This window comes from Pantoea alhagi, assembly GCF_002101395.1.
In the GTDB taxonomy this organism is placed as follows: Bacteria; Pseudomonadota; Gammaproteobacteria; order Enterobacterales; family Enterobacteriaceae; genus Mixta; species Mixta alhagi.
In genome coordinates, this window is record NZ_CP019706.1 from 1,435,105 (window position 1) to 1,665,790 (window position 230,686).

Annotated in this window: 206 protein-coding genes, 2 tRNA genes, 3 rRNA genes and 4 pseudogenes (1 of these 215 cut by a window edge); 82 read left to right on the forward strand and 133 right to left on the reverse strand. The window is 53.4% G+C overall.

Annotation, left to right across the window (positions count from 1 at the left end; translation table 11 throughout):
- Window positions 1–244: 244 nt before the first annotated feature.
- The 8 genes from B1H58_RS06735 to bcsR form a co-directional block, all read right to left on the reverse strand.
- Window positions 245–1,531, reverse strand: coding sequence for a dicarboxylate/amino acid:cation symporter (locus tag B1H58_RS06735; protein WP_085068870.1), 1,287 nt, complete (start codon window positions 1,529–1,531; stop codon window positions 245–247).
- Between the two features lie 256 nt (window positions 1,532–1,787).
- A complete protein-coding gene (gene hmsP / locus B1H58_RS06740) occupies window positions 1,788–3,797 on the reverse strand; it encodes a biofilm formation regulator HmsP (RefSeq protein ID WP_208615341.1) in 2,010 nt (669 codons plus the stop codon).
- Between the two features lie 130 nt (window positions 3,798–3,927).
- Window positions 3,928–7,419, reverse strand: coding sequence for a cellulose synthase complex outer membrane protein BcsC (gene bcsC / locus B1H58_RS06745; protein WP_085068874.1), 3,492 nt, complete (start codon window positions 7,417–7,419; stop codon window positions 3,928–3,930).
- The gene (bcsZ, locus tag B1H58_RS06750) at window positions 7,401–8,492 is read right to left on the reverse strand and encodes a cellulose synthase complex periplasmic endoglucanase BcsZ (RefSeq protein ID WP_085072246.1); all 1,092 of its coding nucleotides are present in this window, start codon (window positions 8,490–8,492) and stop codon (window positions 7,401–7,403) included. Before bcsZ ends, bcsC begins: the two co-directional genes overlap by 19 nt.
- Window positions 8,493–8,515: 23 nt before the next feature.
- Window positions 8,516–10,870 carry a cellulose biosynthesis cyclic di-GMP-binding regulatory protein BcsB gene (bcsB, locus tag B1H58_RS06755; protein ID WP_085068876.1) on the reverse strand — a complete coding sequence of 785 codons (2,355 nt, stop codon included), beginning with the start codon at window positions 10,868–10,870 and terminating at the stop codon, window positions 8,516–8,518.
- A 19-nt stretch (window positions 10,871–10,889) separates the two neighbouring features.
- A complete protein-coding gene (gene bcsA, locus B1H58_RS06760; protein ID WP_085068878.1) occupies window positions 10,890–13,496 on the reverse strand; it encodes a UDP-forming cellulose synthase catalytic subunit in 2,607 nt (868 codons plus the stop codon).
- Entirely contained in the window at window positions 13,493–14,224 is a 732-nt protein-coding gene (bcsQ, locus tag B1H58_RS06765) for a cellulose biosynthesis protein BcsQ (RefSeq protein WP_085068880.1), read from the reverse strand. Before bcsQ ends, bcsA begins: the two co-directional genes overlap by 4 nt.
- A complete protein-coding gene (gene bcsR / locus B1H58_RS06770) occupies window positions 14,212–14,415 on the reverse strand; it encodes a cellulose biosynthesis protein BcsR (RefSeq protein ID WP_085068882.1) in 204 nt (67 codons plus the stop codon). Before bcsR ends, bcsQ begins: the two co-directional genes overlap by 13 nt.
- A gap of 173 nt (window positions 14,416–14,588) precedes the next feature.
- Here bcsR and bcsE point away from each other — a divergent pair, with 173 nt between their 5' ends.
- From bcsE to bcsG, 3 genes are read left to right on the forward strand one after another with little or no spacing between them, the layout of a single operon-like run.
- Entirely contained in the window at window positions 14,589–16,139 is a 1,551-nt protein-coding gene (gene bcsE, locus B1H58_RS06775) for a cellulose biosynthesis protein BcsE (protein WP_085068883.1), read from the forward strand.
- The gene (bcsF, locus tag B1H58_RS06780) at window positions 16,136–16,324 is read left to right on the forward strand and encodes a cellulose biosynthesis protein BcsF (RefSeq protein ID WP_085068885.1); all 189 of its coding nucleotides are present in this window, start codon (window positions 16,136–16,138) and stop codon (window positions 16,322–16,324) included. Before bcsE ends, bcsF begins: the two co-directional genes overlap by 4 nt.
- Window positions 16,324–17,985 (forward strand): cellulose biosynthesis protein BcsG, encoded by a 1,662-nt coding sequence (bcsG, locus tag B1H58_RS06785; protein WP_085068887.1) that lies wholly within the window; start codon window positions 16,324–16,326, stop codon window positions 17,983–17,985. Before bcsF ends, bcsG begins: the two co-directional genes overlap by 1 nt.
- A 149-nt stretch (window positions 17,986–18,134) precedes the next feature.
- Here the strand turns inward: bcsG and B1H58_RS06790 are convergent, their stop codons facing one another.
- The 11 genes from B1H58_RS06790 to B1H58_RS06840 form a co-directional block, all read right to left on the reverse strand.
- A complete protein-coding gene (locus B1H58_RS06790; protein ID WP_085068889.1) occupies window positions 18,135–19,178 on the reverse strand; it encodes a methyl-accepting chemotaxis protein in 1,044 nt (347 codons plus the stop codon).
- 423 nt (window positions 19,179–19,601) lie between these two features.
- Entirely contained in the window at window positions 19,602–20,606 is a 1,005-nt protein-coding gene (dppF, locus tag B1H58_RS06795) for a dipeptide ABC transporter ATP-binding subunit DppF (protein WP_085068891.1), read from the reverse strand.
- Window positions 20,596–21,582, reverse strand: a complete 987-nt coding sequence (gene dppD / locus B1H58_RS06800) for a dipeptide ABC transporter ATP-binding protein (RefSeq protein WP_085068893.1) — start codon at window positions 21,580–21,582, stop codon at window positions 20,596–20,598. The genes dppF and dppD overlap by 11 nt, the downstream gene beginning before the upstream one ends.
- Window positions 21,583–21,594: 12 nt before the next feature.
- A complete protein-coding gene (dppC, locus tag B1H58_RS06805; protein ID WP_085068895.1) occupies window positions 21,595–22,497 on the reverse strand; it encodes a dipeptide ABC transporter permease DppC in 903 nt (300 codons plus the stop codon).
- Between the two features lie 9 nt (window positions 22,498–22,506).
- Window positions 22,507–23,526 (reverse strand): dipeptide ABC transporter permease DppB, encoded by a 1,020-nt coding sequence (dppB, locus tag B1H58_RS06810; protein WP_085068897.1) that lies wholly within the window; start codon window positions 23,524–23,526, stop codon window positions 22,507–22,509.
- Window positions 23,527–23,761: 235 nt separating this feature from the next.
- Window positions 23,762–25,372 (reverse strand): dipeptide ABC transporter periplasmic-binding protein DppA, encoded by a 1,611-nt coding sequence (gene dppA, locus B1H58_RS06815; protein ID WP_085068899.1) that lies wholly within the window; start codon window positions 25,370–25,372, stop codon window positions 23,762–23,764.
- A gap of 654 nt (window positions 25,373–26,026) precedes the next feature.
- On the reverse strand, window positions 26,027–26,218 hold the full coding sequence (locus B1H58_RS06820; protein WP_085068901.1) for a lysozyme inhibitor LprI family protein: 192 nt from the start codon (window positions 26,216–26,218) through the stop codon (window positions 26,027–26,029).
- Window positions 26,219–26,462: 244 nt separating this feature from the next.
- Window positions 26,463–26,539: transfer RNA gene (locus B1H58_RS06825), tRNA-Pro, on the reverse strand.
- A gap of 107 nt (window positions 26,540–26,646) precedes the next feature.
- On the reverse strand, window positions 26,647–28,338 hold the full coding sequence (gene eptB, locus B1H58_RS06830; protein WP_085068903.1) for a kdo(2)-lipid A phosphoethanolamine 7''-transferase: 1,692 nt from the start codon (window positions 28,336–28,338) through the stop codon (window positions 26,647–26,649).
- 288 nt (window positions 28,339–28,626) lie between these two features.
- Window positions 28,627–29,055 carry an organic hydroperoxide resistance protein gene (locus B1H58_RS06835; RefSeq protein ID WP_085068905.1) on the reverse strand — a complete coding sequence of 143 codons (429 nt, stop codon included), beginning with the start codon at window positions 29,053–29,055 and terminating at the stop codon, window positions 28,627–28,629.
- Between the two features lie 113 nt (window positions 29,056–29,168).
- Window positions 29,169–29,627, reverse strand: a complete 459-nt coding sequence (locus B1H58_RS06840; protein ID WP_085068907.1) for a MarR family winged helix-turn-helix transcriptional regulator — start codon at window positions 29,625–29,627, stop codon at window positions 29,169–29,171.
- Window positions 29,628–29,693: 66 nt separating this feature from the next.
- On the opposite strand from B1H58_RS06840, the gene B1H58_RS06845 reads away from it, so the two are divergent.
- From B1H58_RS06845 to B1H58_RS06855, 3 genes are all read left to right on the forward strand, one after another.
- Window positions 29,694–30,278 carry an HD domain-containing protein gene (locus B1H58_RS06845; RefSeq protein WP_085068909.1) on the forward strand — a complete coding sequence of 195 codons (585 nt, stop codon included), beginning with the start codon at window positions 29,694–29,696 and terminating at the stop codon, window positions 30,276–30,278.
- A 263-nt stretch (window positions 30,279–30,541) separates the two neighbouring features.
- Entirely contained in the window at window positions 30,542–35,269 is a 4,728-nt protein-coding gene (locus B1H58_RS06850; RefSeq protein WP_085068911.1) for a hypothetical protein, read from the forward strand.
- A 299-nt stretch (window positions 35,270–35,568) separates the two neighbouring features.
- The gene (locus B1H58_RS06855; protein ID WP_085068913.1) at window positions 35,569–38,694 is read left to right on the forward strand and encodes a hypothetical protein; all 3,126 of its coding nucleotides are present in this window, start codon (window positions 35,569–35,571) and stop codon (window positions 38,692–38,694) included.
- A 52-nt stretch (window positions 38,695–38,746) separates the two neighbouring features.
- Here B1H58_RS06855 and B1H58_RS06860 read toward each other — a convergent pair whose 3' ends face one another.
- On the reverse strand, window positions 38,747–39,043 hold the full coding sequence (locus B1H58_RS06860; protein WP_085068915.1) for an HTH-type transcriptional regulator: 297 nt from the start codon (window positions 39,041–39,043) through the stop codon (window positions 38,747–38,749).
- A gap of 415 nt (window positions 39,044–39,458) precedes the next feature.
- On the opposite strand from B1H58_RS06860, the gene B1H58_RS06865 reads away from it, so the two are divergent.
- The 5 genes from B1H58_RS06865 (at window position 39,459) to B1H58_RS06885 (ending at window position 44,754) form a co-directional block, all read left to right on the forward strand.
- Entirely contained in the window at window positions 39,459–40,175 is a 717-nt protein-coding gene (locus tag B1H58_RS06865) for a DUF3053 domain-containing protein (protein ID WP_085068917.1), read from the forward strand.
- Window positions 40,176–40,584: 409 nt separating this feature from the next.
- Window positions 40,585–42,501: a PTS mannitol transporter subunit IICBA gene (locus B1H58_RS06870; protein WP_085068919.1), complete on the forward strand. Its 1,917-nt coding sequence runs from the start codon at window positions 40,585–40,587 to the stop codon at window positions 42,499–42,501.
- 66 nt (window positions 42,502–42,567) lie between these two features.
- Window positions 42,568–43,716, forward strand: coding sequence for a mannitol-1-phosphate 5-dehydrogenase (mtlD, locus tag B1H58_RS06875; RefSeq protein ID WP_085068921.1), 1,149 nt, complete (start codon window positions 42,568–42,570; stop codon window positions 43,714–43,716).
- 68 nt (window positions 43,717–43,784) lie between these two features.
- On the forward strand, window positions 43,785–44,330 hold the full coding sequence (gene mtlR / locus B1H58_RS06880) for a mannitol operon repressor MtlR (RefSeq protein WP_418304141.1): 546 nt from the start codon (window positions 43,785–43,787) through the stop codon (window positions 44,328–44,330).
- A gap of 61 nt (window positions 44,331–44,391) precedes the next feature.
- Window positions 44,392–44,754: a YibL family ribosome-associated protein gene (locus B1H58_RS06885; protein WP_085068923.1), complete on the forward strand. Its 363-nt coding sequence runs from the start codon at window positions 44,392–44,394 to the stop codon at window positions 44,752–44,754.
- Window positions 44,755–44,790: 36 nt separating this feature from the next.
- On the opposite strand, the gene B1H58_RS06890 is transcribed toward B1H58_RS06885, so the two are convergent.
- From B1H58_RS06890 to fdhD, 3 genes are all read right to left on the reverse strand, one after another.
- Window positions 44,791–45,726 (reverse strand): VirK/YbjX family protein, encoded by a 936-nt coding sequence (locus tag B1H58_RS06890; protein ID WP_085068925.1) that lies wholly within the window; start codon window positions 45,724–45,726, stop codon window positions 44,791–44,793.
- A 215-nt stretch (window positions 45,727–45,941) separates the two neighbouring features.
- Entirely contained in the window at window positions 45,942–46,559 is a 618-nt protein-coding gene (gene sodA / locus B1H58_RS06895) for a superoxide dismutase [Mn] (RefSeq protein WP_085068927.1), read from the reverse strand.
- Between the two features lie 246 nt (window positions 46,560–46,805).
- Window positions 46,806–47,609: a formate dehydrogenase accessory sulfurtransferase FdhD gene (fdhD, locus tag B1H58_RS06900; protein ID WP_418304149.1), complete on the reverse strand. Its 804-nt coding sequence runs from the start codon at window positions 47,607–47,609 to the stop codon at window positions 46,806–46,808.
- Between the two features lie 419 nt (window positions 47,610–48,028).
- On the opposite strand from fdhD, the gene fdnG reads away from it, so the two are divergent.
- The 5 genes from fdnG to B1H58_RS06925 all read left to right on the forward strand — a co-directional run bounded on the left by fdnG (window position 48,029) and on the right by B1H58_RS06925 (window position 54,253).
- Entirely contained in the window at window positions 48,029–51,079 is a 3,051-nt protein-coding gene (gene fdnG / locus B1H58_RS06905; RefSeq protein ID WP_085068931.1) for a formate dehydrogenase-N subunit alpha, read from the forward strand.
- A gap of 12 nt (window positions 51,080–51,091) precedes the next feature.
- Window positions 51,092–51,991: a formate dehydrogenase subunit beta gene (gene fdxH / locus B1H58_RS06910; RefSeq protein ID WP_085068933.1), complete on the forward strand. Its 900-nt coding sequence runs from the start codon at window positions 51,092–51,094 to the stop codon at window positions 51,989–51,991.
- On the forward strand, window positions 51,991–52,641 hold the full coding sequence (fdoI, locus tag B1H58_RS06915) for a formate dehydrogenase cytochrome b556 subunit (protein WP_085068935.1): 651 nt from the start codon (window positions 51,991–51,993) through the stop codon (window positions 52,639–52,641). The genes fdxH and fdoI overlap by 1 nt, the downstream gene beginning before the upstream one ends.
- Window positions 52,641–53,570 carry a formate dehydrogenase accessory protein FdhE gene (gene fdhE, locus B1H58_RS06920; protein ID WP_085068937.1) on the forward strand — a complete coding sequence of 310 codons (930 nt, stop codon included), beginning with the start codon at window positions 52,641–52,643 and terminating at the stop codon, window positions 53,568–53,570. The genes fdoI and fdhE overlap by 1 nt, the downstream gene beginning before the upstream one ends.
- 71 nt (window positions 53,571–53,641) lie before the next feature.
- Window positions 53,642–54,253, forward strand: coding sequence for a glutathione S-transferase (locus tag B1H58_RS06925; protein ID WP_085068939.1), 612 nt, complete (start codon window positions 53,642–53,644; stop codon window positions 54,251–54,253).
- Between the two features lie 14 nt (window positions 54,254–54,267).
- Here the strand turns inward: B1H58_RS06925 and yicI are convergent.
- The 3 genes and pseudogenes from yicI to glyQ form a co-directional block, all read right to left on the reverse strand.
- Window positions 54,268–55,800: pseudogene (gene yicI, locus B1H58_RS06930) on the reverse strand (alpha-xylosidase); the annotation flags it as partial.
- 250 nt (window positions 55,801–56,050) lie between these two features.
- Complete coding sequence (gene glyS / locus B1H58_RS06935) at window positions 56,051–58,120, reverse strand: glycine--tRNA ligase subunit beta (RefSeq protein ID WP_085068941.1); 2,070 nt, start codon at window positions 58,118–58,120, stop codon at window positions 56,051–56,053.
- A 9-nt stretch (window positions 58,121–58,129) separates the two neighbouring features.
- The gene (glyQ, locus tag B1H58_RS06940) at window positions 58,130–59,041 is read right to left on the reverse strand and encodes a glycine--tRNA ligase subunit alpha (RefSeq protein WP_085068944.1); all 912 of its coding nucleotides are present in this window, start codon (window positions 59,039–59,041) and stop codon (window positions 58,130–58,132) included.
- 224 nt (window positions 59,042–59,265) lie between these two features.
- On the opposite strand from glyQ, the gene B1H58_RS06945 reads away from it, so the two are divergent.
- Window positions 59,266–60,261, forward strand: coding sequence for an acyltransferase (locus tag B1H58_RS06945; RefSeq protein ID WP_085072248.1), 996 nt, complete (start codon window positions 59,266–59,268; stop codon window positions 60,259–60,261).
- On the opposite strand, the pseudogene B1H58_RS06950 reads toward B1H58_RS06945, so the two are convergent.
- Window positions 60,258–60,458, reverse strand: a pseudogene (locus tag B1H58_RS06950) (KpsF/GutQ family sugar-phosphate isomerase); the annotation flags it as partial. The gene B1H58_RS06945 and the pseudogene B1H58_RS06950 sit on opposite strands and share 4 nt — an antisense overlap.
- A 358-nt stretch (window positions 60,459–60,816) precedes the next feature.
- Here B1H58_RS06950 and B1H58_RS20905 point away from each other — a divergent pair.
- The 3 genes from B1H58_RS20905 to B1H58_RS06965 all read left to right on the forward strand — a co-directional run bounded on the left by B1H58_RS20905 (window position 60,817) and on the right by B1H58_RS06965 (window position 62,910).
- Window positions 60,817–61,917 (forward strand): DUF8093 domain-containing protein, encoded by a 1,101-nt coding sequence (locus B1H58_RS20905; protein WP_208615342.1) that lies wholly within the window; start codon window positions 60,817–60,819, stop codon window positions 61,915–61,917.
- A gap of 2 nt (window positions 61,918–61,919) precedes the next feature.
- The gene (locus B1H58_RS06960; RefSeq protein ID WP_085068946.1) at window positions 61,920–62,372 is read left to right on the forward strand and encodes a hypothetical protein; all 453 of its coding nucleotides are present in this window, start codon (window positions 61,920–61,922) and stop codon (window positions 62,370–62,372) included.
- A gap of 196 nt (window positions 62,373–62,568) precedes the next feature.
- Window positions 62,569–62,910, forward strand: coding sequence for a hypothetical protein (locus B1H58_RS06965; RefSeq protein ID WP_157130152.1), 342 nt, complete (start codon window positions 62,569–62,571; stop codon window positions 62,908–62,910).
- 168 nt (window positions 62,911–63,078) lie between these two features.
- Here B1H58_RS06965 and xylB read toward each other — a convergent pair whose 3' ends face one another.
- Together xylB and xylA are read right to left on the reverse strand one after the other, a co-directional pair.
- Window positions 63,079–64,545 (reverse strand): xylulokinase, encoded by a 1,467-nt coding sequence (gene xylB / locus B1H58_RS06970; protein ID WP_085068950.1) that lies wholly within the window; start codon window positions 64,543–64,545, stop codon window positions 63,079–63,081.
- A 21-nt stretch (window positions 64,546–64,566) separates the two neighbouring features.
- On the reverse strand, window positions 64,567–65,886 hold the full coding sequence (gene xylA, locus B1H58_RS06975; RefSeq protein WP_085068952.1) for a xylose isomerase: 1,320 nt from the start codon (window positions 65,884–65,886) through the stop codon (window positions 64,567–64,569).
- Window positions 65,887–66,247: 361 nt separating this feature from the next.
- On the opposite strand from xylA, the gene xylF reads away from it, so the two are divergent.
- From xylF to xylR, 4 genes are all read left to right on the forward strand, one after another.
- Window positions 66,248–67,240: a D-xylose ABC transporter substrate-binding protein gene (xylF, locus tag B1H58_RS06980; protein WP_085072250.1), complete on the forward strand. Its 993-nt coding sequence runs from the start codon at window positions 66,248–66,250 to the stop codon at window positions 67,238–67,240.
- A gap of 45 nt (window positions 67,241–67,285) precedes the next feature.
- Window positions 67,286–68,818, forward strand: a complete 1,533-nt coding sequence (locus tag B1H58_RS06985) for a xylose ABC transporter ATP-binding protein (RefSeq protein ID WP_085068954.1) — start codon at window positions 67,286–67,288, stop codon at window positions 68,816–68,818.
- The gene (gene xylH, locus B1H58_RS06990; RefSeq protein ID WP_085068955.1) at window positions 68,811–69,986 is read left to right on the forward strand and encodes a xylose ABC transporter permease XylH; all 1,176 of its coding nucleotides are present in this window, start codon (window positions 68,811–68,813) and stop codon (window positions 69,984–69,986) included. Before B1H58_RS06985 ends, xylH begins: the two co-directional genes overlap by 8 nt.
- Before the next feature lie 91 nt (window positions 69,987–70,077).
- On the forward strand, window positions 70,078–71,256 hold the full coding sequence (gene xylR, locus B1H58_RS06995) for a D-xylose utilization transcriptional activator XylR (protein ID WP_085068956.1): 1,179 nt from the start codon (window positions 70,078–70,080) through the stop codon (window positions 71,254–71,256).
- 15 nt (window positions 71,257–71,271) lie between these two features.
- Here the strand turns inward: xylR and acpT are convergent, their stop codons facing one another.
- From acpT to B1H58_RS07090, 19 genes and pseudogenes are all read right to left on the reverse strand, one after another.
- Complete coding sequence (gene acpT, locus B1H58_RS07000; RefSeq protein ID WP_085068957.1) at window positions 71,272–71,853, reverse strand: 4'-phosphopantetheinyl transferase AcpT; 582 nt, start codon at window positions 71,851–71,853, stop codon at window positions 71,272–71,274.
- A 2-nt stretch (window positions 71,854–71,855) separates the two neighbouring features.
- Window positions 71,856–73,085: a beta-ketoacyl-ACP synthase gene (locus B1H58_RS07005; protein ID WP_085068958.1), complete on the reverse strand. Its 1,230-nt coding sequence runs from the start codon at window positions 73,083–73,085 to the stop codon at window positions 71,856–71,858.
- Entirely contained in the window at window positions 73,082–73,813 is a 732-nt protein-coding gene (locus tag B1H58_RS07010) for a 3-ketoacyl-ACP reductase FabG2 (RefSeq protein ID WP_085068960.1), read from the reverse strand. The genes B1H58_RS07005 and B1H58_RS07010 overlap by 4 nt, the downstream gene beginning before the upstream one ends.
- Window positions 73,810–74,286: a hotdog family protein gene (locus B1H58_RS07015; protein ID WP_085068962.1), complete on the reverse strand. Its 477-nt coding sequence runs from the start codon at window positions 74,284–74,286 to the stop codon at window positions 73,810–73,812. The genes B1H58_RS07010 and B1H58_RS07015 overlap by 4 nt, the downstream gene beginning before the upstream one ends.
- Window positions 74,283–75,452 (reverse strand): beta-ketoacyl-[acyl-carrier-protein] synthase family protein, encoded by a 1,170-nt coding sequence (locus B1H58_RS07020; RefSeq protein WP_085068964.1) that lies wholly within the window; start codon window positions 75,450–75,452, stop codon window positions 74,283–74,285. Before B1H58_RS07020 ends, B1H58_RS07015 begins: the two co-directional genes overlap by 4 nt.
- 1 nt (window position 75,453) lies before the next feature.
- Window positions 75,454–76,041 carry a DUF3261 domain-containing protein gene (locus B1H58_RS07025; protein ID WP_085068966.1) on the reverse strand — a complete coding sequence of 196 codons (588 nt, stop codon included), beginning with the start codon at window positions 76,039–76,041 and terminating at the stop codon, window positions 75,454–75,456.
- On the reverse strand, window positions 76,038–78,362 hold the full coding sequence (locus tag B1H58_RS07030; protein WP_085068968.1) for an MMPL family transporter: 2,325 nt from the start codon (window positions 78,360–78,362) through the stop codon (window positions 76,038–76,040). The genes B1H58_RS07025 and B1H58_RS07030 overlap by 4 nt, the downstream gene beginning before the upstream one ends.
- Complete coding sequence (locus B1H58_RS07035; RefSeq protein WP_085068970.1) at window positions 78,331–78,936, reverse strand: outer membrane lipoprotein carrier protein LolA; 606 nt, start codon at window positions 78,934–78,936, stop codon at window positions 78,331–78,333. Before B1H58_RS07035 ends, B1H58_RS07030 begins: the two co-directional genes overlap by 32 nt.
- Window positions 78,933–79,355, reverse strand: coding sequence for an acyl-CoA thioesterase (locus B1H58_RS07040; protein ID WP_085068972.1), 423 nt, complete (start codon window positions 79,353–79,355; stop codon window positions 78,933–78,935). Before B1H58_RS07040 ends, B1H58_RS07035 begins: the two co-directional genes overlap by 4 nt.
- Before the next feature lie 2 nt (window positions 79,356–79,357).
- A complete protein-coding gene (locus tag B1H58_RS07045; RefSeq protein WP_085068974.1) occupies window positions 79,358–81,049 on the reverse strand; it encodes a glycosyltransferase family 2 protein in 1,692 nt (563 codons plus the stop codon).
- Window positions 81,040–81,393, reverse strand: coding sequence for an ApeI family dehydratase (locus B1H58_RS07050; RefSeq protein WP_085068976.1), 354 nt, complete (start codon window positions 81,391–81,393; stop codon window positions 81,040–81,042). Before B1H58_RS07050 ends, B1H58_RS07045 begins: the two co-directional genes overlap by 10 nt.
- Window positions 81,380–82,741, reverse strand: coding sequence for an AMP-binding protein (locus B1H58_RS07055; protein WP_085068978.1), 1,362 nt, complete (start codon window positions 82,739–82,741; stop codon window positions 81,380–81,382). The genes B1H58_RS07050 and B1H58_RS07055 overlap by 14 nt, the downstream gene beginning before the upstream one ends.
- Entirely contained in the window at window positions 82,738–83,319 is a 582-nt protein-coding gene (locus B1H58_RS07060) for a COG4648 family protein (RefSeq protein WP_085068980.1), read from the reverse strand. Before B1H58_RS07060 ends, B1H58_RS07055 begins: the two co-directional genes overlap by 4 nt.
- Before the next feature lie 6 nt (window positions 83,320–83,325).
- Complete coding sequence (locus B1H58_RS07065; protein WP_085068982.1) at window positions 83,326–83,577, reverse strand: acyl carrier protein; 252 nt, start codon at window positions 83,575–83,577, stop codon at window positions 83,326–83,328.
- 13 nt (window positions 83,578–83,590) lie between these two features.
- On the reverse strand, window positions 83,591–83,848 hold the full coding sequence (locus B1H58_RS07070; RefSeq protein WP_085068984.1) for a phosphopantetheine-binding protein: 258 nt from the start codon (window positions 83,846–83,848) through the stop codon (window positions 83,591–83,593).
- Window positions 83,823–84,639, reverse strand: a pseudogene (locus tag B1H58_RS07075) (lysophospholipid acyltransferase family protein). The gene B1H58_RS07070 and the pseudogene B1H58_RS07075 overlap by 26 nt, the downstream one beginning before the upstream one ends.
- Complete coding sequence (locus B1H58_RS07080) at window positions 84,639–85,361, reverse strand: beta-ketoacyl synthase chain length factor (RefSeq protein ID WP_085068985.1); 723 nt, start codon at window positions 85,359–85,361, stop codon at window positions 84,639–84,641. The pseudogene B1H58_RS07075 and the gene B1H58_RS07080 overlap by 1 nt, the downstream one beginning before the upstream one ends.
- 66 nt (window positions 85,362–85,427) lie before the next feature.
- Window positions 85,428–86,486 (reverse strand): methyltransferase, encoded by a 1,059-nt coding sequence (locus B1H58_RS07085; RefSeq protein WP_085068987.1) that lies wholly within the window; start codon window positions 86,484–86,486, stop codon window positions 85,428–85,430.
- Between the two features lie 72 nt (window positions 86,487–86,558).
- Window positions 86,559–86,945: a hypothetical protein gene (locus B1H58_RS07090; RefSeq protein ID WP_085068989.1), complete on the reverse strand. Its 387-nt coding sequence runs from the start codon at window positions 86,943–86,945 to the stop codon at window positions 86,559–86,561.
- Between the two features lie 613 nt (window positions 86,946–87,558).
- Here B1H58_RS07090 and B1H58_RS07095 point away from each other — a divergent pair.
- Together B1H58_RS07095 and B1H58_RS07100 are read left to right on the forward strand one after the other, a co-directional pair.
- On the forward strand, window positions 87,559–88,641 hold the full coding sequence (locus B1H58_RS07095; protein WP_085068991.1) for a LacI family DNA-binding transcriptional regulator: 1,083 nt from the start codon (window positions 87,559–87,561) through the stop codon (window positions 88,639–88,641).
- Window positions 88,642–88,930: 289 nt separating this feature from the next.
- Window positions 88,931–92,029, forward strand: a complete 3,099-nt coding sequence (locus B1H58_RS07100; protein ID WP_085068993.1) for a beta-galactosidase — start codon at window positions 88,931–88,933, stop codon at window positions 92,027–92,029.
- A gap of 49 nt (window positions 92,030–92,078) precedes the next feature.
- On the opposite strand, the gene fliR is transcribed toward B1H58_RS07100, so the two are convergent.
- From fliR to fliF, 13 genes are all read right to left on the reverse strand, one after another.
- Window positions 92,079–92,864 (reverse strand): flagellar biosynthetic protein FliR, encoded by a 786-nt coding sequence (gene fliR / locus B1H58_RS07105; protein ID WP_085068995.1) that lies wholly within the window; start codon window positions 92,862–92,864, stop codon window positions 92,079–92,081.
- A gap of 1 nt (window position 92,865) precedes the next feature.
- On the reverse strand, window positions 92,866–93,135 hold the full coding sequence (fliQ, locus tag B1H58_RS07110; RefSeq protein ID WP_085068997.1) for a flagellar biosynthesis protein FliQ: 270 nt from the start codon (window positions 93,133–93,135) through the stop codon (window positions 92,866–92,868).
- 11 nt (window positions 93,136–93,146) lie between these two features.
- Window positions 93,147–93,905 carry a flagellar type III secretion system pore protein FliP gene (gene fliP, locus B1H58_RS07115; RefSeq protein ID WP_085068999.1) on the reverse strand — a complete coding sequence of 253 codons (759 nt, stop codon included), beginning with the start codon at window positions 93,903–93,905 and terminating at the stop codon, window positions 93,147–93,149.
- On the reverse strand, window positions 93,902–94,258 hold the full coding sequence (gene fliO / locus B1H58_RS07120) for a flagellar biosynthetic protein FliO (RefSeq protein ID WP_085069001.1): 357 nt from the start codon (window positions 94,256–94,258) through the stop codon (window positions 93,902–93,904). Before fliO ends, fliP begins: the two co-directional genes overlap by 4 nt.
- 25 nt (window positions 94,259–94,283) lie before the next feature.
- Window positions 94,284–94,688 (reverse strand): flagellar motor switch protein FliN, encoded by a 405-nt coding sequence (fliN, locus tag B1H58_RS07125; protein WP_085069002.1) that lies wholly within the window; start codon window positions 94,686–94,688, stop codon window positions 94,284–94,286.
- Window positions 94,681–95,694 carry a flagellar motor switch protein FliM gene (gene fliM, locus B1H58_RS07130; RefSeq protein WP_085069003.1) on the reverse strand — a complete coding sequence of 338 codons (1,014 nt, stop codon included), beginning with the start codon at window positions 95,692–95,694 and terminating at the stop codon, window positions 94,681–94,683. The genes fliN and fliM overlap by 8 nt, the downstream gene beginning before the upstream one ends.
- A 5-nt stretch (window positions 95,695–95,699) precedes the next feature.
- Window positions 95,700–96,209 (reverse strand): flagellar basal body-associated protein FliL, encoded by a 510-nt coding sequence (fliL, locus tag B1H58_RS07135; protein WP_085069005.1) that lies wholly within the window; start codon window positions 96,207–96,209, stop codon window positions 95,700–95,702.
- 139 nt (window positions 96,210–96,348) lie between these two features.
- Window positions 96,349–97,488 carry a flagellar hook-length control protein FliK gene (locus B1H58_RS07140; protein ID WP_085069007.1) on the reverse strand — a complete coding sequence of 380 codons (1,140 nt, stop codon included), beginning with the start codon at window positions 97,486–97,488 and terminating at the stop codon, window positions 96,349–96,351.
- On the reverse strand, window positions 97,485–97,934 hold the full coding sequence (gene fliJ, locus B1H58_RS07145; RefSeq protein WP_085069009.1) for a flagellar export protein FliJ: 450 nt from the start codon (window positions 97,932–97,934) through the stop codon (window positions 97,485–97,487). Before fliJ ends, B1H58_RS07140 begins: the two co-directional genes overlap by 4 nt.
- Window positions 97,931–99,319 (reverse strand): flagellar protein export ATPase FliI, encoded by a 1,389-nt coding sequence (gene fliI, locus B1H58_RS07150; protein ID WP_085069011.1) that lies wholly within the window; start codon window positions 99,317–99,319, stop codon window positions 97,931–97,933. The genes fliJ and fliI overlap by 4 nt, the downstream gene beginning before the upstream one ends.
- Complete coding sequence (locus B1H58_RS07155) at window positions 99,316–100,017, reverse strand: flagellar assembly protein FliH (RefSeq protein ID WP_085069013.1); 702 nt, start codon at window positions 100,015–100,017, stop codon at window positions 99,316–99,318. The genes fliI and B1H58_RS07155 overlap by 4 nt, the downstream gene beginning before the upstream one ends.
- Window positions 100,010–100,996: a flagellar motor switch protein FliG gene (fliG, locus tag B1H58_RS07160; RefSeq protein ID WP_085069015.1), complete on the reverse strand. Its 987-nt coding sequence runs from the start codon at window positions 100,994–100,996 to the stop codon at window positions 100,010–100,012. Before fliG ends, B1H58_RS07155 begins: the two co-directional genes overlap by 8 nt.
- Window positions 100,993–102,657, reverse strand: coding sequence for a flagellar basal-body MS-ring/collar protein FliF (fliF, locus tag B1H58_RS07165; RefSeq protein ID WP_085069017.1), 1,665 nt, complete (start codon window positions 102,655–102,657; stop codon window positions 100,993–100,995). Before fliF ends, fliG begins: the two co-directional genes overlap by 4 nt.
- A 297-nt stretch (window positions 102,658–102,954) precedes the next feature.
- Here fliF and fliE point away from each other — a divergent pair, with 297 nt between their 5' ends.
- The 8 genes from fliE (at window position 102,955) to B1H58_RS07205 (ending at window position 110,145) form a co-directional block, all read left to right on the forward strand.
- On the forward strand, window positions 102,955–103,284 hold the full coding sequence (fliE, locus tag B1H58_RS07170) for a flagellar hook-basal body complex protein FliE (protein WP_085069019.1): 330 nt from the start codon (window positions 102,955–102,957) through the stop codon (window positions 103,282–103,284).
- Between the two features lie 132 nt (window positions 103,285–103,416).
- A complete protein-coding gene (locus B1H58_RS07175; protein ID WP_085069021.1) occupies window positions 103,417–104,322 on the forward strand; it encodes a CheR family methyltransferase in 906 nt (301 codons plus the stop codon).
- Entirely contained in the window at window positions 104,319–105,368 is a 1,050-nt protein-coding gene (locus B1H58_RS07180) for a protein-glutamate methylesterase/protein-glutamine glutaminase (RefSeq protein WP_085069023.1), read from the forward strand. The genes B1H58_RS07175 and B1H58_RS07180 overlap by 4 nt, the downstream gene beginning before the upstream one ends.
- Before the next feature lie 59 nt (window positions 105,369–105,427).
- A complete protein-coding gene (gene cheY, locus B1H58_RS07185; RefSeq protein ID WP_085069025.1) occupies window positions 105,428–105,817 on the forward strand; it encodes a chemotaxis response regulator CheY in 390 nt (129 codons plus the stop codon).
- A gap of 5 nt (window positions 105,818–105,822) precedes the next feature.
- Window positions 105,823–106,464 carry a protein phosphatase CheZ gene (gene cheZ / locus B1H58_RS07190; protein ID WP_157130153.1) on the forward strand — a complete coding sequence of 214 codons (642 nt, stop codon included), beginning with the start codon at window positions 105,823–105,825 and terminating at the stop codon, window positions 106,462–106,464.
- A 2-nt stretch (window positions 106,465–106,466) separates the two neighbouring features.
- Window positions 106,467–107,612, forward strand: coding sequence for a flagellar biosynthesis protein FlhB (gene flhB / locus B1H58_RS07195; RefSeq protein ID WP_085069029.1), 1,146 nt, complete (start codon window positions 106,467–106,469; stop codon window positions 107,610–107,612).
- On the forward strand, window positions 107,612–109,720 hold the full coding sequence (gene flhA / locus B1H58_RS07200; protein ID WP_085069031.1) for a flagellar biosynthesis protein FlhA: 2,109 nt from the start codon (window positions 107,612–107,614) through the stop codon (window positions 109,718–109,720). The genes flhB and flhA overlap by 1 nt, the downstream gene beginning before the upstream one ends.
- Window positions 109,717–110,145: a flagellar protein FlhE gene (locus tag B1H58_RS07205; RefSeq protein ID WP_237172459.1), complete on the forward strand. Its 429-nt coding sequence runs from the start codon at window positions 109,717–109,719 to the stop codon at window positions 110,143–110,145. The genes flhA and B1H58_RS07205 overlap by 4 nt, the downstream gene beginning before the upstream one ends.
- A gap of 53 nt (window positions 110,146–110,198) precedes the next feature.
- Here B1H58_RS07205 and B1H58_RS07210 read toward each other — a convergent pair whose 3' ends face one another.
- From B1H58_RS07210 to fliD, 3 genes are read right to left on the reverse strand one after another with little or no spacing between them, the layout of a single operon-like run.
- Window positions 110,199–110,564, reverse strand: a complete 366-nt coding sequence (locus B1H58_RS07210) for a flagellar protein FliT (protein ID WP_157130154.1) — start codon at window positions 110,562–110,564, stop codon at window positions 110,199–110,201.
- Window positions 110,551–110,937 carry a flagellar export chaperone FliS gene (gene fliS / locus B1H58_RS07215; RefSeq protein WP_085069035.1) on the reverse strand — a complete coding sequence of 129 codons (387 nt, stop codon included), beginning with the start codon at window positions 110,935–110,937 and terminating at the stop codon, window positions 110,551–110,553. The genes B1H58_RS07210 and fliS overlap by 14 nt, the downstream gene beginning before the upstream one ends.
- 60 nt (window positions 110,938–110,997) lie before the next feature.
- The gene (fliD, locus tag B1H58_RS07220; protein ID WP_085069037.1) at window positions 110,998–112,485 is read right to left on the reverse strand and encodes a flagellar filament capping protein FliD; all 1,488 of its coding nucleotides are present in this window, start codon (window positions 112,483–112,485) and stop codon (window positions 110,998–111,000) included.
- Between the two features lie 500 nt (window positions 112,486–112,985).
- Here fliD and B1H58_RS07225 point away from each other — a divergent pair, with 500 nt between their 5' ends.
- Window positions 112,986–114,092 carry a FliC/FljB family flagellin gene (locus B1H58_RS07225; RefSeq protein ID WP_085069039.1) on the forward strand — a complete coding sequence of 369 codons (1,107 nt, stop codon included), beginning with the start codon at window positions 112,986–112,988 and terminating at the stop codon, window positions 114,090–114,092.
- A 411-nt stretch (window positions 114,093–114,503) separates the two neighbouring features.
- Here B1H58_RS07225 and cheW read toward each other — a convergent pair whose 3' ends face one another.
- The 20 genes from cheW to flgB form a co-directional block, all read right to left on the reverse strand.
- The gene (gene cheW, locus B1H58_RS07230; protein ID WP_085069041.1) at window positions 114,504–115,007 is read right to left on the reverse strand and encodes a chemotaxis protein CheW; all 504 of its coding nucleotides are present in this window, start codon (window positions 115,005–115,007) and stop codon (window positions 114,504–114,506) included.
- Between the two features lie 11 nt (window positions 115,008–115,018).
- Window positions 115,019–116,989, reverse strand: a complete 1,971-nt coding sequence (gene cheA / locus B1H58_RS07235; protein WP_085069043.1) for a chemotaxis protein CheA — start codon at window positions 116,987–116,989, stop codon at window positions 115,019–115,021.
- 21 nt (window positions 116,990–117,010) lie between these two features.
- On the reverse strand, window positions 117,011–117,934 hold the full coding sequence (motB, locus tag B1H58_RS07240; protein ID WP_085069045.1) for a flagellar motor protein MotB: 924 nt from the start codon (window positions 117,932–117,934) through the stop codon (window positions 117,011–117,013).
- The gene (gene motA, locus B1H58_RS07245) at window positions 117,931–118,818 is read right to left on the reverse strand and encodes a flagellar motor stator protein MotA (RefSeq protein ID WP_085069047.1); all 888 of its coding nucleotides are present in this window, start codon (window positions 118,816–118,818) and stop codon (window positions 117,931–117,933) included. Before motA ends, motB begins: the two co-directional genes overlap by 4 nt.
- A 142-nt stretch (window positions 118,819–118,960) precedes the next feature.
- Entirely contained in the window at window positions 118,961–119,497 is a 537-nt protein-coding gene (flhC, locus tag B1H58_RS07250) for a flagellar transcriptional regulator FlhC (protein ID WP_085069049.1), read from the reverse strand.
- A gap of 14 nt (window positions 119,498–119,511) precedes the next feature.
- On the reverse strand, window positions 119,512–119,859 hold the full coding sequence (flhD, locus tag B1H58_RS07255) for a flagellar transcriptional regulator FlhD (protein ID WP_085072252.1): 348 nt from the start codon (window positions 119,857–119,859) through the stop codon (window positions 119,512–119,514).
- 496 nt (window positions 119,860–120,355) lie between these two features.
- Complete coding sequence (locus B1H58_RS07260; RefSeq protein WP_085072253.1) at window positions 120,356–121,069, reverse strand: RNA polymerase sigma factor FliA; 714 nt, start codon at window positions 121,067–121,069, stop codon at window positions 120,356–120,358.
- A gap of 166 nt (window positions 121,070–121,235) precedes the next feature.
- Window positions 121,236–122,126 (reverse strand): methyl-accepting chemotaxis protein, encoded by an 891-nt coding sequence (locus B1H58_RS07265; RefSeq protein ID WP_085069051.1) that lies wholly within the window; start codon window positions 122,124–122,126, stop codon window positions 121,236–121,238.
- Between the two features lie 6 nt (window positions 122,127–122,132).
- Window positions 122,133–122,897, reverse strand: coding sequence for a Tar ligand binding domain-containing protein (locus B1H58_RS20910; protein WP_085069054.1), 765 nt, complete (start codon window positions 122,895–122,897; stop codon window positions 122,133–122,135).
- A 78-nt stretch (window positions 122,898–122,975) separates the two neighbouring features.
- The gene (gene flgL / locus B1H58_RS07275; RefSeq protein ID WP_085069056.1) at window positions 122,976–123,899 is read right to left on the reverse strand and encodes a flagellar hook-associated protein FlgL; all 924 of its coding nucleotides are present in this window, start codon (window positions 123,897–123,899) and stop codon (window positions 122,976–122,978) included.
- Between the two features lie 47 nt (window positions 123,900–123,946).
- Entirely contained in the window at window positions 123,947–125,590 is a 1,644-nt protein-coding gene (flgK, locus tag B1H58_RS07280) for a flagellar hook-associated protein FlgK (RefSeq protein ID WP_085069058.1), read from the reverse strand.
- A 102-nt stretch (window positions 125,591–125,692) separates the two neighbouring features.
- Window positions 125,693–126,619 carry a flagellar assembly peptidoglycan hydrolase FlgJ gene (flgJ, locus tag B1H58_RS07285; protein ID WP_085069060.1) on the reverse strand — a complete coding sequence of 309 codons (927 nt, stop codon included), beginning with the start codon at window positions 126,617–126,619 and terminating at the stop codon, window positions 125,693–125,695.
- Window positions 126,619–127,740 (reverse strand): flagellar basal body P-ring protein FlgI, encoded by a 1,122-nt coding sequence (locus B1H58_RS07290; protein WP_085069062.1) that lies wholly within the window; start codon window positions 127,738–127,740, stop codon window positions 126,619–126,621. Before B1H58_RS07290 ends, flgJ begins: the two co-directional genes overlap by 1 nt.
- Window positions 127,741–127,750: 10 nt before the next feature.
- The gene (locus B1H58_RS07295; protein WP_085069064.1) at window positions 127,751–128,506 is read right to left on the reverse strand and encodes a flagellar basal body L-ring protein FlgH; all 756 of its coding nucleotides are present in this window, start codon (window positions 128,504–128,506) and stop codon (window positions 127,751–127,753) included.
- Window positions 128,507–128,575: 69 nt separating this feature from the next.
- Window positions 128,576–129,358: a flagellar basal-body rod protein FlgG gene (gene flgG, locus B1H58_RS07300; RefSeq protein ID WP_085069066.1), complete on the reverse strand. Its 783-nt coding sequence runs from the start codon at window positions 129,356–129,358 to the stop codon at window positions 128,576–128,578.
- 22 nt (window positions 129,359–129,380) lie between these two features.
- The gene (locus B1H58_RS07305; RefSeq protein ID WP_085069068.1) at window positions 129,381–130,130 is read right to left on the reverse strand and encodes a flagellar basal body rod protein FlgF; all 750 of its coding nucleotides are present in this window, start codon (window positions 130,128–130,130) and stop codon (window positions 129,381–129,383) included.
- Between the two features lie 12 nt (window positions 130,131–130,142).
- Entirely contained in the window at window positions 130,143–131,366 is a 1,224-nt protein-coding gene (gene flgE, locus B1H58_RS07310) for a flagellar hook protein FlgE (RefSeq protein ID WP_085069070.1), read from the reverse strand.
- A 43-nt stretch (window positions 131,367–131,409) separates the two neighbouring features.
- Entirely contained in the window at window positions 131,410–132,069 is a 660-nt protein-coding gene (locus B1H58_RS07315; RefSeq protein WP_085069072.1) for a flagellar hook assembly protein FlgD, read from the reverse strand.
- A gap of 11 nt (window positions 132,070–132,080) precedes the next feature.
- Window positions 132,081–132,485: a flagellar basal body rod protein FlgC gene (gene flgC, locus B1H58_RS07320; RefSeq protein ID WP_085069074.1), complete on the reverse strand. Its 405-nt coding sequence runs from the start codon at window positions 132,483–132,485 to the stop codon at window positions 132,081–132,083.
- A gap of 5 nt (window positions 132,486–132,490) precedes the next feature.
- Window positions 132,491–132,904, reverse strand: a complete 414-nt coding sequence (gene flgB, locus B1H58_RS07325; RefSeq protein WP_085069076.1) for a flagellar basal body rod protein FlgB — start codon at window positions 132,902–132,904, stop codon at window positions 132,491–132,493.
- Between the two features lie 254 nt (window positions 132,905–133,158).
- Here flgB and flgA point away from each other — a divergent pair, with 254 nt between their 5' ends.
- The 6 genes from flgA to lldD all read left to right on the forward strand — a co-directional run bounded on the left by flgA (window position 133,159) and on the right by lldD (window position 138,623).
- On the forward strand, window positions 133,159–133,848 hold the full coding sequence (gene flgA, locus B1H58_RS07330) for a flagellar basal body P-ring formation chaperone FlgA (RefSeq protein ID WP_085069078.1): 690 nt from the start codon (window positions 133,159–133,161) through the stop codon (window positions 133,846–133,848).
- 79 nt (window positions 133,849–133,927) lie between these two features.
- Complete coding sequence (gene flgM, locus B1H58_RS07335) at window positions 133,928–134,224, forward strand: flagellar biosynthesis anti-sigma factor FlgM (protein ID WP_085069080.1); 297 nt, start codon at window positions 133,928–133,930, stop codon at window positions 134,222–134,224.
- 8 nt (window positions 134,225–134,232) lie between these two features.
- Window positions 134,233–134,679 carry a flagella synthesis protein FlgN gene (locus B1H58_RS07340; RefSeq protein WP_085069082.1) on the forward strand — a complete coding sequence of 149 codons (447 nt, stop codon included), beginning with the start codon at window positions 134,233–134,235 and terminating at the stop codon, window positions 134,677–134,679.
- A 341-nt stretch (window positions 134,680–135,020) separates the two neighbouring features.
- Window positions 135,021–136,682, forward strand: coding sequence for an L-lactate permease (lldP, locus tag B1H58_RS07345; protein WP_085069084.1), 1,662 nt, complete (start codon window positions 135,021–135,023; stop codon window positions 136,680–136,682).
- Window positions 136,672–137,442, forward strand: a complete 771-nt coding sequence (lldR, locus tag B1H58_RS07350; RefSeq protein ID WP_085069086.1) for a transcriptional regulator LldR — start codon at window positions 136,672–136,674, stop codon at window positions 137,440–137,442. Before lldP ends, lldR begins: the two co-directional genes overlap by 11 nt.
- The gene (lldD, locus tag B1H58_RS07355; RefSeq protein WP_085069088.1) at window positions 137,439–138,623 is read left to right on the forward strand and encodes an FMN-dependent L-lactate dehydrogenase LldD; all 1,185 of its coding nucleotides are present in this window, start codon (window positions 137,439–137,441) and stop codon (window positions 138,621–138,623) included. Before lldR ends, lldD begins: the two co-directional genes overlap by 4 nt.
- Window positions 138,624–138,685: 62 nt before the next feature.
- On the opposite strand, the gene B1H58_RS21200 is transcribed toward lldD, so the two are convergent.
- Window positions 138,686–140,629 (reverse strand): methyl-accepting chemotaxis protein, encoded by a 1,944-nt coding sequence (locus B1H58_RS21200; RefSeq protein WP_085069090.1) that lies wholly within the window; start codon window positions 140,627–140,629, stop codon window positions 138,686–138,688.
- Here B1H58_RS21200 and B1H58_RS20815 point away from each other — a divergent pair.
- Window positions 140,538–140,825, forward strand: coding sequence for a hypothetical protein (locus tag B1H58_RS20815; protein WP_167373271.1), 288 nt, complete (start codon window positions 140,538–140,540; stop codon window positions 140,823–140,825). The two genes, B1H58_RS21200 and B1H58_RS20815, sit on opposite strands and share 92 nt — an antisense overlap.
- Before the next feature lie 126 nt (window positions 140,826–140,951).
- Here the strand turns inward: B1H58_RS20815 and B1H58_RS07365 are convergent, their stop codons facing one another.
- The 5 genes from B1H58_RS07365 to B1H58_RS07385 form a co-directional block, all read right to left on the reverse strand.
- Complete coding sequence (locus B1H58_RS07365; protein WP_085069092.1) at window positions 140,952–141,863, reverse strand: bestrophin family protein; 912 nt, start codon at window positions 141,861–141,863, stop codon at window positions 140,952–140,954.
- Window positions 141,863–143,086, reverse strand: a complete 1,224-nt coding sequence (locus tag B1H58_RS07370) for an MFS transporter (RefSeq protein ID WP_237172461.1) — start codon at window positions 143,084–143,086, stop codon at window positions 141,863–141,865. Before B1H58_RS07370 ends, B1H58_RS07365 begins: the two co-directional genes overlap by 1 nt.
- Window positions 143,087–143,286: 200 nt before the next feature.
- The gene (gene dnaC, locus B1H58_RS07375; RefSeq protein WP_085069096.1) at window positions 143,287–144,027 is read right to left on the reverse strand and encodes a DNA replication protein DnaC; all 741 of its coding nucleotides are present in this window, start codon (window positions 144,025–144,027) and stop codon (window positions 143,287–143,289) included.
- A complete protein-coding gene (gene dnaT, locus B1H58_RS07380) occupies window positions 144,027–144,569 on the reverse strand; it encodes a primosomal protein DnaT (protein ID WP_085069098.1) in 543 nt (180 codons plus the stop codon). The genes dnaC and dnaT overlap by 1 nt, the downstream gene beginning before the upstream one ends.
- A gap of 101 nt (window positions 144,570–144,670) precedes the next feature.
- Entirely contained in the window at window positions 144,671–145,318 is a 648-nt protein-coding gene (locus B1H58_RS07385) for a hypothetical protein (protein WP_085069099.1), read from the reverse strand.
- 140 nt (window positions 145,319–145,458) lie between these two features.
- On the opposite strand from B1H58_RS07385, the gene B1H58_RS07390 reads away from it, so the two are divergent.
- The 7 genes from B1H58_RS07390 (at window position 145,459) to ghrB (ending at window position 152,273) form a co-directional block, all read left to right on the forward strand.
- A complete protein-coding gene (locus B1H58_RS07390; RefSeq protein ID WP_085069101.1) occupies window positions 145,459–146,025 on the forward strand; it encodes a DNA-3-methyladenine glycosylase I in 567 nt (188 codons plus the stop codon).
- Window positions 146,026–146,131: 106 nt separating this feature from the next.
- The gene (locus B1H58_RS07395; protein ID WP_085069103.1) at window positions 146,132–146,794 is read left to right on the forward strand and encodes an OmpA family lipoprotein; all 663 of its coding nucleotides are present in this window, start codon (window positions 146,132–146,134) and stop codon (window positions 146,792–146,794) included.
- Window positions 146,795–146,931: 137 nt separating this feature from the next.
- The gene (locus tag B1H58_RS07400; RefSeq protein ID WP_085069105.1) at window positions 146,932–147,957 is read left to right on the forward strand and encodes a LacI family DNA-binding transcriptional regulator; all 1,026 of its coding nucleotides are present in this window, start codon (window positions 146,932–146,934) and stop codon (window positions 147,955–147,957) included.
- A gap of 192 nt (window positions 147,958–148,149) precedes the next feature.
- Window positions 148,150–148,875 (forward strand): sugar phosphate isomerase/epimerase family protein, encoded by a 726-nt coding sequence (locus B1H58_RS07405; protein WP_085069107.1) that lies wholly within the window; start codon window positions 148,150–148,152, stop codon window positions 148,873–148,875.
- Between the two features lie 3 nt (window positions 148,876–148,878).
- Window positions 148,879–149,838, forward strand: coding sequence for a sugar kinase (locus B1H58_RS07410; protein WP_085069109.1), 960 nt, complete (start codon window positions 148,879–148,881; stop codon window positions 149,836–149,838).
- A gap of 82 nt (window positions 149,839–149,920) precedes the next feature.
- Window positions 149,921–151,207 carry an MFS transporter gene (locus tag B1H58_RS07415; RefSeq protein WP_085069111.1) on the forward strand — a complete coding sequence of 429 codons (1,287 nt, stop codon included), beginning with the start codon at window positions 149,921–149,923 and terminating at the stop codon, window positions 151,205–151,207.
- A gap of 91 nt (window positions 151,208–151,298) precedes the next feature.
- A complete protein-coding gene (gene ghrB / locus B1H58_RS07420; protein WP_085069113.1) occupies window positions 151,299–152,273 on the forward strand; it encodes a glyoxylate/hydroxypyruvate reductase GhrB in 975 nt (324 codons plus the stop codon).
- A gap of 51 nt (window positions 152,274–152,324) precedes the next feature.
- Here the strand turns inward: ghrB and B1H58_RS07425 are convergent, their stop codons facing one another.
- Entirely contained in the window at window positions 152,325–153,533 is a 1,209-nt protein-coding gene (locus B1H58_RS07425; protein ID WP_085069115.1) for an aldose 1-epimerase family protein, read from the reverse strand.
- 340 nt (window positions 153,534–153,873) lie between these two features.
- Here B1H58_RS07425 and B1H58_RS07430 point away from each other — a divergent pair, with 340 nt between their 5' ends.
- Together B1H58_RS07430 and B1H58_RS07435 are read left to right on the forward strand one after the other, a co-directional pair.
- Complete coding sequence (locus B1H58_RS07430; RefSeq protein WP_085069117.1) at window positions 153,874–155,130, forward strand: valine--pyruvate transaminase; 1,257 nt, start codon at window positions 153,874–153,876, stop codon at window positions 155,128–155,130.
- A 128-nt stretch (window positions 155,131–155,258) separates the two neighbouring features.
- The gene (locus tag B1H58_RS07435) at window positions 155,259–156,173 is read left to right on the forward strand and encodes an EamA family transporter (RefSeq protein WP_085069119.1); all 915 of its coding nucleotides are present in this window, start codon (window positions 155,259–155,261) and stop codon (window positions 156,171–156,173) included.
- Window positions 156,174–156,230: 57 nt separating this feature from the next.
- On the opposite strand, the gene ibpA is transcribed toward B1H58_RS07435, so the two are convergent.
- A complete protein-coding gene (gene ibpA, locus B1H58_RS07440; protein ID WP_085069121.1) occupies window positions 156,231–156,647 on the reverse strand; it encodes a small heat shock chaperone IbpA in 417 nt (138 codons plus the stop codon).
- Window positions 156,648–156,957: 310 nt separating this feature from the next.
- Between ibpA and B1H58_RS07445 the strand changes: the two genes are divergently transcribed.
- Window positions 156,958–157,326, forward strand: a complete 369-nt coding sequence (locus tag B1H58_RS07445; protein ID WP_085069123.1) for a YceK/YidQ family lipoprotein — start codon at window positions 156,958–156,960, stop codon at window positions 157,324–157,326.
- Here B1H58_RS07445 and B1H58_RS07450 read toward each other — a convergent pair.
- The 6 genes from B1H58_RS07450 to dnaA all read right to left on the reverse strand — a co-directional run bounded on the left by B1H58_RS07450 (window position 157,307) and on the right by dnaA (window position 165,796).
- Window positions 157,307–158,572: a DUF3748 domain-containing protein gene (locus B1H58_RS07450; protein WP_085069125.1), complete on the reverse strand. Its 1,266-nt coding sequence runs from the start codon at window positions 158,570–158,572 to the stop codon at window positions 157,307–157,309. The genes B1H58_RS07445 and B1H58_RS07450 overlap by 20 nt on opposite strands.
- Before the next feature lie 3 nt (window positions 158,573–158,575).
- Entirely contained in the window at window positions 158,576–159,385 is an 810-nt protein-coding gene (gene yidA, locus B1H58_RS07455; protein WP_085069127.1) for a sugar-phosphatase, read from the reverse strand.
- A 144-nt stretch (window positions 159,386–159,529) separates the two neighbouring features.
- Complete coding sequence (gene gyrB, locus B1H58_RS07460; RefSeq protein ID WP_085069129.1) at window positions 159,530–161,938, reverse strand: DNA topoisomerase (ATP-hydrolyzing) subunit B; 2,409 nt, start codon at window positions 161,936–161,938, stop codon at window positions 159,530–159,532.
- A 17-nt stretch (window positions 161,939–161,955) separates the two neighbouring features.
- Window positions 161,956–163,041, reverse strand: a complete 1,086-nt coding sequence (gene recF / locus B1H58_RS07465) for a DNA replication/repair protein RecF (protein ID WP_085069131.1) — start codon at window positions 163,039–163,041, stop codon at window positions 161,956–161,958.
- A 249-nt stretch (window positions 163,042–163,290) separates the two neighbouring features.
- Window positions 163,291–164,391 carry a DNA polymerase III subunit beta gene (dnaN, locus tag B1H58_RS07470; RefSeq protein ID WP_085069133.1) on the reverse strand — a complete coding sequence of 367 codons (1,101 nt, stop codon included), beginning with the start codon at window positions 164,389–164,391 and terminating at the stop codon, window positions 163,291–163,293.
- A gap of 4 nt (window positions 164,392–164,395) precedes the next feature.
- Window positions 164,396–165,796 (reverse strand): chromosomal replication initiator protein DnaA, encoded by a 1,401-nt coding sequence (gene dnaA / locus B1H58_RS07475; RefSeq protein ID WP_085069135.1) that lies wholly within the window; start codon window positions 165,794–165,796, stop codon window positions 164,396–164,398.
- 596 nt (window positions 165,797–166,392) lie between these two features.
- Between dnaA and rpmH the strand changes: the two genes are divergently transcribed.
- The 5 genes from rpmH to mnmE all read left to right on the forward strand — a co-directional run bounded on the left by rpmH (window position 166,393) and on the right by mnmE (window position 170,260).
- A complete protein-coding gene (gene rpmH / locus B1H58_RS07480) occupies window positions 166,393–166,533 on the forward strand; it encodes a 50S ribosomal protein L34 (protein WP_003849659.1) in 141 nt (46 codons plus the stop codon).
- Between the two features lie 16 nt (window positions 166,534–166,549).
- A complete protein-coding gene (gene rnpA / locus B1H58_RS07485) occupies window positions 166,550–166,909 on the forward strand; it encodes a ribonuclease P protein component (RefSeq protein ID WP_038629327.1) in 360 nt (119 codons plus the stop codon).
- Window positions 166,873–167,130, forward strand: coding sequence for a membrane protein insertion efficiency factor YidD (gene yidD, locus B1H58_RS07490; RefSeq protein WP_085069137.1), 258 nt, complete (start codon window positions 166,873–166,875; stop codon window positions 167,128–167,130). The genes rnpA and yidD overlap by 37 nt, the downstream gene beginning before the upstream one ends.
- A 2-nt stretch (window positions 167,131–167,132) precedes the next feature.
- On the forward strand, window positions 167,133–168,776 hold the full coding sequence (gene yidC, locus B1H58_RS07495) for a membrane protein insertase YidC (protein ID WP_085069139.1): 1,644 nt from the start codon (window positions 167,133–167,135) through the stop codon (window positions 168,774–168,776).
- Between the two features lie 119 nt (window positions 168,777–168,895).
- Window positions 168,896–170,260 carry a tRNA uridine-5-carboxymethylaminomethyl(34) synthesis GTPase MnmE gene (mnmE, locus tag B1H58_RS07500; RefSeq protein WP_085069141.1) on the forward strand — a complete coding sequence of 455 codons (1,365 nt, stop codon included), beginning with the start codon at window positions 168,896–168,898 and terminating at the stop codon, window positions 170,258–170,260.
- Window positions 170,261–170,365: 105 nt separating this feature from the next.
- Here mnmE and B1H58_RS07505 read toward each other — a convergent pair whose 3' ends face one another.
- Window positions 170,366–170,794, reverse strand: a complete 429-nt coding sequence (locus tag B1H58_RS07505) for an autotransporter outer membrane beta-barrel domain-containing protein (protein ID WP_085069143.1) — start codon at window positions 170,792–170,794, stop codon at window positions 170,366–170,368.
- Window positions 170,795–171,059: 265 nt separating this feature from the next.
- Between B1H58_RS07505 and B1H58_RS07510 the strand changes: the two are divergent.
- Together B1H58_RS07510 and B1H58_RS07515 are read left to right on the forward strand one after the other, a co-directional pair.
- Window positions 171,060–171,650 (forward strand): annotated as a pseudogene (locus tag B1H58_RS07510) (malonic semialdehyde reductase).
- A gap of 162 nt (window positions 171,651–171,812) precedes the next feature.
- Entirely contained in the window at window positions 171,813–172,553 is a 741-nt protein-coding gene (locus B1H58_RS07515) for a 4'-phosphopantetheinyl transferase family protein (RefSeq protein WP_085072254.1), read from the forward strand.
- Window positions 172,554–172,570: 17 nt separating this feature from the next.
- Here the strand turns inward: B1H58_RS07515 and B1H58_RS07520 are convergent, their stop codons facing one another.
- A complete protein-coding gene (locus B1H58_RS07520) occupies window positions 172,571–173,884 on the reverse strand; it encodes an NCS2 family permease (protein WP_085069145.1) in 1,314 nt (437 codons plus the stop codon).
- A 164-nt stretch (window positions 173,885–174,048) separates the two neighbouring features.
- On the opposite strand from B1H58_RS07520, the gene yieH reads away from it, so the two are divergent.
- Window positions 174,049–174,711, forward strand: a complete 663-nt coding sequence (gene yieH / locus B1H58_RS07525) for a 6-phosphogluconate phosphatase (RefSeq protein WP_085069147.1) — start codon at window positions 174,049–174,051, stop codon at window positions 174,709–174,711.
- A 190-nt stretch (window positions 174,712–174,901) separates the two neighbouring features.
- Here the strand turns inward: yieH and B1H58_RS20580 are convergent, their stop codons facing one another.
- From B1H58_RS20580 to cspG, 7 genes are all read right to left on the reverse strand, one after another.
- Window positions 174,902–175,249 (reverse strand): hypothetical protein, encoded by a 348-nt coding sequence (locus B1H58_RS20580; protein ID WP_157130155.1) that lies wholly within the window; start codon window positions 175,247–175,249, stop codon window positions 174,902–174,904.
- A gap of 416 nt (window positions 175,250–175,665) precedes the next feature.
- A complete protein-coding gene (phoU, locus tag B1H58_RS07530; protein WP_085069149.1) occupies window positions 175,666–176,400 on the reverse strand; it encodes a phosphate signaling complex protein PhoU in 735 nt (244 codons plus the stop codon).
- Window positions 176,401–176,412: 12 nt separating this feature from the next.
- Complete coding sequence (gene pstB / locus B1H58_RS07535; protein ID WP_085069151.1) at window positions 176,413–177,180, reverse strand: phosphate ABC transporter ATP-binding protein PstB; 768 nt, start codon at window positions 177,178–177,180, stop codon at window positions 176,413–176,415.
- Window positions 177,181–177,226: 46 nt separating this feature from the next.
- Entirely contained in the window at window positions 177,227–178,114 is an 888-nt protein-coding gene (gene pstA / locus B1H58_RS07540) for a phosphate ABC transporter permease PstA (RefSeq protein ID WP_085069153.1), read from the reverse strand.
- On the reverse strand, window positions 178,111–179,073 hold the full coding sequence (pstC, locus tag B1H58_RS07545) for a phosphate ABC transporter permease PstC (RefSeq protein ID WP_085069155.1): 963 nt from the start codon (window positions 179,071–179,073) through the stop codon (window positions 178,111–178,113). Before pstC ends, pstA begins: the two co-directional genes overlap by 4 nt.
- A 107-nt stretch (window positions 179,074–179,180) precedes the next feature.
- Window positions 179,181–180,224, reverse strand: coding sequence for a phosphate ABC transporter substrate-binding protein PstS (pstS, locus tag B1H58_RS07550; RefSeq protein WP_085069157.1), 1,044 nt, complete (start codon window positions 180,222–180,224; stop codon window positions 179,181–179,183).
- 416 nt (window positions 180,225–180,640) lie between these two features.
- The gene (gene cspG / locus B1H58_RS07555; RefSeq protein ID WP_085069158.1) at window positions 180,641–180,853 is read right to left on the reverse strand and encodes a cold shock protein CspG; all 213 of its coding nucleotides are present in this window, start codon (window positions 180,851–180,853) and stop codon (window positions 180,641–180,643) included.
- A 492-nt stretch (window positions 180,854–181,345) separates the two neighbouring features.
- Between cspG and B1H58_RS07560 the strand changes: the two genes are divergently transcribed.
- Entirely contained in the window at window positions 181,346–182,248 is a 903-nt protein-coding gene (locus B1H58_RS07560) for a LysR family transcriptional regulator (RefSeq protein WP_085069160.1), read from the forward strand.
- Between the two features lie 9 nt (window positions 182,249–182,257).
- On the opposite strand, the gene B1H58_RS07565 is transcribed toward B1H58_RS07560, so the two are convergent.
- Window positions 182,258–183,181 carry an NADP-dependent oxidoreductase gene (locus B1H58_RS07565; RefSeq protein ID WP_085069162.1) on the reverse strand — a complete coding sequence of 308 codons (924 nt, stop codon included), beginning with the start codon at window positions 183,179–183,181 and terminating at the stop codon, window positions 182,258–182,260.
- Window positions 183,182–183,410: 229 nt separating this feature from the next.
- On the opposite strand from B1H58_RS07565, the gene B1H58_RS07570 reads away from it, so the two are divergent.
- Both B1H58_RS07570 and B1H58_RS07575 read left to right on the forward strand, forming a co-directional pair.
- A complete protein-coding gene (locus B1H58_RS07570) occupies window positions 183,411–183,920 on the forward strand; it encodes a Crp/Fnr family transcriptional regulator (protein WP_085069164.1) in 510 nt (169 codons plus the stop codon).
- Window positions 183,921–183,977: 57 nt separating this feature from the next.
- Window positions 183,978–184,487: a YgjV family protein gene (locus tag B1H58_RS07575; RefSeq protein WP_085069166.1), complete on the forward strand. Its 510-nt coding sequence runs from the start codon at window positions 183,978–183,980 to the stop codon at window positions 184,485–184,487.
- 94 nt (window positions 184,488–184,581) lie between these two features.
- Here the strand turns inward: B1H58_RS07575 and B1H58_RS07580 are convergent, their stop codons facing one another.
- From B1H58_RS07580 to ravA, 19 genes are all read right to left on the reverse strand, one after another.
- The gene (locus B1H58_RS07580; RefSeq protein ID WP_237172482.1) at window positions 184,582–185,202 is read right to left on the reverse strand and encodes a nitroreductase family protein; all 621 of its coding nucleotides are present in this window, start codon (window positions 185,200–185,202) and stop codon (window positions 184,582–184,584) included.
- Between the two features lie 203 nt (window positions 185,203–185,405).
- Window positions 185,406–185,651, reverse strand: a complete 246-nt coding sequence (locus B1H58_RS07585) for a DUF1471 domain-containing protein (protein WP_085069170.1) — start codon at window positions 185,649–185,651, stop codon at window positions 185,406–185,408.
- 298 nt (window positions 185,652–185,949) lie between these two features.
- Window positions 185,950–187,779: a glutamine--fructose-6-phosphate transaminase (isomerizing) gene (gene glmS, locus B1H58_RS07590; RefSeq protein WP_085069172.1), complete on the reverse strand. Its 1,830-nt coding sequence runs from the start codon at window positions 187,777–187,779 to the stop codon at window positions 185,950–185,952.
- Between the two features lie 107 nt (window positions 187,780–187,886).
- Window positions 187,887–189,257, reverse strand: coding sequence for a bifunctional UDP-N-acetylglucosamine diphosphorylase/glucosamine-1-phosphate N-acetyltransferase GlmU (gene glmU / locus B1H58_RS07595; RefSeq protein ID WP_085069173.1), 1,371 nt, complete (start codon window positions 189,255–189,257; stop codon window positions 187,887–187,889).
- Window positions 189,258–189,517: 260 nt separating this feature from the next.
- Complete coding sequence (locus B1H58_RS07600; RefSeq protein WP_085069175.1) at window positions 189,518–189,937, reverse strand: F0F1 ATP synthase subunit epsilon; 420 nt, start codon at window positions 189,935–189,937, stop codon at window positions 189,518–189,520.
- Window positions 189,938–190,069: 132 nt separating this feature from the next.
- A complete protein-coding gene (atpD, locus tag B1H58_RS07605; protein ID WP_085069177.1) occupies window positions 190,070–191,467 on the reverse strand; it encodes a F0F1 ATP synthase subunit beta in 1,398 nt (465 codons plus the stop codon).
- A 122-nt stretch (window positions 191,468–191,589) separates the two neighbouring features.
- Window positions 191,590–192,456, reverse strand: a complete 867-nt coding sequence (gene atpG, locus B1H58_RS07610) for a F0F1 ATP synthase subunit gamma (RefSeq protein ID WP_085069179.1) — start codon at window positions 192,454–192,456, stop codon at window positions 191,590–191,592.
- A gap of 52 nt (window positions 192,457–192,508) precedes the next feature.
- Window positions 192,509–194,050: a F0F1 ATP synthase subunit alpha gene (gene atpA, locus B1H58_RS07615; RefSeq protein WP_085069180.1), complete on the reverse strand. Its 1,542-nt coding sequence runs from the start codon at window positions 194,048–194,050 to the stop codon at window positions 192,509–192,511.
- Window positions 194,051–194,064: 14 nt separating this feature from the next.
- Complete coding sequence (gene atpH / locus B1H58_RS07620) at window positions 194,065–194,598, reverse strand: F0F1 ATP synthase subunit delta (protein ID WP_085069181.1); 534 nt, start codon at window positions 194,596–194,598, stop codon at window positions 194,065–194,067.
- Between the two features lie 14 nt (window positions 194,599–194,612).
- Window positions 194,613–195,083 (reverse strand): F0F1 ATP synthase subunit B, encoded by a 471-nt coding sequence (gene atpF / locus B1H58_RS07625; protein ID WP_085069183.1) that lies wholly within the window; start codon window positions 195,081–195,083, stop codon window positions 194,613–194,615.
- Window positions 195,084–195,202: 119 nt separating this feature from the next.
- Window positions 195,203–195,445 (reverse strand): F0F1 ATP synthase subunit C, encoded by a 243-nt coding sequence (gene atpE / locus B1H58_RS07630; protein WP_038629267.1) that lies wholly within the window; start codon window positions 195,443–195,445, stop codon window positions 195,203–195,205.
- A gap of 49 nt (window positions 195,446–195,494) precedes the next feature.
- Window positions 195,495–196,313, reverse strand: coding sequence for a F0F1 ATP synthase subunit A (atpB, locus tag B1H58_RS07635; protein ID WP_085069185.1), 819 nt, complete (start codon window positions 196,311–196,313; stop codon window positions 195,495–195,497).
- An 8-nt stretch (window positions 196,314–196,321) separates the two neighbouring features.
- Complete coding sequence (gene atpI, locus B1H58_RS07640; protein ID WP_085069186.1) at window positions 196,322–196,705, reverse strand: F0F1 ATP synthase subunit I; 384 nt, start codon at window positions 196,703–196,705, stop codon at window positions 196,322–196,324.
- 710 nt (window positions 196,706–197,415) lie between these two features.
- Window positions 197,416–198,033, reverse strand: coding sequence for a 16S rRNA (guanine(527)-N(7))-methyltransferase RsmG (rsmG, locus tag B1H58_RS07645; protein WP_085069188.1), 618 nt, complete (start codon window positions 198,031–198,033; stop codon window positions 197,416–197,418).
- A 109-nt stretch (window positions 198,034–198,142) separates the two neighbouring features.
- On the reverse strand, window positions 198,143–200,032 hold the full coding sequence (gene mnmG, locus B1H58_RS07650; RefSeq protein WP_085069189.1) for a tRNA uridine-5-carboxymethylaminomethyl(34) synthesis enzyme MnmG: 1,890 nt from the start codon (window positions 200,030–200,032) through the stop codon (window positions 198,143–198,145).
- A 443-nt stretch (window positions 200,033–200,475) separates the two neighbouring features.
- Window positions 200,476–200,916, reverse strand: coding sequence for an FMN-binding protein MioC (gene mioC, locus B1H58_RS07655; RefSeq protein WP_085069190.1), 441 nt, complete (start codon window positions 200,914–200,916; stop codon window positions 200,476–200,478).
- Between the two features lie 155 nt (window positions 200,917–201,071).
- The gene (gene asnC, locus B1H58_RS07660) at window positions 201,072–201,533 is read right to left on the reverse strand and encodes a transcriptional regulator AsnC (protein WP_085069191.1); all 462 of its coding nucleotides are present in this window, start codon (window positions 201,531–201,533) and stop codon (window positions 201,072–201,074) included.
- Window positions 201,534–201,663: 130 nt separating this feature from the next.
- A complete protein-coding gene (gene viaA / locus B1H58_RS07665; RefSeq protein WP_085069192.1) occupies window positions 201,664–203,124 on the reverse strand; it encodes an ATPase RavA stimulator ViaA in 1,461 nt (486 codons plus the stop codon).
- On the reverse strand, window positions 203,121–204,617 hold the full coding sequence (ravA, locus tag B1H58_RS07670; RefSeq protein WP_085069193.1) for an ATPase RavA: 1,497 nt from the start codon (window positions 204,615–204,617) through the stop codon (window positions 203,121–203,123). The genes viaA and ravA overlap by 4 nt, the downstream gene beginning before the upstream one ends.
- Window positions 204,618–204,882: 265 nt before the next feature.
- On the opposite strand from ravA, the gene kup reads away from it, so the two are divergent.
- Window positions 204,883–206,751, forward strand: a complete 1,869-nt coding sequence (gene kup, locus B1H58_RS07675; protein ID WP_085069194.1) for a low affinity potassium transporter Kup — start codon at window positions 204,883–204,885, stop codon at window positions 206,749–206,751.
- A 153-nt stretch (window positions 206,752–206,904) separates the two neighbouring features.
- Here the strand turns inward: kup and qseC are convergent, their stop codons facing one another.
- Window positions 206,905–208,254, reverse strand: coding sequence for a quorum sensing histidine kinase QseC (qseC, locus tag B1H58_RS07680; protein WP_085069195.1), 1,350 nt, complete (start codon window positions 208,252–208,254; stop codon window positions 206,905–206,907).
- Window positions 208,251–208,913 carry a quorum sensing response regulator transcription factor QseB gene (gene qseB, locus B1H58_RS07685; RefSeq protein WP_085069197.1) on the reverse strand — a complete coding sequence of 221 codons (663 nt, stop codon included), beginning with the start codon at window positions 208,911–208,913 and terminating at the stop codon, window positions 208,251–208,253. Before qseB ends, qseC begins: the two co-directional genes overlap by 4 nt.
- Before the next feature lie 189 nt (window positions 208,914–209,102).
- Here qseB and B1H58_RS07690 point away from each other — a divergent pair, with 189 nt between their 5' ends.
- The gene (locus B1H58_RS07690; protein WP_085069199.1) at window positions 209,103–209,498 is read left to right on the forward strand and encodes a YgiW/YdeI family stress tolerance OB fold protein; all 396 of its coding nucleotides are present in this window, start codon (window positions 209,103–209,105) and stop codon (window positions 209,496–209,498) included.
- Here the strand turns inward: B1H58_RS07690 and B1H58_RS07695 are convergent.
- Entirely contained in the window at window positions 209,495–210,391 is an 897-nt protein-coding gene (locus B1H58_RS07695) for a LysR family transcriptional regulator (RefSeq protein ID WP_085069201.1), read from the reverse strand. The two genes, B1H58_RS07690 and B1H58_RS07695, sit on opposite strands and share 4 nt — an antisense overlap.
- 105 nt (window positions 210,392–210,496) lie before the next feature.
- Between B1H58_RS07695 and budA the strand changes: the two genes are divergently transcribed.
- The 9 genes from budA (at window position 210,497) to rbsR (ending at window position 219,759) form a co-directional block, all read left to right on the forward strand.
- Window positions 210,497–211,279 (forward strand): acetolactate decarboxylase, encoded by a 783-nt coding sequence (gene budA, locus B1H58_RS07700; protein WP_085069203.1) that lies wholly within the window; start codon window positions 210,497–210,499, stop codon window positions 211,277–211,279.
- 20 nt (window positions 211,280–211,299) lie between these two features.
- Window positions 211,300–212,976, forward strand: a complete 1,677-nt coding sequence (gene alsS / locus B1H58_RS07705; RefSeq protein WP_085069205.1) for an acetolactate synthase AlsS — start codon at window positions 211,300–211,302, stop codon at window positions 212,974–212,976.
- Between the two features lie 31 nt (window positions 212,977–213,007).
- Window positions 213,008–213,781 carry a (S)-acetoin forming diacetyl reductase gene (locus tag B1H58_RS07710; protein ID WP_085069206.1) on the forward strand — a complete coding sequence of 258 codons (774 nt, stop codon included), beginning with the start codon at window positions 213,008–213,010 and terminating at the stop codon, window positions 213,779–213,781.
- 168 nt (window positions 213,782–213,949) lie between these two features.
- Entirely contained in the window at window positions 213,950–214,369 is a 420-nt protein-coding gene (gene rbsD, locus B1H58_RS07715; protein WP_085069208.1) for a D-ribose pyranase, read from the forward strand.
- Window positions 214,370–214,376: 7 nt separating this feature from the next.
- A complete protein-coding gene (gene rbsA / locus B1H58_RS07720) occupies window positions 214,377–215,888 on the forward strand; it encodes a ribose ABC transporter ATP-binding protein RbsA (RefSeq protein ID WP_085069210.1) in 1,512 nt (503 codons plus the stop codon).
- Window positions 215,885–216,856 (forward strand): ribose ABC transporter permease, encoded by a 972-nt coding sequence (gene rbsC / locus B1H58_RS07725; protein WP_085069212.1) that lies wholly within the window; start codon window positions 215,885–215,887, stop codon window positions 216,854–216,856. Before rbsA ends, rbsC begins: the two co-directional genes overlap by 4 nt.
- 23 nt (window positions 216,857–216,879) lie before the next feature.
- Entirely contained in the window at window positions 216,880–217,761 is an 882-nt protein-coding gene (gene rbsB, locus B1H58_RS07730) for a ribose ABC transporter substrate-binding protein RbsB (RefSeq protein ID WP_418304142.1), read from the forward strand.
- A gap of 61 nt (window positions 217,762–217,822) precedes the next feature.
- A complete protein-coding gene (rbsK, locus tag B1H58_RS07735; RefSeq protein ID WP_085069214.1) occupies window positions 217,823–218,752 on the forward strand; it encodes a ribokinase in 930 nt (309 codons plus the stop codon).
- Window positions 218,753–218,757: 5 nt separating this feature from the next.
- Window positions 218,758–219,759 (forward strand): ribose operon transcriptional repressor RbsR, encoded by a 1,002-nt coding sequence (gene rbsR, locus B1H58_RS07740; RefSeq protein WP_237172462.1) that lies wholly within the window; start codon window positions 218,758–218,760, stop codon window positions 219,757–219,759.
- Here the strand turns inward: rbsR and mdtD are convergent.
- A complete protein-coding gene (gene mdtD, locus B1H58_RS07745; RefSeq protein WP_085069218.1) occupies window positions 219,756–221,159 on the reverse strand; it encodes a multidrug transporter subunit MdtD in 1,404 nt (467 codons plus the stop codon). The genes rbsR and mdtD overlap by 4 nt on opposite strands.
- A gap of 525 nt (window positions 221,160–221,684) precedes the next feature.
- Here mdtD and B1H58_RS07750 point away from each other — a divergent pair.
- From B1H58_RS07750 to rrf, 4 genes are all read left to right on the forward strand, one after another.
- Window positions 221,685–223,226: ribosomal RNA gene (locus tag B1H58_RS07750) — 16S ribosomal RNA — on the forward strand.
- A gap of 84 nt (window positions 223,227–223,310) precedes the next feature.
- Window positions 223,311–223,386 (forward strand) — tRNA-Glu (locus B1H58_RS07755).
- A 191-nt stretch (window positions 223,387–223,577) separates the two neighbouring features.
- Window positions 223,578–226,482, forward strand: a 23S ribosomal RNA gene (locus tag B1H58_RS07760).
- Window positions 226,483–226,579: 97 nt separating this feature from the next.
- A 5S ribosomal RNA gene (gene rrf, locus B1H58_RS07765) occupies window positions 226,580–226,695 on the forward strand.
- The 16S, 23S and 5S rRNA genes sit together here with 1 tRNA gene alongside, the layout of an rRNA operon.
- 81 nt (window positions 226,696–226,776) lie before the next feature.
- On the opposite strand, the gene mobB is transcribed toward rrf, so the two are convergent.
- Both mobB and mobA read right to left on the reverse strand, forming a co-directional pair.
- Window positions 226,777–227,283, reverse strand: a complete 507-nt coding sequence (gene mobB, locus B1H58_RS07770; RefSeq protein WP_085069219.1) for a molybdopterin-guanine dinucleotide biosynthesis protein MobB — start codon at window positions 227,281–227,283, stop codon at window positions 226,777–226,779.
- On the reverse strand, window positions 227,284–227,871 hold the full coding sequence (mobA, locus tag B1H58_RS07775; RefSeq protein ID WP_085069221.1) for a molybdenum cofactor guanylyltransferase MobA: 588 nt from the start codon (window positions 227,869–227,871) through the stop codon (window positions 227,284–227,286).
- A 74-nt stretch (window positions 227,872–227,945) separates the two neighbouring features.
- Between mobA and B1H58_RS07780 the strand changes: the two genes are divergently transcribed.
- From B1H58_RS07780 to polA, 4 genes are all read left to right on the forward strand, one after another.
- Entirely contained in the window at window positions 227,946–228,215 is a 270-nt protein-coding gene (locus tag B1H58_RS07780) for a YihD family protein (RefSeq protein WP_085069223.1), read from the forward strand.
- Between the two features lie 74 nt (window positions 228,216–228,289).
- The gene (locus B1H58_RS07785; protein ID WP_085069225.1) at window positions 228,290–229,276 is read left to right on the forward strand and encodes a serine/threonine protein kinase; all 987 of its coding nucleotides are present in this window, start codon (window positions 228,290–228,292) and stop codon (window positions 229,274–229,276) included.
- Window positions 229,277–229,302: 26 nt separating this feature from the next.
- Entirely contained in the window at window positions 229,303–229,932 is a 630-nt protein-coding gene (gene dsbA / locus B1H58_RS07790; RefSeq protein WP_085072256.1) for a thiol:disulfide interchange protein DsbA, read from the forward strand.
- A 436-nt stretch (window positions 229,933–230,368) separates the two neighbouring features.
- Window positions 230,369–230,686, forward strand: partial view of a DNA polymerase I gene (polA, locus tag B1H58_RS07795; RefSeq protein ID WP_085069227.1) — the start only. It continues 2,469 nt past the right edge of the window; only the first 318 of its 2,787 coding nucleotides appear in the window; it begins with the start codon at window positions 230,369–230,371; its stop codon lies beyond the right edge, outside the window.

The window sequence follows — 230,686 nt, forward strand, 5'->3', positions numbered from 1 at the left end:
TGACACAGTCTGTGTGGGCTTTATTATGCAAATGCCCGCTGCAAGGGCAAGTCACAGCGGGAACAGATAAAGTTTTTTTAGGGTTATTTATAGATTTAACGCGTTTGTAGCACCGCAGGCGTTCATAAGCTGTACAACTCATGACGTCATACGCGGCGGCTACCCAATAAAAAAGGACGCGGCCTGATTGCCAGGCGGCGTCCTTATGCACGTTAGCGCAGGGCAAGGCGTTTTACATCAGGCGTTAAACCGACGTTTCCGGCAATTTTTTCGCCTTTTTCGCTGATGTCAGCTGATCGTGCAGCTGCTTTTCATCCAGCTGATCGACCCATTTCGCCACCACGATTGTCGCCACACCGTTACCGACCAGGTTGGTTAACGCCCGCGCTTCGGACATAAAACGGTCGATACCCAGAATCAGCGCCAGTCCGGCGACCGGCAAATGGCCTACCGCAGAGAGCGTTGCGGCCAGCACGATAAAGCCGCTGCCGGTAACGCCCGCCGCGCCTTTTGAGGAGAGCAAAAGTACGACCAGCAGCGTGATCTGATGGAAAATATCCATATGGCTGTTGGTGGCCTGGGCAATAAATACTGCGGCCATCGTCAGGTAGATTGAGGTGCCGTCAAGGTTAAATGAATAGCCGGTAGGAATAACCAGCCCGACCACTGATTTTTTACAGCCCAGCTTTTCCATCTTATCCAGCATGCGCGGCAATGCGGACTCAGAGGAGGAGGTGCCAAGCACAATCAGCAGCTCTTCTTTGATATAGGCGATAAATTTAAAAATATTAAAGCCGGTGACGCGGGCGATAGTGCCCAGCACCAGCACCACAAACAGGAAGCAGGTAAGGTAGAAGCAGATAATCAGCTGACCCAACTGCACCAGCGAGCCAACGCCATATTTACCGATGGTAAAGGCCATGGCACCGAAAGCACCAATCGGAGCAAGGCGCATAATCATATTGATGATGCCAAAGATGACTTTTGAGAAGCTCTCAATCACGTTGAAAATCAGCGTGCCTTTATCGCCCAGGCGATGCAGCGCAAAGCCAAACAGAATAGCGAACAGCAGAACCTGCAGGATATTGCCGCTGGCAAAAGCGCCAATGACGCTGCCGGGGATCACATCCAGCAAGAAAGCTACGACGCCCTGCTGCTCTGCCTGCTGGGCATAAACCGCCACCGCTTTAGCATCCAGCGTAGCGGGATCGACATTCATACCGGCACCCGGCTGGATCACATTCACCACGACCAGGCCGATAATCAGTGCAATCGTGCTGACCACTTCAAAATAGAGCAGCGCTACTGCGCCGGTGCGGCCAACCGCTTTCATGCTTTCCATACCGGCAATACCGGTAACGACCGTACAGAAAATTACCGGCGCGATAATCATTTTGATCAATTTGACGAAAGCATCACCCAGTGGTTTCATCTGGGCACCCAGCTCCGGGTAAAAATGTCCAAGCAGGATACCGATGGCAATCGCGGTTAATACCTGGAAATACAGGCTCTTAAAAAGAGAAGTTTTCATAAAAGCGTATCCGTTGACGGCGTGGGGGACGAGGTGTTAGCTGTTTTTATCATCAAGACATAGCGCGAAAAAATAACACCGCATTAACAAGATTGATATCTTCTGTCACCACCCGAACGGGCCATAATCAAAATTTATGAACTGAAACGCTTCAGCTAAAAGATCTATAACCAGATATTCAGAATTAAATGCTGCGGTTTTGCAGGCCTCGCTATACCGCTTCACGCGTTGTGAGCGGCAGCGCGGCCCTTTACCATTAGTTTTGAGGAGAGAGTGTTGCCAGCCATTTCTCGAAATCGTTCAGCGACAGCGGCCCGTCAAACAGATAGCCCTGCCCAATGGTAATGCCACGCGCCAGCAGCCAGTCGCGTTGTGAAGCCGTTTCAACGCCTTCCGCCACCACATCCAGCGCGGTGATTTCCGAGATAGCCGCCACAATCCTGACCATCGTATCGTCACTGGGCAGCGCCGACACAAAACTGCGATCCATTTTTAACTTGCTGATTGGCAGCGAGCGGAACTGATGCAGATAGCTCAGATTCGCATAGCCGGTGCCGAAATCATCCAGCGCCACCGCCACGCCCACCTCCTGCAGCGCGCCAAGCAGGCTTTTTGCCTGCGCGGTATCGCCGATTTGCGCGGTTTCGGTTAACTCCAGTACCAGACTGCCGTGTTGAATACGGTGGCGCTCTAGCAGCTCCTGCAGATGCCAGACTGTGCCCGGTTCGCGTAGCTGCATAGCGGAAATATTTACGCTCAGCGGCAGCTGAATACCACGCTTCTGCCAGGCCGCCAGTACCCGGCACGCCTCTTCCAGCGCCCAGCGCCCAAGCGCGCCGATAACGCCAATCTCCTCAGCATTGGTGATCAACTCTTCCGGCAGGCTATAGCTGCCGTCTGGCTGGCGCATGCGCAGCAACGCCTCTGCGCCGACCAGCTCGCCGCTGGCCATATTAATCTGCGGCTGTAAAAACAGTGCAAACTGCTCCTGCTCCAGCCCCTGCAAAATGTCGTGTTCCTGCGTCAGCCGCCGCTGCGCCCGCTCGGTGAGCAACGGATCGAAAAACAGAATCTGATTTTTGCCCTGGTGACGCGCAGACATCATGGCGGAAACCGCGCGCCCCAACAGTTCTGACGCGTTCATATTGCTGGCATCGCGCTGAGCAATACCAATGCTGAGCGTCGGGCGTAGCTGCACCTCTTGCAGGCTGACCGGCTGATGCAAACGGTTCATCAGATTACGTGCCAGACGGTAGGCACGAAACGGGTTGTTCGCCTTTTTTACCAGCAGCGCGAAATCGCTGACGCCAAGCTGACCCAGCACGGTTCGCTCTTCAATAACGCCGCGAATTTTTTCCAGCAGCGTCAAGGTTAGCGTATCGCGCTGCTCTTCCGTCAGCACGCCGTTGGCTTCCAGCAGCGTCTCTATGCGCACCACCATGACGGTAAACGGCCCGCTGTAGGCGGCGGCTTTTAAGTGCTGCTCCAGCAGCGCCAGGAACAGCGTGCGGTTGGGAAGGTCGGTCAAAACATAATGCGTGGTCAGGCGGCTCATCTCATCATGCACCGACTCCAGCACCTGCAGGTTGCGGTTATAGCTGCGGATTAACATGCCAATTTCATCGTCATGGTGCAGCTTTGGCAGCGGCAATTTATGAGTCAGAATATCCTGCGGCGGCAGATCCTGCAGCGCATGCGCAATATCGCGCAGCGGATGGATCACTATCCGGTTAATACACCAGCTGATCGCAATGGAGAGGATCAGCGCCAGCAGCAGATAAGTGGTCAGCATTGTGGCCATGGTGCTGAGGATAAACTGGTACACGCGCCATGAATCGGCCTGCAGCACCAGATAGGCCAGTGGTTTCGGCGAGGCGGCGCTCTCCACCGAATACAGTGGTACGGTGATCTGCACCGGCAGTTCAAACAGCCGGGCAATCAGGCGCGGCACCGCTTTTTCATTCTCAAAATCAGTATGCAACGCCTGAAAAGCGTTAGGCAGCACCACTTCGGCGCGTGAAAGAATACCGGCGGGTTTTAAAGATTGCAGGATGCGTTCAGCCTGCGGGATATTGGCACGCAGCACCGCTTCAGACAGCGGCTGTCGCACCGTATGCGCGATGTTTTCCATTTGCTGGGCGTAGTCTGTCCTGCGCTGCTGCACAAAATGAAAAAGTTGAATAACGATAAAAATACAGATAGTCACTACCGCAACGCCAGATACCGTTGCCATCTGCTTGATCGTAAGTGACCGACTAACGCGCAAAGCTATTCTCCAGGCCCCGGGAAGCGGGCAATAACGATAAAAGCAACCAGGAGTATATCTCATGGTTGCTGTTTTTTAAGCAATGATGGTGACGGCAGGAAACCGTTTTAGGGTTTTTCCAGGCAGGACGCTACTTGAAGTCAGCGTAAGGAGCTAAAGGCTGCGGCGGCAGGTCGAGGTCGCCTTCCCAACCGCCCAGCGAATAGCGAGCGTAAATCAGACCGTGGCTGGGCGTATAATCTTTCGCCTGCTGAATATCCACCGCCACGCCCAGCGTCCAGTGCGTCGTCAGACGTCGCTCTACCGCCGCACGCAGCGTATAGCCGAAGCCGCTGCCGGAACTTCCTGCGACGGTTTCATTCGCCGTCGTTTCAAAACCAGGATAAACCGGATAGCGCTGCTGCGAATGGGTTTTTGAACGCGACCAGGAAATCGAGCCGCCAACATCAAATGACCAGTTCTCAGTGCGCTGCCGCCAGTTTAACGGCACCGCCAGGGAAAAATATTGTTGCGGGCTGTAATAGCCACCCTGCCCAAAAGCATAATCGCTCAGATCCTTTTGGTAATGCCACAGCATGCTGTTCAGGCCAATAGTGGCGCGCCGGTTATCCTCGTTTATCAACTTATAATAATAGCCCGCCATCAAACGCTCGCGGCTGTTATCGGCAACATTTTTACCGGTGATTTGATGCGCGCTAAGATCCGCCCAGACGCCATGCGATCCGCCGCGATCGTAGCTCAGGCCCACTGCGCCGCCGGTCGCCACCACGCCGCCCCAACTTTTTCCACCCTGCGGGCTGGGATCGCGTGCGCCGGCATAAGCCAGCAGCGAGCTGGAAATCGGTCGCCGCGAGGCGGTAAAGGTCAGGCCCACATCCTTAACATCGGTGTTCCAGCTGACGCCGCCCACCCAGTTCACGACTTCAAAGCCCATCGGCGACGTGCCGATATCCGCCGACCAGCGATCGTTTTGCCAGCCTGCGCCTACGGCCACCCCTTCCGCACGCTGTTTCAGATTGCCGCTACAGCCTGCGGAGCCGTTATCGGCACAGGTGCCGAACACTTCGGTATGTTGGCCGTTTTCAGTGGAAAAGGTGCCAGCCGAAACGTCGACGCGATCGACACGCACAAAGCTTTTTCCAGCAGCCAGCGGCGTCTCCAGCTGCAACATAGTGGTATGCGCGGTGAGATCGGAAATCCCGCCGGTGCCTTTATTACGCGAATAGTCCTGCTCCAGCTTCAGCGTGGTATCCTGGCGCTGGTAAAGCTCGGCGGCATCGCTGCGAATACCGCGCTTCAGCCAGTCATCGCCCGGGTTATTACGCATTAACCGGGTAAAGGCGAAGTTATCTTTTGGCAGCGTTGGTATAATGCCGCTGGCCACCATCGCCTGCTGATAATCCAGTAAAGCCCGTTCAGGCTGCTGCTGCCCCTCCAGCTGCGCCGCATCGCGAAATACCAGCGCGCTGCCTTGCGAAGGCGCTTCCTGCTGCGCGCGCGGTTTCAGCTGCTGATATAGCTGACGCGCACGTACAGCATCGTCCACGCTTTGCCAGGCATTCGCCAATCGCCGTCCGACGTTAAGGCTCGCCTCCGCCGCGCCGACAGGCATCGCGTTCAGCGCGCTACGCGCCTCAGCCTTGCGATTCAGCGCCACCAGCGCTTCTATCTGCCCCAGCGCGGCGTCCTGACTGGTTTTATCCTGCGCCAGCACCTGCTGGTAACCTGCCAGCGCCTGCTGCGGATAGCCTTCCGCCAGCGCCCAGTCAGCCAGCGTAATATCGCGCCGTGGCGAGGCGGGCAGCGCATTAAGCAGCGCGACCGCCGCGCTATTGTTGCCCGCTGCCCGCTGCGCCTCAGCCTGCGCATAAACTTTATTCTGCTGCAGACGTTCTGCCAGTTCGCGCATATTCTGATCCCAACGCGCCTGCGGCAGGCTGTTAAGCTGGATCAGCGCTTCTTCATCCCGATCGCTGCCGGAGAGATAAAGGCTGTGGGCATAAACTTGCGTGGGATCGGCTGGCAGACGCTGCGCCATGGCGGCCATCAGGCTATCAGCGCGCTGCGGCTCACCGGTATTAACCAGCGCGTTGGCCAGCCGATAGTTGAGCCAGACATCGTCCGGCGCGTTCTGCTGCGCCGCGCGATATTTTTCCGCCGCCTGAGCCCAGTTTCCCTGCTGGGCCAGCGTATCCGCCTCGGCGCGCAGCATATCGCTACGCAGGCTATTCAGCGTGCTGCCAAGCGCCCGCTGCTGTTCGCTGCTTAGCCCATTGATAAAGGCTATCGCTTTTTGCGGCGACTGCTGCTGATAAATTGCTGCCAGCCGCCGCACCGCCGTACTGTTGGTGCGATCCATTTGCCATGCCTGATGAAACAGTCGCTCCGCCTCTGCACTGTTTTTACGTGCCAGCGCCACATCGCCTAAACCGACCAGCGCATAGCTATCGCTGTTATCCAGCGTGCGCGCCTGTTGATACTGGCGCTCGGCTCCGGCAATATCGCCTTGCGCCAGCGCCTTGTCACCGTTTTCGATCGTCAGCCAGTAGCGGTTGGTTTGCAGCAAACTCTGCCACATGCCCACGCTGGTGCTTTGCTGACCTGCTTTCAACGCCTGCTCAAAATAGCGGGCAGCGGCGGCGCGATTATTGGCACGCGCCTGCGCCTGCCCCATTGCGCCCAGCAGCTCGGCGTCGTTTGGGTTTAGCTTCAGCGCCGCCTGCAGCGCCGGTATCGCCTCTGCGCCTGCGCCTTTATCCACCAGCACCAGCCCGCGCGAACGCAGCTGGAAGGCGGGATCGGCCAACATTTTTTGCTGACGCGCCAGCTCCTGTTCGCCGTTTTCATGCGCCACGCCGCTGGTAAAGGTTGCCAGGTATTGTTGCAGTTGCGCCACGCTCTCTGCGGTGACCGGCTGTGCCTGAATATTGCTCAGCCACAGTTCGGCAGCCTGATCGCGTCCGACCGGATCCGCCGCCAGCGTTTTCAGCTGTTCGGTCGCCTGGGTGGCATTATCATTCTGGTACTGTAGCCGCGCCAGCTGCATACGCACGCCGACGTTGCCCGGATAGCGCTGATCCAGTGCCTGCAGATTAGCCAGCGCCACCGACTGCTGGCCGTCGATACGGGAGACCAGGCTCCAGTACTCCAGCGCTAAGTTCACGTCGGGGAAGGTGCCGTTAAACAGCGTATCCCAGGCCGCCCGCGCCTCCGCTAAACGACCGGAGGTTGCCAGCAGACGCGCCTGCTGCAGCTGCTGACGCCCCCCGGCGTTAATCAGCAGCATGCCGGACTGCGCTTCTTTTGTTGCCCGTGCGTCGGGCGCAATCTGCTTTAACTGCGCCATATACTGCTGCGCTTTACCCTGATCGCCCTGACGTAACGCCAGCCGCAGATGGGCGGCAATCACTTCCGGGTTATCAGGATCGATTTTATCCAGGCGATAAAGCGCCTGCGTCACTAACTCATATTTGTTGGTCGCTTCCCCGGTGCGCACCTGTTCCAGCAGCCATTCAACCGGCGACACTTCGCGCGCCGCTTCGGCCGCCCAGGCAGGCAAACTGTTGATGCCGAGCATGCCCGGCAGTAAAAGGCTCAGGCAGCTTAATCTGAAGTTGCGCATTGCGGATCCCACGCCGGTAGCAGGTCACCCTGCAGGTTGAAACGGTAGCGTTTATCACTCCAGCCGCTGCCAAACAGGTTAAGAACGCCACTGTAGTAGGCGTCGCTGCCGGGTGGACTTTGTTCCAGGCGCTGTTGCTGTGCTGTTAGCGCACGTGAGCCTTCCAGGAACGGTAGCAGCGCCGCCGAAAAGCCCACGTTGCCATGATTCGTTGGCTCACCGGTCAGCACATTGACGCGCTCCGGCGGAGCGCCTGATGCTTCCGTCAGACGTGCCATCGGCGCAAAATGCGCCAGCAGCGGCGCTTTGCGCGGATCCTTATCGCTCAGCATACCGGCCCACAGGTAGACCCGGATAGCATCATAGCTGCCAACCGGCCCTTTTGTTTTATCAGGACGCCAGCCGCTGCCGCTCTGCCAGACATACCAGTCCGGCGCGAAACCTTTCGGTGCGGTCTCCTGCAACAGGCGCAGCGCGTTGCGGTTGATCTCCGGCCAGGGGCCTTTTAACGCGCTAAGACGTGTTAACAGCTGCAGCGGCAGATAGCTGGGATTAATCATCCAGCTATCCGACTGGATAAAACCCACTTTGCCCGGCATCAGCATCATGCCAAAGCCTTCCAGAGTAGCGACTTCCTCTTTCGCGACCCGGTTTAACAACAGCGTGCCGGTTCCCTGATAGCTGCGGCTGTGCCATAACTGGCTTGCCTGCAGCAGCGTCCAGCCGATCCACACATCGGCGTCAGAAGCGGGATTCTCATCCAGCACCTGCCATTTACCGCTTTTACTCTCCTGCCCCCACAGCCAGGCAGGCAAACGCTGCGTCAGATCGCCCGCCGCCAGGTTGTTTTCCGTCCAGCGCAGCAGCAGATCGAACGTTGGCCGATCGTTGGCCACCAGCGCGAAAAATAGTGCGTAGCTCTGTCCTTCAGAGGTGGTGATATTTTTCCCCTCCCAGGGATCAATCACCCGTCCCTGATCGCTGATGTAGTGGTGTTTAAACTGCTCCCACTCCGGCCAGGCGGCGCATTCCGCACTGGCGCGCCCTGCGGCCAGTAACATCAGCGCCAGCATTGTGTAACGCAGTATTAGCGTAATCACTCGTCATCCTCATTACCCAGTCGACGACGCGTCACCAGCCGCATCAGCCGCCAAACCATCAGGGCCACCAACAGTACAACCACCACCGCAAACAGCCCCATCAGCAGCGGGTGGGACGCCAGCGCGTGCCAGAGACGCTCCCACCACGGCAGATGCCCGACAAAATAGCTGTCGCCTACGCGCAGGCTATTAATGCCAGATTCGCGGATAATGGCGGCGGAGCCGTAGATCGCGGCGCGTTTACCGCTATCAAGCAGGGCGTTATTTAACAGCTGGTAAGCGCGTGGGCTATCCGCCAGCAGCGCCACTACGCTGCGCTGATCGTGGAAGGGAGACTGGAAGCCGATGATCGCCGCCATCGGTCCGTCGGAAACAATGGTGGTGCGGCTGGCGGCGGTGCGATCGCCTGCCGGCGTATCGACATTATCCAGTACCGCCTGACGCACCGGCTTATTCACCCAGCTTTTCGCCCGTTCGACCAGCAGATTTATGCGGCTATCTTCGCGTAAATCATCAGGTACTGTGCCGATAAGCAAGATATCTGCATCCGTTGATTTGGCGTTTGACCAGTCGTCGCTGATCTGCACGTTAAGCGCCGGGAAACCGGTTTGCGCGCCGATATTGCCTACGGCATTCAGCAGAGCACTTACCTGTTCAGCCTGCGGCTGGGCGTTCACCAGAACCAGCGTCTGCGATAAATCGGCCATACGGCTGAACGGGAAACCAGCGTTGGCGAAAGCACGCAGCGAAGGCATCGCGATATAGTGACGATAGCCGGAGAGATCGATAGTCGAATTGCCATCCACTACCACATGATGCGTTACCGGCGACACCGTCTCACAGCGTCCATCGCTGCTGCCGCCGATCACGGTGGCAGCGTAATCGAAATCGAAGCGCAGCTGGTTAACCACTCCCAGACGCAGCGCCGGAATAGTGAGCGAAGTGCCGTTATCCTGTAATCCCTGAATCAGCGGAATATGCAGCAGCTGTTTGCCGCTATCGTCTTTTACCTGCAGCGGGTAATCCTGCATAAACTGATTATTCAGGTTAACCGCCAGCCGCGAGCCGTCGTTTTGCAACGGCGAGGTGTAACGGTAGGCCAGATCCATTTTGATACCGCGCGCGCGCACCAGAAACAGGTCCGGGGGCAGGTTTAGCGTCAGGCTAATCGGAGAGGGCTGAATGCCATCTGCCTGCAGCTGGTTTTCATACTGTTGCAGCTCAGAGAACCGGGTGGCGCGATCGGTACGCACCCAGTTTGGCGCATCATAAGGCTGGCGAGCCGTCAGCTGTTTCACCTGTTCAACGGTAGCGGACTGACCGCGCAGCAGCACATCGCCCTGGGCGATACCTTTTACCGCCGTCAGCAGATCCTCATCGTTGCGCCCCAGAACCAGCAGCATCTTCTGATAAGGATTGTCGGGCTGGCTGATGATTTCCACGGTGGGTTTGTCAACCGCCGGATAATCCTTCAGGAAGTCGGGACGGTGCGCGTTGGTAGCAAAAACTACCGCATGCTGCTGTTGCGGCAGCTGATTATAGAGCACCGGAAATGACTGGCCGCGCCACTGCGCCCGTACGCCAAACCATGAGGCGAGCAGCGCCGCCGCGTGTTGCTCGTCAGAATTCGGCGCGCTGGCAAATATCATCGGTAGCTGCAACGGACGATTATCACGGCTGTCGAAAAAAGGTTCCGGGAAGTCAGAAAGGTCGTTTTTCAGCGGCAGTTTTTGCAGCGTTAAATCGAGCCGACTCTCTTTACCAATATCGAGCCAGATGGCGCTGTTGGCGGGATTTTCACAGATGTTGGTGTAATGCCCGACCAGCTCGAAGCGCACACGGTTAAAATCACTGATGAAACGTGGATCGATGTTAACTGTCGTCTGGCTCTCTTTACCCAGCTGTTCCGGCGTGATGGTTACCAGCCCGACCAGCTCATCATTCAGGTAGACCTTGAAATGCGATAAGGTCGGCAGCAGCGCCGGTGAAGGACGCCAGGTCAGATGCAGCACCGCCTGCGTTACCAATTCATCGCTGCGTACGCCAAACTCGATTTGACCATCCGTACGGATGCCCCGTAGCGTCAAACTGCCCGGCGGCGGCGCAACGTTAGTGAACGTTAACTCACTATTACGCACCGGCGCAGCGGCAACTGACGGCGTAACAACCGTGGCCACGGGCTGAGCGTCAGCGGGTGGCGTATTGGCAGGTTGAATCTGAGCGGGCGCAGCAGCTTCCTCTACCTGAGCAATACCCATCGCCTGCTCCGCAGGATTGGGCTCAGGGGCAGCATGGGCCAGCGGGAGCAGCCCCACCAGCATTGCGGTAAACCAGCTTATTTTTCTCGTCATTGTCGCATCATCAGTTGAGTCATTGTTTCACACCGGCAATGCCTGCCGTTGCGCTTCCTACGCCTTTGGGAAAAAACGACGCCAGCCAGGAAAGGAAGGCCGTCAGCATTAAGAACAACTGGCGTAATCGCGCCGGCCCATACTCAGCCAGGCGGATGTAGCCTTTAAAGCCCAAAATCATTATGTCGGTCAGGCTTTGAATCGGTTTATCTTCCGGGAAGCCATCCTGCCACAGCGCCCAGGTATCGGCGCGGGCAAAGGTACACTGAATAAATTCAATATGTTCTGCCGTGGAAAGGTTAGTCAGGCGGATACCGGCCCGACGGCCAAATACGCGCTGCACCTTCGCCGGGAAGCTGAACTCCTGCTGACCACGTCGCAGCAGCAGAGAGATCTCTTCGCCATCTTTCAGCGCATCCGTTTCGCGCAGTTCGACGCCTACGCCACCGTCCGAATAGTCGCGCAGCGTACAGGGCAGCATATGACCATCCTGACGGGCAATCGCGGCGGGCATCGCCATCTCCACGCGATGCGCCTCACGGATCTGACGCGCTTCGACCGAAACAGCCACCGCGCCGCCAAGAATAATCATGTTGTAGAACACCCACAGCAGACTGACCAGTACCGTCAATACCTCATTTTCCGGGCCGTAAGCGATACGCCAGCCCGCCATGAAAACGCCTGCCAGATTGAGCAGCACCAGAGCCATATAGGGCCTGGTAATCACCCAGTCGAGATGCTGTTCCTCCACCAGACCGCCCTTGGCCGTCACGTTAAATTTGCCCTTGTGTGGATTAAACAGCGCCACGGTGGTGGGTCGGGCAATGTACCAGGCCAGCACCGTTTCATAGACCTCACTCCAGAAAGAGTGGCGGTAGCGGCCCTGAATGCGCGAGTTGGTCAGGCTGGTATGCAGCATATGCGGCAGCACATAAATGGCGATCGCTAATGCCGGGGCAAAAATGATATAGGCATGCGCCAGCAGGAAGGCGAGCGGCGCCAGCAGAAAAATCAGGCGCGGAATGCCCGACAGGAAGTGCAGCATGGCGTTGGCATAGCAAAGTCGCTGTACCAGCTTCAGGCCACGGCCCATGAGGGGGTTATCGAGACGGAAAATTTGCACCATGCCGCGCGCCCAGCGAATACGCTGACCAATATGCGCAGAAAGACTTTCCGTTGCCAGGCCAGCCGCCTGGGGAATACGTATATAGGCGGAAGTATGGCCGCGACGATGTAAACGCAGCGAGGTGTGCGCATCTTCCGTCACGGTTTCTACCGCAATGCCGCCGATCTCATCCAGCGCGCTGCGGCGCAGCACCGCACAGGAGCCGCAAAAGAAAGTAGCGTCCCAGGTATCGTTGCCATCCTGTACCAGACCATAAAACAGCGTGCCCTCGTTCGGCGTACGACGAAAACGGCCCAGGTTGCGCTCAAAAGGATCGGGAGAAAAAAAGTGATGCGGCGTTTGCAGCATCGCCAGCTTTTTATCTTTGATAAACCAGCCCAGCGTCATTTGCAGGAAAGAGCGCGTCGGCACATGGTCACAGTCAAAAATAGTGACAAATTCGCTCTGACATTCGGTACGCAGCGCATTATTGATATTGCCCGCCTTGGCGTGCTCATGCGTCGGGCGCGCCACATAACGCACGCCGACGCTGGCCGCAAAATCGCGGAACTCCTGGCGGTTACCGTCATCAAGAATGTAGATATTGACCTTATCTTTCGGCCAGTCGATGCCCAGCGCGGCATAAATAGTGGGTTTTACCACGCTCATTGGCTCGTTATAGGTGGGCACCAGCAAGTCGACTGTCGGCCACAGGCGCGGATCTTCCGGCAGCGAGACCGGCTGACGATGCAGCGGCCACAGCGTCTGGAAATAGCCCAGCACCAGCACCACCCAGGCGTAGGTTTCCGCGCCGATAAGCAGCAGACCGAACGTCAGGCTGAGCGGATCGTCCCAGTTCAGCGTGGAGGTATAACGCCACCAGAGATAGCGGCAGGAAACCGTCAGCGACAGCACGATCAGCATCATGGTCGCCAGCCGACCCGGCACACGCCGCACCACCATCGCCAGCCCCCACAGCATTGCCACAAAGATAAACTGTGTAAACAGATCAAGCGGTTGAGAAATACAGAGCAGCGCCAGCAGGGCGGCAGCGATGCTGGATAAAACAAAGACTAATTTGCGCAGCGCTGGCGGCAGGCGGCTGAGCCGCTGTTCCAGCCGATCGCCATGTTGGATACGCTGCGGCAGGCGATCAAGCCACTGATGAAAGCCCTGACGCCAGCTGAACAGGTGGCGAAACGCGTTAAACCTTTTACGCTGGCTAACGGCACTGCCGTCCTGCGGCAGGAAAAGCAACAACCACAGGCTCTGTGTAAAAAAGCGCACGATGTCCAGCGGGCGCGGGCGCTCCGGAGAAATATGCGGATAGAGCGTGCGGCGCTGCGCAATAATCCGCTGCCAGCCAGCGGTTTCAAAACGCAGCAGCGACCAGCCCAGCACCAGCCAGAAGCAGTGAATGCTGGCCGCCAGCCTTGAGGTGCCAGCATGAAGATAACCGTTATAACGCGCACTCAGTGCCTGCCAGGCTGGCGCCGCGATTAGCCAGCGTAACGGATTCATGCGATCTCCTCGCGGATATGCATCATTAGCCAGTTCGCCAGCGTGGTGATCTCTTCGCTGGCCAGCGCCAGCGGCCGGTATTCTCCCAGCGGCTGTTTATTTAGCAGTGCTTCAAACAGCGCTTCATCACGATGGATCATTAGCGGAATCAGATTGCGCAGCGTGCTGATCCACAGCTGATGCAGATCCTGCTGAACTTTGCTGTTGGCGTTAAACTGGTTGAGCAAATAGAGCGGCTGAAGATCGTCAACGGGCTGATGTAGTCGTAGATGAACGTTGCCATCGGCTACCAGCAGCTGAATTAGCCGATTAGCCTGAGCATAAACCGGCTGCAGCCAGGGCTGCTCGCCGCCCGGCAAATCGAGTAAAACCCAGCGGTAATGGGTTTTTAACGCGGCAAGGTAAGGCAGCCATGCATGTGCGAACGGCGCTGGATCGGTGTAAAAGTGTGTGCGTTCTGCGCAGGTTAGCTGGCCAAACGGGATAAAGTCGGGGCCGTTGGGATAGCGTAACGCCACATGCTGCGGGTCTTCGCCGTCCAGCATGGCGCGCATCCAGCCGCGGGTCTCGCTCTGCGGCGTATTAAAATGCTGGCGCAGCTGATTGCTCGGCGACCAGTCCATCACGATGGTCGGCTCGCCCAGCTGCTGTAACGCCCAGGCCAGAGCCGCCGTCACGGAAGTGGTGCCCGCGCCTCCCCGCACGCCCTGTAGCGCTAAGACCGGCATGCATTTTCCTTTTGTTGCGCAGATAGCTCATTTAATAATGGCCAACGTGCAAGGATAGCTGCCAGTCGCTCTTCACGCGCAATATCAACATAGCGAAATGCAGAAAAAGAAAAAGCTTCGCTAAGCTTACTAATGTCATCATTTAGCCTGAAATTATCAGACTTAACAGAAATTTCTTGCGGTTGTTTCATTTACCTTGCCATTTAGAAAGACATTGAATAGCGTTTAATTTCCTTACCAACAGTAAGGATAAAGACATAAGTGTATGAGCTGGCACTTTATTATATTTGTTTAAATTATCCAGGCGAAATAAATCCCTGTCTATAATAAAATAGCTTCTGTTGAACCAATTTGCGAAACTTCTATGGCACTCTCTTTTACGCTCGGCATTGAGCAGGTTCAGAATGAATTAATAGAAATGCAGCCGCCGGGCTGCTACTGGCTTACCGTTAACCGACCTGATGATGCCCGTTTGCTGGCGCGTCAGGTAATTAACGCTCAGCAGGCGCTGACGCTAATTAGCGCTGGTGAAAAGCCGCAATCATTACTGGAACCCGCGCTGCCCAATGGGCCAGAGCGTATTCCTTTTTATTCTTTGCCGGAAAAACGTCGTGCGCTGTTAGATTTACCCGAAGATTTAGCCCGAACGCTTTCAGCGAAGCCGCGATTAATATTATTTTTCACTGATTTTTCTTTCATAGAAAGACTATCACCTGTGGAATTAATCGTATGGATAAAAAAGATCAACCGTACACTGGCCGCTCGTCATAGTTGCCTGTTAATTATTACTTCCGGCTCCGGTGTAAATAGTTTACGTCAGACATTACTGAGCACCTTTCGGCAATTAAACGGCCTGGCTCATCTGGAATATCAGCAGGACAGCTGGAACTACCGTGTTAGCTGGTGGTGTCACGATCAACGTTTGATGGCGGATCGGGCGCTACGCTTAACCGCGCGCGGCTCCGGCTTTGCGGCAATGCGTGAAAATGACCAGAACACACCGCTGACGCTGAATGATGAAGCCATTTGTATTGCAGAACGTCAGGTTCTGGAGGGCGCGCCGCCCCTCTCCAGCCACTGGCAGCTATTTGACAGTAACGATATGGTTGCCTCACGCGCTCAGCAGGCGGATTCCGCCACGGTGATTTTCTCGCTAAACCATAACGAGGAGATCCGCATACTCTCGCAGCATATCCACACTCTGCGGCGCATGCGCGGAGCCGGGCTGAAGATTATGGTACGTGAAATGCAAACCAGCCTGCGTTACAGCGATGAGCGCCTGCTGCTGGCCTGCGGCGTTAACGCCATCGTGCCCTTTGGCGCACCGATGTCGCGCTTTTTGACCACGCTGGAAAGCCTTCAGGGACAGCGTTATAACCGCCACGTGCCCGTCAATCTTGATGCGCTGTTGCAGTCGCTGCAGCCGCTGCAGCAGCGCGGTTTTTTATCGCTGGATACCTTTTGCCAGTCGGTTACGCAGCTGGTCAGCAATACGCTACTGCCGGAAAATGGCAAAGGGCTGCTGGTGGCATTGCGCCCGGTGCCTGAGCTAAGACCAGAGCAAGCACTTACATTATGTAAGCCGCGTCGTTATGGCGACCTGGTAACGGTACGCGGCGATCGGCTCTATCTGTTTCTCTCTTCATGCCGCTATAACGATCTTGATACCGCGCTGAAGTTTATTTTCCGGCTGCCGCACGATGAGCTGTTTTCTAACCGCCTGGTCTGGTTTGAAGATTTACAGATCCTTTCTGAAGTCAGGCAGATGAAAACGCTGGTGCCGGAGGCGTGGAAAGATATGCCGCCAGCCGCGAAGGTGGTGCTGCCGGAAGTAACGCCGCCGCAGCCGGTTGAACGTCAGACACCGCAGCCGGTGGTGCTCAGCTTTAATAAATCGGGGGCTGTGCGCGAATGACACTTATTGATGGCGTGCAGATTTTAATTCTGCTGGTGCTGATCGCGCTGCTGCTGAGACCACTGTATACCCGTTGGCTTCCCGCCCGCTGGCGCAGCGTCACGCAACGGCTGTTGCCGCCACGCTCATTAAAATATGAAGGTACCTGGCAACGTCAGCCCAACAAAACGGATAAAGATAAATAATGACTGAGAGTAAAAAGACGCCGTCTTCCACGGCTGCTTTCTGGCGTAACTGGCGCGGGCTGGGCGGCTGGAATTTCTATTTTTTAATTAAGTTTGCGCTGCTGTGGTTCGGCTACCTTAATTTTCATGCCTTGACGAACCTGGTATTCCTTGCCTGGCTGTTGTTTCCCCTTCCCTCGCTGCGACTGCACCGTCTGCGTAGCTGGATCTCATTACCGCTCGGCTTTGCGCTGTTCTGGCACGATACCTGGCTCCCCGGCCCGGAAAGCATTATCAGCCAGGGCGGGCAGCTGGCAGGCTTTTCCGGTGCTTATCTGCTCGACCTGGTTAACCGGTTTATTAACTGGCAGATGGTGGGCGCCGCCTTTGTGATGCTGGTGCTGTATCTGTTTATTTCCCAGTGGGTGCGCATCACGGTGCTGGTGTCGCTACTGCTGATCTGGATAAACATAATCAATCTCGCCGGGCCCGCTGTTTCACTGCTGCCGACCAAATCGGCCACGCCGGACGTGGTGCTGAACAACAAAACGCCAGCCAATAACGCAGCGGCGGATAAAAATGCCCTGGATGAATCCGCCCCGCCGACCAGCGCCAACCTGACGGCTTATCTGAACCGCTTTTATCAGACGGAAAAGCAGCGCGTTACGCAATTTCCGACGACGCTGTCGCCTGACTCACAGCCGTTTGACATCCTGGTTATCAACATCTGTTCGCTCGCCTGGTCAGATATTGATGCGGTTCAGCTACGCGATCATCCGCTGTGGAAGCATTTTGATATTCTGCTCAGCAACTATAATTCTGCGACCGGCTACAGCGGACCGGCCGGTATTCGTTTGCTGCGCGCCAGCTGCGGTCAGACCTCCCATAGCGATCTGTATAAACCCGCCGATCGGCAGTGCTATCTGTTTGATAATCTGGCGAAGCTGGGCTTTAAAGAACAGTTGATGATGGACCATACCGGCGTTTTTGGTAATTACCTGAAAGAGCTGCGTGTCGATGGTGGTCTTCAGGCACCGTTGATGTCGCAGGCCGGGATTACGCCAGAACTGACCTCGTTTGACGGCTCCCCGGTCTATAACGATGCGCAGCTGATGCAGCGCTGGCTGGACGATCGTACTAAAAGCAACGATGCGCGCACCGCAACGTTTTACAATGTGATCCCATTGCATGACGGCACGCGCAACCTCGGCACTACCGGAACCGCGCCTTATAAGCCGCGTGCGCAACTGCTGTTCGATCAGCTGGATACTTTCCTGACAAACCTGGAAAAATCGGGACGTCAGGTACTGGTGATTATGGTGCCGGAGCATGGTGCCGCCGTGGTAGGCGATAAGATGCAAATGTCTGGCCTGCGTGATATTCCCAGCCCGGGCATTACGCATGTTCCGGTAGGTGTTCGCTTTGTCGGCATGAAGGCTCCGCATCAGGGACAACCGTTGACGGTGGATACGCCGACCAGCCTGCTGGCCATTTCTGAACTGATTTCACGTGTGGTTGACGGGCAGGTATTTAATGCAGCGAATGTAAATATGTCGGTGCTGACGGAAAACCTGCCGCAGACGCCGGTTGTTTCAGAAAATGATAATGCCATCGTGATGATGTATCAGGGCAAACCCTGGATACGCCTGAACGGCGGCGACTGGGTGCCCTATCCGCAATAAAACCCGGTTCTGGCGGTCGCGTTATATACCGGCGTCCGCCACGTTTTAACTTCGGGAGAAAAGAAGTCCGTATCGTTTCACTACGCTGACTTGATCGTTAACCGTGAGCGTACGCTAAATGATGCGGGCTTTTTTAATGGCCGTGAGACTCAGGCAATATAGTCCGGAGCAATTTGCTCGATCAGGCAATCGATAATCAGGATTACCTGTGAGCTGGCCTGCTCTATTTTCTCCAGAAAGTCGGCCATTGCTGTAACATCATTCTGGCAAAATGCGGTTAACGCTGCACGTCCACTGTTATGAACTTCGGCGTGAGGCCGTTCAAGCTGACGAAATTTCTCGTTTCCGACAAACAGCGCATGTCCTTCCCCTTCGTAATACCATTTGCCCAACCGGCATTCATGATGGGTGTTAACTTTGCCTTTCTTATCTTTATTGAACAGCAGGGAATAGACCTGTTGCTTCCAGACAATATGATCAAGCTTCACCGTATTCAGAAATTGCTGCCGGGAAATAAAGCGAATAACGGATTGCATACGCGCTGAACGTTTGATCACCTCTTCTAAGGCTTCGCAGGCTTCATTAACCTCTTGTCTGACAATTACGTGGGCCCTGATGACGGTTGTACCGTTATCAGAAACCTGATCGGCCGACTTTTTAATATCGTTAGTAATTTTTTCTATTTTGGCAGACTGGTTTTTTACCTCTTCCGCAAGGCATTTGACTTCCTTTGAAAGCACGGTAAAACCACGCCCCATAGTGCCCACCCGGGCAGCCTCTATCGCTGAATTGATCGCCAACAGATCGGTTTGGTTAGCCAGACGGTTAATATCGCTTACACATTCCCTGATATCCTCTACCGATGCCTGCAACGTCCGGCTGACCTCATTGCCATTTTCAGCATGCTTTTCAAACTCGCACATCTTATCCAACAGCGCATGAATAAAGTTTCTTGCCTGCAGGTTCTTCTCATTAAGTTTTTCAATGATTTCCTCCTCTTTTTTCAGCTGTTCGCTGGAGGTAAGCAACGAGTTGCGAATAACCTCAACGTTATTAATGCCTGACAGGAGGTTTTGACAAATAATGCGTTCATAAAGCGAATTATGATGTGTTGCTATTATTTCTTGCAGCACCACTTCATTTTCATCAGATGATTTTTCCCTTAATCCAAATAACTCTGAAGCATATTTCATATTAAATCCGTTTATTTATCCATCCATTTTTTATTAAAAATCACGCCCCATGCGGTCGTTAACATCCACCTTCATTAATAACATAGAGCGTAACGGCGTCCTGATAACCATCAAGCGATAAATGGAGCAAGTATATGCATTATTTTGTATAGAAAGGTCATTATATCTAAAGAAGCGGTTTTGGGAGTTTTCTTTTAATCAGAAGAGAAATAAAACTAAATGGATGGATTAATTCATTAATAACAAAAATAAAGCGTAGCAGGTAATACATGACGGTAAATCAGATGACTAACGGGAACGTATGCTGCGTATAAAATAGCGCATCCGGGCTTGTGAAAGGCAATAATAAGCGAGGCGAAGCCTGCCTGTGACAGATAAAATTGAACGCGGAGCACGTTTAAATCTACCTGCTCCGCGTTAAGCTTAACTCACTTTCTGCTGCTCATCCTGATCCACGGCGAAGCAGGCAATCTGCTGATCGCCATACTGCTTCAACTGCGGCTGTAACTGGACGCAGGTGCCGAAGCGACGACGACAGCGCGCGTTAAAAGCGCAGCCGGGCGGCGGGCTCAGCGGGCTGGGCAGCTCGCCGGTCAGCTTGATACGTTCGCGGCGGTCGTCCGGGTTCAGACGCGGCGTCGCGGAAAGCAGCGCCTGCGTATAAGGATGACGCGGATTGGCGAAAATTGCCTCTTTGGTGCCTTTCTCCACGCAGCGACCCAGATACATCACCATCACCTCATCGGCAATATGCTCCACTACCGATAAATCATGCGAAATAAAGACGTAAGAGAGCCCCATCTCCTGCTGCAAATCCATCATCAGGTTCAGCACCTGCGCGCGTACCGAGACATCCAGCGCCGAGACCGGCTCGTCGGCGATCAGCACATCGGGATCCAGCATCAGGCCGCGCGCAATGGCGATACGCTGACGCTGTCCGCCGGAAAACATATGCGGATAGCGGTCATAATGTTCGGTCTTCAGCCCCACCTTGGCCATCATTTCCAGCGTTTTTTCCCGGCGTTCCGCTTTGCTGAGCGATGTATTGATCAGCAGCGGCTCTTCCAGTATCTGGCTCACTTTTTTACGCGGGTTTAGTGAGCCGTACGGGTTTTGAAACACAATCTGGATTTTTTGCCGACGCAGCGATTGCGCCTGCGGATCGTGCTTCAGCAGATCCTGACCGTGCCAGAACAGCTGCCCTTCGGTAGGCGTTTCAATCATTGTCAGCAGGCGGCCCAGGGTGGATTTGCCACAGCCTGACTCGCCCACCACCGCCAGCGTTTTCCCGCGTTCAAGGTTAAAGGAAACGCCGTCCAGCGCTTTCACCAGCCGTGGCTCGCCGAACAGACCCTTCTTCACCGGATAGTGCTTTTTCAGGTCGATAGCCTGCAGCAGATATTGCTGCTCTTGAGTTTCAGGACGCATAGGTTGGTCTCCCGGCATCATCCAGCGGATAGTGACACTTGGACTGACGCCCCGGAATATCACGCAGTTCAGGTTCTTCCACACGGCAATGGTCGGTGGCATAAGGGCAGCGCGGGTTCAGCAGGCAGCCGCTGGGCCGATCGTATTTGCCCGGCACCACGCCCGACAACGAAGCCAGACGTGCTTTATCGGCCGCAAATTCCGGCAGCGCGCGCAACAGCGCCTGGGTATAAGGATGGCGCGGTGCTTTGAAAATATCGCTCGCCTTGCCCGTTTCCACTACCTGTCCGGCATACATCACAATAATGTGCTGCGCGGCTTCCGCTACCAGCGCCAGATCGTGCGTAATCAGGATCAGCGCCATGTTCTCCTGCTTTTGCAGCTCCAGCAGCAGCTCAATAATTTGCGCCTGAATAGTAACGTCAAGCGCGGTCGTCGGCTCATCGGCAATCAGCAGACGTGGCCGACAGGCGATAGCCATAGCGATCATCACGCGCTGGCTCATACCACCGGAAAGCTGGTGCGGATAGACGTCCAGCCGCGATTCCGGATCGGGAATACCGACCTGATTCAACAGATCGATAGCGCGTTGTCGCCGGGTACGACGGTTGCCGCCCTGGTGAACTTTTATCGCTTCCATAATCTGATAGCCGACGGTATAGCACGGGTTCAGGCTGGTCATCGGATCCTGGAAAATCATCGCCACTTCCGACCCCACCAGCTGACGCCGCTCTTTTTCAGAGATGCGCTTCAGGTCGCGCTGGTTGAATTCCAGCTTATCCGCCATTACGCGGCCGGGATAATCGATCAGCCCCATAATCGCCAGCGAGCTGACCGATTTACCGGAGCCGGATTCCCCTACGATACCCACAACCTGGCCCTGTTCGACCTGGTAACTAATGCGGTCAACCGCACGGAACGGTGCTTTCTCTTCGCCGAAATGCACCGACAGTTTTTCTATATTTAATAACGCCATCTCGGTGCCTCTTTACTGCTTGAGTTTCGGGTCGAGCGCATCACGCAAGCCATCGCCCATCAGGTTAAATGCCAGTACCGTCAGCAGGATCACCAGTCCAGGAAAGGTGACCACCCACCAGGCACTCTGCGCATATTGCAGAACGTCGGAGAGCATGGTGCCCCACTCCGGCGTCGGCGGCTGCGCACCCATACCGAGAAAGCCCAGCGCGGCCATATCCAGAATCGCATTGGAGAAGCCCAGCGACGCCTGCACAATCAGCGGTGCCAGGCAGTTAGGCAGAATGTTAATGAACATCTGGCGAATGGCACCGGCCCCGGCTACGCGGGAAGCGGTCACATAATCGCGGTTGATTTCTACCAGCACCGCAGCGCGGGTCAGACGAATATAGTGCGGCAGCGCAACAAAGGTCAGCGCCAGCGAAGCGTTAACAATCGACGGGCCGAAAATCGCCACCAACACCAGCGCCAACAGCAGGCTTGGCAGCGCCAGCATAATATCGACCAGACGCATAATGGTGGCATCCACCGCTCCGCCAACGTAGCCCGCCAGCAGACCGAGGATCACCCCAAGGATCAGCGACAGCAGCACCACCAGGCAGCCCACCAGCAGCGACAGCCGCGCGCCGTACATCAGGCGCGACAGGACATCGCGGCCCACGTCATCAGTACCGAGAATGTATTGCCAGCTGCCGCCCTCCTGCCATACCGGCGGATGCAACAGCGCATCGCGGAACTGCTCAGCCGGACCGTGCGGCGCCAGCAGATCGGCGAAAATCGCCAGCGTCACCATAATCACGATATAGACCAGACCGACAACCGCGCCCTTATTACGTTTAAAATAGTGCCAGAACTCCTGTAAAGGGGTCATCGGCACGGGTGCAGCGCTGACGCCGCCCGGATTAATAACAGACATAGCGCCCCCTTATTTTTTATGTCGAATGCGCGGATTCACCACGCCATAAAGCAGATCAACCAGCAGGTTAACCAGAATAATCAGCGTGGCGACCATCAGTACGCCGCCCTGAACCACCGGATAATCGCGGCGCTGTAAGGCCTCAATTAGCCAGCGTCCCAGGCCCGGCCAGGAGAAGATAGTCTCGGTCAGGATCGCGCCCGCCAGCAGCGTACCGATTTGCAGACCGATAACGGTAACCACCGGCAGCATTGCGTTGCGCAGCGCGTGGACAATAATTACCCGCATCCGCGTCAGCCCTTTGGCGCGGGCGGTACGAATATAATCTTCGCCCAGCACTTCCAGCATTGATGAGCGAGTCATGCGTACAATCACTGCCAGCGGGATAGTGCCCAGCACGATAGCGGGCAGGATCATATGCATTACCGCGTCATGGAAATCGCCCGGCTCGCCCCAAATCAACGTATCGATCAGAACAAAGCCGGTCAGCGGCTGCGTATCATCCAGGAACACCGCATCGCCTAATCGTCCTGATACCGGCGTCAGGTCAAGCTGCACCGAGACCAGCATAATCAGCATGATGCCCCACCAAAAAATCGGCATCGAATAGCCGGTCAGCGAGATGCCGACAGCGGTATGGTCGAATATGGAGCCGCGTTTTACCGCTGCCAGCACGCCAACCGGGATACCGATAGCGACGGCAAACAGCATGGCGCAAATGCCCAGCTCCAGCGTAGCCTTGAAGCGCGGCACAAATTCATCCCATACCGGCGTACGGCTTTTCAGGGAGATGCCAAGGTCGCCGTGCAGCACGCCGTTAATGTAGGTGAGATATTGTTTCCACAGTGGCTGATCCAGCCCCAGTTGGGCCATAAGCTGTGCGTGACGTTCAGGGGAGATCCCGCGTTCGCCGGCCATGATCAGTACCGGATCGCCGGGGATCAGGTGTACAAAAGCGAACGTTAACAAGGTAATACCGATAAACGTTGGGATCACCAGACCCAAACGTCGGAATATGAACTGCAGCATAATCCGGTTTCTCTATTTTTATCCCACCGCTCAGGGCGGGTTTTTGCTCACATCCTGCGCTGGCGTGAAGCCAGCCGCGACGCAATACATTGCGCCTTAGCCAGTTTTTTCGTCCGGGAAAGGGGATGAAAACGCTTCAGCCCGCAGACATCGCCGTCGGGCCATCGCTACCTGTAAAATCACCGGCAGCGACAGCAATGTAATTTATCGGGCCAGACGCTGCCGGCCCGGTAGATTATTCAGCGATATCGACGTTTACGAAGTAGTGGCCGCCCAGTGGATCCACCACATAGTTGGACACTTTTTTACTTACCGGCTCATAGACCGTGGAGTGGGCGATAATCAGCGCAGGCGCCTGATCGTGCATTACCACCTGAGCCTGCTTGTAAAGCTGAATACGCTTTTCATGATCGTCCGTGGCGCGGGCTGGCTGAATCAGGTCCTCAAACGACTTATCGCACCAGCGCGAGTAGTTAGAACCATCTTTTGCCGCAGCGCAGCTGAACAGCGTAGCGAAGAAGTTATCTGGATCCCCGTTGTCGCCGGTCCAGCCCATCATCACCGTCTGGTGCTCACCATCTTTGGCGCGCTTCAGATATTCGCCCCACTCATAGGTAACGATTTTGGCTTTCACGCCGATTTTCGCCCAGTCGGACTGGATCATTTCGGCCATACGGCGCGCGTTCGGGTTGTAAGGACGCTGTACCGGCATCGCCCACAGGTCGATAGCGAAACCATCGGCCATGCCTGCTTCTTTCAGCAGCGCTTTGGCTTTAACCGGATCGTAGGAGTAATCCTGCACCGCATCGTTATAGCCCCACATGGTTGGCGGGATCAGGTTTTTCGCTGGCTGACCGGCACCCTGATAAACGGCCTCAATGATTGCGTTTTTGTTTACCGCCATGGTCAACGCCTGACGCACTTTTAGGTTATCCAGCGGCTTTTTCTCAACGTTAAACGAGAGATAGCCGACGTTCAGACCTGGCTGCTCCATCAGGTTGATGTTCTTATCCTGCTTCATGCGGGCGATATCCGCCGGGTTCGGGTAAGGCATGACATGGCACTCGCCTTTTTGCAGCTTGGCGTAGCGCACCGAGGCATCCGGCGTGATAGAGAACACTAAACGATCGATTTTCGGCTTAGTGCCCCAGTATTCGGCGTTGGCTTTGTACAGGATGCGTGAATCTTTTTGATACTGCAGCAGCTGGAACGGGCCAGTGCCGACCGGATTGAGGTCAACTTTTTCCGGCGTACCCGCCTGCATCATCTTGTCAGCATATTCTGCCGAGAGAATAGAGGCGAAATCCATCCCAAGGTCGGCCAGGAACGGGGCTTCCTGACGGGTCAGCGTAAAGCGCACGGTATAGTCATCAACCTTCTCAACTTTACTGATCAGGTTGGGCATGTCCATGCCTTCGAAGTATTCGTAGTTACCGCCAGAGACGCCGTGATATTTGTTGTTTTTATCAAGCTGACGCTCAAAGGTGAATATCACGTCATCCGCATTAAAATCGCGGGTGGGTTTGAAATCTTTAGTGGTGTGCCACTTCACGCCTTTACGCAGGTGGAAAGTGTAGGTTTTGCCATCTTCGCTAATGTCCCACTTTTCGGCCAGCGCCGGATGCAGCTCGGTAGTACCGATAGTGAACTCCACCAGACGGTTATAAACCTGGCGGGAGCTGGCATCATAAGTGGTACCGGAGGTGAACAGCTGCGGGTTAAAACCTTCTGGCGATCCTTCTGAACAATAAACCAGAGTCTTTGCCTGAACGCTAACGGCAACGGTCATCGCCATCAGGCTCAGGCCGACCTTTAGCACCCCTGATTTAGCCAAGGAAATACTCATGCTTATGCTCCAATATGTGATGTGTGTTGTGCGCGTATGCCCGGCCTGTGTTTTTTTTGTGCGGCCGGTGCGAGTTGCCCGAAGGCAACAGGAGATAAGTGATGGCGGGTGGTTCTGATAGCGTGAAATCTATCAGAAGAATCTGCTTCCCTTACTCCGGTGAAACATCAATTTGTCAACAGAATGAAAGAACGTCAATACAGATATGAGGTATTTACACAGAGTGTGAGAAACAGCAAGCAAACATAAAAAAAACCTTCTGATAACAAAACCAGTTGGAAAGTTTATTGCCAGGCCGTTTAACCCTATAAACATCGGGTAAAAAATGCGCAAGCCAGCAGGTTTAACCGCAAAAAAACGATTAAAATTTATCGTTGAACGCTGCATAACTGAACGATTAGCGAGCTGTTCAGTCAAAGAGCTAGCTAAAAATGCTGCGATATCGGCACAAGAAAACGGCAATATGCAATATTCGGTCATAAGTTATACGTAGAGCGAATTAAGCACAGAAGCCAGATGTGACGGTGAGCGAAAGGATAAAAGCGCGATTAATGCCAGCTTTCCTGCGCTGATAGAGCCTGAGGGGCAAAAGAGGAAGTTATGGCCTGAGCGAGAGTCATAACTTTAGATAATAGACGGGGAAATGGCATAAAATTATCGGTTATCTAATTCCGGATGATAAAGCATGTTGATTTCATCAATTCGACGCTGATTCATATTAATCTGGCAACGTGCCTGCGCCTCACCATAAGCATGCGTGTTTTCTTCAGGCGCGGCAATGGTTTCGCAGTAGCTCTTCCTGTAATCCAGCCATAGCCGCTGACTGTTGATAAAATTATTGGCCATTCACTGGGTTGATTGGTGCCGCAGGTTCCAACTGATGTAAACAGGCGATCGGGATGCAGCACCATGGGGTCATGGTATTTCCTGCTCATTGAAATCCTTTTTCAAAACACAAAAAGGCGTTATCGCAGAGAGAGGAAACCAGAAACGTGACGGGGAAAAAAGCCGTGGTTTTGAGCCAGGTCTTATAAAGATCGCTGCCCTGAAACGCAAAAACCCCAGTCATTGCTGACTGGGGCTGGGAATTTGGTCGGCGAGAGAGGATTTGAACCTCCGACCCACACGTCCCGAACGTGTTGCGCTACCAGGCTGCGCTACTCGCCGATGGGGGCGCATCTTACTGAGGTCACCGTCAGGCGTCAATGACTTTTTCATGCAGCGCGCATCAACTGCATGAAAAGCATTCACTCAGGCGGGGTGCGCCCTGCGGGTTAACTTTTGCTGCTCGTTACGTTCGCAGGAGCCTGACACCAGTTATTTGCCGCCTTGATCCCGCCATCCGGCGAGGTATAACCCAGACAGCCAAGAATGGTATCGAAGAACTCAACGTGACGATGGGTTTTCCCAATGCGCTGCTGTGCCTGCAACCGTTCAAAAGCCTGCTTGTTGTGCGCATCCGCCAGATATTTATCGGAGGCCCAGACAATCATTGGCACGCGGAACTGCTCCGGCGGCGCCATCTCGCGCGGCGTACCGTGCAGATGCATATTGTCGCTAATAGACTCCCCGTGATCGGAAGCGTAAAACACAATCGCTTTCTTATCACGCAGCTGATCATAAACGCTGTCCAGCACGGTATCGGTATAGAGCACGGAATTATCAAAGGCGTTAATCAGCTGGGCTTTGCTGCACTCTTCGTCCACGCCCATACACTCTGGCGTATAGCGCGCGTAGCTACGCGGATAACGCTGCGAATAGAGATAGTGCGAACCTTTGGTATGCAGCACCACCAGATGTTTGCCGTTGGGATGACGATCGAGCGAGGCTTTCAGTTCCGGGATCAGCAGCATATCGTCCACTGCCTTGCCCTGGTTACGCGGTTCTGAGCCAATCTGCTCGCGAAAAGCGAAATTATCGGCATGGGTATTATCGTAAAACCAGACCTCACTCTGCATGGCGAACAGCTCTGAACTGAAGCCCAGCGATTTCAATACGGCGAAGATATTCTCTTCTTTCAGCGTCCGGCCAGGGTTATCCATGGTGCCGCCTTCACGAACAAACATGCAGCGCAGCGAGAGCTTGGTGGCGGTATCGCAGGACTCACCGCGAAAGGCCACCAGATTTTTTTCATGGGAAAGCTTAGGGGTGGTGTCGCGCTCATAGCCCAGCAGCCCCATATGATCCCAGCGGGTGGTTTCGCCAATCACAAACACCACGTAAGTATCATCAATACCGGGCGGGGCAACGTAGGTGAATTTTTTCGCCGGATCGAGCAGCTCTTGCCCGTCAACGGTTTCGTCGATACGTGTCCAGGCAAACAGACCCAGCGCCGACAGCCAGTTAGAGGGTAAATAAGAGTGCGCCACTACGCCGCCATAGCTGGGCAGATCGATGTTAGTGATCTCTTCGTTGGCTTTTTGCAGCTTGTCAAAATAGCGAATCGGCAGCCAGACCAGCGCGACCGCCAGCAGCATCACCGCTATCGGCCTGATCCGCTGGCCGGGCGTTTTAAGCTGTTCGATTAATGTCAGGCGCAGCCGGTTACGCCAGATCATCAGCAGCGGTAACGCGCTGAGCAGCACCATCCACAGAACAAACTGATAGCCCACCACTTCTTTAGAGAGATCGGTATCGGTAGTCATCACCGAAGCGATGATACCGTAGCCAATCACCACATTAAAAAAGGCCATATAGTAACCGGCGGCCACGGAAATCAGCACCAGCATGGTAGCCAGAATACGGTAAAAAAGTTTTCCGCCCAGCGACAGCAAACGCATCAGGAAGAAAGTGAGCAGAACGATAGCAACCACTTCTGCCACCGCTGACAGCCAGTCAGAAAAAGTAGACTTGCTGAGAAAAGGATCAAACCGACGATAAAATATGGGGAGATTCAGTAAAATACCAATGTAGAGTGACAGCAAAAGAGAGAGTTTTTGCTGAGTAAGTGATTTTATGTAATTCATTCGACCTTCTATATTCCCGGCGTAACAGTTACTTTACGAGCATTCTTCAGACCGCTTCGTTGCGCCAGAGTTCTTACCGGTAATCGCAATATTCATTCTGTGTGATGAACAAGAGGATTCTGAACGGAAAAAGGAACCTTTTCCGGTGAAGCGCTGCCAGTTAACCACAATTAGCCGACAGGATCAGCGAAATTTCGCCATCGTAACGAGAAAGCACACCCTTAACAGGCGGGAATTGATGGCAAATAAAAGAGCGAACGCGCAAAAAGAGGCGTTCGCCAGGCTGTATTAGTTGATGATATTCAGGGTGACGTCGATGTTATTGCGGGTTGCATTCGAGTAAGGGCAAACGATATGCGCGGCGTCCACCAGCTTTTTCGCTTCTGCCTGATCCATACCCGGCAGATTGATATTCAGCGTGACTTCTATACCAAAACCGGTTGGCAACGGGCCAATCCCCACTTCGCCTTCGATAAAAGCCTCTTTCGGCATAGTGATTTTATCGCGCGCGGCCACGAACTTCATCGCGCCGAGGAAACAGGCGGAGTAACCTGCCGCAAACAGCTGTTCCGGGTTAGTCGCTTCGCCGCCTGCGCCGCCCATCTCTTTGGGGACGCCCAGTTTTACGTCCAGCACGCCATCAGAAGAGGTAGCGCGACCGTCACGTCCGCCCGTTGCCTTTGCTTTTGCCTGATAAACGACTTTTTCTAATGACATAGATAACCCCTTGGTTGGTTTATTCGCTATTAAATCGTGAGCTATTTAATAAGCCCGACATTATAGATCTTAGTTGCTTCCGCTGCCGTTGTCAGTGGCTGAAAAGCAGACAGCTAACGGATGAGACTATCGCGCAGCCTGTTCAACTGTGCTTTCATATCCTGTAGCGTCGCGACATCACACTCCGCAGCACAGACTACCGCTTCAGGAATGCTTAATGCTTTTACGCGCAGCACCCGCCCCGCTTCGGTTAAGGTGACCACCACCTGGCGCTCATCCTGTCTCGAACGCTGGCGCAGTACCAGCCCTGCCGCTTCCAGTCTTTTTAGCAGCGGCGTCAGCGTGGCGGAATCCAGAAACAGACGCTCGCCAATGTCGGAAACCGTAATATCATCCCGCTCCCACAGCACCAGCATCACCAGATATTGTGGATAGGTAATATCAAGCTGCGTCAGCAGCTGCCGGTAAAGCTTGTGCATCGCCAGATTGGCGGAATAGAGCGCAAAACAGAGCTGGCTATCCAGCGACAGTAGCGCACCCGAAGCTTTTTTGTCATCTTGATGTTTACTCATGCGTGACAAGTTAAATAGTACGCTACATAATTGCAAGCGATATTTAAACCAGGCCAGGAGGGTAAAATGCAATCACTGGAAGAACAGGCAAGACGCTATGCCACCGAAGTACACGCCGCAGCCGGACAACGCCGCAAATATACCGATGAACCCTATATTGTTCATCCAGCGGCGGTAGTAGAGCTGGTGCGCAGCGTTACGGATAATGAACATATGCTGGCCGCTGCCTGGCTGCATGACACCGTGGAAGATACCGGCACCACGCTTGCGGATATTGAACGGCAATTTGGCGCTGAAGTCGCTACGCTGGTCGGCATGTTGACCGACAGCAGCCAGCCGCAGGCAAAAAATCGGGCAGCGCGTAAAGTGGCGCATTTTCGTCATACTGCCGACGCCGCGCCGGAGGCACAAACCATCAAGCTGGCAGATATCATCGATAACACGCGCGCTATCGTGCAGTACGACCCCGATTTCGCACGCATTTATCTGGTAGAAAAACAGGTGCAGATCGGCTTGCTACAGCAGGGTGACGCCACGCTTTGGCAGCAGGCGAAGGTGACAATAGAACAAGGCATAGCGCAGCTGCGCGAAAAGCCTTACAACGTGCCGGAAGCCTGGTTTACGCGTCAGGCCGCAAAATATGTGTTGTAGGCGGCGTCACGGGCAGGATAGTTAAGGAAAATCTTATAATTATGGCGATATGTTAATGCCGATTATCAATAATAAAATCTCCAATTAACACAATAATATCAAGATAAAGGCCCGGTTTATTATTTTTAATAGCGGCCCTTTTTTATAACGTTAGATCAGCTAACAACCCAATTTCCCTTTAGATAATCCGTGCCAGCCAGGGTGTGCTTGTTTATATCTGTTATCGCTCGTTCTACCTTACCTCTGAATCCGAGACGATAATCATGAATCAAAAACCTTTCCTCACTATTAATCCTCTGTTCGACGACGGCTTTACCGCTACCACACGCGCAGACTATTACGCCATCGCCATGCTTTCCGGTACGGCAATCAATGTAGAAAGCGGCAACTATGTTCAGGTTGCGCTTAACGGCCAGACTTATCAGGGACTGGTCGATAAAAATGGCGAGTGGAGCATTCCCCTGCCGCCATCAACCATTACCAGCCTGATTAATACCGATCCCAGCGTCAGCCACAACCTATTGGTGAGCGTGACCAATAACCAGGGCGAATCTACCGAGCAAAGCCGCCAGCTATCGGTTCCTGACATTTCCGACGGACGCGTGGCAGGTATCGGCATTAATCCGATCGCTGGCAATGATGAAATCATCGGCCGGGAAAAATTGCAGGCTCAAGTGATTTCCGGCCTGACGCAAGATGTGCCAGAGGGCACCCTGGTTACTGTTCACCTGGCAGGGCAAACCCGCGAAGTCCCAGTGGACAGCAATGGCACCTGGAGCTTTACCCTGACTCCGCAAGAGATGAAGGCGCTGGCGCCTGGCGAATATACCCTCACCGTCCAGCTGCCTTACACCCAGGGCGAACCGCTTGTCTGGACCAATCGCACCTTTAACGTCACGAAAGATAAAGGCACCTCCTATGCAGCAGAGATCGCCATCAATACTATTTCTGGCGACGATGTGCTGATGGCGGACGAGCAGAAAAGCGGCCTGATTGTCAGTGGCACCACCGTCAATGTGGCGAGCGGCAAAGAAGTCTGGGTGCAGCTGGGCGAGCATATTTATGCGGCGACAGTAAAAAATAACCACTGGCAGACCAAAATACCGGCGGAAGATCTGGCGCAGCTGCATAACGGCTCTGCCACTCTGCTCGCCTCGGTAAAAGATCTGCACGAAACGGCCACCGCCGTCCATAAATTTGGCGTTGGCGAGTCGTTAACCATGCCGCATCTCTCTCTCAACGATGCCTATGATAATTTCTCTGCCGAAGACGCTCAGTGGTCGCTGTTATCGGAAACGCTTTCCGGCACCGTTACCCGCGTACCGGCAGGCACGCTTGTCACGGTGCAGCTTGGCACCCTCACCTGGGAAACGCCTGTCGGCAACAACGGGAACTGGCAGCTACCGATTTCACCCGCCGATCTGATGTCGCAGTCGCCCGGAGCGTTGCCGCTGACCGTAAGCGTCAGTAATGATAAAGGCGAGACGGCAACATCAACGCATACCATTAGTTATCACGGCTTCGACACTGAAGCACAGACGCTGCTGGTGATGAATCCTGTTTCAGGTAACGATGTTATCTCATCACGTGAAAAGAACGTCGATATAGCGATCTCGGGCGCGACCTTAAACGTGCCTGAAGGGCAGGAAGTGAATGTCACCATAAAAACTCCATATGACTCCCTGGTATTACAGGGAAAAGTCGATGTGAATGGCGAGTGGGCGGTTACCTTATCCCCTAAGCAACTCAATCAGTTTTTTGGTGTAGAGCTGACTGTTGAGGCCGCCATTAAGAACGATGCGCAGTGGCAGAATCCCAACGGCGAGGAGCTAAGCGCCAGCCGTACGTTGCACATTGACAGAAACCTTGATTATGGTGAGCCCATTGACCTGCATATCGATAATGTTCGCGATGGGCAACATATTTCTCTGAATGAGTTCCCTGACGGCCTGACCATCAAAGGCGGCATTAATTCTACTTCTTACCAATATCAGGTCACCGTGCAGATCGGCGAATGGAGCGGGACCACAGAAACCACTTACGATCGCTGGGAAATCACCATCCCGCCAGAGCGCCTCGCGGCCTTACGCGAAGGCCGTGCAACGATTGAAACCACACTCTTCAACAGAGAAACCGGCGACACCACCAGCGAAGTGTTGCATGTGGTCTTTGAGCGGCCCATCGTAGTGCCGGAAGAGCCGCAAATCACCCTCGATCCGGTGATGGGGACCGATCACATTACCGAAGTAGATGCGGAGCAACCCTATGCGCTTACCGGCACCGTAACCGGTAAAGACAGCGACTGGGGCGATCTGAGCGTGGAGCTGAACGGTCAAATTTACCGGGCTAGCTTCGCGAACGGAAAATGGCTTGCCTGGGTGCCGGGCGATGAAATCAATGCGCTGCCCGCCGGTGAACAGAAGCTGACCGTGCACGGATGGTCACGCGTTGCAGGCGACACCCTGACCAGCGAAAAAACGGTGATAGTCGATGCCGACAGTGAACAGCCGCCCTTTGGCGTATCAATTAGCGCCGTTCAGCGAGGAAATGAGCTGATAAGCTGGGGCTCGCTGGAATCCGGATTAAATATTTTCGGTACAACGCTCTCCTCCACCCCAGCCGGCACGCGGGTCGATATTGCGTTTCACGGCAAACATTATCAAACCGCTACCGTTGGAACAGGCTCATGGGAGCTGACCATCCCGGCGGAGGATCTCGTCTCACTGCCGCTTTCCAGCAGTGAACTTATTACCGCCACGTTAGGCGAGCCTGGTCAGCATAGCCTTTCCGACGCAAGGATGCTGACATTCGTGGATGATATTTATGATTACACTCCCTATATCTCGTTTGACAGGCCATACAGTCAAGTTATCAACCCTGGCGAGATAGACGAGTCTCTGGTCATCAGAGGGAATATTAGTAACTTACGTAGCCCTTCGACAGTCCTGGTTGAGTTCGGAGATAAAGTCCTGGATACCACGACAGATAAAGTGGGTTACTGGAGTGTGCGTATTCCCACCTCGGTGTTAAGCGCAATGCATGACGGCGTTTATGCATTGAAAGTCACCACCTGGTATAGCGATCGAAACGCTGATGTGGTGAAGCTCGAAAAAGAAACCCCGCTGGTTATTGATACCGATAACAATACGCTTCCCGTACTGACCATAGATACGGTCACTGGCGATAATATTCTGCTGCCGTCTGAGATAGAAAATGGCTTTACGTTAAGCGGTAGCGTAACCAACGTGATGGATGGCAGTAATGTCGGCCTCGACCTCGGCGATCGGCACTATAGCGCCGAAGTTACGAAAGGGCGGTGGCAAATAACCCTTACTCCGGAGGAGCTTCCGCCGCTGGCGCTGGGCGAAATCACCCTTTCAGCCGAAGCGAACAGCTATAATGGTAAAACCGTCACCACCCATACCCAGATCACTGTCAGCGTACCGGATCAGCCACAGATCACGCTCGACCCCGTGACCGAAGGTAATTTCGTTACGCGCGCTTTTAGCGATGTGACGCATTATTTTACCGGCACCATTGCATACGATCTGCCCGGCGCGGCAACATTGATCCTGAACGGAAAAAGCTATCAGGCAAGCGTTGCCAATGGTATGTGGACGGCAGCGGTGCCGGGCGCAGATATTGCAGCCCTGCCTGACGGCCAGCTGCCGGTGACAGTAACCTGGCATCGTTTTGCCGACAATACCAGCGCCGCCAGCGCGACGTCCTTGCTCAAAATCGTGCCCGGCAGCGCTGGCGACAGCTATCCGGTGGGCGTCACGCTGGATGCCATTAGTGATGATAACCTGGTGACCCGCAGCGAAATCAGCGGCGGCCTGCTGCTGAGCGGCAGCGCGTTAAGCCAGCGCACCGTATCTCCGGGCGATGACGTCGATCTGCTGATCAACGGTAAGCATTACCATACGCAGATGACGCATGACGGCGAGGGCGCAACGCCGCGCTGGAGTCTGCTGGTGCCCGCCGCCGATTTGGCCGACAGCGACTCGGCAATCATCAAGGTCACCAGTCGAGGGCTGAGCGCGTCCAGCGAACTGCATATCGTTGCCGATGGGCAGGAACATGTTTCTCCACCGCGGCTGACAATAGACCCACTCAAAGGGTACGAAGATATCAGTGATGATGTGATCACCTCAAGCAGTATACAGAATACCTTTTATATTACCGGCTCCTCAGAAAATCTAACGGCCGGCAGTCAGGTAGAAGTAAGTATGAACGGTTTACACTGGCGAGGTACGGTGAATGAGAAAGGAGACTGGTCAGTATGGGTGTATGGCGACCCGCTGATACCGATGGAAGAAAGCTACTATCAGCTCAGCGCCACCAGCGTCGATGCTGTTTCCGGCGAGCGCGCCTGGGTTGAGCGCACAATGCTGCTCGATCATACTCAAAAACCTGATCCGCTGATTAGACTAAACGATGTGACCGGCGACAACATTCTGCAGCCTGCGGAGCTGGATGACGCGCTGACCATCAGCGGTAAGATGTTCTATTTCGAGCCGCATCAGACGCTGTACATTTCGCTGCTCGATTACGGTAACGGCCCGCAACTTTTTTATGAAACACAAACGCAAGCTGACGGCAGCTGGCGGCTCGATCTGCCCGCCGGTGCCTGGTCCGGGCTGACGGATCACCATTTGTTAACGGTCACCGGAGTAGACAGCCATGGAAAACTTTTCCATCTGGAACAGGATCTCTCTCTGCCTGCTTCGGGTGAATCAACGCTAACGTCTCTGGCCGATTTGGGCCTGAGCGGCGGCGAAAACGCTATTAGCGCCTTGCTGTCGCAATCTGAGGAGACGCAGAGCACGCACGTAACCGCAGATGCACCCGACAGCCTTGCCTTACCGACAGCGTCCAACGATCTCTGGACGACGATGCCCAATCGTAGCGAGGTCGATACCACCCATTATCCACTGGCGCAGCAGCAGGATTTAACCGAGCTGCTGGCGCAGCAAACCCCACTGGCATAACACAGAGAACCCTGCGGCAGCAGGGTTTTTTATCGTTTTTATTACCTGGTGCTTATGGTAAGGAAAATCTGTTATTTGCGTTGCGTTGGCAACGCCAGCAGTGACTGAAGGGACAGGTTTATTCTGGCTAAAAAACAACCACAAACCCTTTATCGCTCGGTTTATAAACGGATTTACTTGTTAATAAAACAGGCGATGACAACGGCAACAGGCGGTTAAAACCCCGTGCTTATCAATCTGCGCTTGATTATATCTGGTATCGCTCGTTCCTCTTCAACCCTGCATACGAGACGATAATCATGAGCAAAAAACCCTGCCTTACCATTGATCCTCTGTTTGAAGACGGCTTCTCTGCCACCTCCCCCGCTGACTATTACGCCTTCGCCAATCTCTCTGGCACCGCGCGCAATGTAGAAAGCGGCAATTACGTTCAGGTTACCCTTAACGGCCAGACTTATCAGGGTCTGGTGGATAAAAATGGCGAATGGCGTATTCCCCTGTCGCCCTCAACGATTACCAGCCTGATTAATGTTGATCCCAGCGTCACTCACGACCTGGTGGTCAGCGTGACCAATAACCAGGGCTACGCCACCGAGCAAATCCGTAAGGTGTCGGTGGTGGATATGTTAGATGGCCGCGCAGCGGGTATCGCCATTAGCCCTATTGCCGGCAATGATGAACTGATCGGCCGTGAAAAGATGCACGGCCAGGTGATCTCCGGCCTGACGGAGCGGGTAGCGGAAGGCGAGATGGTGACCATCACGCTGGAGGGAAAAAGCTGGCAGGTGCCGGTCGATGCCAACGGCGCATGGAGCAGCGTACTGACCCCTGAAATGATGAAAGGCCTGACGCCTGGCGAACATACCCTTTCCGTTAGCGCACCGAGTATTTATGGCGACAGCTACAGCAGCGACGAGCGCACCTTTACCGTCACCAACGAAAAAGGCACCTCGTATGCGGCAGAGATTAACGTCAACAGTATCTCCGGCGATGATCTGCTAACGGCAATCGAGCAGCAAAGCAGCCTGATCGTCAGCGGCACCACCGCCAATGTAGCCAGCGGTAAAGAGGTTTGGGTACAGCTCGGAGACGATATCTATGCCGCAACGGTAAAAAATAATCACTGGCAGGCGGAGATCCCGGCCAGCGATCTGGCGGACCTGAATAAGGGTCCTGCCACACTGATCGCCTGGGTAAAAGATCTACGCGAAACCGCCACCACGGTACGCGAATTTACCGTCGGTGAATCATTAACCATGCCCTATATCACGCTTGATGTGCCTTACAACAACTTTGACGCCGATGACATCCAGTGGGCGCTGCTAACAGAAGTGCTGTCCGGCCATGTCACTAACGTCGCGGCTGGCAGCTACCTGAATGTTACCTTTGGCGACCTGCGCTATCAGGCGCGAGTCGATGAAAATGGCGACTGGCGTTTGCCGGTTGCCCCTGACGATCTGTTATCACAGCCAACCGGCGAGATACCGCTGGTGCTGAGCATCACCAACGCCCAGGGCGAAACCGCTGAACTCAGCAAAACCATCTATTTTAGCGGCATCGATACCGGCAGCGAAACCAGAGTGGTGATTAATCCTGTCTCCGGCGATGACATCATCAACGCACGCGAAAAACAGACGGAGCTGACCATCACCGGGGATAGTTTAAATGTGCCAGCCGGACAATTTGTTGAGTTACGCTTTCCCGATGCGCTGGGCAATAACGCCTTTTTCGGTATTGTTGATCAAACGGGCGAATGGCGCGTTTCGCTCTCTGCCGATGATTTGAAAAATTTACCGGCGGGCGAGCTGCGTATCGAAGTCACGATTCCGGGCGATGATCAGTGGAGCAACCCCAACGGCGGGTCGCTCACCGGCGAGCGCTGGGTGACTGTCGAGCCAGGCGAGGCCACAGAAAATATCGCCTCTTTGACTATCGACTCGCTGGAGGATTATGGCCACCTTACGCTGGACCAGCTCAACGGCTTAACGGTCAGCGGCAGTGCTACCAACATCTCCGACGGCAGTGAAGTCTGGCTACAGCTGGGCGACTGGGCCTGGACCGGGGAAGTACATCAGGGTCAATGGCAGGTCACGATCCCGGCAGATAAAGTCCCTGAGCTACGTACCGGCGGCGTCATTTTCGAAGCCACGGTGCGTAATAACGCCAACGGCGACAGCGCTGACGATACGGTTTACATTAATCTCGATCCGGCGGTGCCGCCTGACGGCCCGTATGTGCGTCTCGATCCGGTCTGGGGCGATGATGTTATTATCCGTACCGACGACCTTCGGCCAGACTATCTGATTACCGGCACCTTTACCGGCAACGACTGGAGCGATATTAGCCTGACGCTGAACGGCAAAAGCTACAGCGCGCAGGTAACCAACGGCAGCTGGATGGTCTGGATCCCGGATCAGGATATCCGCGCCCTGCCCGATGGTGAGGTTCCGATAAAGGTACAGTGGGGCGAGCTAAGCGACACCAGCACCCTGACGCTGAATACCGATACCGACGCGCCGCTATTTGGCGCTACTCTGGATACGGTTGACGGGCAAAACCTGATCACCTCTTTCGAGGTTTATGACAATGGCCTGACCCTTAGCGGCGGTGTGCTGGATGCCAGCATCGCGCCGTTGGGCACGCGCGTAGATATTGAATTTCACAACAAGCACTATCAAACCACGCTGACGGGCGATGCCGCTAATCCACGCTGGAGCCTGACGATCCCCGCCGAAGATATGCAGGCGCTGGACAGCTATGATGCACAAATCGTTCGCGTCACGCTGGGCGAGGCGGGGCAACACAATGTGGTTACTGCCCGAAATCTGGAATTTACCGAGGATGAAGGCAGCAGAGCCTATACTCCGCAAATGCTGATAAACCCGCTGGGCGACAACATTATCGACCAGAGCGAAGTGGACAGCGTGCAGGTGCTCAGCGGCACCAGCCTTTATTTTTGGACCGGGCAGCAGGTTGTGGTTACCCTGGATAATTTACGCTGGGAGACCACCACTGACAGCAGCGGTCACTGGAAAGTGGCCATTCCGGCAGGCGATCTGGCGGGCATTGCCGACGGCGAGCATCGCTTAGAGGCGGGCATCTATTTCAACGATCCCGATAGCGGCGAATGGGCCATCGCCAATGAAACGTCGCTGACGTTCAATACTGGCGCGTCTGACGCCGTGCTACCGGAGAAGACCTTAACGCTGGCCGACCTCGGACTGGATCAGGGGATTGTGGAGGACGCATCGCACAGGGAAAGTACATCACTACCCGATGACGCGCTGACATCTGCCGGATTCGTGTTGCCAGCGGCAACCGGCGATCTCTGGGCGATAGCTGAAAGGGCGGAGCTTGATACAACATCATATCTTATCCCTCCCGCCGCTCCTCAGACAGATCCGCTGATTCATCATCCCGTCTGAACGTCAGGCATAAAAAAACCCGCCATCAGGCGGGTTTTTACGTTCTGCGCATTCAGTCAAGCAGCTGCCGCCCCAGATAGGGATTGGAATGCAGCAGTTGCATCAGCTTTTGGGCACTACCTGATGGGCGGGTGCGTCTCGCTTCCCAGCTTTTCACTGAAGAGACGCTCACGCCCATCACGCGGGCAAATTCATCAATTTTCATACCGGTCATTTCGCGCAGGCGTTGTGGTTCTGGCACTGAAACCGTTTTTTCTTGCTGCGCTAAAGGGGCACCAACGACATTCCGTGTTAATACAATTTGTTCAAGACTGCTAAGTAACTCAACCATGGGGTCTTTTACTTCCATAGCAAACTCCTAAAACTCACTTTGAACAACGTGAAGGAAAACAGAGATAAGAACCTGAAGCCCAGGCTCAGAATGCCGGTTTGTTGCATGAATGAAGGGGTCAGAGCTGTGCAACATAAATCGGGAATTTAAGTATTAGATGATTCCTGGAGTTTTGCCGCCCGATTTTAAAAAATTTTTTGATCTTGCTGGCGGCTTTTAGCCGTGCCGCCAGTTAGCGCCTTACTTGGCCTGCATTCTGCTTAAAAAGGGTTATCACAACCACGGAATCGCTAACTTCACGATAATTCGTGATTAATTCATTCTTCCCCATATTCAGCCTAATCGCATTGATCTATGCTTTAGGCACCTTAAAAAGGCGGCGAGAGGCGGCCTTATTAAACAGTGAGTTTGTTAATTTACAGGAGTAAACGCTATGGCGACCGGAGTTTCCCGCGGCTGGACGCGTCTGTGGCTGCCGTTGGCAGCAGTACTGGTCATCCTGCAGCTTACCGGCTGCGGTGATAAAGAGGGTGAACAGCGCAAGGCCTTTAGTGACTTTTTACAGAATACCGTCATGCGCAGCGGCGAACATTTGCCTGCGCTGAGTGAGGATCAAAAACAGCGCTTTGGTAATTACGCCAGCGATTACGCCATTATTTATGGCTTTTCACAACAGATAAACAAAGCGGTGGACCAGGGTCTGCGTCCGGTAGTGGACGAGCTTTCCGCGCTGCGTGTTCCGCAGGATTATCTTACGCGCCGCGATGCGCTGCGTCAGGCAAGCGGTACGCTGAGCGTGCTGGCGCAGCAGCTGCAAAACGCAAAAAGCCAGGCGGACAGCAGCAAAGCCGCGCTGAAACAGCCTGACGATCTGAAGCCGATTTACGATCGCGCCTATACCCAGGTCGTTACACAGCCGGCAGCTACCCTGCAGCCGCTGCTGCCAGCGCTGCAATCGCTGAGTCAGGATGTGGTGCAGGCAGGCGATTTTCTGCAACAGCAGGGGACGCGCGTTTCCTTCAATGATAACGGCGTGCAGTTCCCCACCCAGGAACAGGCCAGCCAGTACAATACGTTAATGAGCAACGTATCATCGAAAGCGCAGGCGCTGACGCAGGCGCAAAACGCCGTTCAAAACGGGCTACAGTAAAAACCACAGCGGGTGCCCTGTAAATTACGGCACCCGCATTTCGGTCCAGGCAAAAGTGTGATCTGCCGCATTTTCATCCAAAAGTTTATTGTGATCAACATCACAATTTAGAAACAAATTGGCAGCACTAAAATGTGACATTTATCACATAAAACCGTATGAGTGCGGTGATTATTTCAGCATGACGCTTTTCAGGAAGCCTCTTTATGTGATCCTACTCACGAAAAACGCCCTTTTCCCTCCCCAAAAAGCGTGATCTCTCTCACTTCATCTGGCTCACTACGCAGCGTCATAAACGCATGCTAGAGTCCGCCTGCATACAGTAATTCGACGGCTCCCCGCCGAAGCGTCTTAACAAAATCACGCGCTCTCTTATTTGTCAGCGCGTAACAATAAGGGGTGTGTTTTTATGTCCTCATCAGTCAAGGTCAAGGTTCAAAGCTTTGGTCGCTTTCTGAGTAATATGGTGATGCCCAATATCGGTGCGTTTATCGCCTGGGGTATCATCACTGCGCTATTTATTCCTACCGGTTGGTTACCTAACGAAACGTTAGCGAAACTGGTTGGCCCGATGATTACCTACCTGCTGCCGCTGCTGATCGGTTATACCGGTGGCCGTCTGGTAGGCGGCGATCGCGGCGGCGTCGTTGGCGCGATCACCACCATGGGCGTGATCGTTGGTGCCGATATGCCGATGTTCCTTGGTGCCATGATTGCCGGTCCGCTGGGCGGCTGGGCGATCAAAACCTTTGACCGCACGGTAGAGGGTAAAATTAAAAGTGGCTTCGAGATGTTGGTTAACAACTTCTCCGCCGGCATTATCGGCATGCTGCTGGCTATTTTGGCGTTCCTTGCCATTGGTCCGCTGGTGGAAGGTCTCTCCCGTATTCTTGCCGCTGGCGTGAATGTCATGGTGCAGAACAACCTGCTGCCGTTGACCTCTATCTTTGTGGAACCGGCGAAAATTCTGTTCCTGAATAACGCCATTAACCACGGTATCTTCTCGCCGCTGGGCATTCAGCAGGCCAGCGAAGCCGGGAAATCCATATTCTTCCTGATTGAAGCGAACCCGGGTCCGGGCATGGGCGTGCTGGTGGCCTATATGTTCTTTGGTCGGGGCAATGCGAAGCAGTCCGCTGGCGGCGCAGCCATTATCCACTTCCTGGGCGGCATCCACGAAATCTACTTCCCATATGTGCTGATGGCGCCGCGCCTGCTGCTGGCGGTGATCCTCGGCGGTATGACTGGTGTCTTCACCCTGACGCTGCTTAACGGCGGCCTGGTTTCTCCGGCTTCCCCGGGTTCGATCCTTGCCGTCCTGGCGATGACGCCAAAAGGGGCCTACTTCGCCAACATCGCCGCTATTCTGGCTGCTTTCGCCGTCTCCTTTGTAGTGTCCGCAATTCTGCTGAAAACCAGCAAAGTCAAAGACGAAGACGATATCGAAGCGGCAACCCGCCGTATGCAGGATATGAAAGCGCAGTCTAAAGGTCAGGCGGGTGCGCCTGCTGCTGCGATGAACGGCGATCTGAGCCATGTGCGTAAAATCATCGTTGCCTGCGATGCCGGTATGGGCTCCAGCGCGATGGGCGCAGGCGTGCTGCGTAAGAAAGTGCAGGATGCCGGGCTGACGCAGATTTCCGTCACCAATACCGCCATCAATGCCCTGCCGGGCGATGTTGACCTGGTGATCACCCACCGCGATCTGACCGAGCGCGCCATGCGCCAGGCACCGCACGCACAGCATATTTCGTTGAATAACTTCCTCGACAGCGGTCTGTACAGCGATTTAACCGCGCGTCTGGTAGAAGCGCAGCGCAGTGCCAGTCATCGTGAAAAGGTAACGGCTACCCTGAGCGACAGCTATGACACCAGTAACGAACATCTGTTTAAGCTGGGCGCCAGCAACGTTTTCCTTGGTCAACACGCCGTCAACAAGGAAGAGGCGATCCGCTTTGCCGGTGAGCAGCTGGTGAAAGGCGGTTATGTTGAGCCAGAATATGTCGATGCGATGCTGGAACGTGAGAAACTGACGCCAACCTATCTGGGCGAATCCATTGCGGTGCCGCACGGAACGGTTGAAGCGAAAGATCGCGTGCTGAAAACCGGCGTGGTGTTCTGCCAGTATCCGCAGGGTGTACGCTTCGGCGAAGAAGAAGAAGATATCGCCCGCCTGGTAATTGGTATTGCCGCCCGTAACAACGAGCATATCCAGGTTATCACCAGCCTGACCAACGCGCTGGATGATGAAAGCGTAATTGAGCGTCTGGCCAACACCACCAGCGTGCAGGAAGTGCTGGATCTGCTGACCGGTCAGCCCGCCTGATCGCTTACTTAAGTTAAGGGGCCACGTCGGCCCCTTACCCTTTTCTTGTTTAAAGGTTTAGCAACGATGAAAGCATTACATTTCGGTGCCGGTAATATCGGTCGTGGATTTATCGGCAAGCTGCTGGCAGACGCCGGTATTGAACTGATTTTCGCCGACGTGAACCAGGCCGTGCTTGATGCGCTGAACGCGCGCCACCAGTATCCGGTTCACGTTGTCGGTGAGCAGGCGCAGGTGGAAACGGTTACCGGCGTCAGCGCGGTAAACAGCACCAGCGATGAGGTGATCGATCTGATTGCCGAGGTTGATATCGTTACCACGGCGGTTGGCCCACAGATTCTGGAGCGCATCGCTGGCAGTATCGCGCGCGGCCTGGCCAAACGCAGTGATAGCGCTAATTCCCGCCCGTTAAATATCATTGCCTGTGAAAATATGGTGCGTGGCACCAGCCAGCTAAAACAGCATGTGCTGGCCGCCCTGCCGGAAAATCTTCACGCCTGGGTTGAGCAGCACGTCGGCTTTGTCGATTCTGCCGTAGACCGTATCGTGCCGCCGGGCGAAGCGGGCAGCAACGATCCGCTGGAGGTCACTGTGGAAACCTTTAGCGAATGGATTGTGGATAAAACCCAGTTCAAAGGCGATTTACCGACCATCCAGGGCATGGAACTCACCGATAACCTGATGGCGTTTGTTGAGCGTAAGCTCTTTACCCTGAACACCGGTCACGCGATTACCGCTTACCTGGGACAGCTGGCCGGGCATCAAACCATTCGCGACGCTATCCTCGATCCAGCGGTACGCGCAGTGGTTAAAGGTGCGATGCAGGAGAGCGGCGCAGTATTGATCAAACGCTACGGTTTTGACCCGGAGAAACATGCCGCCTATATCGACAAGATCCTGGGTCGCTTTGAAAACCCTTACCTGAAAGATGACGTAGAGCGCGTTGGTCGTCAGCCTCTGCGTAAGCTCAGCGCCGGTGACCGTTTGATCAAGCCTACGCTGGGCACGCTGGAGTATCAGCTACCGCACGATAATCTGGTTAAAGGCATCGCTGCCGCCATGCATTATCGCAGCGCGCAGGATCCGCAGGCGCAGGAGCTGGAAGCACTGTTGAAATCAGCGGGCCCGCAGGCTGCGCTGGCACAGGTTTCCGGTCTTGATATTAATAGCGAAGTGGTTGCCGCGGTGGTTAAGGCCTATGCTGCAATGCCATAATGCGCACGCTGCCGATGCGGTTTAACGGCGAGCAACGAGGGCACAGCCAGGCTGTGCCCGCGCGCAGAATGATAAATGTACAGGCAACAATGGAAGAGAAGCAGGCTTTTGAAAATCAGGTGCTGGAGCGCCTGAATGCCGGACGCTCGGTAAGAAGCTTCCTGATTGCCGCCGTCGAGCTGTTGACCGAGGCGGTCAATCTGCTGGTGCTTCAGGTGTTTCGCAAGGATGACTATGCGGTGAAATATGCCGTCGAGCCGCTGCTATTCGGCAATGGCCCGCTGGGTGAGATGTCAGTAAGGCTGAAGCTGATTTACGGCCTGGGCGTGATTAGTCGCCAGGAGTATGAAGACTGCGAGCTGTTGATGGCGCTGCGTGAAGAGCTGAACCATGACAGCAGCGACTATCGTTTTAGCGATGATGAGATTCTGGGACCCTTCAGCGAGCTGCACTGTGTCAGCGCCTGGCCGCCCCGCCCTGACTTCTCTGCCAATGATGAACAGCTGCGCGCCATGCAGCAACAGCGTTATCAACAGGTGCTGCGTTCAACCATGGTGCTTTCGCTGACCGAGCTGATCTCCCGTATCAGCATGAAGCAGGCCTTTAAAAAGTAGCCCCGCGTCCCGCACGCTTTTCGTGTATCCTATCGGTTATTCATCAGTACAGGTAATCGTCATGAAAGAGCAGGAAAAAGCCGAAATCAAGCGCCTCAGCGATCTGCTGGATGCGCTCAATCGTAAAGAGCCGATGTTACTGGAATCGGGCGATGCGGAGAAACTCGGCGCGCTGCTGAAAGAAAAAGAAGCGCTGGTCAAAGAGATCGAACGTCTACGTGACGTGCGTGACCAGAAGCTGAGCAAAGAAGCACAGAAGCTGCAAAAATTGCCTTTCAGCCGGGCTATCACCAAAAAAGAGCAGGCAAATATGGGCGCGCTGAAAAAAAGCGTGCGCGGCCTGGTGGTGGTGCACCCAATGACCGCGCTGGGTAAAGAGATGGGCCTGGAAGAGATGACCGGCTTCGCGCCTAAAGCTTTCTGAGCCTGCAGGCCGGGGGATTAAGCCCGGCCTGATGCCTTACCGGCCACCAACCTCCGCCAGCTGCTGCTCCAGCGCATCCATAAACTCATAGCGCCGACGGTACTCCGCGCGTTTTTTACTGGCGATCTCTTCCAGCGGTTTACGCGGCATTGCCAGCGGCAGCTGGTACATACCATTCGGCAGCGCCTCCCCATTTAACGACAGCCAAAATTCACTGTAGCTGGCGTGAAATACCTCTTTTTTGCTGTGGCGGTAGCGCAGGCTGCGAAACACATGCGTATTATCCCCTACCGCCTGAATCTGTTTAATCTGGCAGCGCCCGGCCAGGTAAAACAGCGTTTCCATTAATACGCGTTTAGGGAACAGGCCGTGGCTGGCTTTTGTGGCCTCGCGGATCATATCGGCGTTTACTGTTTTACGCGGCCCCTGCAATCCCCCAATTAATATTGCTCGCTGACCCTGCTGTTCAATAAACGAAAAAGAGAGCGAGGCAAGGGTCACCGCGTTATAGAGTAGCACCAGTGTTATTTCGCCTTCCCGATCGTAACGCCCGGTACTGCAAACAATATCAAACTGCGCATTATTTTTACCCTGCAGGCGCGCCACGGTTTGATCCACCGGCGACAGGAACAGCTGATATAACGTATGCGGCAGCTGCTGTAGAGTGCGGTAATGTGCCAACAGCGCCTGCGCCCGCTGTTTCACACTAAATAGCGAGCAAAGATAAGGGCGATGGATCTTCGCTGGCAGCAATCCCTGAATAAGCAGCGCCTGACGCATGGCCGGCAGCTCAGCCATCTGCTCCATATAAGAAAAAGTGGTTACGGGATAAGCCAGCGAACGCAGTAAAAACTTCAGCCGAAAGCGTGGGCATTCCCAGAGTTTATTTGGCTTAAATTTCCCAAAGCTTAGCTGGAAAAACAGTGACCCCATCGACAGCTCGGGCGTCGGGTTCTCAGTAATAGTCGACATAATATTTATCAGAATGGAGGAAATATATAGCGATATTACGGCAGCGAAGATAAACAGGACGTTAATATTTCGCTAATAGATTTAGCGCGGCGGGATATATTTATTACCCGATACGGAAAAGCATAATATTATTAAACAACAGCTCAACGAGCCACTATTTAAATAAAACCGGCGGGCCGTAGCCCACCGGTTATTTACTGCATTATAGCCTGCGCTTATTTTGCGTTAGCAAAACGTGCCGCAGCTTCGTCCCAGTTCACTACATTCCAGAATGCTTTGATGTAGTCAGGGCGTTTGTTCTGATATTTCAGGTAGTAAGCGTGTTCCCATACGTCCAGGCCCAGAATCGGGTAGCCGGAAGCGCCGGAAATGGCTTCGCCCATCAGCGGGCTATCCTGGTTAGCAGTAGAAACCACCGCCAGCTTGTCGCCTTTTTTCACCAGCCACGCCCAGCCGGAGCCAAAACGGGTTGCCGCTGCTTTTTCAAACTCTTCCTGGAATTTCTCAACGCTGCCAAAATCTTTTTCAATCGCAGCTTTCAGCTCGCCCTGCAGGGTCGTGCCGGTTTTCAGACCTTTCCAGAACAGGCTATGGTTATAGTGGCCGCCCGCGTTGTTGCGCAGTACGGTTTTTTTCTCTGCCGGAACCTGATCCAGTTTGGTGATCAGCTCATCAACCGGCAGGTCAGCGAACTCGGTGCCTTCCAGCGCTGCGTTAGCGTTGTTAACGTAGGTCTGGTGATGTTTAGTGTGATGGATTTCCATCGTCTGCTTGTCGAAATGCGGTTCCAGTGCGTCGTATGCGTAAGGCAAGGATGGCAGTGAATAACTCATGTTCATCATCTCCATTTATTGTAGGAGCGGCACTTTTTAGTTGTAAGCACCGCGTAAGCAGTTGGATCATTATAGTTAAATTAATGATCGGGAAAAGGATTATCAATGCCCCTCTCTTTATAAGGTTATAACAGATCCTGCTAACGCGTGCGTGGACCGAATAACGAATATGAGCTGAATATAACTGCCCTGCAGACTACGGGCAGTTATATCTGCATTTCAGCAGAATGAATTTTGTCTTATATTTTAATCCTGCGACCAGGTCAGCCGCTGAGGATGCGTATAAACCGTGGCACGGCCTGGCTTGCTGAAACCCACCAGCGTCAGATTACTGCGTTCGGCGACGTCTACCGCCAGTTTGGTGGCCGCTGAGACGGCAAACAAAATTTCCACGCCGCACATGGCCGATTTCTGCACCATTTCATAACTGGCGCGGCTGGAAACCAGTGCCGCCCCACGAGCCCATCCCCGACAGCTGCGGTAACCCAGCAGCTTATCCAGCGCGACGTGACGCCCTACATCCTCACAACCGCCGGTGAGCTCGCCTGCATCTCCAATCCATGCCGCCGCATGGGTACATCCGGTCAGCTGTCCGACCGGCTGGAAATCTTTTAGCTGGCGCAATGCATTATCCAGCAGGCGCAAATCAAACGTCTGCGTAAACGGCAGCGGCTGGATCGGTTTCCCGATCTCATTAAGCTGCTCAACGCCACATACGCCGCAGCCGGTGCGCCCGGCCATTGCCCGACGCTGGGCCTTCAGCGCCATGAAGCGGCGGCTGGAAAGCTCAATTTGTACCTCGATTCCGTTACAGCCCGGTACTACATCCATGCCGTAAATCTCTTCCGGCGCGGCGATGATGCCTTCCGATAAGGAAAAACCCAGCGCAAACGCTTCAAGATCTTTTGGCGTGCTCATCATAACGACATGTGAAATGCCGTTATACACCAGCGCCACCGGCACTTCCTCGGCCAGCCAATCGCCGCGTGGTTCCGCCAGCGCATCACGCTGCCATACCTGCACTTCGCATACGCCGGTAAGAGGCGTTATCGTCCCGGCATTTTGTTGATCTTCAGATTTCAATTTCCGTCTACCCGATTGTCACAACCACACAGGCTAAGGTGTAACCTTAAGCCGCACAGCGTGCGAATTTTGTGCCGCAATTCTGAACCTACCGCCTGCGCATGGCAAAAAAATCGCTACACATAAAATGCGAATAACGTAACCGTATCTCTTTAATTAAAATATTCACGTCAAAGCGATGCCATTAAAAGTCCGGAAAATTCACGTCATCGTTAATTAATTTAATCAAACCTTTAAATTGAACAATTTAAGCCATATACCTCTTTATAATTAAGCGTTTAAAAAATGATAACAAAATAATTACTTATTGACGTTTATCAAAAAAATTAGCCGGAAGAGTGTTATTTTTTGAGGTTCTGGCAATGTTTTGAGCAAAAAATAATACTATGCATATTAACAGACGCAGTTTTTTTAAAATCTGTGCGGGCGGTATGGCAGGGACAACGCTAACATTATTAGGCTTTACGCCCTCTGCTGCGCTCGCAAACGTTAGAGAATATAAATTGCTTCGGGCAAAGGAAACCCGAAATAATTGTACTTATTGTTCCGTTGGCTGCGGCATGCTGATTTATAGCCGCGGCGACGGTGCCAAAAACGCCGTTTCCTCTATTTACCATATTGAAGGCGATCCCGATCATCCGGTCAGCCGGGGCTCGCTCTGCCCGAAAGGTGCTGGCGTTCTGGACTATATCCACAGCGAACAGCGGCTTAAGTACCCTGAATACCGCGCGCCTGGCAGCGATAAATGGCAGCGTATCAGTTGGGAAGAGGCGTTCGATCGCATCGCCCGGCTGATGAAGGCCGACCGTGATGCTAACTTCCAGCAAAAGAATGCGCAAGGCACAACGGTAAACCGCTGGACCACAACCGGCATGCTCTGCTCTTCCGCCGCCAGTAACGAAACAGGCCTGCTCGATCATAAATTCGCCCGTGCTTTAGGCATCGTCGCGCTGGAAAACCAGGCGCGCCTCTGTCACGGCCCAACGGTATCGGCTCTGGCTCCCAGCTTTGGCCGTGGCGCGATGACCAATAACTGGAATGACATCAAAAACGCCAATGTCGTAATGATTATGGGCGGCAATCCGGCGGAAGCCCATCCGGTAGGATTTAAATGGGTTATTGAAGCCAAAACCCATAATAAAGCCAAAGTTATCGTGGTCGATCCGCGCTTTAACCGTTCGGCGGCGGTAGCGGATATGTATGCTCCGCTGCGCGCGGGCAGCGACGTGGCCTTTCTGATGGGCGTGGTTAATTATCTGCTGGAGCATAACCAAATCCAGCACGAATATGTTAAAGCCTATACCAATGCCTCACTGATTGTCAGCGAAGGCTACCGCTTTGAAGAGGGCCTGTTCAGCGGCTACGATGAAGCGGCGCGGCAATATGATAAAAGCAGCTGGCATTATGAGCTGGACGCAAACGGCGAGGCCAGGCGTGACAATACGTTCACGCATCCGCGCTGTGTGCTGAACCTGCTGAAAAAACATGCCAGCCGCTATACGCCGAAAATGGTCAGCCGCCTGTGCGGAACATCGCAGGAAGCGTTCCTCACCATTTGCCAGACGCTGGCCAGCACCAGCGTGCCCAACCGCACCGCCACCATTCTCTACGCGCTGGGCTGGACGCACCACACCAACGGCGCGCAAATCATCCGCACCGCTGCGATTATCCAGCTGCTGTTGGGCAACATTGGCATGCCGGGCGGCGGTATTAACGCGCTTCGCGGCCACTCAAATGTTCAGGGCTATACCGATCTCGGCCTGCTGGCGCAAAGCCTGCCGGGTTATTTGCCGCTGCCTTCTGAAAAGCAAACCACGCTCTCTCACTATTTGCAGCAGGCAACGCCTGTTTCCCCGCTGCCCGGCCAGGTCAACTACTGGCAGAACACCGATAAGTTTTTTGTCAGCCTGATGAAAAGCTTTTACGGCGATAACGCCACGGCGGATAACCAGTGGGGCTACGACTGGCTGCCCAAGTGGGACAAGAGCTATGACTGCATGGCGCAGGCAGAGATGATGGAAGAGGGAAAATTCAACGGCTATATCATCCAGGGCTTTAACCCGCTGGCTGCCTTCCCCAATAAAAACAAAGCGTTTCGCGCCTTTTCTCGCCTGAAATATATGGTGGTTATCGATCCGCTCAGCACCGAAACGGCCAGCTTCTGGCAGCACCACGGTGAATTTAACGATGTCGATCCTGCCAAAATCCAGACAGAAGTGTTCCGTCTGCCCTCCTCCTGCTTTGCAGAGGAGAACGGCTCGGTAGCGAACTCTTCCCGCTGGCTGCAGTGGCACTGGGCTGCCGCCGAGCCACCGGCGGAAGCGCTGCACGATGGTAAAATCCTGGGCAACATCTTCCTGCGCCTGCGCGAACTTTATCGTCAGGAAGGCGGCACCGCGCCAGAACCGTTACTGGCAATGAACTGGAACTATACCGATCCCGCTAACCCGGAACCGGAAGAGGTGGCGCGTGAAAGCAACGGTCAGGCGCTGGCCGATATTTATGATGATAACGGCAAGCTGCTGCTGAAAAAGGGCCAACAGCTTAACACCTTTGCTGAACTGCGCAATGACGGCACCACCGCCAGTGCCTGCTGGATTTATGCCGGTAGCTGGACTCCGGAAGGCAACCAGATGGCACGTCGCGATAATGCCGATCCTTCCGGTCTGGGCGCAATCTCCGGCTGGGCATGGGCATGGCCCGCTAACCGCCGCATTCTGTATAACCGCGCCTCCGCCGATCCACAGGGTAAAGCCTGGGACCCGGAACGTAAGCTGATCGAATGGAATGGGCAGCGCTGGCAGGGCTATGACGTGCCCGATTATCCGTTAACCTCGCCGCCGGAAAAACAGGTTGGGCCGTTTATTATGCTGCCGGACGGCATGGGGCATCTGTTTGCGCTGGATAAGCTGGCCGATGGTCCTTTCCCTGAGCACTATGAGCCAATGGAAAGCCCCACCGGCACCAATCCGTTGCACCCAACTCAGGTCCACAGCCCGGTAGTACGTATTTTCCAGCGCGATGCCGATACGCTGGGGCCTGCGGATAAATTCCCTTATGTAGCAACCACCTACTCGATTACCGAACTGTTCCGCCACTGGACCAAGCATGCGCTGTTAAACGCTATCGCTCAGCCTGAGCAGTTTGTTGAAATCGGCGTTGAGCTGGCGGCCGATAAAGGCATTAAGGCTGGCGATGAGATCAAAATCAGCTCGCAGCGTGGCTATATCAAAGCCAAAGCGGTGGTGACCAAACGCCTGCGTCGTCTGACCATTAACGATAAGCAGGTGGATACCGTCGGCATACCTTGCCATTGGGGCTTTGAAGGCGCGACAAAAAAAGGCTTCCTGGCCAATACCCTGACGCCGTCAGTTGGCGATGCCAATTCACAAACGCCTGAGTACAAGGGCTTTTTAGTTAACGTGGAAAAGGTGTAAGGGAGAACGATTATGGCTTATCAATCGCAAGACATCATCCGCCGCTCCGCGACCAACGGTTTAACGCCGCCGCCGCAGGCGCGCGATCATCAACAGGAAGTGGCGAAACTGATCGATGTAACGACCTGCATCGGCTGTAAAGGTTGCCAGGTTGCCTGCTCGGAGTGGAACGATATTCGTGATGAACCCGGTATTAACGTCGGAGTGTACGATAACCCGATCGATATGACCGCGAAATCCTGGACGGTGATGCGCTTCTCGGAAGTGGAAGAGAACGGCAGGCTGGAGTGGCTGATCCGCAAAGATGGCTGCATGCACTGCGCCGATCCTGGCTGCCTGAAAGCCTGCCCGGCTGAGGGTGCCATTATTCAGTACGCAAACGGCATCGTCGATTTTCAGTCTGAACATTGCATCGGCTGCGGCTACTGCATTGCAGGCTGCCCTTTCAACGTGCCGCGCATGAACAAAGAGGATAATCGCGTTTATAAATGCACCCTCTGCGTCGATCGCGTGACTGCTGGTCAGGAACCCGCCTGCGTGAAAACCTGCCCTACCGGCGCTATCCACTTTGGCAGCAAAGCGGAAATGCAGCAGCTGGCGGCAGAGCGCGTCGAGGAACTGAAAACGCGCGGCTATAAAAATGCTGGTCTTTACGATCCGGCAGGCGTCGGCGGTACGCACGTTATGTATGTGCTGCACCATGCCGATAAACCGCAGCTTTATCACGGCCTGCCAGAAAACCCCTGCATCAGCCCGACGGTGACCTTCTGGAAAGGGATTTGGAAACCGCTGGCGGCCATTGGTTTTGCAGCTACCTTTGCCGGTTCGCTCTTCCATTACGTGGGTATCGGCCCGAACCGGGTCAAAGACGATGAGGATAGTGAACAGCAGGACAAAGAGGATCGGAAATAATGAAAAAACGCGACCTGATTGTGCGCTACAGCGCGCCGGAACGCATCAATCACTGGATTGTGGCGTTCTGCTTCATGTTCGCCGCCGTTAGCGGTCTGGGCTTTTTCTTCCCATCGTTTAACTGGTTATTAAACCTGCTGGGCACGCCGCAGCTGGCGCGCATTCTGCATCCTTTTATCGGTGTAGCGATGTTCCTGGCCTTTATGCTGATGTTTTTCCGCTACTGGAAGCACAACCTGGTTAACCGTGACGACATTGAGTGGGCAAAAAACATCCATAAAATTGCCATGAATGAGGAGGTCGGCGATACCGGCCGCTATAATTTCGGACAGAAGTGTGTATTCTGGGCTGCTATCATCAGTCTGTTGCTGCTGCTGGCGAGTGGTATTGTCATCTGGCGTCCTTACTTCGCCGCTGCCTTTCCCATTCCGCTTATCCGGCTGGCCTTACTGGTGCATTCGCTGGCGGCGGTGGGCCTGATTGTGGTGATCATGGTGCATGTTTACGCCGCGCTGTGGGTAAAAGGCACGCTGACTGCAATGGTGGAAGGCTGGGTGACGCCATTGTGGGCGAAGCAGCACCATCCGCGCTGGTATCGCGCTGTTCGTGAACAGCAGAGCCAACCGACAAAACAGGAAAAACGTCCCTGATGACTATTCGCATCATCCCGCAAGAACAGCTGGAGAAGAGCGACAAAACCACGGCGGATATGATTCCGCCGTTACTTTTCCCCAGGCTGAAAAATTTATACAGCCGCCGCGCTGCGCGTCTGCGCCAGCTGGCAGAAAAAAATCCGCTGGGCGACTATCTGCGCTTTGCCGCGTTTATTGCCGAAGCGCAGGAGATCGTGCTTTACGATCACCCGCTGCATATGGATCTCCATGCGCGCCTGGTGGAAACTGCTGCCAGCGGTAAACCGCCGCTGGATATCCATACTTTGCCGCGCGACCCTCACTGGCAACGCCTGCTGCATTCGCTGATTGCCGAACTGAAGCCGGAGATGACCGGTCAGGCGTTGGCGGTGCTGGAGAATCTGGAAAAAACTTCTGCGCCGGAGCTGGATGCGCTGGCGGCTGCCCTGCTGGAGCATGATTTCGCTCAGGTAAGCAGCGATAAAGCGCCCTTTATCTGGGCTGCCCTGTCGGTTTACTGGGCGCAAATGGCGGCGTTAATTCCTGGCAAAGCGCGCGCTGAGTATGGTGAACAGCGGCAGTTTTGCCCGGTTTGCAACAGCGTGCCGGTATCCAGCGTGGTGCACATGGGCACCCAGGGCGGCGGGCTGCGTTACCTGCACTGCAACCTGTGTGAAAGCGAATGGTATGTACTGCGCGCCAAATGCACCAACTGTGAGCAGACGCGCGATTTGCACTACTGGTCGCTGGAAAGTGAACAGTCGGCAATAAAGGCGGAAAGCTGCGGTGACTGCGGCACCTATCTGAAAATGCTGTGGCAGGAGAAAGATCCGGCGGTTGAGCCGGTAGCTGACGATCTCGCCTCGCTGATTCTGGATGCGCGTATGGAGCAGGAAGGCTTTGCACGCAGCAGCCTGAATCCCTTTTTGTTTCCTGGCACTGACTAATCGTTAACGGCCAGGCCGCCGACGGCGACGGTCTGGCAATTTCATCTATTTGCTGGCAGGAGATCACCTTAATGAAACTTATCGGCAGTTATACCAGCCCTTATGTACGCAAAATTTCGGTCATCATGCTGGAAAAAGGCATAACCTTTGAGTTTGTAAATGAATCGCCCTGGACCGAAGAGAGCCACGTACCGCAATACAATCCGTTAGGCAAAGTTCCGGCGCTGGTCGATGATAACGGTGAGTGCTGGTATAACTCGCCAATCATCGCCGCGCGGCTGGAAACCCTGCCGCAGACGCCAAAACTGTTACCGGAAGATGCTTTTCAGGCGGTAAAGGTCCGGCAGCTGGAGGCGCTGGCTGACGGGATCTGCGATGCAGCGCTGGTTATTGTGCGGGAACAGCTGCGCCCGATTGAACAGCAGTCGCCAGAAGAGATGCTGCGCCAGCGGCATAAAATTCAGCGCGGGCTGGATGCGCTGGAGCGTGAAGCGGCAAGCCAAACCTGGCTTAACGGCGAGCAGCTTAATCTTGCTGATATCGCTGCCGCCTGCGCCATTGGCTATCTTAATTTCCGCCACGTCGCGCCGAACTGGTGCGTTAACCGACCAACGCTGGTGAAACTGGCGGAAAAAATGTTTCAGCGTGAAAGCTTTGCCCGCACGGTGCCGCCTGCGGCCTGAACAGGGGTACCGGATTACAGCCTAATCACCAGCGTGGACTCTGCGCTGGCGGGCGTAATTATCGCGCCCTGCTCGCCCGCGGCGTAGCGACCCTGCTGCACCTCTTTAACCTCATGGATATTACGCAGACAAAGCGTCCAGTTTGTCGCACAGCCTTCGCCCTGCACCGTTAACGTATCCCTTTCGCGACGCGCCTTCAGCGTAAACAGCGTCGCACCGTCGGCGGCGGGTATTTCACACTGCGTTTCACGGCCATCATCCAGGCTAAACAACTGGAAAGCCGTCTCTTTATGCCAGTCATAGTCTGGTTTCTGATCGTTACTGCCCAGCGCCAGCAGCGTATTATCGCGAACGTAGAGCGGCAGGCTTAAGAAAGTATGCCGCTGTTTATGCCAGCGTCCGCCCTGCGCTTCATCATTATTCGTCAGGTGCGTCCAGCGCCCCTCCGGCAGCCAGAAAGCCACGTCGCCTGCATCGCTGAATACCGGTGCCACCAGCAGCGAGTCGCCTAACATATACTGGCGGTCAAGATAGTCGCAGCCGGGAGCGTCAGGGAACTCCAGCATCATGGCACACATCACTGGCGTTCCTGTCTCATGGGCCAGCGCCGCCTGGCGATAAAGATAGGGCATCAGCCGACACTTTAACTGGGTAAAGTGGCGCACCACGTCGCAGGCTTCATCATCATAAGCCCAGGGCACACGATAAGATTTACTGCCGTGTAAACGGCTATGGCTCGACAGCAGGCCAAACGCGCACCAGCGCTTATAGACTGCAGCCGGCGCGGTATTTTCAAAGCCGCCGATATCGTGGCTCCAGAAGCCAAAGCCGGACATGCCGAGCGATAGGCCGCCGCGCAAGCTTTCTGCCATCGATTCATAGTTGGCATAGCAGTCGCCGCCCCAGTGCACCGGAAACTGCTGCGCGCCAACTGAGGCGGTACGGGCAAACAGCACCGCTTCCTCTTCGCCCAGTTCCTCTTTCAGAACGTTCCATACCAGCTGGTTGTAGATAAACGCATAATGGTTGTGCATTTTCTGCGGGTCAGAGCCGTCATGCCACACCACATCCACAGGGATACGCTCACCAAAGTCGGTCTTAAAGCAATCCACACCCATTTGCACCAGATGCTTCAGGTGCCCGGCATACCATTCGCAGGCCTGCGGGTTGGTAAAATCAACAATCGCCTGGCCGGGCTGCCATTTATCCCACTGCCAGACGGCACCGTCAGGCCGCTTAAGCAGATAGCCCAGCTGGCGTCCCTCCTGGAACAGCGGCGATTTCTGACCGATATAGGGATTGATCCAGACGCAGATTTTCAGGCCGCGCGCCTTCAGCCGCCGTAGCATACCTTCCGGGTCAGGAAAGGTTTCCGGATCCCACTGAAAATCGCACCACTGAAAAGCTTTCATCCAAAAGCAGTCAAAGTGGAAGACGTGCAGCGGCAGCTGCCGTTCCGCCATGCCGTCGATAAAACGGTTAACCGTTGCCTCATCGTAATTGGTGGTAAAGGACGTTGTCAGCCACAGGCCGAATGACCAGGCGGGTTGGTAGACCAGAGTCAGGAGCAGGGGCTTTATTAATGAAACATTCACAAGCCCAAAAAAGCCGCCTGTGAACGCGGATGAATATCAACAGGCGCTATTAAGAGAGGTCCTGCCGATGATGGTTAAAGCGCTGGAAGGCTGTCGCTTAATGCTGTAGCCCGCGCCTGAAAGGCAGGTTAGGCTGGACGAAAAACAACAACGCCGGGCAACCCGTAAAGATTGCCCGGCGTGAATCATCACAAGAAAGCGGTTACTGCAGCAGAGAAATATCCGCCACCTGCAGGAACAGCTGACGCAGTTTCGCCAGCAGCGTCAGGCGGTTAATACGCACCGCCGGATCCTCGGCGTTAACCATCACCTTGTCAAAAAAGTTATCTACCGCTTCGCGCAGCTGCGCCAGCTCGATCAGCGCATCCTGATAACGCCCTTCAGCAAACCACGGTTGCAGCTTGCTCTCCAGCGCAGTCACAAAAGTCGCCAGCTTGATCTCTTCATTCTCTTTCAGCAGCGACGCCTGCACGCTGCTGTTCAGCGGTTCAGTCGCCTTTGCCAGAATGTTAGAGACACGCTTGTTGGCGGCAGCCAGCGAGGCAGCATCTTCCAGCGTGCGGAAGTGTGAAACCGCCTTCATGCGCGCATCGAAATCGGCCGGACGGGTGGGACGACGCGCCAGCACTGCCTGAATCGTATCAACGCTGTGGCCCTCTTCCTGATACCAGGTACGGAAACGGCCCAGCATAAAGTCGATCACCTCATCCACAACCTTCTCGTTGCTCAGCTTGCTGCCATACAGGCGCACCGCTTCTTCGGTCAGGGTTTGCAGATCGAGCGGCAGATGCTTCTCAACGATAATGCGCAGCACGCCCAGCGCGGCACGGCGCAGCGCAAACGGGTCTTTATCGCCTTTCGGATGCTGTCCAATGCCGAAGATACCGGCCAGCGTATCCATCTTATCGGCAATCGCCAGCGTACAGGCAACCGGGCTGGAAGGCAGATCGTCACCGGCGAAACGCGGCTGATACTGCTCGTTCAGCGCTACGGCAACCTCTTCCGCTTCACCGTCATGGCGCGCGTAGTGCATGCCCATTACGCCCTGGGTGTCAGTAAACTCAAACACCATATTGGTCATCAGGTCGCATTTGGAAAGCAGACCGGCACGGGTCGCCATATTTACGTCTGCGCCAGTCTGGGCGGCAATCCAGCCCGCCAGCGCCTGAATACGGTCGGTTTTGTCACGCAGCGTACCCAGCTGCTGCTGGAACAGCACGGTCTCCAGACGCGGCAGGTTATCTTCCAGACGTTTTTTACGGTCGGTATTAAAGAAGAATTCGGCATCGGCCAGACGCGGACGCACCACTTTCTCGTTACCGGCGATAATCTGCTGCGGATCGCTCGATTCAACGTTAGCGACAAAGATAAAGTGCGGCAGCAGTTTGCCGTCATTGCCGTAAACCGGGAAATATTTCTGGTCGCCTTTCATGGTGTAGACCAGCGCTTCCGCCGGCACCGCGAGGAATTTTTCCTCAAAAGTCGCCGTCAGTACGACCGGCCACTCAACCAGCGAAGCCACCTCTTCCAGCAGGCTGTCGCTCAGATCCGGATTGCCGCCGATCCCGCGCGCCGCCGCTTCGGCGTCCGCTTTGATTTTGGCTTTACGCGCTTCGTAATCTGCCATCACTTTACCGCGCGTTTCCAGAATCTCCGGATACTGGTCAGCGTGATCGATGGTGAACTCCGGCTCGCCCATAAAACGATGCCCGCGCAGCGTGCGGCCTGATTCGATGCCCAGAATGGTAGCCGGGATCAACTCGTCACCCAGCAGCAGCGTAACGGTATGTACCGGACGCACAAACTGCACGTCGCTGTCGCCCCAACGCATCAGCTTCGGTACCGGCAGTTTTGCCAGCGCCGTGGCGATCATGCCCGGCAGCAGCTTCTGGGCGCTCTCGCCCTGCACCTGGGCGCGATACATCAGCCACTCGCCCTTATCGGTTTTCAGACGCTCGGCCTGATCCACGGTAATGCCGCAGCCGCGTGCCCAGCCTTCAGCCGCTTTGGTCGGCGCGCCGCTGGCATCAAAGGCCGCAGCGATGGCCGGGCCGCGTTTTTCAATTTCGCGATCCGGTTGAGCCGCGCTCAGGTTGGCCACTTTCAGCGCCAGACGACGCGGTGCGGCATACCATTTCACCTCGCCGTGGGCGAGGCCCGCGCTATCCAGTTCGGCGGTTAGCTGAGCGGCAAAAGATTCCGCCAGGTTACGTAGCGCTTTTGGTGGCAGCTCTTCGGTGCCAATTTCCACCAGAAAAGTTTTGTCAGTCATGGCTGCCTCTTATTTGTTGTTATTGCACATCGGGAAGCCCAGCGCCTCACGGGAGGCGTAGTAGGCTTCAGCCACGGCTTTGGTCAGGGTGCGAATACGCAGAATATAGCGCTGACGCTCGGTAACCGAGATCGCTTTGCGGGCATCCAGCAGGTTAAAGCTGTGCGCCGCTTTCAGAATGCGCTCGTAGGCCGGTAGCGGCAGCGGTTTTTCCAGCGCCAGCAGCATCTGCGCCTCTTTTTCATACTGCTCAAAGCAGGTGAAAAGGAAATCCACATCGGCGTATTCGAAGTTATAAGTGGACTGCTCAACTTCGTTCTGATGGAACACGTCACCGTAGGTGGTTTTACCCAGCGGGCCATCGCTCCAGACCAGATCGTAAACGCTGTCAACGCCCTGGATATACATCGCCAGGCGCTCCAGGCCGTAAGTGATTTCACCGGTAACCGGTTTGCACTCCAGTCCGCCAACCTGCTGGAAGTAAGTGAACTGCGTGACTTCCATACCGTTCAGCCAGACTTCCCAGCCGAGACCCCAGGCACCCAGCGTCGGGTTTTCCCAGTTGTCTTCCACAAAGCGGATGTCATGAACGCCAGGATCGATGCCCAGCTCTTTCAGCGAGCCAAGATAAAGTTCCTGGATGTTGTCTGGTGACGGCTTAATGATCACCTGGAACTGATAATAATGTTGCAGACGGTTCGGGTTTTCCCCGTAGCGCCCGTCGGTGGGACGGCGAGAAGGCTGCACATAGGCAGCGGCGATAGGCTCCGGGCCCAGCGCTCGCAGGCAGGTCATCGGGTGAGAAGTGCCAGCGCCTACTTCCATGTCCAGCGGTTGAACAATGGTGCAGCCCTGACGCGCCCAGTAATCCTGCAAGGTCAGGATCAGGCCCTGAAAGGTTTTGGTATCAAACTTTTGCATGTTGAATTCGCACGCGATACGGGTGAGTTAAAAAAGTGTGCGCCAGTATACCCTTTGACCGGGCGTTATGCAGCCTGTGATCTCGTCTGGCCGCCGCTTTGTTTCATCAGGGTTCAACTGCAGGCGACGGCGGGATGGAATCTGATTCCTGCTGGCGAAAAGTTGTTGAAGCGCGGCGGCCTGGCTACGCTCATAAACGTAAGTGCTCGCTTTATGAGGAAAAAATGTCGGCGCAAAAGATTAGCTGGATAGATAATTTACGTGCGGTGGCCTGCCTGATGGTCATCATGATCCATACCACTACCTGGTATATCACCAACAGCGGCCAGGTGGCGGAATCTGCCTGGGATAGCGCAAATCTGCTGAACTCCGCTTCGCGCGTCTGCGTACCGCTGTTCTTTATGATTTCCGGCTACCTGTTTTTCGGCGAGCGCAGCGCGCAGCCGCGTCATTTTCTGCGCATTGTGCTCTGTTTGCTGTTTTACAGCGCCGTCGCGCTGATCTATATCAGCTGGCTGACGCCGATCAGCGAAAAACTTTCGCTGCTGCATCTGCTACAGAAACCGGTGTTTTATCACCTGTGGTTTTTCTTTGCGATTATCACTATCTACCTGTTTTCGCCGCTGATTCAGGTGAAACCGGCCACGGCGCGCTACGTTATCGTGATGGTCCTGGTGGTAGCGGTACTGGCGAATCCGAATACCGTCGAGCAGGACGCAGGCCGCTTTCAGTGGCTGCCGGTAAACCTCTATATCAGCGGAGACAGCATCTACTATCTGCTCTATGCCCTGCTGGGCCGCGCGCTTGGCACCATGCAGTGTGACAGGCGCGGCGTGAGTTGGCTGATGGCGCTGCTGTTTATCGTCTGCGTGGCGGGCATCTCGGTCGGCACCAAAAAAGAGCTGCATGTTAACGGTGCATTTTCCGATCTCTGGTATCTCTACTGCGGGCCGTTGGTGTTTATCGGCGCGCTGAGCCTGTTTATCCTGTTTAAAAACTGCCTTAACCGACCCCTGCCTGGACTGGCTCTGATTTCGCGCAACTCCCTGCCGATCTATGGCTTTCATGCGCTGTTCATCCACTTTATGCGTACGCACTATCTGGACCATAAACAGTGGCCGCTGCTGGATATTGCGCTGGTTTTCACCACTACGCTGGCGGGCAGCCTGCTGCTCGCGCTGGCGTTGCGCCGCCTCGACCGGCGTCACCTGGTAAGTTAATGCTGCGACTTTTTCTGGCTCAGCGTTAGCCCCACATCGCCGCCCGGATGCACAGCCAGCAGTGTCTCTGTTGAATAGCCGCTTTCACTCATCAGGCAGGCACAGGCCGCATCGAATATCGCCAGCACCAGAATAATCGAGGTGGTGGCCAGCATATTTAACGGATCGGCTTCGCGCTGCACGCCGGTTTGTTTTACATCGACGATAACGGCGTGCTGATTTGCCGGGATAAGACGATACCCTAAATAATTCGGGCTGCAGGAAGACGGCGACGCAGGGACAAATTCGTCCGGAACGAATTTGAACAGCCGTAGGGTTGAATAAAAATGGATAAGCAAACTATATTTGACGCTGAAATTTAGAATAAGTTAATAGGCTATATAAATTTTGAATAGTGAAGATGGTTCATCTATAGATAGATTTTTGAGTTTGAATATGGGAAATATCCTGACTTGTTGAAATGTAATAAATAATATAAAAACAGAATACCAACTGATTTCTTGCCCAGGGCTGGCGTAAACTCCCCGCGCACATAAATTAAACAGGATGTTTAATATGGGAGCGAGTCTGCCAGGGAACCGCCTTATCTGCCTGTCACGGGATACCCTTGCCCCTGAATCATTTGAACGGATTATCAGCCCTCTTGCGGCATGGAAACACATCGAACAGGACTACCGGTTTGATGACAGCTGGAACAATTCACTCTACATCGTCAATATCTTCCCAAAATTCGCCCATCCGCTTGCCGCAACGCTTCCCGAATACGGAAGGCGTTCAAAGGAACAGCTGAAAGCCCTGACGGAGCGTGGTGAGGTTGTCTGCCTGAATGATGTCTCTGTGCTGCCTGCCGGTTTGTTTTACATCGACGATAACGGCATGCTGATTTGCCGGGATAAGACGCTGTTCAGATTTGACGGGGCAAACCGCATCATCGCCGCGTTCAATCTTGCGGTGAGTAAGCGCGACTACCATCATTCTGGTGGAAAACCCGCTCCCACCTCTTCAAGGCAGCTCAGGGAAGGAAGCCAGCCGGCTGTTTACGAAACCCTTAACAGTAAAAACGTCGGTCGGTTGCTTGCCGCAGGCGGTATCTACAATGGCAACGTAGAAGGGTTCCGTAAAACGGCTGAACAGCTTGGTGGGGATGCGCCTGCGGGCTATAATCAGGTGCTGAATGAAACCACCAGAGGCGTGGCCATTGCCGGGGCATCCATTGCCGTCGGTCTGGGGATAAGGCGACTAAACACCGCCCGGGAGCTGGAGGCATTATCAGGGCAGCAAAAGATAAATCAGCCCGGGGCAGTTTCAGGTTCAGAAAGACGTACTGATGTTAGCGATCTGCCAGGTCTGACATCACGAAATTCTGCATTCAGAGCTGCAAAAGACCAGGCCGGTATTCCTAAAAGCAGCCAATTCACAACACACAAATATGTTTATGATAGTGATTTTGAAAACAGGACTGTTTATGAGTTTGATGTAAACGGAAGAAAAAAATATGTCATCCTCCACGAAGAAGACAAATATGGCCGAGGTCCACACTTCCATGCAGCTGATGATCTAAGAAACAATCCAATGGAAAAGGGTAAATATAATCAATATTCCGGCCACCATCCGGAAGATATGAATGGATTTAATGTTACAGATAAGAGAAAATGATCATGGAAAAAGAACCATCCAGAATAGAAACCCTAAAGGAAAAGGTTGAACAAAGAAGAATTGCTATAGATATTTTCGGAGAAAAAGCGGGGGAGGTTATTTTCCTCGATAGTATTACATCTAAAACAAAGCTCCTAAAATCCGACGAGATGGCATACAAAAATATAAAAATGAAGTTTAAAAGAGATAATAATGAATTAGATGAAGCTCGCCGAAAATTTGATTTAATGGTGTATGATTTTTTAAACTCCCACCCTTATGAAATTTCCTTTTTTGTTTTTGGTAAAAACGCATATGAATTAACAGTTCCAGCCTCGCTTTTTTTAAATTTCTATGGAAGTATAAAAAAGACAATAAATCAGAATGATATTATAATACATACTAAATGTTTAAGCTCTGGCTTATGCTTGCTTTTCGATGAACATTACATTTCTATATCGCAATGGCATAAATAAAAACAGGCGCCCATTATTGAATTAACCCGCGAGCGGCTGACCAGAGGCGTGGCCATTGCCGGGGCATCCATTGCCGCCGGTCTGGGGATAAGGCGACTAAACACCGCCCGGGAGCTGGAGGCATTATTAGGGCAGCAAAAAGTAAACCAGCCCGGGGCAGTTTCAGGTAGAACGAACGAGTTATCTCAACTATAACGTGAGGGACTTTTCTTCTTCAGCAATTGAAACAGGAAATGTCTGGACAATTGATATTCCGCGAGGGGTTAGCAAACCTAATGCCCCAGTGGAAATTTATTTGTTTTTTGATGTGGTAAAAGAGTTATTGGATAATCAGAGCGTTCGTTTTTGCAGCCCACAAGATCCGCCAGGTAAAGATGAACCATATTGGAATGTGGATAGCGAGACAATCATTAGTTATTTGAAGGCAAATTGGCCTCAGGGTGTAACGGATGAGAATGATGAGGAGTTAAATAATTATTTTTACTTTATTCCCGCCATATTATGGTCTGATGGTACTGGTCATTATATTGGCTCATAACAATAAAACCCCAGCGTTTTCATCCGTGAGGTAATGAAGGTGAACGTGCAGGTGCTGGATGAATAAACCGGCGCGTTCCACGTTGACAGCTTCGATATGTACCACGCAAAGCAGCGTCCATTCCTCCTGTGCATTCATCAACCCCAAATCAGGTCGGCTATGAACGCTTTACAGCGACTCGGTATCCATCAGCGGTGCCAGCTGCTGATAGATTCTGGCGAAATGCGCACGCCGCGCCTGATAACGTTGATGGCGTTGCGCATCGGGCTGATGACGCTGCGCTAAAGGCAGCGCAGGCAACAGCGCTTCCGGCGGTTGTTCGGGGCGCAGCGCCAGCTGCGCCAGGCGCGCAGCCCCCAGCGCCGGACCCACGTCGCCGCCCTGGCAATAATCCAGCGTCTGTCCGCAGATATCCGCCAGCATCTGTCGCCAGTAAGCGCTACGCGCGCCGCCACCGATCAGCATAATGCTGGATGGCCTGATGCCGCAGGCATGTACTGCATCCATCCCCTCCGCCAGCGCATAACCCACGCCTTCCAGCACCGCCTGCGCCAATTCCGGCCTGCCATGCTGATGGGTCATCCCAAAGAACACGCCTTTCGCCTGCGGATTATTATGCGGCGTGCGCTCGCCTGAAAGATAAGGCAGGAAAAACAGCGGCGGCACATCGGACCGCGCCCGTTCGGCTTCCGCCAGCAGTGCCGGCACATCGGCGCAGCCGGTCAGCGCGGCGGCCCAGTCCAGACAGGCGGCAGCGCTGAGCATCACTGACATTAAATGCCAACGATCCGGCAGCGCATGGCAGAAGCTGTGTACCGCGCTTTCCGGATTCGCCAGAAAACCCTCGCTTACCACAAAGTAAACGCCGGAGGTGCCCAGCGACAGCATGCCCTGCCCGGCGTTAATCATCCCGCTACCGATGGCGCCTGCGGCATTATCGCCGCCGCCCGCCACTACCGGTACGCTTTCCATTCCCCATTGCTGCGCCAGCTGCGAATGCAAATAGCCAGTGATCTGGTTGCCTTCAAACAACGTCGGCATTTGCGTCAGGGTCAGCCCGCAGGCGTTAAGCAGCGTTTCGCTCCAGCAGCGCTGCGCCACATCCAGCCACATGGTGCCTGCCGCATCGGACATATCGCTGGCGAAAACACCGGTCAGCCGCCAGCGCAGATAATCTTTCGGCAACAGTACTTTAGCAATACGTGTAAAAATTTCCGGCTCATGCTGCTTTACCCACAGCAGTTTGGGCGCGGTAAAGCCCGGCATCATCAGGTTACCGGTGATCCTTCGCGCTTCAGGCAGCGCCTCTTCCAGTTGCTGACACTGTGCCAGGCTGCGGCCATCGTTCCATAAAATTGCCGGACGCAGCAGCTGATGCTGCGCATCCAGCAACGTCGCGCCATGCATCTGCCCGCTCAGGCCAATGGCCTGAGCCTGGCTCAGCGGGTGCTGCTGAGCCAGCGCCCGCATCGCCTTATCGGTCGCCTGCCACCAGCTATCGGCATCCTGCTCGCTCCACAGCGGCTGCGGACGAGAAACCGTTAGCTTTTCCGTCTGGCTTGCAACCACCTCACCCTCGTCGTTCAGCAATACGACCTTCACGCCGGAGGTGCCTAAATCGATGCCGATAACCATGCTGCGATTCCCTTTGATTGATTAACGATACAGCCAGCTGTTCACCAGGTTTTCCAGTTGCTCCTGGCGGCCACTCTGATGCTGTGGATTAAACTGATGCGCTAACGCATGCGAGGCCAGCGCCGCCAGCGACATTTCACCCTGCAAAATCTGCTGGCCCAGTTCGGCATTCCAGCCGCTGTAGCGCTGCGCGACACGGCGATCCAGTTCGCCCGCTTCAATCATGCGCACCGCCACTTTTAACGCCAGCGCCATGGTATCCATCGCACCAATATGACCATAAAAAAGATCGTACTTATCGGTGCTTTGACGCCGCACTTTGGCATCAAAGTTCAGCCCGCCGGTAGAGAAACCGCCCGCCTTGATAATTTCATACATTACCAGCGCATTTTCTTCGACGCTGTTAGGGAACTGATCGGTATCCCAACCCAGCTGCGGATCGCCACGGTTGGCATCTACCGAACCGAAAATGCCCAGCGCAATCGCGGTAGCGATTTCATGATGAAAACTGTGCCCGGCCAGCGTGGCGTGGTTCGCTTCCACGTTGACTTTAATCTCTTTCTCCAGGCCAAACTGCTTCAGGAAACCATACACCGTGCCTACATCGTAGTCATACTGATGTTTGGTCGGCTCCTGCGGCTTCGGTTCGATCAGCAGCGTGCCCTGGAAGCCAGTTTTATGCTTGTGCTCCACCACCATCTGCATAAAGCGGCCCAGCTGTTCGCGCTCCTGACGCAAATCAGTATTCAGCAGGGTTTCATAACCTTCGCGTCCGCCCCACAGCACATAGTTCTCTCCACCGAGCTGGTGCGTCGCCTGCATGGCGCTGCACACCTGGCTGGCGGCCCAGGCGAACACTTCCGGGTCAGGATTTGATGCGGCGCCCGCACCGTAGCGCGGATGGGTAAAGCAGTTGGCGGTGCCCCACAGCAGTTTAACGCCGGTTTGCTGCTGTTTTTCCTGTAGCACGTCGGTCATCAGCGCCAGATTATGCTGATAGCTTTTCAGTGAATCGCCTTCCGGCGAAACATCCACATCGTGAAAACAGTAAAAAGGGACATTCAGCTTATAGAAAAACTCAAAGGCGACCTCTGCCTTACGCTTCGCCATCTCCAGCGCATCGCCCGATTTTTGCCATGGGCGATCGAACGCGCCGACGCCGAACATATCTACGCCAGTCCAGCAGAAGGTGTGCCAGTAGCAGGCGGCAAAGCGCAGATGTTCTGCCATGGTTTTACCCAGCAGGATCTCCCCAGGGTTATAGTGACGAAACGCCAGCGGATCGCTGCTGTCCGGCCCCTGATAGCTAACGCGTTCAATCTGATCGAAATAAGCCTGCATCGTTTACTCCTTAACAAGTTGACCGGAAATGGTCAGCGAAGATGGCTCTATTCTGGTAAGCGTCAGCGTCTCTCTCAATTACGTTATTTCACACCGCAATTAAGATAATTATTAACTGTGCGTCACGTCGCAAAATAGGCGGGCTGCGGCGTTTATTCCGCACCAACGCGCAAAAAATAACGTTACTGAATCTCTTTTACGCTAAAACATCGATCGCCATCATAAAACCAGCAATAAACCAAAAAACGTAATGCCGGGATAAAAATCTGTAATTGAAGAAAGCATGCGGTCAGGTCAAGAATCCAACAGCCTGTTCAGGAACCTTCTGATAAAAAACACCTCAACCTACAGGGTAATGATGATGAAAATGAAACTGACTTTACTGGCCGTTTGCGCCGCGCTGGCTCTGTTTAGCCACGCCGGCAACGCGAAAGAGGTCAAGATCGGCATGGCTATTGACGATCTGCGCCTTGAACGCTGGCAAAAAGATCGCGATATTTTCGTCAAAAAGGCTGAAGCGCTGGGTGCCAGCGTATTTGTCCAGTCGGCCAACGGCAACGAAGAAACCCAGATGGCGCAAATTGAAAATATGATTAATCGCGGCGTTGATGTGCTGGTGATTATTCCTTACAACGGCCAGGTATTAAGCAATGTGATTGCCGAAGCGAAGCAGGAAGGCATTAAAGTACTGGCTTACGATCGCATGATTAATAATGCCGATATCGATTTCTATATCTCTTTTGATAATGAAAAAGTAGGTGAACTTCAGGCGCAGAGTATTGTTAAGCAGGTGCCGCAGGGGAATTATTTCTTAATGGGCGGCTCGCCGGTGGATAATAATGCCCGTCTGTTCCGCGCAGGCCAAATGAAAGTGCTTAAGCCGCTGATTGATCAAGGCAAAATAAAAGTCGTCGGCGATCAGTGGGTGGACGCCTGGCTACCGGAAAATGCGCTGAAAATCATGGAGAACGCCCTGACCGCCAATAATAATCATATCGATGCAGTGGTTGCCTCTAATGACGCCACCGCTGGTGGCGCAATTCAGGCGCTTTCCGCGCAGGGGCTGGCGGGAAAAGTGGCTATTTCCGGTCAGGACGCGGACCTGGCGGCGATCAAGCGCATCGAGAACGGCACGCAAACCATGACGGTATATAAACCGATCAGCAAACTGGCTGATGAAGCGGCAAAAATCGCCGTTGAGCTGGGGAATGATAAACAACCACAGTCCAACGCCACGCTCAATAACGGCAAGAAAGCGGTTCCCGCCAGGCTGTTAACGCCGATCTCTGTTGATAAAAGCAATATTGACAGCACCATCGTTGCTGACGGCTTCCATAAAAAGAGCGATCTCTGAGTCCGCTGCCGCCGCACGGCGGCTATTCCATTACTGGAGAACGTCATGACCACGCTACTGGAAATGAAAAACATTACCAAGCGCTTCGGTGCCGTAAAGGCCGTGGACGATATTTCTTTGCGCCTTGAGCCGGGCGAAGTGGTGTCGTTGTGTGGCGAAAACGGCTCCGGTAAATCGACGCTGATGAAGGTGCTGTGCGGCCTCTATCCGGCGGGCGACTACGAAGGGGAGATCCTGTTTTCTGGCGAACCGCTGCGCCCTGCCAATATTCGCGATACCGAGCGCAAGGGCATCGTGATTATTCATCAGGAGCTGGCGCTGGTCCGGCAGCTTACCGTGCTGGAAAACATCTTTCTCGGCAGTGAGATCGGCCGGGGCGGCGTGGTGGATGACGAAACCATGGCGCTACGCTGTCAGCGGCTGCTGAAGCAGGTAAAGCTGGATATCTCGCCGCATACGCGCGTCGGCGATTTAGGGATTGGTCAACAGCAGCTGGTGGAAATCGCCCGCGCGTTGAACAAACAGGTGCGCCTGCTGATTCTGGATGAGCCAACCTCTTCCCTTACTGAACAGGAGACCAGCGTACTGCTGGGGATCGTTAAGGATCTGCGCGATCACGGCATCGCCTGCGTTTATATCTCGCACAAGCTCAATGAGGTTAAGGCAATATCCGACACCATCTGCGTGATTCGCGACGGCAGGCATATCGCCACCTGTGCGGCAGAGGGCCTGAGCGAGGACGATATTATTACCATGATGGTCGGGCGCGAGCTGACGGCGCTCTATCCACGTGAGCCGCATGAACAAGGCGAGGCGATCCTGCGCGTGGAAAATCTTACCGCCTGGCATCCGGTGAACCGTCATCTGCGACGGGTAAATAATGTCTCCTTTACGCTGCGACGCGGGGAGATCCTCGGTATCGCCGGGCTGGTCGGAGCCGGACGCACCGAGACCGTTCAGTGCCTGACCGGTCTCTGGCCTGGGCGCTGGGAAGGTCAGATCACCATCAAACAACATCGGGTTAATCCGCGCGGTTGGGACTGCCAGCAGGCCATTCAGCACGGCATTGCCATGGTGCCGGAAGATCGTAAAAAAGATGGCATCGTGCCGCTGCTGGGCGTAGGGAAAAACATCACCCTGGCGGCGCTGGGGCAGTTCAGCAACGCATTCTCCGTTTTGGATGAGGCGCGCGAGCAGGTTGCTATTAATGCGTCTATTCGCCAACTGCGGGTGAAAACCTCTTCCGCAGAGCTGGCGGTAGGTCGCCTGAGCGGTGGCAATCAGCAGAAGGCGGTGATCGCGAAATGCCTGCTGCTTAATCCACAAATTTTGATCCTCGACGAACCCACGCGCGGCATCGATATCGGTGCCCGCGTCGAAATTTACAAGCTGATCCATCAGCTGGTGCAACAGGGCATCGCCATTATTGTGATCTCATCCGAGCTGCCAGAAGTGCTGGGATTAAGCGATCGCGTACTGGTAATGCACGAAGGACAAATCAAAGCTGACTTGCCGAACCATAACCTGACGCAGGAACAGGTGATGGAAGCGGCCCTGCGGAGTGAACATTATGCTTAAAACCAATACCGCTATGCTGCCCGCCAGCGGCGGCGGCGCGCCAGGCAAGCTGCGCCTGCTAAATCTGCAGGTGCTGGTAATGCTGGCCGCGATTATTGTGATTATGCTGTTTTTTACCTGGATGACCGACGGCGCTTATCTGAGCGCGCGCAACGTCTCTAACCTGCTGCGCCAGACGGCGATCACCGGCATCCTCGCGGTGGGAATGGTGTTTGTGATTATCTCTGCGGAAATCGACCTGTCGGTTGGCTCAATGATGGGGCTGCTGGGCGGCGCAGCGGCGATTTTTGATGTCTGGCTGGGCTGGCCGCTGCCGTTGACCATTGTGGTTACGCTGGCGCTCGGCCTGCTGCTGGGTGCCTGGAACGGCTGGTGGGTCGCCTATCGTAAAGTCCCCTCGTTTATCGTCACGCTGGCCGGGATGCTGGCCTTTCGCGGCGTGCTGGTCGGCATCACCAACGGCACTACCGTCGCGCCCACCAGCCCGGCGATGTCGCAAATCGGGCAAAGCTATCTGCCGGACGGCATTGGCTTCGGTTTCGGCGTTATCGGCCTTGGCCTTTTTATCGCCTGGCAGTGGCGGCTGCGGCTGCGGCGTCAGCAGATGGGGCTGGAGCAATCACCTGCCCGCAGCGCGGTGACGCGTCAGACGATTACCGCTCTGCTGGTGCTGGGCGCGATTTGGCTGCTGAATGACTATCGCGGCGTGCCTACGCCGGTGCTGCTTCTGGCATTGCTGATGCTGGCCGGGATGTTTATGGCGACCCGCACCGCTTTTGGTCGCCGTATTTATGCGATTGGCGGCAACCTTGATGCGGCCCGCCTTTCCGGCATCAACGTTGCGCGTAACAAAATGGCGGTTTTCGCGATTAACGGTCTGCTGGTAGCCGTGGCGGGATTGATCCTGAGTTCGCGCCTGGGCGCGGGTTCGCCTTCCGCCGGTAATATCGCAGAACTGGACGCTATCGCCGCCTGCGTTATCGGCGGCACCAGCCTGGCGGGCGGCATCGGCTCGGTAGCGGGCGCGGTGATGGGCGCGTTTATTATGGCCTCGCTGGACAACGGCATGAGCATGATGGATGTGCCGACGTTTTGGCAGTACATCGTTAAGGGTGCCATCCTGCTGTTAGCGGTATGGATGGACTCCGCGACCCGTCGGCGCGTGTAATCGTCGAAGCAGATCACAGGGCTCACCAATTTTTTTCTGCGGCTGGTTTCACTGTGGTAATCAGGATGCAGATTAAAAACCAGGAGTGATCATGTTTGAGAAACGTTTTCGCATCAGCCTGCTGTTTAATGCCAATAAAATCTATGACCGCCAGGTAGTGGAAGGTGTCGGTGAATATCTGCAAGCCTCGCAAACCGACTGGGATATTTTTATTGAGGAAGATTTTCGCTGCCGTATTGATAACATGCATGAGTGCCTCGGCGACGGCGTGATCGCGGACTATGACGATAAAGATATTGAGGCGCTGCTGCAGAATGTAGACGTGCCGATCGTGGGCGTGGGCGGCTCTTATCATCGGCCAGAAGATTACCCGCCCGTGCATTATATCGCGACCGATAACGCCGCGCTGGTAGAGAGCGCGTTTTTGCACCTGAAAGAAAAAGGCATTAACCGCTTTGCTTTTTATGGCCTGCCCGCCTCGTGTGGCAAACGCTGGGCGCAGGAGCGGGAATATGCCTTTCGGCGGCTGGTAGCGAAAGAGCGCTATCAGGGCGTGGTTTACCAGGGCATGGAGACCGCGCCGGCCTACTGGCAGCACGCGCAAAACCGGCTGGCCGACTGGCTGCAAACCCTGCCGCAGCAAACCGGTATTATCGCCGTTACCGATGCGCGTGCCCGCCATCTGTTGCAGGTATGCGAGCATCTGAAAATTCCGGTTCCGGAGAAACTGTGCGTGATCGGCATTGATAACGAAGAGCTGACGCGCTACCTGTCGCGCGTGGCGCTCTCCTCAGTGGCGCAGGGTACCCGACAGATGGGCTATCAGGCGGCCAAACTGTTGCATCGGCTGCTGGATCGGCAAACCTTACCGTTGCAACGCATTCTGGTGCCGCCGGTGAAGGTTATCGCCCGGCGCTCAACAGATTTTCGCTCGCTGCACGATCCGGCAGTGATTCAGGCGATGCACTATATCCGCTTTAACGCCTGTAAAGGGATCAAGGTTGAGCAGGTGCTGGATGCAGTAGGCATGTCGCGTTCCAACCTTGAAAAACGCTTTAAAGATGAAACCGGCGAGACCATTCACACCATCATCCACAGCGAGAAGCTGGAACGGGCACGGGCGCTGCTGGTCTCCTCTTCTGTGCCGATTAATGAGATTTCGCAGATGTGCGGTTACCCTTCACTGCAATATTTCTATTCGGTGTTTAAGAAAAGCTACGCCAGCACGCCAAAGGAATATCGGCAGCAAAATGCGGAGGTGATGAGCTAATGAAGGATATCAGCGCTACCGGATAATCTCGTCAACGCTCAAGACATGCGGAGCAGAGGTGCAGATCGCCAGAATAAGAGCATTGGCTATTATCATCTGGCTCACAAAATAGTGAGCGGGTGCCGTGCTGTCAATCTGCGCTATTTGCCATACGGTGCCCCCGGACTGCTTCAAAATAGCTTCTTTGCATGTCCAGATGCGCCAAAATGCAGTAAGTTGAGCAGATTCCGGTTCCGCCGCTATCAACTGGCGCTCGCCTGAGCTAAATACGGCCTCAGCGATACCACGCCAGTTTTCACGAGGACGAATAACTTCAATATCGCAGCCAACTTCACCTTCATCACTAATGATCAACGCAATATCATCGCCGCTATGGCTGATATTAAACCACAGAGGCATATTGGCATGAAAAGCAGGTTTGCCGTTGTCGCCGTAGATGATTTCAGGCAACGGCAGCGGGAAAAGCATGCGGCTAAGCAGTACGCGTCCGGCCAGCCAGGCCGCACGCGGCGGACCTGAGGGAGCTAACTGCCACAGGGCTGGTGGAAGCGGCTGCTGTTGCAAATCAGAAATCTTTCCCAGCGCAACCCGATGCATGTTTAAGCCCAGCGTTTGATAACAAGCGAAGTATTGATGCCGCCGAAAGCGAAGTTATTGCTTTGCAGGTATTCGCAATCAATCGAACGGGCTTCGCCCATAATGTAATCCAGGTTGCCGCATTGCTCGTCCGGCTGCGTCAAATTTATCGTTGGCGCAAACCAGCCCTCACGCATCATTTGCAGGCTCATCCATGCTTCCAGTGCGCCGCACGCGCCCAGCGTATGGCCGAAATAGCTTTTCAGTGAAGATACTGGCGTCCCGTTGCCGTAAATCATCGCTGTCGCCTGACTTTCGGCAACATCTCCTCGCTCCGTGGCCGTGCCATGAGCAGAAATATAACCAATCTCCTGTGGCGTTAATCCCGCCATACTCAACGATTGCTCCATGCATATCTGCATGGTTTCCCGCTGCGGCTGGGTAATATGCGCAGCATCGCAGTTGGTTGCGAACGCGACGATTTCACCATAAATCGTCGCGCCGCGTGCTTTGGCATGTTCAAGCTCTTCAAGGATTAACGTTCCGGCGCCTTCGCCGATAACCAGCCCATCGCGTTGCTGATCGAACGGCGACGGCGTGATTTCAGGCGTATCGTTGCGCTGGCTGGTAGCAAATAACGTATCGAATACCGCCGCCTCGGAGGGGCAAAGCTCTTCTGCGCCGCCCGCCACCATCACCGTTTGATAACCGTGGCGAATGGCTTCCCACGCGTAGCCGATCGCCTGGCTGCCGGAGGTGCAGGCGCTGGAAGTGGGGATCACCCGGCCACGCAGGCCAAAAAAGAGTCCGGTATTGACCGCCGTGGTGTGCGGCATCATCTGTACATAGGTGGTGCCGCTGATATTATTGGTGTGCTTCTCGGTAAGCATGGTGGCGAATTCGCTTACCGGGCCGGTACTGCCGGTGGATGAACCGTAAGCGATCCCCGTCTGGCCACTCACCAGTACCGGATCGTCGATTAGCCCGGCCTGTTCCAGCGCCAGTTCGGTAGCACGGGTGGAAAGCAACGAAACCCGGCCCATCGCCCGGATACGCTTGCGCGTATAGTGATCGGGCAAGCTGAAATCATCAATCGGCGCACCCAGCAGCGTATGCAGACCGTCATAAATCTGCCACTCCGGCATTTTACGTACCGCATTTTTATAAGCCAGCAGACGGCGGGAGACTTCCTGCCAGGTTTCACCAAAGGCGGTAACACCACCCATACCGGTAATGACTACGCGGCGAATCATAGCATCCCTCCGTTAACGGAAATAACCTGGCGGGTAATATATCCTGCAATATCAGACATTAAATAACTGGCCAGTCCGGCAACCTCATCCGCCTGCCCCATGCGTTTCATTGGAATAAGCGCCATCGCCTCTTTCAATGCGGTCTCTTCCATTTCGATCATACCGGTATCAATCAGCCCCGGAGCGATACAGTTAACGGTAATTTTGCGCTTTGCCAGTTCAATCGCCAGCGCTTTCGTTGCGCCGATAATACCTGCCTTTGCTGCGCTGTAGTTTACCTGCCCGCGGTTGCCCATTACGCCTGAAACCGAAGAAAGCGTAATAATGCGTCCCCCTTTCCGCGCACTAACCATTGGCATAGTGCAGGGATGAATGACGTTATAAAAGCTATCAAGGTTGGTGTGAATGACATCGTCCCAGTCGTTTTCACTGAGTGCCGGAAATGCGCCGTCCCGCGCGATACCGGCATTGTTTATCACGCCATACCAGGCACCATGCGTAGCGATCTCCTGCTCAAGCACCTCACGGCACTGTTGGCGGTTGCCGACGTCAAAACAGAGCAAACGCCCCTGACCACCGGCCTGCTCGATCGCCTTCAGCGTCTCCCTGGCCCCCGCTTCATCGCGATGATAATGCACACCAACAATGAAACCATCTGCGGCAAGCTGGCAAGCGATGGCACGACCGATGCCTTTACTGGCACCGGTGACCAGTACTGAACGACTCATTTTCTATTCCCCTGATTAAAAAGCGAACTCAACTCTTCTGCCGTGGGCTGAAAAGTATTTACGCGACCCGTCGCCACTGTCTCTTTATCAATGCGAATCGTGCAGTCGAAACTACCGAAACGTTCATCCTGCATAAGCAAGCTGACGTCAATATCCAGCGTGGCGCCGCCGGGAAAATGTCCCGCGGCGCAAATCAGCTCACGGGCGCCCAGCACCATGCCCAGCGCGATGCTTTGCTGACCGTTTCGCTGCCGCTGCCAGCCGGACCAGACGCCCACGGTTTGTGCCATCAACTCCAGCGCATACCAGCCGGGTAGATTGCTCTGGGCATCCAGGAAAGGCTGCAGCACGCCGTCGCTGCTCACCACTGCCCGACAGTGGGCAGTATTGTCCGTCACGCCAACAACCTCTTCCAACAACAGCATCGGCGCATCGTGCGGCAGATACGCTACCGGCGGCAGATAGTGATTCATACACATCTCCCCAGCAAAATGCTGGCATTATTACCGCCAAAGGCAAAAGAATTTGACAGGATAACCGGACGCTCCAACGGCTGCGGCTGCCGCAGAATAGCGCAGGCGGGCAGGGTCGGATCGATGGGCGACACGCTAAAATCCTGCGGCGGCAACGGCAGGTTTTGTTGCAAAATCAGTGCGCTGATAGCCGCCTCAGTAATGCCCGCCGCGCCTAATGTATGGCCGGTCAGATGTTTTGTGGAGCTGCAAGGCACCCTTTCACCGAACAGATCATGCACAACTTTCGATTCAATCTGATCGTTAAGCGCGGTAGCCGTACCGTGCAGATTGATGTACCCCACTTCATCAGGCTGCAGGTTGGCATCCGTCAGCGCCTGACGAATAGCGCGGATGGCGCCTGCGCCTTCCGGGTGCGGTGCGGAGATATGCCAGGCATCACTTGATTCACCGACGCCAAGCAGTGCAATCGGCTGCGGCTCACGCGTCAGCAGCATCAGAGCAGCGCCTTCGCCGATGGTAATGCCGCAACGGTCACGACCAAACGGCTGGCACAAATCAGGCGATAGTGATTCCAGGCTATGAAAGCCGCCGATCGGCATACGGCTCAGCGTATCCGCCCCGCCAACAAGAGCCACATCCGCCAGACCAGCCTCGATCAGACGCCGACCGCTGATGATGGCGCGGGCACTGGATGAACAGGCGGTAGAAAGTGTGAAAGCAGGGCCTTCCAACTCCAGCCAGTTTCTGAGAAAACGTGAGGGATCGCCCAATTCCTGCTGCGGATACTGCCAGTTCAGGCTTGCCTCGTTGTTGAGCGTCAGACGAACATGTTCGTCACCTTCATTCAATCCGGAGGTGCTGGTGCCCATGACCACGGCGACGCGATCGCGACCATACTGCGCAATAGCGTTATCCAACTGCGGCTGAATTTGCGCCAGCGCTGCCAGCAACAGCTGATTATTGCGGCTGCGGTGCGCAGAGAACGCCTCAGGGATAGCCGGTAATTCGCCGTCCACCCCGCCCAATACAGCCTCAGGATGATGACGTAACCAGCCAGCCCGAACACGCATGCCGGGGGCGACGCCACGTACCAGATTGGCGGCGATCTCGGCGCTATTATTCCCCAGCGCATTAAGCATGCCGAAGGCTGAAATATAAATCATATCAGTCACCCAGATATTGAATGGTGATGTGGTATTTAAAGACGTATTGCTCAATGCTGATGGGCACACGCTCGCCTTTCCGCTGCAGATAAATGATCGCTGTGATCAGCTTACCGTTGGTATTACGCAGTTCACGCCTGTCACCTTTGTCGCTCAGCGTCCAGCCCGTGGGCAATTGCTGACGCCAGACGGCGATCGGCCAATGGCTCAGCATAACGTCGGCCAATACCTGGCTGGCCGGAGGAAGCTGCGGCACGATAATCGACTGCTCGGTATGCAATCCTGTTTCGTCATAGGTCACTAAGAACAGGCGGATGCCGACGGATGATAAGCCTGCAAGCGTGATTTTTTTGTTATCAGCGTTCAGCATCACCAGTAACGATTGCGTCTGGCCATTAAATGTCCCGGTCAGCAACTGTTGAGAATTGACTGCAGGGGAGATGCCCGGCGCCGGCAAAGTAACGCGCGCGCCCGGCTCCAGCCAGGCCTGTGGTCTGCTACTGTTCTCTTGCTGTAAACCGTGGCTACAGCCGGTTAGCAGCAATACGGCGAGCAAACTAACGCCACGCCAAAAGTTACGTATCATCATTTTTTCTTTTCTCTTTTTTTATTGGGCATCGCCAGCGGGGCAAGCAGCCAGGCGGTAAAAATTCCGCTTACCAGAACGATGCCAAAGCTGCCGATCGCTTGCGTAGCGCTAAAAACCAGCATCCCGAGGGTCAGCAGGGTAGTCATCATCGCCAGCGTAATCGCCAACAGCGAGGTTAACGGCGTGCCGCGCGGGTTACTAAAAAACAGCGTGTAATTAATGCCGATGCCCAGCACCAGCACCAGAGCCAGTAATGAAAATAAGTTCACCGAATGCCCGCTAAATGAAAGCACCGCCAGCCCGCAGCCTAACGACAACAGGGAGGGGACCAGGCTTATCAACCCTTTGCGCCAGCCGAGACGTACTATGGCGCCACCGGCAAATACCATTAGCGCGGCGCCCAACAGACCGGTGAGTACCGTACGGTAAAGCGCAAATAATCTGTCAAACGTCTGTTTACGATCGACCCATGCCACTCCCGGCTGCTTATCCGCCAACTTGCCCAGCGCCACGCTATCTTTCACACCGTCGACCGGGATAAGCACGCCGCTTGCACCATTGGGCAACGTCAGCCATAAAAGGCGCCAGCCTTCGCTGGCCGGGCTACCAAGCCAGGCATCTACCGATACCGGCATGGCACTGAGGTCGGGATCAATAGCGCTAAGCCCGGCGCTTTGCAGCGCCCGCGTGATGGCCGGCGTAGCCTCTCGCAGTAGCTGTAAATCCTGATGCTGCCGTGCCAGTGAATTAAGCGGAATAGTACGGTAGCTTACTATCGCGCCTGCGCGCCGCGCCTGCTCCAACGTGGACGTAAAGGCTTCCATACGCGTCAGCGTTTGTTCCGGCGTGTCGCCGTAAACCACAAACCATTTTTGATCGACGTTTTGCCCCGTCAAACGTGTGATCGTTTTTTCCTGCGCCAGCAACGCCGGAGGTAGCGCCTGCAGCTGTGAAATATCGTCATCGATGCGCAGCGTAGCGATTCCGACCAGAGAGAATAGCGTCAGTACGGCAACCAGCCCCACGGAAAGCGCTTTTTTACGCCGCCACGCAGCCAGCCAGCGCAACATCCATGTCATCAAGGGTACCGGGCGCACCGGCAGGCCACGACACAGCCATGGATGCCAAAAAAGCACCGTCAGGCAGGAGGCACTCAACCCTGTCGCCGCGAATACAGCCATCTGACGAATGCCCGGGAAAGGAGCAATCATCATGATCACATAAGCCGCCACGGTAGTCAGCAGCGCCAGCAGCAACGCGTTGCGAACCTTCGCCAGGCTTTGCCATGGCGTAGCCTCTGCGCCATGTACCATACGTTCAGTAAGGAAATAAAGCGTATAGTCGGCGGAAATACCGATAATGCTCATGCTCATCACCAGCGTCATCAGATGGAGCTCGCCAAAAATAAGCAAAGTAACCACGGTTCCCGCCAGTGCCCCGACAGCAATGGAAAGCAGGCATAACAGCAGAGGACGCAGAGAGCGAAACGTCGCAACGATCAGCAGGATCACGCCGAGAATAGTCGCCACACCCAGCGTTGAGATATCCCGTTTCGCCTGCTGGCTGGCATAGTCGCTATAAAATACCGTGCCGCGTGATAACAGCTGCGCCCGTGGATATTGCGCTTTGAGCTGTTGTTCCATGGCGTCCAGCGTGGTGACCAGTTGCCGGGTTTGCTGCATGTCAAAAGCGTTATTCGCCAGCTCACCATGCAAAAAATACCAGTAGTTACCTTCCTCATCCTGAGTCACCAGCCAGCCATCCATCAACCGCAGCCGCTGACCGTTTTGTACCAGCGCCAGCTGCGAGCCACGCATTAACATAAGCGGATCGTTTTGCAGCTCTTTGCCGCTTACGCCGGCAAAAGCGGAATAAAGCTGCGACAGGATCCATTGTGCCTGCGCTTCGCCGCCATTTTGCAAACGCGCCCGCGTCACGTGATCAATCAATCCGTTACGATGTCGCCAGAAGAATGTGCCCCAGGCTTGCTGGCTGGCAGCATCCATTTGCCCTTTTACATCGGCAAGCATGCGCGAATCTTTAAGCTGCGCGTACCATGCCTGTGCTACTGCAGGATCGGCGGTTTTTCCAGGGCTGACCAGCCAGGCCAGCTGCCGATCCAGGCGCTGCATAAAACCGTCATTTAGCGCAGGGGGAAGAGTACCCAGCGCCTGCTTTGGCAGCATCGCCAGCACGCTGCTATTCATTCTGGATTGCGGTAACAACAGCAATAACAGACCCAGCAGCGCCAGACACAGGAAGCCCCACAGCAGCGCCGCGTGCCGCGCGTTAATAAGCGGCAAAGCGTTGGCGTTCGTCATCGGTTAACCGGGCGGGCGTCAGTTGGTGTTGAGAAAGGGAAATATCAGTACGATCACCTTGCTTATCATTCAGCTGAATCGTCTCAAGGTAGGTCTGGCCGGCAAGGTCTATGGTGGCGAATATTTTATCCAGCGGTGTGGTGACAGGCGTCAAACGCAGCGACCAACGACCTTCGCCTTTGTCCTGAAAATCGATGCGAAAATTTTGCTCCAGCACTTTACGGTCCGCCTGAAACAGCGCCCGCAGCAGATGGTTAAACTGGAACATCTGCGGATTGTTTTCCGCAGTGATCACCTGCGGCGACTGGCCGTTGACCATTTGCACCATTCGCGCGTCATCCAGCATCAGCAGCATCGGGAACGGACTTTTTTGATCCCAAAGCAACCCTGTATCGCGGGCGATCAGCATATCCCCCTGTGAACGCAGCGGTTGCGGTAGATCTTTAATGGCGCGCGTCTGGGTGAAATGGGCGCGAATAACCGGTTGTTCAGTAAAGCGCTGCTGCAGTTCATCCAGCGTAACTGCGCTGACCCATGGAGTGATCAGCAGGACAAGTAAAGGCCAATATTTCATTGGGCGACTCCCAGACGTTCAAACAGCACGCCCGGGCTGACGAAACACATCTCCCGGCTGCTCTCTTCTACGGCGACTTGAATGGTGTAGCCAGTCGTGGTGCGCTTGCCAGTAACGGCATCGAAAATCTGGTAGGCGATACGCAGACGGTTTTCATACTCCTCCAGCTGCGCGCGTACCCGAATACGCTGTTCAAAAGTCACGGCGTCGCGATATTTAACGCGCGTATCGACTATTGGCCAAATGTAACCTGAGGCTTTCATCTGGCGGTAGCCGTAGTTGAACTGGTTCAGTAGCTTTTCACGGGCGATTTCAAAATACCGAAAATAGTTGCCGTGCCATACGACGCCCATAACATCCACATCATGAAACGGTACGGTGATTTCTATCTCCGTGGTAAAACGAGGATCATCAAGCATTTTCATTCCTTATCGTTGGCGTCAGGTAAATGCCAGAAATCAAAAAAGTTAAACCAGTCCAGCGGGGCTTGCAGCGCGTAGTGCTCAAGGCGGGCTGCGTAGCGGTTGACTGCCTGCTCCAAAGCTGCGTGGCGATCCGTGCGGGGCAGCAGCAGTGGATCGGCGAACGGCTCGCAATGAATATGGAGTTTGCCTTGTTGTTTAAGAGCAAAAATCAGCAGTACCGGACAGCGCAGCAGAGCGGCAAGAATAAACGGCCCCTGCGGGAAAGGCGCAGGTTGACCCATAAATGGGCTCCAGACCACTCGCCAGTCGCTGCCTCGCTGGCGATGAACCGCAATGCGATCGCCGACGATCGCCACCCATTCGCCACGATCCAGTTTTTCTTTCAACATAATGGCCGTGTCCGGGCCGATATCGGTAACCGGTATCAGGTTCAGCCCGGCCTGCGGCACGTTCTCAGCCATAATCTGCCTAAAGCGTTGGGCATTTTCGCTAAATACCAACGCATTGATGGTTTTCCCGCCCTGCAGCTGCGCCATTGCGCGGCAAGCTTCAACATCGCCTAAGTGAGAGGCCAGCAGCAATTTACCCTGCGGTTGATCCGTGCTAAGCGCCGCTTCCGCCTCCGGAGCGAAAAACACATCGCGCCCGAGCTGAAGTTCGCCGCGCCAACTGGCCACTTTATCCAGCATGGCATCGCCGAAACGCAGAAAATGACGATAGCTGTTGAGATTCGCTGGCACTGGCAGATGACGTTCCTGCAGCCGGCTACGTACGCGTGCAAGCCATGACTGTGATGCACGTCGGGCAGAAGCAGCTGTTAACCAGTAAGCGGCAACGACCGGCCACAGCAGTAGAGAAAAGGCGTGACGCCCCAGCAATTGCCAAACCGTCAACATAACACGCATTCCCCATAATCCTTTCGCTTCGCGCTGCTTTGCCCAGTGCTGCGCGCGCCGCCGCATCAGCAGCGACGGCATGCGCGGTAGCATGCCGAAGAACAGCCGGGTATGCATAAGCGATATTCGAATGTTGTCCTTTAGCGCATCAAAATGCGACAGCCCATCCTGCGGATAGGTAACGCGGGTTGGTATAAAGTAGCTGGTATTGCCCTGCCAGTAGAGTCGTACCATCACTTCGGTATCGAAATCCATACGCTGGCCCAGCGCGATGCGTTGCGCCAGTTGCAATGTTGGCATGATCGGGTAGACGCGGAAGCCACACATACTGTCTTTTAACTGCAATGAGAGCGTTTCAATCCATACCCAAATATGCGTTATCCAACGTCCATACAGGCGCGAGCGCGGAATCGAGTCGTCATAAATAGGTTGACCGGAAATCAGCGCATCGGGATGTTGTGTCGAAAGTGCCAACAGAGCTGGAATATCTTCAATGGCATGCTGCCCGTCAGCATCTACCTGCACCGCATGGGTAAAACCCGCCTGATCCGCCGCCGCCAGGCCGCGGATCACCGCCGCGCCTTTGCCCGCGTTTTGTCCGAGGCGGATAAGCGTCAGCTGTGGGTAAAGGTCGGCAAGTGCCGCCAGCGTCTGCTGCGTCTCTTTATCGCTGCCGTCATCCACAATAATAATCGGCAGTTGGAACGGGGCGAGACGTGCAAGCACGCCTGCCATCATGGCGCCGTGGTTGTAGCAGGGAATGACGACACAGGGCGAAAAGTTTAACGGCATAAGCGAAGCTTTCCACTGCTGGCCGTATGGCGCGCCTCTCCCTCATGACGCTGATAGCTGAACGTCAGGATCTGGCGCTCCTCCTGCCAGCTCAACGTTAACGTAACGGTATTATTTGGCAGCAGCGGCGCCTGAAATTTAATATTCTGCATACTGTGAAAGCGAAAGCCAGGCGCAAGCAGCATCCCGGCATAGTGCATTACCCAGTCAAGCTGCGCCACGCCAGGCAGTAACGGCTGTATGGCGAAATGGCCCCGGAACCAGAACAGCGCCGGATCAAGATGCAGCACAATAGCGGCCTGACCGGGCAGCATCTGATGGCGTTCAATTTCACGGGCTTTCATTAAATGACTCCTGTAATTGCGCATAGACACGCTTATTCATGCTATTAACCGGAATTTCATCGACTATCCGCCAATAGCGCGGAACGGCGACGGGTTCCAGCCAGGGAAGCAGCGCGCGTCTCCATGAGAGTTCCAGCGCTTTGATGTTTGTCTGCTGCAGCGTCTGGCGCAGTGCCTCTTCCAGCACCAGCACCGCGCCAATTCCCTGACGACCGCCACGCGTGACCGGCAATGCCGCTGCATCACGGATACCGTCCAACGACATTAGGCGGCGTTCCACTTCACTTAGGGAAATGCGTTTCTCTTCGATTTTCACTACCCTTCCACGCCGCCCGGCCAGATGAAAACGTCCGCTATTTTCAATTTGTAAAATATCATCCAGCAGCAGTCCTTCTTCGCTGGCAATTAACGGCGAGAAGGCACGAAAAGCGTCGCCCTCAGCCGCAATGTGTACATCCGGAAAGGGGAGCCAGGGGATAATATCCTGCTGACGCTGGCGCCAGGCGAGAATGCCGGTTTCAGTGCTGCCATAAATTTCATCGGGCCAGATGCCAAACCAGCGCTGCGTGTCGATGACATGCTGCCACGACAGCATGCCGCCAGCAGAAAGGATCATGCTGACGGGCGGCGGCGTTAGGTTAGGATCCAGCCGCTTGAGAAAGGCGGGACTACTGACGAAGAGATATCGGTACTGATGATCCAGCGCGGCCAACTGCTCGGCATAATAGAGCATGGCGGCATGGAGCGGCATCCCAAGCGATACGGGTAAAAAGATGCGGAAAGTCAGCCCATACAGATGCTGAGGCACAATAGAAGCAACCACCCGGCATCCTGTCAGCCGGTCGGCAAAGCGGGCGGCCAGCAGGGCAGCTTCTTTATCAAGCGTAGCGACACTTTTCACTACCCGTTTGGGCTGACCTGTGGAGCCGGAAGTATAGAGTTCGATACAACGACTGGGCGCAATGTCGGGCAACGCCGCCGCTGTCGGCGCGCTCGTTTTTGCCGAAGAGACCACATGCAGTATGCCGCGCCATTCCAGCGGCTGGTCACTCAATACACCGTAAAACAACGAGCGCTGCTCTTCCAGTAGAGAAACGCGACAGTGGCCGGGGATCACCGGTGTTTTGCCCACGCTTAGCGTCGCCAGCAACGCCACAATAAACAGATAGCTGTTTTCGAAGCAGAGCGCCCAGCGTTCGCCTTCCTGACGCTGCAGGTCATTTACCAACAGGGCGACATCATAGCGCAACTGTCCCAGCGTCCAGGTATGATTGCCAAGCCAGGCGATGACAGTATTATCCGGACGAGATGCACTAAGCCAATGTGACAAAGGAAGGGTCTGATTCATGGAATTTTCCGCTTTATTACCTGACGACGCACCAGCCATTCAACGGCCATTAGCACTCCCATCAACCCATAAGCGATAATGCCGTTCCATGCCGTCCACAAACGCATGTTGCCCTGCAGGGCAGTAAAAAGGGCGATGCTGCCATTGATGATGAAAAAGAGGCTCCATACCTGGGTGACTCGCCGGGTATAGCGTACGCCTTCAGGGGGAAGCAGGGGATCGTGCAGGCGCGCCAGCCGCTCAACCAACGGCATAGCCGTCCACAATGATCCCCCAAACAGGGCAAGCATCAGCAGGTTGACAACTACCGGATAAAACAGCAGCAGCTGATGGGTTTTTAGCAGCGTACTGGCGATGCATAAAATAATGCCAACCAGTGCCACACTTTGCATGACAATGCGCATCGGCCCCGCCGTTCGCTTTGCTTGCCACAAGCGTAAAACCAGCAGCAGCGCTATCAACGGCAGCAGCCAGTGCAGGCTGTTATGCGTCAGGCCGAACCAGACCACAAATGGCCAGGCCAACAGTGTTATTCCCGTTGCTACCTGAATGCCCGGTAGTTTTTTGCAGCCACTCACGGTAAATCAGGCTTCTCGTAACAGATGCTCTACCGCGTCGACGACATCCTGGACGGTGCGCACCGCTTTAAACTCTTCCGGCTTGATCTTTTTGCCAGTCTTTTTCTGCAGTTGCACAATCATATCGACGGCATCAATGCTATCCAGTTCGAGATCCTCGTATAAACGGGCTTCAGGTTTGATATCGTCAGGATCGATTTCGAACAGTTTAGTCAGAAGCGCGGAGACTTCCTGATATATTGCTTGTTGTTCTGTCATAGCAGGCTCGTTATCAGACGCGTTGTGAATGGATGAAAGCGGCTAGCGTCGCGACAGAGAAGAAATGCTGACGCGTTTCTTCGCTCTCAGCAGAGAGTACGATGCCGTACTGGTTTTTCATTGCCAGTCCCAATTCCAGGGCATCGATAGAATCCAGCCCTAACCCATCACCGAACAGCGCTGCATCAGTATCGATATCATCGACCGTCAGCTCATCCAGATTTAATGTTTTGATAATGAGATGTTTAATTTCTAAATAAAGCGATTGCATTATTGCGTCCTGAAAGTATTCCCAACTGTTTGTAATTGCATTAAAAGATGCCGATTGAGCTGCCTTGCCACCAGCGCCGGTTCTTGTGAATTAGCCTGATAAAAATGTTCAATTTGCACCCGTTGGCCTGCGGTAACCTCGAACAGCGGTTTTGCCGGGGGCACGTTATACCATTTACTTTGTTTGTCGAGCAGATGTTCGCTGCAACAAATGGTCACAATGCGCAGATCGCTACAACAGCGTACCGCGATATTGGCCGCCCCTCGTTGTAGGGTCATCTCTTCTCCGGGTCGCGTACGCGTACCTTCAGGGAAGATTAATAGCGTATCGCCATGCGCCAGCCGCGCCTGGCTTTGAGCCAGTAAGCGATCGGCCTCACTGTTAACCAGATAATCCGCTGCGCGAATCACACCGCTAACAAAGGGATTTTTCAGCAGCGCGCCTTTTACCAGGCAATCGGTCTCCGGCATGACTGAAGCAAGCAGCACATAGTCAATCAGAGTTGGGTGGTTCGCCACCACCAGGCAACTGCGTTCGCTACGTAAAATGTCTGTGCCATGAATACGATAATCCAGTACCCCTACGCCTTTAGCCACTGCCAGGAAAAAACGGAAGCTGGCTGATATAGAGCGGCGAGCGAGGCGTCGGCGCTGGTTTTTATCGCGCACTATCAGCAACAGGAGATTAAACCAGACCAGAGACAGTAAAAGCCCGCCGAGACCGAATAGCGTGAAGCAGAAACCGGTCATCAACAGACGCCAAAGGCGGTTTAACCAGGCGATGGCGTGCATCATACGCGGCTCCAGCGCCACTGCGTTTTTTCACCTGGGATAGTGAATTCAGCAACATCGTCCAAGTAATGCTGCATAAATTGCAGGCTCTGCGGCAGTAGCGGCTCCATTCCGTCGCCTCCGCTCTCGGTTGTACAGTGCAGCGCGCTACCCGCTTCAAATACCAGCGCCACAGCCCATGCCCAGGTCGGCATTTGCGGTGGCAGCCTGGGGTGATAAAACGCAGGCAGCAAGCCGTCGAAATCCACCATCAATACACGTTGATACCCCGCCTGTAGCAGGCATATCACTTCGCACAAGCCCTGATGGAAAGTATCCATGCCTGCAGATAGTGAGGAAGAAACCACCGGTTGCTTTGCGGCGATGGTTAAATTGCCCACCGCAGAGTTATGTACCGACATGGCGAAATCAGTCGGCGAAACGTCTTCATTACGCGCCAGTGCCTGAAGAATGCGATAGTTGCGCTCCAGCTCGCCGTGACGACTGCTAAAAAGCACCGCGTCAATGCTATGGCGGCGCAGCATTGCCAGCCCGCACTCGACAGCTAATTTACTGCCAGAACAGAGACGCCGGGCGGTCATCATCGGAAGTTCCGTCAGTTTTGCCGGTGGTGCATCGGGGTCAATGGCATGCGGCTGACGCGCCCAACGTTGCCATTGCGTAGCGTCACTGAGTCCAGGCGCTCTGGCCTGCCAGTCGATAAGGTTTAAGCTAAATTTCATCAACGGCGTCCGCAATCAGTTAGCAGCTCTGCGGCGCATTAAACAACGCAGGAACCGACAGGAATATTAAAACTTTTCACATATCAATAAAGTATGGCCAACGCCGAGGTTATCGATGCGTTGCTCGACCCTAAAGCCAGCCATCTCAAGATAGCGATAAAACTTCTCTACGCTGTAAAAACGACTATTGCCGTTAGCCATACAGGTAAAATAGAGTGAAGTCGCATTCAGGCTGAACGATGCAGCTTCAAATTTCTGCGCGTCCCAGAAAAGTTCCATCACGCATAGTCGCGCGCCGGGCTTCATTTTATCTGCAATACGGCTGAGCATAGCGATAATCTGATCGGGAGAAAAACAGTCGAGAAACTGACTCATCCACCAAATATCGGCCTCTGCAGGAAGCGGCGCGTCACCAAGCATATCGACCGCGTGGAAGCCGATACGATGCGATAGCCCTGCATTTTCGATATTCTGGCGAGCAAGTTCAATTTGTTGTGGCAGATCAAGAAGCGTAACTGCAATATTTTGATCGTACTGGCAACATTTCAGCGCCCATTTTCCAGTATTGCCGCCAATATCATATAATTTTTTCGGCCTGTTGGCGAAAATATAAGGTAGCGCAGCGTTAAAGGCTACATCGGAATAGTAATGATCGAATGCAAACCAACTTTCGCGCGCGGGCGAAGGCAGCTGCGACAGCACCGGATAGATCGTCTCTGCATCGCTAAACACTTTCAGCCCAGATGGTTTGGATTCTTTTAACGCCTGCTCTAAAAAGAATAACCCCTGATAACAGACATCCTGCGTGAAATCCATATTTACGCGCGTCATGGTGTCATGCAGCAAGAAATGCCCCACTTTAGCCAGACGGTAATATTTATCCTGGCAGGTCACGATACGGCCACTTAATCCCATATCCAGCAAGACGCTAATAGCGTATTCGCTCAGATGACAGTTGGCGACAATCTCATCCAGCGTAGCGCCCTGCTTTCCTTTCATATCCAGCCAGGCCAGCACGCCCGCATTGCGTAGACATAACGCTGTTTGAAACAGCATCGGCGCAAAAGCAATTCGTTGCGCTTCAGTGATAGCATCCAGTGCGCTGAGCGTGTCCGTTTCGTACATGAAGAGCAATCCTGTCTTGGGAAAAATAGGGTTATCGGACCATTGCTGGCCCGACTTTAGAATAATTTTTTATTACAGGGTGCTGGTAGCGAGGTTGACCTGAATATCTTTATCTAAATTGCGTACCCAACGGTTATAGTTTTTGTGAATTTTACCGCCGGATGCCAATAAATTATTGCTGGTTTCATAATTAATGGCGTAGCCGGTAGCAGAATAATTAATCAGAACTTCAGCCATATGGTCACGTGATTGCTGGCGCGCTTTGATAACGTTCGGCCCCGCTTCGCTCATAATCCACTGACGCTGCGCGCCCGCTTTTAAAATTGCGTTTTTAACCTGCGCCTGGGTATACCCAGCGCTAATGGTGGTATGAACATTATCAACCGGCGCAGTACGCGCACAGCCTGCCAAAGCCCCCATAACCGCAAACACTGCAAACATCTTCGCTGCTTTTTTCATAAAAACTCCATTCAAAGTAATTTACTGATGAAATGAAATTTCGCTTTGGCTTAATTTCCCCGATAAAACGGGTGTGCAGTCAAAACGCTGCCAACGGTATGCAGATAATTTCGCGCATATCTTAATAAAACAATGTTTATGACGATAGCTGTTTAGCAAAAATTATGTTTCTTGTGTTTTAGGCATCCGGCAGGTCATTAATAAAAAATCCGTTTAATCTGTTAAAATGCTAAGTTCTCCATATCTCATTCCTGCGGATTAAAAAGATAATTCTTGTTATTTGAGTTAAGTTTCGAGGTTACTCTATTTGATGCAACAGCTTAACGAGAGAAAAAACGTCGATAATTTATTCAATCCCAGAGCAAGATGTATTGACCGCCATCATATTACAATTAATTTTTATTCAACGTAGCTGGCTACTTCATAGTGAGCATCCTACCGATGCCGCTAAACTCTCTGCAAAATCATCGCTCACACCGATAACCCCTCGTTGCTGCTCTGACAGAACGTTGTCCTGGTTTACTCATCCTGGTTTTTACTTTATTCACCGCCCGGCATACTATTCCGCCATGAGTGACCGAACGGTCCGCGCGAATCTATTAAGGAAGCCGGGATGAAAGCGAAGTCGACAACCCTTTATGATGTGGCACAGTATGCCGGCGTCTCTTACCAGACCGTTTCGCGGGTAATAAACCAGGCAGAAAACGTGTCAGAAAAGACCCGGCTGCGGGTGGAAGCGGCAATGGTGGCGCTGAATTACGTGCCTAACCGTGTGGCACAGCAGCTGGCGGGTAAAACTGGTCACACTATCGGGCTTGCGACCTCTGATCTTTCGCTGCATGCGCCGTCGCAAATTGCCGCCGCCATTAAATCCCGCGCCGGTGAAGAACGTTTTAACGTGGTGATCTCTATGACTGAAAAAAGCGGGCTGGAGGCGGCGAAAGCGGCGATTAACAGCCTGCTGGCGCAGCGGGTAGATGGGATGATCGTGAATATTCCGCTACAGGATGAAGAGGCGCAAAGCCTGGCGGCGCTCTGTCAGGATGTGCCGGCGCTGTTTCTGGATGTCTCGCCACAGCTGGACGCCAACAGCGTCATTTTCGATCCTGACCAGGGCGCACGTTTGGGCGTGGCGCATCTGCTGGAACTGGGGCATCGGGAAATTGCGCTATTGGCCGGGCCGCGAAGTTCAGTTTCGGCGCGTTTGCGCTTTGAAGGCTGGCAGCAGGCGCTGGCGCAACAACAGCTTCAAGCCACGGCGGTAATGGAAGGAGACTGGAGCGCGCTTTCCGGCTATCAACAGGTGACCCGTCTGTTGAAAGAAGGCCTACAGCCCGGTGCCATTCTGGTAGCTAACGATCAAATGGCATTAGGCGCGCTACGGGCTATCACTGAAGCGGGCCTTAAAGTACCGCACGATATATCGGTTATCGGCTATGACGATACCGCCGACAGCGCCTGCTTTATTCCCCCACTGACCACTATTAAGCAGGATTTCCGGACGCTGGGTAAAAACAGCGTGGCGCGGATGATCGAAATGATCCATCAGCCGGATGCGCCGATCCGTTCCGATCTGCTGCCGGTCAGCCTGGTGGTGCGCAAAACCACCGCCGCGCCGGGAAGAGAAACGCTTTCTCCGCAGGCGCTGTCAGAGGCGCTCATGCAGCTGGCGCGCCAGGCGGCACGTCTGAAATAGTCGCCCCGAGGCGCTGATCCCCTGACAAATCAGAATAATATTATTATATATTTCATAATCTTAGCCAATTCTCCCCATTATCCATTTAGTTGCGGGTCAGGCCACGGCCTCGCCCGTTTGCGGCAGGCTGATGCCAGCAAAGCCGCCCACCAGCCCCTTTTCGGTTTTCCCTTCCACGATTATTTGTGAATCCCATCACCAATCCTGGCTACGTGCCTTTACTTCGCCATCAGTCAAAACCATATTGCCATCAAATGTGAGCGCATCACAAAAGCATAAGGAAAAGGATATGACGGTAAAAGCTGGCACCTCTGCCGCCACGCTAAGCGCCATCCTGGCACGCCGCGACTGGGAAAACCCGGCGGTAACCCAAATAAATCAGCTCCCAGCCCATCCGCCGTTTTGCAGCTGGCGATCGCCTGAGGCGGCGCGGAATGATACTTCTTCCACCAGCCTGCGGAGCCTGAACGGAAGCTGGGCTTTTAGTTATTTCCCTCGACCGGAAGCAGTGCCGGAAAGCTGGCTGCAACAGGATCTGACTGACGCGGATGATATCCAGGTGCCTTCAAACTGGCAGATGCTGGGTTACGATGCGCCAGTTTATACCAATGTGGCCTACCCGATTCCGGTTAACCCACCCTTTGTTCCGGCAGATAATCCAACAGGATGTTACTCGCTCACATTTTATGTGGATGAAAACTGGCTCGCCACTGGTCAGACACGGATTGTTTTTGACGGCGTGAATTCCGCCTTCCATTTATGGTGCAACGGCCACTGGATCGGCTATGCCCAGGACAGCCGCCTGCCTTCTGAATTCGACCTCAGCAACGTGTTGCAGCCCGGCGCGAACCGCCTGGCAGTTATGGTACTGCGCTGGAGCGACGGCAGCTATCTGGAAGATCAGGATATGTGGCGCATGAGCGGCATCTTCCGCGACGTGTCGCTGCTGCATAAGCCCCACACCCGCATTAGCGATCTGCAGGTGGTCACCCAGCTTAATGAAAGTTTTAGCCATGCCGAGCTTAAGGCGCTGGTAGTGGTTAACGGCGCGTCGCTGTCGGGCGTGCAGGTTACGATGCAGCTCTGGTTCGGCGAAGCGTTACTGGGCGAGCGTCAGCAGCCGCTCGGCAGCGAGATCGTTGATGAGCGCGGTGCCTGGAAAGATCGCACCACGCTGCGCCTGCCGGTCTCCGCGCCAAAGCTCTGGAGCGCCGAAACGCCCACGCTTTATCGTCTGGTGGTGCTGCTGTATGACCGTAGCGGTACATTGCTGGAGGCGGAGGCCTGTGATGTTGGCTTCCGTAAGGTAGAAATCTCGCAGGGTCTGTTGAAGCTGAACGGCAAACCCCTGCTGATCCGCGGCACCAACCGCCATGAGCATCATCCAGAGAACGGTCAGGTAATGGATGAAGAGACCATGCGCCGCGATATTCTGTTGATGAAACAGCATAATTTTAATGCGGTACGCTGCTCGCATTATCCGAATCATCCACTCTGGTACCGACTGTGCGATCGCTACGGACTGTATGTGGTAGACGAAGCCAATATCGAAACGCACGGCATGGAGCCGATGAACCGCCTCTCCAGCGATCCCGTCTGGCTGCCCGCAATGAGCGAGCGCGTGACGCGCATGGTGCAACGCGACCGCAATCATCCCTCCATCATCATCTGGTCGCTGGGCAATGAGTCGGGACACGGCGACAATCATGATGCGCTTTACCGCTGGATTAAATCTAACGACCCGACGCGACCGGTGCAGTATGAAGGCGGCGGCGCTAACAGCGCGGCTACCGATATTATTTGCCCGATGTATGCGCGTGTCGATCAGGATCAGCCTTTCCCGCAGGTACCGAAGTGGTCGATAAAAAAATGGATCGGCATGCCGGATGAGCATCGTCCGCTGATTCTGTGCGAATACGCACACGCCATGGGCAACAGCTTTGGCGGCTTCCATAAATACTGGCAGGCGTTTCGTCAGTATCCACGTCTGCAGGGCGGTTTTGTCTGGGACTGGGTCGATCAATCACTGACCCGCTATGACGATATCGGCAAACCCTGGGCCGCTTACGGCGGCGACTTCGGCGATAAGCCAAACGATCGTCAGTTCTGTATGAATGGCCTGGTCTTTGCCGATCGCACGCCGCATCCGGCGCTATTTGAAGCGCAGCAGGCGCAGCAGTTTTTCCGCTTTACGCTGAACAGCACGCAGCCGCCAGAGCTGGAGATCAGCAGTGAATACCTGTTCCGCCACTGCGATAACGAACAGCTGATCTGGACGCTGGCGCAGGAAGGCCGCACTCTGGCCAGCGGCACGATTCAGCTGGATATTGCGCCTGAAGGCACGCAGCTGATTACCCTCAGCGATCTGCCTGCGATCACCGCCAGCGGTCAGGTATGGCTGACGGTGCAGGTGCAGCAAATTGCCGCCACCGCCTGGTCTGAGGCAGGACATATCTGCGCCTGGCAGCAGTGGCAGTTGGCCTCGCCATTAACGCTGCCCGCTGCGTCGCACAGTGCGGGCGAAGCTCCCGAGCTTCACGTCAGCGAGCACGCCTTTGATATTCAGCTTGGCGCACAGCGCTGGCAGTTCAGCCGGGAAAATGGCCTGCTGACACAGTGGTGGAAAGGTGGGGAAGCGGCGCTGCTAAAGCCATTAGAGGATCAGTTTACGCGTGCGCCGCTGGATAATGATATTGGCGTTAGCGAAGCCGCACGCATCGATCCCAACGCCTGGGTAGAGCGCTGGAAAGCGGCCGGTTTCTATCAGATGGAGCCGCAGCTGGAACGGTGCGTAGCAGAGCGTCTCAGCCGTGAAGTACAACTGCATACGGTGCACAGCTGGCGCTATCAGAACCAAATCCTGTTTATCAGCCGTAAAACGTATCGCATCGACCACACCGGCGAACTGCATATCAGCGTGGATGTGGATGTCGCGCCAGGCATCCCGGCGCCGGCACGTATCGGACTTACCTGCCAGCTGGCGCAGGTGCAGCCGCAGGTAAGCTGGCTCGGCCTTGGCCCGCATGAAAATTATCCAGATCGCAAACAGTCCGCCCGCTACGATCGCTGGCAGCTGCCGCTGGCGGCGCTCTATACCCCGTATGTATTTCCCAGCGAGAACGGCCTGCGCTGCGACAGCGAATGGTTGCAGTATGGCGACAACGAATGGCGCGGTCACTTCCACTTTAATCTCAGCCGCTACAGCCAGGCGCAGTTGCGCGACGTTACGCACCGCCATTTGTTACAGGAGGAGCCGGGAAGCTGGCTGAATCTGGACGGGTTCCATATGGGCGTAGGTGGCGATGATTCCTGGAGTCCCAGCGTCTCGTCGGAATATCTGCTACAGGACAACCATTATCACTATGACGTGAGCTGGGTGCGTGTTTAAGGTCAGTAAACAGGTGATCAGTGCCGCAATAATAAGGTTGCGGCCTTTTTTAGCCCAATCTGAACAGCAGCATAATCTGCGAGAGGCGGGTAAATACCATTTCCATTAGATGATAAAAGTAAGGCGCGAAATAATTCATTAACGGCAACATTACCAGCATCCCTACGCCGAGCGTCAACGGAAAACCCACCACAAAAATGGATAGCTGCGGCGTCAGGCGGTTCAGTAATCCAAGCGTCAGGTTGATTGCCAGCAACAGCGTGATCACCGGCAGCCCCAGCGCAATGCCGAACTGAAAAATCAGGCTGCCGGAAGTCGCAATGGCACTAAATGCGTCGCGGTTCAGCGGCGCGGTGCTTATCGGCAGCAACTGAAAACTTTCCGCCAGCACTTCCAGCATCAGCAGATGACCGTTAAACAGCAGAAACAGCAGGATGGCCAGCAGATTCAGCAGACGGGAAACCACCGGCATATTATCGCCGCCGTTAGGATCGTAAAACATGGCGAAAGAGAGGCCCATTTGCAGCCCGATGATCTCACCGGCATAGCGCACGGCAACAAACAGTAACTGGATAGTCAGGCCCATCGCCGCCCCGATCAGCAACTGCTGGCAGCCGACCCAAAGCCCCATAATGGAGATCAGTGGAATAGCGTCATCAGGCAGATTTTGCCCCAGCAGCAGGGCGATAATCGCCGCCAGCCCCACCTTAACCCGAGCGCTGATCGACTTGTCATTAAATACCGGCGCGGTGCTAAACAGCGCCAGCACACGCATCAGCGGCCAAAAGTAGTGGCTCACCAGCAGCGGCAGCGCATCCAGCGACAGGCTTTGCATATCAGCCAATCATCTGAGGAAGAGTAGTATAGAGCGCCCGCATATAATCCAGCATCGTTGAGAGCATGCCCGGTCCAAGCGCGACGACCACCGCAACAATCATCAGGATTTTGGGAATAAAACTCAGCGTCATTTCATTGATTTGCGTGGAAGCCTGTAAAATACTGACGATCAGGCCGGTGACCAGTGCCGCCAGCAGCAGCGGCGCGGCCAGCATGAGTCCTACCCGGATGGCCTGAAAACCCATCGCCATTACGCTTTCTGGCGTCATCTGTTATCCCGTCAGTTGATAAAAGTCTGAGCCAGCGAACCCATAATGAGCTGCCAGCCATCCACCAGCACAAACAGAATCAGCTTGAACGGCAGAGAAATGGTGGCGGGCGGCAACATCATCATCCCCAGCGCCATCAGCACGCTGGCGATCACCAGATCGATAATCAGAAATGGAATGAATACCGCGAAGCCGATTTGAAAACCGGTTTTTAGTTCGCTGGTAACAAAAGCGGGCAGCAAAATACGCAGCGGCACCTCATCCTGACTGGCGTAGTTATCTACCTTCGCCATGCGGGTATAAAGCGCCAGATCGGCTTCGCGCGTATGGCTCAGCATAAATTCACGCATCGGCTTCGCCGCGCGCGGCAGTGCCTCTTCCATGGTGATCTTATCCTGCGACAGCGGCAGCCAGGCATTCTCATACACCTGATTAAATACCGGCGACATCACAAAAAAGGTAATAAACAACGCCAGCCCCAGCAGCACCTGATTAGGCGGCGTGGAAGGCGTACCCAACGCATTCCGCAGCAGGCCCAGCACAATAATGATGCGGGTAAACCCCGTCATCATCAGCAGGATGGCAGGTAAAAACGTCAGAGAAGTGAGCAGAACCAGCGTCTGGATCGGCAAAGACCAGCTTTCGCCGCCGCCGCCCCGCGTCAGCAGGATATCGCCGTTGGCGGCCAGGGCCGCATGCGGCAGCAGCAGTAAAGACCACAACGCCAGCGCCAGCCGGCAACGCTTTACGGTAAAAATGAAAGAACTCATTGTTCAGGTTCCGCTTTGCCGCGTTTCAGCAAGCGCCTTAGGGTAAGCTGAAAATCTGGCGCCGCCGCAGCCTGTGCCTCAGCGGGGTGAGCAAGGCGGCTAAGACGGGTTATCGCGCCGGGCGTAACGCCCAGCAGCAATCGTTGACCATCTACCTCTATCACCACCAGACGCTCGCGCTGGCCGAGCGAATGGCTGCTTTTCACCACGATCGCCGCTCCCTGCGTGCGGCCATGACTGACAAAGCCACAGCGACGCGCCAGCCAGGCACAGAAAATAATCAGCAGGACGACAATCGCCAACGCGCCGCTCACCTGAGTGATCAGCGAGAGGGTGGTAGAAGTATCATTCATAACAGATCTGCATTCCGGTTAGCCGTCACCTGCTTAAACGCTGCATACGTTCAGAAGGCGTAATAATATCGGTGATACGAATACCGAATTTATCGGAAACCACGACGACTTCGCCCTGGGCGATAAGGTAGCCGTTAATCAGAATATCCAGTGGTTCGCCAGCTAAACCATCGAGAGTGACCACTGAGCCCTGGCTCAGACGCAGCAACTCTTTGATGGTCATTTTGGTACGGCCCAGCTCCACGGTCATTTTTACCGGGATATCAAGGATAAGCTTGAGATCTTCGCTAAATGCAGCAACCTGTGTGTCTTTTGTTATAACCGGTGCATTAGCCTGACTTTCCGTAGTCTGCTGCTCGGCTAACGCTTCCCCCCAAAGGTTGTCTGTAGACTGATCGTCAGTCTCCGACGGCTGTTTTGCGTCACTCATGGGGATATTGCTCCTTATTTGATGACGGTAAATTAGGCTTTAATAGTTTCTCGATTTTAAGAGCATATTGACCGTTAACAGAGCCATAGCTGCCCGAAAGAACCGGGAAACCATCAACACATGCTTCAATATTTTCCGGCTTGTCCAACGGAATAACATCGCCCTTTTGCAGCGCGAGAATTTTTGACAGGCGTGTTTGTATGTCGGTGAAATTCGCCACCAGCTCCAGTTCGGTATCTTTTACCTGCGAAGCCAATACCGTGCGCCACTGAGCATCTTCCTGCTGCGAATTTTCCAGTGGCGGATTACTTAATAGCTCACGCAGCGGTTCAATAATGCTGAAAGGAATACAGATATCAAATTCGCCGCTTTGCGAACCTATTTCCACATAAAAGGGCGTGGTAACTACAATATCGTTAGGGGATGAGGTGATATTAGTAAATTTAACCTGAATCTCAGCGCGCACATATTCAGTTTCTAATTTAAAAATAGAGCTCCAGGCGTAATCATAAGCTTCCAGCGCCATCGACAACATGCGCTTGATAATACGCTGCTCGGTTGGCGTGAATTCACGTCCTTCCGCTTTGGTGAGAAAACGCCCGTCGCCGCCAAACAGGTTATCAACCGCCATAAAAACCAGGCTGGGCGAGAAAACAAACAGTGCTGTTCCGCGTAGCGGATTCATATGCACTAAATTGAGGTTGGTCGGCACCGGAAGATTACGGGCAAAGTCATGGTAGGGCTGTATTTTTATATTACCAGCGGTGATATCCGGACTGCGTCGTAACAGATTAAACAGCCCCATCCGAAACTGCCGGGCAAAGCGTTCATTAATAATCTCAAGCGAGTGCAGACGTTCGCGTACCACGCGGCGCTGAGTGTTGGGATCGTAAGGCTTGATGGTTTCATCGCCAGTCAGCTCTTTCTCGACTTTTTCAGGTTCACTACTGCCGCCGCCGTTGAGCAAGCGATCAATTTCAGCCTGCGATAATATGCTGTCAGACATAAGCGTTACCGTAATATAAAGGCGTTAAACAAAACATCCGTAACAGTCACTCCTGGTTTTTCATCAAGAGGCATGTTTAATATCTGTTTAATATCCTGGATTAATTGCGACTTGCCTTCGTTAACCGATAACTCTTCCGCGCTGCGTCCGGAAAATAGCATTAATAAACGGCTGCGTACTTCCGGCAAATATTTTTCTATCTTTATTTTATCTTCTTCATTACTTACGCGCAGCGTTAAGCCAATATAAAGAACGCGATCGAACTCTTCACCGCCAGGCTTCAGGCTAACGGTAAAGGTATCCAGCGGGACATAAACGGGTGCTACCGGCTCAACAACTTCGATGACCTCAGGCGGCGTATCATCTGACAACAGGCGCGCCTGCATATTTTTCATTTCGTACATAGTCCAGGCGGCGATGGCACAGGCAGCTATCGCCAAAAGTAAAATGAAAAAAATAAATAACGATCTTGCTTTACTTTTCCCTGTCGTCGTCGACTTTTTTTTATTTGACATCGAATTAACAATTCCTGTTATAAACTACCTGACGCTCAATGAGACAGATCCATTGAATAGCAAATTCTATTACAAGCAAGCCCCTGAACAATGCCTCAAAAAGAAGTAATTAGTGATGGTAAATCATTGACGTTATTCTTCAGGCAAAAATGCTTATTCCCATAGGAGAGTAAATTCGCTGAGGCGTAATTTCCTCTTCCACTTCGATTAGCGGTTCTACACCAGTCTCTTTTTGAGAAGGAGAAGATTGCCCTGAGCCAGAATCTGCTGAAGAACCCCATGCTGCAGCGCTATCATGACCAACGCTGCCCTGATCCAGCTGAATTCCCGCTTCGGCCAGCGAGGTACGCAGATGAGGCATCGCGGTCTCCAGCACAGCGCGCACCGGCTGATGATCGGTAATGAAATGTAATTGAACCTGATCCTGATCCAGCCGCAGCTTGATCTGTAACGGCCCTAAATGCTCAGGATGCAAACGCAGCTCGGCATGATGAACGCCATTGCGGGTAAAGGCGTTAATTTTCTGGCTAAGCGCCTGCTGCCAGGCTGGCGATCCAACTTCCGGTTCCAGCACACCATACGCGACCGGTAGCAGGGTGCTGGACGTAGAGGATGCAGCAGCGGGTGTTGCCAGCGATACCGGAGAGGTAGCGGGTGCGGCGGTAAGAGGCACTGTCTGCACACGGTTATCAACGGGCAGAACAGCGTTGTCACCTTCACCTTCAAGCCCCTGCGCTACGCCGATAGCTTGCTTGATAAAGGCGTCAGGGGCAGAGCTTTGCTGCGTCTTCGGCTCGGCAGGCTTTCCGCTGTGATGAGCGGCCTGCGGGCTGGCGATCATACGCAGCATCTCGTCGGCAGAGTTTTGACGCGCCGTTTGCAATGAGCCTTTTTCTGTTGTGACCTGAAGCGCATCGGTGTCATTGGTTAGCGCATTGCCAGGCTGCGCGATTTGCGGTGCGGCGACAGCTTTAGCCAGGCTGGCCATAGCGGGTTGCCCAGCGGCTATTGTTTCTGCCACGGCTGCAGACGGCAGAGAGGCAACCATGGCATCAGGCAGAACGACCGGCATCAGCCAGGCCGCAACCGCATCAACCTCCTCTTCGTTCAGTTTGTCGCTGGCTGGTCGTGGCTCTTTTCCCTGTATAAGGGGCATAAGCCTGTCCGTAACCGCAGCGAGTTCACTATCCAGCACACTGGCGAAACCGGTATCGATACTGTTGCCTGACGTCGCTGCGGGGGCCGCACCCGGCAGGGAGGCGATGGTGTTAATCATCATAAACCGCTATTCCTTAAGCTTGCGCGCTGCGCGAATTCATCCATTAACTTTTGCTCCAGACGATTTTCTTTCGCCTGCTTTACACTATCGGCCCGGCTCACCAGGGTTTCAAAGGCATTCAGCCGTCGCTTATCTTTTTTCCAGCGATCCAGCGCCTGATCGACCGACTGCTGGCAGGCAGCAACATGGCCGGTATGCTGTTTAACAACCCGACCAAGCGACGAGATAAAAAATTGATGACTGAGCAAGTTGATCACCGGCATGCCGGTAGCTGACATCGTTGTCTGTAACTGTCGCCCATATTCCTGCTCATAGCGGGTTAACTGCTCAAGCTGTGCGGCGGCATTGGCGTGAGCCTGGCGCACCTTGCCAAGCTGGTTCGTGGTATCGCTTAAGGTCTGTTCCGCCAGTTCGCACAACACCTTCATTGGGGAACGCTGTGTCATTCGCTACTCTCCTTCTGGTGGTCAGGTAAATCGGGAAACAGCGCAGAGAGCGCGGCGAACGAGGCTTCATATTCGCTGCGTTCATAAATTCCCTGCTGCAAGAAATGCTCCATTTGTGGATAAAGCTCAATCGCCTGATCCAGCAAGGGGTCGCTGCCGGCGGCGTAGGCGCCGACACTAATCAAATCGCGGTTACGCTGCCAGGCAGAAAGCAGCTGTTTGAAACGCTGTACTTTTTTGTAGTGCTGGGGTGGGATCAGCTCGGTCATGGCGCGGCTGATAGAGGCTTCAATATCGATGGCGGGATAGTGTCCCGCCTCCGCCAGCCGACGCGACAGCACCACGTGACCATCCAGAATCGCACGGGCCGAGTCGGCAATCGGGTCTTGCTGATCGTCCCCTTCGGTGAGTACGGTATAAAACGCGGTAATCGAGCCGCCTCCCTGCACGCCATTGCCGGCACGCTCCACCAGCGCAGGCAAGCGAGCAAAAACCGAAGGCGGATAGCCTTTGGTGGCGGGAGGTTCGCCAATTGCCAGCGCAATTTCACGCTGCGCCATCGCATAGCGGGTTAACGAGTCCATAATCAGCAATACGTTTAACCCCTGGTCACGAAAGTCTTCCGCGATGCGCGTCGCGTAGTCGGCTCCCTGCATCCGCAAGATAGGTGAAACATCGGCCGGTGCGGCGATTACGACAGCACGGCTTAGCCCTTCTTTCCCCAGGATATTCTCAATAAAATCTTTAACTTCTCGGCCACGCTCGCCAATCAGCCCAACCACAATAACGTCCGCTTTGGTATAGCGCGCCATCATGCCAAGCAGCACCGATTTCCCCACGCCGGAGCCGGCAAAAAGCCCCATTCGCTGCCCACGCCCGACGGTTAACAGGCCATTAATAGCGCATACGCCCACGTCCAGCACAGACTTGATCGGCTCACGCAGCAAAGGGTTAAAAGGCATGGAAAAAAGCGCGCCGCGCTGGCGCGTTTCGGGGGCAGGCAGGTTGTCCAGCGGTCGGGCGCGCGCATCCAGCACCCGGCCCAGCAATGCCTCTCCCAGCGGTAACATTTTGCCTTTGGTCGTGCCGGTATCCGGGGCATAAATTCGCGCCCCCGGCAGAATGCCATCCGTATTCTCCAGCGGCATCAGATAAAGCAACTGTCCGTTAAAGCCGACAACTTCGCTTTCCACGCTGTCGCCGCCGTGCGCGCTGTCACGCTCTATCCGACACAATGTGCCGATCGGCAGCGTTAAGCCCACGGCCTCTAATATCAGGCCGGTAGCTCGCGTTAATCTGCCGTAGCGGCGTATGCCGGATAAACTCGCCATCCGCTGTTCTTTGTCATCAATGGCCTGCAGCCACCGTGCAAGTCGCTGGCTCATGCGCCATAATCCTCACGGCTGAGCTGACACAGCGCCTGCCAGCTACTGGAAACGGTGGCATCCAGTTCGCATTCTGCCGAGGTGATGCGGCAGCCGCCGGGCAACATATCGTTATCGGCGCGCAGCTCCCAGCCCTGTTTCGCCAGTACGGTACCCAGTTGCTCCTGCACCGCCGAAAACTCGTCGGCATTTACCCAGAGCTGAACAGGCCCCTGGAACAGCGGCTCCTGCTGCAACAGCGACTGGATTTTCTCCAGCAGCAGGTTGTTGTCGAAAGCCAGGTTTTTACCCAGGGTGGCACGGGCTGCTGCCAGCGCCAGTTGCACCAGACGCGACGGAATCACCTTCTCAAGGTTATCAATCGCCGCCTGGAACGAGTGCAACAGCTCGGTAAATTGCGCCGTGGTTTGTTGCTGGCGTTCTCTGGCTTCTGCCAGACCCTGCTCAATGCCGGCCTGATGCCCCTGTTGAAAACCCTCCTGGTGCCCCTGTTTACGACCTTCCTCAATGCCCTGCGCCAGGCCCTGCGCCAGACCTTTTTGTTCTGCCTGGCGTCGCAGCCGTTGCAGCTCTGCCTGCTGCTGCTCTGGTGTCGATTCGCTGTCCATGATCTGCACATCGTCAGACAGCATATCTGCCTTACACAGATCTTCGGGCTGCCAGATCTGCCAGCCGGTTAACTGCTGAGGATCAGACATAGACATCCTCGCTGCCGCCAATGTTAATTTCACCGCTTTCCGCTAAGCGGCGTACAATCTGCAGAATGGTTTTCTGTTCGGCTTCCACCTGCGACATACGTACCGGCCCGCGTGCACTGAGATCTTCGCGCATAATATCGGCCTGACGCTTCGACATATTGCGGAAGAACTTATCGCGCAGCGGCGCCTCCGCCCCTTTGAGGGCAATAATCAGCGTTTCGTTATCCACATCCTGCAGGATACGCTGGATACTGCGATCGTCGGTCTCAAGCAGATTTTCGAACAGGAACATCTCGTCGATAATTTTCTGCGCCAGCTCATGGTCAAATTCACGTACCGCCTCAATAGCTGCTTCTTCCTGCTGCGATTTCATCAGGTTAAGGATTTCTGCAGCCGGACGAACCCCACCCATTTTGCTGCGTTTGAGGTTCTGGCCGTGTAGCAAATTATTCAGCACTTCCGTCAGTTCCTGCAGTGCCGCAGGCTGTACGCCGCCGAAGGTGGCTATACGCAGCATGATGTCGTTACGATCGCGCTCATCAAAGCGCGTCAGCACGTCCGCCGCCTGGGCGCGTTTCAGATGCACCAGAATGGTAGCGATGATTTGCGGATGTTCTTCATGAATCAGTTCAAATACCGCCAGCGGCTCCATGAAGTTCAGCGTTTCAATGCCGCTATTATTGCCCTGGGTATCCAGCAGATCTTCCAGCAGGCTGGAAGCGCGCTCTTCACCCAGCGCCTGTATCAGCACATTGCGCAGATAATCGTTGGTATTAACGGTAAGCGCGGCGAAATCGCCCGCATCGTTCTGGAACTCTTTTAGCACTTCAGCCAGTTGTTCATGGGTAAAGCCACTCATGCTGACCATCGCGCTACTGATTTGCGTTACTTCATGGGTATTGAGATGACGAAAGACCTCCGCAGCACGCTCTTCGCCGAGCGTTAGCATGATGATCGCGCTTTTTTCGCATGCATTCATGATGACTGTTCCTTATTCATCCACTGACGGAGTACCAGAGCGATAACCTGCGGGTCCTGCTCAGCCATACTGCGCAACTGCTGTACATTGACTTCGGTTTCCACACGCTGCTGCGCTTTCGCCTGCTCACGCATTTCTGCTTTACGTAGCTGTGCATCCAGCCTGGCCTGACGCGCTTCCTTTTCCAGTTCGAGACGCTGTAGCGCCAGCTCCTGATGCTTAATCCAGAAAGGCTGCAGCATCTTGCGCCATAGCACCAATGCCACCAGCAGCACCAGCAGATAGCGACCCGCGATCAACATCGAATCGATAAAGACAGGACGCAGCCAGAACGGCGTTTCCGGCTCGGCCGGCTCATCAGTAAACAGGGAGTTGACTACGTTTAAGCTATCGCCGCGCTCGCTGGAGTAGCCCATCGCCTCTTTAACCAGCGCCTGGATCTTCTCCATTTGTTCTTTATCCAACGCGACCGGCTTGCCTTCCTTATCCAGCTGATAGTTCACCACTACCGCCACCGAGAGACGTTCGATCGTGCCGGGGCTGCGTTTGGTATGGATAAGCGTACGGTTCAGTTCGTAGTTGGTGGTTTCATCTTTTTGGCGACTGTAAGGCTGAGTTGGTACGGCCTCGCTCTTAGCGCCCGTCTGTGCATTATTTGCCGCAGCGGGTTGCTCAATCGGCGCGGAAGGGGGAGCGGAGGGCTGATTGCTCAGCGCGCCCGGCACGCCGCCCGGCGCTGCTTTATTACCCTGCTCGCTGCTGTTGATTTGACGACTACGTACGGCCATGTTTTCCGGCGCGCTGTTCGGCTGATATTGCTCTGCCGTTTGCTCATGCGTAGTGAAATCGATCTGCGCGGTGACCTGTGTTTTGACATTGGCCGCCCCTACCACCGGTGCCAGGATAGCCTGAATACGTTGGCGGTAATCCGCTTCGATCTCATTGATATATTTAAGCTGACTGGTCTGGATCGCCTGAGCGCCGCGCTGAGTCAGCAAATTACCACGCTGATCGACCAGCGTGACATTATCGGCATTCAGGCCGGGCACCGCGCTGGAGATAAGCCAGCTAATCGCATTAACCTGCCCTGCATCCAGTGAGCGGCCCGCATTTAAATCCAGCGTTACCGAGGCGGAAGGTAACTTTTGCTCGCGTACAAACAGCGTTTGCTTAGGGATCGCCAGGTGCACGCGCGCGCTGCGTACCGGGCCCAGTTTCTCAATGGTGCGCGCCAGTTCGCCTTCAAGCGCGCGCTGGTAGTTAATCTGCTCGTTAAACTGGCTAAGACCAAACTTTTCCTGGTCGAGCAGCTCGAAACCCACCTGTCCGCCTTTTGGCAATCCCTGCTGGGCCAGTTTCAGGCGGGCCTCATATACCCGATCGGCCGGTACCATGATGGCACCGCCATGCTCCTGAAAACGATAGGGCACGTTCATCTGTGTCAGCTGCGCGACAATGGCACCGCCATCTTCATCGCTGATATTGCTATACAGAACACGGTAATCGGGAGTTTTCGCCCAAAATAACAGCGCAATAATCACTGATATAAATGCAGCGGCAAGAATAATAAACAGAAAGCGAGGATTCGCACGAAATCGCTCTACCATCGAGGTAAAGTTCAATTGGGTTTTAGGTTTACTACTGTTATCACTGGCATCCATGCGGTCATCCTACCTGAATAAAAGATGATGCAATCTGCACCATAAGCCATTAGTCTGCGCGCCAGTTCCGATACCAGTATTAACAGGCGGAATGCCTTTTACCGGCAACGCGCCTTTAAGGATTATCCTCCATTTGATAAAAATATTAAGCGCTAATAAATGCGAGCTTATGTGGGCTATTTGCATTATCTGCCACATTCAAAAACATGATATTCTCAATATTAATCAGAAGTTAATAAAAGGAAAAAACCTGGTATGACGTTCGCGTCTGTCAGCGTTTATTTATAAGGGAATGCTATGTCAATCCAATCTACAGGTGTGCTGGAACAGATTCAATTTCAGGCGAATAAGATTTCAACATCAGGAAATAGCCTGTCTGTTCATGATACAAAAAATAGCGAACCAGTATCATTTTCCGGCCTTTTACTTAACAGCCTTAACAACATTAGCCAGTTACAAAACCATTCCAAAAGTTTGTCAGAAAATTACATGACTGGCACCCCGGGAATTGGCCTCAATGACGTCATGGTTTCCATGCAAAAATCTTCCATTGCGCTCAATCTGGGCATCCAGGTTCGTAACAAATTAGTGAGTGCTTATCAGGAAATAATGAATATGTCCGTGTAACGGGAAACGTTCATTATTTATTTCAGGCATTTCTTACCTGGCTGACATCGCAATCGGCAGCCCTCTCTGCGGTATTTATTATCCGTCATCAGAGGGTTGCTTTCTGCCACAGGCTACGCGTTGGTTTCGAATATGACTGCTCTCTGCAGAAAACAGCGCAGTAAGACAAGTGAAATCATTCAATTGAACAATACAACTGTGAATATCCAGAGCGACTTTGTTTTAACCGGAGCAGAACTGCAAAAAATCACCGCGCTGATTTATCAGCGCGCAGGCATTGTGTTGACGCATCAAAAACATGACATGGTTTATAACCGTCTTACGCGCCGCTTGCGTCAGCTGGGCATGAAAACCTTTACCGCTTACTTAAATTTGCTGGAGTCAAATCCCTTTAGCGATGAATGGCAACAGTTTATTAATGCCCTGACAACCAATCTGACCTCTTTTTTCCGGGAGGCCTATCATTTTCCCGTTTTGGCTGAACATGCCCGCTCAAGGCAGAGCAACTATAGCGTTTGGTGTACCGCCGCTGCGACAGGCGAAGAGCCCTGCTCTATCGCTATGACGCTGCATGAAGCGCTGGGACCCCATCTCAACGGTCCATGTATCTGGGCAACGGATATTGATACCGAAGTGCTGGCAAAAGCTAAAACAGGCGTTTACCGACATACGGATATTCAAAATCTGACGCCAGAACAAAAACGCGCGTGGTTTTTGCGCGGTACCGGCGCGCAGCGCGAGCAGGTTAAAGTGAAGCCCGCGCTGCTCTCCACCATTCATTATCAACAGCTCAATTTATTGTCACCTGAGTGGCGTGTCCCCGCCCCCTTTGATACCCGCTTCGACGCCATATTTTGCCGTAATGTCATGATCTATTTTGATAAACCAACCCAACTTCGCATTCTGCAACGCTTTGAGAACATGCTAAAGCCGGGCGGCCTGCTGTTTGTCGGTCATTCAGAAAACTTCAGCAATATAAACGGGCCATTTCGTCTGCGCGGACAGTCGGTTTACTGCCTGACTCAGGAGCGAGCATGAATAAAATCAAAGTTCTTTGCGTTGATGACTCGGCGCTAATACGCAGCATTATGAGCAAAATCGTTAATGAACAGCCCGATATGGAAATGGTGGCGACGGCCCCCGACCCGCTTATCGCCCGCGATCTGATCAAGCGTCATTCGCCTGACGTCCTGACGCTGGATGTAGAGATGCCGCGCATGGATGGCCTGGATTTTCTGGAACGCCTGATGCGCCTGCGTCCGATGCCGGTGATTATGGTCTCTTCCCTGACGCAGAAAGGGTCAGAAATTACTCTCAATGCGCTGGAGCTGGGCGCCATTGATTTTGTTACCAAGCCTCAGATGGGGCTGCAGGACGGCATGCTGAAATATAGCGAACTGATCGCAGATAAAATTCGCGTGGCTGCCCGGGTGCGTAATTTTCAGCGCTATAGCGAAACCTCTGCTCCGGCACGCCTGCCAGCCAGCCCCTTAATCGGCAGTGAGAAAATCATTGCTATCGGCTCATCGACCGGCGGTACTGAAGCATTGCGTCAGGTATTAACCGCCATGCCGCTTAACTGCCCCGGGATCATGATCACTCAGCATATGCCTGCCGGTTTTACCCGCTCCTTTGCTGAACGGCTGAATAAGTTATGCCGAATTACAGTGAAAGAGGCGGAAAACGGTGACCGGATTTTGCCCGGTCATGCTTATCTGGCTCCCGGCGGCATTCATCTTGGACTGACCCGTAGCGGAGCGAACTATCACGCCCAACTGCAGGATCTCCCGCCGGTAAACCGCCACTGTCCTTCCGTGGATCTGCTTTTTCATTCCGTCGCGAAATATGCCGGGAAGAATGCGGTCGGAGCGATTTTAACCGGTATGGGTTATGACGGTGCGCAGGGAATGCAGGCGATGCACCAGGCGGGTGCCCGTACCCTGGCGCAAAGCGAGAGAACCTGCGTGGTGTACGGCATGCCGCGCGAAGCCGTTGCACTCGGCTGTGTGGATGAGATTGTCGATATCGATCAGATGTGTCAGCACATCCTGAGCAATGTGGTCGGGCAGGCGCGCCGTATATAGCAGTTTATCAACATGACCAAACCCTGTTATTTCACTTTCACTATGGACAGACAATAAAAATGGCAGACAAGAATTTACGTTTTTTAGTGGTCGACGATTTCGCAACCATGCGTCGTATTGTGCGTAATCTTTTAAAAGATTTGGGCTACCACAACGTAGAAGAAGCAGAAGACGGCAACGATGCGATGGGTAAGCTACAGCTTTCACCGTTCGATTTTGTCATCAGCGACTGGAATATGCCCAATATGGATGGCCTGGAACTGCTCAATGAAATCCGCAAAGACGAACGCCTCAAAACGATACCGGTGCTGATGGTGACGGCGGAAGCCAAAAAAGAAAACATTATTGCGGCGGCGCAGGCGGGTGCCAGCGGTTACGTGGTTAAGCCTTTCACCGCCGCCATACTGGAAGAAAAACTGACTAAAATCTTCGAAAAACTGGGATGGTAGGAAGCATGGAAGCAGAGCAGAATGCGCAATCAGCTGAAAACTTAAGGATTATTTTCTCACAAATTGGACATCTGACGCGTCAGTTACGTGACAGCCTGAATAATTTGAGCCTCGATCGCGCCATTATGGATGTGGCAGAGGTGATGCCAGACGCCCGCGATCGCCTGAATTATGTGGTCAATAAAACCTCACAGGCTGCCGATCGGGTACTCACCTGCGTGGAAATCGCCCGCCCTTTACAGGACAACCTCAACAGCACGGCAGACAGCCTGGCGGCGCGCTGGGATGAATGGTTTGAAAATCCGATTGAGTTGACCACCGCCCGTTCGCTGGTCATCGATACGCGCCAGTTTTTAAAACAGACGCCGGATATTGCTCAGCAGACCAATCAGCAATTAATGGAAATCATGATGGCGCAGGATTTTCAGGATCTTACCGGTCAGGTGATCAAAAAGATGATGGATATGATCGCCCATATTGAGCAGGGTCTGATACAGATGCTGGTGGACAATATGCCGGAAAAACCACAGACCACCACCAACCATCCGGGCAACCTGAAAAATGGCCCACAGCTTGATCATACCAAAGCAGGCGTCGTCGCTTCGCAAGATCAGGTTGATGATCTGCTGGAAAGCCTCGGCTTTTAGCTATGTCTGAAGAAAGCGACGTAGAAAAGACAGAAGACCCCACACCCCACAGGCGGCAAAAGGCTCGGGAAGAAGGGCAGATCCCGCGCTCCAAAGAGCTGACCTCTTTGATGATGCTGCTGGTGGGATGGTCGCTAATGCTGGCAGGCGGTGAGAATGTGGTGGGACACCTTACCCATCTGTTGAAAGGCGGGCTGACATTCGATGCGCTGCTGGCGCGCGATCCGGCACAACTCTGGCTTCATCTGCGCAATCTGGGCGAACTCGCCATGAGCGCGCTGCTGCTGCTGCTGCCGGGACTGTTCCTGACCGGGTTAATGACGCCCATGCTGCTGGGTGGTCTGCAGCTCGGCGGTAAGTCTTTTAAGCTGGATCTGAAGCGGCTTTCACCGCTCTCCGGTCTTAAGCGCATGTTTTCCGGTCAGTTCGTCTCTGAACTGTTAAAGGGTTTGCTGAAAGTCACGCTGGTCGGCTGCGTTTGCGGTTTTTACCTGTTTATGCATAAGCAGCAACTGATTCACCTGATGAATCAGCCGCTGAACTATGCGCTGCGTCATTTTGGCCAGTTGATTATGGACTGTCTGCTGATGGTGATCCTGTCGCTGATCCCAATGGTGGGTTATGACGTTTTCTACCAGCTCTTCAGCAATATGAAAAAGCTGCGTATGAGCCGACAGGAAATACGTGACGAGCATAAGCAGCATGAAGGCGATCCCCATATTAAAGCGCGTATCAAGCAGCTGCAGCGTGCTGCGGCAACGCGCCGCATGATGGCGGAGCTGCCAACGGCCGACGTGGTCATCAATAACCCCACGCACTACTCCGTTGCGTTGCGTTACAAAGAGGGCGCAATGGCCGCGCCTGTTTTAATCGCTAAAGGTGCAGGCGAAACGGCGATGCGTATTCGCACCGTGGCTGAAGAACACAATATTCCGATGCTGCAGGCACCGCCGCTGGCGCGTGCGCTGTATCGTCACTGCGAACTGAATGCGCCGATTCCTACCGCCCTGTATAGCGCAGTAGCAGAAGTTCTCGCCTGGGTTTATGGCCTGCGCCGCTGGCGTAACACAGGCGGCATACGTCCAAAAAAACCCGTCAATCTTCCGGTGCCTGAAGCGCTGGATTTCAAACCTAAGAGCCAGGAATGATGACAAATTTAGCGAGCAAACTACACTTGCCGCAGTTTAAACAGACGCAGTGGCAAATTCTGGCCGGCCCGGTATTGATCATGCTGATTCTGGCTATGATGATTTTGCCGCTGCCGGCGTTCTTACTGGATATGTTATTCACCTTCAATATTGTGCTGTCACTGATGATATTGCTGGTGGCGATGTTTACACAGAAAACGCTGGAATTTTCCGCCTTCCCTACCGTGCTGCTGTTTTCAACACTGCTGCGACTGGCGCTGAATATTGCCTCCACGCGTGTGATCCTGCTGGAGGGCCATACCGGCGGAGCGGCGGCTGGCCGGGTGGTCGAAGCATTCGGTCACTTTCTGGTTGGCGGTAATTTCGCTATCGGCATTATCGTGTTCGCCATTCTGATCATTATTAACTTTATGGTCATCACCAAGGGTGCCGGACGTATTGCGGAGGTCGGCGCGCGCTTTGTGCTGGACGGCATGCCAGGCAAACAGATGGCGATTGATGCCGATTTGAATGCCGGGTTAATTGGCGAAGATGAAGCAAAACGCCGTCGTAACGAAGTGACCCAGGAATCTGACTTTTATGGTTCTATGGATGGTGCCAGCAAGTTTGTGCGTGGTGATGCGATTGCCGGTCTGCTGATTATGGCCATCAATATTATTGGCGGCCTGACGATCGGTATGCTGCAACACGATATGTCATTTGCTCAGGCTGGCGAAACCTACACGCTGCTGACCATCGGTGACGGGCTGGTTGGTCAGATCCCGGCGCTGATTATCTCTACCGCTGCTGGTGTCATCGTCACGCGTGTTGCCACCGAGCAGGACGTGGGTGAACAGATGGTCAGCCAGCTGATGACAAATCCACGCGTTATGCTGCTCTCCGCCGGTGTTATCGGCCTGCTGGGTATTATTCCGGGCATGCCCAATCTGGTGTTTTTACTTTTTACCTCCGCTCTACTCGGCACCGCCTGGTGGCTGCGCGGGCGTGAATTGCAGGCGGCGGCGATCGGCGCGCCCTTAAAAGGCTCGCTGGATCGTGATACGGCGAAAGCCAAAGCGGAAGCGGCTCAGGCGGCAGAAGCGTCCTGGGCAGACGTTCAGCTGGAGGATGTGCTGTGCCTGGAGGTGGGTTATCGCCTGATTCCGCTGGTGGATACCGCGCAAAGCGGACAGCTGCTGGCGCGAATTCGCGGTATCCGCAAGAAATTTGCCCAGGATATGGGCTTTCTGCCGCCGCCGGTGCATATCCGCGATAACCTCGATTTAGCGCCCGGCGATTATCGCATTTTGCTAAAAGGCGTTGAAATTGGTCGTGGCGCTATTCAGCCTGAGCGTTCAATGGCGATCGACCCCGGCTGTGCGGAAGGCGAGCTGCCAGGCGTAGCCTGCCAGGAGCCCGCTTTTGGCCTGCCTGCGGTATGGATTGATGAGGTACTGCGCGAACAGGCGACCATCCAGGGCTATACCGTTGTGGATCCCAGCTCGGTGGTCGCCACGCATCTTAATCATCTGATTGGTCTGCATACCAATGAACTGTTCAGCCGACAGGAAACGCAGCTGCTGTTGGAGCAGGTCAGTAAAGAGATGCCTAAGCTGGTGGAAGATTTCATTCCAGCCATACTGTCGCTGAATACCTTTCATAAGGTCCTGCAAAATCTGCTGGCGGAGCGCGTTTCTATCCGTGATATGCGAACCATCATCGATACGCTGGCCGAATTCGCGCCGGGGCAGAATGATGCCGATGAGTTGACGGCACAGGTTCGTATTCGACTTGGCCGCGCCATTACCCAGCAATGGTTCCAGAATAATCAGGAAATTCAGGTCATCGGACTGGATACAGAGCTGGAGCGATTGCTAACGCAGGCGATTCAGAACGGCAGCGCTATTGAGCCGGGCATTGCGGAAAATCTGATAGCGCAAACCGAACGCGCTATTCAGCAGCAGGAGGCGATTGACGCACCGCTGGTGCTGCTGGTCAATCAGCCGCTCAGGCTGATGCTGTCCCGCTTCCTGCGTCGCGTTTATCCACAGCTGGCAGTGCTTTCTAATCTTGAGCTGACCCACAGCTGTACGGTGCGCATGACTTATGTAATCGGCGGTAGAACGTGAAAAGAGACGCTTTTTTAACGATGCTGTTGATGGCCGTATCGTTGCCAGCCCTGGCTACGCACGGCGCCTGGAGCGCGGCAGCGGCCGGGCCGCAACTTAACGTTGGCAGACAGACTTATGCTGCGCCGCCTCTGCGGCCGGCGGCCCCGATACCGCCTGAGGCTGTACTGCGCGGCATTAGCTGGCGTATCAGTTTACTTTCACCGCCGCCGGCGAGGCTGGACATCAAGCTTTGTAGCGTAACGGCTTGCATTGCGTTGGATCGGCTGGCGGGCCAAAAAGCGGCACCGCTGCCCTTTTCCCCAGGCGAAGCATTGCGCTTTGTTTATGCGGTTAACACCCCAGGGCAGTTAACGCCGCCCGTTCGTATTGTCACTAATCAAATCACGATTAACTATCATTGGGCTAATCGATCTGACCGTTAACCAGATGAAGCGGTTGCGGGAAGGCGCATTTTATTAATAATACAGTGATGGCGTTACTGAAAAGGCGAGGTAATTTGTGAGAGATATGCCTTGTTGCCCTTTTTACCGTGATGCAGTGACGATATGTGCTTTTTTAATATCGACATACGCCCTTCCAGGGCTCGATTTATTTCTTCTTCATTATTTTGCAATTTTGTTAAAAAATTAAAAAACTGCTCTCTTTCATCGCTGGCTAACGTATCAGGAACTTTATCCAGCACAGCACGTAAGGTAATAATATAGCGCTCTGCCGTCGTGATGAATGCGTCCCACTCTCCCTGTTGCGCCATAACCAGCATAGCCTGATTCATTTTATAAATATTATTGTGTTCTTCAATAAGGAATGTAGTCATAGCCTGCCTGTATTTAACTTGGTTCAATTTCTTTCCATGTTTGAGCGATATTCATTAATATCTCATCAACATGTGCCAGCTGTGAGGGATCGTTATTTAAGTTAGCCTGTAGCAGCGTACGCGACATATAGTGGTAAAGGGCATCCAGATCGCGGGCGATCTGCTGCCCCTGTTCATGATCCAAAGCAGATCGTAACCCATTATCAATAATGTTAATCGCCTTTGAGATCATCTCGCCGCGTTTGGCAATATTGCCGTTTTCAAAGTAAAGCTGTGCCCGCACAATAGCGCTGTGCGCTCCCTCAAACAGCATGGTAATCAGTTGATGCGGCGTCGCGCCAGCCACCTTGCTGTGGAGATCGACCTGCGCATAGGCGTGGGTTCCCTGCTTTGCGTACATGTTAGTCTCCATAAAAATAAGCAGGTATGCGCCTGCTTATTTGGGCTCTTTTTGCAGACGTTAAACCGTGGATAATAATGAGATTAGCTGATTGCTTAAGCTGTTCATTTGCGACATGGTCGTGTCCAGATTCTGGAACTGAACACGATAACGCTCTACCTGCGCATCAATCAGCTTTTGCGTTTTATCTATCTGCTCTTTTACCCGCTTAACTTGCTCATCCAGCGTATCGGTGGTGCTTTTAATCAAACCGTCAGTCTTGCTTTCCTTATCACCGGTATACCTGGTAATAATATCGTTCAGCGTTGACGCCAGGCCCTGATTTCCAGCATGGTCTTTAAACATCTTGCCGATTTGATCGGGGCTGTCGGCGATCGCTTCGTCCAGTTTTTTCTCATCCAGCGTCATTTGCCCGGTACTGGAATCGAACGTGATCCCCAGCGAGGTCAGTGAACTATAGTCGGCGTTACCGTCACCATAGGCGCTGTTAACAGCGGCCCGTATTTCGCCCACCATACCGCGCAGCGTACCGTCGCCCATTAACGCGCCGTTCTCTTTGTTGGGTTTAGCGACCTCATCATCGCTTAAGCCGGAGGCATCATTCGGTACATATTTACTGGAGGCGGAGGTTTGCGTTAACAGCGCGTTATACTGTTTGACGAAATCCTGCAGCGTACTTTTGATCGCCGAGTTATCGACGCTGAGCGTCAGCTGCTCTGACTTACCCTCTTCAGAGACCGCTTTCAGATTTAAGGTTACGCCTTCAATAATGTCAGTGATGTTATTGCTGGAGCGCGTGTACTTGATGCCGTCAACTTTCAATTCTGCATCCTGCGCCCTGGAAACGGAGATCATGCCGTCGTTTGCGCCAGCTTCACCCGGAATGACAGCATCGTCATTATCCGCATTAACCTGCCGCCCCCCTTCCTGAGTATTCAACAGCGCGCCCAGCGTATCATCGCCCTGGACACTTACGGACATTTCGCCTTCGGTACCGGAGGTGCGTGAACTTAATACCAGCTGGTAACCGCTGTCGGTACGCTGTACCGAAGCACGAACATCGCCCTCCTGCTTGTTGATCGCTTTCGCCATTTGATTAAGCGAGGTTTCATCATCCGCCAGCTCGACTTTCAGCTCTTTGCCGTTTTTTTGCGTAATGGTGATAGTGCGCGTCGTACCCGTGGTTTCGCCCAGGTTCTTACTGGCGTCTTCATAGCCGGAGGTACGCAGTTTGTGGGACACCGCCAGCTTCATTACGGTGACATCATGCGCATCGGCGTCCGCTTCCGCGGTGGCCGTGGCGGAAAAGGCTTTATTATCACTGACCTTTAGCGTGTTAAAGGCTTCGCCGCTGAGCTTTTTAACGCTGCCCTGCAGGGTGGCAAGCGCACTGGAGATTTTCCCCCAGGCGGAAATTTTGTTTTCGTAGCTGCTTTTTAAATTGGTATAGGGCGTCAGACGGGTCTGTTCTGCCGCTTTCATCTGCGTCAGCATGCTGGCGGTATCGATGCCGCCGGTACCAACGCCAAGGGAAGACAGGGTTGCCATGATATACTCCTTTGGGAATTATTATTTAAACCTACTCTTTAAGTTCTCGGTTTAAACAGCGCGAAGATAAGTATTTTCTTCTTATACCGCCGGATAAATGCAGGGTTTCGCCTCTATTATTTTCCTGACAAACTTCTTCCCCTGATATACATCTATATAAACCTGGCCAACCCATTACCTACGCCGCTCCGCCCATAAATAACGCCCTTATAAAAGCCTTAATTATCGCATCTTTTTTTAAAAATCTAACCCTCTATAAAAAAGCATTCGTGTTGGCTTTTATCTGTTTTGTTTTTTACAGATAAAATCAAAGGATAATTTAAACACTTCTATTACTAATAGATGGCACGCGTCGAAATATTGTTCGGTTGAAATTTTTTCCAATTATTTTTTTAGAAATTTTATCTGAGGCCGATGTTTTTAGTATGCGCTTGTTAACGCATCCTAAAATTGCAGAGAGCCTGCAATAGAAGAACTCAACCTATATATGAGGGAACAACATGTCACAGGTAATTAATACTAACGCCCTGAGTTTGATGGCTCAAAATAATCTGAATAAATCACAGAGCTCTCTGGGTTCTGCTATTCAGCGTCTCTCTTCTGGTCTGCGCATTAATAGCGCAAAAGATGACGCAGCAGGTCAGGCGATCAGTAACCGCTTTACCTCTAATATCACCGGCCTGACTCAGGCTTCACGTAATGCGAACGACGGTATCTCCCTGGCTCAGACCACGGAAGGCGCGCTGAACGAAATCAATGATAACCTGCAGAACATTCGTCGTTTGACCGTACAGGCTTCCAACGGCACCAACTCTGCATCTGACCGTCAGTCCATTCAGGACGAAATCACCCAGCGTCTGTCTGAAATCGACCGTATCTCTGAACAGACCGATTTCAACGGCGTAAAAGTACTGAAGACCGATCAGAGCCTGACCATTCAGGTGGGCGCGAACGATAGCGAAACCATTAGCCTGAATCTGGAGCAGATTAACTCCGACACGCTGAAAATGGCCGATTTTGACGTTAACAAATATGCTGACCGTGTTGATTTAGGTAACAAAGCAGCCGCAGGTATGACCATTACTACCGGTACTGGTGCGACCGCCAAGTCGCATACGGTGACTGATGGTGACTTGACGAAAATGAAAGAGGCGGCCTTTGGCGCTAACGGTACCGGTGATATCTTTATTGATAATAAAGGCGTCATCAGGGCGGTAGGCACTAAAGCCGACGGCACTGCAGTTTCTAACGAACTTACGCCAACAATTGCCGGGACCGGAGCGAGCACTACCATGAGCGGTGTTACAACGGGTAATGCCTTCAACGATCCTAGCGCCAAGCTGATGGAAACCGTTGACGCAGCGCTGAAACAGGTTGATAGCCTGCGTTCAAGCCTGGGTGCCGCCCAGAACCGTTTTGCGTCGGTTATCAGCAACCTGGACAGTGCGGTAAACAACCTGTCTGAGTCTCGCTCACGTATCCTGGATGCGGACTTCGCGTCTGAAGTTTCTAACATGAGCCGCGCCAACATCCTGCAGTCTGCCGGTACCACCGTGCTGGCCCAGGCCAACCAGGTGCCGCAGAACGTGCTGTCCCTGCTGCGCTAAGGTTAACGCGGCGACCTTAACGGTCCTGCTGTTTACGTTGACGCTCTGCCCTTACCGGCAGAGCGTTTTTTTATGTCTGTGGCTTACCGCCTGACTGCTGCCGATCATCACGTTGGCAGTAGATAAATGACATCACGTCGGTTGTAGGTAAGCAACATCATGACAGCAGCAGATAATCGACTTTGCGTCGGCAGTAGATAAGCGACCTCATGACAGACTAAGCAGGCTGGCAAAGAGTAAGAGTAAGAGTAAGAGTAAGAGTAAGAGTAAGAGTAAGAGTAAGAGTAAGAGTAAGAGTAAGAGTAAGAGTAAGAGTAAGAAAAAATATAAAGGAGGACAACAGAGGGGTAAAACGCGGAAATAAAAAAGGGCAGCAGCGGCGCATCTGTTGCCGCTGCTGCCCAGAAAAAATTACAGCGTCTCGTTGACGCTCTTCTCAACCAGTTCCATCTCTTCGCTGGTGAGTAATTTCTCGATATCTACCAGGATAATCATTCTTTCATCCACTGAACCCAGGCCCAGCAGGTAATCAGTGGAAAGCGTAACGGAAAAGTCTGGTGCCGGCTTGATCTCTTCAGCATTCAGCGACAGCACATCGGAAACGCCATCCACGACAATGCCCACCACCCGCTGCGCCAGGCTCAATACAATCACGACTGTTTTTTCATTAATCTCTGTACCAGCCAAATCGAATTTAATGCGTAAATCAACGATCGGTACAATGACGCCGCGCAGGTTAGTGACACCGGTAATAAATTCCGGCGTATTGGCGAGGCGGGTTACCCGTTCACAGCCACGTATCTCCTGCACCTTTAATATTTCGATGCCGTACTCTTCATTACCCAGCGTAAAGACCAGGTATTCGTTGCCATGATTGTCGGTTGCTGTTTTCTTTTCAGTTGCGGAAGCTGTCATTTTGTTTGTCCTTAAACAGGGAGCGCTTGCCCGGCTTTCGTCGCGACGCGCTTGGATTTACACAGTTTCGCCAGCGCAGCGACGTCAAGAATCAACGCCACGCTGCCATCGCCTAAAATGGTTGCGGCAGAGATACCAGGCACTTTGCGATAGTTAAGCTCAAGATTTTTTACCACTACCTGATGCTGGCCAATGAGCTGATCGACCATCAGGGCGTAACGCACACCAGCACTTTGTAAAATCACCGCAACGCTGTCATTAATCGCGGCAGGCTCCTCTGCCATATCAAATATGTAGTGCAGCGTAATGAGCGGGATATATTCGCCACGCACCTGCAGCATCAGCTCATCGCCTGCCATATGATAAAGAGAATCTTCTGTGAGTTTCAGCGACTCCATAACGGCACCAAGCGGCAGTACATAGGTTTCATCGGCAACACGAACCGACATACCATCAAGTATCGCCAGGGTTAACGGCAGAATAATGCGGATCGTCGAGCCTTTATTTTGCTCAGAGGTAATCTCTACATGACCGCCCATTTCCTGAATATTACGTCTGACCACGTCCATGCCGACGCCGCGCCCGGAGACATCCGTTACCTTTTCCGCCGTGGAGAAGCCGGCCGCGAAAATTAACATCCAGACATCTTCATTGCTGATGTTATCGTTAATTGCCATTCCCTGAGCGTGCGCACGTGCAAGGATCTTTTCGCGGTTCAGGCCTGCGCCATCATCGCTGACTTCAATAACAATGTTCCCGCCCTGATGTTCTGCTGACAGCGTCAGGTTGCCCATCGGGGATTTGCCTTTCGCTATGCGTTCCTCACGGCTTTCAATACCGTGATCGAGGCTGTTACGAACCAAATGCGTCAGAGGATCGATGATACGTTCAATCAGGCTTTTATCCAGTTCGGCGGAACCGCCTACCAGCGTCAGTTCGACCTCTTTGCCCAACTTGCCGGCTAAGTCATGCACCAGCCGCGGGAAGCGGCTAAATACATACTCCATCGGCATCATGCGAATGGACATCACCGACTCCTGCAGATCGCGCGCGTTGCGCTCCAGCTGGACGATGCTGTTTAACAGCACGTCATTTGCTGACGGCTCCAGAGTGGCGGAAAGCTGCGAAAGCATCGACTGGGTGATAATCAGTTCGCCGACCAGGTTGATGATCTGATCAACCTTTTCTACCGCAACGCGGATGCTATTGGACTCGGCGGCCTGCGCACGAGCGGCGGGCCTGACGGGCGCGCTTTTCGCTGCTGCCGGAGAGCTTTCAACAGCTGCGGCTGGCGTTACGCTGCAGTCTGCCTCTGCCGGTGCGCTGCCCGCTGTAATGGCTACCTGTTCCGCTTCAACAATAAAACAGAGCACCGCCTCGATTTCATCGGCGCTGGCCGTGGTTTCTAACTGAACCTGTAGCCGCTCTTCTTGCTGTTGCTGGCTAAGCACTTTCCCCAGATTAGAGAGCTCATCAACCAGCAGACGCCCCTCATCTTCTTTAACGTTTAACAGGGTAATATTCAGGAAGGCGCGTTCTGCTGGTGTATTTACCGGCGCTGCTACGGCCGTCGTTGTCCGATCTGCCGAGCCATCTTTACTTTGTTGCGCAATTTGCCGCAACGCCCCGCAGATATAGTGAAACGTTTCTTCGTCCGGTTCCTGAGAAGATTTATAGGCATCAAGCTGATCTTGCATAATATCCTTGCTCTCCAGAAACAGATTAATGATTTCGCCGGTTAGCCGCAGGATACCGCAGCGCGCGTCATCCAGCAGGTTTTCCATTAAATGAGTAGTTTCTTGCAATATTTTAAAACCGAACGTTCCAGCACCGCCTTTAATGGAATGCGCTGCACGGAAAATAGCATCCAACATTTCCTTGTCGGGCGAAATGACATCAAGCTGTAGCAGATATTTTTCCATATCGGCTAACAGCTCATCGGCTTCATCAAAAAAAGTCTGATAAAAATCGCTTACATCCATATTGTTCAACCCTATCCTGATTTAATTCGCAAGCGCGGCGGCATCTTCATTGGTTTGCGGCGTAATTTTCAACTCATCTTTTATCGCATCAATATTTTCATGGCCGGTAACACTCTGGATTAAGCTATCGTCCCTGATTAGCGATTTTTCTTTATCCTGGCTTAAGACCAAAATACTAATACGGCGGTTAATGGGGTTGTGTGGCTGCGTGTTATCCAGCACCATTGAATCAGCCGTTCCTACTACCCGTAGAAATTTATTGGCCGCCAGACCGGCTGCTATCAATGCGCGGCGCGAGGCGTTTGCGCGATCGGCGGAAAGCTCCCAGTTGCTGTAGCCGGTATCGCCATGAGCATAAGGAAGCGAATCAGTATGTCCCGTCAGGCTAATACGATTGGGTAGCTGATTGATAACCGGTACCAGCGTTTCGAAAATGCCCCTTAAATATCCCTCCAGCTCTTTGCTGCCCAACTTAAACATTGGACGGTCCTGGCTATCAATAATTTGAATGAGCAATCCATTTTCGGTGAGTTGCATGCGCAGGTTTGATTGAAAGTTGTTGAGGCGCGGATCGGTTTTAATCATGTTTTGCAGCCGATCGCGAGCGCGTTTTAACCGTTTGAGATCGGCGCTATCGCGTGGAGTGGATCGTTTAACTTCCCCCGTCTTATGTACCACATCGCTGCCACCGCCCGGTATAACGCTTTCACTCAGGCTGGGCTGGTTACCCTGAGAGAGCGCAACCTTTAATGGCGTTTGAAAATATTCTGCAATTTGTTGTCGCTGCTGCGGGGAGGTACTGGTGATCAGCCACATCACAAGAAAAAAAGCCATCATCGCTGTCATAAAATCGGCGTAGGCAATTTTCCATGAGCCTCCGTGATGACCGTGGCCCTGCTTTTTCCGCTTGCGAACGATAATCACAGGATGCTTATTTTTACTCATGGCGCGCTTCCCGAATCACTGCCAGTATTCGATTTTACCTGGCGCACATGCTCTTCAAGCTCAATAAAGGTAGGACGTTCAGTAGAAAAGAGAATTTTACGTCCGAACTCGATCGCTATCTGCGGCGCATAACCGTTCATGCTGGAAAGCAGCGTCACTTTGATGCATTGCAGCATCTTCACTTTCTCGCTGCTTTTTTGACGCAGTAGCGCAGCCAGAGGCAGAATAAACCCGTACGCCAGCAGAATCCCCAGGAAGGTGCCTACCATGGCGTGTGCGATCAGTTCGCCCAGTTCAGCAGCGGGTCGATCGGCCGCAGCCAGCGCGTTGACTACCCCCATGACGGCCGCCACGATGCCGAAAGCAGGAAAAGCGTCACCCACCGAATTCAGGCTGCCAGCGGGCACCTCAAGCTCATGCTCACAGGTCTCAATTTCTTCATCCATCAATGCTTCAACTTCATGTGGACTCATATTGCCGCTGATCATCAAACGTAAATAATCGACCAGAAAATTCATTAGTAATTTATCGGCGATAAGGCGCGGGTAGTTGGAAAAAAGAGTGCTGTTCTGCGGCTCTTCTATATCATTTTCCAGTGCCATCATCCCGTTTTGCCTTGCTTTTGACAGTAATAAAAACATCAGCGCCATTAATTCCATATAAATGGCTTTATTATATTGGGAACCTTTAAACAACAGAGGAAAGGATTTCATGGTGGCAGAAATGGCTTTACCATTGTTGCCCACAATAAAGGCGCCTACGCCTGCCCCACCGATAATGAGCAGTTCAGTCGGTTGATAGAGCGCACCAAGATGTCCGCCAGATAAAACAAAGCCACCAAAAACAGTGGCAAAAACAACTACATACCCAAGAATAACCAGCATGCTGTCTCCTTATTATAAACACGCCTGTTTTTTATATTTATTAATGATGACTAACGTTTCAGGCGTTAACGTACCCGGATATACAGATACGTTATTCACGATCCTGGTTTCTTACCATCAACGTTATAGTGCAGCGCGCTGGTTAACCGGCAATATCATAAGCTTCACATTTTTTCGCCGCACGCGAAGGCGGACTGCATAAGCTACAGGTGAAAGGATCTTTTGCATGCTCATGAGTAATCACAAAAGCGCCGTGGCAGGCAATACATTCCGTACGACTTATCATGCCACACTCAATAAAACGTAATAATGTCCATGCCCGGGTTAAACCCAGCACCGGTTTTTCCGTGGCTTTAACCGGACACTGTTCCAGGTATAAACGGTATGCTTTGATTAATGCTTCAATAGGGCGGCAATTTTCAATTTTTCTAATAAAAAGATAAATATTATAAAACATCGATGAGTGGATATTCTGCTCCCACGACATGAACCACTCCGCAGAAAAAGGCAACATGCCTTTCGGCGGGGGACATCCGCGCAGTTCCTTGTAAAGCCTTAAAAGCCTTCTGCGGCTTAGGCTGATCTCACTTTCCAGCACCTGCATTCTGGCACCGAAAGTAATAAGCTCCATTGCCATCTGAACTTCTTTAATTTCGTCCAGGATACTTTTTTCACTCATGATTGCTAGCTCCGTCAGCAAGTAGAATGGTTTTGCTCGGGAAGTGAGTTGAGCAACTCCGTTGATAAAATAATTCCAGTATGAATTTGTTGTAGCGCATCAATACGCGATGCTTTCGTCAGGCAGTCAATCATCTCTTTATCATCCACGCGCAAACGGCATATCAGTTGGCTGGTTGAAGCCATCTTGATAAGTTGCGGCAGAGTAAGCTCGCTTAGCGTATCAAGAATAGTACTGTCTAATCCCAGACGAAATCCTGCAGCGAACTTATCTTCGCGTATAAGCCTTTGCGCCAGGACTAAATAAGTAAGGTTCAAATCATGTATAGATTGAAGCTGATCGTTAGTATCGGAGCTATGCATATTTATATTCCACATTGGTTTCGTGTTAAATAATCCTGCCAATATTTAAAATATCGGCATGAGATGAAGGCCAAACAATATGGAATGTCTACCTGCTATTTTGCGCAAATTTCAGTGTCAATAAATGGTCTACGCATCCGGCTAAGTCAGACAAATATCACTAATAAGATTAAAAAAATAACTATAAAAGCGTCACTGCTTCATTAGCATCCGGCAGGCTATTTCCCTGACATTGGCATTTTCAAGACAATTCCTATTTGGATCCCGATCATCATATAATAAATCAACCTTTTTCAAGAACTTTTTAATGTATATTCATTTATATTGATAATTTTAAACGCAATCAATGCGATAAAGAGATCTGCCTCTCGCATTAACGAATCAGTCTAAACCAACCAGCAACAATGAGGAATTTAAATGTTATCACTCGCTTAAAGAAGATGATTAAAATCACTAAATTACTTATATAATTTAACAATCAAAGCAATCAAAGCAATCATTGCAAACGTGCACGTATTCTTTTTATTGCCTGACTGTGCAACTGGCTTACCCGTGTTTCCGTTATTTCAAGTATTTCTCCGATTTCTTTCATATTTAACTCTTGTTGGTAGTAGAGATTCAGTAATACCTGCTCCCTTTCGGGTAGTACCTTTATCTCATCAGCAATCTTTTTGAGTAGCTTTTGCTGAGTGATTTTATTAAACGGATTAAGCTTTTCATGTTGTATATCAGGTTGTTCGAACCTGTCCGCCAGCTCTTTCTGCAGTTCATCCAGTGAACATATCTGGCTGGCATTAGTATCTGCCAGCATCTGCCTGTAATCACTAAGGGTTATATTCATCTCAGCAGCAATATCTGCATCTTTAGCGGCTTTGCCAGTGGCTTGTTCAATGCGATGAATCACCTCGGCAATTTCTCTGGCGTTACTGCGAATACGACGCGGTACCCAATCACGTTCGCGCAGTTCATCTATTAAAGCCCAACGTATACGCTGTGTAATGTAAGTGCTAAAAACAATGCCTTTTTTAGGATCAAAATGATCGATGGCATTGAGAAGAGCGATTGCGCCCACCTGAATCAAATCATCCAGTTCTACAGAGGAGGGTAAACGCACCTGCAACCTTAGCGCTTCATGACGTACCAGGAAAGCATACTTTTTCCATAATGCATTTTTGTCTACCATACCTTCAGGGGTATATAATTCATTCACAATGACATTGTCCATCCTGCCACGGGTATAGTTTAATTATCTTTCATTGGCCAGGGTATATATAGTTCAATAAGGTCGCATAAATTCCACTAATTCCATACATAAAAGCGATTTCCATACGGATTATTGGGAAATTACACTACCCTTAACGTTAAAAGTAATTAATTCAAAAGCTTTCCCATTCCTCTACAGGATTAATGTGATCCATTTCGTTTTTTTTGCGCTGTGTTTCAGGTAAAAGCACAGTGGGTGTTAATAGCGGCTGATAGTCTATAGCCGTATAATTTGTTTCATCTTTTAACCTGATATGCGCAACCATACTGCTCAACTGCCCCGCATGCTCTTCCATACTGATTGCCGCCGCTGCCGCCTGCTCGACCATCGTGGCATTCTGTTGGGTAACCGAATCGAGTTCGTTCACCGCCTGAGCAATTTGGTTAATGCCAGTACTCTGTTCGTCGGAAGCGGAAGCAATCTCGGCCATAATATCCGTCACCTGCGAAACTGACTGAATAATATGCTGTATTGCCGTTCCCGCCTGCTCAACTTCCTGCGACCCGGAATGCATATCCGCCACACAGGTATTAATCAGCGAGCGAATTTCCTTCGCCGCATCAGCGCTGCGCTTCGCCAGGTTACGTACTTCCCCTGCCACTACAGCAAATCCACGCCCCTGCTCGCCAGCTCGTGCCGCTTCCACCGCCGCATTCAGCGCCAGGATATTCGTTTGATTGGCGATGCTGTCAATCACGCTATTGATATCGTCAATTTGACGTGAGCTGATAATGATCCGATGCATAATGGCATCAAGGCTATCCATGACCTTACCGCCGTTACGTGCACTGCCGCTGGCGCTTTCAGCCAATTGACGCGCCGTATGCGCATTATCCGCATTCTGTCGCACCGTAATTTTCAGCTCTTCCATACTGGCTGCGGTCTGCTGCAAAGAAGAAGCCTGTTGTTCCGTTCGCGAGGAGAGCTCGTTATTGCCGCTAACAATTTCCTGTGCTGAAGCGTTAATGCGGCTTACACCATTTCGAATAGACGAAACGGTCATCGTCACTCACTGACGCAATTTCTCCAGCTCAATAAACATCAAGCCGATTTCATTCATCTTGCCCGCAGGGATCTCTTCGTCCAGCTTACCGGTCGCCATAGACTGAAAGGTTTTTACTGTCTCATCCAGACGTTGAAACAGCTCGCGCTTAAGCCACAGGCGCATGCAAATCACCATCCCCAGCGCAATAATCCCGGTGCTAATGGCCAGCATATTGAAGCGGCTGTTATTGGCGTTCGCTTCCACCTCTATCGTATTGATTAATGCTTCGAAGCGGGCCCTGTACTGCTTCACTTCGTTTTCAAAAAGGTTGCGAGCGGCGGAAATTTTATTCATTTCGTGAACAGCATTATCGGCCTGGTTGATATTTTCCAGTCGCGATACAAGCAGCGCCATTAACGTATCTGCCTGCTGTTTAATTTTATCAACAATTACAAGAGCATCTTGTTGATACGGCTGTGCATAGAAACGCTTTAATTGCTCCTGAGCCAAAGCAAGCGACCGTCGGGCTTCACTGAGCTGCTGTGTCGTTGCCTTTTCTCCTTTGCTGGTGGTCAGACTTAACGCGTAGATTTTCCCCAGCAGGCTATTTATTGCCTCATCCGCATCATTCAGAACCGATGCGTTTTCACTGACCTCCATAAAATGTGAAAATTGTTGGCCTGATGTATTGGCGCTGTAATAACCTAAACCCACTATACCCAATAATAAAAATATCAGGCTAAAGATAGCAATATTAATTCCGGTGGCGATTTTTAAATTATTGAGCATTGATTATCCTTAACCATTCTGCCTGAGTTATCGTTTTACAGAAAAAAATGATTATTCCATTACTTTTCTGCTAAGAGATCACCTCATCATGTTGAATATCGACATTTTTTGCATCGTCTGAAATACCATATATGAGGCATTTAAGGAAAACTCGGCCATTATCGTTTGACCAATCAGGTTCTGATAAGATTTTCCATCTGCGCCCAATGTTTCCTGCAGGCTGCTTTCAACATCTATTTTATGCGTATCGGCACTGGTACCCAGCATCTCCAGCTGCTGAAGATTCGTACCCACTGTAGCCTGCACTTTGCCCAAATTATCGATATTCTTTTTAATCGAAACATTGGCTTTATCCAGCGTAAGCTGTAGCGCTTCACGCCCTGCATCATCCGTTACCGGAGCCTTTAGTGCTTCAATTGCGCTATCCAGCGCGGCGAAAAGATCGTCCGGCGTGCCGGAGAGAAAAACATCATTCCCGGTATGACTCACCTGCATTTCTGTACTGTCGGCCACCACCTGTACAATCGGTGTTGTGCCACCAACATAGGTGCCATCTTTTGCGAAGGGTTCACTACCGGTGTTATAACCCGCAAAGATATAACGCCCGTTGCTGCTGCGACTATTGGCGAGGCCCATCAGGTTATTACGAATACCTTCCAGTTCTTTTGCCAATGCGGCCCGATCTTCCGCTGAATAAGTTCCGTTACCGCCAGCAACGATTTTCTCTGACAAATTTTTTGTCAACAGCGAGCTAATTGAATTCAGTACTTCGTCCTGTTGCCCCAGCGTATCCTGTGCGTACTGACGCGCGATTTCATAGTGTTCGATTTTTGCCAGTGCGTTTTGATAAATCACCGCCTGTGATGCACCGGCAGGATCGTCCGAAGGTTTGAGCAAGGTTTGCCCATATGCCAGTCGGGTAGCAATATTATTAAATCTCGTATTGCTTGTAGACATATTATTTATTTGCTGTTGAAACATGTAGAGTGAGCTAATACGCATTTTCCTTCCTTTTTTCCCCTGGCTTCTGGTGGCCAAAAAAAATAATATTATCGGATATTTAAAATTGCATCAAAAATAGTGGTTGCAGTTTGTAATACCTGTGCATTGGCCTGGTAATACTGGGTATACATTTGCAGATAAATAACTTCATCTTCGGTATTAACGCCCACTATTTCCTGACGCTGCAGGGCAAACTGATCCTGAACATATTCCGCAACTTGCTTTTTTTCTTTGAGATCATTAACTGAAGAACCTACTGAACTCACCAGGCTGGCATATGCTTCAATTAACGTTGCCTTGCCAATCAGCGCCTCATTTTTAATAGCGATCATATCTTTGATATTTTCGTTATTGCTTTCTTCTTCATTCTCGCCGGAGCTTGAGGCAGCAATTTTATCGCCAGCTTTGATCGCCACCGCAATATTTTCAGCTACGCCGTCTGCGGAATTGAAAATAAAGCTGTCGCCTGCCTCAGGCGTGCCCTGTGGCTGAATAGTAATGCCATCAAAAGTGAGTTCGCCCTGCTCGCCGATTTCGGGGGTAATTTTCATGCCGCTGCTGTCAGTGATTAACCAGTCACTGGCGCCTGGTCCTTCATATACCAGCGTGTAATCCTGTACCTTAACCTGTGAGATATCGCTGAAGCTGATATCAAGCGTGGCATCACCCTGGTTATTACGATTTACTAAGGCCATTGGATCGACAATAGTGAAAATATCTGTGCCAGCTTCGCCATTACTGTCAAAACCGGCTTTATTCACTTCGTTAAAACGATTCGCCATCTGCAGCGCCAGCTGATTAAGCTGATCGCGGGCATCAACCAGATCCTCGTTGCGGAATTTGAACAGGCCGCCCAGCTTTCCGCTGCTGATCTTCTCTTCATCCAGCTTGATGGTATTGCCGGAAGCGTCGATATAAGAGACTTCCAGCTGTGCAGGATTGGCTGCGGAAGGCGCCGTTTCAAACAGGCAGGTACGATCGCCGCTTACCAACGGCAGCCCATTGGAAAGTGCAACATTGACTTCGCCGGTCAGCTGATTTTCATCTACCTTGACGCCGACCAGTTTGCTTAACTCATTCAGCAGCATATCGCGCTTATCAAGCAGGTCTGCAGGCTGTCCGCCGGTTTGTGCATGAGATTTATAGAGCGCCTCATTAACCGTCGCCAGTGCTTTGGCACAGGAGTTAATATCGGTCACGGTCTGGTTAATTTGGGTGTTAGTACTTTTTTCCAGCCCGTTAAGCGTGCGCGCGTTGCTTTGAAACTGATAGGCGGTTGATTTAAATTGCGACATGGCTTCCTGACGCGCGGCCATACTTACCGGGTCGCTGCTTATTTTTTCCAGTGCGCCAAAGATATTATTAAGAGAAACGGAAACATTGCTGCTTTTGTCGCCCAGCATATTATCGATTTGACTAAGCTGTTCATAACGGCTGGACAAAGTGCTATAAGATGTTTGCGCGCCGCGCAGCTGATTATTAATAAAACCATCATAAGCACGTTTTACACTGTTAACCTGAACTCCATAGCCAAAGAAGCCATTTGCTGTTGTTTTTCCCCCTGCCTCGCCCAGAATAATATTCCGACGGCTATATCCCTCTGTAGCAACATTATTCATGTTACTACCTACAACGTTTAATGCTGCCTGAGCGGCACTCAGTCCGCTTTGTGCCAGATACAAGAGATTCATAAATTACCCGCATTCCATGTGTGCGAAATTTCTGAGAAAATCGGAATAAATAGAGACTATTATATTTATCGGCGTAAGTTAAAATCTCTAAAATTTCTGCTGCTAAAATATTGATGTCAGGTCAACTTTATAAGCATTTGCCGCCTGTGTTAGGCTATTTTTAATTTGTTGAATGATGCCGATCAATTTCTTTGCATATTGTGGATCGGTTGCATATCCGCCATCCTGTAGCGCTTGTGCTGCCTGTTCCGGCGTTTTAGCCAGCGTAACATTCTGGTAGCGTGAATTATTGATGAGTAATTTGCTGTAATCGTGCAACGCATCGGTATAAGAATGGTAAACCCGAAATGCTGCCTTCACTTTTTTCGCTACGCCGTTAATATATTCTGTTGTGGTTATTTCTGTGGTTTCACCTTTCCAGCCCGGTGTCGCTTTTACCCCAAACAGGTTATAGCTTGGCTGACCATTCTCCCGAGGTATTTCTTTATTTCCCCAGCCCGATTCAAGCGCAGCCTGTGCAAGTATTAATTGATGCGGGATGCCCGTCTGACGAGAAACTTCTACCGCAGGCGCTAACAGGCGCGAAATAAATCCGCCGCCTGACGCGGCCAGCGTTGCTTGCCCGACAGGGGCTGCCATGCTGGCGGCAGGCGGTGGGAAGAATGTCCGCCCGGCAGGAAGCTGACGTGAGGAAAATTCGGCTGGCGTACCGCCTGTGGTTATCGTTGGAACGCCGCCAGACTGTTGTACCATGACGTCAGCCAGTCCAATTTTCCCGTGAGCCGCCATATCCTGGGACAGTTGCTGATCGTACATAGCGGTAAACATTTCTGACTGCTGCGAGTTAAACAAGCCATCTTTGAAGCTGGCAGCCCGCATGCTCTTCAGCATCATCTGAACAAACAGCCCTTCCATTTGCTGCGCTGCGGCCTGTAAGCCGCGTTGCGCATCCTGTTTGACCAGATGCTTTAATGAATCCAGAGATGCGGTGTCAAAAGCGGCGCCCTGCATGAAAGCGGTACTTTTCATTAGTTCATCTCCAGTTGCGCACGTAAGCAGCCCGCGCTTTTCATCGATTGCAGGATCGACATCAGGTCGTTTGGCGTGGCGCCCAGGCCGTTCAGCGCCCTGATAACCGCATTCAAATCGGCACTGGTATTCACTTTCTGCAAAGCGCCATTCTGCTCACGTAATGAGATTTGCGTATCCGGCACCACAGCCGTTTCGCCTCCGGCCAGCGGCGTATCCGGCTGGCTGACCTGATTGCTGCGGGAAATCTCTACCGTAAGATCGCCCTGCGCTACAGCACATGCTTCCAGCGTAACGTGGCGGTTGATCACCACGGAACCGGTGCGTGAGTTAACCACCACGCGCGCTTCCCGGGGGCCGGTTTTGACGGAGAGGTTCTGAATACGTGCGATAAAGCGCACTTTTTCCGTATTGTCGCTGGGAGCGAATAACTTGATGACGCGGGCGTTTTCCGCCATTGCGGTACCTGCGCCGTAGCGATGGTTGATCTCATCACTGATGCGCTGGGCCAGCGCAAAGTCCTCTTCTTTTAGCTGCAGCCTCAGCACATTTTCCAGACCAAACTGCGTCGGCACTTCGCGCTCAACGGTAGCGCCGCCGCTAATGCGCGCGCCGTTGAGCTGGTTAACCTGCACCCGACTGCCGCCGCTTTGCGCGCCTGCGCCGGAAACTAACAGGTTGCCCTGCGCAAGTGCATAAATCTGGTTATCCACGCCCTTAAGGGACGTCATTAACAGCGTACCGCCGCGTAGACTTTTCGCATTTCCCATCGAGGAAACTACCACGTCGATTTTTTCACCGGCGCGGGCAAAGGGCGGCAGATCAGCGGTTACCATCACCGCCGCCACATTTTTTAGCTGCATATTGGTGCCGCTCGGCACGGTAATACCCAGCTGCGACAACATATTGTTTAAACTTTGCGTGGTAAACGGCGTTTGCATGGTCTGATCGCCAGTACCGTCCAGCCCTACCACCAGCCCATAGCCAAGCAGTGAGTTGCTGCGTACGCCCTGCAGCGTCGTCAAATCCTGGATTCGCTCGGCGTAGCCTGGCGGTATTAGCAGCAGAGCCAGGCTGAAACAGAGCCCATGCAGACAAAAGAGGGAAGATGAAATTCTCATAGTCAGCCTGCTAAAAAGGAGAGAGGTTAAGGAACAGACGCTGCAACCAGCCCATTTGTTGAGCCTCGTTGATGTAGCCGCTGCCGACATATTCAATACGCGCATCAGCAACCTGCGAAGAGACCACCGTGTTGCTACCGCTGATAGTGCGGGGGTTCACTACGCCTGAAAAACGAATGAATTCAGTGCCCTGATTAATGGCGATCTGTTTTTCGCCCACCACTCTCAGGTTGCCGTTTTCCAGCACCTGCTGCACGGTAACGGTAATGGTGCCGCTAAAGGTGTTTTTGGCAGCGGCTCCGCCTTTACCGCTGAACTCGTTGCTGCCTTCAATAGCCGTTTCTGCCCGGTCGCTGCCAAACAGGCCGCTCATAAAGCGCGGCATGGCGCTAAAGCCCAGCCCGGTAGAGCCATCTTTTGAGGCATTAGCAGAAGAGCTTTTGCTGGCACTGACGTTTTCTTTCAGCAAGATGGTCAGGGTATCGCCGATGTTGCGCGGTCGACGATCTTCAAACAGAGGCTGGTAGCCATAATTCATCGCCTGACCAGCCTGAAAAATCGATCCATTGTCCGTTCCCGGCATCGTCTGCATTGGGCTGGCGCTGGTTATCCCATCTACCAGAGGTTTATGTGTTATATCCGCGCAGCCTGCCAGCAACGCGCCGGCGATAAGCAGCGTTGGCAAACGGGCTAAGCAGAGAAAAACAGCACGGTGAGCGGCATCTTGATGCGCCCCGGGCAACGCAAAGTCAGGCGGATTTATCATGATATTCACTACGTAAAAGCAGTTAAAAAGGGCAGCGGCGCTAATGGCTGCAACCCGGGTCCGTTACCGTCAGAGCTGCGCCAGGCGCTGTAGCATTTGATCGGAAGTGGTCACCGCCTTGCTGTTGATTTCATACGCGCGCTGCGTCTGGATCATATTGACCAGCTCTTCCGCCACGTTGACGTTTGAGGTTTCCACATAGCCCTGTTTCAGTGCGCCCGCGCCGTTCATGCCCGGCGTGGTTTCATTCGGTGCGCCGGAAGACTGGGTTTCGCGATACAGATTTTCACCAATGCTCTCCAGTCCGGAATCATTGATAAAGGTTGCCAGCGTCAGCTGTCCTACCTGCTGCGGCGCCGTTTGTCCTGCCTGGGTTACGCTGACCAGACCATCACTGCCCACGGTTAGCGTGCCTGCATCCTGTGGCAGGGTAATCGCTGGCTGAATGGGGTAACCATTTGAGGTGACCAGTTGCCCGTTCTGATCGATCTGAAACGCGCCGTCGCGGGTATAGGCCGTGGTGCCATCCGGCATCAGCACCTGAAAGAAACCCTGTCCGCTGATAGCGACATCTTTCGCATTACTGGTTTGCGTCATGCCGCCCTGACTATGAATACGTTCCGTCGCCACCGGACGCACACCGGTACCGATTTGCAAGCCAGAAGGGATGGTGGTCTGCTCTGAAGACTGTGCGCCCGGTTGACGCAGGGTCTGATAAAGCAAATCTTCAAATACCGCACGCTGGCGTTTAAAGCCGTTGGTGCTCACGTTGGCCAGGTTATTGGTAATGACATCCATATTGGTCTGCTGCGCTTCCAGACCGGTTTTGGCAATCCATAAGGCGTGCATCATGAGTGGCTTCTCCTTGCCTTTATTAACTTATGCTAAGCAGTTGGTTGGCATTTTTTTCGTTATCGTCGACGGCTGAGATCACTTTCATCTGCATATCAAAACCGCGTGCCGTGGCGATCATATCCACCATCGCTTTGACCGGGCTGACATTGCTGCTCTCAAGCGCGCCGGGCATCAGCCTCAGCGCCGGGTCGGCAGGCAATACCGGGTTTTCATCCACGGTGGGATCGACATGAAACAGGCTGTCATCGCCGTGACGAAGCAGATAAGGCTGTGCCGTAACCATCTTCAATCGCCCAATCTGGGCCAATGCGGTCGGTTCATCACCCGCCCCTAAAGCGGTGACAGAGCCGTCCGGTGCAATGGTAACCTGCGCCTGCGGCGGGATTTCAAGCGGTCCGCCGTCGCCCATCAACGGGTAGCCTTTAATGCGCAGCTGCCCTTCGCTGTCGACTTCGATATTACCGTCGCGCGTATAGGCCTCGCTGCCGTCCGGAAGCTGAACCGCCAGCCAGCCGTTTTGCGGCATTGCTACATCCAGACTGCGACCGGTCTGATTAACCGATCCCATGGTGTAGTCGTTATAAGGCGTAGATTCCGTGGAGAGAACGCGCGTCGCATCTCCGGGACCGTTAACCGGTACCGCACGATAAGCCGTTAGCTGAGCGCGAAAGCCGTTAGTAGAAACATTCGCCAGGTTATTTGCCGTAACGGCCTGACGATTTAACGCGGCATTCGCCGCGCCCATTGCGGTGTAAATTGCACGATCCATATCAGTCCGCCACTAGCCAAGATTAACCAATGTCTGTAACAATTCAGACTGTGTTTTAATCGTCTGTGAGTTGGACTGATAGTTGCGCTGGAAAATGATCATATTGACCATTTCCTGACTCAAATCGACATTGGACGCTTCAACCTTATTACCATACAGATTGCCCAGGTTGCCGCTTCCGGCGATACCCACGACCGGCTGACCTGAAGATGGCGTTTCGGTCCAGGCGTTATTGCCGCTTGAGGCCAGGCCGCCAGCATTGGTAAAGTTCGCCAGCACCACCTGCCCCAACGGCTGCTGTTGACCATTGCTGTAAGAGGCGATAATTTGTCCGTTGTTGCCCACGGTATAACCATTTAACTTACCTGGCGCATAGCCAGAAGTGCTCGGACTTTCCATTGCCGTTTCGCTGGCCTGCTGGGTCATGCCGGTTATGTCCAGCTCGAATCCCAGTGCTTCCGCGCCGTTATAGGCGGCACCGACGATCGGTACTCTGGCCGGTTTGGTCGTGAGTTGGCCAGCGCTGTCAAACGCGATATCTATCTCCTGATACTGTACCTTGCCTGCTCCATCAACGACCTCCGCGGTACTATCATTGGTATAAACTTTCCATTTGTTATCAGCTGTTTTAACGAAGTAAACGTTAATTTCATGACGGTTACCCAGGCTGTCATAAGCGTCAATCTTATTTACTGAGCTGTAGGTATTGCTGTCTTTCGGATCGAATTCGAGTTCCGGGTCAATAATTTTCGCGCCTGAATCAAGATTCCCTTTCATCGAGCCGCTGTCAGAAGCTCGCGCCGGCATCTGTTCGGTTGGGATCTGGATTGGACCAATCGCCGCGCCCGGCTGAATGGTCGGCGGCGTTCCGCTGGCCTGATAACCGGTTAACAACATTCCCGTATCATTGACGATGTAACCATTTTCATTGGTTTTGAACTGGCCGTTGCGGCTATAAAACACCTGACCGGCCTGGTTCACCAAACGGAAAAAACCGTTTCCCTGAATCCCCATATCCAGACTGCCGGTACCCTGTCCCAGCACACCGTCGCTAAAATTCTGCCTGACGCCAGAAACCTGTACGCCCATACCGATTTGCGAACCGGCAAAAACATCGGCAAATGAGATAGAGCCCGATTTAAAGCCGATGGTCTGGGAGTTGGCGATATTATTACCAACAACATCTAAAGCTTGTGAAGCCGCATTCAGTCCGCTAAGACCCTGTGAAAAACTCATACGTAACCTTCCTGGTCGCTAACATTCAACGCTGAAATAGACATTACTCAATCAAATAAACTTCGCCCAAAGTGGCGCTGCCGCCCAGCCCCAGCTGCAATACTGCACCGGACAAGGTAAAGGAGACGCTTTCTACTTTGGCGTGTTTTAATGAGATAATTTTTGGAGTAGAACCATCCTGACTGGCGGCGGTATAGGAGACTTTATAGATCTCTTTGTTATCAAATCCCGGCTCAGACGGCTGGAAACCGCTTAAATCATCAAGGGTAAATTTATGCACACCCGCTTCGACATCTTTTAAGTCAGCGGTGTAGACGTTGCCGGACTGGTCGGTTAAAACCACGCTGACTTTATCGACATCATTGTTGACGGAAAAAGCAAAGGTATCATCGTTAGAGGCAACGCGACTGTCCCCTTCAACATAGATACCGCGTCCCACCCACTGAGCCGCGTTCATCTGTTGCATACTGTTAACCAACGTGCCGACATTGCCCAGCGTACTGTTCAACTGTTGAACGCCCGAAGCGGTATTAAACTGCGCCATCAGCGAAGTAAGCTGATTGTTATCCATAGGATTGGTAGGATCCTGGTTCTGCATCTGCGCAACGAGAAGGTTCATAAAATTATTGGTAATATCTTCGATGCTGGTACCGTTGCTTCTACTGGAAGCGTCATAGGTACTGGTTACCGGCGAAACGGCCATTTCAACTCTCCTTATTGACCCAGCGTCAGCGTTTTAAGCATCATTGCCTTGGCAGTATTCATAACTTCCACGTTGGCCTGATAACTGCGCGAAGCGGAAATGGTATTCACCATTTCGCCCACTACGTTGACGTTTGGCATATGCACATAGCCTTTAGCGTCTGCCAGCGGATTGCCCGGCTCATAGACCAGACGATCCGGCGCATCGCTTTCAATCACGTCGCTCACCTTTACACCGCCAATTTCCTGGCCAGCCGCCTGATTAACGTGAAAAACAACCTGACGCGCGCGATAAGGCTGACCATCCGGGCCGGCCAGGCTATCGGCATTTGCCATATTACTGGCACTGACATTTAGCCTTTTTGACTGCGCCGTCATTGCAGAACCTGAAATATCAAATATGCTGAATAAAGACATAATAATTACCCTTGCGAGATAAGACTCATCATCCCTTTAATTTGAGATCCGAGAAGGGTTAAACTGGTTTGATATTTGATGTTGTTATCCATGAAGTTAACGCGTTCACGATCCATATCAACGGTATTGCCATCGGCGCTGGGCTGATCGGGAACGCGATATAATAATTCGTTCCGATTATGCACAGGCGCGGCTGCCGGAATATGTCGTTTTTCCGTCAGGCTAAGGGTTAAAGATTGTGCCTGATGGCGTTCTTGCACCACAGCCTTTTTAAGCTGCTGAGAAAAGTCGATATCCCTGGCTAAATAACCCGGCGTATCGGCGTTAGCGATATTTGATGCTAAAATATCCTGCCTGCGGGTCAGTAAATTCAATGCTTCCTGCTGAAAATATAATGCCTTATCGAGTTTATCCATCATGGAAAGAGTGCCCTTATTTGCTACATAGGGATTAACGCAGAGACTATAAAGTGAATCAGAAATAATCTATACCGCGAAAACAAGACAAATCTCTATCCATTTTATGAAATGATATAAATATCGCCTCAATATTTTTAATAAGCGACAAAAGCGACGTTATTTAGCGCATTAACTTACTTCAGGATAGCGTTACACTGCCTTTCCGTAAAACAAGTAAATCAATTTAATCTGATTTCTTTCCCTGCTGGTTGCGTATGAAAAAAATACGTCATATTTGGCGAAGCACACTATTAACTTTATTTTGTATATTATTTACGTTTGCAGTACAGGCTGATAAAAATACGTTAACAGAGAAAATTAATGCGTTAGTGAATGGCTCCTCAAAAAATAGCGCAGCCAATGTCACGCGCCATGTAATTTTATTAACATCTTCTGAGAAATTAGCTTCGCTATGTGCCGATCCACATCTTTCTCTGAGCGGTAATCAGCGCCTGACTGGCCAGAGAACGGTCGTTGCCCGCTGCGGCAATAAAAAGCATTTCCTTCAGGTGCGGATAGAAGCAGAAGGCAGCTGGTGGGTTGCGGCAAGGGATTTAAAAAAAGGCAGTGTGCTTGGCCCTGACGATCTCATTCAGCGCAGCGGATCGCTGACAAATTTGCCCGCAGATCTCGTTATGCAACCCAGCGCTCTTCAGGGCGCGGTCTTAACCCGCCCTGTGCGTACCGGCCAGCCATTAACAAAAAATCAGCTGCGTAAAAGCTGGCGTATCAATCGTGGCGAAGAAACAGACGTTATCGCTTATGGCAACGGCTTTCATATCATGGCCAGAGGAAAAGCGCTGGATAATGCGGCAGTTAACGATCCTGTGCGGGTACGTATGAAAAGTGGTCAACTGGTAACGGGTAGCGTTAATAACGACGGTAGCGTGCGGATAAATTTGTAGTTTCATCTTTAGGTATCCGTAAAAACACCGATATTATTAGTAACGCAAGAGGTAAACATCCAGGTTTCGGAGAAAAAATATGAGCATTAACCATACGCTGAAAACGCAACTTGTTACGCCAGCCCATGTTCAGCAGGAAGTAAAGCTCGCTCAACGGAATCTGGCTAACAGCGCACCAAAAGAAAATGCCACGTCTGAGAAAGGCACTGATGTCAAACTCAGCGCCTTAACGCAACAGATCAAAGCCGATGACTCGCGCGATATCAATCTGGATCGCGTCGAAAAAATTAAAGATGCTATCCGTAACGGCGAACTGAAAATGGATTACGAAAAAATCGCTCAGGTGCTGATGCAAAATATTCTCGACGATCGATAAAAGAAATAATGATGCAAACCTTACTGACGACGCTGATTAAACTACAGGATACGCTTAATGAACTGGACGCAGTACTGGCCGAGGAAATTAAGCAATTAAGCCATGCTCAGGTTAATGCTGTTGCGCTGCAACAGCTCTCTGATATCAAAAGCAGCCTGTTAGCTACGCTGGCGTGGCATGATGAACAAAGGAAGCAGACAGAAAAAGATCTACATCTGCAGGCGCCCTATGAGCAACAGCCGACGCTGATGGGCCACTGGAACAGGATATTGCAGTCAACCCAAAAAGCACGAGACATGAATCTGCAAGCCAGCCATTTGCTTGATATTCACATGAAGAAATTACAAAGCTTCAGCAAAATTTTGAATAAATCTGCCGCGTCGCCCGGGCTGTATACCGCAGGTGGACAGTCCGAAAATAACGGAAAAGCGCGCGCTTACAATATTACTATATAAAAACAATATGTCTCTCTTGTGTGACTTGCCAGCTTTCTGACCAGAAAGCTTTTTTTTGCTATCAAAACTTCAGCAGACCCTAACGGCGGCAGGAAAACTTCCCTTGCCGCTTTTTTATGCCTGCAAATTGGTCCTACCAAAACCAGCTGTTTGTGACTTTTCTTCCACCATTAAATTAAAGCGTTAAGCAAAGATTGCATTCTGTTCACCGTCAGATAAACAATAATTTAACATCTCTATTCCTTTTGGTCAGACCAGCAATGGGTTATGCCCAGTCTGACTGCGGTATCGCTTTCCGCCGTATCGGATAACAAGGCGTAACGCTCAGGAGAACCGTAAGCATGCAAACATGGCAGCAACTCTACGATCCGCTGGATAATATTTGGCTATCAAGCCTGATTGCCGCGCTTCCCATTCTGTTTTTCTTTTTCGCCCTGACGCGGCTGCGGCTGAAAGGCTATATCGCTGGCACTATTACCGTGTTAATCGCGCTGGCTGTGGCCCTGCTGTTTTATCGTATGCCGCTCGATCGGGCGCTGGCTTCCGCCATTTACGGCTTTCTCTACGGTCTCTGGCCTATCGCCTGGATTATTGTTGCTGCCGTTTTTGTTTATAAAATCACGGTGAAAACCGGACAATTTGAAGTTATTCGTAACTCCATTCTTTCTATTACCGAAGATCAACGGTTGCAGATGCTGATCGTCGGCTTTGCTTTTGGATCTTTTCTGGAAGGGGCCGCAGGCTTCGGCGCGCCGGTGGCGATTACCGCTGCGCTGCTGGTCGGGCTGGGTTTTAAACCGGTTTATGCCGCCGGGCTGTGCCTGATTGTCAATACGGCACCGGTCGCCTTTGGCGCGATGGGTATTCCGATTATTGTCGCCGGGCAGGTTACCGGCATAGATGCGATGGCCATCAGCCAAATGGCCGGACGCCAGCTGCCGCTCCTGACCATGATTGTGCTGTTTTGGGTGATGGCAATTATGGATGGCTGGCGCGGCGTAAAAGAGACCTGGCCTGCGGTAATGGTCTCCGGCGGATCTTTTGCTATCGCCCAGTATCTGACCTCTAACTTTCTGGGGCCGGAGCTGCCGGATGTGATTTCTGCTCTGGTCTCTCTGCTCTGTTTGACGCTGTTTTTGCGCGTCTGGAAGCCGGTACGTATTTTCCGCTTCGATAATCAGGAAAACGCTGACGCTTCCGCGCGCAGCGCTACCCGCTACAGCGCGGCGCAGATTACCCGCGCCTGGATGCCGTTCCTGTTTTTAACCATTACCGTCACGCTGTGGAGTATCCCACCGTTTAAGGCATTGTTTGCCTCCGGCGGTGCGTTTTATGACTGGGTTTTTACCTTCGCCGTGCCGTTCCTCGATCAGCAGGTGATTAAGATGCCACCCGTGGTGAATGCCGCCACGCCTTATGCCGCTATTTACAAATTCGACTGGTTCTCTGCCACCGGTACCGCAATTTTTATCGCTGCGCTGCTGTCGATTATCTGGTTAAAAATGCGTCCCGCTCAGGCGGTAAGCGCCTTTACCGAGACGCTGCGCGAGCTGGCATTACCCATTTATTCTATCGGCGCGGTACTGGCCTTTGCTTTTGTCTCCAACTATTCGGGCCTCTCCACCACCCTGGCACTGGCGCTGGCGCATACCGGCAACGCATTTACCTTTTTTTCACCTTTCCTTGGCTGGCTGGGGGTTTTTCTTACCGGTTCTGATACCTCTTCCAATGCGCTGTTTGCCGCGCTACAGGCTACGACCGCCCAACAGATTGGCGTGCCTGAAGTGCTGCTGGTCGCTGCTAATACCACCGGCGGCGTTACCGGCAAAATGATTTCACCGCAGTCGATCGCTATCGCCTGCGCGGCGGTTGGGCTGGTTGGTAAGGAGGCCGATCTCTTCCGCTTTACCGTCAAACACAGCCTGATTTTTACCTGTATTATCGGGGTGATTACTTCGCTACAGGCCTGGGTTTTCCCATGGATGATCCCCGATGCCGGATGAAATAAGGCTGGCCGATCGGCTGGCAGAGCAGCTGCGTCAGTTTATCGCCGAACAGGGTTTACAGCCTGGTGCGAGACTGCCTGCAGAGCGGCTGCTCGCGCAGCAGCTGGCGGTTTCGCGCTCTTCGCTGCGTGAAGGGCTACAAAAGCTGATCGGCGAAGGCGCGTTGATGAGCCGACGCGGGGGCGGCAATTTTGTGGCGGATCAGCGCGACGACTGGCCCTCTGCCCGGCTGGTAATGCCGCTCAGTACGCTGTTGGCTGACGATCCAGGTTACCGCTATGACGTACTGGAAGCGCGGGTTGCGATTGAGTCCAGCACCGCCTGGCATGCGGCACGGCGCGCCACACCGGAAGATAAGGCGCATATTCAGCGCTGCTGCCAAATGATGCTACAGGTCAGCGACCGTGACGATCCTGACCTGGCCGCCCATTCTGACGTACGTTTTCATCTGGCGATCGCTGAAGCATCACATAACCTGGTGCTGTTGCAGGCGATGCGCGGCCTGTTTGATCTGCTGCAGTCGTCAGTCATGCAGAGCCGCCAGCGGATGTATACCGCGCCGGAGATTTTCCGTCAGCTGGCAGTGCAGCATGAAGCGATCTGTCAGGCTATCGTGACAGGCGACGCCGACCGCGCGCGCAGCGTCACTATCCACCATCTTGAATTTGTCGACGCCACCATGCGTAACCTGCATGAAGAAGAGGCGCGACGGGCGCGCAGTATGCGCATTCCGGACAGTAAGCGAGGACAACCGTGATTATCTCATCAGCAAAAGATTACCGTGCCGCCGCCAGGGCTAAAGTACCGCCCTTTCTGTTTCATTACGCTGACGGCGGCGCCTATGACGAATATACCATGCGTCGCAACAGTGAAGATCTGGCGCAAATTGCGCTGCGCCAGCGGATTTTACGCAATATGTCTTCGCTGAGCCTGGAGACCCGGCTTTTTGGCGAAACCCTGTCGATGCCGGTGGCGCTGGCACCGGTAGGGTTGTGCGGCATGTATGCGCGACGGGGTGAAGTACAGGCCGCCAGGGCAGCTGATAAAAAAGGCATTCCCTTTACGCTTTCCACCGTATCTCTCTGCCCGATAGAGGAGGTTGCCCCGGCTATCCAGCGTCCGATGTGGTTCCAGCTTTATGTGCTGCGCGATCGCGGTTTTATGCGCAATGCGCTGGAACGGGCGCAGGCGGCGGGCTGCTCGACGCTGGTATTTACCGTGGATATGCCGGTACCAGGCGCACGTTATCGCGATGCCCATTCCGGCATGAGCGGTCCAAATGCAGCCATACGTCGTTATATTCAGTCGGCGCTCTATCCACAATGGGCTTGGGATGTCGGGCTGCATGGTCGCCCGCACGATCTGGGCAACATCTCCGCCTATCGCGGCGAACCGACCAAACTGGAAGATTATATTGGCTGGCTGGGCAACAATTTTGACCCGTCGATCTCCTGGCGCGACCTGGAATGGATCCGTGATTTCTGGAAAGGCCCAATGGTGATTAAAGGCATTCTCGATCCGGAAGATGCGCGTGATGCGGTGCGCTTCGGCGCCGATGGCATTGTGGTTTCTAACCACGGCGGACGTCAGCTGGATGGGGTGCTCTCTTCTGCGCGGGCGTTGCCGGCCATAGCGGATGCGGTGAAGGGCGAGCTGGCGATTCTGGCCGATGGCGGCGTGCGCAGCGGACTGGATGTGGTGCGCATGATCGCGCTGGGCGCGGATACGGTCCTGCTGGGCAGAGCCTTTCTCTATGCACTGGCGGCAGCGGGCGAAGCAGGCGTCACTAACCTGCTGAACCTGGTAGAAAAAGAGATGCGTGTGGCTATGACCTTAACCGGCGCGCGCTCAATTGCAGAAATCACGCGCGAATCGCTGGTGCAGGCGGTATCACCGATGCAGCCAGATGCGCTGGCAAAAGCGGTGGCCAACGGCTAAAGGCGTGATGCCGGAGCCGCCAGCCACAACGTAAAGGCTCCGCCCGAAGGCGGAGCCTGTAATCAGAACTGCTCCCAACCGCAGGCGGCGGCGGGCGCGGCCTGCTTTTTCGCAGCGACAACGTAGCGTGATTCCTGGGCAACAGCACTACGTGTGGCAACACTCTGCGGGGCCGTTTTGAACACGGCCACCGTCTGTTCCAGCTGCCTCGCCTGTTCTTCCAGCGAAGAGGCCGCAGCAGAAGACTCTTCCACCAGCACGGCGTTCTGCTGCGTTGTAGTATCCATCTCCGTCATCGCCTGACCGATCTGCGTAATCCCCCGGTTCTGTTCTTCAGAAGCGTGGGCGATTTCATGCATGATGCTGCTCACCTGTGAGACCGAACGGACAATATCTTCCATTGCCTGACCGGCGCTGCTCACCAGACGTGAACCGTTATTCACCTTTTCACCCGCCTGGTTAATCAACGCTTCGATTTCACGGGCCGCCGTTGCACTGCGCTGGGCCAGGCTGCGTACTTCGCCCGCCACCACGGCAAAGCCACGTCCCTGTTCACCGGCGCGCGCGGCTTCTACCGCTGCGTTCAGTGCCAGGATGTTGGTCTGGAAAGCGATGCCGTTAATCACATTGATGATGTCGGCAATTTTGCGCGAGCTGGTGCTGATCTCTTCCATCGTTATCACCACATCCTGCACGATTTTACCGCCACGTCCGGCATTCAGCGTCGCTTCCTGCGCCAGGCTGCTGGCCTGATGCGCATTTTCTGCGTTCTGTTTCACGGTAGAAGTAAGCTGTTCCATACTGGCGGCCGTTTCCACCACCGCCGCCGACTGCTGCTCGGTACGTGAAGAGAGATCGATATTTCCGGCGGCGATTTCTGCCGAGGCGCGCGCCACGTTATCTACCCCCTGACGCACCTGAACGATAATCTCTTTCAGGTTCTGGTTCATGCGGCCTACCGCCTGCATTAACTGGCCTGGCTCATCGCCTCGCTGCGTATCGATATGGGCAGTCAGATCGCCTGCGGCAATTTGGTTGGCTACCTGCAAGGTTTCACGTAACGGCTGGGTAATATTGCGCGTAATTCGCCAGGCGATGATTAATCCTGCGAGCACGCCCAGTATCGCCGCGCCATACATAATGACATTGGCTTGCGTAATGGTGTTCGTCACATTCGCCATCTGTCCCTCGTAGAGATCGTTGACCGCAGCATTCAGTTTTCCTGCCATGGCGGTCAACCCGGCGGACTGACTCTCCTGATGAGAAAAAGCAGTCTGATAACTATCCAGCGTTGCGCTCAGGCGCGCCGTATCCAGTATTAACCCGGCAACCCAGCTGGTTTCACCGCTCGTCAGATGGCTTTTCAGCAGCTCGGCGCGCTGGGTTACCGCGCTGAGCTTATTCACGATATTGGCTTTTTGCGCCTCATCCGGCTTAGCAATGAAGTCTGGCCAGGCTTTCAACGCATGCTGAATAGCACTTTCCAGACGAGAAGCCGCCAGTACGATGCCCGCATCGGTAGCCACCTGGCCAGATAGCGCTTCACTGCTGCGACCATAATCAGCCAGCGTATGAATATTCATCTCTTTTAACAGCGCGCTACGCTGATTAACTGCGCTGACAAAACTGTCTCGCTGCGTAAGGTAGCTTTCTGTTACCTGTTTCATCATATCCAGCTTCGCTTTCCCTTCAGGGTGCCAGCTAAACTGGTAAAGTGACTGCCCCAGCTGTTTTACCTGCTGTAAAGCCTGCGTATTTTCAGTGCTGTAGCGGCTTTCGCCGGTATATTGATAAAGCGTGCGGTTAAGGCGAGCCACATTAAGCTGCTGCACCATGTTTACGATAATTTGCTGTTTTTGCGCATCCGTCTGGGTATTGTCAAAGCCTTTAATACCGGCTCCCGCAATCACAACCATGATCAAGAGCACCAGAATAAAACCAGATGTGAGTTTCTTACCCACGCTTAAATTATTAAAACCTGCCACCAACGCCGCCAAACCGCTCATAGCTCACCTTTATGTTAAAAACTGGGACGATGTAGGGTTATCGACTTGGTTAAGCCACGCTTTAGGAAATTTACCAATAAAAAGCGAGGCTTTGAGCAAAGAGAGGCCATTAACAGGAGATGAAGCGTTTAATTTCACTTATTGCCGCCAGAACAGGGCAGTCAAGGATAAAAAAGTAAAGTCACTGAATTGTTAAATATCAGTAACCAATTTGATAAATAAATATCTTCCGGCATCCCACTGATCTGGCTGTAACGGTGCCCGTCTGGCTGCCAGCAGAGAAGGCGGGCAGCCAGCAGAGAAGGCAGGCAGCCAGATAAAGTTACGTCAGCACACAGTTTGCATCCGGGCGTATCCTTTCTGGTCCGGGTCGATCGAGCATTTCACACAGAATAATTTCAATGCCGTTACACAGAGCGCTAAGCGGCAAATCATTAGCCGAAGTGCCAAAGGGGTCCTCCAGCTCCTCCGCCAGGGACTCCAGCGATAAAAAGGTGTAGGAGATAAATACCGATACCAGCGGCGTCAGATAATGCAAATCGGCCACCAGCGCAAACGGCAGCAGCGTGCAAAACAGGTAAACCGTACGGTGCAGAATCAACGTATAGGCAAAGGGAATCGGCGTATTGGCGATGCGATCGCAGCCGCCCAGCACTTCCGACAGCCGGTTGAGATTGGCATCAATGCTGGTGTAAAGCAGATCGCTTATCTGCCCGGCGCGGCGTTGCTCGCCCAGCCAGTGGCCCATGCATAACAGCAGACGGTTGGTGGGCTGGGGGCTGGCCTCAACCTGCGCTAAATATGGCTCAGGCACCAGGCGGCGTAAATCAGCCTGCGGGCTGGTATGCCGTAGTTGATGCTTCATGCTCCAGGCAAAGGCAATGAGCAATTTGCTGAACAGAAGAATATGCTGTTCATCGTGCAACACGCTTTTCACCTGACGCAGCAGCGAGCGCTGGGTAATCAACAACGTTCCCCACAGCTGACGCGCTTCGGTATAGCGCGCATAGCTGGCATTATTACGAAAGCCAAGAAAGATCGCGATCGCGATACCCAGCAGGCTGAATGGCGCGGTCGTCAAATGAATGCCGATACGCTCATACCAGTGAAAACAGATAACCGCGATAACTGACATGATCAGGTTCAGGCTCAGCCGGAACAAAATATCGGGCAGCACCGATCCATGCCACACGAACAGGCGGAAGAACCAGTGCTGATGGGGACGAACAATCATCACGCCACCTCATTTTCAAGACGTTGACGGCGACGCAGCCCCGGGAACCAGTGCATCCATAATCCCACCACCACCAGCGTGCCGATACCGCCGATCGCTGCAGCCGGCACGACTCCCAGCCAGGCGGCCAGCATCCCTGACTCAAATTCTCCCAGCTGGTTAGAGGTATTGATAAATATTGAGTTCACCGCGTTAACGCGTCCGCGCATCTCATCTGGCGTATCAAGCTGCACCAGCGCGCCGCGAATTACCATGCTGACCATATCGAAGCCGCCGGTTGCAAACAGCGCCAGCATGGATAACCAGAACCAGGTGGATAGCGCGAAAAGCAGCGTTGCCGCACCGAAGCCTGCCACGCAGATAAACATGATCATCCCCACATGACGCTCCAGCGCACGATGGCTAAGCCAGAATCCCACCAGCAGTGCGCCTACCGCTGGCGCGGCACGCAACAGCCCTAACCCAAGCGGGCCGGTGTGTAAAATGTCATGCGCATAAATTGGCAACAGCGCGGTCGCGCCGCCCAGCAGCACAGCAAAAAGATCCAGCGAAATCACGCCCAGCACGTCAGGACGTTCGCGAATAAAACGCACGCCGGCAAACAGCGTAGAAAGCGTAGCGGGCGTACGCGGCGGTGGCGTCTGCTCATAGCGCAGACGGCTTACCATTACGATAGAGAGTAAATAGAGCAGGCCGGTGACCATATAGACCACCTGCGCGCCCGCCACATACAGCAGCCCCCCCAACGCCGGTCCCATAATCATGGCCGCCTGGCCGCCAACGGCGCTGGCAGCGGTAGCCCGGGCCAACAGGCGCGGCGGTACCAGCGCTGGCAGCATAGACTGCATGGCAGGCGCTTCCATGACTTTCGCTACCGACAGCACGAAGACCAGCGCCAGAATCGTCCAGACGTCGTTGTGATGCAGCAGGGTTAGCAGCGTTAACGCCACAATCGCCAGCCATTCAACTAACTGGGAAAAAAAGACGATACGACGTCGATCGCGCTGGTCGGCAATATGACCGGCCCAGAGCGCCAGCGTCACGGAGGGCAGAAACTGCACCAGCCCGATCAGCCCAAGGTAGAAGGCTTTACCGGTAATAGCGTAAATTTGCCAGCCGACAATTATTGACAGCATTTGGAAACCAAAACTGGAGCAGGTGCGCGCCAGCCAGAACGCAACAAACGAGCGGTGCTGTAACAGCGATTCAGCAGGTGAAGCCATAATCATCCTAAGTGCAATGATGAAACAGGCAGCACGGACGAGAACGCCGAAAAGGGTCCCGGCGATGTTGTTTTAGAAAGGGATCCCGGGCGCAGACGAGCGGTAGCCTGACAGGTGAGCGTCCAGTTTACAATAATTGACGAAGTTGGGGCAGCGCAGAAGAGGAAAAGCGCCCGCGCCGGTGCGCGCAGGCGTAAAGCTTAATATTCGTTGCCGGTAATACGCCCGCGATGACTATCCCAGTTGAAGTTCACCCACAGGCTTTGCCCCAGACGCATGCGGTCCATCACGCGCTCGCCCAGCAGCTTAACCATATTGCTGTGATCGAGATTGGTCAGCATGCCGGTTGGACGTTTGGAAGAGGAGCGACGATCAACGATCTGGTTGATAATGACCTTTTCATAGCGTGATTCCGTCTGCATCCCGATTTCATCAATCACCAGCAGATCCACGGTGCTGAAATCGTGCAGCAGATGTTCTTCGGTGCGGTCGCTGTCGCCGTTGAAGGTGCCTTTAATGATCGACATCAGGTCGGCAACCGTCACGATCAGCACGCTTTTACCGCGCAAAATCAGGTGGTTACCAATCGCCGCCGCCAGATGGTTTTTCCCGGTGCCGGGACGGCCAGAAAACACAAAGCTGGCGATACTGTGATCAAACTCATCAGCATAACGGCGTGCCTGTTCCAGCGCTTTACGTTGCCCTTCGTTTTCTACCCGATAGTTATCGAACGAGCAGTTCATATGCAGCTCGCGGATGCCGGAGCGACCCAGAATACGCTGCATTTTCATCGCCCGATTTTCACGCGCAATCGCCTCCGAACGCTGGCGACCCTGCTCCTGATTCCAGGCCAGCAGCTCTTCGCCGTTCTGGAATTTAGGCTTGATATGGGCCGGCATCATCCGTTGCAGACGGTTAAATAACTCAGCGGGCGTTTTCATTATTCACCTCGGAAACCATCAGGGATTGTGTGATCGGGTTCAGGCAGCTGATTAACATCGCGCTGCGCTCTGCTGCCGTTAACGGCCCGGCTCTGCTGGACGCTGCGCGCCAGTTTCTGCTGCCACTGCATATGATGGAAAGGACGTCCATCAGCCTGCCACCAGGTGATAAAGGCGGCCAGCTCGGCGGGCGTAACCGGCTCGCTTAGCGCAATGCCCCAGATGGCGGCCTGGCGCTGAAAATCGGCGTCCGGTCGCCAGCCCGGGTACATCATAAACTTGCCGACCGGCACTGAAACCGGGTGCGTCAGCGTATCATTATAGAGCTGTTCATCCAGCGTCACATCGCTTTGCGGCTGGCGTGCCGCCGCTTCCAGCGCCAGAAGCTGTGCCAGCCGGTCAGGAGTTACCGCATACAGCACCGGCGCATTATTATCGAACACGGCAACCGCTCCTGCACCTGCGGCAGAAAGCGCGCCGATCGGATCCTGGCGAAACGCGTCGAGGCCAATGACAGTTGAGGTTAAGATCTTGACAGACATGGTGATTTCCGGATTCTGTTGCAGGCAAAACGTAACTGGCTGCCGTAGCCGCCAAAACAGGCGCTATTCTATCAAGTTTAGCGCCTGGAATCGCCTGTTGCTTAATACTGAGACTGCCAGGCGATGCCGATTTTTTCCTGTTTCACGTAGCGTAAATCCCAAAGGTAACGCAGGCTGGCAAGCAGACAAAAACTGTATCCCAGCAGTTCCGTGCCCTCCTCCGCCATATTTTTTACCGTGCGGTTATAGCCGTCGAGCATCAGCGTTTCCCACAGTTCATGCATGCCAAACAAACGTGAAAAAATTAAAATCGTCAGCAGGCCCGCAGCCATCATATTCCAGCTGGGATGGTGGAGGAAATGAACCAGCCCGGAGAGCGTGGCGGAGGGATGCAGCACGGCTCGCCAGATGCAGATAAGCGCCACGGATAGCGCCAGCCAGACCCAGGTACCGTGGTGGATGCGATCAAACAGAAAATCCATTTCGCGGATCAGCATACAGGTAAAGAAGCCGCCAATCAGCAACAGGCTGTAGCGCAGATTTTTCTGCCTGAACGCCTGACCAAAGAACATCAGGGCAATCACCGCCAGCTGGATTTCCTGAAAAATTTCGGTAAACGACGTCTCATGCAGCGCATCGTTCATCCAGTTCACATCAATAAAAACCAACCCCATCATCAACGCAAGAAAGATCGCGCAGCCAAAAAAGCCAGCAAATTTTACAGCAATAATTTTTATATCGTCGGACATGAAATTTCCCTGAAAATAATTAGCGCGCTGATTATATGCGTGCTAAATAACCATATTTCTCATTTCATGCGTTAAAAACGCCGGGCGGCAGCATGATAAGCTGCCAGTCTCGATCAGACTGACCGGACAGGAAGGTACAGATGCAACGATGTGGCTGGGTTTCAACCGATCCGCTTTATCAAACCTATCACGACCACGAATGGGGCATTGCGCAAACCCAAAGCAGGATACTGTTTGAAATGCTCTGTCTGGAGGGGCAGCAGGCGGGGCTGTCATGGATTACGGTGCTGAAAAAACGAGAAAACTACCGCGCCGCCTTTTATCAGTTCGACCCGCATGCAGTGGTGTTAATGAACGAAAGCGATATCGATCGCCTGATGCAAAACAGCGGGCTGATTCGCCATCGTGCCAAGCTCAATGCCATCGTAACCAACGCGCGCGCTTATCTGGCAATGCAGGAAAACGGCGAGGATTTCTCGCGTTTTATCTGGTCGTTTGTTGATGGGCAACCGCAAATTAACCATTTTGCCGATGGCGCCGCCGTTCCCGCCCAGACGTTGGTTTCGATCTCTCTGTCGAAAGCGCTGAAAAAGCGCGGCTTTAAATTTGTCGGCTCCACCATCTGTTACGCCTTTATGCAGGCCTGCGGACTGGTTAATGACCACATAACGACCTGTTTCCGCCATCCTGATAATCAGCCGCGCTGAATCTTTATAAATCTGAGGAAATTCCTGGATATTTCCTGAAGTACTACGCGGCATAATGGCCGCTTTAAGCGGGTGCGCTTGTTATTTGGTTTTTACAGGATAGAAGATGAAAAAAAATATTATTGCCTTGTCACTGTTATTGAGCGGGGCCGTAGCCCTTTCCGGCTGCACCACTAACCCTTACACCGGGGAGTCGCAGGCAGGGAAATCGGGTATCGGCGCAAGTATGGGGGCGCTGGTTGGCGCAGGCGTTGGCGTGCTCTCTTCGTCGAAAAAAGATCGCGGCAAGGGCGCGCTGATTGGCGCAGCGTCCGGCGCAGCGCTGGGTGGCGGTCTGGGTTACTATATGGATGTGCAGGAAGCCAAACTGCGTGACAAAATGCGCGGCACCGGCGTTAGCGTAACGCGCAGCGGAGATAACATTATTCTGAATATGCCGAATAATGTCACCTTCGACAGCAGCAGCAGCACACTAAAACCTGCGGGCGCGGAGACGCTGACCGGTGTTGCGATGGTACTGAAAGAGTATCCGAAAACCGCCGTTAACGTGGTTGGCTATACCGACAGCACCGGTACGCGCGCGCTGAATATGCGTCTGTCGCAACAGCGTGCCGATAGCGTCGCCAGCGCGCTGATCCTGCAGGGCGTTGCCAGCAATCGCCTACGCACCGGCGGCATGGGCCCGGATAACCCAATCGCTTCCAACAGCACAGAAGAAGGCAAAGCGCAAAACCGTCGCGTTGAAATTACGCTTAGCCCGCTGTCATAACACAGCTTCAGGGGGCAGGCAGGCCGTAGCCCCCTTTTATCTGTACGCTTCCCCCTTTTCACCGTTCCTGTCCTGATGCTAACTCCCAACAGTAAGCTGTGTTAGTCTCTCATCGAATTCGCGGAGTGAAGAAAGAGATGAAGCAAAAGGCTATACGCGCCACCATTAGTGATGTTGCCCGAGTGGCAAAAACCGGCAAAACCAGCGTTTCCCGTTACCTCAACGGCGAGCAGCATGCGCTTTCGCCAGATCTGAAACAGCGGATTGAGCAGGCGATCGCCGCGCTTAATTATCGCCCTAATCAAATGGCACGCGGCCTGAAACGAGGACGCACCCGTCTTATCGGACTGATTATCGCCGATATTACCAATCCCTATTCAGTGGATGTGTTGTGCGGTATTGAGGCGGCCTGCCGCGCTCATGGCTTTACACTGCTGGTTTGTAATACCAATAACGAAATCGATCAGGAACAACACTATTTGCAGTTGCTCAGCAGCTATCAGGTGGAAGGTATTGTGGTGAACGCCGTCGGGATGCGCGAAGATGCGCTGAATCGCCTACAGCAGTCGCTGCTGCCGATGGTGCTGATCGATCGCAAAATTCCTGATTTTTCCTGTGACGTGGTCGGGCTGGATAATGTCCAGGCGGCGACCGTTGCAACCGAGCATTTAGTGAAGAACGGCTACCGGGCGTTGCTGTTTCTCAGTGAGCCGCTTGGTCTGGTTAATACCCGTCTGGAGCGCCTGCAGGCGTTCCGCCAGGTTTGTGCGCGTCATACAACCATCATCAGTGAAAATGCAGAGGCGGCGCTCAGCGACGCCAGCGCCATGGATCGTATTATCGATGACTTTTACCAGCGCCATGCTCAACAGCCTGCAGCATTGCTGGTGGCTAACGGCGCGTTGACGCTGCAGGTAGCGCGCTCATTGCGACGGCTGGGCCTGAACTGGGGCCAGCAAATCGGCTTGCTGGGCTTTGACGAACTGGAGTGGGCTGAGCTGGCGGGCGACGGCATTACTACGCTCAGGCAGCCCACCTGGCAGATTGGTTATGCGGCGCTGGAGCGGGTGATCCAGCGTATTGAAGGCGAAGCCACAACTATTGAAGAGAAGGCATTCAGCGGCGAGTTAGTGATCCGCGGCTCCAGCCGTGCTTTAGGTTAATTCATTTTCTATCCCGGCCAGCACAGCTTGTTGCGTCGGGAGCCCCTTCTGTGACAAATCAGATGATTCGTGGAACAAAATAGCTTACATCGTGAGCGCGATCATAATTCCATACTTTCCAACTTTGCTTTGGAACCGGTTCCAATTAGCTTTTCTTTAGGCGGGTTCACATGCTGTAGCCCGGAGGAAAAGATGAAACCAGAAATTATTATCGTGACCGCTGCGTACGGTCATCAAAAAGTCACCGAGCTGGGTGGTCAACTGGCGTTATTACCCGTCATCGCTGAAGCGGGTGCTGACGGCGTAGAAATCCGGCGTGAACTGTTGGCGGAATCCGAGCTGCAAAGCCTGCCACAGCTGGCTGAAGCCGTTGCTGAACATCGGCTGAAAGCCTCTTATTCTGTTCCCGATGCGTTATTTGTCGAAGGCGGCAGGGTGAATCCACTGCTGGAACGCTATCTGCATGAGGCAGAGCAGTTGCGCGCGCAGCGGCTGAAAGTGTCGCTGGGTCCTTATCAGCCGGGCACAGAGATCACGCTGCCTGTCAGCAATGTCAGCCTGGTGGTGGAAAACGATCAGACCGAATACGGTACGCTTGCGGCCATCGCGCCTTTCTTTGAGCAGCCGCATACTCATTTTGAGATGACCTTTGATATGGCCAACTGGCAGTGGACCGGTGATGATGCCGTGGCCGCAGCGCGTCGCCTGGCACCTCATGTCAGCTATATTCATGTGAAAGCGGCTGTACCTCATAGCGACAGCTGGCGTGCTATTGCGCTCGACGATGCCGATAACAGCTGGCGAGAGTTGTTAAACCTGCTGCCCGGTAACGTGCCGCGCGGTATTGAGTTTCCGCTCCAGGGTGACGATCTGGTGGCCGTGACGCGCCATTATGTTGACCTGCTGCGTGGGGAGTAAATCATGAGTAACCAAAACCAACCGCAGGGCACGCTGGATGTGGTGACCATCGGTGAAGCGATGGCGATGTTCGTCGCCAGAGAGACAGGCGATCTGGCTGCAGCGGAAACCTTTACCAAACGCATTGCCGGCGCGGAGCTTAACGTTGCTATCGGCCTGGCGCGTCTCGGTCTGAAAGTGGGCTGGGTAAGCCGGGTTGGCGATGATGCCTTTGGCCGCTTTGTTCATCAGCAATTGGAAAAAGAGGGCATCGACCATCAGCGCGTTACCACGGATAAGCGCTATCCCACCGGCTTTCAACTGAAATCGAAAGTTGAGGATGGCTCCGACCCAATGGTGGAATATTTCCGTAAAGGCTCCGCCGCCAGCCATCTCTCTGTAGAAGATTTCGACCGCGACTATTTTGGCGCAGCTCGTCATCTGCATTTAAGCGGCGTGGCGGCAGCCCTTTCCGCCAGCTCGCTGGCGCTGTTAAACCATACGGCGCAGGAGATGCGCGCCATGGGTAAAACCCTTTCTTTCGATCCTAACCTGCGTCCGGTGCTGTGGCCGAGCGAACAGGAGATGGTGAAACAGCTTAATCAGCTGGCCAGCTATGCCGACTGGGTATTGCCGGGTGAGAAAGAGGGCCTGATCCTCACTGGTTACCGCCAGCCAGAGGCGATCGCTGACTTTTATCTCGATAAAGGCGTCAAAGCGGTGATTATTAAAACCGGTGGCGACGGAGCCTGGTATAAAACCGCCACGGGCGATAAAGGACAGGTTGCGGCCATTCGCGTCGAGAAGGTGGTGGATACGGTGGGCGCAGGTGACGGTTTTGCCGTTGGCGTGATTAGCGCACTGCTGGAAGGCAAGCCGCTGCCGCAGGCTATCCGTCGTGGCAACAAGATTGGCTCGCTGGCTATCCAGGCGATCGGTGATAGCGAAGGTTTACCGACGCGTGCCGAACTGGGCGACTACTGAGCGACAAACCCTACGACTCGTTATAACGATGCATGTCTATGACGCCGTCATCAGAATATGCGCCTCAACAGAGGATAAGCTCATGACCAAGCATACAATCGCGCCGAAACGCTGGTGGTATATCATCCCCATCATTTTTATCACCTACAGCCTGGCGTACCTCGATCGTGCAAACTTTAGCTTCGCCTCGGCAGCCGGTATTAATGAAGATTTAGGCATTACCAAAGGGATGTCCTCCCTGTTGGGCGCGCTGTTCTTCCTCGGCTACTTTTTCTTCCAGATCCCCGGCGCCGTGTACGCTGAACGTCGCAGCGTGAAAAAGCTGGTGTTCTGGTGCCTGATCCTGTGGGGGCTTTGTGCCTCGCTGACCGGTGTGGTGAGCAATATCCCGATGCTGGCGGCAATCCGCTTTGCGCTGGGCGTGGTGGAAGCAGCAGTAATGCCAGCAATGCTGATTTATATCAGCAACTGGTTTACCAAATCGGAGCGCTCGCGTGCTAACACCTTTTTGATCCTGGGTAATCCGGTGACCGTGCTGTGGATGTCGGTGGTCTCTGGCTATCTGATCAACGCCTTCGGCTGGCGCGAGATGTTTATTATTGAAGGGCTGCCGGCGGTTCTGTGGGCGGTGTGCTGGTGGTTTTTGGTGCAGGATAAACCCTCTCAGGCAAGCTGGCTGAGCGAAGAGGAAAAAGCTGCGCTGCAGGAGCAACTGCGTAAAGAGCAGGAGGGGATCAAAGCGGTACGCAACTATCGGGAAGCGTTTAAATCGCGCAATGTGATTATCCTTTGTATGCAATATTTCGCCTGGAGCATCGGCGTGTATGGCTTTGTTCTGTGGCTGCCGTCAATTTTACGCAACGGTACCGAAATGGGCATGGTTGAAGCGGGCTGGCTGTCTGCCGTGCCATACCTGGCGGCAACGATTGCGATGATTGTGGTGTCATGGGCTTCTGACCGGATGCAAAACCGTAAGCTGTTCGTCTGGCCTTTGCTGCTGATCGGCGCGCTGGCATTCCTTGGCTCATGGCTGGTCGGTTCCAGTAACTTCTGGCTCTCTTACAGCCTGCTGGTGATTGCCGGTGCGGCAATGTATGCACCTTACGGCCCCTTCTTCGCCATTATTCCTGAAATGCTGCCGCGTAACGTGGCGGGCGGCGCGATGGCGCTAATCAACAGCATGGGCGCGCTCGGTTCGTTTGTGGGTTCATGGATCGTCGGCTACCTTAACGGTGCAACCGGTAGCCCGGCGGCATCCTATATCTTCATGGGCGTGGCGCTGCTGGTGGCGGTATTCCTGACGTTGATCGTTAAACCGGCGGAGAACAAACGCTCCCCCTCGCCCGGGCGCACGGCCAGGCACGCCTGATTAGCCCGTGCGTAAAGGCCGGGCTCGCCCGGCCTCAAACCACAAATCATTCCTTTTCGTTTTACCGCCTGACCGGCGGATGGAGCCTGATATGAAGCCTGAAGTGGTGTTGTACAAAACGTTGCCTGATGATTTACGTGCCCGTCTTGATGCGCACTTTACCGTAACCACCATTAAAGGCCTGACGCCGGAAATCGTAGATGAACATGCGGATCTGTTTGCCCGTGCGGAGGGCATCATCGGTTCCAGCTGTAAAGTGGATGACGCGCTGCTGCAGAAAATGCCGAAGCTGCGCGCCGCCTCGACGATTTCCGTAGGCTATGACAATTTCGACGTTGATGCGTTGAACCAGCGCGGCATTGTGCTGATGCATACGCCAACCGTGCTGACGGAAACCGTTGCCGACACCATGATGGCATTAGTGTTAAGCAGCGCCCGTCGTGTGGTGGAAGTTGCCGGGCGGGTTAAGGCCGGTGAGTGGCAACGCAGCATCGGGCCGGACTGGTTTGGCATCGATGTGCACCACAAAAAGATGGGTATTCTTGGCATGGGGCGCATTGGTCTGGCGCTGGCGCAGCGCGCGCATCACGGCTTCGGCATGCCGATTCTGTATAACGCCCGCAGACATCATGAAGAAGCTGAAACGCGCTTTAACGCGCAATATTGCGATCTTGATACACTGCTGCAGGAGTGCGATTTTCTGTGTATCAGCCTGCCGTTGACCGGGCAAACGCATCATATGATTGGCCGGGAACAGTTGGCAAAAATGAAGCCGAGCGCCATTTTAATCAACGCGGGCCGTGGACCGGTAGTGGATGAGCAGGCGTTGATTGCGGCCCTGAAAGATAAAACCATTCATGCTGCCGGACTGGATGTGTTTGAACAGGAGCCGCTGCCAGCCGATTCAGAACTGCTGAAGCTGCCCAACGTCGTGGCGCTGCCGCATATTGGCTCTGCAACGCATGAAACCCGCTACGGCATGGCACGTGATGCGGTAGAAAACCTGATCGCCGCGCTGGCGGGCAAGGTGGAAAAGAACTGCGTTAATCCCCAGGTGCTGCGCTAAGCGACCCGCTCCAGTAAAAGCGATCGCCCCATGCGATCGCTTGCAACATATTTATTCTACTGCCAGCGGTTTCTCTTCCAGCTGCGGTGCGTTAGCGCCCTGTAACGTTTTAACCCGCTGCTCTACTTTTTGTACCGCCTGCGCATCTTTCAGCAGCGTATAGGTCAGAGTGAAGGCCTGAGTTTGCCCCGGCTGAAGCTGTTTTACCCGTCCCTGCTCTTTCTCAATGGTGACCGGATAGGCGTAGTTGGTGCCGGGTTCAATACCGGTAACGTAACCCTGTTTCAGGGTATCGGTGTTTTTCCACAACGTCAGCAACGGCAGTTGATGGGTATCAAACTCAATGGCCGCGCCCTTATCGCCTTTACTGTTGATAACCGCCGCTACCGTTTTGCCCTGCGCATCCGCCAGCGGCATCAGGTTGAATACCATCTCATCAAATCCCCTGGTCGGCGCGTCGTAGGTACTCCAGTTTTTTAACCCCTGCTTCGCATAATCATTAAAGGGAGAGACACTTTTCACCGGCGCAATAAAGCGGGCATCTTTTTCCAGAATTGGCGTGCCGAAGTTGCTGTGATAGATAATTTGGTAATCCTGCGGATAGTCGCTTTGATTGGTCAGCTCATCATGAATGGTAAAGCTGTCGCTACCAGGAATATAGCGTAGCTCTGTCCAGGTACTGAAGTTCGCTTTTTTAAAGGTGTGCTCTTTCAGCAGGCCGCGAATACGGATTTCATGCGGCGCATGATCATCAACAACGATCTCAACCCGTGATGCAGGCGTATTTCCCGCTTTGCCGTGCAGCGTATAGAGCATGCCATCCTTGCTTACCGGATGACCGGTCCATTCAAAGCCGCAGCGCACCATCATTTCGTTAAAGCCATCAAGCCAGCCCAGGCCATTGCGGCTTTCCAGGTTGATATAAGCGGGATTGACCACTTCATCTACCGGCGAATCCCAACCCATACGCACGCCGTGTCCGTTAACATGCAGCAGATCCATCCCACGGCTGGGGCTAAGGGCGATAGTCAGCCCATTATCGCTGCGCAGGGTAATCACTTTTGTCCCCTCCTGCTTACCGCCGTGCAAAACTTTTTGCTCAATGCTGAAGGGTTGCCCATCCAGCTTCAGCTGTTGACTGCTGATAGACCAGTTGCCTTTGTCCATGCCGCTTTCAGCATCCGTCAGCAACCATGACTGCGCCAGAACAGGTGTGGAAAACAGTATCGATATCGTCATTGCTGCCAGAGTTTTTTTCATTTTTTCATCCTTTAGCTGAATTGATTTAGCCAGACAGCCAGCAGGTTACAAACGACGGATATGAAAAACAGTGATGGCAGTCACCTGCACGTTTTTACCGCCTGTTTCCATAATGAAATAAGATTGTTAACGCACTTTTAGAGAATTTTTTGCATCCAGCGACAATATAAATGTGATCTAAACAGGCATTAGCTTGATACGTTTCAGCGCTGGGTAACGTTTGTTTCAGCGGCGGGCAACGTAGGCTTTGTCGCCATAACCGTCAGGTAAGCCGTTTGCATCGGCTTTCGCCTGACGGTAAGGTAGAGCCATACTTGCCCATCACAATTGATTTACAGCTATGAGCTTCTCTCTCTTCGGTGACAAATTTACCCGCCATACCGGCATTGCACGTTTAATGGAAGACATGGATGAAGGGTTGCGCACGCCTGGCGCGGTAATGCTTGGCGGCGGTAATCCGGCGCAGATCCCGGCAATGGATGATTATTTTCATCAGCTGCTGCTGCAGATGCACCAGGAGGGAAAGCTCACCGAGGCGCTATGCAATTATGATGGCCCGCGCGGCAAAACGCTGCTGCTGGAGGCGCTGGCAACGTTGCTGCGCGAAGAGCTGGGCTGGCAAATTTCGCCCAAAAATATCGCCCTGACTAACGGCAGCCAGAGCGCCTTCTTCTATCTGTTTAATCTGTATGCCGGACGCCGTGCTGACGGCACCAAAAAGCGCGTTCTGTTTCCGCTGACGCCGGAATACCTGGGGTATGCCGATGCAGGGCTGGATGAAGACCTGTTTATGGCCGCCCGGCCTAATATTGAACTGCTTCCGGAAGGCCAGTTTAAATATCACGTCGATTTCGACCATTTGTCGATTACCGAGGAAGTGGGTCTGATTTGCGTTTCGCGCCCTACCAACCCTACCGGCAATGTTATTACCGATGAGGAGCTGCTGCATCTGGATATGCTGGCGCAGCAGCATGATATTCCCCTGTTGATTGATAACGCCTACGGTCTGCCTTTTCCCGGCATTATTTTCAGCGAGGCGCGTCCGCTGTGGAACCCCAACATCATTCTCTGCATGAGCCTGTCGAAACTGGGCCTGCCGGGTGCACGCTGCGGGATTATCGTGGCGGATGAAAAGGTAATTGACGCCATCAGTAATATGAACGGCATTATCAGCCTGGCGCCGGGCAGCGTTGGCCCCGCCATCGCCACGGAAATGATCCAGCGCGGCGATCTGCTGCGGCTGTCGGAAACGGTCATCAAACCCTTCTACCAGCAACGGGTACGGGAAACCATCAGCATCATTCGTCGCTATCTGCCGGAAGATCGTTGCCTGATCCATAAGCCGGAAGGCGCTATCTTCCTCTGGCTGTGGTTTAAGGAGCTGCCTATCACCACCGAGCTGCTCTATCAGCGCCTGAAACAGCGGGGCGTGCTCATGGTGCCCGGCCACTTCTTTTTCCCTGGACTGGCGCATGACTGGCCGCATATGCACCAGTGTATGCGCATGAACTATGTTCCGGATGGTGAGAAAATTGAGCGGGCCGTAAAAATTCTTGCTGAAGAGATGGATCGCGCCTGGAGTGAGCGGGCGCTGTAATAGCGGCTATCGCGCTCTGCCTTTTCAGCCATACCTCTCCCTTATGGCTACAAACTCTGTATAGCAAACAGTCAGCTATGCGAGTAAGTTAGTTAACAATTTGTTAACTATGGATAGTGGGAGAGGCAATGTCCGTAAAAGATCTGTTGCTGGCACTGTGTGTTGTTGTCGCCTGGGGCGTTAACTTTGTAGTTATCAAGGTCGGGCTGCATGATATGCCGCCGTTTCTGCTGGCGGCTCTGCGCTTTGCGCTGGTCGCGCTGCCCGCTATCTTTTTTGTGCGTCCCCCTAACGTTCCGCTGCGCTGGCTGGCACTCTACGGACTTACCATCAGCTTCGGACAGTTCGCTTTTCTGTTTTTAGCTATCAAACTTGGCATGCCTGCCGGACTGGCTTCACTGGTGCTGCAGGCTCAGGCCTTTTTCACTCTGCTGCTCGGCGCGCTACTGCTGGCGGATAAACTGCGCTGGCATCATATTGTCGGCATGGTTATCGCTTCAGGCGGCATATTTTTGTTAGCCACGACCGCGCATGGCGTTCAGGCCGCCAGCGGCGTGACGGTAACCACGATGTTACTGACGCTGGCCGCCGCGCTCTGTTGGGGCATGGGCAATATCACCAATAAGGTCATTATGCGTAACGGTAACGTACCCATTATGTCACTGGTGGTCTGGAGTGCACTGATCCCCGTTGGGCCTTTTCTGCTTTGCTCATGGCTGTTCGAAGGTCAGGCTGCGATTATGCACAGCCTGATGCATATCCAGCTACAAACGGTGCTGGCGTTGGTTTATCTGGCATTTATCGCCACGATTATCGGCTACGGCATTTGGGGCACACTGCTGAGCCGTTATGAAACCTGGCGCGTAGCGCCGCTCTCGCTACTGGTGCCGGTAGTAGGCATTCTTAGCGCGGCGCTGATGCTGGGAGAGACGCTCTCTGTGCGTCAGATTACTGGTGCCATGATCATTGTGGTCGGTCTGGTGATTAATATTTTTGGCGGGCGCTTAACGCCGCTGCGTACGGTGCATGCGCAGCGTGATTAATGTTTTGCAGGGTGCGAATACAACAACGCCGCGTTTCCGCGGCGTCAGGTTTGCTTATTAGCTCAGGATTTCGATACGGCGTGGTTTCATCTCTTCCGGCACGATGCGTTCCAGATCGATGTACAGCAAGCCGTTTTCCAGGCGGGCATCGCGTACCACAATGTGGTCAGCCAGCTGGAATTTACGTTCGAAATTACGTTCGGCAATACCCTGATAGAGATATTTACGCTCGTTTTGATCTTCAGGATGTGCGCCACGCACAATCAACATATTGTCATGTGCGGTAATATCCAGTTCGTTCTGTGCGAAACCCGCTACGGCAATCGTGATGCGGTAATGGTTTTCCGCCACCAGCTCTACGTTGTACGGAGGGTAACCGCCGTTGCTTTGGTTCTGGTTAGATTCCAGCAGATTGAACAGGCGATCAAAACCAATAGATGAACGATAGAGCGGAGAAAGGTCAAAGTTACGCATAATACAAAGCTCCTGATTTTCAGCGAGTGGGTTAAACGTAGCCTTCCACGATGGACAGGCTATCTGGTCACGCTGGCAAACCCATTCGGCGAATGCCGCGCTGACCGTAATAAAAAAATGGGGATAGCTAACTATCTTTCAAGGGGAGTTTTGCGATTTTTTTTTAAGCAAACACCAGAGAATGTCATACACTCAGGGGAAAATGTCGTCATACATCCAGACGAGAGTCACCACAGAGTGACCGGGATTTTCCCCGTCGCAGATAAGGAATCTCAGTCAGGCAATCTGCTATGGCTGAAGGGATAAAAAGATGAAAGCGATAATGAAATACCGTTTAGCAGGGCTTCTGGCCTGTAGTCTATTGGTCGGCACCTCCGGCTGCTCCAGCATGATGTCACACACCGGTGCCAGTCAGGGCTATTATCCCGGCACCCGCGCCAGCGCGGAAATGTTGACCGACGATCAAAGCAGCTGGGCGCTGAAGCCCCTGGCGCTGGTGGATCTCCCTTTCTCAGCCGTGCTGGATACCCTCCTGCTGCCCTGGGACTATATGCGCGCTGACGATAGTCCATCTATCGATTCGCCGCGCGCGCGCGTTATAGAAGCAGAGAAGCTGGCGCATACCCAGGAACATCTGGCGGAAGCCGCGCCGTTGGCAATTAACTCACCGCAACCGTAAAAATTTGCCGGTAGCCGTCCAGGTCACGCATAAAGGCGACCTGGCGGCCATCGGGCGAAAACACCACCGCATCGCCTGAAGGCGGCGTTTCACTTCGTGGCGTCAGACGCCTCAATTTTCCGCTGTTGCGCTCGCACACCATTACGCTGTTATCGCAGATAAAAGCCAGCCGATCGCCATCGGGATGCCAGCTAAACGCTGACTGAATATCATGCTCGCCGTGCGTGATCTGGCGCGGTTCGCCGTGGCTGGTCGGGATGCCCCATAGCTGTACCACGCCCTGGTCGTCACGCATCAAACAGGCAATTTCACTGCCATCCGGCGCGCTGCGTAGCCAGTGACGCGGGGGTGTCGCCAGCCCGGGGAAACGGCGCTGATGCGTAAAGGTTAAGCGGCGTTGAACAACACCGCGTGGCGGCGCGGGCAAACGGGTTTCGGTGCCTTCCAGCGGCGCATCGCCCGGCTGAGCGTAATCGTTCAGCTTTTCCGGCAGATCGACAATAAATACTTCCGGCACCGTGCTGCCATCAATGGCCCGCGTATCGCCAATAAAAGCGAGCGCCCAGCGCTGACGGCGGCCATCCGCCTGCAGATAGCCCTGCTGACCGATCCATCCTTCTTCATAAGCACGACTGATCTCATCGCTGCCGGGCCGTGGCGTGGAGGTGGTTTTACTGACCAGCACGCAAAAGTGGCTGCCATCATACTCACGCGGATGCTGTTTCACAGGACAAACCGCATGCAGCGGTACGGCAATCCCGACGTTACGCAAATCCTCTTTGCTGTCCCATTCGTGCATCACATGATCGTTATAGGTAAAACTGATCCGGCTGCCGTCCGGGCTGAAAACGTGAACATGCGAGCCGCCGCGCAGCGCGCCGGGCGTAAACGGCGGCGTAATATCGCAGGCATCCAGATTTTCCGCCTTGCCGTTTTGAATAATAACGCCACGGCGGTGATGAAAATCATAGCGCCAGCCAGCGTCCGGATGCTCCGGCCCATGGATACAGACATAGCGCGGCGGCATATCGGGGCTAACGGTAACCACGCCAACGTGAGCGCCGTCCCGAGCCTGATAGAGGATTTCCGTCGCCCCGCTGACTACATTAACGCGCTCAATGGTTAAGCCGGTAAAAGAGGCACCGGAAGGGCGCACATCATAAACCAGCCACTGACTGTCGGCGGTCCAGACGTTGGTATTGGTCAACTGATGATTGCGCGCCGCATGAGTTATCTGCTTTTCCATGGCTTACAGCACAAATTTTTCGATAGCATGCGCCACGCCATCTTCCGCATTGGTTTTAGTGACAAACTGGCTGATAGCGATCACCGAGTCGATCGCATTGCCCATCGCCACGCCGGTACCTGCATATTCAATCATTGCCAGGTCGTTTTCCTGATCGCCGATAGCCATTACTTCATGCTGCGCCAGATGTAGCTGCTGCGCCAGCGCATGAACGCCGGTGCCTTTATTCACCTTCGGATGGAGAATTTCAAGATAATAAGGCGCGCTTTTCATGATGGTGTAATTCTGCTGCGCTTCTTGCGGCAGGCGGGCAATCGCCGCATCCAACAGTTCGGGATGATCGATCATCATCAGTTTCGGGAAGGTGAGTGAACGCTCCATCTCCTCTACTGCGCGATAGCGCACCGGAATCCCGGTTAAATACGCTTCATGAATGGTGTATTCGCTGATGTCTTTGTTCGGGGTATACAGCGAGGATTTATCCAGCGCCTGAAAATGCACGCCCAGCTCGCGCGCCAGCTGTTCAAACTTCAGATAATCGTCAAACGAGAGGGTGGTTTCTGCGACGCAATCACCATTTACCGCCCGCTGGACCAGCGCGCCGTTATTGGTGATGCAGTACTGGCCTTCCTGCTGCAAATCCAGCTCCATCAGGTAGCGTTCCACGCCGATATAAGGACGTCCGGTGGTCAGCACGATATGCACGCCTTTATCACGCGCCTGCCCGATAGCCTGCTTAACGCGCGGCGTAATCTGGTGTTGGGGATTAAGCAGCGTGCCGTCCATATCAATTGCAATCAATTTTATCGCCATAACGTCCTCGTTCGTTTTTCGGTTTGGTTTAATGCTAGCGCGATCCAGCTCACAATGACCAGTATGACGCAAACTTATGGCGCGCCAGATAAAAAAACGCCAGTCACAAGGACTGGCGTCAGACTGCTGAAAACGCTGAACCGGTTAAATATCGATATTGGCCGCTTTCAGGGCGTTTTCTTCAATAAAGGCGCGGCGCGGCTCAACCGCATCGCCCATCAGCGTGGTAAACAGCTGATCGGCGGCAATCGCGTCTTTAATGGTTACGCGCAGCATGCGACGGCTATCCGGATCCATAGTGGTTTCCCACAGCTGCTCCGGGTTCATCTCGCCCAGACCTTTATAACGCTGTACTGACAGACCGCGACGCGACTCTTTTACCAGCCACTCCAGCGCCTGTTCGAAGCTCTCTACCGGCTGACGACGTTCGCCGCGTTCGATATAGGCATCTTCTTCCAACAGACCGCGCAGTTTCATGCCCAGCGTACAGATTTTGCGATATTCCGGTCCCTGAATAAATTCGCTATCCAGCGGATAGTCAGTATCCACGCCGTGCGTACGCACGCGCAGTACCGGTTCAAAAACATTCAGCTCGCGGTTTTCGCGCACGCTGGCAACATAGGTGCTGCCGTGCGTCTCTGTTTCATTCAGCCGGGTAACCAGCGTATCGATCCACTCGGTAACCGTCTGTTGGTTATCCAGGCTTTCCAGCGTCGGATGGTAAACCAGCGATTTAAGCAGCGCCATCGGGAAACGACGTTCCATACGCTTGATCATGCGCTGCGTGCTGTTGTACTCGGAAACCAGATTTTCCAACGGCTCACCGCCCAGCGCAGGGGCGCTGGCGTTGGTATGGAGCGTTGCGCCATCCAGCGCAATGGCGATCTGATACTGATCCATCGCCTCATCATCTTTGATGTACTGCTCCTGCTTGCCTTTTTTCACCTTGTACAGCGGCGGCTGCGCAATATAAACGTGGCCGCGCTCGATGATTTCCGGCATCTGACGATAGAAGAAGGTCAACAGCAGCGTACGAATGTGCGAGCCGTCGACGTCCGCATCGGTCATGATAATGATGCTGTGATAACGCAGCTTGTCCGGGTTATATTCGTCACGGCCAATGCCGCAGCCCAGCGCGGTGATCAGCGTTGCCACTTCCTGCGAAGCGAGCATCTTATCGAAGCGCGCTTTCTCTACGTTCAGGATTTTACCCTTCAGCGGCAGAATCGCCTGATTCTTACGGTTACGACCCTGCTTGGCTGAACCGCCTGCGGAGTCACCCTCCACCAGGTAAATTTCTGAGTGCGCCGGATCGCGCTCCTGACAGTCGGCCAGTTTGCCCGGCAGACCGGCCAGATCCAGCGCGCCTTTACGACGGGTCATTTCACGTGCACGACGTGCCGCTTCGCGCGCGCGCGCCGCATCGATAATTTTGCCAACGACGATTTTCGCATCGGAGGGGTTTTCCAGCAGGTATTCCGCCAGCAGCTCGTTCATCTGCGATTCAACTGCCGATTTCACCTCGGAAGAGACCAGTTTATCTTTGGTCTGAGAGGAGAATTTCGGATCCGGCACCTTCACGGAGACTACCGCAATCAGGCCTTCACGCGCATCGTCGCCGGTGGCGCTGACTTTCGCTTTCTTGCTGTAGCCTTCTTTATCCATATAGGCATTCAGCGTACGCGTCATCGCCGCACGGAAGCCCGCCAGGTGCGTACCGCCGTCGCGCTGCGGAATGTTGTTGGTGAAGCAGTAGATGTTTTCCTGGAAACCGTCGTTCCACTGCAGCGCCACTTCCACGCCGATGCCATCCTTCTCGGTAGAGAAGTAGAACACGTTGGGATGGATAGGCGTTTTGTTTTTGTTCAGGTATTCAACAAAGGCCTTGATGCCGCCTTCGTAATGGTAGTGATCGCTTTTATCCGTGCGTTTGTCTTCCAGACGGATAGACACGCCGGAGTTCAGAAACGACAGCTCACGCAGACGCTTGGCCAGGATTTCATATTCGAATTCCACAACGTTGGTAAAGGTCTGATGGCTTGGCCAGAAACGCACGCGCGTACCGGTCAAATCGGTTTCGCCTGTGACCGCCAGCGGTGCCTGCGGCACGCCGTGCACATAGGTCTGCTGATGCACTTTACCTTCGCGACGAATGGTCAGTTCCAGCTTTTCAGAAAGCGCGTTAACTACCGAAACGCCCACGCCATGCAGGCCGCCGGAGACTTTGTAGGAGTTGTCATCGAACTTACCGCCCGCGTGCAGTACGGTCATGATCACTTCCGCTGCCGAAACGCCTTCCTCCGGGTGGATCCCGGTAGGAATGCCACGGCCATCATCCTGCACCGATACGGAATTATCAGCGTGGATAGTAACGGTAATCTCTTTACAGTGGCCTGCGAGCGCTTCGTCGATGGCGTTATCCACGACCTCGAATACCATGTGATGCAGACCGGTGCCGTCATCCGTATCGCCGATATACATTCCCGGGCGTTTGCGTACCGCATCAAGTCCTTTCAGGACTTTGATACTTGAGGAGTCATAAGAATTCGACATCAACGTTTCTCGCTCATTTAATCTTCAGGTTGAACCGCTATTTTACCCTGTTCTACGCGGAACATCTTGCCCTTTTCGTCAGTCATATCGATGACATGATCGGCACCAATAGCACTAACAAAAACCTGGGCATGCGTGGCTTTAAGCCGGTCCGCCAGCAGGCGGCGACGGCTCTCATCCAGCTCAGAGGCAAAATCATCGATCAGGTAGAGGCAGCGACGTCCGTTTTGCCGGGTAAGAAACTCACCCTGGGCCAGACGCAGCGCGCACATCAGTAATTTCAGCTGTCCGCGAGACAGTAAATCTTCAACCGGTGTCCCCTCGGCGCGAATACGAAAATCGGCCTTATGGGGACCGCTGGCGGTATAGGTCAGCGCCCGGTCGCGCTCAAACTGCCGCTCCAGCAGTTCGGCGTAGTCGCTCTCTTTATCCCAGCCGCGCTGAAAAGAGAAATCCAGCGCAAACTCCGGTAAAAACTGGCTGCAGGTGGCGGTAATATCCGCCGCTATCGCCGTGCTGTACTCCGCGCGCCAGCGGCTAATCTGTTCCGCCAGCGGCGCCAGTTCACGATCCCAGGGTTCAATTTGCTGGTAGCGCGATACCTGACGCAGCGCGGCATTGCGCTGCTTGAGCAAGCGTTTCAGATTGCTCCACGCCAGGAAAAAGCCGGGCGTGTTGTGAAAACAGCCCCAGTCAACGTAGGCGCGACGGTATTTCGGCCCGCCGTTCAGCAGCGTAAAGCCCTCCGGCGTAATCAACTGCATCGGCAGCAGCTGCGCCAGCTCGGCAACTTTATGACCATCGCTGCCGTCAATACGCACCTTGCTGTCGCCGGCGCGGTTTTTTGTCAGGCCCACCGCCGTTTCCCGCTCGGTGCCGTCAATCCGGCCATGCAGGACAAACGCGTCCTGCTCATGGCGAATAATGCGGCCCGCCTGCAGGCTGCGAAACGCGCGCCCGTGACCCAGCGTATAGATGGCCTCCAGCACGCTGGTTTTACCGCTGCCGTTTGCGCCAATCAAAAAATTGAAGCCCGGCGCCAGCGCCAGGTCGGCTTGCTCGATATTACGGAAGTCTTTAATCAGCAGGCGGGTTAAAGCCATGAAATAATCCAAAGAGATGGAGTGACAGCAGGCAGCCTTATCTCAAGGCTGACTTTGCTTAGCGCACAGGCAATAAGCAAAGGCTTACTTATCTACACAATATGGGGATGATCCGGCATTTTACAAGGGCTGGAGCCGCTTTGGCAGCGGGAAAAACACGCTCTGAGCGAATCATTCCAGCCTCTGTTTCCCTTGTGCCTGAACGGTTAAACTGGCCGCTGGAAACCCTGCTCCAGCGCGCCGGGTTAACTAGAGACGCATCGGCATCACGACATACGCAGCGCTCTGGCTGGCCTCATCCTCAATCTGTACGCTGGAAACGGAGTCTGTCAGCAGCAGACGCACATTTTCGCATTTCAACGCGTTCAGCACGTCCAGCACATAGCTGACGTTAAAGCCGATTTCCAGATCGCTGCCGCCATAGGTAACGTCCAGAATCTCTTCTGCTTCTTCCTGTTCCGGGTTGTTCGCCGTAATTTTCAGCTGGTTCTGGCTGATATAGAGCCGCACGCCGCGGAATTTTTCATTGGATAAGATAGCGGCGCGCGCAAACGCCTGCTTCAGCAGATCGCAGCCCGCTTCCAGCGTTTTATCCGGGTTTTTCGGCAACACGCGACGATAGTCCGGGAAACGACCGTCAACCAGCTTGGAGGTAAAGATAAAATCGCCGACGTGCGCGCGAATATTGCTGCTGCCGATCTGAATTTGCAGCGGCGTATCGCCACCGTCCAGCAGACGTACCAGCTCGGAAACCCCTTTACGCGGCACAATCACCGAATGATTCGGCAGCGACTGGCCGACCGGCATAGAGCAGACCGCCAGGCGATGGCCATCAGTCGCTACGGTACGCAGCTCTTCCCCTTCGGTCTCAAACAGCATGCCGTTAAGGTAATAACGCACATCCTGATGCGCCATGGAGAACTGCGTCGCCTCAATCAGACGTTTCAGCGTCGCCTGCGGCAGGGTAAATTCAACGTCGCTCTGCCAGTCATCAAGATTCGGAAAGTCACTGGCGGGCAGCGTGGAGAGCGAAAAGCGGCTGCGCCCTGAGCGCACCAGCATTCTGTCACCTTCCAGTACTACGCTGATCTCCGCGCCTTCCGGCAGGCCACGACAAATATCTAAAAATTTACGCGCCGGTACGGTAGTGGCGCCCGGTTCGTGCGGCTGCGTTAATGCTACGCGCGCCACCATTTCCATTTCTAAATCAGTACCGGTCAGCAACAGACTGCCATCATTCACCTGCAGCAGCAGGTTGCCAAGGATAGGCAGCGTCGGACGGCCACCTAACGGACCGCTCACCTGCTGTAGCGGTTTAAGTAATTGCTCGCGTTCTACAATAAATTTCATAGCGTCAGGAAGATAATGTTCTGATTAAATTTGAAAAATCTTCTTTAATGTCGTGACTTTCTTCACGTAGCTGCTCGATTTTACGGCAGGCATGCAGCACGGTAGTATGGTCGCGACCCCCGAAAGCATCACCGATTTCCGGCAGGCTGTGGTTGGTTAGCTCTTTTGCCATCGCCATCGCCATCTGACGCGGACGCGCAACCGAGCGCGAACGACGTTTAGAGAGCAGATCGGCCACCTTGATTTTGTAATATTCCGCCACCGTTTTTTGGATATTGTCGATGGTGACCAGCTTTTCCTGCAGCGCCAGCAGATCGCGCAGCGCTTCGCGCACAAAATCAATGGTAATGGCGCGGCCGGTAAAGTTGGCGTTGGCAATCACGCGGTTCAGCGCCCCTTCCAGCTCACGCACGTTAGAGCGCAGACGCTTGGCAATAAAGAAGGCGACCTCGCCCGGCAGACGAATATCGTTTTCATCGGCCTTTTTCATCAGGATCGCGACGCGCGTTTCCAGTTCCGGCGGCTCGATGGCAACCGTCAGGCCCCAGCCAAAGCGTGATTTCAGGCGATCTTCCACGCCGTTGATCTCTTTGGGATAGCGGTCTGAGGTTAAAATAATTTGCTGATTACCTTCCAGCAGCGCATTGAAGGTATGAAAAAACTCTTCCTGCGAACGCTCTTTATTGGCAAAGAACTGAATATCATCGATAAGCAGCGCATCCACCGAACGGTAATAGCGTTTGAACTCTTCGATCGCGTTATTCTGTAACGCTTTTACCATGTCCTGCACAAAACGCTCTGAATGCATGTAAACCACTTTTGCATTGGGTTTACGGGCGATAATGCCGTTGCCGACCGCATGTAACAGGTGGGTTTTACCAAGGCCGGTGCCGCCATACAGAAAGAGCGGGTTATAGGCGCCGCCGGGGTTATCGGCAACCTGACGCGCCGCCGCGCGCGCCAGCTGGTTCGATTTACCTTCGACGAAGTTATCAAAGTTATGTTTGGCGTTAACGTTTGAGCGCCAGGAGCGCTCAGCGGGCGCAGGCACGCTGTCCCAGCTGGGGCGTGCCGCTGGCGCGGTTGGCGGTATGCTTGTCATCACCGGCGCCGCCACGCTGGCGCTGGTCATGCTTGCCTGCGGCACCGTCTGCACCACCGGCTTGCTGCCCACCTCAAAACGCAGCTGCGGCGCTTCAGTGCCGCAGAAGTCATTAAGCAAGGCGTTGATATTATGGAGATATTTATCTCTTACCCAGTCGAGTACGAACCGATTCGGGGCATATAAGGCCAGCGTATTGTCGTTCAGTTCAGCCTGTAGCGGACGGATCCACATGCTGAATTCAGTGGCAGGTAGCTCATCCTGCAAACGGGCAAGACACTGTTGCCAAAGCGAAAGTGACACGGCGGACTCCACTCGAACAAAATCGATAAGAAAATAGGCGCTGAAACAGATCAATCATCATTGTTGACGTATGCCAGTGACAGGCATACGAACCGCTGTCCGCGGTTGTTCCGATCCCGATCGCAGAGAGGATCGTTAGCGGAAGGGCGGATCATAGCGCAAAGCGAGACAGAGATCTTCACTTTCTACACAGTTTTGATCCATTTTATCCACAGGCATTAAACGAGGCTAAGTTTACTCCAGGCTGAGTGAAAGACATGCCGGGATCGCGCACCTTGATGCAAATTTCTGGCAACCGTCACGTTATTATCGCAACGTTACTGCAAACGATCGGCAGAAGATCCCGTGCGATCCTTGCGCTTTATTATGGACCCCGTATAATTCTCGTCCCGGCGTGATGCGCCTTGTCGATTTCGACAGGATTTGCAGGTCGATTCGGGCAGCAGGCGCGCGCAATAAGCGAAGTAAATTGACTCGGGACTGTACAATTATTACAATCCCGCCTCTTTATTAAAGATACACTGAGGCGTCGGTCGTTTTACTGAAACGGGTACGCGTCACCACGTGAAATTTTTCAAGTTTAGGTAGAAATCGCCATGAAACGCACTTTTCAACCGTCCGTACTGAAGCGCAACCGTTCTCACGGCTTCCGTGCTCGTATGGCAACTAAAAATGGTCGTCAGGTTCTGGCACGTCGTCGTGCTAAAGGCCGTTCTCGTCTGACCGTTTCCAAGTAATAAAGCTAACCCATAAGTGGTTAAGCTCGCATTTCCCAGGGAGTTACGTTTGCTAACTCCCACTCATTTCACTTTCGTCTTCCAGCAGCCACAACGGGCTGGCACGCCGCAAATTACCATACTCGGCCGCCTTAATTCGCTGGGGCATCCCCGTATCGGTCTTACCGTCGCGAAAAAAAATGTTAAGCGTGCGCATGAGCGTAACCGGATCAAGCGATTGACCCGCGAAAGCTTTCGCCTACGCCAACACGAACTCCCTGCAATGGATTTTGTGGTCGTGGCCAAGAAAGGGGTCGCTGACCTCGATAACCGTGCGCTAATGGAAGCGTTGGAGAAATTATGGCGTCGTCACTGTCGCCTGGCGCGCGGCTCCTGATTGGGCTGATCCGCGTTTATCAACGCGTCATTAGCCCTCTTCTGGGACCACACTGCCGTTTTAACCCGACCTGCTCGCAATATGGAGTTGAAGCATTGCGCAGGTTCGGAATGATAAAAGGCAGTTGGTTGACGGTTAAACGCGTATTAAAATGCCACCCTTTAAACCCGGGTGGTGACGATCCGGTGCCGCCAAAAACCGACGATAACAGAGAACATTAACGATGGATTCGCAACGCAATCTTTTTCTCATCGCTTTTCTGTTCGTGTCTTTCATGATCTGGCAAGCCTGGCAAACGGACCACGCTCCGCAGCCGCAGCAAACTCAGACCACGCAAAACACGACAGTAGCCGGTGATGCCGCTAACCAGGGTGTGCCTGCCAGCGGTCAGGGCAAAACGATCACCGTTAAGACTGATGTCCTGTCTTTGCACATCAACACCCGTGGTGGCGATGTGGAACAGGCGCAGCTGCTGACTTACCCGGATAAACTGGGCTCTTCTCAGCCTTTCCAGCTGCTGGAAACGACCCCTGCCTTCCTGTACCAGGCGCAGAGCGGCCTGACCGGCAGAAACGGGCCGGATAATCCAAATAACGGCGCGCGTCCGCTGTATAACACCACTCAGGATAGCTTCCAGCTCGCTGACGGTCAGAGCGAACTGCGTATCCCGATGACTTTCACCGCAGAGAACGGCGTTGTCTATACCAAGACGTTTGTGCTGAAGCGCGGCGAATATGCCATCAACGTGGAGTATCAGATCAACAACACCTCCCAGCAACCGCTGGAAGTGGCGATGTTTGGTCAGCTGAAGCAGACGATCGAACTGCCGAAGCATCGTGATACCGGCAGCAATAACTTTGCTTTGCATACTTTCCGTGGCGCGGCGTACTCCACCAGCGACAGTAAATATGAGAAGTACAAGTTCGACACTATCGCGGACAACGAAAACCTGAGCGCTACTACCACCAACGGCTGGGTTGCCATGCTGCAGCAATATTTTGCAACCGCCTGGGTACCGCGTACCGCCGGTGCGAATACGCTCTATACCAGCAACTTGGGCAATGGCCTGGCGGCAGTAGGTTATAAATCCGCGCCGGTAGCGGTTGCGCCGGGGGCTCAGCAGACGCTGGCCGCTACGCTGTGGGTTGGCCCGGAAATTCAGGACAAAATGGCGGCGATTGCTCCCCATCTTGACCTGACCGTTGACTACGGCTGGCTGTGGTTTATCTCTCAGCCGCTGTTTAAGCTGCTGAAGTTCCTGCACAGCTTTATCGGTAACTGGGGCTTCTCGATTATCGTTATCACCTTTATCGTACGCGGCATCATGTACCCGCTGACCAAAGCGCAGTACACCTCGATGGCGAAGATGCGCATGCTGCAGCCGAAAATTCAGGCGATGCGTGAGCGTTTAGGTGACGACAAGCAGCGCATGAGTCAGGAAATGATGGTGCTGTATAAGTCAGAGAAGGTTAACCCGCTGGGCGGCTGTCTGCCTCTGGTTATCCAGATGCCAATCTTCCTTGCGCTTTATTACATGCTGATGGGCTCGGTAGAGCTGCGTCATGCGCCGTTCGCATTGTGGATCCATGACCTCTCTGCACAGGACCCGTACTATATTCTGCCGATCCTGATGGGCGTTACGATGTTCTTTATTCAGAAGATGTCGCCGACCACCGTCACCGATCCAATGCAGCAGAAGATCATGACCTTTATGCCGGTCATCTTTACGGTGTTTTTCCTGTGGTTCCCGTCAGGTCTGGTGCTGTACTACATCGTCAGCAACCTGGTAACCATTATCCAGCAGCAGGTGATTTATCGCGGGCTGGAAAAACGTGGTCTGCACAGCCGCGACAAAACGAAAGCGTAACGGCCTGAATTAATTTAGTTTCAGGCAGTACCTGGCAGGGGCGGAATTTTACCGCCCCTGTTTATTTGTTGCCGTCCGGTCATCATAATTAATATTATTACCGTATTGAGAGAGTTTCCATGAGCCACAGCGATACGATTGTCGCCCAGGCCACACCGCCAGGTCGTGGCGGCGTGGGTATTCTGCGTATTTCCGGCAGCAAAGCGGCAGAGGTCGCCCAACAGCTGTTGGGTAAATTGCCGAAACCGCGCTACGCTGATTATCTGCCGTTTAAGGCCGCAGATGGCAGCACGCTCGATCAAGGCATTGCGCTCTGGTTCCCCGGGCCCCACTCCTTTACCGGTGAAGATGTGCTGGAGCTACAGGGGCATGGCGGCCCGGTTATCCTCGATCTGCTGTTAAAACGCATTGCCGCGTTACCCGGCGTGCGCATCGCCAATCCCGGCGAATTCTCTGAACGCGCGTTTCTGAACGATAAGCTTGATCTGGCGCAGGCCGAGGCGATTGCCGACCTGATTGATGCCAGTTCGGAACAGGCTGCCCGCTCGGCGTTGAATTCCTTACAGGGTGCTTTTTCCACGCGTGTTAATCATCTTGTGGAAGCACTTACTCACCTGCGAATCTATGTAGAAGCAGCAATCGACTTCCCGGATGAAGAGATCGACTTTCTTTCGGACGGCAAAATTGAGGCGCAGCTGAACGCCGTGATGCAGGACCTGAACGCGGTACGTGCGGAAGCGCGCCAGGGCAGCCTGCTGCGTGAAGGGATGAAGGTGGTGATTGCCGGGCGTCCTAATGCCGGTAAATCGAGCCTGCTAAATGCGCTGGCCGGACGCGAAGCCGCTATCGTGACCGATATTGCCGGCACCACGCGTGACGTGCTGCGCGAACATATCCATATCGATGGGATGCCGCTGCACATTATTGATACCGCCGGTTTACGCGATGCCAGCGATGAAGTGGAACGTATCGGTATTGAGCGGGCATGGCAGGAGATTGAACAGGCGGATCGCGTCCTGTTTATGGTAGATGGCACCACCACCGAGGCTACCGAGCCTGCGGCGATCTGGCCCGATTTTATTGCCCGTCTGCCAGCGTCGCTGCCGATTACCGTAGTGCGCAATAAGGCTGATGTAACCGGCGAAATTTTGGGCCTGACAGAAGTAAATGGTCACTCACTTATTCGTCTTTCCGCCCGTACCGGCGAAGGGGTTGATGTGCTGCGCGATCACCTGAAACAGAGCATGGGCTTTAACGATAATATGGAAGGCGGTTTCCTGGCGCGCCGCCGCCATCTCCAGGCTCTGGAGATAGCAGATACTCACTTACAGCAGGGCAAAGCACAGCTGCTGGGTGCCTGGGCGGGCGAGCTGCTGGCTGAGGAGCTGCGCCTGGCACAGCAGGCGCTGAGTGAAATCACCGGCGAGTTTACCTCTGACGATCTGCTGGGCCGCATCTTCTCCAGCTTCTGTATTGGTAAATAAGCGCGACGCTGAACGTAGCCGGAAGCTCAAAAAGAGGCCGAAGCAGCAACCTGCCCGGCCTCTTTTTATGGCAATATCATCAGAAGCTATACTTCGCGCCCAGCATCAGGCTGGCGTCCTGATAGTGATAACGCCCTGCTGCCAGGCAATGCTGCCGTTAAGCTGTAAGTTATCACTCACTTTCCCTTCTACGCCGTTTTTAAGCTCCGCCACATTACGCCCGCTATTTTGCTGTGCCTTGAGCTGATTTAGCCTCACCTGATAAGGATCGCTGTTATGCAGCCAGTTAAGCTCAACGTAGGGCCTCAGATCGCTTTCGCCGGGCTGTTTTGATTCCGCTATCCAGCCACGCACCCCAATGCGGCTGATAAAATTATTATTTTTATTGGTTATGCGGGTACCGTTCTGCTCCGTTAAACGTACGGTTTTCAGATCGTTGAAAATAATCTGCGCATGCGGTTGCAGGTAAAAAGCGTACCGACGTTGGTTATCGCCCCCACTAAAGAAACAATTAGCCAGGTTAATTTTCAACATAGTGATATATCCGGTATCTGTTTACCCGGCAACAGCGGGCTCCATGCGTTTACTCTGATAAATAGTGTAAGCACTGGCACCATATGGATTTATTAATGTCTTTTTGCTTAATTATTTGAGAGGTTCTAATAACTTTCCTGGTTACGCCTGGGGCTAACGCTGTAAAATGAGGGATGCATCTTTGCCATACAAAAATCATCTTGGTCAAAGAGTGAGCCTGCCGTTAACGTTTTCTGTACCGTTAACTCACAGTAAGGAAGCCAGCATGGCAGTTCCTCTTGATCTTCAGGCGCTAAACACCTTGTTTACCGAGGCCAGAACCCATAGCCACTGGCAGGATAAAGCGGTCGATTCAGCATTATTGCATCGGCTTTATGAGCTGGTTAGTCTCGCACCTACCTCAGCTAATGCTTCTCCGGGACGCTTTGTTTTTATTACCAGCGCATCGGGTAAGGAGAAACTGAAGCCTGCGCTCTCGAGCGGCAATGTGGAGAAAACGCTGTCAGCGCCAGTTACAGTAATTGTGGCTTCCGACAGTAAATTTTATGATCGGTTGCCAGAACTCTTTCCCTGAGCTGATGCCCGCAGCTGGTTTACCAGCAGCCCGGAGCTGGCTACTGAGACTGCCTTTCGCAACAGCAGTCTACAGGCAGGCTATTTGATTTTGGCGGCCCGCGCGCTGGGCCTGGATGCCGGCCCCATGTCGGGATTCGATGCGGAGAAGGTTAACGCGTTGTTTTTTGCACAGACCCACTGGAAAGCCAACCTGTTGATCAATCTGGGTTATGGCGAAGCGAGTAAGCTGCATCCGCGTCTGCCTCGTCTGCCGTTTACTGAAGCCTGCCGTTTCGCCTGAAGCTTTATCCGGCGCATTTTGACTCGTCTCCGTGCTTTTTTACCGCACTTGTTTAAACCTATTCCGAAAAGCACCCTGTACAAAGTAAAGCCGGGTGCAAAAGCATCGGAAAATTCTTACAATGCGATTGATGATTATCCGACCATTTTCACGGAGCGACAGATGGCAAGTCATTTTGTACGCTGGACGCTTGCCCAAAATCGGGCAGACGTACAGCGTATCCCGGCAGATATAGTGGAACAAGCGCGATTTCTGAACGATAAACGCCGCAGCCGTTATCTTGCAGCGCGTATGCTGCTGGCCGAACTTATGTTGCGTATTTATGGTATGTCCCAGCTTCCCGCCCTCACCACCACCAGCAGCGGCCGTCCTTGTTTTACCGATCCCGACCTGCCCGATTTTAGCATTGCCTACGCCGGTAATATGGTTGGTGTGCTGCTGGCGGAAGAGCAGAGCCGTGCCGGGCTGGATATGGAAATCGTACGGGCACATAGCCGTCAGACGCTGGAACATCATCTGCAGTATCTCTCTTCCGGCGAAAAAGCCTGGATTAATGCCCAGCAGGATCCGCTGGAAGCCATTACGCAAATCTGGACGCTGCGGCAAAGCGTGCTCAAGCTAACCGGGGAGAACAACGCCTGTGATAGTACTTTGCGTCTGCATCCCGCTTCAGGCCGTTTGCGCTCGCATACTTTTCCCGACATACAGGCGGTATGTGATGTCGAACCGCTACTTATCTGGTCCTGTGCCCTGTCTGCTGCGACCAGCCGCTTACGATTGTGGGAAATTGATGAACAGCAGAACTGGAATGCGTTAAGGGATATTGAGATGAATAAAGCGAATATGGGACCGCAGACCTTAAGACTGACCAGTATGCCAACAGAAAGGCAGCTGCAGCCTTAAGCCGCAGCGCCATCTGATTAATGTGAATCAATAAAAGCGATTTTCAGCACGAACAACAGTGCTACCACCACAACACAGGGATTGATTTCGCGCCAGCGTCCGGTTCCTGCTTTCATCACGCACCAGGAAATAAAACCCAGCGCGATGCCTTCGGTGATTGAAAAGCTGAACGGCATCATGGCAGCAGTTACAAAAGCCGGGACCGCCTCGGTCAGGTCGTCCCACTTTACGCGCGCCAGGCTTGAGGTCATTAATACCCCAACGTAAATCAACGCGCCTGCGGCAGCGTAGCCCGGCACCATCGATGCCAGCGGCGACAAGAACATTACCAGCAGAAATAAAATGCCGGTAACCACCGCCATCAGCCCGGTACGTCCACCAGCGGAGACGCCTGACGAGCTTTCAATATAGGCCGTCACGGAAGAGGTGCCGATTGCCGCACCGGCAACTGAGCTAACGCTATCCACCAACAGCGCCTGCTTCATGCGTGGGAATTTACCGTCTTTATCGGCCAGCCCTGCTTTATCCGTTACGCCAATCAGAGTGCCGGATGAATCAAACAGGTTAACCAGCATAAAAGAAAAAATCACGCCGGCCATATTGAGCGTAAATGCGCCGCCCAGATCCACCTGTCCGATAACTGAGTTAATCGCTGGCGGTGCGGAAAAGATCCCGTTGTATTTAACGTCGCCCAGCAGCAGGCCAGCCAGCGTGGTGATAACAATAGAAATAAGCACCGCTGCGTGGATATTACGTGATGCCAGCACGGCGATAATAAAGAAGCCCAGCGCCCCCAGCAGAACACTGTGCGAGGATAAGTCGCCTACCGTTACCAGCGTGGCTTCATTCCCCACGATAATACCGGCGTTTTTCAGCCCCATCATGGCAATAAACAGACCGATCCCTGCGGTAATGCCGGTACGCAAAGCAAGAGGGATATTGGCAATCATCCAGTACCGCACGCGAAAGAGCGTCAGCAGCAGCAGCCCCGTCGCCCCCCAGAAGATCGCCCCCATGCCTACCTGCCACGAATAGCCCATTGCGCCCACTACCACAAAAGCAAAAAAGGCGTTCAAACCCATCGCAGGTGCCAGCGCGACGGGCAGGTTAGCAATGATCCCCATCAGTATGCTGCCCAGCGCGGCGATCAAACAGGTAGTGACAAATACCGCCTGGGTATCCATGCCTGCCGCACCGAGAATTTGCGGGTTTACAAAGACGATATAGACCATCGTCAGAAAAGTTGTAAAACCGGCAATCAACTCGGTACGCACCGTAGTGCCATGTTCCTGCAGCCGGAACAGACGCTGTAGTAAGCCTTGTTTAGTCATTTGTTACATCCGAACGGGAAAAGAGGTCGCCGCGTATGCTAGCGATTTTGACGCAACAGTACACTGATTTTTCGCAAACGGTTGCGGTTTCCGGCGGGCGGCTGGGTCGCATTTTACGCTCAGTCGGGTAAAGTGGGCTTTTTCCCTGGTAAGGATGAGGCAGAATGACGATTGAATGTCTGTTTTTCGACTGTGACGGAACGCTGGTGGATAGCGAATTGCTCTGTACCCAGGCGTATGTTTCCACCTTTTCCCGCTACGGCGTGCATCTGCCATTACAGGAGATGTTTGAAAAATATAAGGGCGTCAAACTCTACGATATTATCGCTGACGTTAACCAGCAACACCCGCTTGATGTCGCAGTGGAAACTTTTGAACAAGAATATCGTGCAGAGGTGGCTCGCCTTTTCGACGCACAGCTACAGCCGATCCCCGGCGCCAGAGCTTTAATGGAGCAGATTAACGTACCGGCGTGCGTGGTCTCTAACGGCACGGTAAAAAAGATGCAGCACTCTCTTGGGCTGACCGGCCTGCTTCCTTTTTTTGGCGATCGCCTGTACAGCGGCTACGATATCGGCCACTGGAAGCCGGATCCACAGCTGATGTTTCATGCTGCTGAGCAAATGCAGGTGCCGATTGAACGCTGCCTGCTGATTGATGATTCAGAGGCAGGGGCGCGTGCCGGTATTGCGGCAGGCATTCCGGTTTTCTATTATTGCGCCGATGCGCATAACGCGCCGCTCGATCACCCGCTGGTTACCCCGTTTGATGATCTGACGCGGCTGCCAGCGCTGTGGAACGCGCGGGGCTGGCATCTTACTCGTTGATTTCACCGCTCATAAAAAAGCCTCAACCCTGTCGTCAGGGCTGAGGCTTTATTCAGACAGCCGTTATTTTTCAATCCATGCTGTTGACCAGGCGGTACCTACACCCGGCTCAAACTGGTTCGCACTGCCCGACCACTGTGAGCAATATCCTGAGTAAGGGAAAGGTTTACATTGATAAACTTTACCGTTTTCAGGCTGCAGCACCAGCGGTTTTTATCGGTAAGCTCTTCAGTAATAGTAAGCGTGGTGGCAAAAGAGATAACTTCTGCATTATCCCAGAAGAAGCGAACCTTAACTTTGTCACCCGGGCGCAAATCTTTACCATAAAGCTGGCCTGATAGCCGGTACGCGCAGGAACATCAGATTCGTGCGCCCTATTAACAGCCGGTACGCGTCCATGACCTTCAATGAGATAGCCATGGGCCCATGCGCCACTCATCGTCATCGCAGATACTGCTAAAGCAATTAATTTAATCTTCAAACATTTACGTCCCGTGTAAATAAAAAAGAACATCTTTATATATTCACGGGACAACATTCTGGAATCTTTTACCGTTTAATTAAGACAAAACAGCTTGATATACTTAACCTTATATTATCTCGCTCTGTTAAATAACTTTATTTAAAAATGAAATGTAACCTGTGCTTTGACAAGCGCGTAGAGAAAGAAAAGGTGATTATTGAACCAACAAAAGGATGCATACCATCAAAAAAAACCGTAGAAGAACGTTATATCAGTTAACGATATGCTAATAAGTCGCTGATAAAAATCGGGTAAAAGCTAACGGCTATGGTTAATTGAACTTCAATATAAGGCTGGAAATTAATTACCAGAAGAAGAGACAGCAGCGTTTGAGTCTGCGCTTTATATCTTAAATCTCACGGGACGGTTTTACGCTCTGGTATGAAGAAAAGTTTACCCGCATGCCAGGCACGCACTGCGGGTAATCTCAATCAGGCGGGGCTGCTGCCGTTATCATCTCCAGCTAACAGCTTGTCAAGACGGTCGCCGCCGACGTGGCGGAAATCCTGCCCCTTCACGAAATAGAAAATAATTTCGCAAATATTCTGACAGCGATCGCCAATGCGCTCGATCGCGCGGGCGCAGAACAGAGCGGTTAGTACGCTGGGGATCGTACGCGGGTCTTCCATCATGTAGGTCATCAGCTGACGCACAATGCCTTCATATTCCTGGTCGACTTTTTTATCTTCACGATAGATTTCTACCGCCGCGCTCAGATCCATACGCGCGAAGGCATCCAGCACATCGTGCAGCATCTGAATAGTATGCCGTCCCAGCGACTCCAGACTGACCAGTAACGGCTGATGCTGCTGGCTAAACTTCTCCAGCGCCGTGCGGCTGATTTTTTCCGCTACGTCGCCAATACGCTCCAGCTCAGAAATGGTTTTGATAATTGCCATTACCAGACGTAAATCGCTGGCGGTCGGCTGCCGCTTGGCAATAATACGCACGCAGGCCTCATCAATATCCACTTCCATCATGTTGACCTTCTGGTCACCATCAATAACCTGCTTCGCCAGCTCTGCGTCCTGGTTATGCATCGCGGTAATGGCATCGGTGAGCTGCTGCTCAACCATGCCGCCCATTATCATGACCTGGGTGCGGATATGCTCAAGCTCAGCGTTAAACTGGCCGGAGATATGCTTGTTCAGGTTTAAATTGTCCACATCGATCTCCAGTTAACCATAACGGCCAGTAATGTAGTCTTCAGTTTGTTTCTGATGCGGTTTGGTAAACAGCGTGTCGGTATCGCTGAACTCAATCAATTCGCCCAGATACATAAATGCGGTGTGGTCGGAACAGCGTGCTGCCTGCTGCATATTATGCGTAACGATCACTACGGTGTAATCCTGCTTCAGCTCGGTAATCAGCTCTTCGATACGACCCGTTGAGATAGGATCCAACGCCGAGCAGGGCTCATCCAGCAATAGCACTTCCGGACGAATAGCGATACCGCGCGCAATGCACAGGCGCTGCTGCTGACCACCGGAGAGGCTATAGCCACTCTGATGCAGCTTGTCTTTGGTTTCATTCCATAGCGCCGCTTTACTCAGTGCCCACTGAACACGCTCATCCATTTCGGCACGTGGCAGCTTTTCAAACAGTCGGACGCCAAAGGCGATGTTGTCATAAATCGACATCGGGAAGGGCGTTGGCTTTTGAAACACCATGCCAACCTGTGCGCGCAACAGCGCGATATCCTGCGTATCGGCCAGAATGTTTTCGCCGTCCAGCAGAATTTCGCCCTCGGCGCGCTGATCCGGATAAAGCGCAAACATTTTATTAAAGGTGCGCAACAGAGTCGATTTGCCGCAGCCGGAAGGACCGATAAACGCGGTGACCTGATTACGGGCAATATCCAGATTGATGTTTTTCAATGCATGGAATTTTCCATAATAGAAGTTCAGATCGCGAACCTGAATTTTGCCGGATGTCTGATTAACCATAGTCTTCTCTTTCTCTTAACGCCGCGTCGTTATCACAACACGGTAATTAATGTTTTGATTTGGCAAAAATCACGCGCGCCAGGATATTCAGCAGCAGAACGCACAGCGTGATCAGCAGAACGCCAGCCCAGGCCAGGCTTTGCCACTCGGCAAACGGACTCATGGCGAACTTAAAGATGGTAACCGGCAGGTTGGCCAGCGGCTGCATCATGTCGGTGCTCCAGAACTGGTTCGACAATGAAGTAAACAGCAGCGGGGCGGTCTCCCCGGCAATACGTGCAATGGCCAGCAGCACACCGGTAATGATGCCGGAAACTGAAGCCTTCAGCGTAATGGCGGAAATCATCTTCCATTTTGGCGTACCCAGCGCATATGCCGCTTCACGCAGGCTATCCGGCACCAGTTTCATCATGTTTTCCGTTGTGCGGATAACAATCGGAATTTGCAGCAGCGCCAGCGCTATCACCCCAGCCCAGCCGGAGAAATGCTGCATCTGCGCCACCACGATGGTGTAAACAAACAGGCCAACCACAATAGATGGGGCTGACAGCAAAATATCATTAATAAAGCGGATCACTTCCGCCAGCCAGGATTTACGGCCATATTCCGCCAGGTAAATCCCCGCCATAATGCCCAAAGGCGTGCCAAACAGGGTCGCCCACAGGATCAACAGGCCACTACCGGCGATGGCGTTAGCCAGCCCGCCGCCTGCCGTATTGGGCGGCGGCGTCATTTCAGTAAACAGCGCCAGCGAAAAGCCATCGACGCCGCGCGTAATGGTGGTGAAGAGGATCCACACCAGCCAGAACAAGCCAAACGCCATGGTTAATAATGACAGCATCAGAGCAATTTTATTCCGCAGGCTCCGGCGCGCCTGCATTTTGCGGCGTGAAGCCGCCAGCTCTGTTCGGGCGTGCATATCCATTGTCGTCATGAACGCGCCCCTTCATTTTTCGTCAGCCGTAAAATCATCAGTTTTGAAATAGCCAGTACGATAAAGGTAATCACAAACAGGATCAGGCCCAGTTCCATCAGAGCCGCGACGTGCACACCTGATTCCGCTTCTGCAAACTCATTAGCCAGCGCTGACGTGATACTGTTGCCCGGCATATAGAGCGATACGCTGTCAAGCTGGTAGGTATTACCGATAATAAAGGTCACCGCCATGGTTTCCCCCAGCGCACGTCCCAGCCCCAACATAATCCCGCCAATCACCCCGTTTTTGGTAAACGGCAGCACGATACGCCAGATCACTTCCCAGGTTGTACAACCAATGCCGTAGGCTGACTCTTTCATCAAAACCGGCGTCTGCTCAAAGACATCACGCATTACTGAAGCGATATAAGGAATGATCATGATGGCAAGGATCACGCCAGCGGCCAGAATACCGATGCCAAAAGCTGGTCCTTCGAACAGCGCGCCAACAAACGGAATAGTGGAAAGGACGTTGCCAACTGGCGTCTGGAAGTATTCAGCAAACAGCGGCGCGAATACAAACAATCCCCACATGCCGTAAACGATACTGGGGATCGCAGCCAGCAGTTCAATGGCGACGCCCAGCGGACGACGCAGCCAGCCGGGCGCCAGCTCGGTCAAAAACAGCGCAATGCCGAAGCTCACCGGCACCGCGATCAGCAGCGCAATCAGTGAGGTGACAACAGTGCCATAAATCGGCACCAGTGCGCCAAAATTCTCTGCAGGGGCATCCCACTCTTTATTCCACAGGAAAGAGAAACCAAATTTCTCAATGCTGGGCCAGGAAGAGATAATCAGGGAGATAATGATGCCGCCCAATAACAAAAGCACAACCAGCGCTGCCAGCTTTACCAGCGCGCCGAACAGAATGTCGCCTTGTTTTCCTGGGGCCTTGAATGACGGCCTGGATTCAGCCATAGATTTCTCGACAGATAAAATTCACAGGGGCGGCATTCAGCCGCCCGGATACTGCAGGTCGGCTTTCAGCCGACCCCTGCGACAGTGCAGAGCACTGTTGAAACGTGTTACTGGTACAGCGCTTTGCCAGAACTATCTTTGATTTCTGCTTTCCAGGCGGCGCGGATTTGCTCGACCACCGAGTCAGGCAGCGTTGCGTAATCCAGGCTGTTTGCTGTTTTATCGCCGTCTTTATAAGCCCAGTCGAAGAATTTCAGCACTTCAGCGCCTTTTTCCGCATTAGCCTGATTTTTATACATCAGAATGAATGTTGTAGAAGTAATAGGCCAGGCGTCTTTACCTTTCTGGAAAGTCAGATCCTGAGCGAAGGTTTTGCTCCAGTCAGCCCCTTTAGCGGCATTACTGAAACTCTCTTCGGTCGGGCTAACTGGCTGACCATCGGCATCTATCAGCTTAGTGTAGGCCAGCTTGTTCTGTTTGGCATAGGCGTACTCAACGTAGCCAATAGAGCCTGGCAGACGCTGAACAAATGCCGCGATGCCATCGTTGCCCTTACCGCCAAGACCCGTTGGCCAGTTAACGGTGTTGCCTTTACCTACCTTCTCACTCCACTCCTGATTTACTTTAGCGAGGTAGCTGGTGAATACGAAGGTCGTACCGGAGCCGTCAGCGCGACGTACCACGGCGATATTGGTTTCTGGCAGTTTCACGCCCGGGTTCAGCTTAGCAATTGCCGGATCGTTCCATTTTTTGATTTTGCCGAGGTAAATATCACCCACGGTCTGACCATCCAGCGTCAGCTGACCAGACTGGATACCCGGCAGGTTTACCGCCAGTACCACGCCGCCAATCACGGTAGGAAACTGAAACAGGCCATGTTTTTGCAGATCTTCATCTTTCATTGGCGCATCGGACGCACCAAAATCAACTGTTTTCGCGATTATCTGTTTAACGCCGCCAGAGGAGCCAATGCCCTGATAGTTAATTTTACTGCCGGTCGCTTGTTGATAATCCGCTGCCCACTTGGCATAAACCGGAGCCGGAAAGGTACCGCCTGCGCCAGTAAGATCGGTCGCTGCAAAAGCAGAAACCGCGCTCAGCGAGAGGGTGGCGGCAACAAGTTTGGCTACGGTGCTACGCATCAGTGTCATATTCCCTCCAGGGGAGTAAAGGTCAGGGTGTATGCCGTTGTAGTAAGGATTAGTATTGCTGCAGGAGGGAAAATAGGACAGTTTAGTGACAGCGAGATGTACGTAATATGACAGTTTTGTGACGAAGGCAAAACGTACAGCGTGGATTTGTTCACAACTTTGCTCAGGGCGGCGAAATAAAACAGGCAGACAAGCAAAATAACGAAGCGGATGCCGATCGGGCGGATGAAAATCGATCAGATAAAAAAGCAAGCTTTAACAATCACCGAAAAATGTACGGCAGGAAATAGTTGCCATTCATTTATCAATTTCTGAAAACAAAAAAACCCGCTCAGGGCGGGTTTTTATCACTAACGCTTAACTGCTCAGGCTGTTGCCGTCATCGCTATCGTAAGCGTTAGCGAGGTCATCTACGCTTACAGCGCGACAACGTTGGTCGCTGATGGGCCTTTAGCGCCGTTCTCGATAGAGAACTCTACTTTCTGGCCTTCATCTAAGGTTTTGAAATCGTTGCTCTGGATAGCAGAGAAATGTACGAATACATCTTTGCTGCCGTCCTGAGGAGTGATAAAGCCAAAACCTTTCTCAGCGTTGAACCATTTTACTAAACCAGTCATTTTATTAGACATTGATATTTCCTTGCTTGTTTTTTGAGCCACTCTTGGTGACGAATATGGTCTGCTTTGCAGATTTTTACTTATGGGGCACTTAGGAGGAGCTCACGAGGAAGGATATCAATAGATAGCGCTTGAACTGAGGACTGCTTTACTAAAACTGCTTACATAAGGTCTGTGTTTCAAACCGATGACGCTATACTAGCCTGGGTCCGATCCACATTGCAAGCTTTAACTTCACTAATATTAAACCGGTGCCGGGTAACGGCATTCTCACTCCGCTATCGCTCAAAAATAAAAGAGTGGCTTAACAAAAGTAAAAACCTTTAGCCGCAGCCGTTTATCTCTTTCCTTGCCCCAGCCGTGATTGATGTTGCGCCTGTAAAACGATGCGCGCTGAACGCGGCGGCACTGAATGCTCATCCGCTAGACAACCTGATTCTTTAAAGGCATGGTTCCTTTCATAAACGCCGATCGTTGCGCGTCGGTACATCCAGGAAAGAAAAAATGATCTCAGAACCAGGTACCCCTACGCTGGATCAGCTGCGGGTTTTTCTTACGGTAGTCGAAACGGGCAGCTTTGCTGGCGCGGCCCGCAAGCTGTATCGCGCCACATCCGTAGTGAGTTATTCAATCGCTAATCTGGAAATGCAGCTGGGCGTTACTCTTTTCGATCGCAAAAGTACTCGTAAACCACAGCTGACTGAGGCGGGTCATGCGGTACTGGCTGAAGCCAGAACAATCTATAACGGAGTCGACGGGCTACGCGCCAAAGTTCGCGGCCTGTTGCAAGGTTTGGAAGCTGAGGTTCATCTGGTATTAGATGTAATGTTGCCTGGCGAACGGGTGGTGGATGCGCTTAAGGCTTTCCGCGAGCGCTTCCCAACTGTCTCTTTGCATTTGCAAATTGAAGCGCTGGGCGGGGTAATGCAGCGGGTTCTTGAACGCAGCGCAACGCTGGGGGTTAGCGGCCAGCTCGCTATGCGCGTTGATGGCCTTGAGCGTATCAGCGCCGGCAAGGTGACGTTGATCCCGGTGGCGGCGCCCACTCATCCACTGGCGGCAAAACATCCGCAGAGGCCTGGCGCAGGCCGGGAGCATGTGCAACTGGTTCTGACAGATCGATCCACGCTCACTCAGGGCCAGGAATTCGCGGTAGTAGGTACACATACCTGGCGGCTGGCGGATTTAGGTGCCAAACATATTCTTCTGCGTGAAGGTATCGGCTGGGGCAATATGCCTGAACCCATGGTGCGTGACGATCTGGCCAGCGGCCGCCTGGTTCCGCTGACGCTTCCTGACTGCCCGGGCGGCGATTACGGATTTGATGTCATTTACCGTAACGACTCGCCGCCAGGCCCGGCGGCAACCTGGCTGGTCTCCCGCTTCTGCGAACAGGTCGCGGAATGACCATGCTATTCACAGGCTGGCATCAAGCACCCGTTTGCCGCGGGTATGACCATCCATAACCCGACTCAATGCAACCCTGGCCTGGCTTAAAGGCACGACCTCAACGTCAATGGTCAATGCACCGTTAGCAAACAGGGCAGCAATCTGCGCCAGTTGGCTTCCGTCCGAACGCGTGGCGAAGTGTTTGCCCACTACGCCCGCCGCTTCCGCTATCGCCTGATCCGGTGGGGTGACGGTTGAGACCAACACGCCGCCCGCTTTAATTAATGACCATGAGCGAGTCTGCGTCTCGCCCCCCACCAGATCCAGTACAACATCGACCTTCTCACTCACTTTTTCGAAAGAGGCGTGGGTATAGTCAATAACCTGTTCAGCCCCAAGCGCTTTAAGGTAATTTTCATTCTGTGCCGATGCGGTAGCGATCACCCTGACACCAGCAATGCGTGCCATCTGCACTGCCATGCTTCCCACGCCACCAGCGGCACCATGGATAAGTAATGTCTGACCAGGCTTAATTTTTGCGTGCTCATGCAGCGCCTGCCAGGCCGTCAGGGCTGCGGCCGGTACACCGCTGGCCTGTAGCGCAGACAAACGTACCGGTCGATGCGCTAATCGATCGGCCATCGCGAGAGCCTGAGTGGCATAGCCGCCTGTGATACCGATAAACCCAAAGACCTCATCACCTGCCTTAAATTGCTGCACTGCTTCACCGGTTGCGATAACGCGTCCGGCAACTTCTACGCCAGGCGTGTAGGGTGGCTCAAGCGGAACAAAGGCTTTCATGGCACCAGAGAGAAGCTTCCCGTCAATGGGATTAACGCCGCTGCCCGCTACCTCAATCAGAACCTCATTCTGGCCCGGAACCAGCGCCGGAAGCTCCTGTAAAAAAAGCTCATCGGTTTTACCGTAATGCATTGCGCGTATCGCTTTCATGATGTTCTGCCTTGTCGTGAGTCACAGACTTACCCCTTTGGTAAGCCGCGGTAAGATCATCATGCGCGCAATCTGCTTAACTAAAAACCCACCTAATTTCGATGATTAGGTTCTACAAAATAGAACAATGAAAGATCAGAGCGTAGCGAAACGCAGTAAGTTATCCGGGTATAGTGAGCCATTACTTGCTGGTCAGAGAAGAACACAGGTTCTTTAACGGAGAAGCATTATGTTTCCTGAGCGCTACCTTAAACAAACAGCGATGCATGCCAGGCAAGGCGACTTTCTTCTGCGCCAGGGGGAGCAGCAGGAAAATATTTTTTTTCTGCAACAAGGGATCGTTCGCGCGGTGCATGTCTTGTCAGATGGCACCGAACGGGTAAAAGAGTTTTATTTTGCCGGGGAGTCCTGTTTTCTCTACCTTAGCTGGCTGGCCAGAGTGCCATCCCGCTACAGCTTGCAGGCGATCGCGCCCTGTTCGTACCAGCGACTGCCGCTGGCTTATCTTGATACGTCGGAAGGCGCAGAGCTGGCTGATGCTCTGTTGCGCCAGCAGCTTATTTATAAAGAGCGTAAAGAGGAAATGATGCTTTTGCATGCGCCGGAAAAACGCTACGCCTATGTGCTTGAGCATTTCCCTGAATGGAGTGAGCGTCTGACTCAGCGTGAACTGGCCAACTATATTGGTATTACGCCTGTCAGCCTTTCACGCATTCGACAACGCATTAACAAAGGTTAATGCGCCTTCCTGAGGCTTGTTTCATCCTCTTCTTTTGAATGAAGAAGAGGAAAAACCGTGTCTGTCTTTATGCTTTCGCAGCTTATCGCTGGCGGCTCATTTGTTTGCGATTTGGTGGCTTTTTTTCTGCCCGGACGCGTGGCGGTGCTGCGCCTGTTGGCGCTTTCTACCGCTCTGCTTGCGGCGCATTTTGCTTTGCTGGAGCAGAAAAGCGCAGCCGCGATGATGCTGTTAGCCAGTGTCAGATATGTTATTGCGAGCAGGACAACAAACCCAGCCATCGCCGGGTCCTTCTGCCTGATCGCGATAATCTGCACGATTCTGACATGGCGTAATGCCATCGATCTGCTTCCGCTGGCGGGCAGCCTGTTAATGACGCTGGCCGCCTTTAAACAGGATCGGGTAAAGCTCAGGCTTTATACCCTGGCGGGCAGTCTGTTCTGGCTGACCAATAATCTGCTATGCCATTCTCCGGTAGCCGCAATGATGGAACTCACTTTTATCAGCAGTACGCTGGTTTCGCTTTACCGCATTTATCGGACGCGGCTCAGCATTCAGCAGCAGTAAGATTGATATCACCGGGAAGGGCGGTTTTGACTGGCGTCAGAGTCGTGGAATAAGAGTCAATGCGGAAAAGGCCGCCAGCGGCGGCCTGACAGGATTATCTGGCAATAATAAAACGTGCGTTATCATCCATATAAGTTTTCTCACCAGCTGGCGCGTTGATGGAACCGAAGTTCATATGCCCTCGCAGCAGCCAGCTCTCCGGGATATTCCAGGTGCGCTGCACATCAGCATCAACTAAAGGATTATAGTGCTGTAGATTAGCGCCAATTCCTTTTTCCGTCAGCGCCAGCCAAACCGCATACTGGGCGATACCGGTGCTGTGTTCAGACCAGACTGGAAAGTTATCCGCATAGGAAGCAAACTGTTCCTGCAGGCCTTTTATAACTTGCTGATCCTCAAAGAACAGTACCGAGCCAGCTGCAGCCGCAAAGCCATCGATTTTATCTGAGGTGCCCTGAAAATTTTCTGGCGGAACAATTTTTCTTAATTGTTCGCGGGTTAATTCCCAGAACCGATGGTGTTCCTGCCCCAGCAGGATCAATATCCGGGAGCTTTGGGAATTAAATGCCGAAGGCGCCTGCCTTACTGCTTCTTTAATCGTCTCGATAATCTCCTCTTCCGCCAGCGTCAACCTGTTACCCAGGGCGTAAATAGTCCGGCGGTTTTTAGCCAGCGCTAAAAAGCCCTCAGCATGTTCTTGCTCGCTCCCAGTGATCGGATTAGAACGCGCCTGCGAAGCTGAATGTTTCGTTTCGGTAAAAAAAGATGAAAAAGCACTCTTGATGATGTTCATATTTACACTTGCTTTTTTATGCTCTTTTCGGCCGTGCTGACAATTCAGTGAATGGCGGCAGAAGAGAGAAAGACCATCCGTTGCTGGAAAGGGTGCCCTTACAAAGCACTCTCTCCAGTTCATTTTTATTTGCTGAGTACTGCCGTTACGTAAGCGCCATTGTTAACGCGTGCGCCGGTAATTTTATAGGAGGCACCAGCCTGAACTGCCTGAGCGGCGATCTTAGCTTCAGCACTATCCAGAGTAGCAGCGGTCGCGCTAATGCTTTGAGCAAAACCGCCAAAGGAAATAAGAGACAAAACTGAAACAGCAACGGCGTTTTTAACCAGTGATACCGCTGAATCTGCAACAAAATTTTTGATAGCTTTCATAATAATCTCTCCAACATGTTTTATACGTTATGAGGCAATCAGCCTCGATGAGAGAAAGGATACTCATGTAAAGAGGCGATTGAAAGCTGAGCTATTTGCTCAAATCAATCAAAAATTATGAAAGAGATCTCAGGGTATTTTATCTCCCGAACGGGGATGCAGCTGGCGCAGCGTTTGCGTAACGCATAAAAAAATCCGGCATGCTGTTAACAGCATGACCGGATTTTTCATTTTACCGTTTCAGTCCAACGTAACGTTAAAGCGGCCTCGTCCGTGGCCGCTTTATATAAGATACGTTTTATTCCACAGTAACCGATTTTGCCAGGTTACGCGGCTGGTCAACGTCGGTGCCTTTGATCAGCGCAACGTGATAGGAGAGCAACTGTAGCGGCACGGTATAGAAGATCGGTGCAATAACCTCTTCTACATGCGGCAGAGAGATAATTTTCATGCCTTCACTGTCGTTAAAGCCCGCATCCCGATCGGCAAACACATACAGCAGACCGCCGCGTGCGCGTACTTCTTCAATGTTGGACTTCAGCTTCTCCAGCAGTTCGTTGTTCGGCGCAACGACAATCACCGGCATATCGGCATCAATCAGCGCCAGCGGGCCATGTTTTAGCTCGCCAGCGGCGTAGGCTTCCGCATGAATATAGGAGATCTCTTTTAGCTTCAGCGCCCCTTCCATGGCGATGGGATACTGATCGCCACGGCCAAGGAACAGCGCATGATGCTTATCAGAGAAATCTTCCGCCAGTGCTTCAATCAGCTTATCCTGCGCCAGCATCTGCTCAATACGGCTCGGCAGCGCCTGCAAAGCATGGACAATATCATGCTCTACCTGCGCATCGACGCCTTTCAGGCGACCAATTTTCGCCACCAGCATCAGCAACACCGTCAACTGAGTGGTAAATGCCTTGGTAGAGGCCACGCCGATCTCCGTTCCGGCTTTGGTCATCAGCGCCAGGTCAGATTCACGTACCAGCGAAGAGCCGGCAACGTTGCAGATAGCCAGCGAGCCCAGATAACCCAGCTCTTTCGACAAACGCAGCGCCGCCAGCGTATCTGCCGTTTCGCCCGATTGCGACAGCGTAATCAGCAGGCTGTTTTTACGAACCGCAGATTTGCGATAGCGAAACTCAGAGGCAATCTCCACATCGCAGGGCAGGTTAGCCAGTGACTCAAACCAGTAACGCGCCACCATGCCGGAGTTATAGGAGGTGCCACAGGCGATAATCTGGATATGCTCTACCTGACTCAACAGATCGTTGGCGTTGGCCCCCAGCTCAGAAAGATCAACCTCGCCATGACTAAAGCGCCCGCTCAGGGTGTTTTTGATCGCGTTAGGTTGTTCGTAAATTTCTTTTTGCATGTAATGACGGTAGCCGCCTTTGTCGCCAGCGTCATACTGTACGGCGGATTCAATCTCGCTACGCTTGACCGGCGCGCCTGCACGGTCAATGACGGTGATTTCACGACGCGTAACTTCGGCAATATCGCCTTCTTCCAGGTAGATAAAGCGACGGGTTACCGGCAATAGCGCCAGCTGATCGGAGGCAATAAAGTTCTCGCCAACGCCGCAGCCGATGACCAGCGGGCTACCTGAACGAGCCGCTACCAGCAGTGACGGATCGCGGCTGTCCATAATCACCATGCCATACGCACCGCGCAGTTGAGGAATCACGCGCTGTACTACTTCACGCAGGCTGCCGCCCTGTTTCTGCTCCCAGTGCACCAAATGCGCGACCACTTCCGTATCGGTTTCCGAAGCGAAGTGATAGCCGCGTTCGATCATCAGCTCACGCAGTGGCTCATGGTTTTCGATGATGCCGTTATGCACAATTACGATATGTTCAGAAACGTGCGGGTGCGCATTCACCTCAGACGGCTCGCCGTGGGTTGCCCAACGGGTATGCGCGATCCCGGTGCCGCCAATCAGCGGATGCTGCTCAGCCGCCTCAGCCAGTTTCTGTACCTTACCAACGCGACGCAGGCGCGTAACGTGCCCTTGTCGATCCACCACCGCTAAACCTGCGGAGTCATAGCCGCGATACTCCAGGCGGCGCAAGCCTTCCAGCAGTATCTCTGCGATATCACGTTGCGCAACCGCGCCAACAATTCCACACATAGTTCTATTCCTGACTCATGGCGCTCATGCGCCCAGCGTTGTCATCTGACCTGATATACCAGCTTTGCTGGTTCCCCCGAGCCTTGTAGAGAGTGGGGGTTATTGTTTTATTTTTTCTTAACCGGGCGTTGCCAGCCCGATTTCTGAATCTGTTCTTTACGGTTGTAAACCAGCCCACCGGCGGTTACATCCTGCATAATGGTCGTGCCCGCTGCGATGGTAGCGCCGCTGGCGACCGTTACCGGTGCCACCAGCTGCGTATCTGACCCTACAAACACATCGTCGCCGATAATGGTTTTAAATTTATTAGCGCCGTCGTAGTTGCAGGTAATGGTGCCGGCACCAATGTTCACGCCAGATCCGATTTCAGCATCGCCCAGGTAGCTAAGATGGCCAGCCTTCGAGCCTTTGCCCAGCCTCGCTTTTTTCATTTCAACAAAGTTGCCGACGTGTGCGGCTTCACCCAGTTGACTGCCCGGCCGCAGGCGCGCAAACGGCCCAACGGTACAGGAGGCGTCCAGTTCAGCATCTTCAATAACGCTGTACGGGCTGATTTCACAACCGTCGCCGATCACGCTGTTTTTGATCACGCAGCCAGCACCGATTTTCACGTTATTGCCCAGCGTGACTTTACCTTCAAGGATAACGTTAGTGTCGATTTCCACATCGCGGCCATGCTGCAGCTCGCCGCGCAGATCAAAGCGCGCCGGGTCACGCAGCATCACGCCAGCCAGCAGCAGTTTTTCCGCCTGCTCAGCCTGATAAATCCGCTCCAGCGTCGCCAGCTGCAGACGATTATTAACGCCTTCGGTTTCGCTAATGCGAGACGGCTGAACGGTAGCGATATGACGCCCTTCCGCCGATGCCAGCGCAATGATATCGGTAATGTAGTATTCGCCCTGAGCGTTGTTATTGGTGAGCTGGCTTAGCCAACGCTTCAGATCGCCGCCGTTAGCAACCAGAATGCCGGTGTTGATCTCAGAAATCGTCAGCTGCTCCGGCGAGGCATCTTTCTGCTCAACGATGCCGGTTACCTCACCGTTTTCACGCACAATGCGTCCATAGCCGGTGGGGTTATCCAGCTTCACGGTTAACAGGCCGATTCCGCCCGCAGGCTTCGCTGCACACAGGCGCGCCAGCGTATCTACGGTGATTAACGGCACGTCGCCGTACAGCATCAGAATATCTTCGTCATCGGCAAAGAAAGGGGCGGCCTGCTGCATCGCATGCCCGGTTCCTAATTGCTCAGCCTGCAGCACCCAATTCAGCGCATCATCACCCAGCGTGGCTTTCAGCCGATCGCCGCCATGACCGTAAACCAGATTAATTGCGCGCGCACCGACACCTTTTGCCGCATCGATAACGTGTTGAACCATGGGTTTTCCTGCCAGAGTATGCAGGACTTTAGGAAGATCGGAATACATGCGTGTTCCCTTGCCGGCAGCAAGGATCACCACACTCATTGCGCTGTTAGACATAGCCATCCTGATAGAATTTTTACAGAGGAAAGTTAAACGGTTTCGCCCTGAGATTACTACATTTTTCTCCTGGCGAAATTAACCGGCTTTCCGATTATTACCACGGCAAAGAATGCACCGCCGTTGATGATAAATACAACGAAAAAAGGCGATTTTTAGCCGCTTAATTTTAGCTGTGTAGCAAGAGAGGAAAGGGGCAGGGGACGATAAAAAAATGCCAGCCCGTTTGGGCTGGCATGATTAGCTGCTGTTAAGCCTGATTACATCGCTTTTTTGGTCAGTTCGATGACGCGCAGCTTGGCAATGGCTTTCGCCAGCTCTGCCGAAGCCTGAGCATAGTCCACGTCGCCATGCGCTTTGTGAATATGCTCTTCCGCTTTGCGTTTTGCTTCCAACGCACGCGCTTCATCAAGATCGGTGCCGCGAATCGCCGTATCAGCCAGCACGGTAACCGTACCTGCCTGTACTTCCAGCACGCCGCCGGAGAGATAGATATACTCTTCTTCACCGTGCTGTTTAACGATGCGCACCATGCCAGGCTTAATGGCGGTCAGCAGCGGCGTATGGCCAGGGAAAATACCCAGCTCACCTTCGCTACCTGACACCTGAATTTTCTGTACCAGTCCGCTGAACATCTGCTGTTCTGCGCTGACAACATCCAGGTGATAAGTCATAGCCATTTTCAACCTCCCGGAAAACGACCCCGCGCCGTTTCAGGCTGAGCGGCTTTGCTTTATCCGGATCGCCGTCTTAAGTCAGCGATCCGGGATATCTGCTTGCCACCCTGCGCCTTGATCAGGCTGGGGAAGTTATTACAGTTTCTTCGCTTTTTCCACGGCTTCTTCGATGGCACCAACCATGTAGAAGGCCTGTTCTGGCAGGTGATCGAACTCACCGTCCATAATGCCTTTAAAGCCACGGATAGTGTCTTTCAGCGAAACGTATTTGCCCGGAGAACCGGTGAATACTTCTGCCACGAAGAACGGCTGAGACAGGAAGCGCTGAATTTTACGTGCGCGAGCCACCAGCAGTTTGTCTTCTTCAGACAGTTCATCCATACCAAGGATGGCGATGATGTCTTTCAGTTCCTGGTAACGCTGCAGAATAGACTGCACGCCACGCGCCGTATCGTAGTGCTCCTGACCTACAACCAGCGGATCCAGCTGACGGCTGGTGGAATCCAGCGGGTCAACGGCCGGGTAGATACCCAGAGACGCGATCTGACGGCTCAGAGTAACGGTAGAGTCAAGGTGGGCGAAGGTGGTCGCCGGAGACGGGTCAGTCAAGTCATCCGCAGGTACGTAAACGGCCTGTACAGAGGTGATTGAACCCGTCTTGGTGGAGGTAATACGCTCCTGCAACACACCCATCTCTTCCGCCAGCGTCGGCTGATAACCTACTGCAGACGGCATACGACCCAGCAGCGCGGATACTTCAGTACCGGCCAGGGTGTAACGGTAGATGTTATCGATAAACAGCAGAACGTCACGGCCTTCATCACGGAATTTCTCCGCCATGGTCAGACCGGTCAGCGCTACACGCAGACGGTTGCCCGGCGGCTCGTTCATCTGGCCATAAACCAGCGCAACTTTATCGATAACGTTAGAGTCGGTCATTTCGTGGTAGAAGTCGTTACCCTCACGAGTACGCTCGCCCACACCGGCAAATACCGAGTAACCTGAGTGCTCAGCCGCGATGTTACGGATCAGCTCCATCATGTTTACGGTTTTACCTACGCCCGCACCACCGAACAGACCCACTTTACCGCCCTTAGCGAACGGACACATCAGGTCGATAACCTTGATGCCGGTTTCCAGCAGTTCCTGCGAGTTTGACTGATCTTCGTATGAAGGCGCTGCGCGATGAATAGAGGCGATCTCTACGGCACCACCGTCTTCATCTTTCAGTTCGCCTTTCATATCGATCGGCTCGCCAAGCACGTTCATGATACGGCCCAGGGTAGCTTTACCCACCGGTACCTGAATCGGCTTTTTAAGATCAGCGACTTCCAGGCCACGTTTCAGGCCGTCAGAAGTACCCATAGCGATGGTACGAACCACGCCGCCGCCCAGCTGCTGTTGAACTTCCAGCACCAGACGCGCATCACCATTTTTAACCTCAAGGGCGTTGTACACCTGCGGTACAGCGTCCTGAGGGAACTCGACGTCAACTACGGCGCCGATGATCTGGACAATCTTTCCAGTTGCCATCTTGAATCCTCTACCTAATTCGTTTCTACCCATCGTCATGGTCGTCGCAGTGTCGATCGCGCGTTACGCTCAGCTGATCGGTCAACCTGTCGACAGCCGCGCCAGTGACGGGGTATACCTGGTTAAACCGCGGAGGCCCCCGAGACGATCTCGGTAAGTTCCTGGGTGATGCTGGCCTGACGAGCCTTGTTGTATACCAACTGCAGCTCTTTGATCAGGTTGCCGCCGTTGTCGGTCGCCGCTTTCATCGCCACCATACGTGCGGCCTGTTCGCTGGCCAGGTTTTCCACAACGCCCTGATAAACCTGAGATTCGACATAACGACGCAGCAGGGTGTCCAGCAGCGATTTCGGATCCGGTTCGTACAGGTAATCCCAGGTTTTTTTCTCTAACTCTTCTTCCCCTTCCGCTGGCGGTAACGGCAGCAGCTGGGTAACGGTTGGAGTCTGGGACATGGTGTTGTTAAATTTGTTGCTGACCACATACAGCTTGTCGAGACGACCTTCGTCATAGGCCTGCAGCATGACTTTTACCGGGCCAATCAGTTCTGACAGGGAAGGGTTGTCACCCATACCGGTCACCTGCGCCACGACATTGCCACCTACGGAACCAAAGAAAGCCAGCCCCTTAGAACCGATAATCGCCAAATCGCTCTGAACGCCTTTATCAGACCAGGCTTTCATCTCTGCCAGCAATTTTTTGAACAGGTTAATGTTCAAACCACCACAAAGCCCGCGGTCGGTAGAAACGACCAAATAGCCGACGCGCTTAACGTCGCGCTCTTCCAGGTAAGGGTGCTTGTATTCCAGATTACCTAACGCAATGTGACCAATCACTTTGCGCATGGTTTCTGCATACGGACGGCTGGCCGCCATGCGTTCCTGCGTTTTACGCATTTTGGAGGCGGCGACCATTTCCATCGCTTTGGTGATCTTCTGCGTGTTTTTCACGCTTCCGATCTTGGTACGTATCTCTTTTGCGCCGGCCATTAGCTTCTCCTCAAAGCCTTGCGGCCTGCCTTTTCAGACAAGCCGCCAGACATTACCAGGACTGGGTTGCTTTAAACGTTTCGAGGAGGCCTTTCAGCTTCTCTTCGATTTCGTTGTTGTAGTTACCAGTTTGGTTGATTTCCTGCATCAGCTCGGCGTGTTCGCGATCGGCATACGCCAGCAGCGCAGCTTCAAAGCTACCGATTTTCGCCAGTTCGACGTCATTCAGGTAACCACGCTCAGCGGCGAACAGCACCAGACCCTGCTGGGCAACGGACATCGGCGCATACTGTTTCTGCTTCAGCAGCTCGGTCACTTTCTGACCGTGGCTCAGCTGTTTACGCGTCGCATCGTCCAGATCGGAAGCGAACTGAGAGAAGGCTGCCAGTTCACGATACTGTGCCAGCGCGGTACGAATACCACCGGACAGTTTCTTCACGATCTTGGTCTGTGCGGCACCACCAACACGGGATACGGAGATACCCGGGTTAACAGCCGGACGAATACCGGAGTTGAACAGGTTAGATTCCAGGAAGATCTGACCATCGGTAATAGAGATTACGTTGGTCGGAACGAACGCGGAAACGTCACCCGCCTGCGTTTCGATAATCGGCAGAGCGGTCAGTGAACCGGTTTTACCTTTAACTTCACCTTTGGTAAACGCTTCAACATATTCGGCGTTTACGCGGGAGGCACGCTCCAGCAGGCGAGAGTGGAGATAGAACACGTCACCAGGGAACGCTTCACGACCCGGCGGACGACGCAGCAGCAGAGAAATCTGACGGTAAGCAACGGCCTGTTTAGACAGGTCATCGTAAACGATCAGTGCATCTTCGCCACGGTCACGGAAGTATTCACCCATTGCGCAGCCTGCATACGGAGACAGGTACTGCAGCGCAGCGGATTCAGAAGCGGAGGCAACCACTACGATAGTGTTAGCCAGCGCACCGTGCTGTTCCAGTTTACGCACCACGTTAGCAATGGTGGACGCTTTCTGGCCGATAGCCACGTACACACATTTGATGCCGGAGTCGCGCTGGTTGATGATGGCGTCGATAGCCAGAGCAGTTTTACCGGTCTGACGGTCGCCGATGATCAGCTCACGCTGGCCACGACCAATTGGAATCATCGCATCCACAGATTTGTAGCCAGTCTGAACCGGCTGATCAACGGATTGACGATCGATAACGCCCGGCGCGATAACTTCAACCGGAGAGAAACCATCGTTTTCAATCGGGCCTTTGCCGTCGATAGGTTCGCCCAGGGTGTTAACCACGCGGCCCAGCAGGCCACGGCCAACCGGAACTTCCAGGATACGGCCGGTGCATTTAACTTTCATGCCTTCGGCGAGGTCAGCATACGGACCCATAACCACTGCACCTACGGAGTCGCGCTCCAGGTTCAGGGCGATAGCGTAGCGGTTGCCCGGCAGCGCGATCATTTCACCCTGCATCACATCGGCCAGGCCGTGTACGCGGATGATGCCGTCGCTGACGGAAACAATAGTACCTTCGTTGTGAGCTTCACTCACGACATTGAACTGAGCAATGCGCTGCTTGATCAGTTCGCTGATTTCGGTGGAATTCAGTTGCATATGCTCCAGTCCCCTTAAGACTGCAAGACGTCTGCCAGACGCTCAAGACGGCCGCGTACGCTACCGTCAATGACCATATCACCCGCCTGGATGATAACGCCTGCCATTACAGACTTATCGATTTTGCAATTCAGCTTAACTTTGCGTGACAGACGCTTTTCCATTGCGGCGCTGATTTTAGTCAGCTGCTCGTCGCTCAGCGCACTGGCAGAGATGACATCCACTTCCGCGGTCGCCTCCCAGGCGTCACGCAGGTGGATGTACTGCTCCAGTACTGCTGGCAGCGCGGACAAACGTCCGTTCTCTGCCATAACCTTGATAAGGTTCTGACCTGCTTCGTCGAGTTGGTCACCACAGACTGCGATGAACGAGGCAGATAAGGTTTCCGGTGCCAAAGCACCGGAAAGCAATTCGGCCATCTGTTCGTTGCGAGCGACTTCTGCAGTGAACGTCAGCATTTGCTGCCAACGTTCAATGCTTTGATGCTCAACGGCAAAGTCAAAAGCTGCTTTGGCGTAGGGGCGAGCTACAGTAATTAGTTCAGACATCAGCCCCTCCCTCCTTACAGTTCAGCGACCAGTTTATCTACGATGTCGCTGTTAGCAGCTTCATCCACGGAACGTTCGATGATTTTCTCGGCGCCGGCCACAGCCAGCATCGCGACTTGCTTACGCAACTCTTCACGAGCACGTTTACGCTCGGCGTCAATTTCCGCCTGCGCCTGTGCCACGATCCTGTTACGTTCCTGCTCAGCTTCAGCTTTCACTTCGTCCAGGATCTGAGCGCGGCGTTTGTTCGCCTGCTCGATGATAACCTGAGCTTCTTCTTTGGCTTTTTTCAGCTGGTCGGTCGCAGTTGCCTGTGCGAGATCCAAATCTTTTTTGGCGCGTTCTGCAGAAGCAAGGCCTTCAGCGACTTCTTTCTGGCGCTTTTCGATGGCAGCCATAATCGGCGGCCATACGTACTTCATGCAGAACAGGACAAACAGGACGAACGCGATGGCCTGGCCGAGGATTGTTGCGTTAAGATTCACAGCACAATGCCTCTTGTTAAGTTAACTTACTCTGCCGTTATCAAAGACAACCTGCAGAATCTGCTCATCGTCTGAGGCTTATCGCTCCAGGCCGATGAACTCTCGTTTGGCCCTGTCGCTTAACCCGCGACAGCAAACATCACGTACAGACCCAGACCTACAGCGATCATCGGGATTGCATCCACCAGACCCATAACAACAAAGAACTGCGTACGCAGCAGAGGGATCAGATCCGGTTGACGCGCAGCGCCTTCCAGGAATTTACCTCCGAGGATGCCGATACCGATCGCAGCACCGATTGCCGCCAGGCCCATCATCACAGCGGCAGCCATGTACAGCAGATCCATATTCAGGTTTTCCATGACAGTCTCCAGTTTGTTTCAGTTAAAACGCAGTAGTGTTAATAAAAAATCAATGTTCTTCGGATGCCATCGACAGATAGACAATCGTCAAGACCATGAAAATGAAAGCCTGCAGCGAAATGATCAGGATGTGGAAAATGGCCCAAGGCACACTCAGAACCCACTGTGACCACCACGGCAACAGACCCGCAATCAGGATAAAGATCAGTTCACCCGCATACATGTTGCCGAACAGTCGCAGACCGAGAGAGACCGGTTTAGACAGCAGGCTTACCCCTTCCAGAATCAGGTTGATGGGAATGAAAAGCGGATGATTAAAGGGTTGCAAGGTCAGCTCTTTAGCGAAACCACCAACACCTTTCATTTTGACGCTGTAGAACAGGATCAAAATAAAGACGCCCAGTGCCATAGAGAGCGTGACGTTTACGTCAGCGGACGGCACCACGCGCAGCGCAGGCAGACCAAATACATGCTCACCAATATATGGCAGGAAATCGATGGGTAGCAGATCCATAAAGTTCATCAGGAAAACCCAGACGAAAATGGTCAGCGCCAGCGGGGCGATAAGTTTGCTTTTACCGTGGTACATATCGCGGACGTTACCGTCAACGAAACCGACCACCAGCTCAATAGCCGCCTGTAATTTCCCCGGAACGCCGCTGGTGACACTATTGGCCACTTTGCGGAACAGTACCAGGAAAATCAGACCCAGCACCACGGAGAAAAACATGGAATCAATATTTAATACCCAAAACGTCGCCGGAGCGTCGTGCGGATTCACCAGCTCGAAAGTACGCAGGTCCAGCTGAAGGTTATTCAGATGGTGACCTATGTATTCTTGCGGAGTAGAGATTTCTCCTGCAGCCATGATGCCTCTTACCCTTTGTTGTTAATTACAGCCGGTGCCACAATCTGAACCACCAGCACCGATAACCAGGTTAACCCAACCGGCACAAATACCGCGTCAAGCACGCCCAGCGCCAGAATGAGCAATAAAATCGTGACAAACACTTTCACCGCTTCACCGAGCGCGAAGCTCCAGGCTATACGCCCTTTTGCAGGGGCTTGCGCGCCCAGGCGCCAGGCCAAAATCACAAACAACACGTTTGGCAGCCAGGCTGCCAGTCCACCTGCGATGGCAGATGCGCCCCACGTGAAATCTTTAAGGGCAAAACAGAGCGCGCCGATAACGAGCAAAGTCGCCAGCTGCCATAGCAGCACGGTCCGGGCTAATTTCACACTGTAAAGAGACACTGACATGACGCTGAAACTCTCCTGCCCCGATCGGGGTATGTCGCGTGTCGTATAAAACTGCCTTTGCTCTTTTGAGTCAAGCAGCAAAAAACGAGCAAATTATACGGGCCGCACCTGCGATTTCAATCGATAAGTAGCGAAAAGGTGAACAATTATTTAAATTTCTTTCGACAGCCCTATTTTTGAAAAGTCGCTTTCTGCGAAAACCAACTGTGTATTACAACAATTCCGTCAAATTTCCGCTCACAAAGCGTGCGTTAGATCACAATTCATTAATATAGTACTGATAAAACACGCAGGATTAATCTTAGAAAACCTGCACGGCTGAAGATTAAAAGCTTTATTATTCAATTAGATAATAAAAGCAAAATGATATTATGCCCTGAAGAACAATAAAACGCTTAATTTGACATCACGATTAAAAATTCTGACAACAATATATCGTTACTTCGGTTGAGTGATAAAGTCGATATATTTTCAACAGTGACTATTTATCGCAGTTTTGCTCAAAGATAAGGTGATCACCTTGATAAATATTTGTAAATTCCACGTTAAATATTACAAAAAGTTTCAGATAATGACTACGGGTTCATTTAACGTGAATGCAACAAAAGTGGCCGAACAAGCGTGAAAATAAACAGAATCAAACGGCCATTTTTTAAGCAGGACAACCGCGATAAAAGCGCCATCAGGTGACCACCGAATGGCACGAAGAGCTAAAGCGTCTCAATAATGACCAGATGACGCTCACCTTCCAGTTGTGGAACCTTCAGCGCTACCACATCCGTAACCTTAAACTGAGGTGGCAACGCTGCAATTTCTTCTGCTGGATGCTGTCCTTTTAGCGCATAGAAGCGCCCTTCCCTGCCTGGGAGGTGGTGACACCAGTTCACCATATCGCTCAGTGAAGCAAATGCCCGGCTGATGACGCCGTCAAAAGCGGGCTCGCCGCTGAAGTCTTCCACACGGCTCTGTACTGGCTCGATGTTCTGTAAGCCGAGCGAGAATTGAACCTGGCGCAAAAAGCGTATGCGCTTACCAAGGCTATCCAGCAGCGTGAAATGAGCATCGGGACGTACAATCGCCAGGGGTACGCCGGGTAATCCCGGGCCGGTGCCAACATCGATAAAGCGGTTCCCGATAAGAGAAGGGTTAACCACAATGCTGTCGAGAATATGGCGCACCAGCATCTCTTGCGGATCGCGAACCGAAGTGAGGTTATAGGCCTTATTCCACTTATGCAGCAGTTCAACATAGCCAATCAGCTGCTGTTTTTGCTGATCGGACAGAGAAATGTTGGCTGCGCTGAGCAGCTGAGTCAGTTTATTAATCACAAGATATTCCAGTTGCTAAAGGCGGGCAGGCGGAGAAGTCACCGCGATCTTACTCTGCCAGCCGCGAGCGGTCGCCGATGAAAAAATAAGGCGGTTTCCCGCCTTATTATCAGGCGCTTTTACGCAGCAAGCCCTGTTTTTTCAGATAAATAAGCAAAATAGAGATGGCTGCCGGCGTGATACCGGAGATACGAGACGCCTGTCCAATCGAACCGGGTTTATGATCGTTTAGTTTGGCGATCACTTCATTCGACAGTCCGTTGACGTTGCGATAATCCAGATCCACCGGCAACAGCGTGTTTTCATTGCGCTGCTGGCGATCTATCTCTTCCTGCTGACGGGCAATATAACCTTCATACTTAACCTGGATCTCAACCTGCTCAGCAGCCTGCGGATCGGTCAGCGCCGGACCAAAGCCTTCCAGCTCCATCAGGCGCTGATAGGTCATCTCAGGGCGACGCAGCAGATCTTCTCCGCTCGCCTCTTTGGTCAGCGGCGTATTCAGTGCTGCATTTACCTGCTCAACATCAGCGGATTTAGGATGAACATGAATATCACGCAAACGCTGACGTTCCAGTTCAATGCTTTCCAGCTTTTGATTGAAGCGTGCCCAGCGGGCGTCATCAACCAGCCCCAATTCACGAGCGGTTTCCGTGAGACGCAGATCGGCGTTGTCTTCGCGCAGCATCAAACGATACTCGGCACGTGACGTAAACATACGGTACGGCTCTTTGGTGCCCAGGGTGCACAGATCGTCAACCAGCACGCCAAGGTAGGCCTGATCGCGACGCGGAGCCCAGGTCTCTTTCCCGGCAGAGAGGCGACCGGCGTTCAAACCTGCCAGCATGCCCTGTGCTGCCGCTTCTTCGTAACCGGTAGTACCGTTGATCTGACCGGCAAAAAACAGGCCCTGAATAAATTTGCTTTCCAGCGTGGGTTTTAAGTCGCGCGGATCGAAGAAGTCGTACTCAATCGCATAGCCCGGACGCACAATCTTCGCATTTTCCATGCCCTTCATTGAGCGCACGATTTGCATCTGTACGTCAAACGGCAGGCTGGTGGAAATTCCGTTCGGGTAAATTTCGTTGCTGGTCAATCCTTCCGGCTCAAGGAAGATCTGATGAGCATTGCGATCGGCAAAGCGCATCACTTTATCTTCAATCGACGGGCAGTAACGCGGACCGATCCCTTCGATCACGCCAGCATACATCGGGCTACGATCGAGGTTATTGCGGATCACTTCATGCGTTTGCTCATTGGTATGGGTGATGTAGCAGGGAACCTGCTGCGGATGCTGCGAAGCATCGCCCATAAACGAGAAAACCGGCATTGGATCGTCGCCATACTGCGGGGCCAGTACACTGAAATCGATGGTGCGGGCGTCAATACGCGGCGGCGTACCGGTTTTCAGACGGCTGACGCGTAGCGGCAATTCACGCAGGCGGCGCGCCAGCGGAATAGACGGTGGATCGCCTGCACGACCGCCGCTGTAGTTATCAAGGCCGATATGAATTTTGCCGTCGAGAAAAGTGCCGACCGTCAACACAACGGCACGAGCGCGGAATTTAAGTCCCATCTGGGTAACGGCACCAACCACGCGATCGTTTTCTACGATCAGATCCTCTACCGCCTGCTGGAAGATCATCAGATTGGGCTGATTCTCCAGCGCAGTGCGCACCGCCTGACGATAAAGCACCCGGTCAGCCTGAGCGCGAGTGGCGCGGACTGCGGGTCCTTTGCTGGCGTTTAGTATCCTAAACTGGATGCCGGCACGATCGATCGCGCTGGCCATCAGGCCGCCCATCGCATCCACTTCTTTCACCAGATGTCCCTTTCCGATGCCGCCGATCGCCGGATTACAGGACATTTGCCCCAGCGTATCGATGTTATGGGTTAACAGCAGCGTTTGTTGACCCATCCGGGCCGCAGCCATAGCGGCTTCAGTGCCTGCATGACCACCGCCAATGACGATGACGTCAAAAGGATCGGGATAAAACATGGGAAATACCTCGTTAGTGTTCGATCAGGGATCATTGCCCTGGGCCGTGGATTCTACTCAAATTCATAGCGTGACGAAAGCGTCGGGATCGCAGGGTAATTAATAGAAGATCTTTATTCTTTAAAGGATCTCTTTGTTAGATCTCTTATTAGGATCGCCGGTTTCTGTGGATAAGGTCTGCTTTGAGTGCCAGATCAAACAGTTGGTAAGGATCGTTTGCTGTGAATGATCGGTGATCCTGATCCGTATAAGCTGGGATCAAAATGGCGACTTATGCACAGAACAAAAAAGCAACACAGGTTATACCTTGGATAACTACCGGTTATCAGACCCTTTCAAGTCTAGTTATCCACAGTTTAATGGAAGATCCTGGGATAAAAAGAGTGGAAAAAACTGGGGATCGACCGAAAAAAGGGTGGAGATCCCAGCTTTGATCGTGCCTTTTACAGGAGTGAGCGCCAGTTCTCTAACCAAACCTCTGCCGGATCTTCAGGGATCTCATGTTCCAGGACATCAATTTCCAGTCGTTCGCCGATGCGTTTCGCCCCCAGGCTAACGATCAACTGCTCAAACTGCTTGATCGCACCGCAAAAAAGATCGTATTCGCGGTTGCCAATGCCCACCGCGCCAAAGCGCAAGCCGGAAAGATCCGGGCGCTGCTGTTCCAGCGCTTCATATAACGGCTGCAGATTATCTGGTAATTCGCCTGCGCCATGCGTGGAACTAACAATCAGCCACAGCCCCTGCAATGAAAGTTCGTCCAGCGCCGGGCCGTGCAGCGTCTCGGTTGAAAAGCCCGCTTCTTCCAGCTTGTCAGCCAGATGTTCGGCAACATATTCCGCACTGCCAAGAGTGCTGCCGCTAATAAGAGTGATATCTGCCATGGTGCGATCCTGCAACGCGCTGTCATCAAGAGCGAGCATTGTACGCTGTGATCAGGCTGGGATCTACCTGTGGAAAACAGGAAGATTAATGTGGGTTAATGCGTGGATCCGCCTGTCCGGCGCGGTTCCACGTTCGGGATAAGTTTATGCACAGCTCAGGGTTTGATGGTGCGCATGATCGGGTTCTGTAAGGAGATCAGGGTTTCGGTAGACTGGATTTCGTCAATGGTCTGGATCTTGTTGATAAGCACTAATTGCAGGGCATCGATAGATCGACACATCACTTTAATAAAGATGCTGTAGTGACCCGTGGTATACCAGGCCTCCACTACTTCATCCAGCGCTTCCAGTTTGGCCAGCGCCGCCGGATAATCGCGGGCGCTTTTTAAAATGATGCCGATAAAGCAGCAGACGTCATAACCCAGCCGTTTGGGGTCGATCTCTACCCGTGTGCCTTTGATAATGCCGGCCTGACGCATTTTCTCCACCCGTACATGAATCGTGCCGGGACTGACATTGAACTGTTTGGCCAGTTCGGCATAGGCGGTACGGGCATTGTCCAGCAGCGCATTAAGGATACCGCGATCCAGATTGTCGAGTTGTAGCGTTTCTGCCACGGTTAGGCTCCACGGTTGGTTAAGTATTAAAAAGAAGAATAATTCGCTGAGCCGAACAAAAAGATGCCCGACTGACCTGAGGCATCCTACCGTTGCCGACGAGGAAAGCAAAGGCAATCTACCGGTGACGCTAACGCTTCCAGCGACGCAGCAGGCGCTGCTTCAGACCGGTATCGAAGCGCCAGATATAATCGAAAATACGCAGGATGCCCGGCTTACCGTGTGCCGACAGGGCGACGGCATGAAAGCGCTGCTGATGCTGCTGTTGGTGATGTTTGATCGTTGTGATCAGCCCATCCGGCAGTCGCTGAGCAATAAAATCAGACACGATCACCGCATCCGCTTCCCGCCACGCTTCACCCTGCAAACGTTGCAGTACCGCCTCCAGACAGGCGGCGAGATCGGTGCCGCCGCGAAAGCGCTGGTTAAGGAAGCGAATCGCCTGAGCGATACCATCTTCCGCCGTCAGTTCATAGCCCACTACCTCATGCGCAAACAGCATGATATAGCAGCGACGTTTGTCTGCCAGCGCGACTTTGAGCAGGGCCAGACAGAACGCTTTTGCGCAGCGTTCATTAAAGCCACCCATTGAGCCGGAGGTATCTACGCAGACAATAAAGGGACCGCGCGGACATATTTCCTGTTGCTGATGTTTAACCGGGCGCTGCGTTACTTTCTCATGCCAGCTTTCACCCTGCAGGCGATAGGTCAGCAGACGTTTCTCAACCAGACGCCGGTAGAATTCCAGCTCCAGTTCACCGATCCCCAGCGTCGCCAGTTCGGCAGGCAGCAGCCGCAGCACATCTTCGCTCTGATGCAGCCCGTTGACCTCCTCCGGCACGCTGGCAGGCTCGCGCATCTGCTGACGCAGCGCTTCCGGCGGTGCTTCTTGTGCCGGAACCGCCTTTGCGGCGCGGCTGCGGCCCAGTTGCTGTGCCAGCTTCATCAGCTCTGGCTGCCCGGCCAGGAACTCGCCATACTCCACCAGCCGCTGATAATCATGGTGCTGTAACGGCGCGGCGCTCATATCCCACAGACGGCCCGCGCAGGACTCCTGGTTTTCTGACAGTAACGGCGCCAGCTGCCCGCTGAGGGCCATACGTTGCTGCAGCTCAGCCAGCAGCGCTTCCCGCTGTTCCTCTAACAGCTGCTCATTCAGCGTCATGGTTTGCAGCGTCAGACTGAGTCGCCAGCGCTGAAGAAACAGCATGTGCTGCGCCGGGCTTAACCGCTGACGATCGCTGTTGTCCGCCAGTGTTCGGGCCTGTTCCGCAAAAGGCGAAGCCAGTTTTTCGAGGTCGTTGAGCAAAGTAGGCAATGCGGCAGTAAAATGCAGTGGGTCAAAAGTTTGATAGTGCTGAAACAGTTTAAACTCCTGATTCAGCGTAGCAGGCACCGGCGCCGCCTTTAAATGCGCAATGATTTCCGCTCTGCGGCCTGGCATTTCACGCATCAGCGCCTGCTTCATGCCGGGAAAGCTTTCAAAAAACAGTACCAGCTGCGGCGAAGCCATTAGCACAATCACCAGATCTTCAATCAGGTCTCCTTCGCTAATCGACAGCAGCGCGTTGAGCGTATCCAGAGAGATCATCGTCTGGCTTGTTTTAGCTGTTCAGCCACATCCTGCAGGCTATTTTCAATACGGGTCAGCCAGTCGTCGCTGATAAACAGACAGCGCTGATGCTGAGTAAAGAGAGCGCGTTGGTTGCGCAGTTGCTCTTCCAGCGCGTCCAGCGCCTCGCTGATTTCCGCCGGTAGCGCGGCATGATCGAGGTCGCCGGGCAACGCCAGCCGGGACGATTGCAGGCTGACGTCGCGCAGCACCAGACAATCGCTGCTGTCTACCTGCAAATTCAGCGGCTGGGCGAAACCGATGCCGTTCAGTTTACCGCGCACCTCGCCCCCTTTTTGCAGCCACTGTTGCAGGGCATCGTGGGCGATGGTCACATGAGTAACCTGCATTTCATGCAGGACCAGCGGCTGTTGCAGCATCAACGTCAGCATCTCTGCGGTAAGCGAAGCAGGGAGTTCATAGTGCGCTTTGCGGCTAAATCTCCCGCCATGCTTCTTGAGTTGAATTGCCCGATCGAGGCTTTGCTGCTGCGCCAGCGTCAGACGACGCGCTTTAATGCGCTGTAGCTGAATAAGCATCGACTGCTGCTGCCAGGCCTGCTGCGTCATTAACGTGTCGATTTCGCGATCCAACAGCGTCATTGAGGGGAGATCGTGCCACAGGCAATCTTTTAACAGGATCAGATCCACCGGCGCGATAGCCTGGCGGCCGCTGAAAAAGGCGCTGGCCTGCAGCAAATGAATCGCTTTTTTCCAGCGTCTGTCAGAGATATAAGGCGCATCCGGTAACGCTTCCAGCCGCTGACGCAGTTGATAAATCAGTTCGAATACTGGCTCCGGCAGTGCCACCTGCATGATACTGGCCTGCCACTGCTGATACTCTTCATCACTAATGCACAACGTGCTGTCTACAGGATTCGCGTTTTCATCCTGCTGGTGGATTAACATATTCCGGAAATTTTGCTTTTCATGGACGTTATCCAGCCACAGACGAATCAGCATTCGGTCATAGAGCGCTTCCAGCCCGCTGTTTGCTTCAGGCAGTTCGTTGGAGGCGGTGACCAACAGCCGCATGGGTATCGTTTCTTCGCAATCACCGTTACGGAAGCGACGTTCATTGATAGCGGTAAGCAGCGTGTTGAGGATTGCAGGGCCCGCTTTCCAGATCTCATCCAGAAAAACGATTTCCGCGTCGGGAAGGTAACCTTTGGTGAGCCGTTGATAACGGCCTTCATCTTTCAGCGCCTGAATGGAAAGCGGGCCGAAAACCTCTTCCGGCGTGGAGAAGCGCGTCATCAAATATTCAAACGCGCGCGCATGTTGGAAAGCGAATTTCAGGCGGCGGGCAATCAGACTTTTGGCAATGCCAGGCGGACCAAGTAAAAAAACGCTTTCTCCGCTAAGCGCCGCCAGCAAACAAAGGCGAACAGCATGATGACGTTCATATAAGCCTTTTTCTAACGCATTGCTGAGACGAGAAATTCTTTCCGCCAGTAGATGTGGTTGAGCCATAATCAGTCAATTATCCTGTTACTACTGCACACGCAATACCCGATTAGCGAGCGCAAACACTACTGGCTATCATGCTTGAATGCGTTGATAGTCGTCAGCTTTTTTATCGTGAAACGGTGAAGCGGCGCTTTTATTGCTTAAAGATGCCAAAAGCTGCCCAGGTTCAGGGGTGGGCTTTTGCAGAAAATTAGGCATACTGTGCGCTTTTTGATGGCTTGAGCCGTGCGCAGAGATGCGTTACTTCGCTCCAACAAAAGATGACATTATGAGCTCTGATAAGAAGCAGCCTCTCGCCGCCGTAACGCTGGCGGCAATAGGTGTGGTTTACGGGGATATTGGCACCAGTCCGCTTTACACCCTACGCGAGTGCCTGTCCGGGCAGTTTGGCTTTGGCGTAGAGCGAGGAGCCGTATTTGGCTTTTTATCGCTGATTTTCTGGTTGCTGATTCTGGTGGTGTCGCTGAAATATATCAGCTATGTCATGCGCGCCGATAATGCCGGAGAGGGGGGAATACTCACGCTGATGTCGCTGGCAGGCCGCAACACGGGCGGACGCGCGACCGCCGTGCTGGTCATTATGGGGCTGATTGGCGGCAGTTTTTTTTATGGCGAAGTCGTAATTACGCCTGCTATTTCAGTGATGTCGGCCATTGAGGGTCTTGAAATCGCAGCGCCTTCGCTGGATGCCTATATTGTGCCGCTGTCGATTACCGTACTGACGCTGCTGTTTATTATTCAGAAACATGGCACCGGCATGGTTGGCAAGCTGTTTGCTCCGGTGATGCTGCTGTGGTTTGGCGTACTGGCGGTGCTGGGCGCACGCAGCATTTTTCATAACCCCGAAGTTCTGCAGGCGCTGAATCCCAGCTGGGCGGTGCATTTCTTTCTTGAATATAAACAGGTTTCTTTCTTTGCGCTGGGCGCGGTGGTGCTGTCGATAACCGGCGTGGAAGCTCTGTATGCGGATATGGGGCACTTCGGTAAGATACCGATTCGTCTGGCCTGGTTTAGCGTTGTTCTTCCGTCGCTGGTGCTGAACTATTTCGGTCAGGGCGCGCTGCTGCTGGAGCATCCGGAAGCGATTAAAAACCCCTTTTTCCTGCTGGCGCCGGACTGGGCGCTGATTCCCATGTTGATTCTCGCTACGTTAGCCACGGTTATCGCCTCACAGGCGGTGATCTCCGGCGTGTTTTCTCTGACGCGTCAGGCGGTACGCCTGGGTTATCTGCCGCCGATGCGCATTATTCATACTTCAGAAGAGGAGTCCGGCCAGATCTATATCCCGGTGATTAACTGGCTGCTCTACTATGCGGTGCTGATTGTGATTATCAGCTTCGAACACTCCAGCAATCTGGCGGCGGCTTACGGTATCGCCGTGACCGGAACCATGATCCTGACGTCGATTCTGGTCTGTACGGTGGCGGTTAAAAACTGGCACTGGAACCGTCTGTTGGTGGGAGCAATCCTGTCAGGGCTGTTATGTATTGATATTCCGCTTTTCTCGGCCAACCTGATTAAAGTTTTTTCCGGCGGCTGGCTGCCGCTCTGTCTGGGGCTGGCGATGTTTATCATCATGACCACCTGGAAAAGCGAACGTTTCCGGTTGCTGCGCCGCATGCATGAGCACGGCAACTCCCTTGAGGCGATGATCGCTTCGCTGGAGAAATCGCCGCCGGTGCGCGTGCCGGGTACGGCGGTTTATATGTCGCGCGCGCTGAATGTTATTCCCTTTGCTCTGCTGCATAACCTGAAACATAACAAGGTGCTGCATGAGCGCGTGGTGCTACTGACGCTGCGTACCGAAGATGCGCCTTACGTGCATAACGTTCGCCGCGTGACCATTGAGCAGCTTTCGCCGACCTTCTGGCGTGTGGTAGGCAGCTATGGCTGGCGGGAAACGCCCAATATGGAAGAGATTTTCCATCGCTGCGGTCTGGAAGGGCTTAACTGCCGCATGACGGAAACCTCCTTCTTTATGTCGCACGAATCGCTGATCATTGGCAAACGACCCTGGTATTTGCATTTGCGCGGCAAGCTGTTCCTGGCCTTGCAGCGTAACGCGCTGCGCGCACCCGATCAGTTTGAGATCCCGCCGAACCGGGTGATTGAGCTGGGCACGCAGGTAGAAATCTAGCGGACAGCTCGGCCCGCGCCGTCCATGGCGCGGGGCGCTTTACTCTTATGCCTGAACTTCCCCGCGCTTTGGATTTCCGCGTTGTCTGAAAATGAGGTACATCGATTTTTTATGGCTATTTAATATTATCCATAAAGACATCCATATTTTTTCTTATGGCAGATCGAACGTCACGCGGAAGCCGCCTTGCGGTCGATTCGCCAGCCGGATCTGCATGCCGTGTATCGCGGCGATATGCTGTACGATCGATAGTCCCAGCCCGCTGCCCGATTTCTCCTGTCCTGGCGGACGGTAAAAACGTTCGCCGATGCGCTGCAGCGCCTCTTCACTAACGCCTAGTCCGTTATCGCTTATCTCCAGCTGTTGTTGACGCAGCGTCACCGTCACCGTGCCGCCGCGACGTCCGTAACGAATGGCATTATCCAGCAGATTACGCAGCAGCAGCGAGAGCAGCAGCGCATGTCCCTGATAAGGAAAGCGTTCGCCCACCAGGTTTTCCAGCCGCAGGGTAATGCCGGCGCGCTGCGCGACGCTATCCTGTTCCACAATCGCCTGCTGCGTCAGCTGCGCTAAATCGACCGTTTCACTTTCCGCCAGCGTTCGCTGCGCATCCAGACGGGAAAGCGTTAGCAACTGATCCACCAGTCGCGTGGCACGATCGATACCGGCGTCCAGATTGACCAGCGCATGCTGACGCATCTCTGCATCGTCATGTGCCAGTTGCACTACTTCGCTTTGCACTTTTAGCGCCGCCAGCGGACTGCGTAACTCATGCGCGGCATCGGAAGTAAAACGCCTTTCACGTTGCAGCATCTGATGAATGCGCGAAAAGAGGCCATTCAGGGCATCAACCATCGGCCTGACTTCAGAGGGCAGCCTGGCGGCATTAAGGGAGGCGCTATCATCCGGCAAGCGGCGCTGAAGCTGGTGGGCTATCTGTTTTAACGGTGCCAGCTCGCGTTGCAGCAGCCATAGCAGCAGGATAAGCATCAGCGGTAAGGCGAATAGCCACGGCAGCAGCGTGCTGCGTACCACCGCGCCGGTCATTTCATCGCGATATTCCCACTCCTGACCTACGGCCACCACATACTGCCCATCGGGCGTATTCAGCCAGACCATACGCCAGAGATCGTCATCATCACGCAGACTTCCGTCGCGAAAACCGCGATAATTTGGCTCAAAAAGAAAATCTTTGCCCTTCTCGCCGTCGTCAAATACCCGCTTTCCTGCACGATTAAAAATGGCGAAAGCCAGCGCATCGTCCTCCTGCTGGCCACGATGATCGGACAACACTTTTTTCGTCGCGGGCAGCGTGGCGCGGTTCAGCTCCGCCGGGTTAAGGGTAATTAGCCGCTTAGCAAACAACATCTGTTGTGTATCAAACAGCTCGTTAATGGTATGACGTGCCTGGAACCAGGCGCTGATGCTCGCCGCTCCCCAGCAGATCGCCGTTAACAGCAAAAAGCCGCTCATCAGCCGGGCGCGCAGGCTCATCTGTTTCATGGCGTTGCTCCCAGCGTATAGCCCACACCATGCACCGTGCGAATAAAAGCACTGCCCAGCTTTTTACGCAGATGGTGAATATGTACTTCTACCGCGTTACTGGAAACATCCTGATCCCAACTGTAAAGCTTCTCCTCCAGCTGTGCCCGCGTCAGCACCCGTCCTGCATTGAGCATAAACAGCTCCAGCAGCGCCAGCTCGCGCGGCTTCAGTTCGATCAGCTCATTATCCAGCGTGACGGTACGCGCAGCGGGATCAAGCGTCAGCGCGCCGTGGGTTAAGGTAGGCTGTAACTGGCCGTGGCGTCGACGGATCAACGCCTGCAGGCGTGCCGCCACCTCACTCAACGCAAAAGGCTTGCAGAGATAATCATCCGCGCCCTGCTGCAACCCCTCTACCCGCTGCGCCACCGCATCGCGTGCGGTTAAAATCAGTACCGGAATATCTTCGCCGTGGCTACGCCAGCTGCGCAAAATATCCATACCGTCGCGCTGTGGCAGGCTGAGATCCAGCACAACGGCATCATAGGTGGCTGCCTTTAGCGCTGCTATTCCCTGCTCGCCATCCATTATCCAGTCAACGCTAAAACCCAGCTTGCCCAGCCCGGCTTTGATGCCATCACCAATTAAACGATCGTCTTCAATTAACAGAATACGCATGGGGGTTCCCGATCTCTCTCACTGTCGCCGTTATACGGAAAAAACGCTTCGCTTGTACAGAAGAAGGGGGCAAATGTTGCGACCAGACAACAAACGCATAAAAAGATGGACTCACTTAAGATCCTGTTAAGAACCCTGTGCTGTACTTAGAAGCCTCTATCCGAGCCATTAACAAACGAGGGAAATTCAATGAAGAAGCATGTTGCAATGGTTGCGATTGTCGCTCTGTTCACAATGCCGGCACTGGCGGCGCAGACCGGTGGTTTTGTCGATCCGAACGCACCGCATACCCAGACCCAGAAAGGCGGCTTTAAAGGCCCACAAAATGTGGTCACGGTAAAAGAAGCCAAAGAGATGAAGGATGACAGCTGGATTACCGTACGCGGCAATATTGTTAAGCGCCTCAGCGACGATGACTATCTGTTCCAGGATGCAACCGGCACACTTTCAGTAGAGATCGATGAGGAAGACTGGAAAGGCCAGAGCATAAGTCCTGGAGATAAAGTTGAGCTACAGGGCGAACTGGATAAAGCCTTTAACGATGCGCAGCTGGAAGTTAAACAGGTACGTAAAATCCAGGGTTAAGTATCAACGTTCAGCTGCTGCGTTAGCGTATCCAACAGATGCTGCAACGTTGGTGAACGATCCCAGCGTCGCCAGGCCAGCGCAATATCGGTGGTCAGCGACGCCTCCTGACAAGGATGGAAGCTGATATCAGGCATTGCGACGCAGCTAAGCGATTGTGGCACCAGCGCAAAGCCAAACCCGGCTGAAACCATGCCGATAATCGAAGAGAGCTGCGGCGCATGCGGCCCGGTTTGTGGCTGAAAGCCCGCCCGCACACAGGCGCTGATAATGGATTCATACAGGCTGGGCGCAATCTCCCATGGAAACATTACCATTGGCGTATCGCTGAGCTGACTTAGCGAAATTTCCTGCTTTGTGCTGAGCGGATGAGCGTTATGCAGGACAATTTGCATCTTTTCGCTGGCGATCAGCTTGAGGTTAAAGGTCTTGCTGGTTTCACAGGGCAGGCGGACAAAAGCGGCATCCAGCAATCCCTCCTGAAGATCCTGCATCAGTGAAGACATACTGGCCTCACGAGGCAACAGCGTTACCGAGGGAAACTGTTGTTGAAAAGTCTGTAGCAGGCGGAAAATATCCTGATGAAAGGCCACCGAGCTGGCAAAACCCAGCGACAGCTTACCCGTAACGCCCCGCGCAATGCCTTTCGCTTTTTCCAGCGCATGTCCGGTTAAATCAAGGATCTGACAGGCATCCTGATAAAACGCCTCCCCGGCCTCTGTGAGTTCCACGCCTCGTGTCAGCCGCTTTAGCAGCGGCGTCCCTATCTCTCGCTCCAGACGCAATATTTGCTGGCTTAACGGCGGCTGGGAAATCCCCAGCATCTCAGCCGCGCGAGTGAAGTTACGCGTCTGCGCAACAGCGACGAAATAACGAAGATACCGTAGTTCCATATCTAAAACGTCTCAAAGTGAAGGGCTTTCTGTATTGGATTCTCCCACTGAATAGCGCGAACATATAGTTAAACAGTGTTAACCTTTTGTGCAGAGGGGAGAATCATGTCACATTCTGTAACTGATTGTTCATGCGAGAAACAGCTTGCTGAAACCATCAGTGCGCTGCGCGAGGAACAACCAGAAAGCGTAATCTATCAGACCTCGCTGATGAGCGCTCTGCTGAGCGGCGTTTATGAAGGTTCGAAAACCATTGCCGATCTGCTGAAGAAAGGAGATTTCGGCCTGGGAACCTTTAATCACCTTGATGGTGAGATGATCGCTTTTAACAGCAACGTATATCAACTGCGCGCCGATGGCAGCGCCAATGCGGCCCAGCCTGATCAACGTACGCCGTTTGCCGTAATGACCTTTTTCCGTCCGCAGTATCAGCATCGTTTTAGTGGCGTTGCCGATCGCGATGCGGTGCATGAAATCATTAATCAGCAAATCGTATCGGATAACCAGTTCTGTGCGTTGCGCATTGATGGCCGTTTTCACCAGGTTCAGACGCGTACCGTGCCCTGCCAGCATCGTCCTTATAAACCGATGATGGAGGCTATTGAACAACAGCCAACCTTCCATTTTAACCAGCGCGATGGCGTATTGATTGGCTTTCGCACGCCGCAGTATATGCAGGGCATTAACGTAGCGGGCTATCACGAACACTTCATTACCGATGACCGTCAGGGCGGCGGTCATGTACTCGATTATAGCCTGGAGTCTGGCGTACTGACCTTCGGTGCCATTAGCAAGCTGGTAATCGATCTGCCGGACGATCGTGACTTCTTACAGGCCGATCTCAACCCGGACGATCTCGACAGCGCCATTCGCGCCGTAGAAAGCTGAATCCCGCCACAGGAGAAAAAATGAAAAGCGATATGCAGAAAGAATGGGCGCACGGCGCCGATTTGGTTGTCGCCCAGCTGGAGGCGCAGGGTGTTAAACAGGTGTTTGGTATCCCCGGCGCTAAGGTTGATAAAGTTTTCGACTCGCTGGTGGACTCCTCTATTCAAACCATTCCGGTTCGCCATGAAGCCAACGCCGCGTTTATGGCCGCAGCGGTAGGGCGTTTAACCGGTAAAGCGGGCGTGGCGCTGGTTACTTCCGGTCCCGGCTGCTCTAACCTGATCACCGGCATGGCGACGGCAACCTCTGAAGGCGATCCGGTGGTGGCGCTGGGCGGCGCGGTAAAACGTGCGGATAGCGCCAAGCTGGTCCATCAAAGCATGGATACCGTGGGTATGTTCCGTCCGATCACCAAATATGCGGTAGAAGTGGGCGCGCCGGATGCGCTGGGTGAAATCCTTGCCAACGCCTTTCGCTATGCGGAGCTGGGTCGCCCTGGCGGCGCGTTTATCAGCCTGCCGCAGGACATCGTCGATGGACCGGTACGCGGTAATGTGCTGACGCCAGCAGGCGAGCTGCTGCTTGGCTCTGCGCCAGACTGCGCCATTAACCGCGTCGCTGATAAAATCGCGAAAGCGAAAAACCCAATTATCCTGCTCGGCCTGATGGCCAGTCAGCCGAAAAATGCCAAAGCGCTGCATCGTCTGCTGGAGCGCAGCCATATTCCGGTCACCAGCACCTACCAGGCAGCCGGTGCCGTATCGCAATCGCACTTCTCTCGCTTTGCCGGACGTGTGGGACTGTTTAATAACCAGGCGGGCGATCGCCTGCTGCTGCAGGCAGATCTGATTATCACTATCGGCTACAGTCCGGTGGAATATGAACCTGCGAAATGGAACAGCGGTAACGCCGAGCTGGTGCATATAGATGTACTGCCTGCGGAAACCGACAACTGTTATCAGCCAGATGCCGAACTGATTGGTGACATCGCCGCCACGCTGGATAAGCTGGCCGCACGTATCGAGGCGCCGCTGCATCTTAGCCCTGAATCCGCACACATTCTGAAAGATCGTCAGCAGCAGCGTGAGCTGCTGGCGATGCGCGGTCACCAGCTGAACCAGTTTGCCCTGCATCCGCTGCGTATTGTGCGCGCGATGCAGGACATCATTAACAGCGACGTGACGTTGACCGTGGATATGGGCAGCTTCCATATCTGGATTGCCCGCTACCTTTACAGCTTCCGAGCCCGCCAGATCATGATCTCCAACGGTCAGCAGACCATGGGCGTTGCGCTGCCGTGGGCGATTGGCGCATGGCTGGTGGATCCGAGCCGTAAAGTGGTATCGGTCTCCGGCGATGGCGGTTTTATGCAGTCAAGCATGGAGCTGGAAACGGCGGTGCGCCTTGGCGCCAACGTGTTGCACATCATCTGGGTCGATAACGGTTACAACATGGTGGCGATTCAGGAAGAGCAAAAATACCAGCGTCTTTCCGGCGTGGAGTTTGGCCCGATCGATTTCAAAACCTACGCAGAAGCCTTTGGCGCAGCAGGATTCGCGGTGGAAAGCGCCGATCAGCTGGAGCCAATACTGCGTCAGGCGATGGATGTACAGGGACCTGCTGTGGTTGCGGTGCCGGTAGATTATGCCGACAACCCCAAACTGATGGGGCAGCTGCATCTGAGCCAGATCCTGTAATACCCCTTTATCAACTCAGCAAGGAGCAGTTATGGAAAGCAAAGTTGCATTAGTGACCGGTTCCGGTCAGGGCATCGGTAAAGCCATTGCCCTGCGGCTGGCGAAAGATGGATTTGCCGTCGCGGTAGTGGATTACAATGCGGAAACCGCACGTCAGGCTGCCGAAGAGATTACGCGGCAGGGCGGTAAAGCCATTGCGCTGCAGGCGGATGTCTCCGATCGCGATCAGGTATTTGCGGCAGTTGAGCAGGCCCGGCAGCAGCTGGGTGGATTTGATGTGATCGTCAATAACGCGGGCGTTGCGCCTACCACGCTGATTGAAGATATTACGCCGGAAATCGTCGATAAGGTTTACAACATCAACGTGAAAGGGGTGATCTGGGGCATTCAGGCGGCGGTCAAAGCTTTTAAAGCGCTGGGGCACGGCGGCAAAATTATCAACGCCTCTTCGCAGGCGGGCCACGTAGGGAACCCGGAGCTGGCCGTTTACAGCTCCAGCAAGTTTGCCGTACGCGGTCTGACCCAGACAGCCGCACGCGATCTGGCGCCGCTGGGCATTACCGTAAACGCCTATTGTCCTGGCATTGTAAAAACGCCGATGTGGGATGAAATCGACCGTCAGGTTTCAGCTGCTGCAGGCCAGGCTCCGGGATACGGTACCGCTGAGTTTGCTAAACGCATCACGCTGGGCCGCCTTTCCGAACCAGAAGATGTCGCTGCCTGCGTCGCGTTCCTGGCAGGCCCGGATTCCGATTATATGACCGGCCAGGCGTTGCTTATTGATGGCGGTATGGTCTTCAGTTAATCCGCTGATACGGGCCTTAACCGGCCCGTTTCTTTACCTAAATCAAATTTCCTCACCCGCCAGCGAAACGTTTCGATGGCGATCACAATTCTGTTACCTTCCTGTTGTCAACAACCCCGATTTTTCTGAAACTCCGTTTTGGCGAAACGTTTCGCTCAGGAGCGCATCATGAAAAAAGGCACCTTACTTAACGCGGAAATTTCTACGGTTATCGCTCGTCTTGGGCACACCGACAGCCTGACAATTGGCGATGCCGGACTGCCCATTCCCGCCGGCCCACAGCGGATCGATCTCGCGGTAACGCATGGCATTCCCAGCTTTTTACAGGTCGCGCAGGCCGTTACGCACGAAATGCAAGTGGAAAGCGCCATTATTGCTGAAGAGATCCGTACGCATAACGCCAGGCTGCATAACGAACTGATCGCGCTGCTGGAAGTGCTGCAACGTCAGCAGGGCAATGACATCACCATCGCCTATGTTCCTCATGAACAATTCAAAACTTTAACGCAACGGAGCCAGGCGGTCATTCGCAGTGGGGAATGTACGCCCTACGCGAATATTATCCTGACCGCCGGCGTGACCTTCTGAGGCTGCTATGCAACCGCTACTGCAACTAAAAGGCATCGAAAAATCATTCCCGGGCGTAAAGGCGTTGAATGGCGCTGCGCTTTCCGTTTATCCAGGTCGGGTGATGGCGCTGGTAGGCGAAAACGGCGCGGGCAAATCCACCATGATGAAAGTGCTGACCGGTATCTATAAACGTGATGCCGGCTCGTTGCAGTGGCTGGGCGAAGAGACGCACTTCAGCGGGCCGAAAGCGTCACAGGAAGCAGGCATCGGCATTATCCATCAGGAGCTGAACCTGATCCCACAGCTCTCTATCGCCGAGAACATTTTCCTGGGCCGCGAGTTTGTTAACCGTTTTAGCCGCATCGACTGGAAAAAGATGCATGCCGAAGCGGATACGTTGCTCAAACGCCTTAATCTGCGCTTTAACAGTCATCGACTGGTGGGCGACCTCTCTATCGGCGACCAGCAAATGGTGGAGATTGCTAAAGTTCTCAGCTTTGAGTCAAAAGTGATCGTGATGGATGAACCCACCGATGCGCTAACCGATACCGAAACAGTATCGCTGTTTCGGGTGATCAACGAACTCAAAGCGCAGGGCTGCGGCATTGTTTATATCTCTCATCGCATGAAAGAAATTTTTGAAATTTGCGATGACGTTACGGTTTTCCGCGACGGTCAGTTTATTGCCGAGCGCAGCGTCGATACGCTAACAGAAGCCTCGCTGATTGAAATGATGGTAGGACGCAAGCTGGAAGATCAATATCCACGACTGGATAAAGCGCCAGGCGAAATTCGCCTGCAGGTAGAAAACCTCAGCGGGCCGGGTATTGATAACGTCAGCTTTACGCTGCGCAAAGGCGAAATCTTAGGGGTCTCCGGACTCATGGGCGCTGGCCGTACCGAGCTGATGAAAATGCTGTACGGCGCGCTGCCGCGTAGCGCCGGCAAAGTGGTGTTAAACGGGCGCGAAATTAACGTTCGTACGCCGCAGGACGGTCTGGCTAACGGCATCGTTTATATTTCAGAAGATCGTAAACGCGACGGCCTGGTACTGGGCATGTCGGTGAAAGAGAACATGTCACTGACCGCGCTGAGCTATTTCAGTAACGGCGGCGGCGCGTTAAAGCACAGCGCCGAACAGTTGGCAGTCAGCGATTTTATTCGTCTGTTTAATATCAAAACGCCGGGTATGGATCAGACCATCGGCCTGCTTTCCGGCGGTAATCAGCAGAAAGTTGCCATTGCCCGCGGCCTGATGACTCGGCCCAACGTACTGATCCTTGATGAGCCCACGCGCGGCGTGGATGTCGGTGCCAAGAAAGAGATTTATCAGCTGATCAACCAGTTTAAAGAGGAAGGGCTGAGCATCATTCTCGTCTCTTCTGAAATGCCGGAAGTGCTGGGGATGAGCGATCGCATTCTGGTTATGCATGAAGGCCGCCTGAGCGGCGAGTTTTCCACTGAACAGGCCACGCAGGAAGTCCTGATGGCTGCCGCCGTAGGCAAGCAACACAGCGAGGAGTTAGCACATTTATGAGTACCCAAACCTTACCAGCCCGCCGCCGCTGGTTCAGCAAGGCCTGGCTGCTGGAACAAAAGTCGCTGATTGCCCTGATTGTGCTGATTGCCGTCGTTGCCAGCCAGAGCCCGAACTTTTTTACCGTTAATAACCTGTTCAATATCCTGCAGCAGACCTCGGTAAACGCCATTATGGCGGTGGGTATGACGCTGGTTATTCTGACCTCCGGCATCGACCTTTCTGTTGGCTCGCTGCTGGCGCTAACCGGCGCGGTAGCGGCATCACTTGTCGGGCTGGAGGTTAATGCGCTGCTGGCCGTGGCCGCCGCGCTGGGGCTGGGGGCAGCGATTGGCGCGGTTACTGGCACCATAGTTGCGAAGGGAAAAGTGCAGGCCTTTATCGCCACGCTGGTAATGATGTTGCTGCTGCGCGGCGTGACCATGGTTTATACCGACGGCAGCCCGGTGAATACCGGCTTTAATGAGAATGCCGATTTGTTTGGCTGGTTCGGTATTGGTCGTCCACTGGGGATCCCGACGCCGGTATGGCTGATGGCGGTGGTGTTTTTGGCAGCCTGGTACATGCTGCACCATACGCGTTTGGGGCGTTACATCTATGCACTGGGCGGCAATGAAGCGGCAACCCGTCTCTCCGGGATCAATGTTAATCGCGTAAAAGTGATCGTCTATGCGCTAAGCGGCATGCTGGCAGCGCTGGCGGGCACCATTGAAGTGGCTCGCCTCTCCTCGGCGCAGCCAACCGCAGGCACTGGCTATGAGCTGGATGCCATCGCAGCGGTTGTGCTGGGTGGAACCAGTCTGGCAGGCGGCAAAGGACGCATTATGGGCACGCTGATCGGTGCGCTGATCCTTGGCTTCCTGAATAATGGTCTTAACCTGTTGGGCGTCTCTTCCTACTATCAGATGATCGTCAAAGCGGCGGTGATTTTGCTGGCGGTGCTGGTGGATAACAAAAGCAGTAAATAGCGCTTACCTCTAAGGATATAAAGATGAAAATGAAAAAACTCACGGCAATTGCAGTACTGCTTGGCGCCACGCTTAGCGCCAATGCACTGGCTAAAGATACCATCGCGCTGGTGGTTTCAACCCTGAATAACCCCTTCTTCGTCTCGCTGAAAGATGGCGCGCAGAAAGAAGCAGATAAGCTGGGTTACAACCTGGTGGTTCTGGATTCGCAAAATAACCCGGCGAAAGAGCTGGCAAACGTTCAGGATCTGACCGTTCGCGGCACCAGGTTGCTGCTGATCAACCCAACCGACTCAGATGCGGTAGGTAATGCGGTTAAAATGGCAAACCAGGCCAATATTCCGGTGATTACCCTGGACCGCGTAGCGGCGCAGGGCAAAGTGATGAGTCACGTGGCGTCAGATAACCGCTTCGGCGGGAAAATGGCCGGTGACTTTATCGCGAAAAAACTGGGTGAGGGCGCCAAAATTATAGAGCTGCAGGGCATTGCCGGGACCTCCGCCGCGCGTGAACGTGGTGAAGGTTTCAAACAGGCTGCCGATGCGCATAAATTCCAGATCCTGGCGAGCCAGCCTGCCGACTTCGATCGTACCAAGGGCCTGAACGTTATGCAGAACCTGCTGACGGCGCATCCGGAAGTGCAGGCGGTGTTCGCGCAAAACGATGAAATGGCGCTGGGTGCGTTACGAGCATTGCAAACCGCCGGTAAATCTGATGTGGTGGTCGTGGGCTTCGACGGCACCGATGATGGGGTTAAAGCTGTAGAAGGCGGCAAACTGGCCGCGACCGTGGCGCAGATGCCGGAAAAAATTGGTCAGGTAGGCGTACAGATCGCTGATAAAGCGTTAAAAGGCGAGAAAGTACAGGCTATCAATCCGGTCGATCTGAAGCTGGTCACCAAATAACAAAGAAAAGCATGGCAACGCGCCACCGTTCAGGTGGCGCACTTTTCTGGATGAACCCCGAATGACGCAATCCGCTAAACTCGCTGTACTTGGCAGTATTAATGCCGATCATATTCTTAATTTGTCACAGTTCCCGCGGCCCGGTGAGACGGTGATCGGGAAACAGTACCAGGTCGCTTTTGGCGGTAAAGGCGCAAATCAGGCGGTGGCCGCTGGCCGCAGCGGCGCAGATATCGCTTTTATTGCCTGTGTGGGCGCTGATGATATTGGCGAACGTATTCGTCAACAGTTAGCTGCTGACCGCATCGATACCTCTCCTGTTTCTGTGATTGACGCCGCCACGACCGGCGTAGCGCTTATCTTTGTTAACAGCGAGGGCGAAAACAGCATTGCTATTCATGCCGGGGCGAACGCTGCGTTGACGCCAGAGGTTGTGGCGCAACATCAGCAAGTGATTGCCGATGCTGCCGCATTACTGATGCAGCTGGAGTCACCGCTGGAAAGCGTGCTGGCGGCGGCGAAAATTGCCCGGCAGCATGGGACGCGCGTGATCCTTAATCCCGCGCCGGCGGCTGTTTTGCCGGATGAGCTGTTGGGGCTGGTGGATATGATCACCCCTAATGAAACCGAAGCGGAAATGCTGACCGGCATTGCGATAAAAAGCGATGAGGATGCGGCCCGCGCCGCCGCCGTGCTGCATGAAAAAGGCATCGCACAAGTGCTGATCACGCTCGGCAGTCGTGGCGTCTGGCTTAGCGAAGAAGGTACAGGGCAGCGCATTGCTGGCTTTCGCGTTCAGGCGGTGGATACCATTGCCGCCGGAGATACCTTTAACGGCGCGTTGATTACCGCACTGCTGGAACAGCAGCCGATGCCGCAGGCGGTGCGCTTTGCCCATGCGGCAGCAGCGATTGCCGTAACGCGTTCCGGCGCGCAGCCATCCGTGCCCTGGCGCGAAGAGATTGACCGCTTTTTACAGCAGCAGGGGTAAGCGGATTGGCTACCATGAAAGATGTCGCCCGTTTAGCGGGCGTCTCGACCTCAACGGTCTCGCACGTTATTAACAACAGTCGCTTTGTAAGTGAAGCGATCAAAGAAAAAATTGAAGCGGCCATTCTCGAGCTAAACTATGCGCCCTCGGCTCTGGCGCGCAGCCTGAAGATCAACCAAACCCACACCATTGGTATGCTGCTTACTGCCAGCAGTAACCCTTTTTATGCTGAAGTGGTACGTGGCGTGGAAAACAGCTGCTATGAACGCGGCTACAGTTTGGTGTTGTGCAATACCGAAGGTGATGAAGAACGCATGAATCGCAGCCTGGAAACGTTGCTGCAAAAGCGTGTTGATGGTTTGCTCATCATGTGTACCGAAAGTCATCTGCCTTCTGCCGATATCCTGACGCGTTATCCTGGCATTCCTTCAGTAATGATGGACTGGGCACCCTTCGACGGCGGCAGCGATATTATTCAGGATAATTCACTGCTCGGCGGTGAGCTGGCGGCCAACTATCTTATTGCGCGCGGCTATACGCGTATCGCCTGTATTGCCGGGCCGCTGGATAAAACTCCGGCGCGGCTGCGGCTGGAAGGGTTTAAACAGGCGATGACAGCAGCCGGCCTGCCTTTACCACCAGAGTATGTAATCAATGGTGATTTTGAATTCCAGGGCGGTTTCAACGGCATGAATGCATTGCTGGCATGTAAATCACGCCCGCAGGCAGTATTCACCAGTAATGATGCGATGGCTGTTGGCGCGTATCATGCGCTCTATCAGGCGGGGTTACGCGTCCCTGAAGATATGGCGGTGATGGGATATGACGATATTGAACTGGCGCGCTATATGACACCACCGTTAACAACAATTCATCAGCCAAAGGATGAACTGGGCGAGCTGGCCATCGATACGTTAATTCATCGACTTAAATCGCCCGGCGGCAGCCAGCAAAGGCTGGTGCTGACGCCGGAGTTGATTGAACGACAGTCAGTCGCGCAACGTTAAGCCTTTTTACGGCGCTTTTCACGATCGCTAATCAGGTGACGGCCATCACCTGGTTTTAACAGCATAAATACCAGCGCTGACAGAACGGTGACCACGCCCATGGTCAAAAACGTCGAGTGGAACTGTTCAACCGTAGTGCCGCCAAAGTTCTCATAGAAGCGCAGTACCGCGGCGCTCACCGCGACGCCAAAACCGATCGCCAGCTGCTGCGTTACCGCCAACATACTGTTGCCGCTGCTGGCATTCTCATCGGTAAGATCGGCCAGCGTGATGGTGTTCATGGCGGTAAACTGCGTTGACATGGCCATTCCCAACAGAAACAGCGGCAACAGCAACACGTAAATCTGTTCGCCCGGCGACTGCAACGCAAAGCTGGCAATAAACAGGCCGATAATTGCGGTAATGGCAACCAGCGTAGTGCGATAGCCCAGCCTGCGTAACACGCTGGTTACCGTCGATTTCGCCAGCATAGAGCCAATCGCCGTCGGTGCCATCATACAGCCTGCGATAATCGCTGAGTAACCAAAGCCCACCTGCAGCATTAGCGGCATAAGAAAAGGAACGCATCCGGTGCCCAGTCGGGAAGCAATATTGCCCAGGATGCCGATTGAAAACGTGCGGGTCTTAAACATTGGCAGGCTAATTAGCGGGGTGGGATGACGTCGCGCGTGCGCTATATAAAGCAGCAGTAAAAGGATGCCACTCAGCAGAACGGCAACAGCAATGGTACTGGCGACAATTTTCTCTCCGAATAACTCAATGCCGCATGAAAGCAGCACCAGGCCGAAACCGAACAGGATAAAGCCCAGCGAATCGAAGCGACGACGCGGCGTTGTAAAGTCCGGCATATATTTGCGTGCATAGACAATACCAAGAATGCCGATAGGGATGTTTATCAGGAAAATCCAGTGCCAGGAGGCATAGGTAACTAAAATGCCGCCAAGCATCGGGCCGACCACGGGACCGACCAGACCGGGCAGGGTAACAAAATTCAGCACCGGCAATAGCTCGCTGCGCGGATAGGCCCGTAATAAAGCAAGGCGTGCCACCGGCATCATCATTGCTCCGCCAACGCCCTGGATAATACGCGAGATAACCAGCACCATTAGCGAGCCGGAAAGCGCGCAGATCAAAGAGCCAAAGGTAAAAAGAGAGACAGCAACGATAAAGACCTTACGTGTACCGTAGCGATCGGCCAGCCAGCCGCTGACTGGAATCAACATCGCCACCGTCAGGGTATAGCTGATAACCGCAGACTGCATAGCAAGTGGAGAACGCTGGAGGCTGTCGGCGATAGCCGGGAGAGCAGTATTCAATATTGTTGCATCGAGTGACTGCATGAAAAAAGCCATCGCAGCAATCCAGGGAAGCCCCGCCATACTGCGCGCAGATTTGATCATTAAGCATCCTTCTTCTTTATTGTTTACGTGGCCCACAACAAAATCGGCAGAGAAATAGAGAATAGCATCAGCCGAAGCCGGGCACTTCGCCAAAAACGGGCAAAACAACGCGGGGTTCTGGTTGCGAGATATACAATTAGCGGTGTTTATTCAGGCTATTGGCGAAAAAAGAAACGCTTGGCTATTTTTTTTAAATTAGCACTTGCGAGCTTCAGAGAACTCCCTATAATGCGCCTCCACTGACACGGCACAGCGGCTTACGCAGCGTCGGGTCAGGCGGTTCAGCGAAGTCTGAATCGCCGGAGAAAAACTTCTGAAAAAAGGGGTTGACTCTGAAAGAGGAAAGCGTAATATACGCCACCTCGCGACAACGGCACGAAGCGCCGGTCGCACTGCTCTTTAACAATTTATCAGACAATCTGTGTGGGCACTCACGGACGGGATATCGCAAAAACTATTGCAGTATCAAGTCTCAGAGTGAACACGTAATTCATTACGACGTTTTTCTTTGAGCATCAGACTTTTAAATTGAAGAGTTTGATCATGGCTCAGATTGAACGCTGGCGGCAGGCCTAACACATGCAAGTCGAACGGTAACAGAGAGCAGCTTGCTGCTCTGCTGACGAGTGGCGGACGGGTGAGTAATGTCTGGGGATCTGCCCGATGGAGGGGGATAACCACTGGAAACGGTGGCTAATACCGCATAATGTCGCAAGACCAAAGTGGGGGACCTTCGGGCCTCACACCATCGGATGAACCCAGATGGGATTAGCTAGTAGGTGAGGTAACGGCTCACCTAGGCGACGATCCCTAGCTGGTCTGAGAGGATGACCAGCCACACTGGAACTGAGACACGGTCCAGACTCCTACGGGAGGCAGCAGTGGGGAATATTGCACAATGGGCGCAAGCCTGATGCAGCCATGCCGCGTGTATGAAGAAGGCCTTCGGGTTGTAAAGTACTTTCAGCGGGGAGGAAGGGAGCGAGGTTAATAACCTGGTTCATTGACGTTACCCGCAGAAGAAGCACCGGCTAACTCCGTGCCAGCAGCCGCGGTAATACGGAGGGTGCAAGCGTTAATCGGAATTACTGGGCGTAAAGCGCACGCAGGCGGTCTGTCAAGTCGGATGTGAAATCCCCGGGCTCAACCCGGGAACTGCATTCGAAACTGGCAGGCTAGAGTCTTGTAGAGGGGGGTAGAATTCCAGGTGTAGCGGTGAAATGCGTAGAGATCTGGAGGAATACCGGTGGCGAAGGCGGCCCCCTGGACAAAGACTGACGCTCAGGTGCGAAAGCGTGGGGAGCAAACAGGATTAGATACCCTGGTAGTCCACGCCGTAAACGATGTCGACTTGGAGGCTGTGAGCTTGACTCGTGGCTTCCGGAGCTAACGCGTTAAGTCGACCGCCTGGGGAGTACGGCCGCAAGGTTAAAACTCAAATGAATTGACGGGGGCCCGCACAAGCGGTGGAGCATGTGGTTTAATTCGATGCAACGCGAAGAACCTTACCTGGCCTTGACATCCACGGAATTCTGCAGAGATGCGGAAGTGCCTTCGGGAACCGTGAGACAGGTGCTGCATGGCTGTCGTCAGCTCGTGTTGTGAAATGTTGGGTTAAGTCCCGCAACGAGCGCAACCCTTATCCTTTGTTGCCAGCGATTCGGTCGGGAACTCAAGGGAGACTGCCGGTGATAAACCGGAGGAAGGTGGGGATGACGTCAAGTCATCATGGCCCTTACGGCCAGGGCTACACACGTGCTACAATGGCGCATACAAAGAGAAGCGACCTCGCGAGAGCAAGCGGACCTCATAAAGTGCGTCGTAGTCCGGATCGGAGTCTGCAACTCGACTCCGTGAAGTCGGAATCGCTAGTAATCGTGGATCAGAATGCCACGGTGAATACGTTCCCGGGCCTTGTACACACCGCCCGTCACACCATGGGAGTGGGTTGCAAAAGAAGTAGGTAGCTTAACCTTCGGGAGGGCGCTTACCACTTTGTGATTCATGACTGGGGTGAAGTCGTAACAAGGTAACCGTAGGGGAACCTGCGGTTGGATCACCTCCTTACCATGCTGAATCCCGGCCGTGAAGTGCTCACACAGATTGTCTGATGAAATGTACGAGCAAGGCGTCTTGCGAAGCAGACTCAGTGTCCCCTTCGTCTAGAGGCCCAGGACACCGCCCTTTCACGGCGGTAACAGGGGTTCGAATCCCCTAGGGGACGCCACTTGCTGGTCTGTGAGTGAAAGTCACCTGCCAAATTATCTTAAAACTGACTTACGAGTCGGCTTTAAGATATTGCTCTTTAACAATCCGGAAACAAGCTGAAAATTGAAAACGGAACAACTTTAATCCAGTTGTTCACGATTCTCTCAATTCTCGCACTCACGAGTGTCGCAAGACGCTTGCGGGTTGTGAGGTTAAGCGAATAAGCGTACACGGTGGATGCCCTGGCAGTCAGAGGCGATGAAGGGCGTGCTAATCTGCGATAAGCGCCGGTAAGGTGATATGAACCGCTATTAACCGGCGATACCCGAATGGGGAAACCCAGTGCAATCCGTTGCACTATCATGTCATGAATACATAGTGGCATGAGGCGAACCGGGGGAACTGAAACATCTAAGTACCCCGAGGAAAAGAAATCAACCGAGATTCCCTGAGTAGCGGCGAGCGAACGGGGAACAGCCCAGAGCCTGAATCAGCATGTGTGTCAGTGGAAGCGTCTGGAAAGGCGCACGGTACAGGGTGACAGTCCCGTACACGAAGATGCATGTGTTGTGAGCTCGATGAGTAGGGCGGGACACGTGGTATCCTGTCTGAATATGGGGGGACCATCCTCCAAGGCTAAATACTCCTGACTGACCGATAGTGAACCAGTACCGTGAGGGAAAGGCGAAAAGAACCCCGGCGAGGGGAGTGAAACAGAACCTGAAACCGTGTACGTACAAGCAGTGGGAGCCTACTCGTTAGGTGACTGCGTACCTTTTGTATAATGGGTCAGCGACTTATATTCTGTAGCAAGGTTAACCGTATAGGGGAGCCGTAGGGAAACCGAGTCTTAACCGGGCGTTAAGTTGCAGGGTATAGACCCGAAACCCGGTGATCTAGCCATGGGCAGGTTGAAGGTTGGGTAACACTAACTGGAGGACCGAACCGACTAATGTTGAAAAATTAGCGGATGACCTGTGGCTGGGGGTGAAAGGCCAATCAAACCGGGAGATAGCTGGTTCTCCCCGAAAGCTATTTAGGTAGCGCCTCGTGAATTCATCTCCGGGGGTAGAGCACTGTTTCGGCTAGGGGGCCATCCCGGCTTACCAACCCGATGCAAACTGCGAATACCGGAGAATGTTATCACGGGAGACACACGGCGGGTGCTAACGTCCGTCGTGAAGAGGGAAACAACCCAGACCGCCAGCTAAGGTCCCAAAGTCATGGTTAAGTGGGAAACGATGTGGGAAGGCCCAGACAGCCAGGATGTTGGCTTAGAAGCAGCCATCATTTAAAGAAAGCGTAATAGCTCACTGGTCGAGTCGGCCTGCGCGGAAGATGTAACGGGGCTAAACCATGCACCGAAGCTGCGGCAGCAACACTGTGTGTTGTTGGGTAGGGGAGCGTTCTGTAAGCCGCTGAAGGTGGACTGTGAGGTCTGCTGGAGGTATCAGAAGTGCGAATGCTGACATAAGTAACGATAAAGCGGGTGAAAAGCCCGCTCGCCGGAAGACCAAGGGTTCCTGTCCAACGTTAATCGGGGCAGGGTGAGTCGACCCCTAAGGCGAGGCCGAAAGGCGTAGTCGATGGGAAACGGGTTAATATTCCCGTACTCGGTGTTACTGCGAAGGGGGGACGGAGAAGGCTATGTTGGCCGGGCGACGGTTGTCCCGGTTTAAGCGTGTAGGCTGACTTTCCAGGCAAATCCGGAAAGTTAAGGCTGAGGCGTGATGACGAGGCACCACGGTGCTGAAGCAACAAATGCCCTGCTTCCAGGAAAAGCCTCTAAGCATCAGGTAACAACGAATCGTACCCCAAACCGACACAGGTGGTCAGGTAGAGAATACCAAGGCGCTTGAGAGAACTCGGGTGAAGGAACTAGGCAAAATGGTGCCGTAACTTCGGGAGAAGGCACGCTGGCGCGTAGGTGGAGGGACTTGCTCCCCGAGCCGAAGCCAGTCGAAGATACCAGCTGGCTGCAACTGTTTATTAAAAACACAGCACTGTGCAAACACGAAAGTGGACGTATACGGTGTGACGCCTGCCCGGTGCCGGAAGGTTAATTGATGGGGTTAAGGGCAACCTGAAGCTCCTGATCGAAGCCCCGGTAAACGGCGGCCGTAACTATAACGGTCCTAAGGTAGCGAAATTCCTTGTCGGGTAAGTTCCGACCTGCACGAATGGCGTAATGATGGCCAGGCTGTCTCCACCCGAGACTCAGTGAAATTGAACTCGCTGTGAAGATGCAGTGTACCCGCGGCAAGACGGAAAGACCCCGTGAACCTTTACTACAGCTTGACACTGAACATTGAGCCTTGATGTGCAGGATAGGTGGGAGGCAGTGAAGTGCGGACGCCAGTTCGCACGGAGCCATCCTTGAAATACCACCCTTTAATGTTTGATGTTCTAACCTGGCGCCATAATCTGGCGTGGGGACAGTGTCTGGTGGGTAGTTTGACTGGGGCGGTCTCCTCCCAAAGTGTAACGGAGGAGTACGAAGGTCAGCTAATCACGGTCGGACATCGTGAGGTTAGTGCAATGGCATAAGCTGGCTTGACTGCGAGAGTGACGGTTCGAGCAGGTGCGAAAGCAGGTCATAGTGATCCGGTGGTTCTGAATGGAAGGGCCATCGCTCAACGGATAAAAGGTACTCCGGGGATAACAGGCTGATACCGCCCAAGAGTTCATATCGACGGCGGTGTTTGGCACCTCGATGTCGGCTCATCACATCCTGGGGCTGAAGTAGGTCCCAAGGGTATGGCTGTTCGCCATTTAAAGTGGTACGCGAGCTGGGTTTAGAACGTCGTGAGACAGTTCGGTCCCTATCTGCCGTGGGCGCTGGAAGACTGAGAGGGGTTGCTCCTAGTACGAGAGGACCGGAGTGAACGCACCGCTGGTGTTCGGGTTGTCATGCCAATGGCACTGCCCGGTAGCTAAGTGCGGAAGAGATAAGTGCTGAAAGCATCTAAGCACGAAACTTGCCTCGAGATGAGTCTTCCCTGGGGCCCTGAGCCCCCTGAAGGGACGTTGAAGACGACGACGTTGATAGGCCGGGTGTGTAAGCGCAGCGATGCGTTGAGCTAACCGGTACTAATGACCCGTGAGGCTTAACCTTACAACGCCGGAAGCGTTTTGGGAACTGAGAGTATTTTCAGCCTTGTTGACGGATATGCGTGCGTGGCCCTGCGGGCGGCGTGCGGAAACAGAATTTGCCTGGCGGCGAGAGCGCGGTGGTCCCACCTGACCCCATGCCGAACTCAGAAGTGAAACGCCGCAGCGCCGATGGTAGTGTGGGGCCTCCCCATGCGAGAGTAGGGAACTGCCAGGCATCAAAACAACGACAGAGCCTCAGCGAAAGCTGAGGCTTTTTCGTATTTATTATTTGGCGACACAAGACCAATGCCCCTTCTCAGGGACACTCTTTCAGCCATTGCACAATAAATCCGGCAATGGCTGTAGGATCGTTCAGATCCAACAGCGGTACCGAAACATCAAGTGAACAATCACTGGCCACGGCGATAACATGCTCATCCAGCAGCTCCTTTATTTCTTCCTCGCTACGATCGCGGCATAAAACAATGCGCGGGATCGGCTCATCTTTAAACCCCTCTACCAAAATCAGATCTAAAGAACGCTTATCCATGCGGCTTATAAGGAAATTAAAATCTATTGTCCTGTTATGCGGCGTTTCAGTCATTAATGCCCAGCGTTGTTGACTGGCGACTAACACCTGATCGGCACCCGCTTTGCGTAATTCATAACTATCTTTACCGGGTATATCTATATCCATATCGTGATGCGTATGTTTGATAAGTCCTGGCCGGACCCCTTTTTCTTTTAATAAAGGGATGAGCTGCTTAAGCAGCGTTGTTTTTCCGGTTCCGCTCCAGGCAGCGATAGCCAGTATGGGCAACATTTAGTGCTTCCCCTCATAATGTGCTAATTCTTCTGGCGTATTGATATTAACGAAAGCTTGCTCATCATCGTTAAATAACACGGCATGTCCGCCCACCTGTTGTAAAAAATGCATTACTCTTCGCTCGCCGCTAGCCAGGTAAAGGGCCAGTTCAGACATGATCTGACGATTAATTAAGGCCAGCGCAGGATGATCGCGTTGATTTGAACGCACCCATACTGCGGGTGCCTGCTGTTTCTGCTGCCAGAGGCGTATAACGTAATCATCGGGTATGAATGGCGTATCGCAGGCGGAGAAGGCGAGCCACGAACTATCGATTTGCTGAAACGCGCTCAGCATGCCAGCTAGCGGCCCAGGATAGTCGGGCAATACATCATTAATAATGCGCAGCTTGCTCTGTTGATAATGCGTCAGGTTGCGGTTCGCGCTGATACTAACGTTGTCTACCTGCGGAGCCAGCCGCTGCCAGACATGCTGCCACAAAGGTTTTCCCTGTAGCAGCAATTGCGCCTTATCCTGTCCCCCCATACGGCTACTACGTCCTCCGGCAAGAATGACGCCAGATATTGTTTCCCGCTGCTTGCTCACGCGCAAACCCTCTCTTTTATTGTGGGAATAACCCTGCTAACGTAGCATCCAGTTAACCATTATGGATAAATTTTATGAAATACCATCGACTGAATGAACTACTGGAACTGCTACAACCGGCCTGGCAAAGCGAGCCGGATCTTAACCTGCTGCAATTCTTACAAAAACTGGCGGACGAGTCAGGCTTTGACGGTCCCTTGTCTGCATTAACCGATGATATCCTGATCTATCATTTAAAAATGCGTGGTGCAGATAAGCAAGAAGCAATTCCCGGCCTTAAAAAGGATTACGAGGAAGATTTCAAAACGGCGTTGCTGCGCGCACGCGGCATAATTAAGGATTAATCTTCTGCGCCTTCTGTCGTGCTGACCGATCAATGTTATTCTTACCCGCTGCTGGCACTGAACCGAGATGCACGATGGAAAATACCGCCTTTCATTTTCACACCCTCAATCCCGATACTATTGTTGATGCGCTTTGGGATGCTGGTTTGCGCGTCGATTCCGGGCTGACCGCGCTTAACAGCTACGAAAACCGCGTCTATCAGTTTTCTGATGAAGAGCGGCAGCGTTATGTCGTTAAATTCTATCGCCCGCAGCGCTGGAGCCGTGCCCAGATTGAAGAGGAACATCAGTTTGCGCTGGAGCTTCAGCAAGATGAGGTGCCGCTTGCTGCGCCGCTGATACTCAACGGCAGCACATTGCAGCAGCATGATGGCTTTTGGTTTGCCGTATTCCCCAGCCTTGGTGGTCGACAATACGAAACGGATAATGACGATCAGCTTGAGAGTGTAGGTCGCTTTCTGGGACGCATCCACCAAACCGGCGAACGCAAGCTGTTTACGGCTCGCCCTGACATAGGGCTGCAGGAATATATTGAGGAGCCCGCACAAATCTTACAGGAGTGTGGTCTGATCCCTTCTGCGTTACGAAATGATCTCAATACGAGCATTGCGGCGTTGAGGAGCACTTTACAGACATACTGGCATTGCAGCTGGACGCCGTTACGCCTGCATGGCGATTGTCATCCAGGTAATATTCTGTGGCGTGACGGACCGCTTTTTGTTGATTTGGACGATGCGCGTAATGGCCCTGCGGTCCAGGATCTCTGGATGCTGATAAGCGGCGATCGTCAGCAGCAGCGTATCCAGTGGGATATTCTGCTGGAGGCGTATAGTGAATACAGAGACTTTGATATTAACGAATTGTCATTAATTGAACCTTTACGCGCTATGCGCATGGTTTATTATCTGGCGTGGATTGTTCGTCGCTGGCAGGATCCTGCTTTTCCGCGTAGCTTTCCGTGGATGACGGAAGAAGATTTCTGGCGCAGGCAAATTGCGTCCTTCAGAGAGCAAAATACCGCATTACAGCAGCCGCCCCTGCGGTTAATGCCTGAATATTGATGTTTGATTATGGAGAGAGTCTCGAAATGAAAAAATTATGGCTTGCGCTGGTCGGTGTCGTACTGGCGTTCAGTGCCTCAGCTGCGCAGTTTACCGATGGTCAGCAATACGTTACGTTGGATAAGCCGGTAGCCGGTAAGCCTCCGGTAATGGAGTTTTTCTCCTTTTTCTGTCCTCACTGTTATCAGTTCGAAGAAATTTATCATGTTGGTGATGCCGTAAAGAAAGCCCTGCCGGAAGGGGTTAAAGTCACCAAATACCATGTGGATTTCCTTGGCGGCGACCTGGGTCCGATTATGACGCACGCCTGGGCAGTTGCGATGGCGCTGGGTGTTGAAGAGCAGGTCACCGCGCCTATCTTTGAAGGTATCCAGAAAACCCAAACGATTACCGATCCTGCCAGCCTGAAAGAAGCCTTTGTGAAGTCGGCTGGGATTAAACCAGAAGAATACGATGCGGCCTGGAATAGCTTTGCGGTAAAAGCGCTGGTTGCTCAGCAGCAGAAAGCGGCAGCGGATGTCGAGCTGCGCGGCGTACCGGCAATGTTTGTTAATGGCAAATATATGGTTAATAACGGCGGGCTGGATACCAGTTCAATGGATAACTTCGTTCAGCAATATGCCAATGTCGTAAAATTCCTGCTGCAAAAGCAGTAAAAACGATCTAAAAAAGACGCCGGGTTATCCCGGCGTTTTTTTATTCCTGACGTATACTTTCCCGCAGTCTCTGTTGAAAAAATAAGCAGGGGGTGACGGATGATTTCGGGATTAAATTAATAAGACGTCGGCGATCAAAAAAGGATCGTTGATATTTATATCCACATTTGATCTATTTTGACTTTTCCACTGGCAGGATCGTTTTCTTGATCCAACCGCTTGATAAAAAAAGAATAATTTTCACCTTATATTGTATATTTACGTAAATAACAATACGTTAGCAATTTTGCACACAAAGTTATCCACAGGTCGTCAGGCAAATTCCGCTTAGCGTTTTCTGAGCTTTCCCTAAACTTCCGTCCAGGTTATTTCATATTTATCCGTATCATGTGGCATCCTTATGCCATACCAACGATCATCCTGGAACGTGAAACTTATGGCTCAAATCGCAGAAAACCCTTTGATTCTGGTAGATGGATCTTCCTACCTTTATCGCGCTTACCATGCTTTTCCGCCGCTCACCAACAGTGCCGGAGAACCAACCGGAGCAATGTATGGCGTGCTGAATATGCTGCGTAGCTTGCTGCTGCAGTATCAACCCAGCCATGTAGCGGTAGTCTTCGATGCAAAGGGCAAAACCTTCCGTGACGCATTATTTGAGCACTACAAATCTCATCGCCCGCCTATGCCGGATGACCTTCGTGCGCAAATAGAACCTTTGCATAATATGGTGCGTGCGATGGGCTTGCCGCTG

Coding starts and splice junctions, on each gene's coding strand:
- B1H58_RS06735 (WP_085068870.1), bottom strand. CDS start 1,531: ATGAAAACTTCTCTTTTTAAGAGCCTGTATTTCCAGGTATTAACCGCG.
- bcsC (WP_085068874.1), bottom strand. CDS start 7,419: ATGCGCAACTTCAGATTAAGCTGCCTGAGCCTTTTACTGCCGGGCATG.
- bcsZ (WP_085072246.1), bottom strand. CDS start 8,492: ATGCTGGCGCTGATGTTACTGGCCGCAGGGCGCGCCAGTGCGGAATGC.
- bcsB (WP_085068876.1), bottom strand. CDS start 10,870: ATGACGAGAAAAATAAGCTGGTTTACCGCAATGCTGGTGGGGCTGCTC.
- bcsA (WP_085068878.1), bottom strand. CDS start 13,496: ATGAATCCGTTACGCTGGCTAATCGCGGCGCCAGCCTGGCAGGCACTG.
- bcsQ (WP_085068880.1), bottom strand. CDS start 14,224: ATGCCGGTCTTAGCGCTACAGGGCGTGCGGGGAGGCGCGGGCACCACT.
- bcsR (WP_085068882.1), bottom strand. CDS start 14,415: ATGAAACAACCGCAAGAAATTTCTGTTAAGTCTGATAATTTCAGGCTA.
- bcsE (WP_085068883.1), top strand. CDS start 14,589: ATGGCACTCTCTTTTACGCTCGGCATTGAGCAGGTTCAGAATGAATTA.
- bcsF (WP_085068885.1), top strand. CDS start 16,136: ATGACACTTATTGATGGCGTGCAGATTTTAATTCTGCTGGTGCTGATC.
- bcsG (WP_085068887.1), top strand. CDS start 16,324: ATGACTGAGAGTAAAAAGACGCCGTCTTCCACGGCTGCTTTCTGGCGT.
- B1H58_RS06790 (WP_085068889.1), bottom strand. CDS start 19,178: ATGAAATATGCTTCAGAGTTATTTGGATTAAGGGAAAAATCATCTGAT.
- dppF (WP_085068891.1), bottom strand. CDS start 20,606: ATGCGTCCTGAAACTCAAGAGCAGCAATATCTGCTGCAGGCTATCGAC.
- dppD (WP_085068893.1), bottom strand. CDS start 21,582: ATGGCGTTATTAAATATAGAAAAACTGTCGGTGCATTTCGGCGAAGAG.
- dppC (WP_085068895.1), bottom strand. CDS start 22,497: ATGTCTGTTATTAATCCGGGCGGCGTCAGCGCTGCACCCGTGCCGATG.
- dppB (WP_085068897.1), bottom strand. CDS start 23,526: ATGCTGCAGTTCATATTCCGACGTTTGGGTCTGGTGATCCCAACGTTT.
- dppA (WP_085068899.1), bottom strand. CDS start 25,372: ATGAGTATTTCCTTGGCTAAATCAGGGGTGCTAAAGGTCGGCCTGAGC.
- B1H58_RS06820 (WP_085068901.1), bottom strand. CDS start 26,218: ATGGCCAATAATTTTATCAACAGTCAGCGGCTATGGCTGGATTACAGG.
- eptB (WP_085068903.1), bottom strand. CDS start 28,338: ATGAATTACATAAAATCACTTACTCAGCAAAAACTCTCTCTTTTGCTG.
- B1H58_RS06835 (WP_085068905.1), bottom strand. CDS start 29,055: ATGTCATTAGAAAAAGTCGTTTATCAGGCAAAAGCAAAGGCAACGGGC.
- B1H58_RS06840 (WP_085068907.1), bottom strand. CDS start 29,627: ATGAGTAAACATCAAGATGACAAAAAAGCTTCGGGTGCGCTACTGTCG.
- B1H58_RS06845 (WP_085068909.1), top strand. CDS start 29,694: ATGCAATCACTGGAAGAACAGGCAAGACGCTATGCCACCGAAGTACAC.
- B1H58_RS06850 (WP_085068911.1), top strand. CDS start 30,542: ATGAATCAAAAACCTTTCCTCACTATTAATCCTCTGTTCGACGACGGC.
- B1H58_RS06855 (WP_085068913.1), top strand. CDS start 35,569: ATGAGCAAAAAACCCTGCCTTACCATTGATCCTCTGTTTGAAGACGGC.
- B1H58_RS06860 (WP_085068915.1), bottom strand. CDS start 39,043: ATGGAAGTAAAAGACCCCATGGTTGAGTTACTTAGCAGTCTTGAACAA.
- B1H58_RS06865 (WP_085068917.1), top strand. CDS start 39,459: ATGGCGACCGGAGTTTCCCGCGGCTGGACGCGTCTGTGGCTGCCGTTG.
- B1H58_RS06870 (WP_085068919.1), top strand. CDS start 40,585: ATGTCCTCATCAGTCAAGGTCAAGGTTCAAAGCTTTGGTCGCTTTCTG.
- mtlD (WP_085068921.1), top strand. CDS start 42,568: ATGAAAGCATTACATTTCGGTGCCGGTAATATCGGTCGTGGATTTATC.
- mtlR (WP_418304141.1), top strand. CDS start 43,785: ATGATAAATGTACAGGCAACAATGGAAGAGAAGCAGGCTTTTGAAAAT.
- B1H58_RS06885 (WP_085068923.1), top strand. CDS start 44,392: ATGAAAGAGCAGGAAAAAGCCGAAATCAAGCGCCTCAGCGATCTGCTG.
- B1H58_RS06890 (WP_085068925.1), bottom strand. CDS start 45,726: ATGTCGACTATTACTGAGAACCCGACGCCCGAGCTGTCGATGGGGTCA.
- sodA (WP_085068927.1), bottom strand. CDS start 46,559: ATGAGTTATTCACTGCCATCCTTGCCTTACGCATACGACGCACTGGAA.
- fdnG (WP_085068931.1), top strand. CDS start 48,029: ATGCATATTAACAGACGCAGTTTTTTTAAAATCTGTGCGGGCGGTATG.
- fdxH (WP_085068933.1), top strand. CDS start 51,092: ATGGCTTATCAATCGCAAGACATCATCCGCCGCTCCGCGACCAACGGT.
- fdoI (WP_085068935.1), top strand. CDS start 51,991: ATGAAAAAACGCGACCTGATTGTGCGCTACAGCGCGCCGGAACGCATC.
- fdhE (WP_085068937.1), top strand. CDS start 52,641: ATGACTATTCGCATCATCCCGCAAGAACAGCTGGAGAAGAGCGACAAA.
- B1H58_RS06925 (WP_085068939.1), top strand. CDS start 53,642: ATGAAACTTATCGGCAGTTATACCAGCCCTTATGTACGCAAAATTTCG.
- glyS (WP_085068941.1), bottom strand. CDS start 58,120: ATGACTGACAAAACTTTTCTGGTGGAAATTGGCACCGAAGAGCTGCCA.
- glyQ (WP_085068944.1), bottom strand. CDS start 59,041: ATGCAAAAGTTTGATACCAAAACCTTTCAGGGCCTGATCCTGACCTTG.
- B1H58_RS06945 (WP_085072248.1), top strand. CDS start 59,266: ATGTCGGCGCAAAAGATTAGCTGGATAGATAATTTACGTGCGGTGGCC.
- B1H58_RS20905 (WP_208615342.1), top strand. CDS start 60,817: ATGGGAGCGAGTCTGCCAGGGAACCGCCTTATCTGCCTGTCACGGGAT.
- B1H58_RS06960 (WP_085068946.1), top strand. CDS start 61,920: ATGGAAAAAGAACCATCCAGAATAGAAACCCTAAAGGAAAAGGTTGAA.
- xylB (WP_085068950.1), bottom strand. CDS start 64,545: ATGGTTATCGGCATCGATTTAGGCACCTCCGGCGTGAAGGTCGTATTG.
- xylA (WP_085068952.1), bottom strand. CDS start 65,886: ATGCAGGCTTATTTCGATCAGATTGAACGCGTTAGCTATCAGGGGCCG.
- xylF (WP_085072250.1), top strand. CDS start 66,248: ATGAAAATGAAACTGACTTTACTGGCCGTTTGCGCCGCGCTGGCTCTG.
- B1H58_RS06985 (WP_085068954.1), top strand. CDS start 67,286: ATGACCACGCTACTGGAAATGAAAAACATTACCAAGCGCTTCGGTGCC.
- xylH (WP_085068955.1), top strand. CDS start 68,811: ATGCTTAAAACCAATACCGCTATGCTGCCCGCCAGCGGCGGCGGCGCG.
- xylR (WP_085068956.1), top strand. CDS start 70,078: ATGTTTGAGAAACGTTTTCGCATCAGCCTGCTGTTTAATGCCAATAAA.
- acpT (WP_085068957.1), bottom strand. CDS start 71,853: ATGCATCGGGTTGCGCTGGGAAAGATTTCTGATTTGCAACAGCAGCCG.
- B1H58_RS07005 (WP_085068958.1), bottom strand. CDS start 73,085: ATGATTCGCCGCGTAGTCATTACCGGTATGGGTGGTGTTACCGCCTTT.
- B1H58_RS07010 (WP_085068960.1), bottom strand. CDS start 73,813: ATGAGTCGTTCAGTACTGGTCACCGGTGCCAGTAAAGGCATCGGTCGT.
- B1H58_RS07015 (WP_085068962.1), bottom strand. CDS start 74,286: ATGAATCACTATCTGCCGCCGGTAGCGTATCTGCCGCACGATGCGCCG.
- B1H58_RS07020 (WP_085068964.1), bottom strand. CDS start 75,452: ATGATTTATATTTCAGCCTTCGGCATGCTTAATGCGCTGGGGAATAAT.
- B1H58_RS07025 (WP_085068966.1), bottom strand. CDS start 76,041: ATGATGATACGTAACTTTTGGCGTGGCGTTAGTTTGCTCGCCGTATTG.
- B1H58_RS07030 (WP_085068968.1), bottom strand. CDS start 78,362: ATGACGAACGCCAACGCTTTGCCGCTTATTAACGCGCGGCACGCGGCG.
- B1H58_RS07035 (WP_085068970.1), bottom strand. CDS start 78,936: ATGAAATATTGGCCTTTACTTGTCCTGCTGATCACTCCATGGGTCAGC.
- B1H58_RS07040 (WP_085068972.1), bottom strand. CDS start 79,355: ATGCTTGATGATCCTCGTTTTACCACGGAGATAGAAATCACCGTACCG.
- B1H58_RS07045 (WP_085068974.1), bottom strand. CDS start 81,049: ATGCCGTTAAACTTTTCGCCCTGTGTCGTCATTCCCTGCTACAACCAC.
- B1H58_RS07050 (WP_085068976.1), bottom strand. CDS start 81,393: ATGAAAGCCCGTGAAATTGAACGCCATCAGATGCTGCCCGGTCAGGCC.
- B1H58_RS07055 (WP_085068978.1), bottom strand. CDS start 82,741: ATGAATCAGACCCTTCCTTTGTCACATTGGCTTAGTGCATCTCGTCCG.
- B1H58_RS07065 (WP_085068982.1), bottom strand. CDS start 83,577: ATGACAGAACAACAAGCAATATATCAGGAAGTCTCCGCGCTTCTGACT.
- B1H58_RS07070 (WP_085068984.1), bottom strand. CDS start 83,848: ATGCAATCGCTTTATTTAGAAATTAAACATCTCATTATCAAAACATTA.
- B1H58_RS07080 (WP_085068985.1), bottom strand. CDS start 85,361: ATGAAATTTAGCTTAAACCTTATCGACTGGCAGGCCAGAGCGCCTGGA.
- B1H58_RS07085 (WP_085068987.1), bottom strand. CDS start 86,486: ATGTACGAAACGGACACGCTCAGCGCACTGGATGCTATCACTGAAGCG.
- B1H58_RS07090 (WP_085068989.1), bottom strand. CDS start 86,945: ATGAAAAAAGCAGCGAAGATGTTTGCAGTGTTTGCGGTTATGGGGGCT.
- B1H58_RS07095 (WP_085068991.1), top strand. CDS start 87,559: ATGAAAGCGAAGTCGACAACCCTTTATGATGTGGCACAGTATGCCGGC.
- B1H58_RS07100 (WP_085068993.1), top strand. CDS start 88,931: ATGACGGTAAAAGCTGGCACCTCTGCCGCCACGCTAAGCGCCATCCTG.
- fliR (WP_085068995.1), bottom strand. CDS start 92,864: ATGCAAAGCCTGTCGCTGGATGCGCTGCCGCTGCTGGTGAGCCACTAC.
- fliQ (WP_085068997.1), bottom strand. CDS start 93,135: ATGACGCCAGAAAGCGTAATGGCGATGGGTTTTCAGGCCATCCGGGTA.
- fliP (WP_085068999.1), bottom strand. CDS start 93,905: ATGAGTTCTTTCATTTTTACCGTAAAGCGTTGCCGGCTGGCGCTGGCG.
- fliO (WP_085069001.1), bottom strand. CDS start 94,258: ATGAATGATACTTCTACCACCCTCTCGCTGATCACTCAGGTGAGCGGC.
- fliN (WP_085069002.1), bottom strand. CDS start 94,688: ATGAGTGACGCAAAACAGCCGTCGGAGACTGACGATCAGTCTACAGAC.
- fliM (WP_085069003.1), bottom strand. CDS start 95,694: ATGTCTGACAGCATATTATCGCAGGCTGAAATTGATCGCTTGCTCAAC.
- fliL (WP_085069005.1), bottom strand. CDS start 96,209: ATGTCAAATAAAAAAAAGTCGACGACGACAGGGAAAAGTAAAGCAAGA.
- B1H58_RS07140 (WP_085069007.1), bottom strand. CDS start 97,488: ATGATGATTAACACCATCGCCTCCCTGCCGGGTGCGGCCCCCGCAGCG.
- fliJ (WP_085069009.1), bottom strand. CDS start 97,934: ATGACACAGCGTTCCCCAATGAAGGTGTTGTGCGAACTGGCGGAACAG.
- fliI (WP_085069011.1), bottom strand. CDS start 99,319: ATGAGCCAGCGACTTGCACGGTGGCTGCAGGCCATTGATGACAAAGAA.
- B1H58_RS07155 (WP_085069013.1), bottom strand. CDS start 100,017: ATGTCTGATCCTCAGCAGTTAACCGGCTGGCAGATCTGGCAGCCCGAA.
- fliG (WP_085069015.1), bottom strand. CDS start 100,996: ATGAATGCATGCGAAAAAAGCGCGATCATCATGCTAACGCTCGGCGAA.
- fliF (WP_085069017.1), bottom strand. CDS start 102,657: ATGGATGCCAGTGATAACAGTAGTAAACCTAAAACCCAATTGAACTTT.
- fliE (WP_085069019.1), top strand. CDS start 102,955: ATGTCAATCCAATCTACAGGTGTGCTGGAACAGATTCAATTTCAGGCG.
- B1H58_RS07175 (WP_085069021.1), top strand. CDS start 103,417: ATGACTGCTCTCTGCAGAAAACAGCGCAGTAAGACAAGTGAAATCATT.
- B1H58_RS07180 (WP_085069023.1), top strand. CDS start 104,319: ATGAATAAAATCAAAGTTCTTTGCGTTGATGACTCGGCGCTAATACGC.
- cheY (WP_085069025.1), top strand. CDS start 105,428: ATGGCAGACAAGAATTTACGTTTTTTAGTGGTCGACGATTTCGCAACC.
- cheZ (WP_157130153.1), top strand. CDS start 105,823: ATGGAAGCAGAGCAGAATGCGCAATCAGCTGAAAACTTAAGGATTATT.
- flhB (WP_085069029.1), top strand. CDS start 106,467: ATGTCTGAAGAAAGCGACGTAGAAAAGACAGAAGACCCCACACCCCAC.
- flhA (WP_085069031.1), top strand. CDS start 107,612: ATGACAAATTTAGCGAGCAAACTACACTTGCCGCAGTTTAAACAGACG.
- fliS (WP_085069035.1), bottom strand. CDS start 110,937: ATGTACGCAAAGCAGGGAACCCACGCCTATGCGCAGGTCGATCTCCAC.
- fliD (WP_085069037.1), bottom strand. CDS start 112,485: ATGGCAACCCTGTCTTCCCTTGGCGTTGGTACCGGCGGCATCGATACC.
- B1H58_RS07225 (WP_085069039.1), top strand. CDS start 112,986: ATGTCACAGGTAATTAATACTAACGCCCTGAGTTTGATGGCTCAAAAT.
- cheW (WP_085069041.1), bottom strand. CDS start 115,007: ATGACAGCTTCCGCAACTGAAAAGAAAACAGCAACCGACAATCATGGC.
- cheA (WP_085069043.1), bottom strand. CDS start 116,989: ATGGATGTAAGCGATTTTTATCAGACTTTTTTTGATGAAGCCGATGAG.
- motB (WP_085069045.1), bottom strand. CDS start 117,934: ATGAGTAAAAATAAGCATCCTGTGATTATCGTTCGCAAGCGGAAAAAG.
- motA (WP_085069047.1), bottom strand. CDS start 118,818: ATGCTGGTTATTCTTGGGTATGTAGTTGTTTTTGCCACTGTTTTTGGT.
- flhC (WP_085069049.1), bottom strand. CDS start 119,497: ATGAGTGAAAAAAGTATCCTGGACGAAATTAAAGAAGTTCAGATGGCA.
- flhD (WP_085072252.1), bottom strand. CDS start 119,859: ATGCATAGCTCCGATACTAACGATCAGCTTCAATCTATACATGATTTG.
- B1H58_RS07265 (WP_085069051.1), bottom strand. CDS start 122,126: ATGACCGTTTCGTCTATTCGAAATGGTGTAAGCCGCATTAACGCTTCA.
- B1H58_RS20910 (WP_085069054.1), bottom strand. CDS start 122,897: ATGCTCAATAATTTAAAAATCGCCACCGGAATTAATATTGCTATCTTT.
- flgL (WP_085069056.1), bottom strand. CDS start 123,899: ATGCGTATTAGCTCACTCTACATGTTTCAACAGCAAATAAATAATATG.
- flgK (WP_085069058.1), bottom strand. CDS start 125,590: ATGAATCTCTTGTATCTGGCACAAAGCGGACTGAGTGCCGCTCAGGCA.
- flgJ (WP_085069060.1), bottom strand. CDS start 126,619: ATGAAAAGTACCGCTTTCATGCAGGGCGCCGCTTTTGACACCGCATCT.
- B1H58_RS07290 (WP_085069062.1), bottom strand. CDS start 127,740: ATGAGAATTTCATCTTCCCTCTTTTGTCTGCATGGGCTCTGTTTCAGC.
- B1H58_RS07295 (WP_085069064.1), bottom strand. CDS start 128,506: ATGATAAATCCGCCTGACTTTGCGTTGCCCGGGGCGCATCAAGATGCC.
- flgG (WP_085069066.1), bottom strand. CDS start 129,358: ATGATGCACGCCTTATGGATTGCCAAAACCGGTCTGGAAGCGCAGCAG.
- B1H58_RS07305 (WP_085069068.1), bottom strand. CDS start 130,130: ATGGATCGTGCAATTTACACCGCAATGGGCGCGGCGAATGCCGCGTTA.
- flgE (WP_085069070.1), bottom strand. CDS start 131,366: ATGAGTTTTTCACAGGGTCTTAGCGGACTGAATGCGGCTTCACAAGCT.
- B1H58_RS07315 (WP_085069072.1), bottom strand. CDS start 132,069: ATGGCCGTTTCGCCGGTAACCAGTACCTATGACGCTTCCAGTAGAAGC.
- flgC (WP_085069074.1), bottom strand. CDS start 132,485: ATGTCTTTATTCAGCATATTTGATATTTCAGGTTCTGCAATGACGGCG.
- flgB (WP_085069076.1), bottom strand. CDS start 132,904: ATGATGGATAAACTCGATAAGGCATTATATTTTCAGCAGGAAGCATTG.
- flgA (WP_085069078.1), top strand. CDS start 133,159: ATGAAAAAAATACGTCATATTTGGCGAAGCACACTATTAACTTTATTT.
- flgM (WP_085069080.1), top strand. CDS start 133,928: ATGAGCATTAACCATACGCTGAAAACGCAACTTGTTACGCCAGCCCAT.
- B1H58_RS07340 (WP_085069082.1), top strand. CDS start 134,233: ATGATGCAAACCTTACTGACGACGCTGATTAAACTACAGGATACGCTT.
- lldP (WP_085069084.1), top strand. CDS start 135,021: ATGCAAACATGGCAGCAACTCTACGATCCGCTGGATAATATTTGGCTA.
- lldR (WP_085069086.1), top strand. CDS start 136,672: ATGCCGGATGAAATAAGGCTGGCCGATCGGCTGGCAGAGCAGCTGCGT.
- B1H58_RS20815 (WP_167373271.1), top strand. CDS start 140,538: ATGATCAAGAGCACCAGAATAAAACCAGATGTGAGTTTCTTACCCACG.
- B1H58_RS21200 (WP_085069090.1), bottom strand. CDS start 140,629: ATGAGCGGTTTGGCGGCGTTGGTGGCAGGTTTTAATAATTTAAGCGTG.
- B1H58_RS07365 (WP_085069092.1), bottom strand. CDS start 141,863: ATGATTGTTCGTCCCCATCAGCACTGGTTCTTCCGCCTGTTCGTGTGG.
- B1H58_RS07370 (WP_237172461.1), bottom strand. CDS start 143,086: ATGGCTTCACCTGCTGAATCGCTGTTACAGCACCGCTCGTTTGTTGCG.
- dnaC (WP_085069096.1), bottom strand. CDS start 144,027: ATGAAAACGCCCGCTGAGTTATTTAACCGTCTGCAACGGATGATGCCG.
- dnaT (WP_085069098.1), bottom strand. CDS start 144,569: ATGTCTGTCAAGATCTTAACCTCAACTGTCATTGGCCTCGACGCGTTT.
- B1H58_RS07385 (WP_085069099.1), bottom strand. CDS start 145,318: ATGTCCGACGATATAAAAATTATTGCTGTAAAATTTGCTGGCTTTTTT.
- B1H58_RS07390 (WP_085069101.1), top strand. CDS start 145,459: ATGCAACGATGTGGCTGGGTTTCAACCGATCCGCTTTATCAAACCTAT.
- B1H58_RS07395 (WP_085069103.1), top strand. CDS start 146,132: ATGAAAAAAAATATTATTGCCTTGTCACTGTTATTGAGCGGGGCCGTA.
- B1H58_RS07400 (WP_085069105.1), top strand. CDS start 146,932: ATGAAGCAAAAGGCTATACGCGCCACCATTAGTGATGTTGCCCGAGTG.
- B1H58_RS07405 (WP_085069107.1), top strand. CDS start 148,150: ATGAAACCAGAAATTATTATCGTGACCGCTGCGTACGGTCATCAAAAA.
- B1H58_RS07410 (WP_085069109.1), top strand. CDS start 148,879: ATGAGTAACCAAAACCAACCGCAGGGCACGCTGGATGTGGTGACCATC.
- B1H58_RS07415 (WP_085069111.1), top strand. CDS start 149,921: ATGACCAAGCATACAATCGCGCCGAAACGCTGGTGGTATATCATCCCC.
- ghrB (WP_085069113.1), top strand. CDS start 151,299: ATGAAGCCTGAAGTGGTGTTGTACAAAACGTTGCCTGATGATTTACGT.
- B1H58_RS07425 (WP_085069115.1), bottom strand. CDS start 153,533: ATGAAAAAAACTCTGGCAGCAATGACGATATCGATACTGTTTTCCACA.
- B1H58_RS07430 (WP_085069117.1), top strand. CDS start 153,874: ATGAGCTTCTCTCTCTTCGGTGACAAATTTACCCGCCATACCGGCATT.
- B1H58_RS07435 (WP_085069119.1), top strand. CDS start 155,259: ATGTCCGTAAAAGATCTGTTGCTGGCACTGTGTGTTGTTGTCGCCTGG.
- ibpA (WP_085069121.1), bottom strand. CDS start 156,647: ATGCGTAACTTTGACCTTTCTCCGCTCTATCGTTCATCTATTGGTTTT.
- B1H58_RS07445 (WP_085069123.1), top strand. CDS start 156,958: ATGAAAGCGATAATGAAATACCGTTTAGCAGGGCTTCTGGCCTGTAGT.
- B1H58_RS07450 (WP_085069125.1), bottom strand. CDS start 158,572: ATGGAAAAGCAGATAACTCATGCGGCGCGCAATCATCAGTTGACCAAT.
- yidA (WP_085069127.1), bottom strand. CDS start 159,385: ATGGCGATAAAATTGATTGCAATTGATATGGACGGCACGCTGCTTAAT.
- gyrB (WP_085069129.1), bottom strand. CDS start 161,938: ATGTCGAATTCTTATGACTCCTCAAGTATCAAAGTCCTGAAAGGACTT.
- recF (WP_085069131.1), bottom strand. CDS start 163,041: ATGGCTTTAACCCGCCTGCTGATTAAAGACTTCCGTAATATCGAGCAA.
- dnaN (WP_085069133.1), bottom strand. CDS start 164,391: ATGAAATTTATTGTAGAACGCGAGCAATTACTTAAACCGCTACAGCAG.
- rpmH (WP_003849659.1), top strand. CDS start 166,393: ATGAAACGCACTTTTCAACCGTCCGTACTGAAGCGCAACCGTTCTCAC.
- yidD (WP_085069137.1), top strand. CDS start 166,873: ATGGCGTCGTCACTGTCGCCTGGCGCGCGGCTCCTGATTGGGCTGATC.
- yidC (WP_085069139.1), top strand. CDS start 167,133: ATGGATTCGCAACGCAATCTTTTTCTCATCGCTTTTCTGTTCGTGTCT.
- mnmE (WP_085069141.1), top strand. CDS start 168,896: ATGAGCCACAGCGATACGATTGTCGCCCAGGCCACACCGCCAGGTCGT.
- B1H58_RS07505 (WP_085069143.1), bottom strand. CDS start 170,794: ATGTTGAAAATTAACCTGGCTAATTGTTTCTTTAGTGGGGGCGATAAC.
- B1H58_RS07515 (WP_085072254.1), top strand. CDS start 171,813: ATGGCAAGTCATTTTGTACGCTGGACGCTTGCCCAAAATCGGGCAGAC.
- B1H58_RS07520 (WP_085069145.1), bottom strand. CDS start 173,884: ATGACTAAACAAGGCTTACTACAGCGTCTGTTCCGGCTGCAGGAACAT.
- yieH (WP_085069147.1), top strand. CDS start 174,049: ATGACGATTGAATGTCTGTTTTTCGACTGTGACGGAACGCTGGTGGAT.
- B1H58_RS20580 (WP_157130155.1), bottom strand. CDS start 175,249: ATGTTGTCCCGTGAATATATAAAGATGTTCTTTTTTATTTACACGGGA.
- pstB (WP_085069151.1), bottom strand. CDS start 177,180: ATGGTTAATCAGACATCCGGCAAAATTCAGGTTCGCGATCTGAACTTC.
- pstA (WP_085069153.1), bottom strand. CDS start 178,114: ATGACGACAATGGATATGCACGCCCGAACAGAGCTGGCGGCTTCACGC.
- pstC (WP_085069155.1), bottom strand. CDS start 179,073: ATGGCTGAATCCAGGCCGTCATTCAAGGCCCCAGGAAAACAAGGCGAC.
- pstS (WP_085069157.1), bottom strand. CDS start 180,224: ATGACACTGATGCGTAGCACCGTAGCCAAACTTGTTGCCGCCACCCTC.
- cspG (WP_085069158.1), bottom strand. CDS start 180,853: ATGTCTAATAAAATGACTGGTTTAGTAAAATGGTTCAACGCTGAGAAA.
- B1H58_RS07560 (WP_085069160.1), top strand. CDS start 181,346: ATGATCTCAGAACCAGGTACCCCTACGCTGGATCAGCTGCGGGTTTTT.
- B1H58_RS07565 (WP_085069162.1), bottom strand. CDS start 183,181: ATGAAAGCGATACGCGCAATGCATTACGGTAAAACCGATGAGCTTTTT.
- B1H58_RS07570 (WP_085069164.1), top strand. CDS start 183,411: ATGTTTCCTGAGCGCTACCTTAAACAAACAGCGATGCATGCCAGGCAA.
- B1H58_RS07585 (WP_085069170.1), bottom strand. CDS start 185,651: ATGAAAGCTATCAAAAATTTTGTTGCAGATTCAGCGGTATCACTGGTT.
- glmS (WP_085069172.1), bottom strand. CDS start 187,779: ATGTGTGGAATTGTTGGCGCGGTTGCGCAACGTGATATCGCAGAGATA.
- glmU (WP_085069173.1), bottom strand. CDS start 189,257: ATGTCTAACAGCGCAATGAGTGTGGTGATCCTTGCTGCCGGCAAGGGA.
- B1H58_RS07600 (WP_085069175.1), bottom strand. CDS start 189,937: ATGGCTATGACTTATCACCTGGATGTTGTCAGCGCAGAACAGCAGATG.
- atpD (WP_085069177.1), bottom strand. CDS start 191,467: ATGGCAACTGGAAAGATTGTCCAGATCATCGGCGCCGTAGTTGACGTC.
- atpG (WP_085069179.1), bottom strand. CDS start 192,456: ATGGCCGGCGCAAAAGAGATACGTACCAAGATCGGAAGCGTGAAAAAC.
- atpA (WP_085069180.1), bottom strand. CDS start 194,050: ATGCAACTGAATTCCACCGAAATCAGCGAACTGATCAAGCAGCGCATT.
- atpH (WP_085069181.1), bottom strand. CDS start 194,598: ATGTCTGAACTAATTACTGTAGCTCGCCCCTACGCCAAAGCAGCTTTT.
- atpE (WP_038629267.1), bottom strand. CDS start 195,445: ATGGAAAACCTGAATATGGATCTGCTGTACATGGCTGCCGCTGTGATG.
- atpB (WP_085069185.1), bottom strand. CDS start 196,313: ATGGCTGCAGGAGAAATCTCTACTCCGCAAGAATACATAGGTCACCAT.
- atpI (WP_085069186.1), bottom strand. CDS start 196,705: ATGTCAGTGTCTCTTTACAGTGTGAAATTAGCCCGGACCGTGCTGCTA.
- mnmG (WP_085069189.1), bottom strand. CDS start 200,032: ATGTTTTATCCCGATCCTTTTGACGTCATCGTCATTGGCGGTGGTCAT.
- mioC (WP_085069190.1), bottom strand. CDS start 200,916: ATGGCAGATATCACTCTTATTAGCGGCAGCACTCTTGGCAGTGCGGAA.
- viaA (WP_085069192.1), bottom strand. CDS start 203,124: ATGATCTCTCTGGATACGCTCAACGCGCTGCTGTCGATTAGCGAAGGA.
- ravA (WP_085069193.1), bottom strand. CDS start 204,617: ATGGCTCAACCACATCTACTGGCGGAAAGAATTTCTCGTCTCAGCAAT.
- kup (WP_085069194.1), top strand. CDS start 204,883: ATGAGCTCTGATAAGAAGCAGCCTCTCGCCGCCGTAACGCTGGCGGCA.
- qseC (WP_085069195.1), bottom strand. CDS start 208,254: ATGAAACAGATGAGCCTGCGCGCCCGGCTGATGAGCGGCTTTTTGCTG.
- qseB (WP_085069197.1), bottom strand. CDS start 208,913: ATGCGTATTCTGTTAATTGAAGACGATCGTTTAATTGGTGATGGCATC.
- B1H58_RS07690 (WP_085069199.1), top strand. CDS start 209,103: ATGAAGAAGCATGTTGCAATGGTTGCGATTGTCGCTCTGTTCACAATG.
- B1H58_RS07695 (WP_085069201.1), bottom strand. CDS start 210,391: ATGGAACTACGGTATCTTCGTTATTTCGTCGCTGTTGCGCAGACGCGT.
- budA (WP_085069203.1), top strand. CDS start 210,497: ATGTCACATTCTGTAACTGATTGTTCATGCGAGAAACAGCTTGCTGAA.
- alsS (WP_085069205.1), top strand. CDS start 211,300: ATGAAAAGCGATATGCAGAAAGAATGGGCGCACGGCGCCGATTTGGTT.
- B1H58_RS07710 (WP_085069206.1), top strand. CDS start 213,008: ATGGAAAGCAAAGTTGCATTAGTGACCGGTTCCGGTCAGGGCATCGGT.
- rbsD (WP_085069208.1), top strand. CDS start 213,950: ATGAAAAAAGGCACCTTACTTAACGCGGAAATTTCTACGGTTATCGCT.
- rbsA (WP_085069210.1), top strand. CDS start 214,377: ATGCAACCGCTACTGCAACTAAAAGGCATCGAAAAATCATTCCCGGGC.
- rbsC (WP_085069212.1), top strand. CDS start 215,885: ATGAGTACCCAAACCTTACCAGCCCGCCGCCGCTGGTTCAGCAAGGCC.
- rbsB (WP_418304142.1), top strand. CDS start 216,880: ATGAAAATGAAAAAACTCACGGCAATTGCAGTACTGCTTGGCGCCACG.
- rbsK (WP_085069214.1), top strand. CDS start 217,823: ATGACGCAATCCGCTAAACTCGCTGTACTTGGCAGTATTAATGCCGAT.
- mdtD (WP_085069218.1), bottom strand. CDS start 221,159: ATGATCAAATCTGCGCGCAGTATGGCGGGGCTTCCCTGGATTGCTGCG.
- mobB (WP_085069219.1), bottom strand. CDS start 227,283: ATGTTGCCCATACTGGCTATCGCTGCCTGGAGCGGAACCGGAAAAACA.
- B1H58_RS07780 (WP_085069223.1), top strand. CDS start 227,946: ATGAAATACCATCGACTGAATGAACTACTGGAACTGCTACAACCGGCC.
- B1H58_RS07785 (WP_085069225.1), top strand. CDS start 228,290: ATGGAAAATACCGCCTTTCATTTTCACACCCTCAATCCCGATACTATT.
- dsbA (WP_085072256.1), top strand. CDS start 229,303: ATGAAAAAATTATGGCTTGCGCTGGTCGGTGTCGTACTGGCGTTCAGT.